Origin of the sequence: Nocardia vinacea, assembly GCF_035920345.1 — a bacterium.
GTDB lineage: Bacteria > Actinomycetota > Actinomycetes > Mycobacteriales > Mycobacteriaceae > Nocardia > Nocardia vinacea_A.
Window position 1 is genome coordinate 6,652,113 of record NZ_CP109149.1, and the last position, 230,686, is coordinate 6,882,798.

The window sequence follows — 230,686 nt, forward strand, 5'->3', positions numbered from 1 at the left end:
TCGGCGTGTTGTTGCCGACGAGGTCGTAGTTGCCGTCCTCGGTGTAGAACTTCACGGCGAAACCCCTTGGGTCGCGCCAGGTGTCGGGGCTGCCCTGCTCGCCCGCGACGGTGGAGAACCGCGCCAGCGATTCGGTCCGCGCGCCCGGCCGGAAGAGCTTGGCCTTGGTGTAGCGACTCACGTCATTGGTCACCACCAGCTCGCCGTATGCGCCCGCGCCCTTGGCGTGCACGATCCGCTCCGGCACTCGCTCCCGGTTGAACTGGGCGAGCTTTTCGATGAGGTAGTGGTCGTGCAGCAGGATCGGGCCCTGGGTGCCCGCGGTGAGCGAATCGCTATCGCTCGGCACCGGCACTCCGGTGTTGGTGGTGGTCGGCTTGGTCATCGGCAGCCTCCTTCGCTGAATGGGTACGGCAGGTCGGGCACAGACCCCAGAAGACGACCTCTGCCTCGTCGATCACGAACCCGTGCGCGTCCTCGGGTTCCAGGCAGGGGGCTGTGCCCACGACACAGTCGATATCGACGACCGTGTCGCAGCTTCGGCACACCAGATGGTGATGGTTGTCCGCGACCCTGGCCTCGTACAGCGCGGGCGAACCGGCGGGTTCGATGCGCCGCAGGATTCCGGCGTTCACGCACGCTCGGAGCACGTCATAGACGGCCTGCGTGGATACCGAGCCCAGGGTTTCGCGGACGGTGGCGGCCACCCGATCGGCATCCGAATGCGGTCGGGCCACGACCGCGGCCAGCACCGCGACCCGCGGGGCGGTAACCCGCAGGCCGGCCGCGCGCAAGCGTTCGCGCGGATCGGTCAGGTTGGTGTGCATGCATCCGATGGTTACTCCTTTTCTGGAATTAGTCAAGAATTTGATAGTATCCAGAAAAGAATTTTGTCGCGCGGGTCAGCCAGCAGATATGGCGGCGGTCACGGAGGCCCCGCCGGCTAGGTGGGCGGCTCAGCGGTTGTGGACGTTTTGTGGCCAGTCTGGTGCGCAGGTAGAAGCCGCCGCGCATCTGATCGAAGACATGGCCGGCGGGGGTGAGGTGATCGATTGGCGGCAGCGCGGCATGTCGGCCAGGGCCCGGCGTGCCGAGGGGCCGGACGCGTGAACCGTGCTGATTGTCGGGCAGCTGCAGGCGATCAGGCCGGTCAGATGCCGCGCCCCCCGGGCGCAGACGGCGCGGAACTCCGGGGAGGCCGACGATGCGCCCTTCGCCGGGCGGAGTGCGGGTTGGCGTGCCCGGGGGGTGCGCGGCCGGGCCTGCTTCAGGAGCGGAACTTCTTGGCTCGCATGTACTTCGCGAGTTCGTCGTACGTCCCGTCGTTATTGGCGAATTCGATTACGTTGCGGGCGGATTCGAACCAGGGACCCGCGCTCGGCTTGACCTGGCTCAGTGCGACCTCGATATCGGCCATGCCGACCGGGCGCACGGTGCCGGTGCTGATCGAGTCGGCCATCGCCAATTGCGTTGCCGAGGTACAGATGTGGGCCAGATCGGCACCGGAGAAGCCGTCGGTGCGGCGCACGATCGCCGGGAGATCGATGCCCGCGACCGGACGATCCTTCAGGTGGTAACGCAGGATCGCCCGGCGCGCGTCCGAATCCGGCAGGCCGACCAGGATCATGCGGTCGAACCGGCCGGGGCGGCGCAGGGCGACATCGAGGTCCCATGGGTGGTTGGTGGCGCCGAGGATGTAGACGCCGTCGTTGCTGTGGGTGGCCGAATCCATCTCGTTGAGCAGCTGATTCACCACATTCCGCATCCAGGCCGAACCCGACATCTGACTGCGCTTGTGCCCGAGGGCGTCGACCTCGTCGAGGAACAGCACACAGGGCGCGTTGCGGCGGGCCATTTCGAAGACCTCGTGCAGATTGCGCTCACCGGAACCGTGGTAGATATCGAGGATGTCGGCGATCTCGATCGGGTAGAAGTTCGCACCGAGTTCACCGGCCACCGCCGCGGCGATGAAGGTCTTACCGCAGCCGGGCGGGCCGTAGAGCAGGAGTCCGCCGCGCGCGGAAGTGCCGAAAGCCTTGGCGAATCCGGGATTTCGGATCGGACCGAGCAGAGTGAGTTCGAGCTGACGCTTTACATCCTGCATGCCGCCGACATCGGCCAGCTTGACGGTAGGCTTCTCGAATACGCCGACATCGGAGTCGGTGACGAATTCGCGCGAGCCCTCATCGATGAATGCGGGGGCGATGATATCGCCGACCTGCTCTTCGGCTGCCACCCAATCATATTGCGACGGATCGTCTTTCGCCTCATCCGGTGTCGACTCGGTTGGCGTGGTGTTGCACGGCGCGGGCTGGGTCGGCGATGGCTGGGCCAGCGTGGACTCGCTCAGCGTGGACTCGCTCGACGTCGGCCGGGTCGGCGCAGCGGGGGTCGGCGCACCACTTGCGAGCACAATCGTGCACTGCTGCAACAACTCCAGCACCCGGGCATGTCCCGGTTCCTGACCGAGCGCGGTCGCACACTGGGCCAGTGCCTCGGCATGGCGGCCACGATCGATCAGCAACTCGATCACCCGCACCCGCAGCGCGAGCACCTCCGGACTGCGCTCCAGCGCGGCCAGCATTTCGGTCAGTACCAGATCATCGGACACACCGATCCCCCCTTCACCTCGTGAGCTCGTTGATTCTAGATTGCGGTACCCGAGTCGGTACCGACCCGAACCGCCACCCGCGGGTAGCCGACAGTGCCAGGACCGGTCCGCCGAGCGGCCATGCCGCATTTGATCACGGTCGCTGGGTGCGCGGTGCGGCGGCGGAGTGCCGCCCGCAGATCTGCCGTGCATATCCGGCTCGGGCGCGAAGACGTCGGCTTCTGATGGCAAAGGCCAGGCGTCAGCCCCTGCTGGGCTTGCCCTGAATGACGACGCAGCTCGAGATAGCTCAATAAATACCTATCGGTCGGTTTTATGGCTGCGGCAGCAGAACCCGTTCGTGCACCGGCAGGTCCGCACTGCACAGCAGCTGGGAATTTCTCGGGACCAATCTCGACGACGCCCATCGAGGCGGGATCGGATCAGGTGACTTTCGTTGTGCGCATCACATCGCATTTCGTGGAATAGATCCGGACGGCGGACCGTTGATCACCTCTGTCGGCGTCCGGACAGCCCCGGGCCTCACCCCATTTGTCGCTACGAGCGACCACTCGCCGAGAGGCGCTTGTGGGACGTCGGCACTCGAGTCGTGACGTTGGCGTGGCGTCCGGCGACTCAGCGCCGCCAGGTTTACCAACCTGGCGGCGTTTCGCATTTCCGGAGCGGCTCGGCTCGTGGTCGACCGTGGTGTGGTCGATGATGCAGCCATGGCAACGCACGGCGACGCGCTACGTCGCAGGCTCGGACTCACCGATTCAGTGGTCATCGGGCTCGGGGCGATGGTCGGCGCGGGCATCTTCGCCGCACTTACTCCCGCGGCGGCCGCGGCGGGTAGCTGGCTACTGCTCGCCCTGGCGGTGGCCGCACTGCTCGCGTACTGCAATGCCACGTCCTCGGCGCGGCTGGCGGCGCGGTATCCGGTGTCGGGCGGGACGTATGTGTATGGACGCGAGCGTCTGGGTGCGTTCTGGGGATATCTGGCCGGGTGGGGATTCGTCGCGGGTAAGTCCGCATCGTGTGCGGCGATGGCGCTGACGGTGGGCGGCTATGCGTGGCCGGAACATTCGCGGGTCGTCGCGGTCGCCACGGTTGTCGCGATCACCGCGATCAACTACACCGGCGTGCAGAAATCGGCGCTGACCACCCGGATCATCGTGGCGGCGGTACTGGCTGTGCTGATGCTGGTTATCGGCGTGGGATTGCTCGGAAACCATTCCGCCGCAACGATTCTGCCCGACCGGATCGGACCGCGCGGGGTCTTACAGGCCGCCGGATTGCTGTTCTTCGCCTTTGCGGGATATGCCCGCATCGCCACCCTCGGCGAGGAGGTGCGTGATCCGCGACGCACGATTCCACGGGCCATCATGATCGCACTCGGGCTCGCGCTCGCGATCTATGCGCTGGTGGCGGTGGTCGCGCTGGAGGTGCTCGGGTCTGCGGGGCTCGCGCATGCGATCGATCCGCTGGCAATGGTCGTTGCGACGGCCGGGGTATCTGGGCTGGCCCCGGTGGTCCGGGTCGGTGCGGTGCTCGCGGCCGCCGGATCCTTGCTCGCGCTGATACTCGGCGTTTCGCGCACGGTGCTGGCGATGGCGCGCGACAGCTATCTGCCAGGTGCGCTGGCCGCCGTGCATCCGCGCTTCGGTGTGCCGCATCGGGCGGAGTTAGCCGTCGGCGCGGTGGTGGCGGTGGTCGCCGGGACCTTCGATTTGCGTGCGGCCATCGGGTTTTCGTCGTTCACGGTGCTGGTGTATTACCTGATCGCCAATGTCTCGGCGGCGACATTGACCGAGGATCGTCCACCACGCTGGGTGCCGCTCGTCGGCGCGGCGGGGTGCGTGGTTGTCGGGCTGTCGCTTCCGCTCGGCTCGGTGCTGACCGGACTCGCGGTCCTCAGCGTAGGCGCTGGCTGGTTCGCGGTGCGTACACGCCGCTGACTGTCGAGCTGCCACATCGCTCGGCTCGGTTGACCGGACTCGCGGTCCTTGGCGTAGGCGCTGGCTGGCTCGCGGTACGTACACGCCGCCGACCGTCGAGCCACCACTTCCGCTCGGCTCGGTTGACCGGAACCGTGCTCCTTGGCGTAGGCGCTGGCTGGCTCGCGGTACGCACAGGCCGCCGACTGCCGGGCTACCACATCGCTCGGCTCAATTGACCGGACTCGCGGTCCTCAGCGTGGACGCTGGCTGGTTCACGGTACGTACACGCCGCTGACTGTCGAGCTGCCACTTCCGCTCGGCTCGGTTGACCGGAACCGTGCTCCTTGCCGTAGGCGCTGGCTGGCTCGCGGTACGTACACGCCGCCGACCTCGGGCTGGCACTTCCGCTCGATTCGGCGCCTAACGGAATCGCGGTCCTCGCCGTTGGCACAGGGTAGTTCGCGGTACGTACACGCCGCTGATGCCGTCCGAAGTGCGGATCGATTTGTATGCGTGGCGTGCGGCCGATGCGGTACGACGTGGAGCGGCGCGCCGAGTTGGCAATTGACTGAGACGCATTCAGCCTGTTGACCCGTCTGTCGAGGTCGGTCGCGATAGCCTTTGCGCATGGGGCGCATCTACGGATTCCTGGCCGGAATCGCAGCGGTATCGCTGGTTGCGGGAACCGTGTTCGCCGGAGGTGCGCAGGCCACGCACACCGAGCAGCTGTCATGTGGGGTGTCGTCCGGGCGGGAGCCGGAACGGGCGGCGCCGGAACAGGTTGGCCTGGATTCGGACCCGCTTGCGGAGGCATTGGAGTTCGCGAGCGGGCGTAATCGGTTCAATGTGCAGGTGTTCCGGCACAATTGCCTGATCGGCGAGGGGCCGACGAACGACCAGACCGGGAATGTCGCCTGGAATATCTGGAGTGCGACGAAGAGCATTGTTTCCCTGCTCGCCGGAATAGCCTGGGATCAGGAGAAACTCGATATCGCAGCGCCGATCGATCGGTATCTGCCGCCCGGACTGGGTGATGAGCAGCATCGGTCGATCACCGTGGAGAATCTACTGACCGAATCGTCCGGCATGAAGGTGGGCGTGCTCACCGAGGGCATCACCGGGGTGATTCCGATCGATCCGAACAGTGCGGTGCAGGCGCTCGGGGTGCCGTTGGACAATCCGCCGGGCGTGGCATTCAGCTACAGCCAGCGCAATGTCGATCTACTCGCCTATGTCATCGAGTTGGCCGTCGGCGAGCCACTGCAGCAGTTCGTGCAGCGTGAGCTTTTCGATCCGCTCGGCATCGAACGCGGTGATTACTACTGGGCGCGCGATCGCGCCGGGAACACCTACGGATACGCCCATCTGATGATCCCGCCGAACGATTTCGCGAAGCTCGGCCTGTTGGTGAGCAATAACGGACGCTGGGGCACACAGCAACTCGTCTCCCCGACCTATCTGCGCATGGCACGCCACCCATCACCAGCGAACAAGTGCTACGGCTACCTGTTCTGGCTTGGACCAGGATGCGCGGAGACCCCCGACTTCCTGCCCGCCGACGTATACATGATGGCCGGACTCGGCATGCAGAACGTCTTCATCGTGCCGAGCCTGGATTTGACGGTGGTGTGGACCGGAGTCTTCGGAAATGTCAGCAGCCAGGGCCTTGCGGGGGCCTTGCAGGACACTGCGGAACTGCCGCACGAATTCTTCCGCCGATTGTTCGCGGCATTCCAAGACCATCCGGTGCCCGATCCCGGTCCGTATGTCGAACCGCCGCTGCACGTGGATCCGAGCCGGTACATAGATACGAATCTGCTGATCGCGGTCTTCGGCATCGGGCCTGCGGCGTATCCGGGCTGCAATGTCTTCAGCTGCCTGAATTATCCATTGTCGCCGCCGTTCGCGGATACCGCGCCGGGCTGCGTCATTCAAGTCTGCCTCGGTCCGGATCCGCGCACACCGGGCATCCGCTGAATCACACACCGAAGAAAGGGATATCGCCTTCCTTCGCACCCTGCGCGAAGAAGTGATCCGGCGAGACCGCGATGAACAGGGCATTGCCCTCGGCGACGAGTTCACCGTCGTGTTCGAGGCGAGCGTGGATATGCAGTTTGCGCTCGCCTTCGCGCCGATCGAGGATCGCGGTCACGATCATCGGGCGGTGCAGCGGTGCGGGGCGCACATAGTTCACCTCGAGCTTGGCGGTGACCGCTGGGACGCACATGGTGGTCGGCACCGTGCCGGATGCCTCGTCGAGGATCGCAGCGATGACCCCGCCATGCGCGACGCCCGGTGCGCCTTGGTGGCGTTCATCAAGGGTGAAATGGCCGATGATGCGGTCATTTTCGAGATTCAGTGCGATGCCGACGGCCGCCGGATTCCGTGTTCCGCAGCCGAAGCAGCCGTACACATGCGGCGGCAGCGGACCGTCGGGCATGGGGCTGTTCAGCGGATTCGGCCGGCGCGCAATGCTGTTTTCCGCACTGTGGCTCACACCGCACCCGCCGCGCCTCGAATGTTGTTCATGATCTGCTCTTTTCGCCGCAGCGCGACGACGCGGGTGATGGTGCGGACCGGTCGTGGCAGCACGCGATCGACGCCGCGGATCACGACGGCGTAGCGACGCAACCAGCGCTCGTCGCGCGCGGTCCATTCGAGGCCGAGCCGCTCGCGCAACATCGGCGGCAGCACACCGGTATTCACCCAGACCGCAAGCGGTCCGACGATTCGCCACATGACGAGCTTCCACAGCCAAACCGGGATCGGCGCTTGCACCGGCGGGTGAGACATCGTCTCCAGCACATCGTCGATGCTCGGGTGATATTCGAGTCGCTCGCGCACGACCCGTTCGAACCATGCCTCGAAGGCGGGAAGATCCGCGGGCACAGCACGTTCCGGGAGTCCGGCCAGTAATGCGGTGTGCCGCCAGCCGTCGTACAGGTCGGCGCGCTGCGACTCGGTGAGTCCGGATCCGAAACGCGTCGCGACGATTTCGGTGGCCCAGTGCGCGGTGGCAAGGACGAAGAAGTAGGCCTCGGGTTCCCAGGCGTGATAGCGCCGACCCACGTGATCGATGCCGCCGATGCCCTTGTGCATGGCGCGGATATCGCGGCCGTAGGCGGCGGAATCGTCGCCGTAGAAGGCCAGGGCGAGGGTGGGCCAGTACGAGCGGTCGAAGCGGCCGAACGGATCGGTCTTGAAGATCGAGTGTTCGGCCACACCCGAGCCGATCACTGGATGCGCTACCTGCAGTAACAGTGCGCTCGGGGCGAGCATGATCAATCGCCAGTCCGCGGCGAGGCGGGCGGTCAGCGCGTCCTTGCTCAGGCCGGGTAGGTCGGCGTGCGATGCGTTCAGATCGGACGCTTCGGCGAATCCGGTCATGCTCACCCCTCAATCAGGAATCAGTTGTCTCTCGAATCAAGCTAGATTCAGGAAACAAATGTGTCAAGATTGGCGGATGGCATCCACGGCGCGCACCTATGGCGGAATATCGGCTGATCAGCGGCGCGCGACCCGTCGTGACCAGCTACTGGAGGCCGCCTTCGAGGTGATGGCGACCGAGGGCGCGGGCGGACTGACAATCCGGACGGTCGCCAAAGCCGCCGGGCTGTCCACCCGGTTCGTGTACGAGAGTTTCACCGATCTCGACGATCTGATCGGGGCCGCATTCGAGCTGGCTTTTCGCCAGTTTTCGAGCGCCGTCGGTGAGGCGGCCGCGGGCGCGGCACCGGATAATCGGGCACGGGTCACCGCAGTGGTGGAGACCATGGTCGACTTCTTCTTGGTCGCGCCCGCCAAGGGAAAGATTCTGTCCACCAAGGCATATGGGCATCCGGCCGTGGCCGAGCGGCGGCTTGCGCGTTCAGAGGATGTGTCGCGCGCGTTCCGCGGAATCCTGGCACAGTTGGTTCCCGACCGCGCTCCGGACGATCCCGCCATCGATCTCACCGCACGCTTTCTGGTCGGCGCGTTCGGCGACACCGTTACCGCCTGGATCCAGCAGGCGCTGCCCTACCCCCGCGACAAATTCGTGCACGACAACGTGGAACTGTTCCTCGGCACCATCGCCGCCCTGAAGCGCTTGTGATGCCTACGCCGACTAGGAACTCCGCTCTGCCACAAACCCACCGGGATCACACACCGAGTTGTCCTGCGCGGAGTTAATCCCACTTGGCGCAATGGATTGAGCACGTGTGACTACCTCGCACACGGTAGACGTTGCGCGAGGTAGTGACGGCTTGTGCGGGAGCGGTCAGAGGGGGGTGAGCCAGTTGTGGTGGGTGTCAGTGCGGAGGGCGGCGGTGTGGCGTTTGCGGAGGGTTTGGGTGAGGGGGCCGGGGCGGCCGTCGGCGATGAGGCGGCCGTCGACTTCGGCGACCGGGGAGGTGCCGGATGAGGTGCCGGTGACGAAGACTTCGTCGGCTATGTAGAGCTCGGTGAGGTCGATGGTGCGTTCGACGATCGGAATGCCGTCTTCGGCGGCGAGGGTGAGGATGGTGCGGCGGTTGATGCCGTCGAGGATGTCGCAGGACACATCCGGGGTGATCAGGGTGCCGTTGCGGACGAGGAAGATATTGGCGGCGCTGAGTTCGCAGACGTGGCCGTTGCCGTCGAGGAAGATGCAGTCGTCGTAGCCGCTGTCGATGGCATCCTGTTTAGCGAGTACCGAATTGACGTACGCGCCATTGACTTTCGCGCGCGAGGGAATCGCGTTGTCCGGAATACGCCGCCACGGACTAGATTTCAGCCGCATACCGTCCTGGGGCACGATCGGCACGGCGTCGTAGACGAAAATGCTGACCTGGATGGCGCAGCCGCGGACCCGGGTGCCCGGAATCGATTCGACGACATGCACGGTCGCGCGGACGAATACGTCCTCGGTCGGCGCATTGGCCGCGATCAGGTCGATGATCGCCGTGCGGAATCGGGCGAAGTCCCATTCGGCGGCGAACCGGTCGATACCGATGATCTTGCAGGATTCCTCGAGTCGCCGGAAATGGTCGTCGAGCCGAAATGCGGTGCGTGCCGATCCATCCACAAGCACCGGGAACACTGTGTACACGCTGAGCCCGTACATCACCGCCGACGATGCGACACCGACCGACGCCTGTTTCGCGTCAATGATCCGGTCCCCGAAGTACACCTGTGGATAAGGATTCGCCATCGGCGCAGGCTAGCAGTCGACACCCGGGCGGAGCGACGGAATTTCGGCCCGCCCGGGCCTTCTGGGTCAGTTCTCCACAAGCCGGGCGAAGCGCGCCGTATCCATGTAGTCGCGGAACAGCGTGACCTTGCCGTCGCGAACCCGAACGACATTGACGGAGGTGCGAACTCGCGCCCGCTCGGCGCCGGGCACCGTCATATCCACCTCGTTCTCCACGAAAACCAGCTCGGGATCGACTGTTTCGTACACCTGTGGATAGATCCCGTGCACCTCGATTCGCGAAATTCCGGACCACCGCTGCGCGAGATGCGCGCGTATCTCCGCACGCCCGACCAGCCGGGTCGGCATCCCGGGAATGACGAAGGGGATCTCGAATACCGCATCCGGGGCGAGCAGCTCGACGAATGCGTCGGCATCGCGCGCGGGCAGCTCCCGGAACATCCGTTCGACCAGCTCACGAGGGCTTTCCACCGAAGTCTCCACCATGAAAACACCTGCTTCAATTAAGCGGAACGTTGACCCCGCTTATCATTCGGAACGATCGCCCCGCTTGTCAATGCCTCCAGTAAACTCAGCCCTCATGACCGATCGCGAGGAACCGCGCCCGCTGCGCGCCGACGCGCGCCGCAATCGCGACCGCGTACTCGCCGCCGCCCAGGAGGCCTTCGCCACCGAGGGCATTTCGGTCCCGCTCGACGAAATCGCCCGCCGCGCCGGCGTCGGCGCGGGCACCGTCTACCGCCACTTCCCCACCAAGGAGGCCCTTTTCGAAGCCGCGATCGTAGACCGCCTCGAGCGCATGATCACCTACGCCCGCGAACTCGCCACCGCCCCCGCCCCGGGCAAAGCCTTCTTCGACTTCCTCGACCGCATGGTCGCCGAGGGCACCGTCAAACGCGACCTAGCCGAAGCCGTAGGCGCCGACGCCCCCGAAAGCCGCAAACCCGCCCACGATCTAAGGGGCGCGATCGCCCAATTACTCACCCGTGCACAACAATCCGGGGACGTACGACGCGATATCGATATCGACGACCTCATGCGCGTCGTGAAGGGCACCTTCTTGGCCGCCAACACCACCGACACCACCCCCGACCAACGCCGCCGCACCTTCGCAATCGTCTTCGACGGACTACGGCCCCACTGACCGAACCGGGCCACCCGACGCAGCCTCTCCATCCGTTCCCCGAGCCCGGGCCGGCCCGCATCGGTCACGTGTTCGTTGGGCTCTCGCCGCTTCCGAGTCGCCACCAAGGTCGAAGCGGGCGGGCAGGGCGCGGCTTATCGGCTCGCGCTGTCCCGGTCGACGGTGACTGCGGACAGATCGTGGCGTGGCGCGCGGCAAGCGTCGATGATGATCTTGCGAGCCGCACGGCCTTCAGGGCTGGGCATGAGCGCGTAGTTGTGCGGCAGCCCCAGGCCCTCGTGGTAGTCGACCGGTACCCCCGCGGCTTCGGCGCGGCGGGTGAGGGTTCGGGCGTCGGGCAGGATCATTTCGTGGGTGCCGGAGAAGATGGTCATGGGCGGCAGTCCTTCGATAGCGCCGAACAGGGGGCTGACGCGGGGGTCGCGGAGGTCGAGGCCGTCGGCGTAGAGCCGTGCGATTTCGGCCATTCCGGGCCGCTGATGCAACGGATCGACCTGTTCGAGCTCGGGCAGTGCCGGATCGGAAAGGGTGGCGTCGAGCCATGCGGAGATCAGCACTACCCGAGACAGTTGCGGCCCACCCTGATCGCGCAGGACATGTGCTGCCGCCAGTGCCAGCAGTCCGCCGGCCGAATTGCCCATCACCACGGTCTTGCCGGAGCCGCGCTGCTCGATCGTGCGGGCGAGTATCGCAGCGGTGGTGGCGACCATGTCCGCGGCGCTGCTATGTGGGATTAGCGGATAGATCGGAACCACGACCTCCGCCGGAATGGCAGCGCCGAGTTCGCGGACGAAACTCCAATGCGGGCGCACGATCTCGGCGAAAAAGCCGCCGCCGTGCAGGAAAACCACGCTGACGTCGGTGGATCCGGCGGTCGGCGTTACTCGGAACACGGGCCAACCGTCGAGATCATCCCGGGTGACGGTGGCCGCCTTGCGCAGGAACGCCGGCGGCCGCACCGCTTTGACGCGACGGTCGCGCTTTTCCAGCGCCGCATGAATCCCTTCCGCGCTGCCGAGCATCTGCTTCTGGCCGCGCGCTGCCAACAGCGCGGTGATGGCTCTGGTCTGCCAGCTCGGCTTCGCGGTAACTCCCTCGATTGTCATATCTTTTCGTCTCCCGTCGTCGCGGCTCGTACCGGCTGATTCCGCCGGACACCGATTAGCCTGACGAACATGACCGGGACCGCGCTTTCACAAACCTGCGGTGCGCCGGTGCTGTGGATGCGGCCCCGACATGCCGGATATCTCGGCCCGGAGCTGGGCGTGGGGATGCATGCCACGTCGATCGGGTATCTCGGCCTGAGCTTGGACGGACCATTCGCGGTGGAGACGGCGGCGGATCAGCCGATCATTACCCGCAGTGTGTTCATACCGGCCCGGGTACCAGCCCGGATTGTCTCGGAGGGCTGGATCGCATTGCTGTTCGCCGAACCGGGCAGCGCGATGATCGCTGGGGTCACCACCGGATCGGGTAGCAATGTCGAGTCCGCGGCTGTCGATCCGAGCGCCGAAGCCGTCCTCATCACTGCCGCCCGAATCGGTGTCGCCGAGCTGGAGCGCCTGATATCGGTTCGGCAACCGGCCATCGACCCCCGAATCGATGCCATCGTCCGCGACATTCGTGACGACCCGACCGCACACATCCGCGCCGAGCACGCGGCCGATGCCGCCGGGATGTCGGAAACCCACTTCCTACGAACCTTCGCCGCACACACCGGCACCACATTCCGCCGCTACCGCCAATGGGCCCGGCTGCGAATGGTTTTCGCGAGCCTGGCCGCCGGGCACGACCTCACCCGCTGCGCCGCCGATGCCGGATTCGCCTCCCCGTCACACCTGAGCGAAACCTTCCGGCGCACATTCGGGCTGTCGCTGACCGCACTGCTCAGTGCGTCGGTGACATTCGATATCCGATGACCGAAAAGCAAACGGGCCGTTCAGATCTCACGATCGGAACGGCCCGTTCGGTCAGTGTCAGCGCTGGGCCAACAGGACTTCGGCGATTTGGATGGTGTTGAGGGCGGCGCCTTTTCGGAGGTTATCGCCCGAGATGAACAGGGCGAGGCCGCGGCCTTGAGGGACGCCCGGATCCTGGCGGATGCGGCCGACGAGGGAGTCGTCCTTGCCCGCGGCGGCCAAGGGGGTCGGCACGTCGGTGAGCTGGACGCCGGGGGCCTTGGCGAGGATTTCCTTGGCGCGCTCGACCGAAATCGGTTCGGCGAATTCGGCATTCACCGACAGCGAGTGGCCGGTGAAGACCGGGACGCGCACACAGGTGCCGCTGACCAGCAGGTCGGGCAGACCGAGGATCTTGCGGCTCTCGTTGCGCAGCTTCTGGTCTTCGTCGGTTTCGAAGGAGCCGTCGTCGACCAGTGCACCGGCGAGCGGGATCACGTCGAAGGCGATCGGCGCGACATACTTGTTCGGAGCCGGGAACTGCACCGAACTGCCGTCGTGCACCAGCTTTTCGGCATCGTCGACCACGGCGCGCACCTGGGAGACCAGTTCCTCGACACCGGCCAGGCCGCTGCCGGAGACCGCCTGGTAGCTCGAAACGATCAGGCGCTGCAGGCCTGCCACATCGTGTAGCGGCTTGAGCACCGGCATTGCGGCCATCGTTGTGCAGTTCGGGTTGGCGATGATGCCCTTGACCAGATTGCGCGTCTGCTCCGGATTCACCTCGCTGACGACCAGCGGGACCTCGGGATCCTTACGCCAAGCCGACGAGTTGTCGATCACGGTGACACCGGCCGCCGCGAAACGCGGGGCCTGCACGCGCGACATGGTGGCGCCCGCGGAGAACAGCGCGATATCCAGGCCGGCGGGATCGGCGGTCTCGGTGTCCTCGACCACGATCTCGCCACCGCGCCACGGCAGGGTCTTACCCGCCGAGCGTGCCGAGGCGAAGAATCGCACCTCGTCGGCCGGGAAGTTGCGCTCCTCCAGCAGTTTTCGCATGACGGCGCCGACCTGCCCGGTCGCGCCGACGACTCCTACCCGTACACCCATGCTTATCGTCCTGTTCCCGCGTGGACGACGGCGACCTCGTCGCCGCCCAGATCGAAGGCCTTGTGCAGCACCTGCACGGCCTCGTCCAGTTCGGTGTCCTTGACCAGCACCGAGATCCGGATCTCGGAGGTGGAGATGAGGTCGATATTCACGCCCGCATTCGCCAGCGCCTCACAGAAGGTGGCGGTGACGCCCGGATGGCTCTTCATGCCCGCGCCGACGAGGGAGACCTTGCCGATGTGGTCGTCGTAGAGCACCTGCGAGAAACCGATCTCGTCCTGACGCTTGGTCAGCATCTCCACCGCACGCGCGCCCTCGGTCTTGGGCAGGGTGAAGGTGATATCGGTCTTGCCCGTCTCGACCTTGGAAATGTTCTGCAGGACCATATCGATATTGATCTCCGCGTCGGCGATCGCGCGGAATACCTTGGCGGCGTAGCCAGGTTCGTCCGGTAGGCCGACCACGGTCACCTTGGCCTCGCTGCGGTCGTGCGCGACGCCCGTGAGGATTGCTTGCTCCAAGGGGATGTCCTCCATCGATCCATAGACGTAGGTGCCGGGCTTGTCGGTGTAGGACGAGCGCACATGCACCGGAACGTTGTAGCGGCGCGCGTATTCCACGCAGCGCAGCATGAGTACTTTCGCGCCGCAGGCCGCGAGCTCGAGCATCTCCTCATAGGAGACCTGCTCGAGCTGCTGCGCGTCGGGCACGATCCGCGGGTCGGCGGTGAAGACGCCGTCCACATCGGTGTAGATCTCGCAGACGTCGGCATCCAGCGCCGCGGCCAGTGCGACCGCGGTGGTGTCGGAGCCGCCGCGGCCGAGCGTGGTGACGTCGCGACTGTCCTGGCTGACGCCCTGGAAACCGGCGACCAGCACGACCAGACCTTCGTCCAGCGCGGCGCGCACCCGGCCCGGGGTGACGTCGATGATCTTGGCGTTACCGTGCGATCCGGTGGTGATCACACCGGCCTGCGAGCCGGTGAACGAGCGAGCCTCGGCGCCGAGCGAATGAATGGCCATGGCGACCAGCGCATTGGAGATGCGCTCACCCGAGGTGAGCAGCATGTCCATTTCCCGAGCCGGCGGCGCAGGCGCCACCTGCTGTGCCAGATCGAGTAGCTCGTCGGTGGTATCGCCCATGGCCGAGCAGACGACCACCACGTCGTGGCCCTGCTTCTTCGTCTCGACGATCCGTTCAGCGACGCGCCGGATACGCTCGGCGGTCGCTACCGAGGATCCTCCGTACTTCTGAACAACGAGAGCCACGACAGGGTCCTCCAAGATCGACAATCAGCTGCTAACAGCACCCCAGCGTACCGGCCGAGGTCCAGCGTATTTGTTCCTACCTCCTCAGCCCGCGAGTACCGAAGGGGCCGTTCGCGAATCGAACTCGGCCGAAACGGATTCCATGAGCCGGTGGTATTCGGTGTTCTGAAAGGCGGCGAACAGCCCTTCACCGTCGTGCCGAACGGCCACTGTCGTCTGCCGGTCGAGCAGTTGGTGCTGGATGTGTTCAACCGGCTGCACGAGACATCGGTGCGGGTGACGGCGCTGCTGCGGGCGGACGACACCGACTGAGCGCGAGGAGGACGATGTAGCCATGAAGAGCACGGTGATCGAGGTGACCACGGGACGATCCGAGGTCGTGTACGACATCACCCCGCAGTGCGCGTCGTTCGCACGCGAGGCGGGTGCGGACGGGCTGCTGCATATCTTCGTGCCACATGCCACGGCCGGGATCGCGATTATGGAACTCGGGGCGCGCAGCGATGACGACCTGCTCGCCACACTGCTCGACCTGCTGCCCGCCGATGATCGGTGGCGGCATGCCCACGGCTCGCGCGGGCACGGCCGCTCGCACGTGATGCCCGCATTGATCCCGCCCTACGCCACCGTCCCCGTCATCGGCGGCGCGCTGACCTTGGGTACCTGGCAGTCGATCGCGCTGGTCGATCTCAATGTCGACAATCCGGATCGGCAAGTTCGCCTGTCGTTTCTCGGCGGCTAGTCACTCGGCACGAGGCGCGACCGGATCGGCGAAGGCGAGCGGTGCGGGATGCCCGGCGCCGTGGCGGCGCACTGCCGCCACGGCCGTGGCCTCAGGCCCTGGTCAACCAGGTGACCTGCGTACCGTTGCCGAATTCGGTGCGCTCGGTTGGTGCGAACAAGGTCGGATTGAATTCACCTGCGAAGGCCGGGGTTCCGGTCCCGGCCACCACCGGATAACTCTTGATGACGAGCTCATCGATCTCGCCGAGCAGTTGTGCGGCGAGCTTGCCGCCACCGGCCAGCCAGATATCCATGCCGTCCTCCTGCTTCAGCCGACGCACCAGGCCGACCGGATCACTCGCGACCACCTCGACCTGCGGATCATCGATGGGGCCGAGGGAACTCGAAACGACGTACTGCCGCATATGCGCATACGGGCTGGTCACGCCGATGGCCAGGCCCGGATCGTAGGTTCCGCGGCCCATGACCAGGGTGTCGAACTTCTGATTCGGCACATCGACCGCCAGGCCGATGTGCGGGCGGACATGGGTCGGGAGCGTCTCCGGATACTGCGCCTTCAGCCAGTCCCACACGTCGTCACCGACCGGATAGAAGCTGATGTCGTCACCGGGCCCCGCGATGTAGCCGTCGAGGGACATGCCGACAAAGTAGACGAGTTTTCGCATATGACTACCTCTTTCGTGGTGCTGGATCGTCAGGCCCGGGAGAACCAGGTGACCTGGGCGCCGTTGCCGAACTCGCGGCGCTCGGTCGGTGTGAACAGGGTCGGGTTGAACGCACCCGAGAAGGCGGATATGCCGCCGCCCGCGACGACCGGATAGCTCTTGACGATCATCTCGTCGAGTTCGTCGAGCAGCGCCCCGGCCAACTTGCCGCCGCCGCACAGCCAGATATCGCCGCCCGGTTCAGCCTTCAACCGTCGCACCAGCCCGACCGGATCGCCCGCGACCACCTCGACCTTCGGATCATCGCTCGGGCCGAGAGTGCTCGAAATGACGTACTGCCGCATCTGCGCGTACGGACTGGTGACGCCCTCCGACAGCCCGGGCTCGTAGCTCGCGCGGCCCATCAGCACGGTGTCGAACCGCTGATTCGGTTCGTCCACCGCCATCCCGACATGGTGACGCAGGTGGCTCGGCACGAAGTCCGGGTACCGCTCATTGATCCAGGTCATCATCTCGGCGTCGAGCGGATAGAAGTCGAACTCCCCCGCCGGACCAGCGATATAGCCGTCGAGCGATACGGCCACGTAGTAGACGAGTTTTCGCATATCAATACCGCCTGATCCGTTGTACTCTAACTGAAGTGGTTTGAAGGTAGTACTACAGATGGAGTGGTGTCAAGTGCGGACGAATCCGGAGCGGCGGCAAGCGCTGCTCGATGCGGCGATCGAGGTGTTGGCGAAGGAGGGGGCGCGCGGGCTCACCTTTCGTGCGGTGGACAAGGAGGCCGGGGTGCCCGCGGGTACGGCGTCGAACTACTTCGCCAATCGTGACGACCTGTTGACCCAGGTGGGCGGGCGGTTCTACGAACGGTTGACGCCGAGCGCGGCGACCATGGCCGACCTCGCGACCGGCCCGAAGACGCGGGCGCATATCACCGAGTTGATGCGGGAGACGGTCGGCCGCCTCGAGGCGTTCCGCACCGGCTACCTGGCCATGCTCGAGCTGCGTCTGGAGGCGACTCGGCGACCGGAGCTGCGCGCGGTCATGACCGAGGCTGTGCGCGCGGATCTCGATTTCAATGTGCGCAACCATCTCGAAGCCGAACTGCCCGGCGACGAAAAATCGGTGATTCTGCTGTATCTGGCGCTGAATTGGCTGATCGTGGACCGGCTCACGCTGCCCGGAATCTTCACCGAGGCGCAGAGCCAGGAGCTGATCGAGGCCGCGGTCGATCGACTCGTCGGTAACGCGTGAAACGCCGCGCGGTACGGGGGACCCTTGTGACACGCGTCACTGTCATTCGATAATGGGGCGATGATGGCGAATGTCGGAGACCGGCTCCTCGTACACGGCCACGTTGTGGGACAGAGTGATCGCCACGGCGAAATCGTCGAAGTCCGCGGACCCCAGGGCGCACCGCCGTATGTGGTGCGATTCGATGACGGGCACGAATCGCTCGTCTACCCGGGCCCGGACGCGATCATCGAACCAACGCCGCACTGAGCCGCCGCGTCCCAAGGGTCCGCTCGCCGCGGGCCCGTTACCTCCTGCCCAGCCGAAGATGCGAATACCTTGCGCACGATCGACTTACCGCCCGGCAGCTCCTACGGGCAAGTCCACTGGACCGGCGATATCGCGATTCGTTCGAAAATACTGAACCGTAACTTGTTCGCGCCGTACATAATCGACCGTGATCCCCCCGAGATATGCGGCCGATGTGGCTTCGGGCACTGCCCGCTCAGTTGACTTGCGATTGTGTCGCTGGGCACAATTTGCCGATGTAGTTGGGCGGGGGCGGAGGTATGGAATGCGTACAAAGACCGATATCCGTTTCGTCGTCGACGCCGATCCCGAGCAGGTAATGGATGCACTAGCAGCCGTCGAGATGCTGCCGCAGTGGTCGACGTCCTACACCGACGCTCGGGTAGCTAGCCGCGATGACGCACTGCGCCCCCGCCGGGTATTCGTCAAAACGGAGCTGATGGGCAGCTCGGATCTCCAGGTACTCGAGTACGAATGGACCGATATCCGGTCGTCCTGGGAGGTCACCGACAGTACGCGCGGGGTCAAGGGCGGTGGCTGGTTCGAGGTCACCGAGGGCGAGGACGGCACCGATGTCTGGTACCACCAGGACATCTACGTTCCGCTCCCGATCCCGGGCATGCTGGTACGCCGGACCATGCGGCGCCTGAATGAGGCCATGGCGCAGAACTTCATCGAGTTCGCTGAGGGCTTCACCGAGAACGAGAACTATCAGGCCGTATAGGAACGCACCTGTCGCATTCGGATGCGACGATGTGAACCATGATCGGTTCCAAACGGGCACGCCTGCTGCCAACGGCCGAAGATGCGTCGGTAACTCAGCTCGAGTTGTTCTTCGACCTGGTGCTCGTCTTCGCGTTCACCATGGTCACCGGCCTGGTCGCACACGACACCAGCGCCAAGAACATGCTGCGAGCCGGCCTGGTACTCGCTGTCATGTGGTGGCTGTGGATCGCCTACTCCTGGCTCGGCAATGTGGTGCGCGCGGACGAGGGCATCGCCCGGGTCGCCATGTTCCTCGCGATGGGCGGCGGATTCCTGGCCGCGCTCACCATTCCCGAGGCATTCGAAGATGAGCACGGCGGATGGTACGGGCCGCTGGTCTTCGCGATCGCGTATCTGATCGTGCGCCTGGTGCACCTGGGCATGTTCCTGCTGGCCAGCGCCGAGGATTCGCAACTGCGCCATCAGGTTTTGCGGTGGAGTCTCGGGTCGATCACCATCGGCACGACCCTGCTCGTCATCGCCGCGATGACCTCTGGGACGGCACAGATCGTGCTGTGGATAGCCGCGATCGCCGGGGATATGGGCTGGACCCTGCTGGCGGGCGAGGACTGGCGATTGAATTCGGCCCGCCATTTCTCCGAACGCTACGGGCTGATCGTCATTGTGGCGCTGGGCGAATCGATCGTCTCGATCGGCATCGGCGTTGCCGGACTGCCGATTTCGTGGCCGATCGCGGTCGGATCGATGCTGGGGCTCGCGGTTTCGGGTCTGCTGTGGTGGGCGTACTTCGATGTGGCGGCGCTGGCGGTGGAGCACGAGTTGCAGCGGGCCGAGGGCGAGCGGCAGATCAAGATCGCCCGAAACTCCTACACCTTCTGGCATTTCCCGATGATCGCCGGGATCATCTTGCTTTCGCTCGGGCTGAAGAAGGTGCTCTACTACGTCGCCGACGAATCGGCGCACAGCTTGACGGACGCGCTGTACGGCATCCCGCTGTTCGCGCTGTACGGCGGTGTCGTGCTGTATCTGATCGCGTTGGTCGGATTCAAGCAATACGCGACCGGCAGTGTCACAATGCCGCGACTGGTGGCCGCTGTGCTGCTGCTGGCGCTGATTCCGGCAGCCTGTGCGCTGCCCGCACTGGCCTCACTCGCGCTGCTGTGCGGTGTACTGGCGCTGCTGATCGTCTGGGAGACAATGCGTTACGCGGCGCCGCGCGACGAGATCAGGCACGCGGCACACGGCTGAGGTGGTAGCGCACGGTCTGTTCGTGCGGCGTCGGGCCGTAATTGGACGGCTCGACCCGCACCCCGTCGTGCACGGCGTCTCGGATCTGATCCACGTTCTCGCGGATCATGTCCGAGACCAATTCGTCCGTGCGCGGATCGGCGAGCACCTGGAAGACGATGCGAAATGTGGTGTCGGCGACGAGCCGGATGATCTCGTCGTGGAACGGGATGTAGCGGACCCGTCCGGCCTGCGGATCGTTCTTGATGAGCTCGAGGATCATCTCGTCCATTTCGGCGCGGTTCTCCTCCAGCGCCGCCGCGATATTGCGGGTGTAGTGTCCCGCGCGCAGCACATGTGCGACCTCGTCCAGGATGGCGATGGTCATGGGGCGCTTGATGACTTCGACGATGGTCGTGACGAACCGGTTCACCACCGCGGCGGTCACCCGATCGCCGAGAGCCCGATCGGCGACCCGGCCGAGGCGGACCGCGATCACCACGATCCGCAGTAACCGGAACCCGCGGAAAAACGGGCTGGTCACCGGGATCATGCCGAGCACTTCGTACCAATAGATGAACGGGAACGTCCACGGCCAGCCCGCGCGGCGCCAGCGCCAGAGGAATTCGGCGGCGAATATCGCACAGACCGAGTAGTCGAGGACCACGATCACGCGGTAGGTGTGCGCGGAGACGTCGAAGAAGCTCACCCAGGTAACCAGCACGACCGAGACGATCGCCAGCGCCAGCATCACCAGGTCCGACCACAGCGCGGGCGGCTTGCGTGGAAATTCCAGCTTCGGCCCGTCGTCGAGGCCGGGCGTGGTCGGCCTGGTTGGAGTTGCCACGTGAGGATCCCTTCGACGCCGAACGGTCCCGCCGACAGTAATACGCGCCGCGCCGGGCTACTTCCCAGCGCGGATGATGGCCTCGATATTGCGCTCGGCCAGCGCGGTGATCGTGAGCGACGGGTTCACCGTGCCGGTGCTACCCGGGACGGCCGCACCGTCCATCACGTATAGGCCCGGATGACCGTGCACGCGACCGTTGCCGTCGGTGGCCCGCCCGAGCACGGCACCGCCCAGCGGATGCGCGGTGAACAGCGCGTTCGCGTCGTAGCCGAGTGCGCTGTATTCGACAAGGGCATTGGAGCGTTCGGCGATCCGGTGATCGACCGCGCGGGCGGCCGCCACGATATCGTCACGGTTCTTGGCCGACCAGGACAGCCCGACCGCATTGCGGGCGCGGTCGTAGCCGAAGCGCGCGCGGGCCGGATCGAGCACTATGCCCAATGAGGCGAGCGCGCCGGTCTCGAACGGAATGCCGGGGATGTACCAATTTTCGAGCGTGAGCGGCACCGCGGATTCGTCGAGGATCCGGCTCGCACTCGGCACGCCCTGACCGAAACCGGCCAACTGGCTGGCGCCGCGAGCCAGCACCACATCACCGTTGGTGCCCCAGCCATCGCCGATGTGCTCGTTGAGGTTCGGTAGTGCGCCGGTGGCCTGGGCCCGCACCAGTAGCTCCGAGGTGCCGACCGAACCCGCGCCGAGGAACAGGCGGTCGCAGGTGATGGTGCGGGTGCCGATCACCTCGCCGTTCGGCGAAAGTTTTGTCACGGTCACCGAATAGCGGCCGCCGGATTCCTGCGCGATGGCGTCGACGCGGTGCCCCGGATAGATGGCGGACTTGCCGGTGTCCTGGGCATACCGCAGGTAGTTCTGGTTGAGGTCGAACTTCGCGCCGTTGGAGTTGCCGAGATTACTGCGGGCCACCGTCGCCGAAGGCCTTGTGGTGCCGGCGATTTCGCCGCGCAGCACATCCCAGTTGAAGATCGAGTCATTGGCGACCGGCTGATAGCCCGCCCTGCGCACCTGCTCGTCCCAGGCCCGGGAATGCGTGAACGGCGAAGCGGCGTACAGGTCCGCCGGAATAGGGCTGAGCCGCAACATCTCCCGCACACGCGGGTAGTAGACGCTCTCCATTTCGCCGTAATCGACGGTGCCGCCGAAGACGTGGTCGAAGAAGCGGCGCTCGGGCGCGACCATCGCACCGGAGAAGATGACCGAGCCGCCACCGACCGCCGCCGCCCGCCACACGTCGATGCCCGGGTACTGGGTGCAATCGAGCACCCCGCCGAAGCTGGCGAAATGCATCGGAACCTTGGTGACGCCGGTGAAGTTGGTGCGATGCCAGAAGCCGCGGCCGTCGGGCAGATCATCACCGGTGAAGATCTCGCGCCACGGATCGTTCGGCCAGCGCGAACCGCGCTCCAGCACGGTATTGGCGATGCCGGCCTCGGCCAGGCGCAGTGCGGTGACCGAAGCACCGAAGCCGGAGCCGATGACGATCGCGGGCGAATGCTCGGGCGGATCGGGAAGTGGCGCAAAGATTTCCGGGACCCACATGCGGAAAAGGTTGTCCCACATCGGATCTACGGCACCGGATGGGCCCGCACCCATTGCAGCACCCGCGACACCAAACATCGCGGCCGTACCTGCTGCCTTGAAAAAGGCACGTCTATGCACCCGGCCACCTCCCTCATCATGCATGGCCGAGCGCAGACTACCGGGATTCCGGTGTGCTGAACAGTGCTTGGCGATGATCTTGGTCGACCGAGGGGATGCACGGGCGGCGGCAGTGGTCGTCGCCGAGGAAGCCGAGCACCCCGAAACCGGAAGAACGCGCAGCCTGTTCAGTCGGCGAACGGCGCCCTATCCGGCTTGCAGGTCGCACCGGGTGCGGGGAGCTGCAGGTCGACGAGGTAATGCTCCTGCAGCCGGCCCGCGCAGTCACTCACCACCAGGTGGCCATAGCCACCCTCTATGACCACCAGCCTGGCGTTGACCATTTCCTGCTGGGCCCGGCGGGCTGCCGTCAGCGGGGTGACCGGATCGAATCGATTGTTGAACAGCAGGGCCGGCTTATCCGAGCGCAGAATCCACGGGCCGGTGATGCGCTGCGAATAGCCTCTGGCAAATTCGGGCCAAGCCCCACATGCCTGTCGCAGGTACAGCCACATGGCGCCGTAATGCGGTGCGGCGCTGGCGAGTTCGTCCGCCATGGCGGGCCATTGCTCCGGTTCGCGGCCAAATCTGTTGTCCGCGCACGTGATTGCGGTAAAAGCGTCCAGGAAGTCCTCGGTGAACCCGCCCGCATCCAGAATCTGTTGTACGACATCGGGATTGCCCGCCGGGCCGCGCTCGAGTTCGGTCAGCAGTTCGGCCAGTGCGGGCCAGCCCTCCTTCGCGTCGTAGAGCATGGTGGCGTGTGCGGGCAGCACCTCGGTGAGGGTTACCGCGCGGGTGTGCGCACCCTGGCCGACCACGATGGGCCCCTGGCGCAGCCGATCCAGTACGGCGTCGTTGCGGGTGCGCAGTGCGGCGGCATCGGTTTTGGTCGGGCCCGCGAACGCGCACCGCGGTTGTCCCGCTTCGGCACACAGCCGCAGGAACTCCGTGAGCACCTCCTCGGTGCCCGCCGCGGAGTCGGCGATCTGGGCGCGCGAATCGTTGGTGTAGGCGTCCGGGTCGATCATCGAGCCGAGTTGTAGCGCACGGACCCGGTCGCCGAAGAGCGCGCCGTAGACCTCGCCCAGATAGCTCGCGTAGGACCCGCCCGTGTAAGTCATGGTCGCCTCGCCGGCCGCGCGGCGCAGCAGATCCAGATCACGGGCGGCATCGACGGTGGTCAGGTGCGGCAACAGCTCCGGGCTGTGCGCGGCGCAGCCTGCGGCCAGTTCGCGGGCACTGCGCGCGGCCGCGGCCTCCTGTTCGGCAGTCGTCGGCGGGAGCAGGATGCCGGACCAGAAGCGGTGCTGCTCTTCGGAATTCGCGAAACAGCGCACCTGACCGCTGCGGCCGATGCCGCGCTGATCGAAGGTGATCACATCGAATCGACGGGCCACCTCACCGGTTGACAACTCACCGTGACTCGCCCATTTGAAGCCCGAACCGCCGGGTCCGCCGACCGCGCTGAACAGGGTTCCGATGCGACGGTCCGCATCGGCGGCGGGCTGTTTGATGACGGCCAGCGACAGCGTCGCGCCGTTCGGCTGCGCGTAGTCGATCGGGACCGCGGCCGTCGCGCACTGATACTTGCTCAACTCCGTCTCGGGGCACTGCGCCCAATCGAGTTCCGGGGTCGGCGCCGCATCGGACTGCGCGACCAGTTCGGCGACCTGCGAAACCGCCGCACTGTGCCGAGAGCACGAAACCAATGACGGCACCAATACGGCCGCCAGTGCCAACCCGACGATCTTCCACCCGCGCATACCGATCATCCTGCGTTGCGGACCCGACCGCCGTCGTCCTCCTTTGGGACCAATCCCGCTGCGCCACACCCCTGATCGCGCCGCGCCGTTCGGTAAGGGATCCGCCCGACGCGCTCCCGAGACGCGCACTACACCGGTCGAGTTCGCCGCGGACGGCGCGTCAACTCACCGCCGCAGTTCGGGCAGATGGCGTTCATCGCCGCCGTGCACGGATCGCAGAATGTGCACTCATAGCTGCAAATATGCGCGAGGCCGTCGAGCGCGAGGGCCACCTCGCAGCGCTCGCACACGGCTCGCATCTCGAGCGCCATGCTCCTCCTCCATCTCCGCTGATCCACTACGACTGCCGGTCGCACAGACTATTGCTCCGATGTGTACGGCCGGTCTACGTCATCAGCAGTCGGACGACGGCAATGCTGCCCACCACGACGATCACCGCACGCAATGCGGTGGGCGGCATCCGCCTGCCCATCTTCGCGCCGAGTTGACCGCCGATGATCGAACCGACCGCGATCAGCGCGGCGACCCGCCAGTCGACATCGGCGATCACCGTGAACACCACCGCGGAGACCGCGTTCACCAGCAGACCGAGCACATTCTTGACCCCGTTGAGCCGCTGGATGTCCTCGTGCACGAACACCCCGAGCAACCCGATCAACAACACGCCCTGGGCCGCGCCGAAATAACCGCCGTAGATGCCGCACAGAAATATCGCGACGTACAGGATCAGGCCACCGTGTTCGGGCGCCGGACCGGTATCGGCCGCGCGGCGCTGCTTCACCCAGCGCGCCAACCGTGGCTGGACCACAACCAGGATCAGCGCCGCGATGATCAGCACCGGCACGATCGCTTTGAAGGCCGCGGCGGGCAGAATCAGCAGCAGGATCGCGCCGGTGGTGCCACCGAGCAGGGACGCGCTGCCGAGCCGGACCAACCTGGCCCGCTGGCCCTCGAGTTCGCGCCGATAGCCGTACGCCCCGCTGACGCCACCGGGGACCAGACCGATCGTGTTCGAAACGTTCGCCGTGACCGGCGGAATCCCGAAGGCGAGCAGCACCGGGAAGGTGATCAGGGTGCCCGATCCCACAATGGTGTTGATGCCGCCCGCCGCGATGCCCGCACCGAAGACCGCCAGTTGTTCCAGCCAAGTCATATGAAGTACCTCCAGCCGGTCGGAACGCTAATCGTTAGGTCGGATGACCGGATGATCGGGACCGGGCTTTCGGCCGCCCCTCGCGGCACGGTAAACTCGCCGACATCATGCAGCGGGCACTTCTTCTCGACCGCCGCGACGGGGTCTGATCGGACTGGCCTCCCGTCGCGGGGTTCTGCCGCGCCGGTCGACCCGATAACTGGGATCCACCACACCCTGGAGAAAATCGCATGTCCCCTGCTGACGCCTTCGTATCCGGCTCGCGCACCATCGCCGCTCCGAGCAAGCCAGCCCCTGCCGACCAGCCCGCCTGGAGCCGGCAGAAGAACTCCTCCATGCCAACTTTCCGCTACCGGCCCTTCGCGGAGGAGGTCGAGCCGATCACGCTGCCCGACCGCACCTGGCCGGACAGGATCATCGACCGCGCCCCCGGCTGGTGCGCCGTCGACCTGCGCGACGGCAACCAGGCTCTGATCGACCCGATGAGCCCCGCCCGCAAGCGCCGCATGTTCGACCTGCTGGTGCGGATGGGTTACAAGGAAATCGAGGTCGGCTTCCCGTCGGCCAGCCAGACCGATTTCGACTTCGTCCGCGAGATCATCGAGGACGGGGCGATTCCCGACGACGTCGCCATCCAGGTACTGACCCAGTGTCGCGCCGAACTGATCGAGCGCACCTTCGAGGCATGCGCCGGTGCGGCCAATGTGATCGTCCACTTCTACAACTCGACCTCGGTCCTGCAGCGGCGTGTGGTGTTCCGTGCGGACCAGGCGGCGGTCAAGAAGATCGCGACCGATGCCGCGAAGCTGTGCCTGGAGGTCGAGCAGAAGTATCCGGACACCAACTGGCGCTACGAGTACAGCCCGGAGTCCTACACCGGCACCGAACTGTCCTACGCCAAGGAGGTGTGCGACGCGGTCACCGAGATCATCGCGCCCACCCCGGAGAAGCCGATGATCATCAACCTGCCCGCGACCGTCGAGATGGCGACCCCGAATGTGTACGCCGATTCGATCGAGTGGATGAGCCGCAACCTGGCCCGCCGCGATTCGATCGTGCTGTCGCTGCATCCGCACAACGACCGGGGCACCGCGGTGGCCGCCGCCGAACTGGGCTATCAGGCCGGTGCGGATCGCATCGAGGGCTGCCTGTTCGGTAACGGTGAGCGCACCGGCAATGTCTGCCTGGTGACGCTGGGGATGAATCTGTTCTCCCGCGGCGTGGATCCGCAGATCAACTTCTCCGATATCGACGAGATCCGCCGGACCGTCGAATACTGCAACCAGCTGCCGGTGCACGAGCGCCACCCCTACGGCGGCGACCTGGTCTACACCGCATTCTCGGGTTCGCATCAGGACGCGATCAACAAGGGTCTGGACGCGATGAAGGCCGCGGCCGACGCCGCCGAATCCGATGTCGACGACATCGTCTGGGAGGTGCCGTACCTGCCGATCGACCCGAAGGATGTGGGCCGCACCTACGAGGCCGTCATCCGGGTCAACTCGCAGTCCGGTAAGGGCGGCGTCGCCTACATCATGAAGACCGACCACGGGCTGGTGCTGCCGCGCCGGCTGCAGATCGAATTCTCCCAGGCGGTCCAGAAGATCACCGACGGTGAGGGCGGCGAGGTTTCGCCCAAGGAGATGTGGGATGTCTTCGCGGACGAATACCTGAGCCCGATCCAGCCGCTGGAGCGGATGCGCCAGAAGGTCACCGCATCGGAGACCGACGGCGGCGTGGACTCGATCACCGCGGTGGTCAAGGTCGACGGCGTCGAGCAGGAAGTCACCGGAGCGGGCAATGGACCGCTCGCCGCATTCGTCGACGCGATCGCGACGGTCGGATTCGATGTGCGAGTGCTGGATTACTCCGAGCACGCGATGTCCGCGGGTGACGACGCGCAGGCCGCGGCATATGTGGAGTGCGCGATCGGCGACAAGGTGGTGTGGGGTGTCGGCATCGCCACCTCGATTACGACCGCGTCGCTGCGGGCAGTGGTGTCGGCGGTGAACCGGGCGCACTGAGACGGAGTCGCGCGGCCGAGTCGGTGAGCAGAGTCTGCACGTTGCATCGGAGAGCACTGGGACACTGAGTCCGACTGCGCGATTCGGGTCCGGAGGCTGGCCCTGGATGTGTCCCGACCGATCCGGTCCGATCGATCGGGACACCTCGGCTCAGACCTGAGAGTACGGTGGGAGCCGGGCATCCGTTGGTGACATTTTGTCGCTGACCCGGGCGCCCGGCTCTCGATCTTGCTGTTGGACAGCGTTTTCGAGTTACGGCTGGTCGCCGTGCTTCACGCGGCGCGGCGGCCGTGTATACCACGGCGCGGGGCCGAGTACCCCGTGCTAGCGTTGATTCGCATTCAAGCGCCGAGCTCTCTGCTCGAATTCCCGAGCAGATGGGGGAACTGTGACAACTAACGACCACAACCCGACTTCTCCGCCCTGGCTGCAGAGTCATTCGGTGGACACGGCCGAGGTCACCACCGACTCCTCGGCGCCGGACGAAACGTCCGAATCCGTACCCGTCGACGCGGAGCCCGCAACCGACGAGCATGCGGCCGCCGAGGTAACCGAACAGCCCGATGAGTCCGAACAGTCGGAGCCGGGACAGTTCACCGGATATCCAGGCGGGCCAACGGATCAGAACAGCTACCCGCAGGCCGGGGTTCCGCAGCAGCAGTACGGACCGCCCGAGGGGTTCGCGCCGCCCGGAACGCCGTACAACACTGGTCAATTCGCACAGCCGTATCAGCCGGGTCCCGGCCAGAGCGGTAACCATCCGGTGCAGCCCGAGCCGTCCTATGGCGAATACCGCCAGGAGATCGGGCACGATGGGCTGGTCCGGCGGGTCCCGGTGGAAAGTCAGGCCGAGCCGCCGATCTACAGTTGGGCGCCGCCACCACCGGTGCAGCAGCCGCCGATGTATCAGCAGCCGCCCATGGGGCAACAGCCCCCGATGGGGCAACCGCCCGTTGGACAGCAACCGCTACCGTATGCCGAACAGGGGCCGGGCACCGGTCTGATGCCGTATGGCGAGCAAGGACCAGGCACCGGGATGGTGCCGTATACCGAACAGGGCCCGCCGCCGGGATGGCAAGGCGGCCCGCCGAATACGCAGCAGCCGTTCCAGCCGCAGCATGTGCCGCAGCCGGGTCAGCCGGGGCATTCGGTCAATGACCTGAACCTGCTCAAGCGGGCACGCAAGGCGCCGCGCAGTGGTTGGCGACGCGCGATGCACAAGGCCTCCGGCGGCATGATCAACCCGGGTGAGTCCGCGGCGGATGTCGTCTACCGCGATCTCGTCGACCGGGTGAATCAGCCAGTGCGCGGGGACTATCGGATCGCGATCCTGTCGCTGAAGGGCGGCGTCGGCAAGACCACGACAACCGTCGGGCTCGGATCGACGTTCTCCTCGGCGCGTGGTGACCGGGTCATCGCGATCGACGCCAATCCCGACCTCGGCACGTTGGCGCACCGGGTGCCGCGGCAGACCCGCTCCACCGTGCGCAACCTGCTCGAGGATCACCACATCACCAGGTACTCCGATGTCCGGGCGCATACGTCCCAGGCGCCGAGCCGACTGGAAGTGCTTGCCAGTGAACAGGATCCGGCGGTTTCCGAGGCCTTCAGCGAGGCCGATTACCGCCAGGCCATCGGCATCCTGCAGTCGTTCTACAACATCATCCTGACCGACTGCGGCACCGGTCTGATGCATTCGGCCATGGCCGGTGTCCTCGATATGGCCAGTTCACTGGTGCTGGTGACTTCACCCGCCATCGACGGCGCCCGCAGTGCGTCGGCAACCCTGGACTGGCTGGACCACCACGGCTACGGCAAGTTGGTCGAGCGAACCGTGGTGGTGGTCAACGCATCTCGCCGTGGCGCCTCCACCGTCGACCTGGACCAGCTACGCAAACTGTTCCTCGACCGCACCCGCGCGGTCCAGGTGGTGCCCTTCGACGACCACCTCGCCGAGGGCGCGGAGATCGACCTGGAACTGGTGAGCAAGCCGACCCGGCGTGCCCTCCTGGAACTGGCCGCCATGGTCGCCGACGATTTCGGCTACATCGGCACCCAGCAGTACCGGCCCGGTCCGCCCCGGCACCACTAGCTTTTCGAAACCCTTGCGGCCCCGAGCATGTTGTCGGGGCCGCGCCCAGGTCCGAAACGTACCCCCGGAATTCAGCTGCCGCATAGCGGTTGGCACCCTCGCACAAGTTGTGCAGCTTGTGCGACAGCGCCGCACGGTCTGCGCCAACGGATTCCGACGGTGGCTATGCCCGGGCGGGTTGCGGCGTGAGGCCGGGTGGCCAGTTCATAGAGGCGGGCGACGCGGAAGGCCTACACATGCTGTCTATTCGGCGGCGATTTCGGTGGCGGCAGCGCGGAAGGCCTGCAGGACGGTGGCTATGGCCGGGCGGGTTGCGGCGTGAGGCCGGGTGGCCAGTTCGTAGAGGCGGGCGGCCCGGACGCCGGACAGGCGTAGTACGGCGAGGTTCGGGTGCGCGACGGCCCAGCGGGGCATGAGGGCGACGCCGTAGTTCGCGGCGACGAGGGTTTCGATTACTCGGAAGTCGTTGAGGCGCTGGGCAATACGAGGTTGGACGCCGGTCATGGTTGCGATGGAGCGCAGCACGTCGTCGACCGGGAAGCCGCCGCGGACGCTGAGCCAGGTCTCCTCGGCGAGTTCGGCCGGGGTCACCTCGGTGCGAGTCGCGAGCGGATGGGTCGGTGCGACAACGACATCGGTGGGTTCGCGCATGATGACCGTGGTGCTGACGCGAGGCCCCGCGATACCGGGCGAGCGCTCGTCGCGGTGGGTGAGGACGATGTCGTAGTCGGCGAGCAGCCGCGGCACTTCACTCGGCGGCAGGTCCTCGTCACGGGCGACGACCTCGACACCACTGTCGGCCAGTGCGGGCAGCACCCGCGGCAGCAGCAGCGCCGCGCCTGATGGGAACAGCGCGACCCGTACCCGACCGCGCGCAGACCCGCGATAGTGCGCCATCTCGGCTACCGCACGGTCCATCGCGGCGAGCACCTCGTCAGCGCGCACAACAAGCGCCTGCCCCGCATCGGTCAGCCGAACCCGCCGCCCATCGGGCTCGAGCAACGCCACACCCGCCTCCTTGGCAAGCACCTTGAGCTGCTGCGATACCGCCGAAGGAGTCATCGAAAGCGCCTCGGCCACAGCAGCGATCGTCCCGCGATCCGCGAATTCCCGCAGCACCCGCAGCCGCTCAACCGCCATCGGCGGCCCAACCCGCACGTCCTCAGGCGGCTGCGACATGAACCGCTCCTACAGCCGGTAGCGAGACTGCGACCGCCGGCATTCCCGCACCGCCCGATCGCGCACCCGCCGCATGTGCCGACACGGACACTGTGACCTGAGCCATCGCAGCGACTGCCCCGCGTTCGCCCGTGTTGCGGACCGATCGCGCGGTGTCGGGAGTCGGGGAGATATGACTGCCAGAAACCATTAAGTGATGCTACATCGATAGTGCATATTTATTCGATTGTTCTTATTGGTTTCATTACCGACGATAAGGAACGTGACCAATCGTGACCGCTTGCTCGGGCTTACCGTTGTCCTGCTCTGGGGGCTGAACTTCATTGCTATTCGGGTGGGGCTGGACCACTTTCCGCCGTTCTTCTTCGCTGCGCTGCGGTTCGCGGTGATCGCCGTTCCCGTGCTGGTGCTCGTGCCGCGGCCGAAGGTGCCGCTGCGGTGGTTGCTGCTGTATGGGATCGGGTTCGGGATTCTGCAATTCGCCTTTCTGTTCAGCGCGATGCGCGCGGGCATGCCGACCGGGCTGTCCTCGCTGGTGCTGCAATCCTCCGCGCCGTTCACGGTTGTCCTCGGTGCGCTGTTCCTCCGGGAGCGGTTGCGGGCGACGCAGTTGCTCGGCATCGGCGTCGCCGTGGCGGGCATTGTGGTGATCGGGCTCGATCGCGCACAGCATGCGGCGCTGTTGCCGGTGCTGCTGACGCTGGCGGGCGGTCTCGGGTGGGCCTTCGGCAATATCGGCTCGCGTTTGGCCACGGCATCCGGCGAGGCCAACCCACTGCATCTGACGCTGTGGATGACGGTTGTGCCGCCGATCCCGATGTTCGCGCTGTCCGCACTCATCGAAGGGCCGACGACCGGCCTGCATGCCTTGACCGATGTCACCTCCCCCGGCGGCTGGCACGCGCTGCTGGGCCTCGCCTACATCGTCGCGCTCGGCACCATCGCGGGCTCGGGCCTGTGGACCTACCTGATGAGCCGTTACCCGGCCAGCACGGTCGCCCCCATGTCCCTACTCGTCCCAGTGGTCGGCATCCTCGCTGCTTGGGCGGCCTTCGGCGAGGACCCGACGCCGCTGTCGCTGCTCGGCGGAGCGATCGTGATCGCGGGTGCGTTCGGGGCGACGAAGGCGGGTCGTCGCGATGCGAATGCCACAGCGGTGCAACCGGTTTCGACCCCTACTCCGGTGTCTGAGCCGACCCTCGGCAGGCAACCCCGCTTGGTGGAAGCCTGAGCCGACAGCTATGCGATTGCCGCAACGGTGGAACCGGTTTCGACTATGCCCCGGTGCCGGAGCCGTTTCTCGGCAGGCAACCCTGGTTCGTACAGCCCAGAGCCATCGCGCGGGTCCATTTCCGTCTCGCCAACACAGCCTGCGATAGACATCCCAGCCCAGCCGCACACGATTTACCTGCCCCCTTCCGCCAACACCGCCACAACTACGCCCTGACCTGCGAAGTTTGCGTACGACCCCGGTTCCGGAAACCAACTCGGCCCGGTCACACCGCCCGGTAATGTCTGCCCCGCTGTATTCGTGACCTGGTCGAATGCGAGGCCGACCAGGACCGGGCGGCGGCGTCAGGGGTGGGTCGGCTCACCCGCCAGCGGTCGCTTTACAGTGTATTCGGCGTGGAACTGGGTCCGGAGGCTTGAACGTTGTCGAGAAACTTGTCGGTGCTCATCCGCGAGGTAGCTCCCGCATCGGAAACGATGCCCCGGACCTCCAAGCGGTGATAGATCAGCAATTGACGCTGTCGCGAAGAGCAATGCTTCGCGGCACCGTCGCAGCGGCGGTAGCAACGGCGGGGGTGCTGACGGCCGGTGGGCTGAGACCGGTGCCTGCCGCCGGCAGTCCCGGCGGCAGGCAGGTCGCGGTCCTCGGCGGTGGGGTCGCGGGATTGACCGCGGCACATGAATTGGCCGAGCGTGGGTTCCAGGTCACCGTATTCGAGAGACGTGCGCTCGGGGGCAAGGCGCGCAGCATTCCGGTGCCGGGCAGCGGGTCGGGCGGACGGCCGGACCTGCCCGGTGAGCACGGCTTCCGCTTCTTTCCCGGCTTCTATCAACATATTCCGGACACCATGCGACGAATTCCGTTCGCGGGCAATCCGAATGGCGTTTGGAATAATCTGATCGGCGTGCCAGAGGCACGTTTCGCCCGCCGCGGCGGCGATGATTTCCGACTTCCCTTGGGCCCCAAGGCCCGCACGAATTTCACCCCGGACGCATTCCGCGAAACCATGGGTGCGGCGATTGCGACGGCCTTGAAAATGCCCGCCGATGAAGGCGCCTACTTCGCCGAGCGCCTGCTGGTATTCAACTCCAGCTGCGATGCCCGGCGGTTAGGGCAGTGGGAACACACCTCATGGCGCGATTTCGTCGGCGGCCACCAGCGCTCTCACGAATTCCGCGCCCTGCTCTCGCGCACGCTGACCAGCATCATGGTCGCCGCGAAGGAGGATGTCGCCAGCGTCCGCACCATCGGCACCATGGGCGAACAGTTCCTGGGCAACCCCTTCGAAATCGGCAATGACGGCGCACTGGACCGGGTGCTGAACGGGCCGACCAACTCGGTGTGGATCGATCCATGGGTGCAGCGACTGCGCGACCTCGGCGTGCAATTCGCGCTCGGGGCCGAGGTACGCGGACTCGAGGTGCGCGATCGGCGGATCGCCTCGGCCCGCATCGTCGATGAAAACGGCGCACAGCGCAGCATCGACGCCGACTATTTCGTGGTCGCGCTGTCCGCCGAACAGGCCCGCGCGCTCTGGTCGCCCGACGTGCTCGAGGTGCGCCCGGAACTGGCCGCGATGGATCGCCTCTTCGTCGACTGGATGAACGGAATCCAGTTCTATCTGCGCAGGCCGATGGATATTTCACATGGCCACACCGCCTATATCGATGCCCCGTGGTCGCTCACCTCGATCACCCAGAATCAGCTGTGGGCGCGCAAAATCACCGAATTCGGCGACGGCACTGTGCAGGACTGTCTTTCGGTCGATATCTCCGACTGGAACTCCCCCGGCATGCTCTACGGCAAGCCCGCCAAGGAGTGCACGCACGAGGAGATCGCGCGCGAGGTATGGGCGCAGCTGCGGGCGCATCTGAACGACCGCGACGACCTGTTGCGCGATGCCGATCTGCATTCCTGGTTCCTCGATCCGGGCATCAGCTGGCAGGAATCCCAGCGGCGCAATGCCAATGCGGATCCGCTGCTGATCAATACCGCCGGGTCATGGGAGTGCCGACCGGAGGCCCACGGCGCGCTCGAAAACCTGTTCCTGGCAGGCGATTACGTGCGCACAAATGTCGATCTGGCAACCATGGAGGGCGCCAACGAATCCGCGCGCGACACGGTCAATGCCATTCTCGACGTTTCGGGTTCGAATGCCGAACGCTGCCGCAAGTACACGCTCTACCGTGCCACCGAACTGGACCCGCTGCGCCGCATCGATGCCGACCGCTACGCCGCGGGCCAGCCCAACCTGTTCGATGTGCGACTGTGATCGATCTCCCCTCGCGGGAACATAATTCGATCGTCCGCGACCCCGCGCCGGTGCTTTGATCGAAGTATGGGCGAGATCAGCGACACCAATGAGATCACCGATCCGACCGAGCTGCGGCAGTTGCTCGGGGAGGTCATGCCACGAGCCGCGACGAAGGAGCGCGTCGCACTGCATCCCCGTGACCGCGACTGGATCGCGGCCACCCCGTTCATTGCCCTGAGTACCAGCGATGCCGACGGCAATTGCGATACCTCACCGAAGGGTGATCCGGCCGGTTTCGTGAAGGTGCTCGACGACACCACCATCGCCATTCCGGAACGGCCGGGGAATCGCAGGGCCGACGGCTACCTGAATATCCTCAGCAATCCGCACGTCGGGCTCCTGTTCATGATTCCGGGCCGCCGCGAGACGCTGCGCATCAACGGCCGGGCGCGGCTGGTTCGCGATGCACCGTATTTCGACGACATGTTGGTCAAGGGCCATCGGCCGATCCTGGCGATCGAGGTCGAGATCGAGCAGATCTTCTTCCACTGCGCCAAGGCGTTCATCCGCAGTCACCTGTGGGAGCCGGAGCAGTGGCCGGTCGACAATCTGCCCAGTCCCGCCCGGCTCGTCAAAGAGGTCCAGACCAATGTAACGGAGTCGGTGGAGGAACTGGAGCACTACTACTCGCCGGAAAATTACAACGCCAAGCTGTACCGGGAGTGAGTACGGTCACTGCGGCCGAGGGGAGCGGGCCGCAGCGAATGCGCCGCCGAGCAGAACACATAGACTCGCGGCGTGGCAGACATAACGGTGCGCGGGCGACTCGCGCTGCGGGCGGCGGCGGCAGCGTCGTGGGCCTCGCAGAAGGCGGGCCGCGGCAAGGGGTCGATGATCGGCGGGCTGATCGCCCTGCAGATCGATAAGACGATCATGGATCAGCTGGGCCGCGGGCGGCGCACCGTGCTGGTGACCGGCACCAATGGCAAGTCGACCACCACCAGGATGACGACCGCCGCACTGAGCACCATCGGCAAGGTCGCCACGCAGGCCGATGGCGCGAATATGGACGCGGGCATCGTGGCCGCGCTGAGCGCGCACCGCGGGACGCCGCTGGCCGCGATCGAGGTGGATGAACTGCATCTGCCGCACGTCACCGATTCGCTGAATCCGTCCGTGGTCGTCCTGCTGAATCTCAGCCGCGATCAGCTGGATCGGGTCGGCGAGATCAACATGATCGAGCGCAAACTGCGCGCCGGACTGGCACGGCATCCGCAGACCGTGGTGATCGCCAACTGCGACGACGTGTTGGTGACCTCCATCGCCTACGACCACCCGAATGTGGTGTGGGTCGGGGCGGGCAGCGGTTGGTCGATGGATGCGACGAGTTGTCCGCGCAGCGGTGAGCCGATCGCCTGGGAGGGTGCGCATTGGCGCAGCACCGGCACGGATTTCGAACGGCCCGAACCGAATTGGTGGCTGGACGGCGATGAGCTCATCGGACCCGACGGTGTCCGGCTGCCGCTGAAATTGGCGCTGCCCGGACGGGCCAATAAGGGCAATGCCGCGCAGGCGGTCGCCGCAGCGGTCGCACTCGGTGCGGATCCGGCGGCGGCGGCGGCCGCCGCGGGTACGGTGCGCGAGATCGCGGGTCGCTATCGGACGGTGCAGGTCGGCGAGCACGCCGCCCGGCTGCTGCTGGCGAAGAATCCGGCGGGCTGGCAGGAGGCGCTGTCGATGATCGAGCCCGATTCGGCCGGTCTGGTGATCGCGGTGAATGGGCAGGTACCCGATGGCGAGGATCTGTCCTGGCTGTGGGATGTGCGGTTCGAGCATTTCGAGGGCGTCCAGGTGGTGGCCGCCGGTGAGCGCGCCACCGATCTCGCGGTGCGCCTGACCTATGCCGGAGTCGAACACACTATGGTGCCGGATCCGTTGCGCGCCATCGCATCCTGTCCGGCGGGACGGGTCGAGGTGCTGGCCAACTACACCGCGTTCCGCGATCTCAACCGCGATCTGGAGGAGCAGAACTGATGACAGCATCGCGTAACGATTCAATGAGCGGTGGTGGCCGGGTGACGGGCGGGCGCGAGTCAACCGTGCGAATCGGGCTGGTACTGCCCGATGTAATGGGCACCTACGGCGACGGCGGCAATGCACTGGTACTGCGGCAACGACTGCGCATGCGCGGCCATGACGCGGAGATCGTCGAAATCACCCTGTCCGACCCGGTTCCCGAGTCGCTCGACATCTATACCCTTGGCGGAGCGGAGGATTCGGCGCAGCGCCTGGCCACCCGGCATCTGCAGCGCTATCCCGGCCTGCAGCAGGCCGCCGCGAAAGGCGCTCCGGTACTTGCCATCTGCGCGGCCATCCAGGTGCTCGGGCACTGGTACGAGACGTCCACCGGCGAGCGCGTCGACGGCGTCGGCCTCATCGATGTCACCACCTCCCCGCAGGCCAAGCGCGCCATCGGCGAGGTGACGACCACCCCGCTGCTCCCCGGCCTCACCGCCGCCCTCACCGGCTTCGAAAACCACCGTGGTGGAACCAAACTCGGCGGTGACGCCACCGGGCTCGCGCATGTCACCCGCGGCGTCGGCAACGGTGTCGGCGACGGCCTCGAGGGCGTTGTCCAGGGCTCCACCATCGGCACCTACATGCACGGACCCGCCCTGGCCCGCAATCCCGAACTCGCCGACCTGCTCCTGTCCCGCGTCCTCGGCGTGGACGAACTCCCACCCCTGCACCTCCCCGAGGTCGACCAACTCCGCCGCGAGCGCCTGCGCGCCTGATCGCCTATCCGAGGCTGGTCGCAGCTGATCAGCAGGCGCGCGGCGATGCCGACATCGGCTATCGCGGGTCGGTCGCGCGGTGCGCGAAAGGGGCAACGCGACGCGCTTTTCCCTTGCGCCTCGGCGGAATAGCGGGTGATTCACGATACGCTCCCGCTATGGCGACGATCACACCAACGAGATCGGATCGGTTCGAAGAGCAGTCGGCACCACCAAATCATCAGCGGTCCCTAGTGAGCCGCCTACGGGCGTGGCGGCCGCGGCCGTTGCATGCTTCGGCGATCGTCACCGGCGTCGTCGCACTCACGTCATTCGAAATGTCGTTCGACGCATTGCACGACCTGGCGGTGCGAAACCTGGTGGCACCCCCGCTCGCCGCGAATGTGCCGATCGCCATCGATGGCCTGGTCGTCGGTTCGATCATCGCCACCGCCACCTTCCGGAGAGGAAGTTCGGGCTGGTGGTACGCCACGGCATTATTCGTCTTCTGGACCCTGGTATCGGTGGCCGGAAATATCGAGTACGCGCGCGAAATCGGGGGTAGCCCCGTGTCTTTGGCACTGTACGCGGGCATGCCGATGACGATGCTGTTCGCGGTGCATCTCACCCTGATGCTGTTCGGGCGACGACGCGAGCATGCACGCACCACGAATCACGTCCCAGTGCCGCAGCAGAATCAAGCCCCGGCATCGCATGACGATCACGCCTCAGCACCGCAGGACGATCACGTCCCAGCATCGCAGGACGATCACGTTCCCGCATCGCAGGACGATCACGCCCCAGCACCGCAACAGGATCGCGCCCCAGCGCCGCAAGAGGATTGGGTTTCAGCAGAACAGGACGATTGGGACCTGGCAGCGCTGGAAGAGGACTGGGACTCGGCAGCGGAGGAGGATCGGAACTCGGCACCGCCGCCCGAGCGTGTCGTGCCGACACGGATTCCCGCGATCCTGGAGAATACCGATCCGCTGCTCGTCGCTCCGAAAGCAGTGCTGCCCAACGCACTGCCCAGGACCGGTGCCACGCCGCGGATCACCCCGACGTTCGTGACCACCGGTCCGAACGGCCAGACAAAGATCAACCCTTTCTGACCCGAAACTGCTTCAGCCACAATCGGACACTTCGATGGAGTAAATGATGGCTATTACCGTTTGGCAAGACCAGGGCATAGATCAATTCCGGGAGGTCGCGGGCCGGCTCGCGTCGGTGATCCAGAGCGGCCTCGACCGATCGGGCGCGCTGAACCAGTTCGCCGAATCGGTCGGCAACGGGGAAGCATTCATCGAGCTGATGATCGAATACTCGTCCCGCTGGTTCACCGAAACCGGCGGACGCTCGACCTTGATCGGGCCGGAGTTGTTCTGGCTGCTGTCGGAGCCCAGCCCGCGCCGGGTATCCGGCACCGGCCTGCGAGCCCAGGAATCTTATCTGGATACCGAATTGACGGCCGGACAGCGCGCCCGGATTCTGTTGCTCATCTGCGTATACGAGGCGCTGGCACAAAACCAATGGGGACCGGAAGGCATCGCGGAACACATGATCGCGACCAACGGCGTCGGCTGAGCACACAGCGCTGACCGCGCGCCCCCAGGGTGCGCGCGGTCAGCGCGGGTCTGGGGTGGTGCAGAGGTCGTGCACCAGGCGCATTTTTTCGAGCACCGGGTCGGGCAGGACGAAGGGATAGAGGTCGTCGTGACCCATTGAGCGGTTGACCATATTGAGCGACCAGGCGAGGGGAAGCCAGAGGTCGATAATGCGGTCGAACCCGGCGCGGCCGACTTGGGGACGGTCGAGGGTCGCGCCGGCGGGGGCGAAGCCGAAGGCGGCGGCGGTGTCGAGGGTGTCGCGGATGTGCAGGTAGTGCGCGAAGGTTTCGGCCCAGTCCTCGGCGGCGTGCATGGTGGCGTAGGAGGAGACAAAGTCGGTTTCCCAGCCCGCGGGGGCGCCCTCGGAGTAGCGGCGGTCCAGCGCCGCTTGGTAATCGGCGTCCGGATCACCGAACAGGTTCCGGAAGCGTTGCGCGGCATTGTCATCGGCGACGAGCACCGAGAAGTAGTAGTGGCCGATTTCGTGGCGGAAATGGCCGAGCAGGGTGCGGTACGGCTCATCCATCTCGATGCGCAATTGTTCGCGATGCGGGTCGTTGGCCTCGGCCAGATCCACGGTGATCACACCGTTCTTGTGGCCGGTGACGACCCGGTCGGTGGCGCTGGAGAGCAGGTCGAAGGCCAGGCCGGTTTGCGGGTTCCGGTCGCGGCCGACGATCGGCAGGCCGAGTTCGACCAGTTCCATGAGCAGTCGGCGCTTGGCGGCCTCGGCCTCGGCGAAGGCCTGCAGGCCCGCGGCGTCGAGATCGTTGGGGCGGGTGCGGGTCAGGCGGCAGGATTCGCAAAGTCGCGGTCCCGCATTGCCATCCGCGGGCGACGCCGAAACCGTGATCTGCCAGGCATCCTCCGACGTACCCGTGGGAGGCGGCACGATCGCACCGGCCGATACCGCGGTGCCCGGCACCGGCACCAACCAATTGCATTCCGCCACATGCAAGTTGTCGCAGAGCCGGAACCGGTAGCGATCGACGACGCCCTTCGACCGATCCACCGCCGCATCGCCCGGCGGATCGCCGAGCACCACCAGCGCGCGATCGGTGAGACTGAAACCCAGTGGGCTGGAACAGGACAGGCACACCGAATTCTCGAAGGCCAACTGTTGTCCGCAGTTCGGACAGGTGAAATCGCGCATATCGCTACACCTCTACCGGCGCCACGTCGACGGATACGGTGATCGTGCTCTCCTTGGCGTCGGTGTAGATGATGCCACGCAGCGGGGGTACATCGGCGTAATCGCGACCCCAAGCGACAGTCACGTACCGTTCGTCGGCGAATTGGTCGTTGGTGGGGTCGAAGCCGATCCAGTGACCGGTCCGGTCGTGTGCGGTATCGCCGGGGACCCATACCGCGGACCAGGCGTGGGTCGCGTCCGCACCGACCATGCGCTCCTTACCCGGCGGCGGATCGGTTGCCAGATAACCGGATACATAGTGAGAGGCCAGTCCGTGTGAGCGCAGGCAGGCCGCGCCGATCCTGGCGAAGTCCTGGCAGACGCCCGCGCGTGCGGCGAAGACGTCGGCGACCTTGGTGGATACCGTCGTCGAGCCGGATTTGTAGATGAAGTCGTCGTGGATGCGGGTGTTGAGTTCGGTCACCGCTTCCAGCAGCGGCCTGCCGGGTGTCAAGGATTCGGCGGCATATGCGGTGACCTCGGGGGTGATCTCGGGTGGATGCAGGTCGAGGGTGAATTCCACCGCCAGTGGGCCATTGGTGGTAGACGGACGGGCCTGCTCCCATGGTTTGCCGGTCGCACTCACCGCAGTCGCATCGGGTGTATCGACCTCGACCACGGATTCCCCGGTTACCACGAGCTTCGTATGTTCCGCCGTGACATGGAAATACGAGGTGGTATTGCCGTACACGTCGGTGCCGATCGAGCGGTCCGATGGCGTCGGATCGATATGGATCTCATGCGAGAGCAGGCGCTGTCCGGGAAACTCCCGCGGCGTGAGATAGACGCGCCCATAGGAGCTGGTGACCTCGTCGGAATATTTGTAGGTGGTGCGATGCTCGACCCGATAGCACCGGGCGGCGGCGTTGCGCGCGATCATCCAACGACCCTCGTGCTACCCCACAGCGGCTGGATGCCGACCGGCAGCGCCAGTTTCGTGGTCTCGAACGATTCGGCTATCTTGCGCAACCGCAAGTGCACGCCCTCCAGCAACTCGGCCAGTTCGGTACGTCGGCCCTCGGCATCGGTGATATCCAGATCGGCTGGATCCACCCGGCGCAGCATGCGCTGGGCATCGGCCAGCAGTCGTTGCGGGCGTGAGGATCCCGAAGCACCAGGCAGCGCCTGGAAGTCGGCATCGAGCTGATCCAGCTGATAGGCCAGCGACCGCGGATTCCCGGCATCGAAAAGCAGCAGTCCGGCCACCGCCGATACCCGCACCGAATCCCGGTGCCGCCGACGGTAACTCACCGACGATTCGGTCGCCTTCAGCACCGTTTCGGTGACCACCCGCTCGGCTTCCGGCGGATAGACCGTCGTCAGTGCGGCCCCGAGCAATGCGGTCAACGACAGCCCCCGTTCGATGCGCTTGCCGATATCCATGACGTACCAACCGGTATCGCGCACCAGCGATTCGGCACCGATACCGGACAGCGAAAGCAGCGCCGCCAACGACAGCGAATGCACCGCTGACAACGCCGATTCCTGATCGTCACCGGTGAACCGATATTCCACCAGTGTCCGATCCACCGCACCCAGAATCATCCAGGTATCCGCCGACAGCCGATCGCGCACCGCCCGCGCCGCCGACCCGTACCGATTGATCGCAAACGCCATCGACCCCGGCATATCCCGATCAACAGTCAACGCCACCAAATAGTCATGCCCCTCCCGCCCCACCCCAGGCTCCATCGTCCGCGCGGTAATCGCCGCAACCGGCTTCGAGGGGTCAATGGAGCCCGATGCCGCTCCCGTGGCACTCGCCCCTTGCCCGACCGATTGCGACTGCGACGATGCCGGCTCATCGGAGCCCGAAGCCGCTCCCCTGGCACCTGGTCCTCGCCCGGGCGACTGCGACTGCTTTTGCGATCCGGGCGGTTGCGATCCGGCCGAACCTGATGCGACTGCACGCGGACCGGACCCTGCCGAAGATGGCGGCTGCGCGCTGGAAGTCGCATCCGACCGGGGCTCGCCGGAACCAGACGGCGCCCCCGCCGACTGAGGCCCCTGGCCAACCGCCTGCGACGCAGGCGGTTCCGCTCCGGCCGGACCCGATGACGCTGCCGCACGCGGACCGGGTCCTGCCGCCTGCGACTGCGTTTGCGATCGCGAAGCTGACGAGCGCGGCTCCGCCCCAGTCGATCCCGGCTCGGTGGCAGCGCCGCTCGCCCCAGTCGCACTCGGCTCAGCGGCCACCTTCTCCACTACCTCGACACCATGTACACCATCAGGCAGCACACTGAGTGGAGCCAGCGTTCCGGTGGTACGGGCCAGTGCGGCCATGAGCGCGGGCAGCGCGTCGGCGCCTTGCAGCCATGGGCGGTAGCGGTAGTCCTGATAGCACTCGTGCGTTGCGATGAGCAGCCGCACAACGGCTTCGGCGCGTTCGCTATAGCGGCCCATCCAGAAGAGGTCGTTGAGTACGCGGGGGGAGCTGACCGGTTCGATTGTCGGGGCGCGGCGTTCGCGTTCCTCCTGGGCGGGTTCGGTGCTGACGGCAGCGACGGCGGCCGGGGCGGCGCGGACCCAAATGTCTTTGGCGGCAACCTTTATGACTACTCGCTCGGGTTGCAGGCGTTGACGTAGTTGGCCGAGGCCGCCTTCCATTGCGGTATAGCCGCCGCGTCGGGCGAGCGAGAACAACCGCATACCGACCGGTGCCGAGGCGAGTCCGCCGTAACCCTGCACCGCGGGCGCGACCGAGAACTGTGCGGGCTCCTGCCCGACCCACTGCCAGCCGCTGTCCTCGATCCGAGTGGCGAGTTCCGCGCGTTCCGCATTGGACAGTTCCGGACCGAACAGCGTCGCACCGTCGACCGCCGAACAAATGATCAGCCGATCCAGATTCGCGATCAGATGCGACCGTTCGCTGTCATTGCCACCCCAATACGTCGGCGCACTCTCGAGCGCCAACTCCTCTCCGAGCAGCGCCCGCGAGATCCGCGGCAGGAATCCGGCCAGCGCAGGATTCTCCAGCAGCCCGCTGCCGATCGTATTCACCACGGTCACCGCGCCGCGCCGCAGTACCTCCACCAGCCCGACCACTCCGAGCCGCGAATCCGGCCGCAGATCAAGCGGATCGGAGAATTCGGCGTCCACCCGGCGCAGCACCACATCGACCCGCTTCAACATGCCGAGCGAACGCATCCACAGCGCACCGTCACGCACCACCAGATCCGCACTCTCCACCAGCGGAAAACCCAGCGTCGAGGCGAGATAGGCCTGGTCGAAAGCGGTTTCGGAATGCACACCGGGACTGAGCACTACGACGACCGGATCATCGTCATCGGCCATCGGCGCGGATTCGATCAACATCAACCGCATTGCCCGCGCGAACGGCGTGAGCGGACGCGGATTGGAATGTTCGAAGGCCTCGGGAATCGCCGTCGAGACCACCCGCCGATCCGCCAGCGCGTACCCCGCACCGGATGGCGCCTGGGCCCAGTCGGCGATCACGCGGAACTGTCCGTCGCTCCACCGGCTGAGATCGCAGGCGTGCAGGAATAATTGATGTCGCCCGGGAATCGTGATGCCGTGCGCGGCCCGCACATATCCGCGATTGCCGAACACCACCTCCGGCGGCAGCAGACCGGTGGTGATGGTGCGGCGCGCGCCGTAGATATCGGTGAGCACCTCGTCGAGCACCCGCGAGCGCTGCACCAGCCCGGCTTCCAGCCGGGTCCAGTCGTCGGCGGAGATCAGCAGCGGAATCGGATCCAGCCGCCAGGCAGTCGGCATGGGCGGTTCGCCCGCCGCGCCCACCTCGGTGTAGTAGATGCCGTCGTCATCGATGAGCCTGCGCACCCGGCTGTCCAGCCGCCCGAGCCCGGTCGTGCCCAATTCCACGAAATCGGCGGACAGCTCCGACCACATGCGCCGCACACCACCCGCGGGATCGACCAGCTCGTCGTAATACCCGCCCATCGGCCGACCGCATTCGTCGTAGCCCGCGGTATCCGCGCCCTCGGCGCGATATCTGGCGAACTGTTCCGCGACCTGCTCGCGGATACTCAGCCGCCCGGCATTCAGCGGCGTCGTCTCGGGTTCCCGAGCACCCGAGCCTCGCGCTTCGTCGCGCATAGTCACCGCGCCGACCTCGCTTCCCCTGCCAGACGTTGTCTGGAGCGCGGACGTATGTCCGCCCCTCGCTTACCGATCGCCGACCAGTCCCCACACCGTGCGCGCCCGGCGCAGATCGAGGATGCCCGGCGCGCCGATGTCGATGGACTGTGCTGCCATTTTCGCACGTAGTTCCCCCGGATCGACCCGGGAAGTGGTGTGGCCGGCCGCCTCGAACCGCCGGTTGCGGCGCGATTGCGCGGCCACCGCATTGACCGGCGGCTCCGCATAGGCCATGCCACCGGGATGTGCGACACGATAGGTGCAGCCGCCGCGGGACAACCCGGTCTCGGCATCGATCAGATCGAATACGAGCGGCACGTCGACAGTGATGGTCGGATGCAGCGAATTGGGCGGCTGCCATGCGCGATAGCGCACTCCGGCCACCTGCACATCGACCTTGTCGGTGGCGAGCACCGGCACCGGCATCCCATTGCAGGTCACCACGAAGCGGTCGCGGTCCGCACCGACCACCCGGACCTGCAACCGCTCCACCGAGGAGTCGACATAGCGGGCGGTGCCGCTCGCCACGGTCTGCTCGCCGAGGGTATTCCACGGCTCGATCGCACCGCGCAGCTCGAGTTCGACATCGCCGAGCACCACGGTCCCGATGCGCGGGAAGCGGAATTCGGTGAACGGGTCGAGCCAGCTGGTGTCGAATTCGATGGCGTGCGCGCGCAGGTCGTCGGCCACCTCGGCGATATCGGTCATGAGGAAATGCGGCAGCAGATAGCGGCCGTGCAAATTCGCGCCGTGCCGAATCAGTTTGGCCTGCAACGGTTCCGTCCAGAACCGTGCGACCAGGCCGCGCACCAGCAGCGACTGCACCATGGCCATCTGGAAATGCGGCGGCATCTCAAAACCGCGCAGCTCCACCAATCCCAGTCGGCCCCTTGCCGTTTCCGGACTGTAGAGCTTATCGATGCAGAATTCGGCGCGGTGGGTATTGCCGGTGAGGTCGGTGAGCAGATGACGCAGCGCGCGATCGATATGCCACGGCGCGTCCGAATCCCTACTCAGCCGAGCGATTTCGGCGAAGGCGATCTCCAATTCGTACAGCGCGTCCTCGCGGCCCTCGTCCACCCGAGGCGCCTGCGAGGTCGGACCGACGAAGCGACCGGCGAACAGATACGAGAGCGCCGGATGCCGCTGCCAGTAGGTCAGCATCGACACCAGCAGATCCGGACGGCGCAGCAGCGGTGAGCGCGCGGGTGTCACGCCGCCCAGCGTGATGTGATTGCCGCCGCCGGTGCCGCTGTGCGTCCCGTCGACATCGAAGGATTCGGTGCCGAGCCGAGCCAGTCCGGCCTGCTCGTAGAGCGTCGAAAGCAGTTCGGCCTGTTCGCCGAAGGAGGCGGTCGGCTGCACATTGACCTCGATCACGCCGGGATCCGGTGTCACCGAGAGGGTGCGCAGTCCGGCATCGACGGGCGGGGCGTAGCCCTCGAGCACCACCGGCTGATCCACCGCCACCGCGGCTGCCTCGACACGCTGGATCAGCTCGAGGAAGTCGTCGAGTTCTTCCAGCGGTGGCAGGAAGACGTGCAGTCTGCCATTGCGGACCTCGCCGACGAGTGCGGTGGTCGGCTCCCAATCCGGGTCCTCCACCACGGCGGATGGTTCGGTCCGCGGGAACTCCATCGGCCCGGTGAACAGCGGATCACTGTCTGGGCGCGGATGCGGCGGCGGCTGCCACGAGACAACATCCAGCGGCAAGCGCAGACCGGCCGGAGAATCGCCCTCCGACAATACGATTCGCCCCTCGGGCTGATCAGCCGACTTGCCGCGCCGCATCCGCCAGTCGGCACTCGCCCACCCGGCACCGTCCGCGCGGCGATACAGCGAAAGCAGATAGGCGGCGGGCGCGGTCACGACCGTGTCGAGCCGCGCCAACAGTTCCTTGCGCGCTTGCGCCGAATCCCGTTCCAGATCATCGGCAGGTTCTACCGGATCCCCTTCCGGCGCACGGACACTGCCCGCCAGCCGGGCCAGCGGGTCCTCGTAGGCCGGACGCACTTGGGTGTCCGGCAGACCGAGACTTGCCGCGATATGTGCGATCAGTGCCCGGGCCGACTCCGGATCGGCGAGCCTCGGCCAGCGGGTGCGCCGGACCGACGAGCCGTCGGGAGTCGCTGCGCCATTGCCGATCGACGCGGATCCGCCCGGAACATCCGAATGGGGTTGCGCCCCAGACGAACGCTCCACGCCACCGACCGAATAATGCTCCAGCACTGCGAGTTTCCCGACACCTGGCCCGAATCCCATCGCTGACCCCGGCACCGTCCCATCGGACGAGGTCGACTGCGGCCGTGCCATATCTCCCGAGTGCTCAGCCAGCGGCTCCACACTGACAGCCTCCCCCGCCGGCACCGAGGCAACCATCTTCGGTGGCGTCCACGGATCAGCAAGCAGATCCTGACGCGTCCAGACGGGTTCACCATCGGCACGCCACACGACCGCAACCTCCCAGCGCGGCAACGGTTCTCCCGGATACCACTTACCTTGCCGATACTGCACCAACCCGGTCGGCGCATAGATGCGACGCAACCGATCGGCGAGATCGACGGCGCGTTCGCGTTTGCGCGCCCCGTCCGCCTCGGTCGTCCATTCCGGGCTGGTCTGATCGTCGATCGATACGAACGTCGGCTCGCCACCGATGGTCAGCCCGACATCCGCCATGCGCTCGTCGACCGCCGCACCCGCGGCCGTGATCCGCGCCCACTGGGATGCGGTGTAGGGCAATGTGGTTCGCGGGTCCTCATGCACCCGCCGCACGGTATTGGCGAAATCCATGGTCGTCTCGGTCCGCCCGGTCGCGCCGGTGATCGGCGCCGACGAGGTCGGATGCGGTGTCGCGGCCAGCGGTATATGCCCCTCGCCCGCGAACAGGCCGGCGGTCGGATCGAGGCCGACCCACCCCGCACCGGGCAGGAACACCTCGGTCCAGGCATGCAGATCGGTGAAATCGGCGGACGGTCCCGACGGCCCGTCGAGTGCGGGCACGTCCTGAGCCAGCTGCACCAGATACCCGGACACGAACCGCGCCGCCAGCCCGAATCCCCGCAGGATCGACACCAGCAACCACGCCGAATCGCGGCAGGACCCGATCGCGCTGCGCAGGGTGTGGTCCGGCGATTGCACACCGGGCTCCATCCGAATCGTGTACCCGACGTCATCGCGCAGCGCCTGATTGACCGCGACCAGGAAATCGATAGTGCTCGGCCGATCGGTGGGCGTATACGCGCGCACCCATTCGCGAACCAGCGCACCTGGTCCCGAACCCGGCTCGGATTCATCGATCGGACGCAGATACGGATCCAGATCCGCGACCAACTCCGGGCTGTAGGCGAACGGAAAGTGCTCGGCGTAATCCTCGATGAAGAAGTCGAACGGGTTGAGCACCTCGAGATCGGCGATCAACCCGATGGTGATGGACAACTCCCGCGCCGGATTCGGAAAGACCAGCCGGGCAAGGAAATTCCCGAACGCGTCCTGCTGCCAGTTGCAGAAGTGATCGCCCGGGGTGACCCGCATCGAGTACGCCTCGATCTTGGTCCGTGAATGCGGCGCAGGCCGCAATCGCACCACATGGGGATGGATCTCCACCGACCGGTCGAAGGTGTAGGTGGTCCGGTGTTCGAGAGACACCTTGATGCCCATGCAGCAAGTTCATCACAACACCCCGGCCAGCTGTGTTCGAATTGCGGTGTTCCCGGGGCCCTCCGCGGTACGCGAGCTACCGCCTCCGAGCCCCGTCGCTCACACCGCGTGCGCAGCATGAACAGTCGGTTTCCGGACAGCCGTCGTCGCACGACACGCGACGGATCTCCCACTACCTGTCCGGGGCGGGTGCTATGACCGATTCACGAACCGATCTCGTCTGGAGGCCATATGCGCGCGCCGACGTGTCCGTCCTGCGAATCCGCCATCGACCACTGCCACGGCACCCTCATCGTCCACGTCGGCCGCACCGCCGAATGCACCGATGCCGACTGCATCGACCTCGCCCACGCACTGCACGCCTTCGTCGTCGACTGCGGTGACATTGCCGGGGGCTGCGCATGCACGACACCGGATGTCACCCGCACCTCTGAGACCGGCCCTAGTAGGTCAGCGCGAAGGTGAGCAGCAAGGTGGTCTGGAAGTAGCCGCGCCACCAGGAATAGCCGAACCAGACATTGGGCGTGACCTCGCGGATCTCGTCGTAGACCTGCGGGGTCGGTGACGGGGCGTAGTTCAACGCCCAGGTCGGCCCGCCATCCGTGATCGCGGGTGCGGTGTAGACGTCGGCCTGCCATGCCTCTAGGCCCGCGGGTGTCACCCGGTTCACCAGAAAGCCGCCGTCGGGGCCGGTGTAAAAGTTCTTACCGATCCACAAGGCCGGGGCCACCGCCTCCATGATGGGCGGCCTGGTCACCCAGCCGTTCGTAACTCCCCTCGGCACCTCGCCGCGCGGGGCATCGCGGAAGATCGCGTCCTGCTGTTCGGCCGAGCAGCGCAAGCGCAGCGAATCGATGGTCGCGGCCGGATTGTCGGGATAGAGGACGCACCCGCCGCCATAGTCCAACGCCGCGTCGACGACCTCGGAGTCGATCACCTCGGGGTCGACAATGCCGGAGTCGGCGGTGGCGGGACCGGCGGCCCCGAGGAACAGACTGGGAAATCCCAGCGTGAGCACCACGGTGCCCATGAAAAAAACTCGGTTTGCGCGCATTGCTGTCTCCAGAACTAACCACACCCGGACCCCGACCCTGCGACGATCGTATGACGCTGGCCTCGCTGACATCTGGTTCACAATCGAACTGTTATCTGGCGGCTCGGGGCTGCGGACACGGCTGTTGCCGCGCCCACTAGGCTGAACGACGACACTTTCCGCAGAGAGGACAAGCCGTGCAGCCCGGTGGTCAGTTCGATATGCAGCAATTACTCGCCCAGGCGCAGCAGATGCAGCAGGCGGTGATGCAGGCCCAGGCCGAGATCGCGGCGACCGAAGTGGAGGGTCAGGCCGGTGGCGGCCTGGTCCAGGTCACCATCAAGGCGACCGGTGAGGTCGTCGCGTTGAGCATCGATCCGAAGATCGTCGACCCGGACGATGTCGAGGGGCTGCAGGATCTGGTGATCGGCGCGGTCAACGACGCCATGTCCAACGCGCAGCAGCTGGCTGCCGAGCGGCTCGGTCCGCTGGCCGGCGGCGGGTCGCTGCCGGGTCTGCCCGACTTCTGATCCGGGGACGTCTTTGTACGAGGGCCCGGTCCAGGATCTGATCGACGAGTTGGGCAAGTTGCCCGGCGTCGGTCCGAAAAGCGCGCAGCGCATCGCATTTCATCTGCTCCAGGTCGAGCCGCCCGATATCGACCGGCTGCAGGCCGCTTTGCAGAAGGTGCGCGACGGCGTGCAATTCTGCATTGTCTGCGGCACGGTCTCGGATAACGAAATGTGCCGCATCTGTTCGGATCCGCGCCGCGACCGCACCATGATCTGCGTGGTCGAGGAGCCGAAGGATGTGCAGGCTATCGAGCGCACTCGCGAATTCCGCGGCCGCTATCACGTGCTCGGTGGCGCGCTCGATCCGCTCAGCGGCATCGGACCGGATCAGCTGCGCATTCGAGAGTTGTTGGCGCGCATCGGCAATCAGGAGGACGGCGTCGATGTCAGCGAGGTGATCATCGCGACAGACCCGAATACCGAGGGCGAGGCGACGGCCACCTACCTGGTGCGGATGCTGCGCGATTTTCCGGGTTTGTCGGTGACGCGTCTGGCATCCGGTCTGCCGATGGGCGGCGATCTCGAATTCGCCGACGAACTCACCCTCGGCCGTGCGCTATCAGGTAGGCGGGCACTATAGCTTGCGTTCGGTCGGGCACGGGTTACTGTGTCGGGGATGAGCATCGAGTTCTTGCTGACCACGCTCGTCATCGTCGCCACACCCGGCACCGGCGTGCTGTTCACGCTGGCGGCCGGACTTTCCCGAGGGACGAAGGCCAGCGTGATCGCGGCCTTCGGCTGCACGCTCGGCATCATTCCGCACATGATCGCGGCCGTCACCGGACTGGCCGCACTGCTCAACGCGAGTGCCGTCGCGTTCCAGACGCTGAAGTATCTCGGTGTCGCCTACCTGCTGTACATGGCGTGGAATACGTTCCGGGACAAGGGCGCACTGGCCGTGCCGGAGCCGGAGGCCGGAACTCCTTCCGCCCGACAGGTGATCACCTCGGCGGTGCTGCTCAATATCCTCAACCCGAAGCTGACGATCTTCTTCTTCGCCTTCCTGCCCCAGTTCGTGCCGACCCTTTCGAGCGACCCGCAAGCGATCGCTAGCGATACTGATGCGCCGAATGCGTTGGCGCGCATGCTCGAACTGAGCGGGCTCTTCATGCTCGCCACATTCGTGGTCTTCGCGATCTACGGTGCCTGCGCGGCCGCCGTGCGCAACCAGGTGATTTCCCGGCCCGCCGTGGTCACCTGGATGCGCCGGGTGTTCGGGGCCTCGTTCATTGCCCTGGCCGGTCGGCTGGCGGCACAGAATCAGTAAGCGTCAGACGGTGATTCGACTCCAGGGCAGGGCCTGCAGCCGGGTGCGGTTGTCGATCGCCCAGTCCCAGATCAGGTCCGCGACGGTCTGCGGGTCGGTGACGGTGATGCCGAAGTGCTGGTCCGGGGCGCCATCTCGGTATTCGAGGGTGAATGTTCCGGACTTGTCGCGGTAGGTCTGGATGTAGACCTGCTCGTCACGCTCGACGACCAGATACGGATTCGGCGGCGCCAGCTCGGAAATCCACTGGTCGGCAAGGGCTTTCGTCAAATAGGGGAATTCGCCCGCGCCACCGTGGGTGACCAGCGCGGGCACATGTCCGGCCGGATCCATCAGCCAGGCCAGCTGCGGATCGTAGACGGCGTAGTTCAACGGTGTCGCTATCTCGAACAGCAAATGCCGGACGAATCCGATCGCGTCGTACGGGCACGGTACGTGCAGTACCGCACCGGTCGCCGCGCCGCCGACCGGAACCGTGCTCAGGAATCCGTCCTGCTCTGGTAGTTCAGCATTGCGCCTGTTCAGCTCCGCCGCCATCGCCGCGACCGGTTCCGTCTCGGGTCGCCCCTGCTGGGTAGCGAGATACGCGTCGACCTGCGCGATCGTCATCGCGACACCGGACGGCAACAAGACGTGGTCGTAGCTCACCAGAACAGCGTACGGGGGAGTAGGAAGTGGACAGTTACTCACCATGCGCTGGTGTTATAGGTCTCTCGGCCGATGCAGCCAAGAGCGTATAGCGAGCAGCCGACCAGGTTGACTCTCCCGTGGGGGGAGGGTGTTCGCTGGTGGGTATGGCAGCGACAGTATCGATTGGGGAGTTCGCCAGGTTGACGTATCTCAGTGTGAAGACACTGCGGTACTACCACGAGGTCGAGCTGCTGGAACCCGTTGCGGTCGACGCGGGGTCGGGGTATCGGCGGTATTCGGTCGATCAGATCGCGCAGGCGCATCTGATCCGTCGGCTGCGGGGGCTGGATATGCCGCTGCCGGAGATCAAGGCGGTGCTGGCGGCCTCGGATACCGAGTCCCGGGATGCCGCCTTGCGGGCGCATCTCGAACGCATGGAAGCGGAGTTGCAGCGCACGCAGTCGGTGGTTGCTTCGCTGCGCTCGCTGCTCACACCGGCCGCGCCGATCATCGTCGAATATCGGTCGATCGCGGCCTTCCCGGCGCTCGCGTACGTCGATTCGGTGAGCCGGGATGCGATCGGTGACTGGTGCGCTGCCGCATATCCGCTACTGCACGAGACGTTGGCCGCGACGAATATCGCGCCGGCCGGTGCCGACGGTGCGACCTATTCGATGGAATTCTTCGAGGACGACCGGGGCGAGGTCGCCGCTTTCATCCCGCTTCCGGCCGACCCGCGGATCGCGCTACCGAGCGAACTCTCGATCATCGAACTGCCCGCGCGCCGCTTCGCGATCACCGTGCACTCCGGCCCGTTCGACGATTTCGACCGCACCTACGGTGCCCTCGGCAGCCACGTCGCCGAACACGACACCTCGCTCGCCGAACCCGTCCGCGAACTGTATGTCCTCGGTCCGGGCGAAATCGACGACCCCAACGCCTACCGCACCGAAGTCTGCTGGCCCATCGGCCGGCTCTGAAAGAGAGAGAACCGCAATGACACTCACGATCGGGCATATCACCTTCGACTGTGCCGATGCCGCGACGCTCGCCGGTTTCTGGTCCGAGCTGTTGAACCGTCCCCTGGACGCGAACGCGAGCCCGGAGTTCGCCACGGTCGGGATGGCCGAAGGCGCGGCGCCGGTGCTGATGTTCATCCAGGTGCCGGATAAGACGCCCGGCAAGAATGTGATCCACCTGGATCTGCAGGCCGCGGACTGGCGCGATCAGATCGATCGCGCAATCGGCCTCGGCGCCAAGCACATCGGCGATTTCGACGAGTACGGCACGCAGTGGGCAACGCTGGCCGATCCGGAGGGCAATCTCTTCGATATCGCGGCCGGATAGGAAAGGCCCGACGCGTGTCGGGCCTTTCCTTGCTATCTCAGGAGAGTTCGCGCTGCAGGTTCGCGAGCACCTCGGCCTGAATCTTCTTCAGCCCCAACGGCGCGAAGATCCCCTCGAAGATTCCCGCGACACCGCCCGCACCCTTCCAGGACGTGCGCAGCGTGACCTGCGAACCCGTACCATCCGGCGTCACCGTCCAGGTGTTCACCAGCGTCGAATTCGAATCACGTTCGGTCACGATGGAATCCGAGACCGACACGACCGCGTGGATGTTGCGGGTCCGCTTCTCGGTGGCCTGCAGGGTCCATTCGGCGACGGTGCCCGCGCCCTGGCCACCCTCGACCACCTTGTAGTCGCGGTAGTGCGCGGAGAGGATGCGCGGACGCACCTTCTCGTAATCCGCGATGGCCTCGAGTGCGCGCTGCGGATCCGCCGCGACGGCGATCGAACTGCTGGCGCTGACCTGTCCCACGATGAGCTCCTTGTCCGGGCAGTGATTTGCTCCTATCCTGCCCTGTCCCCACCACTGCGCGACGACCAGGTCGGTCCTGTTGATCACCGCGCGCCGACCGGTCTGCACTGTTAGGCTTCTCGATCAGATTGCGCCGGAGGGGATCCATGCAATATGTCGTGCGAAGCGGGTGTTCGAAACCGCCCGGATCACCGCCGGACTGACACGGCGAGTCCTGGGTATTCCCGATGCAACAGATGCGTGACATTTATCCCTCGTCGGTGACCTCGCAGTGGCTTGTGTTACCGGTGCGTACTAGCGTCGAGGAGTGGCAGTGAGTCTGTTGGGGAAGGCCGGACACGCATCGGCCGCACACGAATCAGGATTCGCCGCGCATCGAGCGGGTGTAGACCGGCTGTTGGCCAGTTACCGCGCGATACCCGCGAACGCCAACGTGCGACTGGCGAAGAAGACCTCGAATCTGTTCCGGGCCAGGGCCAAGAACACCGCACCCGGCCTGGATGTTTCCGGCCTCGCCAAGGTCATCGCGGTGGACGCGGAAGCCAAGACCGCCGACGTCGCCGGGATGACCACCTACGAGGATCTGGTAGCCGCGACATTGCCCTACGGGCTCGCCCCGCTGGTGGTGCCGCAGCTCAAGACGATCACCCTCGGCGGCGCGGTCACCGGCCTCGGCATCGAATCCACCTCGTTCCGCAGCGGCCTGCCGCACGAGTCGGTGCTGGAGATGGACGTGCTGACCGGGGCGGGCGAGATCATCACCGCGACACCGGATGGCGAGCACGCGGACCTGTTCCGTGGCTTCCCGAACTCCTACGGCACCCTCGGCTACTCGGTCCGCCTGAAGATCGAACTGGAGACCGTCCAGCCCTATGTGGCGCTACGGCACGTCCGCTTCCACGACCTGCGTGAGCTGGAGTCCACCCTCGCCCGGATCGTCACGGACAAGACCTACGACGGCGAACGCGTCGACTACCTCGACGGCGTGGTCTTCACTGCCGACGAGAGCTATCTGACACTTGGCCGACAGACCGACGAGCCCGGCCCGGTCAGCGACTACACCGGCGTGGACATCTACTACCGGTCCATCCAGCACGACTCCGACCGGCCCAAACGCGACCGGCTGAGCATCCACGACTATCTCTGGCGCTGGGACACCGACTGGTTCTGGTGTTCGCGCGCTTTCGGCGCCCAGAACCCGAAGATCCGGCGGTTCTGGCCGAAGCGCTACCGGCGCAGCAGCTTCTATTGGAAGCTCATCGCACTCGATCACAAGTACAATATCGGCGACAAGCTGGAGGCCCGCCAGGGCAATCCGCCGCGCGAGCGTGTGGTGCAGGACATCGAGGTTCCGGTCGAGCGGACCGCGGATTTCGTCGAATGGTTCCTGCGCGAAATTCCGATCGAACCGATCTGGCTGTGCCCGCTGCGACTGCGCGGAAACGACGCATCGGCGGCGGGGCGTCCATGGCCGCTGTATCCGCTGCAGCCGAACCGTACCTACGTCAATGTCGGATTCTGGTCCGCGGTGCCGACCGTCGCAGGTCAGCAGGAGGGCAAGGCCAACCGCGCGATCGAGCAGACCGTCACCGAGTTCGACGGGCACAAATCCCTGTACTCGGATTCGTATTACGGCAAGGATGAATTCGCGGCCCTGTACGGCGGCGAGACCTACACCGATTTGAAGAAGCGCTACGACCCGGACCAGCGACTGCTGGATTTGTATTCGAAGGCGGTGCAACGCAAATGACTACATTCAAGGACCGTTCCGATGTCTTCGCGGACCTCGGGACAAAACTCAGCATTGCCGAGATCTTCGAGATCCTCGTCGACGGCGAGGTGCCGATCCGGCTGACCGCATACGACGGTAGCGTGACCGGACCGGAGGACTCGGAGTACGCGCTGGAGATCAAGACGCCGCGCGGTATCAACTACCTGGCGACCGCGCCCGGTGATCTCGGCATGGCCCGCGCCTACATCGCCGGCGATATGACCGCCACCGGCGTGCACCCCGGCGACCCGTACGACATTCTCCGGGCGATGGACGGGCTGAAGTTCCGTCGTCCGTCGGCGCTCGCGCTGGTCACCATCGCCCGCTCGCTCGGGTGGGAGCGGCTAAAACCGATCGCGCCGCCACCGCAGGAGACGCTGCCGCGCTGGCGCCGGATCGCGCTGGAGGGCCTGCGGCACTCCAAGACTCGCGATGCCGAGGCCATTCACCACCACTACGACGTCTCCAACACCTTCTACGAATACGTCCTCGGCCCCTCGATGACCTACACCTGCGCGACCTACGGGGACGAGAACTGGACGCTGGAGCAGGCCCAGGAGAACAAGTACCGCCTGGTCTTCGACAAGCTGCGGCTGAAGGAGGGCGACCGGCTGCTCGATATCGGCTGCGGCTGGGGCGGCATGGTGCGCTACGCGGCCAAGCGCGGCGTCAAGGTCATCGGCGCGACACTATCCGCGGAACAGGCGGAATGGGCACAGCAGAAGATCGCCGAACAGGGTCTGTCCGACCTCGCCGAGGTGCGGCATTCCGATTACCGCGATATCCCGGAGGTCGGCTTCGACGCCGTCTCCTCGATCGGCCTGACCGAGCACATCGGGGTGCACAACTACCCGTTCTACTTCGACTACATCAGGAGCAAGCTGCGCGACGGCGGCCTGCTCCTGAACCACTGCATCACCAGGCCGGACAACACCCGGACCACCAAGGCCGGTGACTTCATCGACCGCTACGTCTTCCCGGACGGCGAACTGATCGGCTCCGGCCGGATCATCTCCGAGATCCAGAACATCGGCCTCGAGGTGATCCACGAGGAGAACCTGCGCGAGCACTACGCGCTCACCCTGCACGAATGGTGTAAGAATCTGGTCGCCAACTGGGATGCCTGCGTCGAAGAGGTCGGCGAGGGCACCGCGAAGGTGTGGGGCCTGTACATGGCCGGTTGCCGACTCGGCTTCCAGCGCAATGTGGTTCAGCTGCACCAGGTGCTCGGCGTCAAGCTGGGCCCGAACGGCGAATCGGGTCTGCCGCTGCGCCCGTGGTGGCAGCCGTAGTCAACGACCGAAACTGCCCGTCCTAGCCCAGGAGTTCATCCAGGAATAGGGCGGGCAGCGTCGTTTCGCCGGATTGTCCCGGTGTCGCACGCACTTCGGTGCGCAGCACGCGCAGGATGCCGAGCACACCGGGGCCCGCATCCAAAAGCGGCATGGTCCAACCATGTTCGGCGCAGGTGGCCGCCGCGGGCAGCAGCAGTCCGGTGGCCTCGCCGACCCAGCCGGAGGCGGCCAGACATTCCGCCAGCAGCAGTACGGTATCCAATTCCGCCCGGGGACGGTGCTGTTCGACCATGCGCGCGTGGAGCGCACGGGCCCGGCGCACCGCGCGATCGTCGGCACGCAGCTGACGTTCGGACAGCAGCGCGCGGATCGCGGCGATCTCCTCCGCCTCGGCGGCCAGCGCCGCCGCGCCCGTCATCCGATGGGCCTGGTGGATGGTTCCGGAGATATCCGATTCATATCCGGTCGCGGTGTCGGCGACCCGCCGGGCCGCGGTATCGGTCAGCAGCCCCAGGCGCAGCCGCTCGGCGCGGATATGCGCGGCGAGCCGAATCAGCCTGTTATCGGCCGCGATTCGATCACCCTCGTCCAGCCGAGCCGTGGCGGTGTACAGATCGCCGAGCGCGGCCTTGACCCTGGCACCGACCACGAAGGTGGAGATCAGGAAGTCCACCGGCCCGACCCGGGTGACCAGCTGATGACTGTCGTCGAGCAGCCGATCGGCGGTATCCAGATCGCCCCGGCGGTAACTCATTTCGCCGAGCAGCGCCGCGGCCACCCGCACCGCATCGGAGCGCGGTCCCGACTTCTGCCGTGCGGTCTCCCACGCCTGCTGGAAACAGCTTGTGGCAGTGGCGATATCGAGCTGTTCATAGGCCGCCGCACCCTTGCCGCACAGTCCGAAAACTTCGCCGAGCGGATCCTTGGATCGAGCGTGATACGGCGCCGCCCATTCCTGGATTTCGCGCGCCCCGTCGAAATCGAATTCGCACAAACGCACGAAAGAGGTCAGATTCGCGGCGGTCGATACGGTCCAGGCGGGCAGTTCATCGGGCTTCTCCAGACATTCGGCCACCCGGGCGAGCACGCCTTCGGTGTGGTCGCGCGCGATCTGATCCGAGGCCGCGAGCACCACGGCCTGGCAGCGCTGCCGGTCCGCATCGTCATCGGTGGACGACCCACGCGCCAGCACATTGGACAAGCGACCCAAGGCCGCGCGCGCCGCGGCGGGCTGCTGCAGATTCACATTCGCCCTGGCCACAGCCATCAGCAGTTTGGATCGGGATGCCACCTGCTGCATCGGCAGTTTCGATACCGTCCCGAGCAGCGTCGCGAGGCGGGACTTATCTATGAGGTCCATGCCGCCGCTCTCGAGCAGATCCAGCGCCATCTTCAGATCCGTCGCCGCGAGCGCGTGATCGACCGACTTGCGCAGCAAATTATGTTCGGCATACCAGCGAGATGCCTTGCGATGCAATGCCTTCACCTTGCTCGGATCGGCCCGCTCCAAGCGCGCCCGCAGATGTTCGGCGAACAGCGGCTGCATCCGGAACCACTCGGGATCGTGGGCAATGCGCCGGACGAACAACTCGCGCTGTTCGGCCTGCTCGAGCATCGCATCGCCGTCCGGCTCCTCCGAAAGCGCCGAGGCCAGCGAACCGCTGACCCGCTCGGTGATCGAGATCGAGGTCAGGAAGTCGAGCATCTTGGGTTCGAGGGCGTCCAGGACGTTTTCGGCGAGATACTCGCGGATGCCGTGACTGCCCTCGGCGAGATTCGCGATCAATCGATCCGGATCGACATTGCCACGTAACGACAAACTCACCAGCTGGACCGCGGCGGGCCAGCCGTCGGTGACCGCGTGGATCTCCTCGATCTGGTTATCGGTGAGTGCGAATCCGTTGCGCTGCACCAGGATTTCTTTGGTCTCTTCGCTGGTCAGGCGCAACGCCGAGGAGCCTATTTCGACCAATTCGTCGTGCACCCGCATCCGACTGGTCGGCAGGCCCGACTGCTCCCGACTGGTCACCACGAAGCGCAAGTGGTGACATCCGTTGTCCAGCAACGCATCCATCGCCCGCCGCGCACCCACATCGCCGACCCGGTGCCAGTCGTCCACGATCACCACGACGGTGGTCCCGCCGGCGTGGATCTCATCGATCAGCGTGGAGATGACATAGGCGACCGCGTCGGCGGGCCGTTCCTCGAGTACCTGGTCCAAGCCCTCGCCGATATCCGGACGAACCCGGCGGATCGCCTGGATGAGGTGGGCCAGGAACCAGATCTCGTTATCGTCGTCCTGGTCGACGCCGAGCCAGGCCACCGGGACCCCGCCATCGGTCAGCTCATTGCGCCACTGCGCGGCTACCGTGCTCTTGCCGAATCCGGCCGGTGCGTGGATGACCGCGAGTCGGCGGCGGCCACCGGCGCGCAGCGTGTCCAGCAGGCGCGGGCGCGGCACCGGCTCGCGAGCCGGGGTCGGCGGGCGGAATTTCGTCGTCGCCGTCGGGGGCAGTGTCGGCGCGACCGAGGTCGAGTTGGCCGGATGCTGGGAGACCGCGGGACGCAATGTCAGCGGCCAGCTGCGGCGTGCGGTCACCGCCGGTCGCGTTACCGTCACCTCGGCGGCGTTCGGATGTTCCGTCTCGTCCGGCGCCACCACCTCGGTATCCAGCAGCGCCATCTCATCGGGCATCTGATCGTGCTCGCGCTGCACCGTGCGCAGCAGCTCGCCGAACTCGAAGGCCGACGCGGGTCGGTTACCCGGATCGGTATCCATCGCATGCTGGATGGCTTCGGCGACATCGTCGGGAAGGTCGTGGCCGTGCAGATCCGGCACCGGCTGGGTGGTGATCCGCAGGAATTGCGCGACCACCTTCTCCCCCGATTGCCGTTCGAAGGCGGCATGGCCGGTCAGCAGGGCGAACAGCGTCGAGCCGAGTCCGTATACGTCGGAGCGTACGGTCGGCTCGTCGCCCTTGAGCACCTCGGGCGCGGTGAAGGCGGGTGAGCCCGTGATCAATCTGCTGGAAGTGCGGAAACCGCCCGGAATCCTGGCGATTCCGAAATCCGTCAGTTGCGGTTCGCCGTACGCGCTGAGCAGGACATTCGCTGGTTTGACGTCCCGATGCAGAATCTGGGCCCGATGCGCGCTCTCGATCGCGCCCGCCAGCTTGACCCCGGCCCGCAGCGAATCCGCCCAGGTCAGCGGACCCTGGTCCCGAATGACCTGCTCGAGCGAGCCCCGGGTGCAGAAAGGCATCACAATGAACGGCTGACCGGTCGGGGTGACATCGACCTGCAGGATGTCGACGATATTCGGATGGCCGGACAGCCGGCCCATCGCCTGCTCCTCGCGCAGGAACCGTTCCCGGCTCTCGGCGTCGATCTCCGAGGAGAGCACCTTGACCGCGACCACCCGGTCCAATGGGTACTGGACGCAGCGATACACCACCCCGAACCCGCCCCGGCCGATCTCGACCGCATCCGACAGGCCCATCGCCTCCAGCTCGTCGACGATATCGATGGGCGCGTGCCGCTGTGTGTCCGATTCGGCCGGAGTCGATTCGGCGTTTGCCTTGCCCGAACGCATCTGTGGATTCATGTGACCACCTCGAATTCACATCGAATCGGCGTCACCGGCGACCGAGAAACACACGGACATCGGACATCGCGAAACGATCTCGCGATGCCCGATATGTCACGCATACTCCAACGTAGCGCGGTATGAACCCGAGTGGGTGGCTTTCGAAACAGCCTGGTTCCGTCCGCCTCAGCGCTCGGCCGCGGGCCTGGTCGCCGGATCGTAGAGAAATGAGATCCGCTCCATGACGTTCTTGCGCTGCGTGTTCTGGAACGCTGCGATCAACCAGCGACCGTCTTGGCGAACCATGGTGTAGGTCTGCGTTTTCGACAGCTCCTCGGGCTGCTTCGGGTCGCCCTTGTAGGTATCGCCGCGACTGGTGACGACGGCGGTATCCGGGCCGTAGAACCGGATGCCGAGAATCGAATCAGTGAGGTCGGTGCCCTTCTTGAAGCCCTTGAACAGGGCGCGGTGGCCCTCGACGATATCGGCGCGCCCCTGGTAGTAGGTGCCGACGAAACTGGTGTAGGTGGCGTCCTCGGTGAACAGGGCACCGTAGGCGTCGGCATCGCCGCGACCCCAGGCGTCGGTGAGTTGGTCGAGCAGATCGCAGATTTCCCGGGCCGACTGCGGCGCAGGCGTGGTGACGGTGGCGCAGGCGGGCGTGCCGAGGTTTTGCACGTCCGAGGTCTGGTCCAGCCAGAGGTACCCGCCGCCCGCGGCGACACCGAGGGTGATGGCGGAGGCGGCTAGGACGCGGGAGACGATGCGGCGGCGATTGCGGGGTGCGGGGGCGTTCATGGCGGATCCTTTGAGGCAGTGGGAGTTCAGCGCACGGCGGCGGGGCGCGCGGCGGGAGTGGACAGGTAGGTGATGCGCTCCATGAGCTTGTTGCGCTTGGTGTTCTGGAAGGCGGCGATCAGCCAGCGCCCGTCGCGACGGACCATGGTGTAGGTCTGGGTCTTGGTGAGCTGCTTGGGCTTGCCCTTGTAGGTGTCGCCGTGGCTGTTGACCACGGCGGTATCCGGGCCATAGAAACGGATGTCGACGATGTCGTCGGCCAGCCGGGTGCCCTTCAGGACGCTGCCGAACAGGGCGCGATGCGAGGCGACGATATCGGCGCGGCCACGGTAGAGGGTGCCGAGAAAGCTTGTGTAGGTGGCGTCTTCGGTGAAGACGGTGCCGTAGGCGTCGGCATCGCCGCGGCCCCATGCATCGACCAATTCCGCGAGTACGGCTTCGATCGCCTGGGTGTCATTGCTGCGCCCACCCGTCGCCCGACCGCCGCCCCTAATCGAATCGCTACGCGATGCTGCATTCATTTCGCCCTCCATGCTAGATTTCTTCTTGGAAGAGCTTTCTTCGTTGAAGAAGTCTCTTCGTTAAGGAAGAGATTAGAAGATGGAGGTATCCGTGTCAACACCTGCCATGCGCCCGGACGCGAGCGAGGTCTACCGCCGCTACCTGAGCGCGGTCATGCTGCACGGACAGGCCGGTGCGCGCGCCGTCGACCTGGGCGCGACGGACCTCTACGCCCTGAACATCCTGGAACTCAACGGCGCCATGACGCCCGGTGAACTAGGCGCGCGCAGCGGACTGACCACCGGCCCGACCACCCGCCTCATCGATCGCCTGGAAGACGCGGGCTATGTGCGGCGCGTCCCGGTCCCCGGCGACCGCCGCAAGGTCATCGTCGAATTGATCGACAAGCCAGCCGATCTCGACGAAATACTGGCCCCCGCCCGCCGCGCCATCGGCGAAATCCTCGGCGGCTATTCCGCCGAACAGCGCGAGGTGCTCTTCGACTACTTCACCCGCGCCGCCGACGCGTACTACCAGGCCGCCGAAGATCTGCGCCCCAGCTGAACTACGAGCCAGCCGCCGAGAAATTCGATGGTTGGCCTTCGGTCTACTGCTGGACAGCCAGTGCCACGATCTGAGTGACCTGCTTATCCGAAAAGTTGTTGTCGCTGACCAGAATCAGGGTGCGTTCGCCCGACGGCAGGCGCGGACCCCAGGTCATGCCCCCGAAATTGTCGATGGGGTCGAGGCCGAGGTCAGCGAGGTCGACCAACAAGCGTTTGGCGACCGGCCAGGCAGTGCCGAGCGGAGCATCGAGGATATCGGTCGCGCCATCGGTATCGGCCTCATAGATCCGGATCCTATTGCCGACGCCGAGCACGTAAGAGCGTTCCAGGACAAGGAATTTCGTGGGATCGAGCGAGTCGGCGGCCAGGATCGAGGCAATGCCGTTCATGCCCTGGCCCGGCTCCGGACTCGACTCCACGAAGACCGGCTCCAGCGGGTAGGCGTCCTGAGCGAGCAGCGGGCCGAAGCGCGCCTGCACCGTAATCCGTGAAGTGGCACCGGTTTTCGCCGTTGCGACCGGACCGTCCTGCAGCAGCGGGCCCTCGACGGAGGTCACGAACAATGCACCACCCGCCGCGAAGGTCGCGCCCTCGAGTGCGAGATTCTGGCGCGGGCCGGTGGTCGGGCGCATCCGCTCGTTCTCTGGAATCGGGAGTTCGGCGGCGAAAGTGCCATCCGGGTGGGTGATCCGGACCGAGGGGTCGGCGAGCACGGCATCGGTGCGCTCACCCTCCTGTGTCCAGAAGTAGGCACCGGTCCACGGGTCGACCCGAATCTCCTCCGGATCCAAGGACTTCGGCGCGTACAGCCGAAACGGCGAAAGCCCGCCACCGCGAAATGCGGTGGCGGGCTGACCTTTTCGAGCGACCTGCAAGCAGTCGCTACGGCCTTTTCGGACCTGCAAGCAGTCGCTACGGCCTGTTGCGAGTTATCGCGTGACTACTTGCGCAGCGAGGCCGGGACCTCGAAGCGCTCGCCGTAGGTCTTGGCGAGGTAGTCCGCACGCTCGACGAAGGCCGCCTGGCCACCCGGGTAACCGACGATGTACTGGTGCACACCACCGGTCCAAGCCGGGAAGCCGATGCCGAAGATCGAGCCGATGTTGGCGTCGGCCGTGGTGATGAGCACACCCTCGTCGAAGCACTTCTGGGTCTCGATCGCCTCGATGAACAGCATGCGGTCGATCAGATCCTGCAGCGGCACACCGAAACCGGCGGTGGTCTTGAAGTGCTCGCGCAGACCCGGCCACAGGCCGAGACGCTTGCCGTCCTCGTCGTACTCGTAGAAACCGGCCTTGCCGAGGCGACCCGGGCGACCCTGCTCGACCAGGTAGTCGATGACATCCTGCGCCGGGTGCCGCTTCACGCCCAGGGTGTTGTCACCCTTCCCGGCGGCCTCGAGGGTCTCCTTGGCGATCTTCTGCATCAGCGTCAGGTTCAGCTCGTCCGACAGCTGCAGCGGCGCGGCCGGGTAGCCCGCCTGCAGACCGGCCTGCTCGATGGTCGCGGGCTCGATGCCCTCGTTGAGCATGGCGATCGCCTCGTTGACGAAGGTGCCGATCACGCGCGAGGTGAAGAAGCCGCGGCTGTCGTTGACGACGATCGGGGTCTTCTTGATCGCGAGGGTGTAGTCGAACACCCGGGCCAGCGCCTCGTCGGAGGTCTTCTCACCCTTGATGATCTCCACCAGCGGCATCTTGTCGACCGGCGAGAAGAAGTGGATGCCGATGAAGTCCTCTTGGCGCTTCACACCGGTCGACAGACCGGTGATCGGCAGGGTGGAGGTGTTCGAGCCCAGCAGCGCGTCCGGGGTGACGATGTCCTCGATCTCCTGGAACACCTTGTGCTTGAGCTCGGTGTTCTCGAAGACCGCCTCGATGACGAAGTCGACACCGGCGAAGTCGGCCGCATCCGCGGACGGCTTGATCCGGTCCAGCAGCGCCTTGGACTTCTCCTCGGTGGTCTTGCCGCGGGAAAGGGCCTTGGCCTCGATCTTCTCGGAGTAGTTCTTGCCGCGCTCGGCCGCCTCGATGGTGACGTCCTTCAGCACGACCTCGTAGCCCGCCTTGGCCGAGACGTAGGCGATGCCAGCGCCCATCATGCCCGCGCCGAGCACGCCGACCTTGCGGATCTCCTTCTTCGGGACATCCTTGGGCCGCGAGCCGCCGTTGTTGATCGACTGCAGGTCGAAGAAGAACGCCTGGATCATGTTCTTCGCGACCGGCCCGGTCAGCAGCGAGACGAAGTAGCGCGATTCGATCAGCGACGCGTTGTCGATATCGACCTGCGAACCCTCGACCGCGGCCGACATGATGGCGCGCGGCGCGGGCATGTTGGTGCCCTTGAGCTGCTTGCGCAGGTTGGCCGGGAAGGCCGGAAGGTTGGCGGCGAAGGCCGGGCTGGACGGGGTGCCGCCCGGGATCTTGAAGCCCTTCTTGTCCCAGGGCTGCACGCCACCCTCGGGGTTGGCCTTGATCCACGTCTTGGCGGCGGGCACCAGCTCCTCGACCGAGCCGACGACCTCGTTGATCAGGCCGATCTCCTTGGCCTTGCCGGGGCGGTACTTGTTGCCCTGCAGCAGGAACTGCATCAGCGCGCCCTGCAGGCCGAACATGCGCACGGTGCGGATGACACCGCCACCGGCGGGCAGCAGGCCCAGGGTCGCCTCGGGCAGGCCGAGCTGCACGCCCGGCACATCCGCGGCGATCCGGTAGTGGGTCGCCAGGGTGATCTCCAGGCCACCGCCGAGTGCGGCGCCGTTGATCGCCGAGACGACCGGCTTGCCCAGGGTCTCCAGCCGACGCAGCGCCGACTTGATGGTGCCGAGCTCCTCCATGAGGGCCTGGCCGTCTTCCGGGCCGACCTTCATCATGTTCTTCAGGTCGCCGCCGGCGAAGAAGGTCTTCTTCGCCGAGGTGATCACCACGCCGGTGATGCTGTCCTTCTCGGCCTCGAGCCGGTCGACAGTCGCGGTCATCGACGTCTTGTACAGCTCGTTCATCGTGTTGGCGCCCTGGTTCGGGTCGTCCATCGTCAAAACGACGATGCCGTCCGAATCCTGCTCCCAACCGATCATGTTGGTCTCGCTCACAGCTCTGTGTCTCCTGTGTCTAATTGGCGGCGCTCGCGGTCCCTACGTGGTTACGCAAGCTACCGCCTCCGGGCCTGCGCGAACGCCGCCGTGAATTCTCAGCTGTCGGTTGGGTTTTAGACGCGCTCGATGATCGTGGCGACGCCCATGCCGCCACCGATGCAGAGGGTGACCAGCGCGTAGCGGCCGTTGCGGCGCTCCAGCTCGTCGACCATGGTGCCGGTGATCATGGCGCCGGTGGCGCCGAGCGGGTGGCCCATCGCGATGGCGCCGCCGTTGACGTTCAGCTTCTCGTCCGGGATCTGCAGATCCTTCTGGAACTTCAGCACCACCGAGGCGAACGCCTCGTTGATCTCGACCAGGTCGATGTCATCGAGGGTCAGGCCCGCCTTGGCCAGCACCTTCTTGGCAGCCGGGGTCGGACCGGTCAGCATGATGGTGGAGTCGGCGCCGCTGGTGGCGGTCGCGACGACGCGCGCACGGGGGGTCAGGCCGGAGGCCTTGCCCGCCTCTTCCGAACCGATCAGCACCAGCGCGGCGCCGTCGACGATGCCCGAGCTGTTGCCACCGTGGTGGACGTGGTTGATCTTCTCGACGAAGTGGTACTTCTGCAGCGCCACGGCGTCGAAGCCACCCATCTCGCCGACCACGGCGAAGGACGGGTTCAGCTTGGCCAGATCCTCGGCGGTGGTGCCGGGACGCATGTGCTCGTCGTTGTCGAGGACGACGAGGCCGTTCTGGTCCTTGACCGGAACGATCGACTTGGCGAAGTAGCCGCCGGTGGTGGCCTTGGCGGCGAGCTCCTGCGAGCGCACGGCGTAGGCGTCCACGTCATCGCGGGAGAAGCCCTCGATGGTGGCGATCAGGTCGGCGGAGACACCCTGCGGCACGAAGTAGGTGTCGTAGTTGGTGGCCGGGTCCAGCGCCCAGGCGCCACCGTCGGAGCCCATCGGAACGCGGGACATGGACTCGACGCCACCGGCGAGGACCAGGTCGTCGAAGCCGGAGCGGACCTTCTGCGCGGCCAGGTTGACGGCCTCGAGGCCGGAAGCGCAGAAGCGGTTGAGCTGGAAGCCGCCGACGGTGTCGGGCAGGCCGGCCGCGGTCACGGCGGTGCGGGCGATATCGGCACCCTGGTCACCCACCGGCGCGACGACGCCCAGGATCAGGTCGGAGATCCGGTCCTCGTCGAGGTTCGGGAAACGGCCGCGCAGCTCCTGGATCAGACCAACAGTCAGGTCGATCGGCTTGACCGAGTGCAGCGAACCGTTCTTCTTGCCGCGTCCGCGCGGGGTGCGGATGGCCTCGTAGATGTAGGCCTCTGTGGTCATATCGGAGTGTTCCTTCCTTAAGGGTGCGGCGGCCGAACATTCGTCCGTCCATGCGAGTGACCTCGCCGATCGGTCCGGAGACCGACCGTCCTGACGCTGTACAAAAGTCGACAAGCAGCGGCGATGACGAGTTCTTGATACCCGCATGCCTCCGCATACCATAGAACTTCGCCACACCGCGGCTCGCGGCCACCCGTTCATACTACCGTGGTGTGCGAACTCCGGTTAACTTAACGTCCTGCGAACGAGGGTTGTCAACCATCCAGCCGTGTGGCACCGAGCTCACTTTTGAGCAACTCCAAGGCCACCTCGTCCGGGTCGCGCCGATCCCCCGGCGCCACCGGGGTCTGCGATTCGGCCAGCATCTCCTGTTCCTCCTCCGGCGTGGAGGGCGGCGGGACGCCATCGATCGGCGCGTAATCCATCAGCCCCGGGTCATCCGGTAGATCCGGGAAGTCGGGCGGCGGAATATCGTCGTCGCCGCGGAACGACCGTGCGTCACCATTCGGCGCGGGCCGCTGACCAGGGCCCGCCGCCGGATCGGAGGCCACCGCCCTGGCCTGACTCGGCCGAGAGAACCGCGGCGGCGCAGGTGCATCCGAAGCGCGTCCGGCCGGGTTGCCGGATTCACGTCCCGGCGCATTAGTGGCCTGCTGACCAGCCTGACCACGACCCCGACTCGACTTCGGCGCGGCAGCCGCGGGCCGAGGCGCGGCCCCAGCCGCCTCCCAGCGCACCGGGTGATCGCTGCCAAGCACGGCCCGCACCGCCGACCGCACCGCCTCCACATTCCGCGGATCCGACAACCGCTGTGCCAACGGCGCATGCTGATGCGCGAATACGATCACCTCCCCCTCGATCCGCGCCACCGACGCCCCCGACAACAACGCCTGCACCGTAGGCCCGAACTCCCGAACCTTCGCCCGGATCTCCCCCCAGGCCCCCTCCACCGCTCGCAACAGATCCGCATGCTCAACCTGCTGCTCGCCGGCATCATTCGCGCCACCCTCCGCCGCGCCACCCTCCGCCGCGCCACCCTCCGCCGCGCCACCCCGCGCACCGCTCGGCTGCGCCGCGACATCTTGCTGCACGGCAGCGCCTTGCCGCGCAGCAGCAGGACCCGCGCCCGCAGAGTCCGAACCCGTCCCGGTCGTCGACTCACCCACTTGCACCGCAGCACCAGCTGCGGCCTGATCCGCGCCACCCCGCTCGGACCGCCGAACCGCGGCATCTTGATGCGCTGCGGCACTCGTCGGCTCGCTCGCTTGCGCTGATGCATCGACCCCTGACACCACTCGATCGGCGGCAGCCTGGTCAGACTGCTGAGCCGAAATCGGCTGCGCGACTTCCGAATTCGACGATGACGCCGCGGCGGCACCAGCACCTGCGGACCGTACGTGGTCACGCCCTCGCGGTGTAGTTGCGTCGGAGACCGCCTGCACCCCTTCGGTTTCCAACGATCCAGCACCAACGGGCGAACCCGTGCCGCCAGCGGGCTCGCCCGCAACGCGACCGGGGACGACAGTTCGATCCGTGGACTCGACGGCCGCGGACGGGGCGGAAAGCTCACTCCGCGCAGCATCGACCGGCGCTGCGTCAGCGCCCGCCGAAGCATCAGTCCGTGCCTGTCCCTCGGGCGCCGCCGCGACAGGTGCACCGCTTGTCCCGCTCGAGGCATCAACTCCGGCTGGCTCTGTGGCACCGACCTGGCTGGTGCTCGAGTCCTGGTCGACAGCCGTGCGATCGGCACCCGTCGGCGCCTCGCCGCGCTCGGCCGTCGAATCATCCGGCACGAAAGCGAATCCGGATCCGGCTTGCCCTGGTGCCGCGCTCTGCCCGGCAGCCGAATGCTGGTGCGCGGCCCGGGCCTCCGCTGCCGCCGAGTTCGTTGCTGTCGCAGCGCTTTGTCCAACCGTCGGATCCTGCCCACCGGCCTGGCTCTCTTGATCGGCACCCTGCCCGGCGGTCGAATGCTGTTCCGCAGCGGCTGCGCGCTCTGCAGGCAGGCTCTGCCCTGAAGCACCCGCCTGCGCGGGGCCACCAGCCTGCCCGGCAGCACCAGCCTGCCCGGCAGCACCAGCCTGCCCGGCAGCACCAGCCTGCCCGGCAGCACCAGCCTGCCCGGCAGCACCAGCCTGCCCGGCAGCACCAGCCTGCCCGGCAGCACCAGCCTGCCCGGCAGCACCAGCCTGCCCGGCAGCGCTCGCTGGGCTCGCGCTCGGGCGGGTCGCGTCCTTTTCGCGACGGGCGGCGGCGAGGAGTTCTGCGCCTCGGCGGCGCGGGGGTTCGTTGGACGACCGCGGCGGCGCCGAAGAGGACGGGGCTTCGGACTGTGCCGGAGCGGAGGCGGATGGGGGCGCGGCGGTGGGCGCTGCCATCGCACCGGTGGCTATGCCGCGTTCGAGGCGCTCCAGGCGTTGCAGGGTTGCGGATTCGGCGTCCGAGACCGACGGGAGGAGCATGCGGGCGCAGACGATTTCGAGCAGGAGGCGCGGGGCGGTGGCGCCGCGCATTTCGCCGAGGCCCTCATGCAGGAGTTCGGCGTGCCGGGCCAGGGTGGCCGGGCCGGTACGTTCGGCCTGTTCGCGCATGCGGTCCAGGACATCACCGGGGCCGGAGACCAGGCCGCGGTCGGCGGCATCGGGGACAGCCTGCAGCAGGATCAGATCGCGCAGACGTTCCAGCAAGTCGACGGCAAAGCGGCGCGGATCGTGACCTGCCTCCATGACGCGATCGATGGTGCCGAAGAGGGCAGCGCCGTCGCCGACGGCGAGCGCGTCGATCGCATCGTCGATCAGCGCGACATCGGTGACGCCGAGCAGCGAAACCGCCCGCGAATAGGTGACGCCCTCGGGACCGGCGCCCGCGAGCAGCTGGTCGAGCACACTCAGGCTGTCGCGCGGCGACCCACCGCCCGCGCGAATCACCAACGGGTACACCGCTTCCTCGACCGGCACCTGCTCCTGCTCGCAGATCTTGCCGAGCAGTCCGCGCATGGTGGCGGGCGGCAGCAGCCGGAACGGGTAGTGGTGCGTACGGGACCGGATGGTGGGCAGCACCTTGTCCGGCTCGGTGGTGGCGAAGATGAAGATCAGATGGGCGGGCGGCTCCTCGACGATCTTGAGCAGCGCATTGAACCCGGCCGTGGTGACCATATGCGCCTCGTCGACGATGAACACCCGATACCGCGACTCCGCGGGCGCATAGAAGGCCCGATCGCGCAGTTCGCGGGTGTCGTCGACACCGCCGTGACTCGCGGCGTCCAGTTCGATCACATCGAGGTTCCCCGGACCGCCCGGTCCGAGCGCCACACAGGACGAGCAGACGCCGCACGGTGTCGAGGTCGGGCCCTGCACACAGTTCAACGAGCGCGCGAGGATGCGCGCCGAGGAAGTCTTGCCACAGCCTCGGGGACCGGAGAACAGATAGGCATGACTGATGCGACCGGTGTCGAGCGCGATACTCAGCGGGTCGGTGACGTGCTCCTGACCCACCACTTCAGCGAACGTTGCCGGTCGGTACTTCCGGTACAGAGCCACGGCCAGAGGTTACCGGCGCCCACCGACAAAGCGCATTCCCCTCGACCGACAGGCCGGGCGCGGCGTGCTGTCGGGCGTTTCGCGACGGTAATGTGATGTAGATCACAGGATGCTCAGATCTTTGTTAGCCCCCACTGATCAGCGCCGAAGGCGGCAAAGTCGGAGCAATCGAAGATCGAGAACAGCCGAACAGGGCATTTTGGCGCCCGTCCAGTGCACTTCGCGGCGATTAGTTGGACTCGCGCCCCGGTTCAAGAGCTATTTGCGGAGATAACGAATCAATCAACGAGCATGACATCGACGCAATCGCCTGGCTACCGTGGTTAGCGGCAACTTCGGTAGCCAAACCTTCATCAGGTTGGTGGCCCCGGCCGGTCCCTCATCCCGACCGGGGCACAACCTGAAATCCTATAATTCCGGCGTTTTTCGCCGAACTCACACCACTTCCACCGGAGGAAATTTCCACCGTGCCGTCGTGTGACGACATCGCCGCCGCCTGGCTTTCGAGCACTGATTTCGCCGACGACCATGCCGCCGTCGACCTGCTCAGCCGGGCGATCAGCCCCCAGGACTTCGCGATCAAGCGCGATTCGCTACCGGTGGCCGCCGCCGCCGATCCGTCGACCGCCGCCGCCATCCTCGAACTACTGGAACGCGGCCAGGTGCCGACCATGGCGGCGATCCGCACCCTCACGGCGCAGAACGAGATGCGCCGGGAGGCCGAACGCATCGAACGGCTCGGCCGCCGGGCCCAGCGCAGCATCGATGACTTCGGCCGCGTACTTGCCCGGCTGGCCGAGGACCATTGGCTCGCGCACGGCGCCGGCCCCACCCGGCGTGACGTACTGCAGTCCGAACCGGTGATGACACTGATCCGGGACCGGATCGGCGATATCGCCCCGACCGCGGTGAAACACCTCTGGTTGATCGAGCGCGCACAGCGCGCCGGCTGGATTGCCTCCAATGCCAATCCCGGATCCCTCTGCGCCGCAAGACGCTTCTACTCCGCGAAGTACGGCAATCGTGTCTCGCTGCGACCGGTCAATACGATCGGCACGATAGTCGCGACCTACCTGCGCGACTATCTCGCCGAAAATGACCGCGCGCCACGCTGGTCCACCCTCGCCCACGACCTGCGCGACGATCGCGGCCGCCGACTCTTCCACGACACCGCCGACGCGCGCATCCAACGCCGGTGGCTCACCACCGCCGAATGGATGGCCGAGAGCGAGGAGCTTCCGGTGCCCGGGCGACGCGGTCTGCGCGCTCTGGCCAAGAAGGCGCGGCGCTGAACTGTCTGGGCCGATACTCAGGGACGATGTGACCATTCGGTAACTTCTTCGCAACGCATACACGCGTGGAAGGAGTTACCCCGTGTCCTCAACCATCGATCCCGCGGCCACCGCCTGGCTGCTCATCAGCACGGCCCTGGTGCTGCTGATGACGCCCGCGCTGGCGATTTTCTACGGCGGGATGGTGCGCTCGACCGGCGTACTCAACATGCTGATGATGAACTTCATCGCGATCCCGCTGGTGACCGTGGTGTGGCTGTTGGCCGGTTACAGCCTCGCCTTCGGCGAGGACGCGGGCGGCGGTCTGATCGGTAATCTCGACCACTTCGGGATGGCGGGTATTGATCCGAATTCGGTACACGGCACGATCCCAGAACTGCTGTTCGCCACCTTCCAGCTGACCTTCGCCATCCTGACCGCGGCCCTGGTCAGCGGCGCGATCGCGGACCGCGCGAAATTCGCGGGCTGGATGGTCTTCGTGCCGCTGTGGGCGCTGGCGGTCTATGTGCCGATCGCGCACTGGGTGTGGGGGCCGGACGGCTGGCTGGCCTCCTTCGGCGCGCTCGACTACGCGGGCGGCATGGTCGTGGAGATCGCCTCCGGCGCCTCCGCGCTGGCGCTGGCGCTCGTGCTCGGCCCGCGCATCGGCTTCAAGACCGATGCGATGCGTCCGCACAACCTGCCGTTCGTACTGCTCGGTGCGGGTCTGCTGTGGTTCGGCTGGTTCGGTTTCAATGCCGGGTCGGCGCTATCGGCGAATGGTGTTGCGGCAGCGGTATTCCTGAACACCCTGGTGGCGGGCTGTCTGGGCATGCTCGGCTGGCTCGCGGTCGAGCAGATCCGCGACGGTCGACCGACCACCTTCGGTGCGGCTTCAGGCGTGGTGGCCGGCCTGGTCGCGATTACGCCTTCATGCGGTTCGGTGAATACGCTCGGCGCGCTCGTCGTCGGCCTGACGGCCGGTGTGGTGTGTTCGTTCGCCGTCGGCTGGAAATTCAAGGCGGGCTATGACGATTCACTCGATGTGGTCGGCGTGCACTTCGTCGGCGGCATCGTCGGCACGCTGCTGATCGGACTGCTGGCCAACCAGGTGATGACCGGTGGTGTCGAGGGCCTGTTCTACGGCGGCGGACTCGCGCAGTTCGGCAAGCAGCTGGTCGGCGTGCTGGTGGTCGCGGCGTATGCGTTCGCCGTCTCCTTCGTGCTCGGCAAGGCCATCGACCGGTTCCTCGGATTCCGGGTCAGCAAGGAAGACGAGACCGCGGGCATCGATTTCGCACTGCATGCGGAGACCGCGTATGCCGAAGGCGTGCACGGACATGCGCCGCGTCGGCTCGGCGAAGGGCACTTCGGGCAGTCGCACGGCGGCGATCACTGATACGAAACACCAACAGCGTCACGACACCTGGGTTGCGGCCCACGACACGGCTACGCGACGTCGTCCGAGGACGCCAGCCAGGTGTTGCACTGGGGTGTCCGGTCGGTCTTGTAGCCCTGTGCGAACCAGTCCCCAGCGTTCTGCCCGGTGCCGTGATCGCGCGCGTCACCCTGCTTGTCGCCGCGACCATACGTGTCCTGCGTGGCGCGAGCCCCCTGCACATCGGTAAAGGCGCCATCGTAAACCGAGGTGCCGACGTACATTCCGGAGAAACACTGCGCCTGCAACTCCAGGCGGCGTGACAACTCCAGCCCGCGGGCGCTGCGGGTGCCCGCCGCGCTGCGTTCGGTGTTCATCTGCTGTGTCATCCCGGAGATCGCTTGCACGTGATGGCCGTACTCGTGAGCGAAAACCGCCAGGTAGATCACCACATCATTGCCGTACTTCTCGACTTGGATGTGATCGAGCGGCATGTAGATCGTGTGGTTCGCCGAACAGTAGAACGCCGCATAGCTGCCACCGGATGAGGTGCACGGCGACGACTCGTCCTCGGCTCGGGCGGGCGCCCGAACATTCGGGCTGGAGAACGGCAGATTCGAGCTCTGCAGGGCAGGCCGCCACTTCTTGTCCAGACAAGCCGCGGCCGCCTCGAAGAACCGTTGGGCCGCGGCGGCAGTCGAGGCCCAGGACGGATAGTCGCACTCGACATTGATCAGCCCGTTGTCGGCGTCGCTGAACAGCGGATTATCGCCGAGCTTCGCGACCGGTTGCGGCCCAGCGGGTTTTGTCGTTGTCGGTGCGGCGGCGCGGCTGGTGGTCGCCGCCGCGGCGCGCGATGTCGGGCTCGTCGACGAAGTCGGCGGGGTGTAGGTGTAGCTCGGCGTCGGCGGGGTGTAGGCCGACGGGCGGTTGCGCTTCTTCTCGTTATCGGCCGAAATCGCCGATGCGACAAACAGTCCGGCGACCAAGACGATGGCCGTCAACAGGCCGAACAGGACACTGAGACCCGCACCCGAACTCCGCCGCCGCGGCGGGTACGGACGCGGGGGATAACCCCGCCGCTGGTACGGCATCGGCGGACCGTACGGCGCGGTCGGTGCCCCATAGTTGGGCGGATAGCCCGGCGGCGGGCCATACCCCGCCTGGTAATCCGGCGGCGGCTGGTACCCGGGTGCGGGTTGATATCCGGGCGGTGGCTGGTATCCCGGTACAGGCTGGTATCCGGGCTGCTGCTGCGATCCGGTCGGCGCAGATCCAGGCGGTGGCTGGTATCCGGGCGGGGAACCATAGCCGTAGGGCGGCTGCGTCATCTACTCACGACACCGAACTGGCCGACGCGGTGAACGTATTGCACTGTGCCGCACGGTCTTTGTCCACTCCGATCTCGAACCACGCGCCACCGTTCTCCGTGGTCCCGTGATCGCGCATATCACCGCGCTGGTCACCGCGGCCGTGGGCGTCGCGGCGGGCGAGCGTGATCTGCGCCGTTTTCAGCGAACCGCCATTGGCCGAGGAGCCGAGATACATGCCGTCGAAGCAGTTGGCCTGCAACTCGATTCGGCGCGAGAGCTCCAAACCCTTCTCACTGCGCACGCCCGCGTCGACGCGATCGCTATTGGCCTTGCGCAGGATTCCGGCCATCGCCTGCACGTGGTGACCGTATTCGTGGGCGAAGACCGACAGGTAGACGATCCAGTTGTCCTTGAACAGATCGGTCTGCAGCTGACTGAGCGGCATGTAGATCGTCTTGTTCGCCGGGCAGTAGAACGCGGCGAAATTACTCGTGGAGCCGGTGCACGGCGTGGTGATGCCGTCCGTGCTCGCGCTGACATTCAGTGTCGGCGACTGGAACGGCAGATTCTTCTGTGCCAGTACGGGTTTCCACGCCGACTCCAGGCAGCTCGCAGCGGTCTCGAAGAACTTGCGCGCGGTGTCCACCTGCGTGCTCCACGGTGCGTACGAGCACTTCGCCGGAATCAAGGTGGTGTTCGGATCGGTCAGCAGAGGGTTGGTTCCGGTCTCCGATACCCCGCCGTTCGAATCCGGGGTGTAGGTCATGCTCGGGCCGGGGCCCGACGCGGTGCTACTGAGCCTGCCGTGCGAAAACGCGCCACGCACCAGGCCACCCGCGACCACGAAGACGATGATCAACAGCAGCGCGATCCACCCGCCGCCGCTCTTGCGCCGCTGTGGTGGACGCCCGGGTGGGCCGTAGGGAGTCGGCGGCGGCATCGGCGCGCGCTGTCCGTATCCGGGCGCCGGATAACCGGGCTGCTGGACATAACCCGGCGGCGGGCCATATCCGGGTTGACCGTAACCGGGCGAATAACCCGGCGGCTGGCCATATCTGGGCTGACCATAACCCGGCTGCCCTGGCGCAGGACGATATCCGGGCTGCCCATATGGCGAACCGGGACGCGGCGGAACCGGTTGTCCACCAGGCGGAACCGGCCCGTAACCGTACGGTGGTTGGGTCACGTCCCCCGTACCCCCTCGTCTCATGATCGCCGACAGTATTGAATTTGCGGCGCTCCCGGGCTTCGTGGGCCCGCCCATCGCCCACCGCCACCCTCGACGGGCGGCATGCGGCCGACTGTATCTATCCTGGCGCTACCGCCTGCGGGCCCATCGCTCGCGCCGGGCTGCTGACGCAGCTTAGCAACTTGTCTAGAGTAGGCAGCCATGCTGACTTTTCGGGGGGGCGCCGCGAGCGCGCTGCTTCTCGCCGCTGCGGGAATGCTGGCCGCCGCACCGGTTGCCCACACGGAGCCCGCAACCGATGGCGTCGATATTGTCGCGGATCTGAAACTGAGCCGCGAGGGTGTGCTCGAGGTCACCGAGAAGGTGACCGTCCCCGCCGACAGCGGCTTCAAAATGACTCTGCCGCTGCGCCTCAAGGTCGGCGACGATGTCGAACGCGTCTTCAAGGTCACCGATGTCGATACCAAGGGCGCCGGCACCGCGACGGTCGCGAACGATCTGTTCACCATCGATGCCAAGCCGGGTGAATCGACGTTCACCTATGCGATCCACAACACGGTCAGCGACGCTCCCGGCACCCAGGTCTTCCGCTGGCTCGGCACCATCAATGCCGATGTCGCATCGATCGACGCATCCCTGATCAGCCCGAGCTACGAAATGGGTGTGGTGGACTGCAAATTGGGCCCGCCCGGCAATCTGCGGCAGTGCTCCGATCTGCAGATCGAGGCAGACGGAGTGCTCTACTGGCGCCAGACCGACCTACGCAAGGGCGACAATATCGACCTGACCCTGCAGATGCCGCCCGGCACGGTGCCCGCCAACGCCGATATTCGCGACAACAGCGAGGCCGGCGCCTTCTCCTTCACGACTCCGGTACTCGTCGCATTCGGTGTGCTGCTGCTCGCACTGGCCGCAATGGCGGGCTACGTGCTCAAGACCAGACGGGAAAACGCCGCCACCACAGCCGGTTCGGAGACAATCGATCCGCTGCTGCGCGACGGTACGCAGGTCCAGTTCACCTCTCCGGACGGCATCCTGCCCGGCGAGGCGGGCGTATTGCTCGACGAACATGCCGATCCGAGCGACATCGCCGCGACGGTGATCGACCTCGCCGTGCGCCGGTACGTCTGGATCACGCCCGTCAGCGATAGCGATTGGCGCATCGACCGGGTGAACGCACCCGATGACCAGCTGCGCGATTACGAGAAGGCGGTTTACCGCGCACTGCTGCCGGACGGCACCGATTCGGTGACCGTCGGCGAGTTGCGTGCGCCGGGACGCGTGCAGTCCCAAACCGTGCGCAGCGCAATGCTCGCCGATGCGATCGAGCGCGGTGCATTCATCGATCGGGCCCGCATCGGATTGCCGATCCTGCTGGGTGGGGCACTGATCGTTGCCGGTATCGCCGCGACCATCGCCTTGGCGCTCACCGCGGGCAGCGCACTGGTCGGCGTCGCGATCCTGCTCACCGGCGTCGCGACGGTACTGCTGCCGCGATTCCTACCGGTGCGCACGGCGCAGGGCCGCGAACTCGTCAGCCAGATCCGCGCACTGCAGCGCGGCCTCGACGCGACCACCCGCGACCAGATCCCGCCCGCCGACCAGGAATTGGTCTTCTCCCGAGCGCTGCCGTTCATGGTGATCGGCGGCCGTGCCGACAACTGGATCCGTGCCTTCCGCGACCTGAACCCCGCCGCCGACTCCCAACCCGGCCTCTACTGGTTCGGCACCTTCGAACGCGACCGCAACCTGCAACGCTTCGCCGGCCACTTCCCCTACTTCATCACCGCCCTCGAAGGTCTCTTCACCTGAGGCCGGCCGCGGCCTTCCGTGCGATCGACCGCGGCTGGGCGGAACACAACAGCGCTATGCACAGGGGCACAACGCAATCGACCGGTCACCGGGGTCATCCCAGTGGCCGGTCGATTGCGGTCGGCGACTAGTCGGTCAGGGTGGTACGGCGGATGGCGGCGAGGGGGTCGGCGTAGATGGCGCTGAGTGAGGTGACCACTGCGGCGAATTCCTGGACCTTGCCGCCGAATCCGCTGATGCGGATGTCGGTCGGTGGGAGTTGGGAGGACTGGGTGAAGGCGCGGGCGACGTGGGCGACCGCCGGGCGGTAGCCGGTGAAGGCCTGGCCGCCGAGGATCACCCGGTCCGGGTTGAGCATGTCGCGGACCATCGCGACGGTGTGCCCCAGGATGGTGGCGCGCTCGGCGAGCAACTCCTGCGCGTCCGCCGCGCCGGCCTCGGCGGCGCGGTACAGGTCGGCGATGGTGGTACCGCCGGTGCCTTTGTGCGCCGGAATGATCCCGCGCCCAACGGCTCTGGCGTGCAGCGACCGATCACCGACGGTCACCTCGAGGCAGCCGCGCCGTCCGCAGGTGCATTCGACATCGGAGCCGGTCGGCAAGTGCGCGATCGAACCGGGACCGCTGCTGGGGGTATGCACCCGGCCATCCAAAGTCACTGCGATACCGGCGGTTTCACGAACGTAGAAATACAGGCTGCTGCCAGGACCACTGGTCCCACGCGGCTCACCGGTCGGCAACAGCAGTTCCGACGCGGCCATCGCCTCGACGTGCGGCGCAACCGAGACCGGCAGCTCGAGCACCTCGCCGAGCACCGAACCGACCTGCGCCCCTTGCCAAGCCAACTTGGGATGATCGACGACACCGGTCGCGGGATCGACCCGTCCACCGATCGCCACACCGGCCCAGAGCGGTTTGCGCCGATGCCAGCGCTGCAGGAAGGCCTTGGCGCTGCGCGCGACGGTGGTGGTCGCGAAGTCCTGACCGGTCTGCGGCGTCGCGATGGCCAGCCCACCGAGGATGCGCCCGCGCAGATCGGCCGCGACGATCTTGGTGACCGCGGCGCCGATGTGGATGCCGAGGGTCAGATAAGCCTCGTGGTCGATTTCGAACGGCACCCGCGGACGGCCGACCGCACCCGATGCGGTCAGGTCGGGGCGCTCGCGCAGCAGTCCGGTGGCCAATAGCGCCGAGACTTGGCGGTTGACCGTCGCGATGCTCAAACCCGTTGTGCGCGCGGCATTGTCACGGGAGACCGGACCGCCGGTCGCGGCGCGCAACACGGCTGCGGCCGGATTGTCGGCGATGCGGAGTTCCGGCGCGACGACGGGGCGCTGGACACGGACACGACCGGTTACGACCCTGGAGGCGGATCGATCAAGGGTGAGGGACATATGAAGATTCCTTGCTGAAGTCCCGTACCACGGGACGTGCCTACACGAGCGGCGGCGGGGCAGCGCACGAGCCGAAAGAGCGGCTCAGCTGCAGCAGGAACAACACAGTTCGCGAGTCAACGGCAGTCGCAGACCCAGTGCGGCGGTCACGTAGGTGACCCGCAGTGCGGTCGGACGGCTCGAAGACATGGGATCAAAGTTAACACCGAAATCGCCGTGTACCAAGCCCTGCCAGTGGCGCGCGACCTCGCCGAATGCGTGATTCGCATCGAAATCCTTGCCGCGCAGCATGTTCCGATCATACTGTGGCCCAGCGCACGATATGTCCGAAAACGCCGAATGGGGGTCGCCATTTGGCGACCCCCATGGGGTGACTGGCTCGCCCGGTTACGGGCCGTTCGCTCGTAACGGTCAGGCCGCTTCGGCGACCAACTGACGCCGGGCCAGCAGCGCGGTGGCCGAGGCGATCAGCCCGACCAGCGCGACCACGGTGACCAGGTACAGACCCGGCCGGTACTGCGCGATGCTGGTGGCGGCGCCACCGCTGATCAGCCCGGTGACCACGGCGAGCACGACCGCGCCACCGATCTGACCGGAGGTCTGCACCAGTCCCGATGCCAAGCCCTGCTCATGGTCGGCGATGCCCTCGGTGGCCTGCACCATGACCGAGGAGAAGCCGAGCGCGAAGCCCAGGCCGAGCAGCAGGAACGCGGGCAGGTAGTCCACGACGTAGGTCGGGTCGGCGCTACCGCCGAACGAGATGAACCAGACGTATCCGATCACGAACGAGGTCATCGAGGCGATGATCATCGGCGTGGTGCCGTAGCGATCGATCAGCTTGCCCGCGACCGGCGACAGGATCGCCACGATAATGCCCGTCGGAGCCAGGGCCAGCGCCATCTTCAGCGGCTCCCAACCCAGGGTGTTCTGCAGGTACAGCGACACGATCGTCTGGAAGCTGATGTAGGAGCCGAAGATGGCCAGTGCTGCCAGGTTCGCCCGCACGATCGACTTCACCTTGAAGATGCTCAGCCGCACCAGCGGGTGGGCCACCTTGTTCTCCACCACGAAGAACGCGCTCAGCAGGGCGACGGCGATTACCGCGGTCGCGACAACCGTTGCGGTGAGACCCTTTTCGGGTGCGGTGACGATGGTGTAGACGGCGGCCAGCATGCCACCGGTCAGCAGTGCGGCACCGGCGAAGTCGATGCGACCCTGTTCCTTCTCGATATTGCGCGGCACCACGAAGTAGGCGGTGACCACCACGGCCGCGACGACCAGCACCGGGACGTAGAAGGTCAGTCGCCAGTCGACGCCGGTGAGCAGACCCGAGACGATCAGACCGGAGGCGTAACCGGTGGCGCCGAAGACCGTGAAGATCGACAGCGCGCGGTTGCGGTCGTGGCCTTCCTTGAAGGTGGTGGTGATGATCGAGAGTGCGGCGGGTGCGGTGAATGCGGCGGCGACGCCCTTGATGATGCGGCTGGCGATCAGCAGCGCGCCGTTGTCGACCAGACCGCCCGCGAGTGACGCGAGTCCGAAAACCACCAGGGCCGTGAGGAATACCTGCCGACGACCGAGCAGGTCGGCGGCTCGGCCACCGAGCAGCAGCAGGCCGCCGTAGCCGAGGATGTAGCCGTTGACGATCCATTGCAGGCTCTCGGTGTCGAGGCCGAGTTCGGATCCGATGGACGGGAGGGCGACGCCGACCATCGAGACGTCGAGTGCGTCGAGGAACATCGCCAGACCGGCGACGAACAGCACGGCCCACAACTTCGGACCCCAATGGCCCGGGGCGTGCTCAGTAGATGCGGCGGTCCGGGTCTCGGATGCGGTAGCTGTCATAGTCACGTTCGATAATTTAGATGCACGCGCATTAAATGTCAACGCAAGTAATGTTCGCGCATAAAAGCCCAGGTCATGATCTTGCCGGTCAACACAAGAAGGCCCCGCCCAGTCGAGAGGTACTGGGCGGGGCCTGTTTCCGTGGCGACGGTGGGGCCACGGATGCTGTACGGCCTACTTGGCCGGGACGAGCGGCTGGTTGATGGTGGTGAAGTACTGGATCGCCGCACCGATCGCGACCGGAGCCGTGATCAGGATCTGACCGGCCAGGGTGCCCAGCGCACCGATGGCGATGATGCCGCCGAGGCAGCCGATGGCGGCGGCCGGGATGAACGCACCGAACAGGCCGACGATGGTGGCCGAGGCGACCGTCGCACCGGCGATACCACCGAGGACGCAGCCTGCCGCACCGCCGACGAGACCACCCACCAGCGTGCCGATGGTGGCCCCCGCCGAGATGGTGCTCGTCAGTCGCGTCCAGGCCGCGACCTCACGGTCGTATTCGGTCTTCCACGGCGCCTTGTCCTCATACGGCAGCGCGACCGGCTTGTAGACCGCGTGCTCGCGATCGATCTGCGGGGTCAATGTCGCGGTGCGATCGGAAATCTGTGCGGCGATAGGGAATTCGAAGTCATCGATCTGGAACCGCAGCGGGGTGCCCGCGAGCACGGTGCCATCGGCGGCCTTGATCTTGAAGACATCGTCCTCGACCACCAGCGAACCCGCGTCGGTCTTGATGATCGATGAATCGTTTACCGCTTGCGCGGTGAAATTTATCGCGCTGTCGTCGCTTTCGGTCGCGGCCGGGGCGGCGCCAGAGGTGCCCGCGGCCACCCCAGTAGCCATGGTCACCAGCGCCGCGACGACGGCGAGCTTCCTCATCCTCATGTACTGCATTCCCTCATCTCGGTGTTGCTCTCGAGGGAAAGCATCGGCGAGAACTCAATCGGGCACGAGGAAAAAATGCAGACAGATTCGAATAGGCAAACCCGGAGCGATCTCAGGACTTCTTGGCCGCGGCCTTCATCTGCTTCTTGAAAGCCCTTACTTCCAAAAGGGATTCGCCGTCGACAATATCGGCGGCCGAGCGCCGGGAGCCCGCTTCGGAATAGGCGCCGGCCGCCGCTTCCCACCCCTTCGGCTGCACACCGAGCTGCTTGCCGAGCAGCGCGAGGAAGATCCTGGCCTTCTGATCGCCGTAGCCCGGCAAGTCCTTCAAACGGCGCAGCACCTCTTTACCGTCCGGATCGCCCTGGGTCCAGATGCGTTCGGTCTTGCCGTCGTAATGCTCGCCCACATAGCGCGCGAGTTCCTGGGTGCGGCGGGCCATGGACCGGCCATAGCGATGAATGGCGGGCGGGGTCGCGCACAGTTCTTCGAACGCCTCGGTATCGGCGTCGGCGATCCGCTGGATATCGAAGCCGTCCATTCGGTCGGCGATCTTCTTCGGCCCGCGGAAGGCATGTTCGAGCGGGAACTGCTGATCGAGCAGCATGCCCGTCAGCAACGCGAAGGAATCCTCGGAAAGGAGTTTGTCCGCCTCCGGCTCCTGGGCGAGACACAGCTTGACAGTCGCCGACTTCGCTTTGGCCACGGGACTTCCTTTCGCTGGTACCGGACTTCTCCGATCATCTCACTCGGCGCCGCCGGCGACTGCTCGCCGGTCGCTCGAAAAGGTCGGCCACGTGGTCCCGCCCACCCGGATCAGCGGTATGCCCGAATCGTGACCCACCTCACAGTCCTGCCGTGCGATGCGGTCGGTGCCGAAGTAGGCTCAGCGCCATGCCTCAGACGACGGCAATACCTAGAGACGGAATCGGGCCCATGAATATGCAGGGGTTACGCCCGGATCGCTTCGATAGCGCGGGCCAGGATCAGTTGGTCGACGTGCGGGATCTGCAGGCGGCGCTGCCGGGCATCCGCCGACTGCGCACGTGGGCACATGAAGCATTGGCGCTGCAGCCCGGCGAGAGTGCGGTCGATGTCGGATCGGGCACCGGTACGGAGGTCATCGCCTTCGCGGATGCGGTCGGCCCGACCGGCACCGCGATCGGTGTCGAACCCGATCCGCAGCTGCTCACCTCCGCCGAACGCCGCGCCGAACAGGCCGGTTCGACGGCCAAGTTCCATTCCGGCGACGCCTACGGGCTGCCGTTCGGCGCGAATACCTTCGACGCCGCGCTCTGCGAGCGGGTGTTCCAACACCTGACCGCACCGAGTCGCGCCGCCAACGAGATCGCCCGGGTGCTGAAACCAGGTGGCCGTGTCGTTGTGGTGGACAGCGACTGGGGCACGGCAATCGTGCATCCCGGCGACCGTCAGGTGGTTCGCGACGTCGTCGACACCCTGATCGCCGCAACCACCAACCCGTTCTCCGGCCGCAGGCTACCCGGCCTGCTGACCAAGGCGGGCCTGGTTATCGACGAGGTCGGCTCGCACGCCCTGGTACAGGACCGGACGGTCGGCGCGGGCTCGCTGGTCAACCGCATCTCTGCCATGGCGGTCGCGCGCGGTTCCATAACCGAGAGACAGCGCGACCAGCTCATCGCGGATCTGAAACGGGGCGCCGAAACCGGTGATGTCCACCTATCGGTGACCATGTTCGCCGTGCTGGCCCATAGGCCGCACTGATATTCGAGCGAAAGCACAACGGGCGCATACCGATTCGGTACGCGCCCGTTGTGTGTCGAGCTATTTGTCGAGCAATTTCTCGGTGGCCGCGAGCAGGACGCAGGTGGCCAGACCGTCCATCGCCTTCTCCAGTTCCGGCAGCTGGGGGAAGCTGGGGGCGATACGGATATTCTTGTCCTCCGGGTCATTTCGGTACGGGAAGGCCGAACCGGCCGCGGTGAGCGCGATGCCCGCATCCTTGGCCAGCGCGATCACCCGGGCCGCGGTGCCCTCCAGCACATCGAGGCTGATGAAGTAGCCGCCCTTCGGTTCGGTCCAGGACGCCACCTTGGACGCGCCGAGCCGATCCTCCAGAATCCTCAGTACCAGTGCGAATTTCGGTTCGAGGATGGCGCGATGCTTCTGCATATGCGCGCGCACGCCGTCGGCATCCTTGAAGAACCGCAGGTGACGCAGTTGGTTGATCTTGTCCGGGCCGATGCTCTTCTTCGCCGCGTGCTCGAGGTACCAGTTCAGGTTCGGTGTGGACGCACCGAGGAAGCTCACCCCCGCACCGGCGAAAGTGATCTTCGAGGTGGAAGCGAAAACAATGGGGCGGTTCGGGTTTCCGGCCGCGGCGGCCATACCGAGCACATCGAGGACGGGTGCGGCGGTATCGGTCAGCGGATGCACCGCGTAGGCGTTGTCCCAGAACAGGCGGAAGTCCGGCGCCGCGGCGGGCATCGAAACCAACTCCTGGACAACCTCTTCGGAGAAGATGACACCGGTCGGGTTGGAGTAGTTCGGCACCGCCCACAGACCCTTGATCTGCGGATCACCGGCCACCAGTTCGGCGATGGCGTGCACATCCGGTCCGTCGTGACCGATCGGAATCGGAATCATCTCGAAGCCGAGCGCCTCGGTGATCGCGAAGTGCCGGTCGTAGCCGGGGCTCGGGCACAAGAACTTCAGCGTGGGCTCGGCCACCCAGCGGCGCTCGGAATCCGGTGTGCCGTACAGCAATGCGTAGCTGATCACATCGTGCATCAGCTCGAGGCTGGCGTTGTTGCCCGCGATCAGGTTCTCGACCGGAATGCCGAGCAGCTCACCGAAGATCGCGCGCAATTCCGGGAGACCGTGCAGCCCACCGTAGTTGCGGCAATCGGTGCCGGTGCCGTCCTTGAAATCGCCCGGACCGGGCAGCGTGAGCAGTTCCGCGGAGAGGTCGAGTTGTTCCGGCGAAGGTTTACCCCTGGTCAGATCCAGCGTGAGCTTCTCGGTCTCGAGCGTCGCGTAATTCGCGGTCTGGGTCTCGTGTTCGGACACGAGCTCCGGGGGGCTCATCAAACCGATCTGCGTTTGCCGGGGCATCCTGAGCAGCCTTTCGAAGCAGCGAAGGGGCGATTGACGTCCGAGCCGATTACCGCGGTCGGACCGTTTCATCCAGCCGAGCGCGTTCGACGTCCGGCGGACCGTGTTCACGTTACCCGGCGGCTGCTCCGAATTGGAGTGAATATAGGGGACCCCGCGCACCCGGCAGAGCCCGTTGACCCTTGCTGCCTTCCGGCCCTGGGGGAGTTCACAGGATGCGCGCCGCGCGGGATCCGTTAGCCAGTGTAGCGGGCGGATCCGACAATGATCACCACGGGGGTGGACCGCAACGGGTCGAACCGGGACCGAACTGGGAGTTCCCCGCCCCGACCAGCCCCATTTGGCAACCAACCGGGTGCACCCGGTATGCTCCTGCACGGAGGATTCGCCTAGTGGCCTATGGCGCTCGCCTGGAACGCGGGTTGGGTTAACGCCCTCAGGGGTTCAAATCCCCTATCCTCCGCCATGAACAGCGGGTCAGGACATGTTTTGAGAGTGTCCTGACCCGCTGTTGTTTTCGACCGTGGACCGAAAGCTGGCAGGCAGAGGTGCACCGCTGTGATCGAGCGGGGGCACAGTGCGTCGCTTGGTCGTCTCCGAGTAGGTCGGTGGCAAAGCCGGAGCCGCGGATACGACCGGCACTCGATAGGATTTAGCGGTTTGGGCCGACACCCACCGCTCAAAGGCGCAGACTATCCCGCAGAACGGTCTAACGCTGTGCACCCCGAGTGCCCATTGCCCACCGCATTTCAGTGGTGCACGAGCCGATCAGTGGAGGTCCGCGATGTCTATTTCGTCGACCGTGGAAGCATGCTTGCGCGATGCGGGCGTCACGTACGAAGTTGTACGTCATCCGCACAGCTTTACCAGCGCCCAGGCAGCGGAAGCGGCACATATCCCCGGCGACCGTCTCGCCAAGACGATCATGCTCGAAGACGAGCAGGGCTACGTCGGCGCGGTGGTGCCATCTACACATCACCTGCGTTTGTCGAAGCTGTGGTCGCAAACCGGACGACATCTGGTGCTGGCCAAGGAATCCGAGCTACGCAACGTGTTCCCGGATTGCGAGGTCGGCGCGATCCCGGCCGTTTGTAGCGCGTACGGCGTACAGACGCTGATGGACGAAAGTCTCACCACGGTGCCCGATGTCTACTTCGAGGCCGGCGACCACGAGGAGCTCGTCCACCTGGGTACGGATCAGTTCATGCGTCTGATGGAACAAGCAGAAAAGGGACACTTTTCGCACCGATCGAGCGCCGGCGAACAACACTGAGCCTTCTCCAACCGCTGACGCACCGACCTCGCTGTTTACCGTTGCCGCCCGGTCAGTTGTCGAAAATCGTGGTCATGATCCGGGTCGCCGATTTGTTCATCGGCTGAATGACATTCAGGTAGGTCCAGCGGGTGGGACGGACAACGGCGGTCCGCCAGGCGGCGGCCAAGGCCGTGCCGATGGGCCGCAGGATGGTGCGGCACACGGCGCGGCAAGGGGCTACCACGAGTACGCCGACGATGACGGTCGCGGCCAGCCAGCCGAAAATCAGGGCGGCGCGGAGTAGCCGCCACACGGGATGCATGACCCAATGCCAGAGCTGGCAGGCGGGCCAAGCGATCAGGTACTTACATGCCAGGTACAGCATGCGCAGGGTGATGGCGGCGATGGGGAACAGGATGTGCCTGGTCAGCCAGGTCAGAGTGGGTCGAAGGATGCGGCGCCAGAGGAAGGTCTCGATGGCGCGACGGAGGGGGCGCAGGAAGTAGTCGATGGCGAAGGCGGCGAGCGGGGTGAGCACCAGACCCCAGAGGACGTGGTGCAGGACCCAACCCCAGAGGAAGTCCTTGACGAAAGCCCAGGCCGGGCGGACCAACCAGTGCCAGGTGAGGTGGCACATCGGGCCGAGTAGGTGGTTCCCGATATAGATCAGGACGGCGGCGGTACCGCGGCCGAGCAGTTCAACGCCCTCCCATACCAGGCGCAGTGGAACGAGGATCACGATCGCGATGAGACGTGCGATCCACTGGCCTACCGAGATGGAGTCGGTTGGTGAGGTGGTCATCGGTTGCGCCCCCGCTCAATTGCCGCCGCAGCTGTCTCCGCCCGAATGTGTGAGCGTTCAATGCATTCGAACATGTCGATGTCGCTCGGACATGAGTAGAAGTACTGCCTCGGGCTGCGGTGAATCACCCGGTTGAGGTTTCGGGATGTCCCAATTCTGCTATGGCGCAGTCGAATACCTCGTTCAGCGCATCGCGTAGCAGGTCGACGTAATTATCGATGTCCGGTAATGCGGCGGTATCGGCGTGGATCGAGACGGTGACGGTGTCGCCGAGGCCGTGTACGCCGTGGGTCAGGTGCATGACCGAGCCGATTGCGGGGAAGCCGCCGGTGAAGCGGACCGGTGCGCCGCCGAAGGTCAGGTCGGCGGGGCCGCGGTGGACGCTGGAGACCACGGTGTGTCCGGCGATGGAGTGGGGGACGGTGTCGAGCGGGTAGCGCTCGATGTCGCGGCGTAGTAGTGGGGCGGGGGTGACGGCGGTGACGCGGTCCTGTGCGGTGAGCAATGGATGCTGGGCGCGGGTTCGGCGATCGGCTAGGGCTGCGGCGATCCTGTTCGCGCGGGCCAGTAGGTCCGGTTCGTCGATGAACAGGTCGACACCGAGGCTGCGATAGTTATTGCGAGCCGCTATCCGACTGTCGGACAAGGCCATCGGCACTTGCGCGCCCAGGCGGTCTGCTCGTTCACCTCGCGCCGTCAGATAGCGATCGAGTGCGATCGACACGGCGGTCAGCGCGACCACGGTCACGGTGCAGCCCGGGATGCGCAGCCGTTCGGCATCGCAGACGATCATCCGCACCTGATGGGCGTGTCTATCTGTCGAATCGCTCCGGTTCACCAGACTCGGTGTGAACGCGGGCCCCGGCCCGGGAAGCCTTCCCGCAGTGGTCAATTCGGCCAACTCCTGCTGTGCCCGGAATGCCTGATAGCCACGAATCGCCGTGCGCGCGAACTGAATCGGCATCCGGAGCAGCGCCAGCGCCGAATTCACGTGTATGGGATTCACCGGCGCCGCTTCGACTGCTGCTATACCGAGGCGTCGACCGAAGCCGGCGGACCTTCCACCCAGAGCCCGAGCAACCGACGCGGCACCGATAACCGAGGTAACCAGCGCGGACTCGGCAACCCGCTCAATCGCAACGCCCCGCTCGGCCCGAGCAACCGGATCCCGCGACGCGGCAACCGGCGCGGCACTGGCAACCTGCCCGGCCCCGGCAACCCGCTCGACTGCAACGCCCCGCTCGGCCCGGGCAGCCGGTAACCTCCCGGCCACCGACGCATCCCGCGCAACCAACTCACCCTCACCAACCTCAGAAAACAACCCCCTGGCGATCTCCGCACCCCGCCGGCCATCTGCCAACGCATGGGACAACTGCAGCACAACCACCATCGCCGGTCCAGCACCCCCCGGCGCACCGACGACCCGCCGAAACACATGCAACCGCCACGGCCGCACCGCGGCGTCCACCCCGGTACCGAGCAGTTTGCCGAGCACCTCACACACACTCGGCCAATCCGGTTCCGGAAGGATATGTTCCACAAATTGCTCGGCACGGAATTCACACCGAACCCATGCCGGATAGTCCAGATCTCCGGGCAGCTCGCGCAGCCGCACCGACAGGTCGGCAATCTCCGTACTGCGGCGCGCGACGAACTCGCGTAGTTGCGCACCGGAACGCCCGGAATCGTCGAAGCAATACAGCATGAAGAGGTCATTTCGGGTACGGCCCGACAGCCAGTACATCGTCGCGTCCTGGGCGGCCACCGTACTCACGACTCGACGATATGACACCGGGTTACCGGCGGTATTGGCCGGCACCGGGAAACTGAATGATCTTGTTCCACATTGCGGTTCAGGGAAACCTATCGATTCCTGGTCGATCCCCTGCTACCGTCTGTAGTAGAAGACATACCACCACTCACCGGAGCGGGGTGTCGGCCATGGCTGTTGACATAGGTCGTAAGGCAGGCGAACAAGCCAACTCCTTCGACGAGCGATATCAGGCCGCGAGATTCGTCAAACGGTCGATCAACAAGGTTTTTCCGACCCACTGGTCGTTCTTACTCGGCGAGATCGCGCTTTACAGCTTCATCATCCTGGTGCTGTCCGGTACCTATCTGACGCTGTACTTCGACCCATCGATGGCCGAGGTCACCTACAACGGCGCCTACCAGCCGCTGCGCGGGGTATCCATGACCCGCGCCTACGAGACGGCGCTGAACCTCTCCTTCGAGGTCCGCGGCGGTTTGTTCGTGCGCCAGGTCCACCATTGGGCCGCACTACTTTTCGCGGCCTCCATCATCGTGCACCTGTTCCGGATCTTCTTCACCGGCGCATTCCGCAAGCCGCGCGAAGCGAACTGGGTGCTCGGCTCGCTGCTGCTGATCCTGGCCATGTTCGAGGGGTACTTCGGCTACTCGCTGCCCGACGACCTGCTCTCGGGCACCGGCCTGCGGGCGGCGTTCTCTTCCATCACGCTCGGCATTCCGGTCATCGGCACCTGGATGCACTGGTTGATGTTCGGCGGCGACTATCCGGGCGACATCATCCTTCCGCGCCTGTTCATCGCGCACGTGCTGCTGTTCCCCGGCATCATGCTCGCGCTGATCGCCGCGCATATCGCGCTGGTCTGGTATCAGAAGCACACCCAGTTCCCGGGTCCGGGCCGCACCGAACGCAATGTGATCGGCACTCGTATCGTGCCGGTGTTCTCGCTGGATCAGGGCGCGTTCTTCGCGTTCACCCTCGGTGTCGTCGCACTTATGGGCGGCCTGCTGCAGATCAACCCGATCTGGGCCTTCGGCCCGTACAGCCCGGCCAAAGTATCGGCGGGCACCCAGCCGGACTTCTACATGATGTGGACAGACGGCATGATGCGCCTGATCCCGCCCTGGGAGCTGTATCCGGGCCGCTATACCGTGCCCGCACCGTTCTGGGGTGCGATGATCATGGGCCTGGTGTTCGCGGTGCTGATCGCCTATCCGTGGATCGAGCGTCGCCTGACCAAGGACACCGCGCACCACAATCTGCTGCAGCGCCCGCGTGACGTGCCGGTGCGCACCGCGATCGGCGCCATGGCGATCACCTTCTACGTGGTACTGACGCTGTCCTGCGTGAACGACATCATCGCTTACAAATTCGACGTCTCACTGAACGCGACGACCTGGGTCGGCCGGATCGGCATTCTGACCCTGCCTGCGCTGGCCTACTTCGCCGCATACCGCATCTGCCTGGGCCTGCAGCGCAGCGACCGCGCGGTGCTGGAGCACGGCATCGAGACCGGCATTATCAGGCGGCTGCCGCACGGCGAGTACATCGAGATCCACCAGCCGCTCGGTCCGGTCGACGAGCATGGTCACCCGATTCCGTTGACCTATCAGGGCGCGACGGTGCCGAAGAAGATGAACAAGCTGGGTTCTGCGGGCAAGCCTGGCACCGGCGGATTCTTCCGACCCGATCCGTGGCAGGAGTCCCGCGGTCATATGGCGGCCGAACACGAGGAAGAGCGCAAGCAGCTCGCCGTGCTACGCGCAGCTCAGGATCAGACCGACGGCCAGCACCACTGAGAATTGGGGCCACTGGGCACCTGCGAAGGCCCCGAGTCCGTGCCGACCCGGGGCCCGTGCTGTTGGTTCGGACGTACCTGTTGTTCAGGCGCGTCTGAACTCCCCCTGTGACATTCCGTTTAGGAACGCGTTCCACTCGCCGGGCGTAAACGCCAACAACGGACCGTAGCCGTTGTCTTTGGTGTCGCGGACCGCCACGTTGCCGTCGACGAGAAATGCGACTTCCACGCAGTTCCCGTCGGGGCCGCTGTATGTGCTCTTACGCCACACAGCGCCCGTCAAGTCAACTTCCACGGCACTAGCTCCTTTGCTGCGTCGAGAACGAGATTATTCTTCTGACATCGTTCTAACTAGCACCGGCATCCGGCGCGGAACGCCGAATCCCGCGGTGCGCCTTGCCAAAGCGCGCGACTTTCACGGTGCGTCGTGATCGCACTGCACTTCGAGGTGAATTCACCTCGCGGGGTCGCCCCCGCGCGGTAAACACTAGCAGGTTCATTGAGAATTTGCCGATCTCTTGCCCATTCAATGCTCGCATTTGCCAATCTTGCGAAGATGGGGAGTTGCGGAGACATTGCCGGAAGATGACATTCATTACTATGTTTGCTGGGCAGCAAACTTTTTGGGATGTGATTGCTCCGTGATCCGTCAATTAATCATGATCGAACCAGCTCGGGTGGACGCCTCCGACTCCGTCCATGGATGATGGGCAGCATGGTCGAACGCCCGCGCGACGAGGCAGGTCGCGCACGTAATCCCCGCCCACGCGACCGCTTCGGGCGGCCGCTGCCGGTCGGCAGCGTAGGCGTGCCGCGAATTCCGGACGACCTGAATCTGCCGCCCCAGCAAACTCTTTCCTATGCCCAGCAACTGCTGGATGACGGCCTGGCATTCAACGCACACGAGGTATTGGAGGCCGCGTGGAAGAACGGGCCGTTCGCCGAAAGGATGCTGTGGCAGGGTCTGGCGCAATATGCGGTCGGGCTGACCCACATCCAGCGAGCGAATCCGAAGGGCGCGCGCACCCTGCTCACCCGCGCGGTAACCCGGCTGCGCGCCTACGAAGCCGGTCCGGACACCGACCGAAACAATGCTGTGCCATACGGAATCGACCATGCGGGTCTAATCGCGCACGCCGAGGATCTGCTGGCTGCCCTCGACAGCGGAACCTCGATTCCCGAAGACCGACTCAAGCCGCGTCTGCTGATCCGGTGACCCGCGCCGGAGCACCTAGCATGGCAAACGTGCCAGTAGTCAGAAATCCAGCAGGCAGGTATGCCCCGAGCCCGTCCGGCGATCTGCACATCGGAAATCTGCGCACCGCGGTGCTGGCCTGGTTGTTCGCGCGATCGACCGGACGCCGCTTCGTGCTCCGGATCGACGATCTGGATCGCGTCCGGCCGGGCGCTGAACAGCGCCAACTGGCGGATCTCGCCGCGATCGGACTGGATTGGGACGGTCCCGTAGTCCGGCAGAGCGACCGGCTGCCGCACTATCGAGCGGCCATCGATCGGCTCACAGCGGCCGGTCTCACCTACGAGTGCTATTGCACCCGAAGGGAAATCCAGCAGGCCACGACCGCACCGCACGGACCGCTCGGCCACTATCCAGGCACCTGCCGTGATCTGACCGAGACGGAGCGGGCCGCGCATCGCACCGACGGACGCCCGGCCGCGCTGCGGTTGCGTGCGCACGCAACCGAGTTCGAGATCACCGATGAATTGCACGGGAGCTACCGCGGCCCCGTCGACGATGTCGTACTGCGCCGCGGCGACGGAATTCCGGCGTACAACCTCGCCGTCGTCGTCGACGATGCCGAGCAGCGCATCGATCAGGTGGTCCGCGGCGACGATCTGCTGCCGTCGACGCCACGCCAGGCCTATCTCGCGACGCTGCTCGGGCTTCCGGTTCCGCATTACGCACATGTGCCGCTGGTGCTGAATGCCGCGGGCAAGCGACTGGCCAAACGCGATGGTGCGGTGACACTCGCCGATCAGCTCGCCCTCGGCAGCACACCCGATCGGGTCGCGGCCGCACTGGCCAGTTCCCTGGGCTATCCCCCGGTTTCGCCCGCCGAACTACTCGACGGGTTCGACCCGACCGATCTGACCCAGGAACCGTGGATACTCGATGAGAATGGGTTGTTGCAACCCGCGCGATGTCCGTAACGTACGCAATCGACCGATCTACTGATCACTGACGAGGACACACATATGACAAGCGGTGGGTACGACCCCAACCAATATCCGCAAGGCGGGCAACAACACCCAGGCGGCCAGCAGTACCCGCAGGGTGGACAGCCCCAATACGGCCAGCAGCCGCCGCAGTACGGACAGCAGCCCCAGTACGGGCAGCAGCCGCCGCAGTACGGACAGCAGCCCCAGTATGGACAGCAGCCGCAGTACGGGCAGCAGCCGCAGGATCCCTACGGCCAGCAGCAGCCCTACCCCCAGCAGCCCTATGGCGAGCAGCCGGGATACGGCGGACAGCCCGGTGATATCGGAGCCCGCATCGGCGCCCGCGTCATCGATCACCTGATCGTCAGCATCCCGGTCTACGTCATCATCTTGCTCATCCTGGGCTCCGGACTCGGCGGGCAGATCGTGACCGGTCTGGTGGGCGCGATCGCGTTGCTCGGGTACTTCGTCGGCATGGAGACCTCGCAGGGCACCACCCTCGGCAAGAAGATCGTGGGCCTCAAGGTCGTCGCCCCCGGCGGCGCGGCGAAGATCACCCCGGAGGTTTCGCTGAAGCGCAACCTCTACGTCGCCCTCGGCATCATTCCGTGCATCGGTGGCCTGGCCGAGCTCGGCCTGATCATCTACATGATCATCACCACCTCGCAGGACCCGAACAAGCAGGGCTGGCACGACAAGTTCGCCGGCGGCACCCAGGTCGTCAAGGCCTGATCGCAGACCCCGGATACAACTCAGGGGCGCTCCCGAAATCGGGAGCGCCCCTGATGTTTTCGAGTCTTATGTCGTCGAAAGCGCGACGTTGAGAATCACGTAGACGATGGCGAGCACGATGCCGCCCGCACCCACCCAGATACCGGCCAGCGCCAGGCCGCGGCCCTCCTGTCCGCGCTCCTTGATCTGGTTGAGCGCGATGACACCGAGCACGATCCCGACGATCGAACCGATGCAGGTGCACAGCCCGACCACCGAGGCGACCAGCGAACCGATTGCGAGTCCATTAGTGCCCTGGGCCTGCTGCGGATAGCCGTACGGCTGATACGCGCCCGGATAGGCCGGGTTCTGCGGGTACGGCTGCTGCGCGCCGGCGACCGGCTGCTGCGGGTAGCTCGGGTACTGCGACTGCGGCTGAGGTGGCGGCGTCGGAGCCGGCTGCTGCGGGTACTGCGGCGCGGAGGGGTACTGCGGCGCCGAGGGGTACTGCGGTACCGACCCCTGGGAGCCAGCCTCCGGCGACACGCCTTCGCCGCCGTACTGTTTCCACCATTCGTCGGAATCGCCGGGATTCGTCATTGCTACAGCCTATTCCACAACCTGGTTGGATGAAGCGCGTGAGTGAGTCCAAATCAGTTGAAGAACACCCAGAATCTGGGGGCCCCGCGGCGGCCCACGCGGCATTCGCCGTCGCCGCGCGGGGCTACTACACCCCAGTCGTCGCCCTGTTCACCGCGACGCTGATCATCTCGAATATCTGCGCAACCAAAGGCGTTCAATTCTTCACCGATCATTCGGTGAAACTGGGCCCCATCGAGGTCCTGCCGATCTCCACCGACGGTGCGTGGTTCCTGTTCCCTCTGGCCTACATCATCGGCGACGTGCTCAGCGAGGTATACGGCTTCAAGGCCGCCCGCCGGGCCATCTACTACGGCTTCGCCATCCTGCTGCTCGCGGTCGTCTGCTTCAAGATCGCCATCGAGCTGCCCGCCGCGACCTTCTACGACAATCAGGAAGCCTTCCGATCCGTCATCGGCACCACCCCGCAGCTGGTCGCCGCGGGCCTGGCCGGGTACTTCGTCGGCGAGATGCTGAATTCGGCCTCGCTGGTACTGATCAAGGAGAAGACCAAGGAGAAGCACCTGTGGGCGCGGCTGATCGGCTCCACGATCGTCGGCGAATTCGGTGACACGCTGATCTTCTGCTCGATCGCGGCCACCGCCATCGGCATCGACAGCTGGGGACAGTTCGTGAACTACGTGATCGTCGGCTTCGTCTGGAAGACGCTCGCCGAGGTCATCGTGCTGCCGATCACCTACCGCGTGATCGCCTTCCTGAAGAAGCACGAGCCGAGCTACGCGCCACGCGAAACTCCCGCCCTCCTGAGCTGAAAGTTGTTACGCCCCAGGCCTACTGGGGTGTAACCACAACGGAGCGAGTTTTACGAGCGACCGTTCGCGGCCCGTCTCGCGTCCGAGCCGTCGAAGCGCATGCGACGAAGTCGCGAGTCTCGACGGCTCGGACGCGAGACACCAGGGGCCGCGAACACGCCGCGCCGAAGGCGCGGCAATTAGACAGAGCCTTTCCAACGGCCGAGGGTTTCGGCCTTGTACTCGTCGAAGTAGCCGCCCTCGATGCTCTCGCGAATCCGGTCGACGAGCCGAATCGTGTAGCGCTCGTTGTGAATTGTGCACAGCGTCGAGGCCAGCATCTCCTTGGCCTTGAACAGGTGATGGATATAGGCCCGGGTGTAGTTCGCGCAGGTGTAGCAGTCGCAGGTGTCGTCGATCGGGGTGAAGTCGCGGCGGAATCTGGCGGTATTGATATTGAATCTGCTCTCGGCGACATAGATCGCCGCATTGCGCGCGACCCGGGACGGGTTCACACAGTCGAAGGTGTCCGCTCCGTTCTCCACCGCGACGAAGATGTCCTCCGGTTCGCTGATGCCGAGCATATGCCGCGGCTTGTCCTCGGGCAGTTCATCGCAGCACCAGCCGACGATGGTGCCGAGATTGTGTTTCTCCAGCGCACCGCCGATGCCGTAACCGTCGAAACCCGTTCCGGCACTGCCGCGCAGCGATTCCAGTTCCCGACAGGCCTTGCGCCGCAGGTCTTCGTACTGCGCGCCCTGGATCACCGCGAACAGCGCCTGATACGGGCGATGCGTGCGCGCGGTGGTCAGCCGTTCGTGCTCGTCGATGCAGCGCTGCGCCCATTCGTGCGTGCGCTGCAGCGACCTCTCCTGGTAGGCACGGGTATTCAGCAGGGTGGTCAGCTCGTCGAAGGCGAACATGATGTCCGCGCCGAGTTGATGCTGGATGCCCATCGAAACCTCCGGGGTGAACCGGTGTTTCGAGCCGTCGAGGTGCGAGCGGAAGGTGACGCCGTCATCGTCGACGGTGGCCAAGCGCTCTTTGCCCTTGGCGATCACGTCATCGCTTCGGACGTCGACCGCCTCCATGGCCAGCACCTTCTTGAAGCCGACACCCAGCGACATCACCTGGAAGCCGCCGCTGTCGGTGAAGGTCGGGCCGGGCCAGTTCATGAATTTGCTCAGCCCACCCGCCTCGTCCACGATGTCCGGGCCCGGCTGCAGGTACAGGTGGTAGGCATTCGCCAGCAGCGCCTGCGCGCCGAGTTCCTTCATGGTCTCGGGCAGCACCGCCTTGACCGTCGCCTTGGTGCCGACCGGAATGAATGCGGGCGTCGCGATAGCACCGTGCGGCGTGCTGAGCACGCCCGTTCGACCGTGTCGCCCCGGGATACGGGTACCAACGGTGAACGAGAAAGCTCCAGGATCAGCCACGCCGTACATCCTCTCAGGCACTCCGTAGTGCCCCGCACCATGCTGTCGCACAGCCAACAGGCATCGCGCTCCCCGCACCTTCTCACCACCATCCTGGCAATTGGCGCACACGTTATGCGCGATAGCTGCCCGGTGTGCGGCGCCGCGGGTCAGGCTTCGGCGGCGGCCGCGGCGAACTGGGCGTTGTAGAGGCGGTAGTAGGCGCCGCGTTCTTCGAGGAGTCGCTCGTGGTTGCCGTGTTCGACAATGCGGCCCGCCTCCATGACGACGATCAGGTCGGCGTCACGGATGGTGGACAGGCGGTGGGCGATGACGAAGCTGGTGCGGTCCCGGCGCAGGGCGGCGGTTGCGTGCTGGACCAGCGCCTCGGTGCGGGTGTCGACCGAACTCGTCGCCTCGTCCAGGACCAGGATGGACGGCTTGGCCAGGAAGGCGCGGGCAATGGTGATCAGCTGCTTCTCACCAGCGCTGACGCCCGAACCCTCGTCATCGAGGACCGTGTCGTAACCGTGCGGCAGCGCATGTACGAAGCGGTCGACATAGGCGGCGCGGGCGGCCTCGAGAATATCCGCTTCGCTCGCATTCGGATTGCCGTAGGCGATGTTCTCCCGGATGGTGCCCTTGAACAGCCAGGTGTCCTGCAGCACCATACCGATCCTGGAACGCAGGTGATCGCGGGTGATATCGGTGATATCGACGCCGTCGATGGTGATGGTGCCCGCATCGAGTTCGTAGAACCGGAGCAGCAGATTCACCAGGGTGGTCTTGCCCGCACCGGTCGGACCGACGATGGCAACCACATGTCCCGGCTCGGCGACCAGCGACAGCCGCTCGATGACCGGCGTCTCCGGTTCGTAGCGGAACGACACCGCCTCGAACTCGACCCGGCCGCGATCGACCGGACGGGTGTTCTCCATGACCGGATCCGCCGACTGCTCCTCGGCATCGAGGATCTCGAAGATCCGCTCGGCCGATGCGACGCCGGATTGCAGCAGGTTGGCCATCGCGCCGATCTGGGTCAGCGGCTGGCTGAACTGCCGGGAGTACTGGATGAAGGCCTGCACCTCACCGAGCGACAGATTGCCGGTCGCCACTCGCAGACCGCCGACCAGCGCCACCAGCACGAAGTTCACATTCCCGAGGAACATGATCGCGGGCATGATCAGCCCGGAGATGAACTGCGCCTTGAAACTCGACTCGTAGAGTTCGTTATTGCGCTTATCGAATTCCTGACCGACCTCGCGGTTGCGGCCGAATGCGGTGACCACCTCGTGCCCGGTAAAGGCCTCCTCGACCTGGGCATTCACCATGCCGGTGTACTTCCACTGGTTCACGAAGTGCGGTTTGGAGCGTTTGGCGATCTGTGTAGTGACCACGATCGCGGCGGGCACCGTGAGCAGGGCGATCAACGCGAGCAGCGGCGAAATCCAGAACATCATGATCAGGATGCCGACCACCGAGAACAGCGAGAGGATCAGCTGGCTCATGGTCTGCTGCAGGGTCTGCGACACATTGTCGACGTCATTGGTGACGCGGCTGAGCAGGTCACCGCGCGGTGTGGAATCGAAGTAGCGCAACGGAAGTCGATGGATCTTGTCCTCGACATCGCTGCGCAGCCGCTTCACCGTGCGGTTGATGACGACATTGAGCAGGAAGGACTGCAGCCAGCTGAAGACCGCGGCGCCGATATAGAGCAGCAGCACCAGCATCAGCACCCGGCCGACCGCACCGAAATCCACACCGACACCCGGGGTGACATCCATCGCGCCGAGCATGTCGGCAAAGGTGTTGTTGCCCGCGGCTCGCAGGCGCTGGATCGCCTCTTCTTTGGTGATGCCACTCGGCAATTGGCGGCCGACGACACCATCGAATACCACGTTGGTGGCCTTGCCGAGGATGTAAGGGCCGAGCGTATTCAGCACTACCGAGACGATCGCGAGCGCGACGATCACGCCGACATACACGCGCTCGGGGGCCAGCCTGCGCAACAGCCGCTGCAGCGACGGACCGAACGATTTCGCTTTCGCATCCGGCGCACCGGGATTCACCGCTCCGGGTCTCATCGGATCTCCTCCCGCCGGGTCCGATACCCGTCACCGCTCGCATCGGGCGGCGATGCGTTGCGCTTGGCGAGCACGACGGCCTCATCGGCGCCGAGCTGCGAGGCGACGATCTCCTGGTATTCCGCGCAATCGCGCATCAACTGCTCATGGGTACCGATCCCGGCAATGACGCCGTCCTCGAGCACCACGATCTGATCGGCATCGCGGATGGTGGTAACCCGTTGCGCCACAATGATTACCGAGGCATCCCTGGTCTCCGGCCGCAATGCCTCGCGAAGTCGGGCGTCGGTGGCGACGTCGAGTGCGGAGAACGAATCGTCGAACAGGTAGACCCGCGGCTTCTTCACCAGCGCCCGCGCGATGGCCAACCGCTGACGCTGCCCACCCGAAACAGTGGTGCCGCCCTGCGCGACCGGGGTCTGCAAACCCTGCGGCATATCGCGCACGAAGTCGGCGGCCTGGGCGATCTCCAGACATCGCCACAGTTCCTCGTCGGTGGCGTCCGGATTGCCGTAGCGCAGATTGCCGGCGATGGTGCCGGAGAACAGATATGCCTTCTGTGGCACCAGTCCGAACTGTTCGCGCAGCACTTCGAGGTCGATGTGACGGACGTCGGTGCCGCCGACGTAGACCGCGCCATCGGTCACATCGATGAGCCGGGGAATCAGATTGAGCAGTGTCGTCTTGCCCGCGCCGGTGGAGCCGACGATCGCCGTGGTCGTACCCGGCTCGACCTGGAACCGGATCGCCGACAGCACCGGTTTGTCCGCACCCGGAAAGGCGAATTCGGCGAATCGCAGATCGACCTGGGCCGGATCGCCCTTGAACGGCTGCGGCAGTCGCGGCGGCAGCACCGAGGTCTCGGTCTCGAGCACCTCACCGATCCGGTCGGCCGAGACGGCCGCGCGCGGCGCCATCATGGCCAGAAACGAGGCCATCATGACGGCCATCAGGATCTGCATGATGTAGGACAGCATCGCGGTGAGCGAGCCGATCTGCATTTTGTCGTCATTGATGAGGTGTCCGCCGAACCAGATCACCGCGACGGCGGTGATATTGCTGATCAGCATGACCAGCGGGAACATCAGCGCCATCAGCCGCCCGACCCGCAGCGAGGATTCGGTGAGTTCGGTGTTGGCCACTCCGAAGCGCCAGGTCTCCTGCCGTTCGCGCACGAACGCGCGCACCACCCGGATGCCGGTGATCTGCTCGCGCAGCACCCGGTTGACCTCATCGATCCGTTGCTGCATATCGCGGAAGCCGGGCACCATCTTCGCCACGATGACACCCATCGAAATGGCAAGTGCGGGCACCGCGATGAGCAGCAGCCAGGACAGCCCGAGGTCCTCGCGCAGCGCCATGAAGATGCCGCCGATACACATGATCGGCGCCATCACCAGGATGGTCGCCGACATCACGATCAGCAGCTGAACCTGCTGAATATCGTTGGTATTGCGGGTGATAAGCGAGGGCGCGCCGAACATGCCGACCTCGCGCGCGGAGAAGGTGCCGACCCGGTGCAGCACCGCGCCGCGCAGATCCCGACCCGCGCCCATCGCGGCCTGCGCGCCCAGATAGACCGAGCAAGCCGAGGCGATGATCTGCACGCCGGTGACCGCGAGCATCCACAGACCGGTGGTCCAGATGTAGCCGATATCGCCCTTGGTGACACCGCTATCGATCAGGTCGGCGTTCAGGGTCGGCAGGTACAGCATCGCGATGACCGAGATGAGTTGTAGGCCGACGACGCCCGCCAATTGGGCCCGGTAGGGGGCCAGATGAGTGCGAAGCAGTCTGATCAGCATGATGAAAAGGAGGCTACCGGCAATCCGCACCGTCCGTCGCGAACATTCCTGACCAGCAGCGATGTTCGTGCGCGAGGCTTTCGGCCGGGTATGATCCGATTCGAATTATCGTCGCGCCCAGGCACCGGGATCCTCGGTGAGCGTCCCGATGAATCCGGGCAACCGGTCCTGCGCGATGTCATCGATGGAGACATTCTCCAGCACCGCACGAATATTCACCCGCAGCGCGATCCACACCCGCTGCAACGGTTCGGCCGCACCCGGATACCGCACATCCTCCGGACGCTCGCCGCGCACCGAGGCCAGCGGGCCCTCGATCGCGCGGATCACATCGGCGATGAAGATCTGCGCGGCCGGGCGGGCCAGCCAATAGCCGCCGTCCGGGCCGCGCCTACTGGTCACCAGATCAGCTCTGCGCAATTCGGCGAGTACGGTCTCGAGCACCTTGGGTGGAATATGCTGCGCGGTCGAAATCGCCTCGGCCTTCACCACCGGGGCGACCTGCACAGCGACCCGATCCGACGCACGGTGGATCTGCGGTGCGCGGGCGATCTCCAATAGGGTCCGCACCGCGTAATCGACCCTCGCGCTGATGTGCACGGCGGCTACTCCTGGCCTCTTCGGTGTTCGAACGAATCTACGCGGTATGGCATCCGGTCAGCACACAGGTGGCCGCGTCCAGAAGTGTGCGTTCCACCACGGAATCCGCCACGCCGGGCACGAGTTCGGTGGACAACAGCGCCACCCCGAGTACCTCCAGTGCCGCACTGGCGCGCAGCTTGGCTACGTCGTCGGCGCCGGGTCCGGCGAGCCATTCGCGCAGCACCCGAGTCGAATCCAGCATGTCCGGATACCGGTCGGCCATGACATTGATGATCGCGACGGTGTCGCGGACGCACAGCGCACCCGCGTCGCGATGGCGGATCATGCCGCGCAAATAGGCCCGCAACACGGCGCGCACGCCCTCCTCGTCATGCGGGACCGCATCGATATCCTCGATCACCGAGCGCAAGTGATCCACGATCGGATCGACGATCGCGAGTAACAGATCTAACTTCGAGGCGTAGTGATAGTAGAGCGAAGCCTTTGTGATTCCTACCGCATCCGCGACCTCGCGCAGGCTCGTCTGTTCGAAACCCTTGGCCCCGAACAGCTTTACCGCAGCGTCGCGAATTGCCATTTTTGTGCCGCCACCTGCGACAACAGCGTCGCCCGCGTCACGAACAATCATGGGATGATCCTCTCACCACTCATACGCTGAGCTAACGTTGCCATCAGAATTGAGGTTGTACCTCCGCTTAGCCCCTGGGTAGTCTACCTACCGCACGGTAGGCAGAAAGCGTCAATGGAGGCGGGGCCGGCAGGGCAACCCCGCGAGTGCTGTCTACGCGCCACGCATCAGCACGTAACCAGCCATCCGTCAGCGATTGCTTGCAGGTCGCTCGAAAAGGTCCGCTAGGAGAACCTTCGTGTCCGTTTATCTGTATAGATGGGGAAAGTTCGCTTTCCGCAGGAAATGGATAGTGCTTCCGGTCTGGATTGTCCTGTTCCTGCTGCTCGGCGGCCTCGGCGCGCAGCTCAAGGAGCCGATGACCAATGACTTCAGCATGCCGGCGCTGCCGTCCGCCCGTGCCAACGACATTCTCGACAAGCACTTTCCCGGCGCCTCCGACGCCTTCAAATTCGACGCCGTCACCGGCACCTATGTCATTGCCGCGCCCGACGGCCAGAAGCTGACCGATCCGGCGAACCGGGCGGCGCTGCAGGCCTTCATCGCCAAGCTCGGCACGCTCGACATCGTCGACCACAGCAAGCCGGTGATGGATCCGGTCGAGGCCGCCGAGAAGTCGGGCTGCATCACCGACCCGGATCCGTCCAAGTGCAGTGGCGCACCGCTGAACGTGCTCAGCAAGACGGCGCCCGACTCGGTCGCCTTCTTCAGCGTTCCGTTTACCATCAAGAAGTTCACCGACGTCACCGACGAACAGCGCGAAGCGGCCTACAACGTGGCCAGCGATGCCCGCAATGCCGGGCTGCAGGTGGAGATGAGCGGCTCGATCGCGCAGAAGAACGAGGGACCGAGCGGTAAGTCCGAGCAGATCGGCATGGGCATCGCGCTGGTCGTCATGATCATCGCCTTCGGCGCCATCGTCGCCGCCTTCGTGCCGATCATCACCGCGATCGTCGGCCTCGGCGCGGCCACCTCGCTGATCTTCCTCGGTACCTCGATCATCGAGGTGCCCAGCTTCACCACCTTCCTCGCGTCCATGATCGGCATCGCCCTGTCGATCGACTACGCGCTGTTCATCGTGTCGCGCTACAAACACGAACTGGCGGTGCAGGATTCGCCGGAGGAGGCGGCCGGTACCGCACTCGGTACGGCGGGTTCGGCGGTGGTGTTCGCCGGTCTGACCGTCATCATCGCGCTCGGCGGACTCAGCATCGTCGGCGTCCAGTTCATGACGTTCATGGGCCTGGGTGGTGCGATCGCCGCGGCGTTCGCCGTGCTCACCGCCATCACGCTGATGCCGGCACTGCTCGGAGCGTTCGGCCGGTTCCTGTTCAAGCCGAAGCTGCCGATCGTGGCCCAGCACGATCCCGAGGACGACAAGTCGGTCACCAACGGCATGCGCGTCGGCCGTTTGATCGGCAAGGCGCCCGCGGTGACGCTGCTGCTCAGCGTGGTCGTGCTCGGTCTGCTCGCCGCGCCCGCCGCCGGTCTGAACCTCGGCCTGCCGGGCGACGACAGCCAGCCGAAGACCTCCACCATCCGCAAGGCCTACGAGCTGCGCACCGAGGGCTTCGGTGAGGGCAGCAACGGCGTGCTGAATGTCGCGGTCGACCTCACCAATGTGCCCGCCGACCGGCGCGAGGCCGCGGTAACCGCGCTGCGATCCAAGCTCGCGTCCTACTCGGGCATGGATTACGTGACCGAGGCCAAGTGGAGTGGTGAGGACAAGGCGGGCGCACTGCTCGACGGCGTGCCCAAGTCGGGTCCGAACAACCAGGCCACCAAGGATCTGGTCAGTGACGCCCGCGATGCCGAAGCGCAGATGCAGTCCGAGTACGGCATCGAATACGGCATCACCGGCACCACAGCGATCTTTGCCGATGTCGACCATGTGCTGCTGAGCAAGATCGTGCCGTATCTGGCGATCGTGGCCGGTGCCGCATTCCTGCTGCTGATCCTGGTATTCCGCTCGATCCTGGTGCCGCTGACCGCGGCGCTCGGCTTCCTGCTCTCCATGGCGGCGACCTTCGGTGCGACGGTGCTGGTCTTCCAGGAGGGCAAGCTCGGGCTGATCGAGGATCCGCATCCGCTGGTCAGCTTCCTGCCGATCATGCTGATCGGCCTGGTGTTCGGCCTGGCCATGGATTACCAGGTGTTCCTGGTGACCCGGATGCGCGAGGAGTTCGTCAACGGTAAGTCGCCGAAGGATGCGATGGTCGCCGGTTATCACCACGGCGCCCGGGTCGTCACCTCGGCCGCGATCATCATGATTGCCGTATTCGGTTCCTTCTTGCTGGAAACCGACATCACCGCGAAATCCATGGGCTTCGCGCTGGCGGCGGGCGTATTGATCGACGCGTTCATCGTCCGCATGGTCGTGATCCCATCGCTGCTGGTGCTGATGGGTAAGTGGTCCTGGTGGATTCCGAAGTGGCTGGATCGGATCCTGCCGGATATCGACGTCGAGGGCGCGAAGCTGCGTGAGCTCCAGCAGCACTCCGCGGAGACGGTGAAGGTGCCGGTCGGCGTGAGCTGATCGGAACAAGCGGCTCGGCCCCGCACCCGAATTCGGGTGCGGGGCCGAACACTCCCACCGGAATTCGCCGATGACCACTCGAATTCCGATGGGAGACCGGGTATTACTGGCTGGGCTGCGGCAGGTTACATTCCTCGACCTTCGGGTTCACACCCATGTAGTTGAGCGGACCGGCCAGCGCCGTCACGGCAATGGTGCCGAAACCAGCACAGTTGATCGGGGCGCTGTCGAAGTTGTGGCGCTGACCTGCGGCGACAACGCCGACGACCAGCCAGATCAGCAGAAGCATCGCAAACAGTCGCGCACCAGCGGAAGGCGCTGGTCTCGGGCGGGTAACACGCTCGCGCATCGTCATCGCTTCCTTTCGCACTCGCGTACCAACTCGGATACCCGCACGCGAGACGATCACTCTCCGGCCGGATGAGCGCTTGCGCCGATCACCACAGATCGGGCATCGATCGGCAAGGTAAGCACCGTTTTCGAGAAACCGACCAGTCCATTGTCATTTACTTAGGACACCTAGCTTTCGGCTGTGAAGGTTCAGCCACGCGCGGCTCGCGCGGTGCCCGCGCCCATCCTCATCATCGCCGCTATGGTCAGTATCCAGCTGGGTGCGGGCTTGGCCAAGTATCTGTTCGAGATCATCGGCGCCAGCACGGCGGCAAGTGTGCGTCTGGCCTTCGCGGGCGCCATCGCGCTGCTGCTGTGGCGGCCCTCGCTGCGCGTCGACCGAACGGCACTGCCCGGCATCATCGGCCTCGGTGTCGCCGTCGCCGAGATGAATCTGTGCTTCTATGCCGCCATCGAACGCATACCGCTCGGTATGGCGGTCACCCTGGATTTCCTCGGACCGCTAACCGTTGCGGTCATCGCCTCGCGTCGCCCCCGCGATCTGGTGTGGACGGTGGTGGCCGGGCTGGGTGTGCTGCTGTTCGATCCCCTGGTGCTCACGACGCTCGGCGTTGTCGCGGTGCTCTCGTCGCTGGTGCCGCACGCCATCGAACTCGAAGCGCTGCGCCGGATTTCGGCCGCCACCTTCGGTGTGCTGATGAGTCTGGAACCAGCGGTCGCGGCCGCGGCGGGACTGCTTTTGCTCGGCGAAGATCTCGCGCTCGTCCAGTGCGCCGGTATCGGCCTCGTCATCATCGCCTCGGCGGGCGCTGCCGGCGCCGGTTCTACGAAAACTCCTGAACCACAGCGGAATCTGGAGCCGGTGCCGATCTAGGGACTCGGTTGCGGGACATTGCAATCGGCGATCTTCGGGTTCACGCCCATGTAGTTGAGCGGGCCCGCGAGGACGGTCAGGGCGATCGAGCCGAAGCCCGCACAGTTGATCGGACCGCTGTCGAAATAGTGCCGCTGCCCCGCGGCAACGACGCCGATCACCAGCCAGATCACGATCAGCACACTGCCAAGTTTCATCTCGCCCATATCTCTCCCGCGAACCGCGCGCACGGAATTTCAGCGAATTATCGCATCGTGACAGGCGCGGGCGGGCGCGCCCGACCACACGGCATGTCGCCGCCCGGCAGAGCACGCCCTGAGCCCTGAGGGTGGCCGAACCCTCGGAACTCAGCCCTCACGCACTACTGGCTGGGTTGGGGCACGTTGCAATCCTCGATCTTCGGATTCACGCCCATATAGTTGAGCGGACCGGCGATCACCGTCACCGCAATCGTGCCGAATCCGGCGCAATTGACCGGACCGCTATCGAAATAGTGCCGCTGCCCCGCGGCAACGACGCCGATCACCAGCCAGATCAGCACCAGCAGACTGCCGAATCGAAAATAGGGCTCTCTCATCTAACTCTCGCGAATCAATCGCGCGCGGTTCGTACTGCACCGCATCATCGCTGCGCACCTTCCCCGCGCTTACCTAATCGCCGTATACCCGCCCGCCGCCCACTTACCCAGGAACTCCACAGTCGACGAATTCGTTGATGCCACATGGCGGATTTCCTGGGCTGGTCCATCCCTGGCTGGGTCCTACTGCTGATGGCCGTCGCCCTCTACGAAGCCCTGACCCGAAAACGCCGCAAACGCCGCAACCCCGTATCCGGCACCTTCACAGACGAGTTCACCGCCATGTTCTACGGGACGAAGCGGATGGAATTGGACCACCGGGACTCGGTGTCGATGCTGCGCGACGAGGAAGCGCAGGGTGCGCCGCCTCGGGTCGGGGTCGACCTGGACCAGCAGACTGTTGTCCTGCGGCGGCAGGATTCGGAGCAGTAATCCGGCCACATCGCGCGGATCGAAATCGGTTGCGCGATCAGTGAGCATCTTCTGCAGCCATGCGGATTACCATCGAGGTATGGGTGGTATGAGGATCCAAATTGCCGTCCGACGTCCAGAAGTGGTCACGTTCATCGATGCACACAGCGACAATCGGACCGCGAGCGTCGTGGAGGCGCTGATGCGTGTCCAACGCCGCAGGTTGGCCGAAGCCGAAGCGATCACCATCGGTGTGCGCCAGGCTTTCCCGGACGCGAACTAGAGACGATCGGTCCCCCGGACCCGGCCGGAAAGGTGCGCTGGGCCCACGCGAGAACTCGTGTGCCCGGCACTGAATCAGCTGGCGGCAGCGGCGATTACAGCCATGACTCGCAGGCTGTCCGCCAAGTTGGATCGACGATCTGGCGCAGCGCGGCGAACTAGATATGGTGCCCTGCAAAGCTGCATGCGGTGGATCGGCATTCCGACGGAGTAGTCGGCCAACCATTTGCGCCGCTGCCGCACAGGCACAGTGCGGAATGCCGCCTTAGACAGCCGGTGCCGTTCAGTACTCCCGTGCCGTGTCCGGAACCATGCGGCCCACGTCAATCAGACTTGCCCGGCCGCTTTCTTGCACGGGCATTCCGCAGCGCGGCATCCGCGATGGCGCTGCATGGTCCAATGTGCCTCGGACACACCTGGCGGCACGTCCGGGGCTTCGGTGTGGCCACAGCCCGACCACCGAGAAGTCCGAGCCCGATCATTCGACGCGGTTGCGTTTACGGGAGCCGGCTGCCCTGGCGAACGGCGCTACGTCGATCGGGCCTTGGCCAAGATCTTGCGGAGCTGTCGGCGGCGACTCGAAGACCAAGTTGGCTCCGAACTCGTTCTGCCGCTGGGAATTCGACAGGACTTGCCATCGAAGGCGATGGAGGCCGAACTCGACCAGGCCGCCGACCTGATAACGCGGGGCGACCTCGAGACGGATCTTGCCGTCATTACGCAGGGCGAGCAGCTGCGCAGGCTCGTCCGGATGGCAGCCGCCGCTGAACCCGGAGTCGGCAAGAAAAAGCCCCTCACCTGCGCTAACAGGTGAGGGGCTGTGGCGGTGGCGGAGGGATTTGAACCCTCGGAGGGGGGTTACCCCTCACACGCTTTCGAGGCGTGCTCCTTAGGCCGCTCGGACACGCCACCGCCGACAACCATACCGGACGGTGGGCGGATCGCTAAATCGGCTGTAGAGGGGCTGGGTGGTCAGCGTTGGGTGCGGAAGAAGACGTCGAGGAGGGCTGCGCATTCGGCTTCGAGGACGCCGCCGCGGACCTGTGGGCGGTGATTGAGACGGCGGTCACGAACTACGTCCCAAAGGGAGCCGACAGCACCGGTTTTCGGTTCCCAGGCGCCGAAGACCAGGCGGCCGACGCGGGCGAGCACCAGGGCGCCCGCGCACATGGTGCACGGTTCCAGGGTTACCGCGAGTGTGCACCCCTCCAGACGCCAACCATCGCCGACGACGGCGGCGGCGCGGCGCAGGGCGAGGATCTCGGCGTGCGCGGTCGGGTCGCCGAGGGCCTCCCTGGCGTTGGCCGCGCGCGCGAGCTCTCGGCCGTTGGCATCGAAGACGACGGCACCGACCGGTACGTCGCGATCACCCGCATCGGCTGCGGCGGAGATCGCCGCGCGGACCAGGTCGGTGTCGTCGGTGAGCAGGCCCACGTCAGCGAGGCAGCTTGTCCAGCACAGCCGTGAGTTCGTTGGCGAAACCGAGGCGCTGAGCGATCATGCCGAGCTGCTCATCCGGATAGAGATCGGTCTCGGCGAGGATCACGCTGAGCACGGGTTCGGGCAGGCCGAGGTCGGCGAGTACGCCGAGGTCGCCCTCCTCCCATGGCTCGATATCGTCGAGTTCGTCCGGATCGATGTCCGGAATTTCGACATTGAGGGCCTCGAGGACGTCAGCGGCGATGTCGTAATCGATCGCGGCCGTCGCATCCGAGACCAGCATCCGGGTGCCGCTCGGCGCGGGCCGGAGCACGATGAAGAACTCGTCATCGATATCCAGCAATCCGAACACCGCACCGGAACTGCGCAATGCTTTGAGTTCTGTTTCCGCCGCGGACAAATCGGTGAGCGCGGCCTGACTCAACGGACTACACCGCCATTGTCCTTCTTCGCGGACAACCGCCACTGCGAACCCTTCTACGTCGTCGTAATCATCCGACGCAGCCTTGTTCGTGCCCGAGCGCTGTGCTGCCATGGCCGCAACGGTAGTCGGCTCGAGCCGAAATGTTGAAGTCGTATGCGAATCTGTTCCGATGACTCCTGACCAGAAAGCACCGGTGTGTGTCCTCGGGACAGGCTTGATCGGCGGTTCGCTGCTGCGCGCCGCCGTCGGCGCGGGCTATGACGCGTGGGGTTACAACAGGTCAGAGGCGGGTGCGCAGGCCGCGCGGGCCGACGGATTCGATGTCACGGGGGATCTGCTCGGGGTACTGAACCGGGCCGTCGATACCGATGCGCTGATCGTGGTCGCGGTGCCGATGCCCGCGGTGGACCACATCCTCGCCGAGGTGGCGACCTTCGCGCCGCGCTGCTCGCTCACCGATGTGGTGAGCGTCAAGGCGCCGGTGGCCGAGGCGGTGCGTAGGCACGGGCTCGCGGCTCGCTATGTCGGCGGGCATCCGATGGCCGGTACCTCCGAATCCGGTTGGGCGGCTACCGATCCCGGCCTGTTCCGTGATGCGGTGTGGGCGGTCGGAGTGGATGAGGGCACCCATCCGGAGCCGTGGCTTCGGGTGGCGCGGCTAGCGCTCGCCTGCGATGCGGTGGTTACCCCGGTGGTCGCGGACGAGCACGACCGGGCGGTGGCCCGGATCTCCCATCTGCCGCATGTCCTGGCCGAGGCACTGGCGGTGGCCGGTGCGGCGGGCGGCGATCTGGCGCTCGGACTGGCCGCGGGTTCGTTCCGCGACGGCACCCGCGTCGCCGCCACCGCCCCCGACCTGGTCCGCGCCATCTGCGAACCGAACGCCACCGCCCTGCTGGACGTACTGGAGGAGACGCTCACCGTGCTCGGCGCGGCCCGCGACAGCCTCCGCGACGAAGGCACCCTGGTCGACCTCGTCGAAGCCGGGCACGACGGCCGCGAACGCTATGCAACCGCCCAGCGCTGGGAGATCACCGATATCCGCCCCGGCGACCACAACTGGCGGGAGGCGCTGCGCGAGGCAGGCCAGCGCGGCGGGGTGATCACCGAGCTGGACTGATCGCAGCACACGGATCCGAACACAGAGGAGACAGCCTCATCGCGGCGCTCGCGAGCGCGGCGTGGGAATCACCGTCCCCCGGACGGGCGCGTTTGCGGCAAGTAGGCCGACGCGGCCGGGTGCTCACGAAGCCGCACCACATTGCGCGCCACGCAGCAATTCGTCCGGCGAATCCGTGCGCGGCGCGTGGAAATGTGCGCGGCGCCGCAGCAGTGATTCACGCGTGAAGGTGCCAGGCGCCGGGTCAGATGCGCTCGGCGAGACCCGGGTAGTCGAGGAGGAAGCCGTCGGCGTCGACGGTGACGGTGGCGCTGGAGACGGGAGAAAGCACGCTGATGCCGGTGGCGCCGCTGCTGTAGGTGAGGCTGGCTTCCTGGACCAGGAGGTCGGGGAGGCGGACGTAGACGACCGGTACCTGGATGTTGTCGACGCCGTTCTGCAGGGCGAAGCGGCGGATGGGGAGGGTGTTGAAGAACGGGCTGAGTACGACATCGACGTCGAGGGCGCCCGCGAAAGTGGAGCGGACGTGGCCGCCGCCGGCATCGACGAGCCAGTAGTTCTCCTCGTCCCTGGCGATCGAGGCCTGTCGTTCCCCGGCGGCGGTGGTGCTGCGCAGGGACAGTCGCTTCGTGACGCCGTTCTCGTCGGTGACCAGGTCATACGACGCACTGAACGCAGGATGGTCGGCGCATTCGCCGCCGATCATGCGACCGGCGGCGCGGATGCGGTTGCCATTGAGCGTCACGCGGACGGACTCCATCCGTGACGCGTTGTGGGCGCGCCACGTGAGGATCGCCGGCCACCGCGATGTCGCCGGTTGGCTGTCGGGGCCGAGGTCTGGGTTCGTCACGTATCTACCGTAAGCGACGCACGCGCCTTGCCCGCATCACACCAGCGACTCTCGCCATGCCGCGTGCAGGCTGGCGAACCGGCCGGTGCCCCCGATGAGCTCGCTCGGCGTGCCGTCCTCGACGATCCGACCCGATTCCAGCACCAGCACGCGGTCGGCGATGGCGACCGTGGAGAGCCGGTGCGCAATGATCACGGCGGTGCGATCGCGCAGCACCGTCTCCAGTGCTCGCTGGATCTGCCGCTCGCTCGGAATGTCCAGACTCGAGGTCGCCTCGTCCAGCACGATCACCGCCGGATCCGCGAGGAACACCCTGGCGAACGCGACCAGCTGCCGCTGCCCCGCCGACAATCGCCCACCGCGTTTGCGCACGTCGGTGTCGAAGCCCTCGGGCAGCGCGGTGACGAACTCGTACAGCCCGACCGCGCGCGCCGCCGCGAACACCTCCGCATCACTGGCCTCCGGCCGGCCGAGCCGAATATTGTCGGCCACCGATCCGGAGAACAGATACGACTCCTGCGTAACCATCACGACATTGCGCCGCAGATCCGCATCGGACAACCGCCGCAGGTCGATACCGTCCAAGATGACCGTGCCGCCCGACGGGTCATAGAACCGCGTCAACAACTTAGCCAACGTGGACTTGCCCGCACCGGTCGCACCGACCACCGCGATCACCTGCCCGGCCGGAATCTCCAGGGAGAACTCGGGCAGTACCGGACGCGCTCGTCCGCGCTCCTCGGATTGCGGCACAGCGCCTTCGAGACTCGCCACCGCGGCGTCGCCCCGCAGCCGCCCAGCCACACTCGGTCGCACCGCATCCGAACCCTTCGAGACGACGTCCACCACAGTGCGTCCGGCGGAATCCGAATCGGCCAGCGCATGCCCCGGGGTCACCCCGCCCACGCTCGACGCCACCACATCAGGACTATCCGACACGCCTGCAACAGTCCCTCGAGCCGAATCCGACAGCCCGAGCACGGCATCGGCATCGGCATCGGCATCGGCATCGGCATCGGCATCGGCATCGGCATCGGCATCCGAAGATTCCGGCTCCGCGGGCCGAGCGGCAGACGATCCGTAGCCGAACCACACCCGGTCCATCCGCACGGCACCGGTCGCCTTCATCAGCACAATCGGCTCCTCGGGCTCCCGAACCGAGGGTTCCTCCTCGAGCACACCGGAGATCTTCTCCAGCGCTGCCGCCGCGGACTGGTAGGCGTTGAATACCTGGGCGAGTTCGTCGAGGGGGCCGTAGAACTCGTTGAGATACAACAGGTATGCCGCGAGGACGCCGACGGCGAGGTTGCCCTCGATCACCTGCCAGGCGCCGACCACGATGACGATCGCCGTGGTCAGATTGCCGAGCAGCCGGGTGAGACCGGCATAGTCGCCCATGCCGCGCATCGCGGCGGTGGTGGCCTGGAAGTATTCGGCGTCCTCGGTTGCCAGCACCGATTCGTTGCGGGCTTCGCGACGGAAGGCCTGCACCGCCCGAATGCCGCCCATCGACTCCACGAACTGCACGACCACTTTCGCGATGGCGCCGCGGGTGCGCCGGTAGCCCGCCCGCTGCCTGCGCTGCGCCCAACGGGTGACCAGCGCCAATGGCACGAATCCGAGCAGCACGATGGCGGCGAGCGTCTGATCGAGGTAGATCAGCAGCACCGCGATGGTCAGCACCGAAAGGATCGCGCTCAGCGCCTGATTCAGCGCGCTCTCCAGCAACTGCTGCAGAGTTTCGATATCACCGGTCAGTCGCGCGACGACCTTGCCGGAGGTGTACTGCTCGTGGAAGGCGACGCTGAGCCGCTGCATATGGGCGAACAGCCGGACCCGCAGATCGAAAAGCACACTCTGGCTGAGCCTTCCGGAGATCCGCAGGAAGACGAAGGTGGTGCAGACTCCGACGCCGACCGCACAAACGTAACCCGCGACGGTGCGTGCCAAGGGTGCCCAGTTCCCCGCGACGCCCTCGGCGATGCCGGTGTCGAGCCCGTGCGCGACGAACAGTGGCGCCGACACCATCGCGGCATTGTCGAGCACGATCAGCAGCAGGGCGAAGACCGCGAGTTTGCGGTACGGCCGGATCAGGCTCAGCAGCAGGCGCCGAGATCGACCGGCCAGCACCAGATTTCCGGTCTCGGTGACCGCCTTGTCCTCGTTGGTGATGCCGCGCCAGTCGGCGACCTCGTCGCGGTCGGCCGAATCGTCTGCGGGGGCGGTGGTTTCGGTGGTGGTCATGATTCACCGCCCATCAGTTCGCGGTAGCGACTGCTGTTTTTGAGTAGTTGATCGTGGGCGCCCTCCGCGACGATCCGGCCGTCGGCGAGCAGCGCCACCCGGTCGGCCAGTGCGGCGGTCGAAGGTCGGTGCGCCACAATCAATGTGGTGGCACCGGCCAGTACCGTGCGCAGCCGTTCCTGTACGCGCTCCTCGGTCTCCACATCGAGTGCGGACAGCGGGTCGTCGAGCACCATGATCCGAGTCCGCTCCCCCGCGCTTTCACGCGCGAGCACCGCGCGGGCCAGGGCCAGCCGCTGGCGCTGACCACCGGACAGGCTCAGCCCCTGCTCACCGATTCGGGTATCCAGTCCCCACGGCAGGTCGTTCACGAAATCGGTGGCCTGGGCGACATCCAGCGCGCGCCGCACATCGTCGTCGGTGGCCTCCGGATCGCCGAGCGCGACGTTCTCCCGCACACTCGCCGAGAACAGCACCGGCTCCTCGAATGCCACCGAGACCAGCGAACGCAGATCGGACACCCGCATCGACGCGATATCGATACCGTCGATGGTGATGGCGCCGTCGGTCACGTCGTAGAGCCGCGGAATCAGGTTGAGCAGCGCCGTTTTGCCGCTACCGGTCGCGCCGACCAGCGCCACCGTCTCACCCGGGCGCACCTTCAGCGAAATATCCTGCAGCACTTCACCCTTCGCGTCGGGAAAGGCGAAGCGCACGCCGTGCACAGTCAGTTCGCCGACGATCCGCTCCGGCAGTGCCACCGGATCCGCGGGATCAGCGATTTCGACGGGGGTGTCGATGATCTCCCAGAACCGGTCCGCCGCCGTGCGCGCATCGTTCCACTCGGCGAGCAGGAAGCCGGTCCAGATGATCGGCCACTGCAGGAAGGTCGCCAGTGTGATGCTCGCGACCAGGGTGCCGAGCGTCATCGTCTCGTGTGCTACGGCGTAACCGCCGTAGCCGAGCGCGAAGGCGATGGCCAACTGCGGCAGGCACACCATCGCCGACCAGAGCGTGGCGTCCAGCCGCACCTTGAGCAGTTCGGTCTGCTGCAGTTCCCGTGACTGCGCGGTGAACCGCCCGCCGAAGAACACACCGCGACCGAATGCCTTCAACACCCGGATACCCTGCGCGGACTCCTCGGCAGTGGTTGCCAGGTCGCCGGCCTGATCTTGCGAGCGCCGCGAGGCAACACCGTAGCGCCGCTCGAATCGCAGGCAGACGTAGGACAGCGGGATCGCAAGGAACGCGAAGGTCAGCCCGATCTGCCAGCTCAGCGCGAACAGCACCACCAGACCGATCGGGATAACGATGAAGTGGATGATCAGGAACGGCCCGGCGAATGCGACGAACCGCTTCATGGTGCCCATATCGTCGACCGCGCGGGAGAGCAGCTGGCCGGACTCCCAGGCATCGTGCCGTCCGATCGAGAGCGTCTGCAGCTTACGGAAGATCTTGGCGCGCATATCGATCTCGAACTGGGCCGCGGGCTTCGCGATCAGCCACCGCCGACCCCAAACGCCGCACGCCTCCAGCAGACCGAGCGACAGCACCAGCAGCACCGGAAACACGACGCCGCCGAAATCACGCCGCTGGATCGGGCCGTCGATAATTCGCGCGATGACCAGCGGAATCATGATCGCCGTCAAGGTGGCGAGCACCGCGAGCGTGGTGGCGCCGAGCAGCATGAACCGATGCGGCCGCAGATACGGCCAGAACCGACGAAGCGATTGCAGGCGGCCCGGCACCGCGGCGGCGGGCCGCTCGGGTCTGTCGACCTCCGTGTCGGCCAATGGCGTTTCGAGCGTGACGGACAAAGCTCCCCCTCGTGATCGTCTTGGATTGGCTGTGTCGCGAACGGATCCCCGGTGATGTTCGCATCGGGGTCCGACATTTCAGCGTGGCATCAGTCCCGAGATCGGCCAACCGGTTTTCCGCCACGTCCACAGCCAACAACCTCGAGTAACCTCGAGGTCAAGAACCCCCGCGACACCCCCGATCCGCGCCATAGACGCACCGCACACGACATCGGCGCCCAGATTCCCGGGCGCCGATTGCCGTTGCTTCAATTGTACCGTCGTATAACCCGAGCTCAGACGGACATATGCTCCGGTTCCACCGGTGCGTCCGGAAAGTCCTGCTGCTGATAGCCGCCGCGCAATGTGCCCTCCAAATACGCGGCGCGGCAGGCGCGCCGGGCGATCTTGCCGCTGGACGTGCGCGGAATCGAGCCCGCCGGAACCAGCAGCAGATCACGCACCGTGACGCCGTGGCGCTGTGCGATCGCGCCCCGCACGATATCGGCGATCGGCTGCGGATCCAGCTTCGCCGCACCGGTGCCGCGTTCGGCCACGATGACCAACTGCTCCGAGGTGTCATCGGCATCGAAGGTGAGTCCGGAATGGCTGCCCTGTTCGAATACCGATGCGGGCAATTGATTCGCGGGCACCGAGAATGCCGCGACGAATCCGGGCCGCAGTGCGGTACTGGATTCCTGCGCCGAGAATTCCAGATCCTGCGGATAGTGGTTGCGCCCGTCGACGATCACCAGATCCTTCACCCGGCCGGTGATATACAGCTCGCCCTCCAGGTAGACACCGAAGTCGCCGGTGCGCATCCACTTCGCGTCCGGATCGGTGCCCTGTGCGTGACTGCCCTCCGGTAGTCGTTGCGCCAAGATGTTGTGGAAGGTCGCGGCGGTTTCGTCCGGCCGACCCCAGTACCCGATGCCCATATTGTCACCGTGCAGCCAGATTTCGCCGACTTCGCCGTTACCGCGTTCGATGCCGGTTTCCGGATCGACGATCACCGCCCACTGCGATAGCGCCACGTAACCGCAGGACACCTGCGCGATCGAATTCTCCGTGCCCTTCGGCACTTCCACCATCCGACCCGCATTGAGCTCATTGCGATCGACGTAGACGACTTTCGCCTCGTCCTCGGCTTTGGTCGCGGAAACGAACAAGGTCGCCTCGGCCATGCCGTAACAGGGCTTCAGCGCGGTCTTGGGCAGACCGTACGGCGCGAACGTCTCATTGAATTTCTGCATCGACGACACCGAAACCGGCTCGCTGCCGTTGATCAGCCCGATCACATTCGAAAGATCCAGTTCTTCACCGGCTTTCGGCTTACCGCGGGCGGCCGCATGCTCGTATGCGAAATTCGGTGCGGCCGCGAAAGTTCCGGCGCCGTCGGAGGCGGCGGCCAGTTCCTTGATCCAGCGATACGGCCGCCGCACGAAAGCGCTCGGCGACATGATCGTGATGAATCCGCCGCCGATGGTCGGCAGGATCACGGACAGCAGACCCATATCGTGGAACAACGGCAGCCAGGTGACGCCACGCGAATTCTCTTGCACCCCAATGGCATCGATCATTTGCAGCAAATTTGTGCCGACCCCGCGGTGGGTGATCTCGACACCGGCCGGGGTCCTGGTCGACCCCGAGGTGTACTGCAGATAGGCGACGCTGTCGATATTGATGTCCGGTCGCATCCAGGTCGAGCCGACGCTGTCCGGAATCGCGTCCACGGCAATAATCCGCGGACGCTGAGCCGCCGGCAGGTGCCGGAAAAATTTCCGTACCCCCGCCGCGGCCGAACCGACTGTCAGAATCGCCGACGGCGTGCAGTCATTGAGCACCGCATGCAGGCGATCGGTGTGCCCCTGCTCCTCCGGATCGAACAGCGGCACCGCGGTATTGCCCGCGTAAACCGCCGCGAAGATCGAGACGACATAGTCCAGCCCCTGCGGGGCCAGCACCGCCACCCGATCACCCTGCCGAGTCACCTGCTGCAGCCTGGCCGCGACGGCACGCAGCCGCACGCCGAATTCGTGCCAGGTCAATTCGATGTACTCGCCGTCGCGCTCGCGCGAGTAGTCGATGTAGCGGTAGGCGAGCTCGTCGCCGTTCTCCGCGCTGTGCTTGTCGACGAAGTCGATCAGGGTCTTATCGCCACGGATTTTGATATTGCCCTGATCGTCCAAATAGTCGTCGAAGGTCTCGTCGATCATCGCCTTATCCTTTTGCCAACGCAGGCACTCAGGCCGTGCGATTACACCGAACACAGGTCGATAACGAAGCGTCGGGAAGGCTAGCAGGTGCGCCTTCCCCACTTATTCAGTACCGCCCGAAGGCGATCGCGACGTTGTGCCCGCCGAAACCGAACGAGTTGTTCACGGCGTAGTCGATTCGTCCGGGTCGGGCCTGGCCCTTGACCACATCGAGCTCGATTTCCGGATCCTGATTGTCCAGATTCAACGTCGGCGGAACGATGCTGTCGCGGACCGAGAGCACCGTCAGCACCGATTCCAGGGCGCCGACCGCGCCGATCGAATGACCCAGTGCCGATTTCGGTGCGTAGACCGAAACATGGTCGCCCACGGCGGCATTGATGGCCTGTGCCTCGGCGGTATCGCCGATCGGGGTCGCGGTCGCGTGCGCATTGACATGGCCGACATCGCTTTTGCTGATACCGGCCTTCTGCATGGCCCTGGTCATCGCCCGCGCGGCGCCCTTGCCCTCGAGATCGGGTGCGACCAAATGGAAGGCGTCGGAGGTGATCCCGGCACCCATCAGCCGTGCGTGAATCGTCGCGCCACGCGCCTTGGCGTGCTCCTCGGTTTCGATGACCATCATCGCGCCCGCCTCACCGAAGACGAATCCGTCGCGATCCTTGTCGAACGGTCGCGAGGCGGCCCTCGGGTCTTCGTTGCGGGTGCTCATGGCGCGCATCATGGTGAATGCCGCGATCGGCACGGCCTGGATGGAACCCTCGACCCCGCCGGCGACCACCATGTCGGCATCGCCCATCACGATCATCTGCCAGGCATTGGCGATCGCCTCCGAACCCGACGAGCAGGCCGAGACCGGTGTCACCACACCCGCTTTCGCACCGAGTTCCAGACCGACGCAGGCGGCCGAGCCGTTGGGCATGATGCGCTGCACGGTCAGGGGCGACACCTTGCGGTAGCCGCCGTTCTGCAGCCGGTCGCGCGCGTCGGTGATGAATTCGCCGCCGCCGAGGCCGGTGCCGATCGCGACGCCGAGGCGGTTCTTGTCCACTTCCGGGCTGCCCGCATTGCGCCAGACCTCACGAGCCAGCACCACGGCCATCTGCTCCACATAGGACAGCTGTTGCGTCTCCTGCCTGGTCAGGCAAGCCGACGGCTTGACCTTCAGATGTCCACCAATGCGCACAGGTAGCTCGAACTGCTCGATAAAGCTGTCCTCGAGGACATCGATACCGCTCTCACCGTTGAGCAGGCCCTTCCAGGTGGAGTCGACGTCACCGGCGATCGAAGTGGTCGCCGCCAGACTGGTCACGACAACGTTGGGATAGTTTCCGTTCTTGGTGGACGGAATCTGCATTTCGCTCACTTTCCTGGCGTCACTCTTGGGATAAACCGGGAACTGCGCGTGGAAGGTCATCGAACGACCGAGCAAACCGTGATTCGACCGTGAGCATTGCTCGGGGCATCCGGTCGGATCGGGTGCTCGACACAATACCGTGGCGGTCGCTGGTCGTCGCATTCATTGCTCGAGTAACCTGCTGAGCGGATACGCAGCGCTGGTGGTTCCGAGCGATCCGCGAGCAACCGCGAGAAGGGAAGACTGTGACGGGCGGGCGGATGGTCGGGCTGTTCGCCGGTATCGGCGGGCTGGAGCTCGGCCTCGGCCACCACGGCTGGCACACCGAGCTGCTGTGCGAGATCGATCCCGGTGCGCAGGCGGTGCTCGCCGCGCGTTTTCCCGGGATTCCGTTGCAGGGGGACATCACTCGGCTGCGTGCCCTGCCCGCCGGGACCGAGCTGGTCGCCGCCGGATTTCCCTGTCAGGACCTGTCGCAGGCCGGACGCACCGCGGGCATCACCGGTAAGCGTTCCGGTCTGGTGGACGAGGTGTTCCGGCTGGTGCGGCGTCAGCGTGGACCACGCTGGCTGTTGATCGAGAATGTGCCGTTCATGCTGCAGTTGGGTCGTGGGGCCGCCATGCGGCACATCACGAGCGCGCTGGAGGATCTCGGCTACACCTGGGCATACCGGTTGGTGGACGCGCGCGCGTTCGGGCTGCCACAACGCCGTCAGCGGGTGCTGATGCTGGCCTCGCGCACCGAGGATCCGCGCCGGGTGCTGTTCGCCGACGATGCCGGACCGCTCGATCTCGGTGACCCGGAACAGGATCCGTGCGGCTTCTACTGGACCGAAGGTGTGCGTGGGCTCGGCTGGGCGGTGAATGCGATCCCGACGCTCAAGGGCGGTTCGGCGCTGGGCATCGCGAGTCCGCCCGCGGTGCGGTTGCCATCGGGCGAGCTCGTCACACCGGGCATCGTCGACGGCGAGCGGCTGCAGGGCTTCGACGCCGACTGGACCGAGCCGGCGACCACGGTGCCCGGAATTCGGCACGGGCACCGGTGGAAGCTGATCGGGAATGCGGTGAGTGTGCGGATGGCGTCCTGGGTGGGCGCGCGGCTGGCCGAGCCGCTGGACCCGATTCCCGGCGATGAGCCGTTGCCGCCGGGGCGGCCGTGGCCGGTCGCCGCGTGGGGGCGCGCGGGTAACGCCTATCGGGTGCCGGTTTCGACTTGGCCGGTGCACGAGCCGTACGAGGACCTGCAGCATTTCCTCACCGATTCGCGACTGCTCTCGGCGCGTGCGACCGCCGGGTTCCTGCGGCGCACCGGAATGGGCAATCTACGGTTTCCGCCCGGATTTCTGGCCGATGTGGAAGGTCATCTCGACCGGATGGGCGGCTGGGCGGCATGAGGGTCGGTGCGTCATGAACCCGGCTCGGGGTCCGCTCACCGACGCCGCGACCAGTGCGCGGATGGCCCGCCAGCGGCGGACCGGAACCCGGCCCGAACTCGCGCTGCGCCGGGAATTGCATCGGCGCGGACTGCGCTATTACGTCGATCGCGCACCCTTGCGTGGGCAGCGTCGGCGGGCGGATCTGGTGTTTCCCAGGCTGCGCGTCGCGGTGTATGTGGACGGATGCTTCTGGCATCGATGCCCGCAGCACGCGACCGATCCGAAGAACAACGCGCAGTGGTGGGCGGACAAATTGAGCGGAAATGTGGCCCGTGACCGGGCCACCGATGCTGCGCTGGCGGCCGAGGGATGGCTGGTGATCCGTGTCTGGGAACACGAAAATGCCGTTGTGGCGGCGGACCGGATCCAGACCGTTTTGGCCGCGAGGCGCTAGCTGACCCTTTCGAGCGACCTGCAAGCAGTCGCTAGCTGACCATTTCGAGCGACCTGCAAGCAGTCGCTAGCTGACCATTTCGAGCGACCTGCAAGCAGTCGCTAGCGCCGCTCCCGCACCCGAACCAGCGAGCGCGGCGCGTGCGCGGCCAGGTAGCCGGACACCGCCATTACCGTCAGCACCAGCATTCCGGCGATGGCCGTTGTGATTGCGATCATGGGGACCTCCTCAGGTCTACCAACCATCGCCGACGGACCTGACAGAACCCTGTGTTCGAGTTGGTAATGAGGTGTGTGAAAGACCGATCGGTGCGGACACACGCACCTACTGTTGAACACCGGACCAACGAGGAGACGGAGAATGGTCCAGTGACTGATAGCCGTAGGCTCGCCGAACGCCACGTCCGGGTGGCCTGCGGGCTCATCGCGGCCGCGATCGCGATCGCCGGACTCTGCTATTCGTCGTGGTTGCTGGAATTCGTGCTCAAGATCGACGTCGATCCGGTCAACTCCTTCCTCAGCGAACTCGATGCCGTGGGCAAACCGCATCGCGAGTTGTTCGCGACCGCCGACAAGATCGTCGGTGCGTTGCTGATGCCGGCCGCGATCGCCGGGCTGCTGTTATTTCCGCGCCGCAGATTCACCACCATCGGCTGGGTCGCGCTGTTCTGCTTCGGCGCCGCGACCATCGGCGACGTGCTGCTCCCACTGCGCGATTGCATCCCGCAGGACAACGCCGAATGCGGCGGCGGTGGCAGCGAACTGTTCCCGCAATTGCATCAGCCGCACGCGCTGACCAGCACCATCGCGGTCACCGCTATCGCCATCGCGACCTTCGCGTTCAGCGTGGCCGCCTTCCGATATCACCGGTGGCGGATCCTGCGCGAGGCCGGTGTGGTGGTGCTGGTGATCGGGTCGGCGGCGACCGTGTGGATGTTGGTCGCCGACAACCTGACCGGCAATTACGCGCTCGGGATCGCCCAGCGGATCCAGGTCGGATCGATGTCGCTGTGGCTGATCACATTGGCGGCCGCGGTGATTCTGGAAGGCCGCGAGTGGGTCGAGAGTGATTCGAGTTAGTCGACCTTGATCTTGACCGTGTGAGTGTCGAGTTTCGCGGGCAGTTCGGTGGTGTCGACCTCGAGGATTTCACCGGTGTCCTGCTGACCGTTGGGCAGCCTCTTCGGCTTCAGGCCGAAGGGTGGCTGGTCGCCCTTACCGGCGGCAAGGCCGAAATCGCTGTCGTTGGCGATATAGAGGGTTTTACCACCGTCGAGCGTCGCGACGCCCTCGATCTTGTCGTGACCGAAGAACTTGCCGTCGGCGTTCAGGCTGGTGACCAGGGCAGCGAAATCCAGGTTCGCGGTCTTCGCGACGGGGGTGACGCCCACTTTCTTCAGCGCCGCGGTTGCGTCATTCGTCGAGACGGTGCCGACCAGGGTTTCCAGCGGCTTGCCGTCGATCTGGAGGCCGCCGCGTTCCGGATCGTATTGTGCGCCGGGGACCTTCGAGCCCGGACCGATGTCGGTGGCGCCGGAGATATCGATGGTCCACAGCTTCTTATCGGCCTTCGGGGGCAGGTTGCCGTCGCGTTCGTCGACCAGGAAAGTGGTGGCGCTCAGCGCGGTGATCTCGGAGTCAGCGACCTTGCTGGTCTTCGGATCCTGCAGCGGGAGTGCGAATTCCTTGATCGCCTTGGTTTTCAGGTCGACGGTGACGATACGGGTCATCGGCACGTCTTTTGCCGAACCGCCGAGGCCGGGGGTATTCAGGCCGCTCTGGACGACGCCGACGAGGGTCGCACCGTCGGGTGTGATGGTCAGGCCCTCCATGCCCTGGTTCGGGGTGCGCAGCGAAAGTTCCTTGGGCAGACCGGATCCCGGGGCGAATCGCTCCAGTTCGCCGCCCTTGGCGTCGAAATGCACCAGGAACGGGCCGTATTCGTCGGATACCCAGAAGGTGCCGTCCGGTAGCGCGACCAGCCCCTCCGGGTCGAGGCCATGGTCGGTGGGCGGCAGGACGTTTCCGGCGAGGTCCTTGATGGTTTCGCCGGTACTCGCGGCGACATCGACCTGGCCGTTGAACGGGGTGCCGTTGGCGGTGTGCAGATCGATCGTGGATTGCAGGACCGCGCGATTGCCGACGAGCTTGAACCGACCGATCTTCGGCACGAAACCCGGTGTCGGGGTGAGCTTCTCGTTCTTGCCGGGACCGTCCACGTTGGGGCCGCGATCGGTGAGTCCGTAGAACTCGCCCGGTGCGCCCGGAACCGGGGTCCATGCCGAGCCGTAGCCGCTTGCCTGGACGGTGGTGCCGCCGAATTCGCCGAGCGGCGGAATGTCGGTGGTGTACAGGCGAACCGCGTCGGTGGTGGTGACCTTCAGCTCGTCGGTGCCGGTGTAGCCCGCCTTCGGCTGGTAGACCAGTGCGCCGTCGAGGCGGCGGGTCAGCGTGCCGTGGTCCGGATCGGCGATCGTCACGGCGGCGGTGCCGCCGGTGGCGGCCAGCAGGTCGTCCAGGGAGATCACCAGCGGCTGGTCCTTCGCCACGGTGAAGTCGACTTCGGCATCCGAGGACGAGCAGCCTGCGGCCAGCACGCCCACACAGAGGACGGCGACCGCGGTGATACGAGGGTGCGCTTTCATCGTGTCTGCCTATCGCAGACAGCCGACAAATGCCCTACGTCCGAATGACCAGTTGGTGTCATGCTGTCGCCATGGGTGATCGGATGAATATCGCGTCGGGTTCGGAGTTCGAGGATATCGTCGGCTACTCGCGGGCGGTTCGCGTCGGCAATACCGTCGCCGTCAGCGGCACCACGGCCTCGCTGCCCGGTGGCAATGCGATCGGCGGCGACGATATCGGCGAGCAGACTCGAGAAGCACTGCGCCGCATCGGCACCGCACTCACCGAGGCGGGTGCGAGCCTGGCCGATGTTGTCCGGACGCGGATCTTCGTCACCGATATCGCTCGCTGGCCCGAGGTCGCGAAGGCGCACGCCGAGGTATTCGGCGATATCCGTCCGGCCGCGTCGATGTACGAGATCAAGGCGCTGATCACGCCCGCGCTGCTGGTGGAGATCGAGGCGGACGCGATTTGTGCGACGGTTCCGGGTTCGGATCGCTAATGTCGGTTCGGTGACCAGCGACGCGCCGGAGACCACCGTTCAACTCGAAACGGTCGCCACGGCGACGAACCGTCTGCTCGACACCATTCGAGGGCTCGACGATGACGTGACCGTGCCCTCGCTGCTGCCCGGGTGGACGCGGGGACATCTGCTCGCGCACATCGCGCGCAATGCCGACAGTCTGGTCAATCTGCTGCTCTGGGCGCGGACCGGGATCGAAACGCCGCAGTACGCCAGCATGTTCATCCGGGATGCCGATATCGAGGCGGGTGCGCCGCGGCCACTTGCCGAGCAGTTGGCCGATAGCGAAGCGGCGGCGAATCGCTGGCTGGCGCTTGCGCAGACCGCTCCCGAGGAGGCGTGGACGGCAACCGTCCGGACCCGGCAGGGGCGGCCTATTCCGGCGAGCGAGGTCATTTGGATGCGGCTGCAAGAGGTGGAGATCCATCATGTCGATTTGGCGGCCGGTTACCAACCTGGTGACTGGCCAAAGGATTTCGTTGCTCGGCTGCTTCCACGGGCCGCTGCCGATTTGACCAAGGGGATTGCTGCTGAGGGTGATCAGGCGACCGCGTTCGAGGTGCGAACCACGGATACGGGTTTCACCACGACCATCGGGAGTGGGCCTGCGGACCACACCGTCAGCGGGCCCGCATCCGCGCTGCTCGCCTGGCTCCTTGGTCGTTCGGAAGGCGCAGACCTCAGTGGCGTGCGGCCGACGCTACCCTCATGGAAATAGCATCCCGAGATCGTCGGCGGGACCGACCGGTTACAGCGTGGGTGAGGAAGACCAGCGACCACACGAGGATCAAGGCGACTGCCAGTCCGACGGGATAGTTGCGGTCCAGGACGGTGGGATTGCTCGGCATGCCGTCGCCACGGTCGAGGACCGGGAGGGCGATCAGTACCAGCGCGACCGAGCAGATGGCACCGCAGGCGGTGACGGCCCACCAGGTGCGTGGCAGCAGGTGGCGAGCGGTGAGCCCGAGTGCGGCGCAGATCGGGGCGAAGACCGCATCATGCAGCAGGATTCCGCCCGCGAACCAGATCGCGACCGAGTCGAGATCTGTTGGGGGTAGGTCGAATAACGCGCTGATGCCGTACCAGCCGAGCCAGCCGCCGACGACGAGCAGCAGTATGCGGGCCGCGATCATGGCAGCACCTCGATTTCGGACAGCCATTTCGTTTGCAGGACGCCGGGTCGGTTGGGTGCGATGAGACGGCATGGGTAGCCGTGGTCGAGATCGAGGGTTTCACCATTGATGGTCAGGGCGACCAGGGTGCTGTCGTCGACCGCATGACGTTGCGGGAGAATCGAACTCCCGTAGATGCCGGTTTGCTCCAGCGAGCGGAAGCGGATATCGCCACCGGAATAGTCGCCGACCGCCGCCAGCAAATCCAGCAGGCGCACCCCGGACCAGTCGGCTCCCGCGCTCCAGCCTTCGACGCAGGCAATCGGCAATCGTGCCCGAGTCTGCGGCAGGGAAAGCAGTTCGTCCCTGGTGAATTGGCGCTGCAGATCGCCAATGGTGACCGTCAACCGGTACTCGGGATCACGGGCCCGGTCACCAACCCCGGCTGCCGCGGCCGATCGGTTGACCGGAACCCCCTGTGGCCCGTACCCACTGCGCGGCGCGAGCACGGCAGCCCAGCGCAGGAACGGAATCGTCTGCCCGGCAACGGCCAACCCCGCTGCGACGGCAGCGACACCGGCACCCGTCAGCACCGCACGTCGCGAGATGTGCGGCCGCGTACTGGTGTCGGCAGGCGGCTCGGTCGGGGATTCGACCAGCCGATGTTGCAGCGCGTCCCGGATGACGGGAAGTTTGACGGCCAAATGCACGGCCAGTGCGCCGACGGCGACGGCGGCCATGGCGTAGTGCGCGGTCGGGAAGAAGAACTTCCACGGGTAGTACTGGGCGATATTGAGGAGGCCGGTCGACAGCTGGAAGATCGTCGCGCCGACCAGGATCGCGATGGAGCCGCGTTCGAGGATTCGCAATGGCGAACCGATGATCGGGCGGTGGAACAGTCTGGGGTACACCGCCCAGAGCTTCACCAGCAGCAGTGGGATCGCGGCGACACCCGAGATCACATGCGCGCCCTGGGTTACCCGATACAGCCACACAGGGTGGGCGGGCCACCAGAACCAGCTCGGTGGATGCTGAATCCAGTGGCTGAGCAAACCGGTGCCGAAGCACAGCAATATCGCACTGCCCAGAGCGATCCCCACGCGACTCGCGACCGCGGGTCCGCGTGCGGATGTCACCCGCGGGCGCGCGGCAGTCGCCTGTTCCCTGATGCCCTTCGTGACGCCAGACCAACGGGCGAAATTCGTACGAAATCGCGCTGGCGTTTCCATCCAGCTGCCGCGCTTCATCACAACACCCACCGACTACTCGAAGCGGGCCTGCCCCAGCGCAACCAGGCGATATGCCGGCCGGACACCTCCACCGCCGCCACCACGCGGAACCCGGCCGCCGCAGCCAGCTCTTCGGCGCGATCGATCCCCACGCGCGCCCACGGAAACCATTCCCCCACTCGGTCTCGCGTCTCCAGCCGAATCGGATTCGACACCACACCCGCACCGGGACGAGCGAATTCGACCACCGCGATGCCATTGCCAGCAAGGAGTTCACCCGTGCGGGTCAGCAAGCGGACCGGATCGCCTCCGATCCCGATATTGCCGTCCGCAAGAATCGCGTAGGACCAACGACCGGAGCCGGGTAGCGGCCCGAACAGGTCCCGCTGCAGTGCGGGCGCTCCACGAAACCTGGTGGTAGCCACGGCCATCGGCGAGATATCGACACCCAATGCGATGATCCCGCGTCGCAGCAGCGCGGCAACCAGCCGGCCCGGACCACATCCCAGATCCAGCGTTGGACCGTCGCAACAGCAGGTCAGCGCCGCATCGGCCGGACCGTCGACATCGTCGAAACCCAGCCAGCGCCGGGTGCGCAGGGGGTGACGCCGTCCGTCCGCATCGCGCACCCAGCAGTCCTCACCCGCCAGCGCGAGATCGAAGATATCGATACCGCTCATCGGTGTGCCAGCAGGGCATGGTGCAGCTGGTGGATCAAGCGCGCGAACCGCCCGTCGGATTCGCGCGCCACCTCGAGTGCGTCGGCGAAGGTATCGACATCGTTGTAGCGCGGCAGCGAGCGCAATCGAAGTCCGCAGTCCTGCATGGCTTCTCGGGTGAGTTCGCCAGTTCGATCGGTCGACATGGGGACGTCGACGAGTGTGCGCGCCGACTGTGGTGTCGGCAGCCCGAGCGCCCACCAGCCGCCGTCGTCGGAGAGACCGAGCAGTGCGTCGCCGCGCAAGACGAGCTCGCGGGCGGCCCAGGTCAGGACCTCCGGGCCGATCTGCGGGGTATCCATGCCGATCTGCAATACCGGCAATCCGTGACGCGCGGCATCGGCGTGAGCATTGGCCAGGCGTTCACCGAAAGTTGTGCCGCGCTGCGGAATGAGCTCGAAACCGGTTAGCGCCCTCGCGACTTCATCCGCATACTCCGCATCCGCGAGCTCGCCGGTGAACGCGACGACGTGGTGCGCAACCGGACTCCGCGACATCGACTCCAAAGTGTCCAGCAGCGACGCCGCAGCGACTCGGGCAGCGTCACGCGGTGAAAGCGGCGGCGTCAGACGAGTTTTGGCGAGCCCAGCAATCGGGGCCTTGGCCAGCACCAATAGCGTCGCGGCCACGGGCGACGGTCGAAAGTAATTCATCGCAGCACCGCCAAGAAGTCGCGAGTGGCGCGCAGAGTGCCGAGCCACGATCCGGATACCTTCGAAACACCACCTGACCGGGGCCGGTACGCGATATCGCGCTCGACCACACGCCACCCTGCTCCCGCCGCGCCGATGAGCAGCTGCAGTGGATAGCCGGAGCGGGTGTGCAGCGGTCCGAGGGAAAGCAAAGCGGCCCGGCGGGCCACCCGCATGGCACCGATATCGTGCACGGGTAGCCCGTATCGGCGACGCAACCGCCCGGCGATGACCAGATTGCCGAGCCGCGCATGCCACGGCCACACACCGCGACGCACCGGCTTACGCCGTCCGACCGCCAAATCGGCACCCGCCCGCACCAATTCGACCAACGGCGGCAACTCCCCCGGATCCATCGATCCGTCACCATCGAGAAAGGCGACCAAATCTGTTCTGGCCGAGTCGATCCCGGCCTGCACGGCGGCCCCGTACCCGGGGCTCGCCTCGGATACGACGGCGGCGCCGCACCGGCGGGCCACCTCGGCCGTCGCATCGGTCGAGCCATTGTCCACGACCAGCGCATGGAACCCGGCCGGGATGGCCGCGAGCACACCTGGCAACGCCTCAGCTTCGTCTCGGCACGGGATGACAACGGTCACGCCGCCCGGGTTGTGGAGGGTCTCGGTCACCTTCTCGACGCTAGGCCAGCCCGGCCGAATCGAGGCCGCGAAACTGGTGACGAAACAGTGACATCCGCGTTCAGAACCGCTCGAGCACGGGGTTTCCAGGCGATGCGGCCCTATCGTGATGGTCGTGCATGACGTGACGGAGGCCGCGACACGGCCGCGCGGCCGGATACGTGGCGAGCATCTGGGAGCAGGCATTGCCGCCGCACTCACCCTGACAGCATTCTTGGTTCCGCGAATTGCCAGCGAACACTGGCGGAGCAAGCTCTACGCGGGGTCAGCCCCCATCTTCGGCAACTGGTTGTCGCATGTCGGATGGGGTTCGGTACCGGCCGTCGCGATCGCGATATCGGTTATCCGATTCGGTCCAGCGATAGCCGAGTCGCTGCCTTGGCGGCGCCTGCTCGCGGTGTCTTGGGTGACTGCTCTGGCCTGGGCATTCGCATTGGCCATGATCGACGGCTGGCAGCGCGGATTCGCCGGACGACTCACCGACTCCCACGAATATCTGCACGAGGTCCCCGGCGTCCGCGATATCCCGGCCACATTGCGTGGATTCTCCGGCCGCATCCTGGATTTCCAACCGGATTCCTGGACGACCCACGTCTCCGGGCATCCACCCGGCGCGCTGCTGTTCTTCGTCCTGCTCGATCGCATCGGCCTGCGCGGCGGTGGTTGGGCGGGAATGGTGTGTCTACTGATCGGGTCCAGTGCGATCGTCGCGGTCGCGGCCACGTTGCGCGCGCTCGGTGCCGAGGATCGAGCCCGAAAGGCATTGCCGTTCTTGACGATAGCGCCCGCCGCGATATGGATGGCGGTTTCGGCGGATGCCATGTTCGCGGGTGTCACGACATGGGCGGTGGCGCTGCTGGCGATCGCGATCCGGCGGCCGCTGGTCGCGGTCGCTTCCGGTGTGCTCTTCGGGCTCGGCATCTACCTCAGCTACGGCCTCGTGGTTATGGCCCTACCCGCGGTCGCTGTCCTGGTCGCGGGCCGAACCGTCCGGCCGCTGCTACCTGCTGTATTCGGCGCGCTGATCGTCGTGGTTGCCTTCACGCTGGCCGGTTTCTGGTGGCTGGATGGCTATCACCTGGTGGTCGAGCGGTACTACCAGGGCATCGCCTCCGAGCGTCCGTACGCGTACTGGATCTGGGCGAATCTCGCCGCCACCGTCTGTGCGGTCGGCCTGGCCACCGCCGCCGGTCTACCGAGCGCACTGCGCAGACCATTCGATGCGACCGCGCTCTTGGTAGCGGCCGGATTGTGCGCGATATTGGTGGCGGACCTCAGTGGCCTGAGCAAGGCGGAGACCGAGCGCATCTGGCTGCCGTTCGACGTCTGGCTGCTTACCGCGACCGCGTTTCTGCCGCGGTCCACCGCCCGAGTCTGGCTATTCCTGCAAGCGCTCGGCACGCTCGTACTCGCCCACACGATCCTGACGAATTGGTAATCCATGTGCATTCTGATCGCCGACGACGACCCACTGGTCCGTGATGTGGTGCGGCGCTATCTCGAACGCGACGGACTGACCGTCGTGGAAACCTGGGACGGCGCCTCGACCATGGCACAACTCACCGAGCCCACCGGCGACCCCGTCGAACTGGCCGTCCTCGACGTGATGATGCCCGCCCCCGATGGCATCGAAATCTGCCGCGCGGTGCGTTCCGGCCCGCGCCCGGACACCCCGATCATCCTGCTCACCGCCCTCGGCGACGAGGACGATCGCGTGCTCGGCCTGGAGGCGGGTGCCGACGACTACGTCACCAAACCGTTCAGCGCCCGCGAGCTCGCGTTGCGGGTCGCCTCGGTGCTGCGGCGTTCGCAGGCGACGCGGCAGCCGAGCACGGAGGTACTGCGCGACGGCGCGGTCGAGGTGCGGCCGGATTCGCAGTCGGCGCTGGTGGACGGCGGGCCGGTCGACCTGACCGCGCGCGAATACGATCTGCTCGTCTTCCTGCTGCGCCACCCGCACCAGGTGTTCAGCCGGGAGGAACTGCTGGCCAAAGTATGGGGCTGGGATTTCGGCGACCTGTCCACCGTCACCGTGCATATCAAGCGTCTGCGGGCGAAACTCGGTGACCGGCACCGGATCGAGACAGTGTGGGGCCGCGGTTACATCTGGGGCCGGAATGGAGAATCCAGTGCCTGAGAACACCCTGCAATTGATCGGCTATGCGCTGGCCTGTTCGCTGCCGATCGTCGCCATCGGCGCGGCGATTCTGCGCACCACCAGCAATCGCTCCATGACCGCGAGCATGGCCGTGCTGGTGCTGATCCCGACGCTGTCCACGCTCGCGGGCATTATCGGGGTCAGCGGGTTGATGTTCACCGATGAACTCGAGCGCACGGCGGTCGTGCTCGCGGTCGTCGCGGCGGTCACCGTGCCCGCGGCCCTACTGCTCGGGCGGGAACAGGCCCGCAAGACCGTCTGGGAGATGCAGATCCGCGAGCAAGAGCGGATGGCGGAGCGCTCGCGCCGCGAACTCGTCGCCTGGGTGAGCCACGACCTGCGGACCCCGCTGGCCGGAATCCGCGCGATGGCCGAGGGACTTTCCGACGGCGTAGTCACCGGCACCGACGATGTGGCGCGCTACGCGGAACAGATTGTGCGCGAGACGGATCGGCTGTCGGTCATGGTGGACGATCTGTTCGAAATGTCGAAGATCAATGCGGGCGCGTTGCGTTTGGAACTGGAGCCGGTCGATCTGCGCGAGTTGATCGATGAGGTGCTGGCAGCGAACCGACCGAATGCCGAACGCGCCGAAGTCTTCCTGCGCGCGGAACAGCCCGACTCCGAAATCGTTGTCGCGGCGAGCGATCGAGCCCTCGGCCGGGTGCTGACCAACCTGGTCTCCAACGCGATCGCGCACACCCCACCCGGCGGCCAGGTCGCGATATCGGCAGGCACCGCCAACGGCCAGGCTTGGGCGCGCGTCGACGACACCGGCCCGGGCATCTCCGAGGCCGATCTGCCACGAATCTTCGAGGTCGCCTATCGCGGCACCGCCGCGCGCTCCCCGGTCGCCTCCGACGGCGTGTCCTCCGGCAGTGGTATGGGGCTCGCGATCGCCGCGGGTCTGGTCGAAGCCCACCACGGCGATATCCACGCCGAGAACCGAGAGCAGGGCTGCCGCTTCGAAGTTCGGCTACCGCTCAACGGAAACTGAACTACGCGACCGGCGCACCCGCCCCGGCAACCGCGCGCAGCGGCGCGAAGGCGAACTCGGCAAGGCCGTCGAGCGGATCCACCTGCGCGGTGAATCCCAGAATCCGTTGCGCCTGCTCTGGACTCGCGACGATATGCCGCACGTCGCCGGGGCGATAGCGTCCGGTTATCACCGGTTCGGGGCCACCACGCGCCGCAGCCAACGTGGTGGCTACCGCGCCGATGGTGATCGGACGTCCCGAGGCGATATTGAGCGGAACAAAACCGGTATGCGCATATTCGACCGCCGCGAGATTCGCCGCAGCGATGTCACCGACATGCACGAAATCCCGCGCCTGCCTGCCGTCTTCGAAAACCTGCGGCGGCGCACCGGCCTCCAGCGCGGATCGGAAGATCGCGGCGACTCCGGAATATGGTGTGTCCCTCGGCATATCGGGGCCATAGACATTGTGATAGCGCAATGCGGTGACCCCGGATTCGGTTACCGCCGCCCACGCGGCCGCATAGTGCTCCTGCGCCACTTTCGCCGCCGCATAAAGACTCCGCGGCCGTAACGGAGCATTCTCCGGCACCGCCTCCCAACTCATCACCTCATCCGAATCCGGATCCCGATGCTCGAACATCCCGTTCTCGAGATCCCCGCGCCTGCGCACCCCGACCTCAACGGCCCGAGCCCCGCGATACCGCCCCTCCCCATAAACCACCATCGATGAAGCCAACACCAACCGTCGACACCCGGCCCGATCCATCGCCGCCAATAAGACCGCGGTCCCCAAGTCGTTATGACTCGCATAAGCAGGCGCATCCTGCGCACTCACCCCCGCCCCCACCACCGCCGCCTGATGACAAACCACATCAATCCCCCGCAACACCGAATCCAGCGCATCCGCATCCCGCACGTCAACCAACCGCACGTTCTCCGGAACAACCGCACCGACCCCGTGCGCCGCAGGCAACATCACATCGATCGCCACCACCTCATGCCCCGCATCAATCAACTCCCGATGCACCCGCACGCCGATAAACCCAGCCGCACCGGTCAGTAGCACCCGCATATCACCACCACCCCAAGTTCCGGTGCCGTACCCGCCTACCGTCCACGCCATCGTTTTCCGAGGTCATGCTCCCGATTCTGCGGCCAACCGCGCAACAATTGCCGCAACCCGGCCACGTCGTCAGACTTTCGTCACGTTCCCGGACCGGCGTATGTCGTTTCATTCCCCGCACCGATCCGGACCTTCCCACGACAACCGCCCACGCCGAGCACGTAGCGGCACCTAGCGAGGAAGCCGACTCCGCCGCAGCACAGGCACCCGACGATCGAGAGTGCGTTGGACGGGCGGCTCGTTCCGACCAGGAGTGACGACCCCCGGCCTTACCGGTCCGACTTTCGGGCGGATGGTGGCGGCAGGTGAAACAGGTTTTTGATCCTGCGCAGGGCTTGTTTGTCACCGGTCGCGGATGCGACGCCGGTTTCGATCGCCTCGGCGAACGTCCGGCGTTGACTGGTCAGGCGGAGGAACTCCTGCTCACTGATAGTGATGATCGCGTCGGGGTGTTGAGCGGGTCCGTGCAATGTCTCGATCGTTTCGTCATCGATGCGGGTGTGGAAGAACTCCTCGCCGATGCGGAACTCGTACACCGCGCGGAGTCCGGTGGCGGCCTCGGCATTGAAGCAAGCCCGTAGACCGAGGACTGCCCAGCCCGGGTGAAACGTCTCGGTGGGATGCGGTTCGCTCATCGCCCACTTCAGACCCCACCGGGCCAGCGCCAGGATCGCGGACTCGAGTTCCGCGCCGGCCTCGGTGAGGGCGTATGCGGGGGTGCGAGCCGGGGGCGGGAGGGTGATCTTTTCTGCCAGTCCCTCACGTTCCAGATGTTTCAGGCGTGCGGCGAGCAGACCGGTGCCGAGACCGCGAAGGCTGGCCTGCAGGTCGCTGAACCGTTTGGGTCCGGTCAACAGTTCGCGGATCAGCAGCAATGTCCAGCGCTCGCCGACGATATCGAGGGTGCGCGCGGTCGCGCAGTACTGGTTGTACGATCGCTGTTCCACTTCATCACTCTAAACTTTGCGCTTCTCATTTTTGAACAAGCACGAGGTCAGGAGCATTTCGGCAAGTGCCTCCGGTGCGGTCAGCATGACATTGTGCGGGCCGTTCAATGCGAGGGTCCGATATCCCGCGGCTGCGGCGAACCGGTCGAAGGGGTAGGTCTGTGGCCGGCAGCAGATGGCCGTTCCGGCAATCCGGTCGACGGCTCCGGTCAAACGAGTGGGCTCGGTGAACGTGCGCAGCGGGTGCGGGAGCAGACGTGCGGTGAGCCAGGCCGCGGTGTCGGTATCGACGATGCCGAACGCGCTGGCGGGCGGCGCCGGAATCTGCGATCGGTCACCGGAGGTCTCGGCCGCGTTGTGCACAGCTTCGACGAAGGAAGCGGGCGCCAAGCTGAACATGCTGGCACCGTCGCCCCCGGACCATCCGTCGACGAGAACGATGTGGTCGACGATGCCGGGCCGCGCGTCCGCTGCCTCCCGGACTACCAGGCCCGCATAACTGTGCCCGACAAGCACCAGCTCATCGTCCCGGGGAAGGGTGTCGAGTACCGCGATGACCGCGGCGGCATGGTCGTGGAGTCCCTGGTCGCCACCGCCGCTGAGATCGGGGGTGAGCGTGCGCGCCCCGTCGGCGTGCAGTAGCGGGATGACGCGATCCCAGCCCCAGGGGCCGTGCCAAGCGCCGTGTACCAGAACGAACGTGGTCATTGGTGAATCTCCTTGCGCAGCGGGGGCAGAACTCGATCGGCGGATTCGGCTAGACCGGTATCGCGGTCCTCTTAATTACCAGATACTAAACTATTGACTTCCTGTTTTTGAAGTGCAAATGTTCTATTCTGTTACCTACGAAGGGAGTTCGAGAATGACCACTGCGCTGTACACGGCCGAGGTACACGTCACCGGCGGCCGGAACGGCCACGGGCGCACATCCGATGGTCGATTGGATCTGGACTTGCGACAGCCCAAAGAACTGGGCGGCGACGGGGAGGGCGCAAATCCCGAGCAGCTCTTCGCGATCGGGTATGCCGCCTGTTTCGGCACGACGCTCGCACTGATCGGGCGGCGAGCCGAGCTCGAGGCGAACGACGCGCTCATCGACTCGTCGGTGTCACTGGTCCCGATCGACGGCGGCCGATTCCAGCTCGGTGTCGAACTGCGTATTACGCTGCCCTCGGTCACCGACGAACAGGCGATCGAGCTGGTCGAAACGGCTCATCAGGTGTGCCCGTACTCCAACGCCACGCGAGACAATATCGACGTGGCACTGGTGGTCAACGGCGCCCGGCTGTGACGCGCGGCCTGTCGGATTCGCGTCAGCACCTCGTCATCGATCCGCCGCCCTCAGCGGCGCATCCGCTGCACTCGCGAACCTGTAATACGCTGTAGTCCAGGCGATTACAGCATTAGCCGATTCGGGTGGCGGCTGGCCAGGATCATGCCTTCGTGGGCATCGTGTCGGTCACGCCGAGTGCGCAAGGATTCGCCCCTCTCGAGCGATTCAAGCGCCGCGGGAAAGGTAGCGGACGGGAGGCGGGGTCCGGTAACCGAAGGCTTTGATGAAGCGGGCGCCGATTTGGGCTTCGCCGGCTTCGAGCGCCTCGGCACCTACGGTATTCATCACTCGGTTGATGACGTTGAAAAGGGTTGCTACCCAGACGGCCTCGTCGAAAGCCTCGGCGGTGACGCCGACCTCACGGACTTTGTCGGCGTCGCCGGGAGTGAGGCCATCGGGATCGCGGACCATTTTGCCGATGAATTCGAGCATGGCGCGGGCTTCGGGACGCAGGGGCGAATTGTCGCCGTCGGCCAGGGCTTCATCGACCAGATCCGCGGCGATATACGCGCTCGCGATACCCCGGTGCGCGGAGTCGCAGAAGGGGCATTCATTGGACTGGGAGGCCCTGGTTGCGAAGATTTCGCGTTCGGCGACGGTCCAGAAGGACGGTCCGCGCATGGCGTCCTGGATGAGATCGGAAAGCGGGGTGCCGAAATAGCGGTGCCGGTAGCAGATGACCTTCATGACCGCGGGAACCTCGGTGCGACCCAACCGCTGCATGGTCGCGAACATGATTCGGGCCGGGAGTTCTTGGCCGGATTCGACTGCGTCGAGCCACATTTTCAGCGCCCCTCCCAGCAGCGGCGGGCGGCGCGAAGCCGTCGGTCGGCGGCGCCGTAGGCCGCGACCACAGCCGCCTCGAAGATCTCGTCGTCGCTGCGTCCCGCCTCGGCCAGCGTCGTGATGTTCTTCTCGGTGAGCCGATACGAGCGTTCGGCGACCAGCTCGACGAAATCGGCGAGATCATCGGGGACCCCGGCCGCACCTTCTTCACCCGAGGCCCGCGCCCGAATCGACCGCCGCACCTCGACCGGCAACTGTCCCGGCGCACCCTCGAGATGCGCGCCGAACTCTTCCCATTTCGAACCCATGGAACGCCGTGCCATGGCCCCATTCTTGCCCATCAACCGCACTACCGCTGCCGAACGAAGATCAGATTTCGCCTTCCCCGCCGAAGTCCCGCCGCACGAAATTCGGGCGCAGATCCGGCTCGGGTTCGTCGTAGTAGCGGTGGAAGGTCGGGGTCACGCCCGACGAAATCGGCGGATTGATCCAGCTCCAATCGGTCGGGCATTTACGGCCCGCGGCCTGCTCCCGATTGACGTGGTCGCAGAACTGCTTGGCGACCGTGTGATGGTCGACGATATACACCCCCGCCTTCCGAAAGCTGTACAGCACAGCGCGATTCAATTCGACCAGGGCCTGATCGCGCCACAGTGAACGCTCGTATCTGGTATCCAGGCACATCATTTCGGCGACGAGCGGCAACATGTTGTACCGGGTGGTGTCACTGAGATTGCGTGCGCCGATTTCGGCTCCCATATACCAGCCGTTGAACGGTGCGAACGGGTAGGTGATGCCGCCGATCTCCAGGTTCATATTCGAAACTGCGGGCAGCGCATGCCATTTCAGGCCGAGTCCGGCGAACCAGTCGAATTCGGGATGTTCGAGTTCGACCTCGCGGGCCAATTCGGGCGGGATGTCGAACCAGCGGATCGGCTCGTCCGGAGTGCTGATGAGCACCGGCAGGATGTCGAAGGGCGTGCCCGCGCCGCGCCAGCCGAGCTTCATCGCGAATTCGGTGATCGTGATATTGGCCGGGTCGCCGGTGACGGTGCCGTCGCCATTGCGATAACCGGCGTAGCGGATGAGTTGTGGGCTGACGATGCGGAATTCGCGGCCGTCGGCCTGGCGCGGTGGTCCGACGGTGATCATCGATTGGATGGCGCCGCCGTTGGTCGCCATATGCAGGTGCTGCCAGCAGACCTCGGCCAGATCGCGGGCCGAGCGCACCCGCCGTGCGTCGAGCAATTTCAGTGATCGCCAGTGTTTTCGCCCGACGCAGCGGGCATGGTTGCGCCACGCGAGCTTTGCGCCGATCAGGATCTCCTCGGCGGTCTGCACGTAGCTGCCGGTTTGTTGGAGTTGCTCCAATGCGGTGCGGCGGCGGTTCGCGGATAAATGCGCGAGTTCGGGCAATCGGAAGAACTCATCACACTCCCGCATCCGCCTTTTCAGATCGAGTCCGAAAGGTTTTGTGTCAGCGGAGCTTTCGAGCGATATGACGGGTAACGCTTGATTCACGGTTTTCTCCGGTCGGGCATCAGGTACTGCGGCTAAACAGACAGGCATCGATCGAGCAGAGAATTTCGCGCGCGGAGCGCAGCTGACACCGGGTTATGCCGGAGGTCCGCGCGATAGCCTCCGCGTTGCGGCGAATCCGGATACGGCAGACGGTTTCGGAAGCGGAGCTGTGCAGGCTGTCGGGTTGCCGAGCACGCGCACAGCATCATGACCTGGCTGCTGCCGTTTGCTGTCCACGATCATGCTCGTCCCAATCGACGCCTGAAAACGCCCGCACAGCAGCCTAAGACCGGTGTGCTGGCCGTGTGCCCGAATTCGACGTAATGCCTGTTCGAAATCTGCCGGGCACTGGCAACTGTTTGCCGATCCGCCCGAAACCCGACCGACCTGTACGTTGCGTGCGAAGTACCGTTGCACGAACGGTTCGTCCAGCAGTCCTTCGACGCCGACCACATTGCTGCGATCGATAACACCACTCGAAAGTTGGTGGCGGAGAACGGCAAGCACAAGGTGCACACGGTCGGTTTCTGGTTCGCGCTCGGCCATTCCAGCGTGGTGTTCATTCTGGTCGCGCTGCCGGCCTTCGAAGTGCGGACGCTGGCGGCGAATCTGGAGAACCAGGATTCGAGGCTGCAGCAGTGGACCGGGCTATGGGGCACCAGCATCTCGGGCACCTTCCTGATCGTCATCGGTCTGCTGAATCTGGCCTCGCTACTCGGCATTTGGCGCGTCTTCCGCCAGATGCGGCAAGGCGGACTTCGACGAGGCGCAGCTCGAGCGCGAGCTGGACAGCCGGGGCCCGTTGAACCGGGTGCTCGCGCCGGTCGTGCGGCTGGTCGAGAAACCGTGGCAGATGTTTCCGGTCGGACTGTTCTGTTCGTGGCGACCTGGGTTGGTGGCAGCAGTGATATGGCGCTTCGCCGGAGTGGAACGCCGCTGGCAAGGTGACCTTGCCACGAAGTAGCCAGGCCGAGCGCCTCATGCCACATACCGTCCGGCATGTTTATGGTTTGCGTGCCTACATTCGCATTTCTGGCAGGATGGGCGCCATGCTGTCTCGGCGCGAGGTGCGGCGTTGGGTCTCCAGCGCCATCGTTAGCGTCGCACTGATTGCCGGTGCGGCGGTGTTCGGCCCACCCCCGGTACTAGCAGCGCCCGGCGATCAGCCCCGCCCGAACACCGGCTCGGCGGATGGTCCGTCCCCCGCGGAGCCGACCGTCCCCGGCGTGACGCAGGCTTCGATCGATCGGATCGTGCCCATCAACGACCGGTGGCTGCGGGTGTGGGTGAATTCACCCGCGATGAGTCGCGCCGTCGAGGTACAGGTGTTGCTGCCGCGTGAGCAGAACCATCCGCGGCCGACCGTCTACATGCTCGATGGGCGCAGTGCCGAGGCGGAGAGCAACAACTGGACCGAACTCGGGCACGCCGACAAATTCTTCGAAGACAAAGACGTGAACGTGGTGCTGACGGTCGGCGGACCGGCCAGCTTCTACACCGACTGGCAGCGCCCGGACCCGGTGCTCGGCACCAATATGTGGGAGACCTTCCTGACGAAGGAACTCCCGCCGCTGATCGATGCGAAGTTCAACGGCAACGGACGCAATGCCGTCATAGGCGTCTCCATGGGCGCCGAGGCCGCGATGATGCTGGCCTTCCGGCAGCCGAAGCTGTACACGGCGGTGGCCGCGCACAGCGGATGCTTCTCCATGGGCACCGACCTCGGACAGGCGCAGGCCCGCGCGGTGGTCGCGACCTACCGTGGCGGACCGGACAATATGTTCGGCGATCAGCACGATTCCGCCTGGCTCGACCATGACGTGCTGCTGCACGCGGAAGCGTTGCGCGGCAAGGCGATCTATCTGTCGGTCGGCAGCGGACTACCCGGCAAATACGACACCCCGAACAATCCGGATCTGGTCAGCACCATCGGATTCGGCGGTCCGCTGGAGGCCGCGACCAATATGTGCACCCACAGGCTGGCCGATCGACTCACCGCGCTCGGGATTCCGGTGACCGCGAACTTCCGCGCTACCGGGACACACTCGTGGCCGTACTGGGCCGACGAGTTGGGTCTGTCCTGGCCGACGATCTCGCGGGCGTTGGGCGTTTAGCCGATTCCGAAGCGCGCCAACACATCCGGATCGGTCGCGAACCGCAGGAACTGCTCGTTCTCGTGCGGATCACCGGTGGTCACCCGCACACCGTCGATGCCGTACGGCCGCAGCAGCACCCCCGCCTCCGCACTCACCTCACCGTATTCGGCGCTGCGCTCGCCCAGCGGCAGCCACAGGAAGTTCGACTCGCTCGGCGGCACCTCGTAGCCCGCCGCGAGCAGTGCGTCGCGCACCCGATCGCGTTCGACGACGAGACTATCGGTGCGGTCGAGTAGCTCGTGCCGCGCCTCCAGCGAGGCGATCGCGGCCGCCTGCGCGACCCGGTTCACGCTGAACGGGATGTGCACCTTCATCAGCGCGTTGATCACCGCCGGATCGCCGACCGCATAACCCGCGCGCAGCCCCGCCAGACCGTACGCCTTGGAGAAGGTCCGCAGCACAACGACATTGGGCCGATTGCGCCGCAGCTCGACACCGTTCGGACGCTGCTCAGGGGTCAGCCGCATGTATTCGAAATAGGCCTCGTCGAGCACGATCAGCACATGCTCCGGGATCGCGTCCAGGAAGCGGACCAACTCGGCCGCGCCGACCGCGGTGCCGGTCGGGTTGTTCGGATTGCAGACGAAGATCAACTTGGTGCGCTCGGTGACCGCGGCGGCCATCGCATCCAGATCGTGCACATGCTGCGGGGTGAGCGGCACCTGCACGGCGGTCGCATTGCCGATCTGGGTGACAATCGGATACGCCTCGAAGGATCGCCAGGCGAACAGCACCTCGTCGGTCGGTGCGTCACAGGTGATCTGCACCAGTTCCTGACACAGCGCGACGCTGCCGCAGCCGACCGCGACGTTCGCCGAGGAGACGCCGAGGAAGTCCGCAATCGCCGCGCGCAACTCGGTGACCTGATTATCCGGGTAGCGGTTCGCCAATTCCGCGGCCTCGGCAATGGCCTTCGCGGCGGACGGGAGCGGACCGAAGGTGGTCTCGTTGCTGGCGAGCTTGACCGCGCCCAGATGGTTGCGGCCGGGGACGTACGCCGGGATCGAATCGAGGTCCGGCCGGATGTGCGCTGTCACCGTTCAACCATATGCCGGGTCCGGAAAATCTGGATGTCAGGGCCGCTCACGTGCAATTTCTCGCGAAGATCAGCAGATCCACCTACCCTTGTTTCATGTCGGGCATTTACGACGATATTGCGCCGCTACGTAGTCGCGACGAAATCATTTCCGGTTCGGACCCACAATCATCGACCGACGATCGACTTCGGACCGCCAGCGCCCAGGTGCCCATCACGGTGGCCGAGCCGGAGGGCAATGCGCGCGGCGGCATCGTGGTGCTGCACGAGGCCCAGGAGTTCACCGGGTCATTGCTGGAACTCATGAAAGCCCTGGCGACCGAGGGCTGGACGGTGGTCGCGCCCAATCTGTTCCATCGCATCGACGGCGAGCCGGCGCAGGAGGTTTTCGGCGACGAACTCTTCGACGATTTCGACGCCTGCTTCGACTGGCTCACCCGCCGCGGCGTCTTCCCGGACTGCATCGGCGTGCTCGGCTTCGACCACGCGGGCACCGCAGCCTTCCTGGTGGCGACCAATCGCCCCGTCGGCGCCGCGGTCAGTGTCGCCGCATCCGGCATCGTCGAACCGCTCACCGACGAGGCCGATGCCCTCATCCGCGCGGCCCCCAATCTGCAGGCGCCATGGCTCGGACTCTTCGGCGCCGACGACCCGGACACCCCGGCCACCCACGTGGATCAACTCCGGGACGCCGCCGCCCGCGCCGCGGTCGCCAGCCTCGTGGTGACCTATCCGGGCCTGCACCACCGCGCCGACCGCCCCGGCGGCGACGAAGACTTCGAACTCATCGATTCCCAAACCCGGATTTTCGACTGGTTCGACAGCAATCTTCGGTGATTACCTGGCGTTTTGCGATCTGGACGTCGGCTACTGTAACCTTCCTGTTCGGCGGTTCGAAAGGACCGGTGCCCTCGAAGAGAAGGCTCCAGGAGGCGTGCCAGAGCGGCCGAATGGGACTCACTGCTAATGAGTTGTCCCTTCACGGGGACCGGAGGTTCAAATCCTCTCGCCTCCGCCACACCCCGGTTCACCGGGACTATACAACTGAACACAGGCATGCGCCCGTAGCTCAACGGATAGAGCATCTGACTACGGATCAGAAGGTTAGGGGTTCGAATCCCTTCGGGCGCACTTCACTCGTCACCGGCTCATGCTCACGGAGAGCGTGAGCTGGTGCTCGTTTCGTCGTGTTTGTGGGGGTGAAACCCCCACACCCCCACCCGGAGGGCTTCGCCCCCGGCTGGGTTCGGCGGCGGGTTCGCCTCCTTTCGGTCGCGCTCTTATTTAGTGCCCATTCGGCCTTTGGAGATCGTGTGACTGTCAGCTGGCATGGGTCACAGCCTCAGCCCACTACCAGCGAGCAATACCTCGACCTTGATGAGGCCATCCGACGCGACTTAGAGATCGTCGACGGGTTTGTCGTTCCTACGGTGAATTGATTCCTGCAGACGCACGCAGAGATCAGCGCCGGACCCAACCCTGTGCACGGTCGGCCAGGTTCCACCACGAAACGAACTGCGTGTCTTCGGAGTTCAGCTTCCAGCGCGCGGCGAGTCCATCGAAGAATGCGTCGTCACCGGTCTTTCCGTCCTTCGGCTCTCCGATGTAGACCAGCCGTTCACCACCTCCAGCTTCGAACGCGGCAAGCGCGTCCGACGCCATTGGGTTGCCCCACCCCGGCGGCCAGCAGAGGAACAGCACAGCATCGGAGCCGCCGCTCGGACGCGCAGCGAACTCATCGAGATCCCCGATGCCATGCCACACGTCCGACTGACCGGCTGCACCGAAAAACGACATGTTCTCCGTCTTGTCCGGCGGCTCGGAGTCGTACGCGTCGACGCCCATTCCCACTTCGGTCAGCTGCGCCGCCCAATACCCGCGCCCGGCCCCCAGTTCGACCACCTTGCGGCCATCGGCAAACTGATTCAGCCACGCAATCGTCTCGGGCGACGGGATGGCGTACGCATAGGCGGCCTGCAAGATTGTTTGCGCAAACCCCAGACGCACACTGCCATTCATCCGACCGCCGTCCACTACGCGACGGCCTTCGCGCTCGGACACCGATGGCGCAACGATCTCCCAGTACGGATTCGCGCTGACCGACCGGCCACCAGTCATGTAGTGCACGAACCGCAGATCGAACGCGGCGTCGGCCCGACCATCCCCCGTCCCCGCCAACATCGGGGCCGTATCCAAGTACTCCGCCACCTTCGGATACTCAGCCCGAAGCCGCTCCTCATCACCAAGCAACGCAGCCAGTTCGTCCCGCCGATCCGTCGTCAACGCGAGCTCGGTCATCCGTCAATTCTGGCCTGACACAGCCCAATTCGTGGGCAATTCCGCGGGCTGCGCGGGAAGACGTCGCCCCCTCGACGGCCATGCCCTCGCCGGGGGTGAAGACCAGCGCAGGCCAGCCGTCAGGCGTCGCGGACGTTCAGGACTACCTTGCCGAAGGTTTCGGAGGAGTCCAGGAGGCGGTGGGCCTCGGGGGCTTCGGTGATCGGGAGTTCGGCGTGGATGACCGGGGCGATGGTGCCGTCCGCGATCAGGGGCCAGATGTGGCGGTTCAGTTCGGCGATGATGGCGGCCTTGCTGTTGGGGCCGGTGGTGGGGCGGTTGCGGACGTTGTTGGCATGGATGGTGCCCCATTTGGACAGCAGCGCACCGAGATTCAGCTCGGCGGTGGCCCCGCCCTGCATGCCGATCACCACGAGGCGGCCGTGCGGCGCCAGCGCCTCGACGTTTCGTGACAGGTAGGCGGCGCCCATGATGTCGAGGATGATGTCGGCGCCGGGACCGCCCGCACCATTTTCGGCGCGGATCGCGGCGACGAAATCGTCCTCGCGGTAATTGATCAGGACGCTCGCGCCCAACTCGCGGCACCGCTTCAGCTTCTCCGCCGACCCCGCGGTCACCGCCACACGCGCACCCTGGCTCACCGCGACTTGGATGGCGTGCGTACCGATTCCGCTGCCGCCGCCATGGATCAGCACCAACTGCCCCGCATCCAGCCCGGCTGTCATCGCGAGGTTCGACCACACCGTCGCAGCCGCCTCGGGCAGCGCGGCCGCCGCACCCAGGTCGAGCCCGTCGGGCACCGGCAGCACCTGCGTCGCGGCAACCACAACCTTTTCCGCGTACCCGCCACCGGACAGCAGCGCACACACCCGATCGCCGACGTGCCAATCCCGCACCCCATCACCGACTTCGGCGATGACCCCCGAACATTCCAACCCCATGACCTCACTGGCCCCAGGCGGCGGCGGATAGAACCCTCGCCGCTGCAGCAGATCCGCGCGATTCACCCCGGCTGCGGCAACCTCGATCAGCACCTCCCCGTGCCCCGGCACCGGATCCGCCGCCTCGCCCCACTCCATCACCTCGGGTCCCCCGAACCCGTTCAACTCGATAGCGCGCACCGCCCCATCCTGCCCCCATCCCCGACCCGCCCGCTGGCCACCCCTTCTCGCGAGCACACACCCTGGGTAGAGCCTGTTGCCGAATCAGCGCGGATTTCGGTCGTGCCACAGGTCACCCGTCTGGATGGACTGCCGCCAGGTGATCATGCTCGCCGGTGGTCCCCAGCTGTGACGTCACGATCGCCCGTTGGGCGTATTCGGCAACAGGCTCGGTACTGAATGTGCGGCTCACAAATGGAGTGCGGCGTCCCGCACTCTGGTCCGGCGTCGTCAGGCTGGAAATATGGCGAGCTGCCTGCGGGGATGGATGCGGGGTACTACCGTTCCGGGCGTGAGCAGCTTTGTCGACTTCCAGAACGAGATCTACCTGGGTGGACTGAATGGCGCGGTGCCCGAATTGCCGTTGACGGCTACGGGTTTGGAAGACCGGGCGCGTGCGGTGCTGAGCAAGGAAGCCTTCGCGTATGTGGCGGGAAGTGCGTCGGGGGAGCGTACTGCGGCGGCCAATCGGTCCGCATTCGACCGGCACCGGATTGTGCCGCGGATGCTGCGCGGCACCTCGGAGCCGGGTGCGCGCGATCTGTCGGTGGAGGTGCTCGGGACGCGACTGGCCGCGCCGGTGCTGACCGCGCCGGTCGGGGTGCTGGAGCTGCTGCACGAGGGTGGTGAGGTGATCGTCGCGGAGGTCACGAAGGAACTCGGCGTCGGTACCGTGCTCTCGACGGCGGCCTCGTCCACGATCGAGGAGGTCGGCGCGGGGGCCGGTAGCTGGTGGTATCAGCTGTACTGGCCCGCCGATGACGAGCTGGCCAGATCCTTCGTCGAGCGGGCGGAGCGGGCGGGTGCGTCGGCCATTGTCGTCACCGTCGACACCCCGAGCCTCGGTTGGCGACCCCGCGATCTCGAGCTCGCACATCTGCCGTTCCTGCACGGCAAAGGCATTGCCAACTATCTGTCGGATCCGGTCTTCCGCGCGAAACTGTCGACGCCGCCTGAAGAGAGCGAGGACGCGATGCGAGCCGCGATTCTCACCTGGAGCGGCCTGTTCGGCAACCACGCCCTGCGGCCAGCGGACCTGGTCCACCTGCGTGAGTGGACCGATCTGCCGATCGCGGTCAAAGGCATCCTGCATCCGGACGACGCCCGTCAAGTGGTCGACGCGGGTGCCGACGCAGTGGTCGTCAGTAATCACGGCGGCCGCCAGGTCGACGGTGCCATCGCCGCACTCGACGCCCTACCCGCCGTGGCCGCCAGCATCGGCGACCGCGCGGACGTCCTGTTCGACTCCGGCATCCGCACCGGCTCGGACATGTTCACTGCGCTGGCACTCGGCGCGAAGGCGGTGCTCTTCGGTCGCCCATGGGCGTACGGTCTCGGCATCGCGGGCCGAGCAGGTGTTCGCCACGCGCTGCGCGTTCTGCTCGCGGACTTCGACTCCGTTATGGGCCTGTCCGGATGCGCGAACCCAGCCGAGCTCAACCGTTCATTGATCGCAACAATCCGGTGAACCGGTCGACCCACATGCCCTGATTCAGGGCTTGATTAGTCGTGTGTCCAGGTCTTTCGCCGGACCGTTGGGTTATGCGTTTGCGCAGTTCAGGCGCGCTTAGAATGGAGCATGTGCAACCAGAACCGAGCAGTCACGCGCCCGTCGAGCCGGAATGGCTCTCGTCGTCGCAGCAGCGTGCCTGGCGGGCCTATATGGACGGTAACCAGCGCTTGGCAACGGCATTGAACCGTCAACTGCAACGCGACTCCGACCTCACCCTCGCGGAATACCGGATCCTCGTCCTGCTCTCCGAGGCTCCCGACCGTTCGTTGCGCATGAGCGAGCTCGCCGACGGCGTGCTGTCCTCCCGCAGCCGACTCACCCATCAGATCCGCCGCCTGGAGACTCAGCGGATGGTCCGCCGCAACACCTGCCTCGAGGACGGCCGCGGCGTACTCGCCGAACTCACCGAGGAAGGTATGCGTCGGCTCGAGGCCGCCGCACCCGGTCACGTCGAGGCGGTCCGCCGCAACTTCATCGACCTGCTCGGTCCCGAACAACTCGAGATAGTCGGCGAGGTCTTCGCCCGCGTCGACCACGAGATCGGCAACTCCGACTGACCCGTCGGCAGACGGCGCACGGCGACGGGTACTCTCGTTGGCCTGGAGACGTGGCAGAGCGGCCGAATGCACTCGCCTTGAAAGCGAGCGTCGCGAGAGCGACCGGGGGTTCAAATCCCTCCGTCTCCGCAATTCCGACCTGAACTTTCGGGTCCTCACGTCAGCGAAACCTCAACGGCGGGTGGGGAATTCTGACACACCGCGACGCACTGACAGGCGTTATTGATCTCTTTTGCTTCGTCCCACGCCTGTCCAGTCGACGATCCGCCCGTCGCGCGGATCCGGACCGATCAACCGGTCGCCGTGACCATCAAATCGGTCAGCAATCGCAGTGCGTGGTCCATGTCGGCTTCGGTCATCCGAGCCATACCGCACGATGTGCTCAGCCCGCCGAATGGACGAGGGTAATACTTCCGCGCCTGCGTCAAGGCCGAGCGGATATGGTCCGCACTCGCCTTCTCGTGCACGATGCCGGCGTAGATGGTCGCGTCGGGGGTCAGCTGCTCCAACGGCTGATAGATATCGGGATTGTCCACGTCGGCGAACGGCAGTACGTCGGCCGCCGCCAGGGGAATATGAATACCCTGCAGCGTCCGGCCCTCGGGCCATGCCGCCACAATGGCATTGACCAAGAGCACAACCGGCTCGAACCCGTTGATCTGCTTCAGCCACGTGCTGTGCTCCCAGTCGCCCCGACACAGATGGATCGTGACACGGGCCCCCTCCGGCATCCGGCGCACGAATGCGGCCAGATCCGAAGCGAGCTCAACAGCTTTCGCGGCCCGCTCTTGCGCCGACTCGATCACTTCGATCGTCAACATGCGCCCGGGGCTCTCGAGTTGGAACACCACATCGCCATCGAACAGCCGATGAATAGCGAAGATCTCTTCCAGCGCCGGTTTCCGAAACGACTCGTAATGCTGCTCGAGTCCGGCCTCACCCAGGGCGAAGTACGCATGATCGTACGGATCGACAATGCACGCCTGATAGCTCTTGCTGCTGCCGCGTTCCTCGATCATGCGCTCCAGAATCGGCTTGGCAGCCTCGGCTTGGTCGAAATACCCCAGCAGCACGGGCGGAATCTCGAGCTCATGCTCACCGGCGTACTCGTAACCGGGCATCCCCGGATAGGCCAACTCGATATTGCCGTCCTTCACCTTCCGCATTCCAGGAAGCGCGAAGGTACTGCGCAGCCTCGGCATGATCCAACCGGGAAAAGCCGTGTCACCCTCCGGAAACGACGGCAGGTACTCCCACATCGTGCCGAATTTCTCCATCGCGATCTGTCGTGTCGGCGCGTTGGCGCTTCCCACCAGATACGTCACGGGCAGTGAAAGAGCCATCGGGTGTCCTCTCCGTACAGATGTGCCGGGGACTATAGCGCCGACGACCTCGGCTCGACTCCAACCACCCAGCTTCGATCCGAGTCGTGCCTGATGCGAAATATCCTGTCTCGCAACGAATCTCACCGAATTGGCGGAGCCTTTCGACCCCTCTCGAACGCCCTCCCCGGTGCTGGGAACCGCAATGCTCTCCGCAGCCGCTCGCCGCGACCGTCCCGCCCGAAACCGGCTCGAGCGCAACGGTTTATGCTGCGCACCGGTGCTCGGCTTTTCTAATCTCCAGGCGCGGCCATAACGGCTCGTCGATAATAGGCGGCGTGCCTCTTACCGAAGGTCTCGGCTCCAGCCAGTTCGGCTCTGATGAGCCGAGCCCGCCTTCGATGGCGCCAGAGGACTACATCACCGATCGCTTGGAGCAGTACCAGGGTTGGTACGACAAGAAAGCCGTCACGATGAAGGCCAGGCATTTGCAGATCCGGGTCCTCGCGGTGGGCGGCGGCGTGACCGTACCTGCCCTTGTCAACCTCCCATTCGCGTGGGCACCGATCGTGGTCACAGTGGTCAGTCTCGTTGTAGCGGCGTCGGTTTCGCTCGAAAGTGTCTTCAAGTATCGAGAGCAATGGAAGAATTACCGGTCGACCGAACAACTGCTCGGCCACGAAAAGGTCTACTTCCGTACCCGAACAGGACCGTACGAGCACTTGGGCAACACCAAGGCCTTTCGGACCCTTGTCGAACGAGTCGAAGGCGCAATCGCCGCCGAGAACTCGGCAACCTTGAACGTTATGACGACAGCCCAGCAACTGAGCGAACCAGACTATCCGCGCAATGCGGCGTCCAGCTGACCTCTTCGTCCCGAGGGGCGATCTTCAGTGCGCGTATCAAATACCGCTGAACTGCGAAGATGTGGACTGATGCGCGTTACTGAGTCGCTCAACAGGATTCGCGTGCGGAGCAGGGCGGGTGGCGCCCGGGACTCACTCCAGCGCGGCCAGCGCCCGCCCCAACTGATCGATCTCGAAATTCGTTGTGTACGGGGCCAAGCCGACGGTTACGGCGCCGCCTTCGTCGTTGACGCCGAGGGCATCCAACAACCGGCTGCCGCCGTGGACACCGCTCAAGGTGCCGATGCGGGCGTCGGCGAGTTTGGCGGCTACCTTTTCGGCTTGCATGCCTGCCATGGTGAAGCTGACCGTGGGGATGCGGGTGGAGGCGCGGCCGATGACCGTCAGGTTGGAGATTTTGTCGAGCACGTCCATCAGGTGCTCGAAGAGTTGATCGTGGTAGTCCTGCAGCGAGGTGATGGAGATTTCCAGGCGCTCGCGGCGGGTGCCGCGGGCGCGCTCGTCCAGGCCCGCGAGGAAGTCGATGGAGGTGGTCAGGCCGGCGAGCAGGGCGTATTGGTGGCCGCCGACCTCGAGGCGTTCGGCGCCTTTGGCATAGGGGTTCAACGACATCGACGGAATACGGTCCAGGAAGGCCGGATCGCGGAAAACCAGCGCGCCGATCTGCGGACCACCCCAGGCAGGGGCGCTCAACGCGACCACATCGGCATTCAGATCGTCGATATCGATGAGGGCATAGGGCGCAGCGCCGAAGCAATCGGCGACGAGCAGACCACCCACCTCGTGCACCCGATCCGCCGCGACCCGCACCGCGGGGGCCGAACCGACGATCGGCGACGCCGCGGTCAGCGCGACCAGCCGGGCGGTCGGGCCGATCAATTCCTCGAACTGCCATGACGGCATCTCACAGGTCTCGATCTCGACCTCGGCCCAGCGCACATGCGCGCCGTAGCGATTCGCGATCCGCAACCACGGCGCGACGTTCGCCTCATCATCCAATCGCGATAGCACTATCCCGGTGCCGAGGCCGAGCCGCGAACTCAGCGACTCCGCCAACCAGGCCAATAAAACCGCGCGGTCCGGTCCGAGCACGACGCCCGCCGGATCACCGCCGACGAGATCCGCGACGGCCTCGCGCGCCGCATCCAGAATCGCGGCACTGCGAACGGCGGCGCCATTGCGGCCGATATGGGAAAACGAAGAGGTTCGGAAACCTGTTGATACAGCACGAGATACCGAATCCGGGACCAGCATTCCGCCCTGCGGGTCGAGATGGATCCAACCGTCGCCGAGGGACGGTATCAGGCCCCGAACCCTCGCGACGTCGTAAGTCATGTTGGCCACTCTAAGGGCAGCGGGCGAGCCTGGGTAACCGCGTTCCCTCTCACCGGCGGACGAGGGTGCAGTGAACTGGGACTCAGCATGGCAACCGACTTTCAACAAATCCGAACCACACGACCCGAACAGAATAGACGCCACCTCCGCGCCGCTGCACCGACCCGGCGACCTGATCGAAGGAGACCGACTTAGCGCGTTCGCGGCGGACGCGACATGATGGGGACCATGACGCAATCGGATGGAGCACCCGAATCCATTGTCGTGATCGGACCCGACGGCAGGCCGCTGGCTATTCCCGTGGAGTCCGGATCGGACACGCCCTTCACCGCGCAGGTCGTTACCGACGGCGATGAGAAATCCGACAATGCGGACAATAGGGACGACGCCGAAGAATCGCTCGCCGATATGGTCGAGCAGCCCGCGAAGGTCATGCGCATCGGGACCATGATCAAACAATTGCTGGAGGAGGTCCGCGCGGCTCCGCTGGACGATGCCAGCCGGACCCGGCTGCGCGAGATCCACAAATCCTCGGTGCGCGAACTCGAACAGGGTCTGGCACCGGAATTGCGCGAGGAACTGGAGCGGCTGACGCTTCCATTCACCGATGACGCGGTGCCCACCGATGCCGAACTCCGCATCGCTCAGGCCCAGCTCGTCGGCTGGTTGGAAGGTCTTTTCCACGGCATCCAGACGGCGCTGTTCGCCCAGCAGATGGCGGCGCGCGCGCAGCTGGAACAGATGCGTCAGGGTGCGCTGCCGCCCGGCATCCACGCGACCGACCCGCGCGGGGGCCAGTCGAACTCGCCGATCGGCGGCTCCGGACAATATCTCTGAGTAGATCCGAGTCGAGTGCCGGCCGGGTCGGCGGTGTCTGATTTGCGGCGATCGCGGGGCCCTACGTGGTTACGCTCCGCTACCGCCTCCGGGCCCCGCCACTCACGCCGCGGGAAATTGCGAGGGTAGTGTCGAGCACCGTGCCGTCCGCTGCCGCCCGCCCCGACTCGGTCTCCGATGTGAATACGGCGCGTCCCGATGAGAGCTCGGACCGTCCTGAAGAGGGTTCAGTGCGTTCAGATACCAGCCAAGCGCGTACCGACGAGAGTTCCGATGAGACCTCCGTGCCTCCTGAAGAGAACACCGCGCCGGAGCATCCGGTGAGCTTCGACGCGGAAACGCCCGCGTCGGACGAGGCCGTCGCGCCGGCGAGCGCGATCGTCTCGGACTCGCAAACCTTCGGGCGCGCGTTCAAAGACTTCCGCGGCGGCTTCACGCAGCGCGAGCTCTGGCTGTCGCTCGGCTGGCAGGACATCAAACAGCGCTATCGACGCTCGGTGCTTGGCCCGTTCTGGATCACCATCGCGACCGGTGTGCAGGCCGCCGCGATCGGCATTCTGTACTCGGCGCTGCTCGGCCAGTCGATCAAGTCGTACCTGCCGTATGTGGCCATCGGCATCATCGTCTGGAATGTGATCCAGGCCAGCATCCTCGAGGGTTCGGATGTCTTCATCGCCAATGAGGGACTGATCAAACAGCTGCCATCGGCGCTCAGCGTGCACGTCTATCGCCTGGTGTGGCGGCAGTTGCTGTTCTTCGCGCACAACATGCTGATTTATCTGGTGGTGCTGGTCGCATTCGGCGTCTGGGAAAAACTGCACTGGACCGCCATTTTCGCGATCCCCGCGCTCGGGCTGTTGTTCCTCAACTCGATGTGGGTCTCGATCGTCTTCGGCATCTTCAGCACCCGCTACCGCGATATCGCGCCGATCCTCGGCAGCCTCACGCTGATGTTGTTCGTGCTCACGCCCGTCATGTGGAATACGAAAAGCCTGGAAGAACAGGGTGGTCAGGTGAGCGAGCGCGCGAAGCTGGCCGAAATCGTGCCGACCTTCCATTACCTGGAGATCGTCCGCGCGCCGCTGCTCGGTGATGATCAGCATCTGTATCACTGGGTGATCGTCGGCGCCATCACCGTCGTCGGCTGGATCGTGGCGATCTTCGCCATGAAGCAGTACCGTTCGCGCGTGCCGTACTGGGTATAGGAGATCGGGCCCGATGACCGACCATGTGAGTATCGAAACCCGCCAGGCGTGGGTCGAGTTCCCGATCTTCGACGCCAAATCGCGATCGCTGAAAAAGGCATTCCTCGGTAAGGCCGGCGGTGCGATCGGCCGCAATCAGTCCGATGTGGTGGTGGTCGAGGCGCTGCGCGACATCACCCTTTCGCTGAAAGAGGGCGACCGGGTCGGCCTGGTCGGACATAACGGCGCGGGTAAATCGACACTGCTGCGACTGCTTTCGGGAATCTACGAACCCTCGCGCGGCAGTGCCCGCATCCGCGGCCGGGTGGCGCCGGTATTCGACCTCGGCGTCGGTATGGATCCGGAGATCTCCGGCTACGAGAACATCATCATCCGTGGGCTTTTCCTCGGACAGACGCGCAAGCAGATGATGTCGAAGATCGATGAGATCGCCGAATTCACCGAACTCGGCGAATATCTGTCGATGCCGCTGCGCACCTATTCCACCGGTATGCGGGTGCGCCTGGCAATGGGCGTGGTGACCTCCATCGATCCGGAGATCCTGCTGCTCGACGAGGGCATCGGCGCGGTGGACGCCGAATTCATGAAGAAGGCTCGGATCCGGTTGCAATCACTGGTGGCCCGCTCGGGCATCCTGGTGTTCGCCAGCCATTCCAACGAATTTCTCGCCCAGCTCTGCGATACCGCCATGTGGGTCGACCACGGGCAGATCCGTTTGCGCGGCGGTATCGAAGAAGTGGTGCGTGCCTATGAGGGCCCGGACGCGGGCAATCACGTCGCCACCGTGCTGCGTGAAATGGAAGCGGAACGGAAAATGGGAACCGAGCGAGAATTGGAGCGGAATCAGGCATGAGTGAGCCGACCGGGCAGAACGCCCCGATCGACGCAGGGCGCGAGGCCCTGATCGACTCCGTGCCAGCTTCCCTGGACGACGACTCCGAGGACCCCTCACCCGCACAAATCGAAGCCGCCCGTACCCCAGCCGGTACCGGCCCCGGCGCCAAGATCGTCGCCGTAGTCGTCACCCATAAACGCCGCGAACTGCTCGCCGAATCACTGAAAGTCCTTGTCTCCCAGACCCGCCCGGTGGACCACCTGATCGTGGTCGACAACGCCAATGAACCCGAGGTCGCGGAGCTGGTCGCCCAGCAGCCGGTCGAGGCCACCTACCTCGGCTCGGCGCACAATCTCGGCGGCGCGGGCGGTTTCGCGCTCGGCATGCTGCACGCGCTGACCCTCGGCGCGGACTGGGTGTGGCTGGCCGACGACGACGGCCGCCCCGACGGCTCGGAAGTCCTTGCCACCCTGCTGGATTGCGCGGGCCGACACGGTCTGGTCGAGGTGTCGCCGGTGGTCTGCGATGTCGCTGAACCGGACCGTCTCGCCTTCCCGCTGCGCCGCGGTGTGGTCTGGCGGCGGCTACGTTCCGAGCTAGGCGACGAAGACTTCCTGCCCGGCATCGCTTCGCTCTTCAACGGCGCGCTGATCTCCGCCAAGGCAGTGGATCTGATCGGCGTTCCGGACCTGCGGCTATTCGTGCGCGGCGACGAGGTCGAGGTGCATCGCAGGCTGGTTCGCTCCGGTCTGCCGTTCGGCACCTGTCTACAGACGGCCTACCTGCATCCCAACGGCGCCGCCGAATTCAAGCCGATCCTCGGCGGCCGCATGCACACCCAATACCCGGACGACCCGGTCAAGCGCTACTTCACCTACCGCAACCGCGGCTACCTGATGTCCCAGCCCGGTATGCGCAAACTGCTGCCCCAGGAATGGATCCGCTTCTCCTGGTTCTTCCTCGTCACCCGCCGCGATCCGGCCGGTCTGCGCGAATGGTTCCACCTGCGCAGCCTGGGCCGCAACGAGCAGTTCGGCAAGCCGACCCCGGACCAGAAGCCCACCGACGAAAAATAGATTGCGCGGGTCTGCGCGCCATGCCAAAGTGGGCGAGCAACGTCGAGACGAGAGTGAGGAGGTGGAGATCGTGACACGGACCGTTCGGATTGTCGTGCCCGGATCAGCTGTGCAAATGCACGCTGTCGCACGAATTTCCGCCTCAGATACCTCTCGCTGAGTCCGGTTCGGGCTCGGCGCCCGACGAAGGATTCCTTCCATCATGGTCGACCACGACCTCCTCGTCCCTTACGGCTGGACCGAAGCCGTTGCCAACGAATACGACTCGCTCATCGACGATGGGTGCGTCCCCGCGCGGGTGATTCGCATGGATCGCAGCGAATGCGATGTCGCGACACCGACCGGACTCACGCGCGCCCGTTGCGCGCGTTTGTTTTGGCCTGAGCGGGGGCCGTCCGCGGTTACCCAAGCTGCCTCCTCCCGGCCTGACCCGCTCAGGCGGGGTGCCGACTCCGAGATCAGCGGACTCTGCACCGGCGACTGGGTGAGCATCGATGCCGAACTGAATGTGCGACAACTGCTGCCGCGCCGCGGCGCGATCATGCGCTCGGCCGCCGACCGGCGCGCACAGGGCCAGGTGCTCGCCGCGAATGTCGATACCGTGCTGATCTGCAGTGCGGCCGACGGCGATATCGACCTCGGGCGGATCGAGCGCATGCTCGCGCTGGCCTGGGAGAGCAGCGCACAGCCGATCGTGGTGCTCACCAAAGCGGATGCGGCGCTGGATATTCCGCTCGACGAAGTGCAGGCCGTCGCGCCCGGTGCGGTTGCCATCGCGGTCAGTGCGGATACCGGATCCGGACTCGATGTGCTCACCGCAATGCTCGACGGCACCGTCGCGCTGATCGGTCCGTCCGGCGTCGGGAAATCGACGCTCGCCAATGCCCTGCTCGGCCAGGAAGTCTTCGCCACCAACGCCGTTCGCGCGGTGGACAAGAAGGGCAGGCACACCACCGTGCATCGGGAGCTGCGGCCGCTGCCCGGCGGCGGCACGCTGATCGATACGCCCGGACTGCGCGGCATCGGACTCTGGGATGCCGCGGAAGGCATCGAGAAAACCTTCAGTGATATCGAATCCATCGCGGCGCACTGCCGATTCGACGACTGCGCGCACAACGGCGAACCCGGCTGTGCTGTACAGGAAGCCATCGACAGCGGCGCGCTAACCCAGCGGCGCTTCGACAGCTACCGCAAACTCGAACGGGAAAACGCCTGGATGGCAGCGCGATCGGATAAGCGGCTACAAGCGGAACGCGAGAAGGCGTGGCGCGATATCCGCAAGCAGCAGCGGCAGTTCTACCAGGAGAGAAGCTCGCGACGCTGATTCGGTGGAAGCACGGTAGGGTCGGCACGCACAAATCGCTAAACGGGAGGGTGCAGATGAGTTACCCCGGCGGGTATCCGCCTCAGGGCCAGCCCGGGCAATGGCCCGGACAGCCCGCATATGGTCAGCCGGCGCCGCAGGGCGCGCCGAATCCCTACGGTGCGCCACCGCAATACGCGCCGCCCGCGGGGCAGCCACCGATCAGCCAACCGCAGGTGCCGCAACCGCCGTACGGCAGTCAGCCACATATTCCGCAGCCGCAGTACGGCCAGCCCGTACCGCCGCAGCCGTACGGCCAGCCTGCTCAGCCCTATGGGCAGCAACCGTACGGCCAGGCGCCCTACGGGCAGCCGGTTCCGCAGCAGGCACCGGCCCCGCCGGGCATCACCGTCGAGGCCTCCTATGAGTGGTTCGCCTTCTTGTTGGCGATCACCAAGCCGAAGATCCTGATCAACGGTCAGCGGGTGCCGAATACGCGGTGGGGTCAGAACCATATTCCGATCGGCCCGGGGCAGTACCACGTGAAGGTGACCACGCCCTGGCTGTTCGATATGGGCCCGGCGAATGCGACGGCCGCGATTCAGGAAGGTCAGGGCGCACGGTTCTACTACAAGCCGCCCGCGGTCATCTTCCTCAACGGTGCGATCGGCCCGGTTCCGCAGAAGACGCCCGGCGCCATCTTCATCTACATCAGCTGGGGCATCGTGGCATTGATGATCCTGTTGAACATCGTGTTGATCGCTGGCGCATCCAGCATCTGACAGCGTCGAAAGGGCGTCGGGGCTCCGGCGCCCTTTCTTCGACCATCCTATGCAACTGGTTGCATAAGGACCTGAGTTACCCTTGACGTGCACAACACCCGTCGGCGACTGCTCGCCGGTCGCTCGAACGGGTCGGCACGGCCGCGGGCGCACCCACCCGCGGCCTGGACGACAGGAGCAGGTCATGACGGAACCGGGATCGAAGCCGCTCGCAGGCAGGACGATGATCATGTCGGGCGGCAGCCGTGGCATAGGTCTGGAGATCGCCAAGCGAGCCGCCGCCGACGGCGCCAATATCACCCTGATCGCGAAGACCGACCAGCCGCATCCGAAGCTGCCCGGCACCATCCATACCGCGGCCGCAGAGCTCGAGGCGGCAGGCGGAACCGTACTGCCGTTCGTCGGCGATGTGCGCATCGATGAGTCGGTCGCCGAGGCCGTGCGCCAGACTGTCGAGCGGTTCGGCGGCATCGACATCGTCGTCAACAATGCCTCGGCGATCGACCTGTCCCCCACCGACGCCATCTCCATGAAGAAGTACGACCTGATGCAGGACATCAACTGCCGCGGCAGCTTCCTGCTCTCCAAGCTCAGCATTCCCGCGCTGCGCGAATCGGCCGCAGCGGGCCGCAACCCGCACATCCTGACCCTGTCCCCGCCGCTCAACCTGGACCCGAAGTGGGCGGGCATGGCGCTCGGCTACACCATCGCCAAGTACGGAATGTCGCTCACCACACTGGGTTTGGCCGAGGAGCTCAAGGGCGACGGTATCGCCGTCAACTCGCTGTGGCCGCGCACAACCATCGCCACCGCCGCGGTCAAGAATCTACTCGGCGGCGAGGAAATGATCGCCACCTCCCGCACCCCCGATATCTACGCCGACGCCGCCTACCTGGTGCTCACCTCACCGTCGAAGGAGACCAGCGGCAACTTCTTCCTCGATGACGAAGTCCTCGGCGCACACGGCATCACCGACCTGGACAAGTACCGCGTCATCCCCGGCGACGCCGAACTGACCACCGACCTGTTCCTCTAACCGTCGCGCTCGAAGGTGGCTTATCCGGCCACCTTCGATCCGCCTGCCCGCTACCGTCGAGATCGTGACCGACACCCCGACCTTGGCCGCACTGTTCGAACCAGAGCCCGAAGGGTGGGGACTACGCGGAGATCCCTACGTGTGGCAAGAATTGCGGAGCCGGCTCGAGACTCTCGGCCCACCTCCGACATCGGCCGAGGTGATCGCACTGCTGCACAACACCTTCGAGCAGGTCGTCGGCTTGCGTCTCGACTCGAAAGACGCACCCGACAGCGTGTACCGATCGGAGTACGCGCACGGCGGCATGTCGAGCGGGATGGTAAGTCTCGATGCCTGGCGACAGGCATTGATGCCGCTACTGGAAGGGCGCGCTCGGCACCTGATCTCGGGCGCGCCTGGTACCGCCACAATCATCCTGCACCGGGGTGATATCACCGAGCAGCGAGTCGACGCGATCGTCAACGCGGCCAACTCTTCTCTACTCGGCGGCGGCGGCGTCGATGGCGCAATCCATCGCGCTGGTGGGCCCGCGATTCTCGGCGCCTGCCGCGATCTGCGCGCGTCGCACTATGGCAAAGGGCTGCCCACCGGTCAGGCGGTTGCCACCACCGGGGGCAACATGTGGGCCCGATGGGTGATCCACACCGTCGGACCCGTTTGGTCCGCGACCGAAGACCGCTCCGCCCTCCTCGCCTCCTGCTACCGCGAATCCCTCCGAGTGGCAGACGAATTGGGCGCGCGAACAATCGCCTTTCCTGCCATCTCGACCGGCGTCTACGGCTGGCCGATGGATGACGGCGCCCGCATCGCTACCGAAACGGTGTGTCACACACAAACGTCCGTTCAAGAAGTCCGCTTCGTCCTCTTCGACGAGCGCGCCTACACCGCATTCAAGACTGCACTGCGCTGAGCATCGCCGCGCATGCTTTTGCACGCCGCATGCGAAATGCCCGGGCAAATCAACGCGCGGCGCGCAAACCAGTGCGCGCCGCGCGGTCAGGAGTCAGCCCCTCAGTTCGGCTTGATGCCGTAGAGGCGTTCCCAGTTCTCGCGGCTGGTCAGCTCCGGCATTGCCGCGCGGTACTGCCGGGTGAGGTTGGGCAGTTCACGACGCAGGCGGCGCAGGACCCGGATGGTGCGGATGAGCAGGGCGCGAGCGCGCGCCTTATCGCGCTGACGGACCCGTACACCGGACTGAGAGGCGTCGGTGACCACGACGTGGTCGAACAGCGCAACGTGCCACCAGTGCGCGTCCTCGCGGGTGACGCCGATCAGCCCATGCTGGGTACGCCCGGTCCACTGGGAGATGGCCCGCTTGATCAGCACCGCCGTGACCCGACTCGGTTCGCCACCGGCCCGGCGCAATTGGATATCGGCCGAACGCACCGGCGGAGTCGCGGCTGGATGCTTGATGGTCTCGGTGTAGTCGGCGCGACTGGTGCGGGCGGCGGCCAGTGCGGCGATTCCACCGTCGCGCAGGACCTTCGGCCCCTGCAGGAAGTCCTCGATGCCCTGCAGGGTGGTGTGCACCAGGCCGTACTGCATGGCGACCAGATGTTCGGCCAGACTCCGGAACAGCTGGCGGGTAATGGCTTTGCCGTCGAGATCGGTGTGCAGCGAACCGACGATCAACGAGTTGCGCGTGCTGAAGTAGCGCGCCCAGTCGTCGTAGTCCTTCCAGTAGAAGTCCGCGTGCCACACCGCGGCATTCGGCAGCGTCACCGTGACGAACCCGTGCTCGCGGGCCCGGATGCCGTATTCGACATCGTCCCACTGGAAGAAGATCGGCACCGGCAGCCCGATCTCGGCGACCACCTCGGCCGGGATCAGGCAGGTCCACCAGGCGTTGTAGCCGGCGTCGACACGGCGCTCCTGGTTCTTCTTCAGCATGCTGGTGTTGCGCAATGCCTTCGGCACCTTCTGGCCGTGCTTGAGTTCGTGCAGGTGCACTTCCTCGGCGCCGACATTCAGGTAATCCGGGTTGAGCAGGAACAACATCTGCGCACCGACCAGCGTCGGTTCCACGGTCATATTGGCGAAGGCGTTGAGCCGCAACACCGTTTCCGGTTCGCAGAGGATGTCGTCGTCCATCAGGATGACGTCGGCGTGCTCGTTGACCGCGGACACCTCGTAGAGGCCACGGGTAAAGCCACCCGCACCACCGAGATTCGGCTGCCGGATGTACCGCAGCTTGTCACCGAAGATCGGCAGCGTCTCCTGGAAGCGCGCCTGGTTCTCCACCAGATCGGTGCCCTGATCGACCACATAGACCGCGTCGATGGCCTCGAGAATCGGGGCGTCGGAGGCCAGCGCAGCTACCGTCTCGGCGCAGTCCGCGGCCCGGTTGAAGGTGCAGATCGCGATGGCGACCGGGCGCATATGGTCGGGCGCGGTGGCGGACCAGGTCTGCGCGGAAATGCCGAGTTCGCCGCCGATGGCATCGAATTCGAGCCACAGCGCGCCACCGTCGACGTACTGGTCCAGCGGTGCGGTCAGGGTCAGCGGGCCGCTGGTGGTGATCTCGGCGGTCTCGATGATCCGGCGGTGCCCGGCGATATCGGAGGCGACCACCCGGACGCGGGCCTTCTTGGTCACATCGAGCACCATGCTCGCCCACACCTCGGTGACCGTGGTCCAGCGCTGCCAGTAGCTGGCCGCGAAGCGCCCGAAGTAGGTGTTGGTATGCGCGGACGCGCCCTTCTCCAGTCTCAGCTCCAGGCGTTCCCGATGGGCGCGACCCTTGACGACGGCGTAGAGCTCGTCACTCACCTTCGCCGACGGACCGGTGAAGATGCCGCGCTGCAGCACCAGCCGATCGGGCGCCTGGTGATCGACGCGCAGCGAGGCGGGCGCGGTCGAAGGTCGGTCATTTGTCTCGGTAACGGCCTGGGTAGCCGACTGATCCATGAAGTCCTCGAAATCGTTTTGGTGCCGACGGGACAGACACGCCCCTGGATGCCTTCGCGGCGGGCCGAGGATATCAATCAGGCTCGGCGACTGCCTGTCCAGGAACCGGAGCGGTCCTGCTATTTATGGTTGCTTGTTATTAGCCGAACTGTCAGAAGAACCGACGAATACGAATTTGTCGTAGGCCCAGTAGCGGAATACCACCGCGACGATCTGGCCGATGAGCGTGCCAGAAATGTTGTCCGACAGCGGTGAAGACAGATCGAGCGCATAGCGGGAGAACCCGAGGCAGCCTAGTTGCAGGCCGATAGCTACTACGTTGAATACGGCATACAAGAGGTACTCGCGCCCGGGATTATCGGATTTCTTGTGCCCGAAGGTCCACCACTTGTTGCCGAAGTAGGTCACCACCGTGGCCACCGCGATCGCGATGATCTTGGCGGGCAGCGGTGCGTGGTACAGCACGCCCTCGCCACCCCAGAACACCAGCAGGTTGTAGGTGCCCGCGTCCACGAGGAAACCGATCGCGCCGACCACCAGGAAAGCGCCGCCGCGCCGCAGTGCCGCGATCACCTTCGCGGTCAGCGGCTCGTCAGCGGGCGTCGATTGCGGTGAGCCGGACCGTTCGGAGAATGACACGGGCTGCTCTGGGTAAGACACCCGGCGACGGTACCTGAACCGAGTGAGCACCAATAGGTACCGCCCTGTACCCTCCCGGTGTTCCCCATTCACCGCCGACATCGAGGATTGACCGGGTGGACTCCACCGAGCTCCGAATTGCCGCAGTGGTGCCATGCCACAACGAGGAGGCTTCGGTCGCCAAGGTCGTCGCCGACCTGCAGGCCGCCGTGCCGGGAATCGTCGTCTACGTCTACGACAACCGCAGCACCGACGCGACCGCCGAGCGGGCCCGCGCCGCCGGTGCGATCGTGCGCCACGAATACACCAAGGGCAAGGGCAATGTGGTGCGCCGCGCCTTCGCCGATATCGAGGCCGATATCTATCTGATGATCGACGGCGACGACACCTACGAGGCGTCGGCCGCGCCGCTGATGATCAAGACACTGCTCGACGGTCCGTACGACCATGTGCTCGGCGTCCGCAAACAGGACCAGGGCGCGTCGGCGTACCGCTCCGGCCACGAGACCGGTAACAAGGTGCTCAACGGCGTGGTCGGAAAGGTGTTCGGCGAGAACGTCGACGATATGCTCAGCGGCTTCCGGGTGTTCTCGCGCCGATTCGTGAAGAGCTTCCCTGCTGTCTCGCGCGAATTCGAGATCGAAACCGAGCTGACCGTGCACTCCCTGCATCTGCGGGTACCGCAGACCGCGGTTCCGGTCGGCTTCCGCGATCGGCCCGCGGGCAGTGAGAGCAAGCTGCGCACCTACCACGACGGATTCAAGATCCTGGCGCTGATCATCGGCCTGGCCAGACATGAGCGACCGGTCGCGTTCTACGGGCTGTTCGGCACCCTGAGCTGGCTGGTCTCGATCATCCTGACCATTCCGATCGTGGTCGAGTTCTACAACACCCATGAGGTGCCCCGGTTCCCGACGCTGTTCCTCGGATTCACCCTGTTGCTGCTCGGCAGCCTGGCCTGGACTGCCGGCCTGATCCTGGACGGCATCCGGCGCTCCCGGCACGAGGCCGCCCGGCTGGTCTACCTGCGCTACTCCGCCGTCGGCGCGGATGACGCGCATGGCGGTGACACACACACCGGTGGAGCCGAGCGTTGACCACCTCCGCGGATCGAACCGCAACCGCCGCGAATCCGGAACCCGAGACCACGGACAACGCGACAGCCGAATCCGCTGCCGCCGAACCTGATTCGAGCAGACCGAATCCGGCACGTGATTTCGGACGCCGGATCGTGGCCCGCTTCGGGGCCGCGACGGTCGCCTTCACCATCGTCGTCACGGTCTTCGGCGCACTGTTCGCCTGGATCACCCCGCCGTTCTGGGGCCATGACGAAATCACCCAGTTCGGCCGCGCCTACCAGGTCGCGCACGGCGGCCTGCTGCCGCAGCGGATCCACGACGATCGCGGTATCTCCTATGGCGGCGACGTGCCGATCAGCATCACCCAGCTGATGGGCTATGCGCTGCACGACTACAGCACCAATCCGGAAGAGCCGGATCAGATGGTGGCCGATCCCGGCAGCTACGCCCGGATGGAGGGCGCCGCGGTTTCGAAGGCCGAGGAGCCGGTCTGGTTCACCAATACCGCCGCTTACTCGCCGGTGCCGTATATCCCTGCGGCCATTGGCATTCGGGTCGCCGAGCTGTTCGGACTGAACGTCGGCGCGATGATGCTGCTGACCCGCCTCGCGGGCCTGGCCACCTACCTCGCGCTGGTCGGATTCGGTCTGTGGGCCCTGCGCGCGCACCGGGTGCAGTGGCTGGCGTTCACCGTCGCCGTGCTGCCGATCGCGGTCTTCCAGGCGGGCACCGTCACCGCCGACACCATGACCAACGCGCTGGCCATCCTGGTTTCGGCCTTACTGGTCAAAGCACTGTTCCTGGGTGATGGTCTCGGTCGCACCGAGACGGCCGCGCTACTGGGCGCGACCCTGCTGCTGCCGGTCAGCAAGCCGACCTACGTGCTGCTCGCCATGCTCGTGGTGCTGGTGCCGACGAACCGGTTCGCCCTCGGCGGCGCAGCCGGTTGGAAGCGTTTCATCCCATGGGGGTTCGCAGGACTGGGCGCGCTGGCGTTCGCGGTCTGGATGAAGATCGCGGGACCGACCACCGACGGTATGGGCCTGATGCGTCCACAGCACCAGTGGAATTCGGTGCGGCCAAGCGATCAGCTCCACGGAATCCTCACCGACCCCGTGAATTTCGTGAACACCTTCGGCGAGAGCATTGCGCTACGCGACCAGCGGTGGTTCACCCAGTTCTTCGGCGAACTCGGCTTCGCCTACATCGACGTCCCCGCCCTGACGGTGGTGGCCTGCCTGCTCGCCTTCGCGGTCAGCGTCGGCATCGCGGATCTGATGAACACCGCGACCGCCACCTTCCGGCGCACGCTGATCGTCGCACTGACGATGCTCGCGAGTGTCGCGATGATCTACGTGACGCTGTACATGTCGTTCACCCCGGTCGACTACTACATCATCGACGGCGTCCAGGGCCGGTACTTCGTGCCGCTGGCGATCCTCGCGCTGGTGGTGCTGCTGCGCTGGATGCCGTTGCGGCTCACCGATGTCCGCGGCCGGACCCCGGCCAAGGGACCGGCCATCACGATCATCGCGGCCACGCTGGTGGCCCTGATCGCCGCACTCTGGAAGTACTACTCGATCGTCTGGGGCTGACAAACCCCTGCGCTCTCGGGCCGTGCCACAGGCCGACCAGGGTGACAACTGATTTCGGAAGAACATGGGTAACTCATCGGGTACGCCCAGAACTCGGGCACGCACCGACCGCCGGCCCGGGGGCTGAACTTCAGCGCTCCCAATGTCCGGCCAGAGGCTCGGGGAGGCGGGGGAGTTCAGGCATTGATGGTCTGCTCGCCCGCATCGGCGTACGCGCGTTCGGTGCCGGCTTTGGCCGGACGCCACCAGCTCTCGTTGTCGCGGTACCACTGGATGGTGGCGGCCAGCCCGGTACGAAAATCCGAATACCTCGGCGTCCAACCGAGTTCGGTGCGCAGCAGCGTCGCATCGATGGCGTAGCGCTGATCGTGACCTGCCCGGTCGGTGACGTGATCGAAATCGTCCGGATCGCGGTCGAAGGCCTGCAGAATCATCCGCACCACGGACTTGTTGTCGAGTTCACCGTCCGCACCGATCAGATAGGTCTGCCCGATTCGCCCGCGCTCCAGGATGTCCCACACCGCGCGGTTGTGATCGTCGACGTGGATCCAGTCGCGCACCTGATGGCCGGCGCCATAGAGCCGCGGCCGCACCCCGTCGATCAGGTTGGTGATCTGGCGCGGGATGAACTTCTCCACATGCTGATACGGCCCATAGTTGTTGCTGCAGTTGGAGATCGTCGCGCGAACGCCGAACGAGCGGGTCCAGGCGCGCACCAGCAGATCGCTCGAGGCCTTGGTGGCCGAGTAGGGGCTGGACGGGTTGTAGGGGGTGTCCTCGTCGAATGCGGGTCCGTCCGGGGTGAGATCGCCGTAGACCTCGTCGGTGGAGACATGGTGGTAGCGCACGTCGTGGCGGCGTACCGCTTGCAGCAGGGAGTAGGTACCGACGATATTGGTCTGCACGAACGGCCACGGTTCGGCGAGGGAATTGTCGTTATGCGATTCGGCGGCGAAGTGGACCACGGCGTCGACACCGCTGACGAGCTCGTCGACCAGATCCAGATCGGCGATGTCACCGTGCACGAAGTCGATGCGGTCGGCCACCGGCTCGAGCGACGCCCGATTTCCGGCGTAGGTCAAAGCGTCAAGGACGGTTACGGTGGCGTCGGGACGACCTGCCACCGTCTGTTGGACGAAATTCGCACCGATGAACCCGGCCCCGCCGGTTACGAGCAGTCGCACCCCATGACCTTACGTCGGCCGCTGGTGACTGCTTGCAGGTCACTCGAAAAGGGTCAGCGTGGCCCGCTGCCGCCGGATCCGGGCGGCCGTATTCATCTACGCGGCCAGATTTTCAATCTGTGATGTTCGTCACTCTGGTCGAGCGTAAAGAAAGATGCATGGTTCAGTTCTTTGTGAAAAGGCATGGTCAACGTGCACATTTCAAAGAACCCACCAAGCCTCGAGTCGCGATGGTGAACAAAATTTGAATTAACGGTCACAACGGGTTCACCACTCGTTAGCTGGTCTAGATTTCGATCGTCTAGTCCCCTCCGAACGCTAAACATCGAGGTCCAAAACAAAATGCTGATGAGGAAATTCGCCGCGACTTCAGCTCTGCTGATCGCCGCTATGGGTATCACCGCGGGCACCGTCAACGCGGCACCGACGGAATCCGCCGACGCCCCGATCAACTTCACCGCCAATGCCACCGACACCCAGTCGATCATCTCGATCGATTCCGGCTCGCTGGTCGTCGAGGACAACGCGCTCAAGATCAAGGCCGCCAACGGCACCACCGTCGCGGGCACCCCGCTCACCTTCCGCGTCGACGACTTCGAATTCCCGATCGCCGCGGACATCGCCGACCACACCGCCACCCTGACCCCGCAGCTCGACGCTGCGAAGGCCACCTACAAGCCGGTCGCGCTGCCCTTCGAGGACAAGGCCCCCTGGAAGAGCGAATACGACCGTGAGACGGCCGCCTTCAACCGTCTGAAGGACACCATCGCCATGGGCGCCACCGTCGGCACCCTGGTCGGCGGTCTCGGCGGCGGCGCCATCGGCTGCGTGCTCGGTGGCATCGCCGGTGCGACGGTCGCCTCGGCCACCATCGTCGGCCTGTTCGGTGCGTTCATCCCGGCCGCCGCCATCGGCTGCCTCGGCGGCATCATCGCCATCGGTGCGCTGGGCACCCTGGCCGGTCAGATCCTGATCACCGCTCCGGTCGCGATCGGTGCGGCGATCCAGTACTTCTCCACCATCAACGCGCCGTTCGTCGCGCCGAAGTAAGTCGAACATCGGCTCCGCACAACTGAAAACGAGCCCAGGAAACCCCGCCCGCGCATCGCTCGGGCGGGGTTTCCGCTGCTAGGCGTCGCTCGGCTGAAATTGCCAGGCGGCATTTTCGCATGAGATAGGGCCGTAATACTCCCTACGCGGCGTAATTCCAACCCTCCACCAGGTGAACAAAAAGTAAATTGAATTGAACTAAATAGCGATCCGAGGGTTCGCAGAAGGAAATTCTCCAATTGCCAGAGTGAAATTCTCAACGCGGTTCACCTACGAAAGAACCCCGCCCCGGACCGCCGCCGAAAGGCGAGGTCCGGATGCGGGGTTCGCGACTCGTCCGGCCGATCCAGGTCAAGCCGTCCGAGCCTGTTGGGGCTGCTCGAGGCGGGCGCGCACGAACCGGGAGACCCGGGCCAATGCCATCCTGCTCTCGGGCAGATTCGGAGCTATCGCCATGAAGGCATGTACCTGACCGCGCCAGATCTCCAGCGCATTCGGGACACCGGCCGCGGTCAGCCTGCGGGCCATGAGCTCGCAGTCATAGCGCAGCACCTCGTCTTCGGCGGTGATCAGCAACACCGGCGGCAGACTCGCCAAGGCGCCGTTGACCGGCGACACCAGCGGATCCAGCACCCCGTCCACCTCGGCGCCGATCCGCACCACCGCCTCCAGCGCGGACAGCGGCAGATAGGGATCGCGCGCGACATTCATATAGTCGCGCTTGGCGGCATAGTCCAGATCGAGCAGTGGGCTCAGCCCGATCAGCCCGCCCGGCGCAGGCAGCCCGGACTCGATCGCGCGCAGTGCGGTGGCGAAGGCGAGGAAGCCGCCCGCCGAATCGCCCGCGAACATGATCCTGGCCGGATCCGCGCCGTGCCGCAGCAGCCAGCGGTAGGCGGTCACGCAGTCCTCGATCGCAGCGGAGACATTGTTCCCGGGCAGTTGGCGGTAATCGACATTGACGACCGGCAGCCCGGTCCGCCGGGCCAGGCTGGCCGCGATCGGGCGATGGGTGCCGAGACCGCAGACGGCGAAGCCGCCACCGTGCATATACAGCACCGCGCCGTGCCGCAGGGCGCGCGAACCGCCCGACGGACGCAGGATCTCCATCCGAAAACCGTTCAGCGTCACCTGTTCTCGATCGACACCGCGCGGCTGCGGCCGCAGTCGCGCCAGACCGTCGATCGCGAGAGCACCGATCGGAATCGTCGCGCGGCTGACCGGAAACATGCGCAGCACCGGCCGCACCGCACCGAGGCAGGTCGCCAGCAGCAATCGAGCCGATGCGCTCGGACCGTCCGGGTTCATCAACAGACCGGGATCACCCGCGTCGAATTCACTCCCGCTGATCGCAACCATCGCGCACCTACCTCACACTGGCGCGCCGAACCCGACCGAACGGTTCTCCAGGCGAGAGTCGACGCTGACATCTCACACGCTGATGTTTCACAACACCATAGCGTGATCTACGTAACATATATCGCCCGCCGCGCCGGATAGCCAAACGTTCGTGATCAATTCGTAGGCGAGTCGGAACCTCGCCGAAGCCGAGCTGGATGCGCCTGGCAGACTCGATGACCATGCGCGGAATCATCTTGGCCGGTGGCACCGGATCCCGGTTGCACCCGATCACGCGCGGGGTGAGCAAACAGCTGGTCCCGGTCTACGACAAACCGATGGTCTACTACCCGTTGTCCACGCTCATGCTGGCGGGCATCCGGGACATCCTGGTGATCACCACCCCGGAGGACGCCGACGCGTTCGCCCGCCTACTCGGCGACGGCTCGCAGTTCGGCATCTCGATCACCTATGTGGTGCAACCGGAACCGGACGGACTCGCCAAGGCGTTCGTCCTCGGCGCCGACCATATCGGCGGCGAGAGCGCCGCATTGGTGCTCGGCGACAATATCTTCCACGGACCAGGCCTGGGCACCAGCCTCGAGCGCTTCGCCGCGATCGACGGCGGCGCGGTCTTCGCGTACTGGGTCTCGGATCCGACCGCCTACGGCGTCGTCGAATTCACCGAGGGCCGAGCGGTTTCGATCGAGGAGAAGCCCAAGGTGCCGCGGTCCAACTACGCCATCCCCGGGCTATATTTCTATGACAACGATGTCGTGGAGATCGCGCGCGGGCTGCGGCCCTCGGCGCGCGGCGAATACGAGATCACCGATATCAATCGCGCCTATCTGGAACAGGATCGGCTGCGCGTCGATGTCCTCGCCCGCGGCACCGCCTGGTTGGATACCGGCACCTTCGACTCGCTGCTGGACGCCGCCAACTACGTGCGCACCATCGAACAGCGGCAGGGCCTGAAAATCGCTGTGCCGGAAGAGGTCGCGTGGCGGCAGGGCTTCATCGACGACGAACAGCTCTGCGCGCTGGCCGAACCGCTGGTTCGCTCCGGCTACGGGACGTATCTGCTCGATCTGCTCGAGCGCGGACGGGATTGGTGAGCGATGGAGTTCCGTGAACTCGCCGTGCCGGGGGCATGGGTGATCACCCCGCGCCAATTCGGCGACGAGCGCGGCATGTTCTGCGAATCGTTCAAGGCCTCGGAATTCGAGAAGGTGACCGGTCGGCCGTTCGATCTGCGCCAGGTCAACTGCTCGGTCTCGGCGGCCGGAGTGCTGCGCGGCATCCACTACACCGAGGATCCGCCGGGTCAGGCCAAATATGTGACCTGCGTGCGGGGCGCGTTCCTCGATGTCGTCGTCGATCTGCGGCCCGGGTCGCCCACCTACGGACGCTGGGACAGCGTGGTGCTCGACGATGTCGATCGGCGCTCGATGTTCCTGTCCGAGGGGCTCGGCCATGCGATTCTGTCGCTGGCGGATCACTCCACCGTCACCTATCTCTGTTCGATCGAGTACACGCCGGAATTCGACAGGGATATGGATGCCTTCGATCCGCGGCTGGGTATCGAATGGCCGAAGGTCGGTCTGGACGGTCGACCGCTGACGTATATCCGATCCCCGAAAGACGCTGCCGCTCCGCCCTTCTCGTGACTGCGGTACATGAAAGGGGGCCGAACGTCACCGCCCCCGATGAGGAGGGAGCGGTGACGTTCGACTTACCGCCGGCGGAGGGGATTCAGCCGACGAGCTCCAATTCCGGCTCCTGCGCCCGCGCCTTGGCACGCTTGGGCAGGTAGGCCGTCAGGGCGATGAGCGCGCCGACGATGGCGACACCGGCGGCGAACTGCAGTCCGGGCCGGAAGTTGTCGAGCATCGCGGAAGGAGTGCTCGCACCGGGGTCACCCGAGGCGATGATCGCGGTATTCACCGCGAGCACGATGGCCGCGCCGACCTGCATGGAGGTCTGCAGCACACCGGCCGCCAGGCCCTGCTCATCATCATCGATGCCATTGGTCGCCTGGATGTTGATGGCCGGGAAGCCGACCCAGCCGATGCCGATCAGCAGCACCGCGGGCAGGATCATCGTCAGATACGACGGGGTGGTGTCCAGCCGCAGGAACAGCAGGTAGCCGATGGCCATCACGACCATGGTGATCGCGATGATCGGCCCGGTACCGAACCGGTCGACGAGCTTATCGGAGAAGAACGCCGACGCGACGACCAGCAGACCGACCGGCAGCAGCGCCATGGCCAGCTTCAGCGGCGACCAGCCCAGTGAATCCTGCATGTACAGGGTCACGATGAACTGCCAGCTGAAATACGAACCCGCCACCGCGATGATCGCGAGGCTGGCCCGGACCAGCGTCACCTTTCGCAGAATGCCGAGGCGCACCAGCGGGTACTTCACCTTTTTCTCCACCGCGACGAATCCGGCGAACAGCACCGCAGCGCCGACGAAGGAACCGATGGTGCGTGCCGAACCCCAGCCCACCTCGGGCGCGGAGACGACGGTGTAGACCAGCAGCAGCATGCCCGCGGTGGACAGCAGCGCACCGAGGATGTCGTGCCCGCCCTCCTCAGCGGCCTCGTCCTTGGGCACCAGCACCCAGGCCGCGGCCAGCGCGGCGAGCGCGATCGGGACCGGAAGCAGGAAGGTCCAGCGCCAACCGATGCCGGTCATCAGACCGCCGAACAGCAGACCCATCGAGTATCCGCCCGCACCGAAGACGGTGTAGATGGACAGCGCCTTATTGCGGGCCGGGCCCTCGGCGAAGTTGGTGGTGATGATGGACAGACCGGTCGGGGCGGTGAACGCCGCGGCCAGACCCTTGATGAAGCGGGTCAGGATCAGCAGCGGGCCGGAGGTGACCAGACCGCCCGCCAGCGAAGCGAGCGCGAAGACGGCGAGCGCGATCAGGAAGACCTTGCGCCGCCCGAGCAGATCGGCGGTGCGACCGCCGAGCAGCAGCAGGCCGCCGTAACCCAGCACATAGCCGCTGACCAGCCACTGCAGGGTGGAAGTGGACAGATCCAGTTCGGCGCCGATGGACGGCAGCGCCACACCGATCATCGAGACGTCGAGACCATCGAGGAACAACACAATGCAGAGGGTGATCAGCATGCCCCAGAGACGGGTGGACCATCTGATCGGATCGGTCGCCGTCGCGGCCGAAACGGTTGCTGCAGAAGTCATGGGTCGGAACATTACATGCGCAGACATTAAATGCCAACACATTTAATGCGCTTGCATCGGCCCGAGTGGGGCACTAGGATGGGGCCATGTCGAAGCCGTCGACAACACAATTAGCGGGGCGCGATGTGGCGCCCACCGGGTTGGTCGCCGAGTGGCGTGAGCTGCTCGACCGGCACGCCGCCGTGAGCTGTGCGCTCGAGAAGGAGCTGCAGGGCAAACACGATATCGGCCTCAGCGAATTCGAGACGCTGGACCGGCTGGTCGACGCCGCCTGCGGCGACTATCGGATGAGCGATCTGGCCAACGACATCTACCTGAGCCAGAGCGCACTCTCGCGCGCGGTGGCGCGGCTGGAGCGCGACGGACTGGTTTCGCGCAGTATGTGTGCCGAGGATCGGCGCGCGATCTTCGTCTGCCTGACCGAGAAGGGTCGCGAGGTTCACGAGTCGGCGCTCCCGACGCATCGCGAGGTGCTCGAGCGGACCTGGGATAGTCAGCAGAAGTGCTGAAGCAGTAAGAATCCAAGCCCTTCCCAGCCACAACGGAGCGAGTCTTACGAGCGACCGTTCGCGGCGCCGCAGGCGCGGCAATTAAATACTTTCGCGCGCTTCCGCGATGCCGGTGCGCGCATCCGCGGCGACCGACTTGATGTTTGCGAAAGCCTTTCGGTAGCGCTCGATTTCGTGATCCTTGTCCAGGTACACCGGACCGGTGAACGCCTCGACATAGACCACCGGCGGCTCCCGCAGCTCCGCCTGCGCGGTATCGGCGAATTCGAGTAGGACGAACGGGCCCGAATCCATGCCGTCGTGATAGCCGGAATCCGAGGGCACCAATTGGATTCGCACATTCGGCAGGTCGCACATGCGCCGCAGGTGCGCGAGCTGTTCGACGGTCACCTCGGCACCGCCGACCCGCCGCCACAGCACCGATTCGGTGATCACCACATCCAGATGCAGCGGCGAATCCTTGCGCGTGAGCAACGTCTGCCTGGCCATGCGCAGCTGCACCCGACGTTCGATTTCGGTATCCGACGCCTCCGGACGCGCGGACTTCAGCAGCGCGCGGGTGTATGCCTCGGTCTGCAGCAGTCCGGGGATCAGCTCGTTCTCATAGGTGGCCATGGCACGCGCGGCCTCCTCGAGACCGATGTACACCTCGAAACCCTCGGCGATCACATCGCTGTAGCCGGTCCACCATCCCCTGGCCTTGGTCTCCTTGGCCAGCGCGGTCAGCGGTTCGACGAGATCGGTCGGCGCACCGTAGATCTTGCACATGGCCTCGACGTCCAGGCTGCGCAATGAGGTCTGCCCGGTTTCGATCCGCCAGATCTTGGCCTCGGACCATTCGAGCTGCCGGGCCGCCATCCGGGTGGTCATCCTGGCCCGATTGCGCAGATCACGCAGATGTCGGCCGAGCTGCCTGCGCGGCATAGTCGATCCGGTCGTGCCCTGCGGTAAAGCCATGCTTCCCCCTCGCGATATACGAACAGCATTGTTTCACAGTAAATCTGACACAGGTCACGATTAGTGTCCCAGGCACGCCAAAGGCGCAACAGCGACGAACAGGTTCCCGCAGGCGACGATCCGGCAATTCAGCTGGGTTCTACTTACGTGCGCCGCGCTTGCGGAAACGCCAGAACTGCACGGCGCGAACGTCTTCGGAGAGCTGGTTGACCGGCTCGGCGACATCGGAGAGCGCCTGGAACAGATCGTCGGCGAGATCGGCGATGTGCTCGACCTTGGCGGCCAGCTTGGACGCGTTCTCCAGGAATTCGAGCAGCAGGCGTACGACGGCCGCGATGGTCAGGCCGAGCGGTATCGCGATCAAGGCGGCCAGCACGCCGAGCACCGCGGAGACCTGCCACATCAGCACCGTCAGTGCGATCGGGATGCCGATCGCGAAGGCCAGGCCGAGCATGTAGGCAAGGGGCAGCAGCGTCCTGGTCGCCGGACGGTGGAACTGCACATCCAGCAGACCGCGGGCGGCATCGGCGGTCCAGGCACGGGGACTTTCGAAGGGTTCGGCCGGTTCGGGCTCCGCGGTGCGCGAGAACCGTTTGGACGCCGTCTCTTTCCAGGCGATCCAGCGTGATTCGGTTTCGAACTCTGCCGAATCCGGCGCGCCGACACTACTGGCGTCGTCGGCCTCGCCGGTCGAATCGCTTCGTGATGCTGCGCGCCCACCCGTCACCCGACCGCTCCCCGTCGAATCGCCACCGCGATGCTCACTCATATTGCGATCCTTCCCCCAATTCGACGCCCGGCCAATAGGAGTGGGTTCACACAACAGGTGCGCCCGCCATGACCCGCGGGCCGATCCTGGAGACATCGGCACGGCCCATTAGAGGGATGTCTCGGTGATAGCCGATCACTACCGGGTGAGACGAACCCGACAGTCACCAAGATCTTTTGTACAACCCGTAACGCCCACCCCACCCCGCCCCGATACCACCCACGTATGCAGGACCCAGATCTATCGGGGAATGGAGAAAGACAGTGCGCACCACGTTTCCGACTTCCGCATCGGCGGCAGAGATGACTGCCGCGGCGCAGGACTACATCCAGCGCGGGTGGACGATCGCTGAAACGACCAACGGAATCTGCCTGATCACGGACGAGGATCTGTCGGGTATCGAGATCAGCGGTGAGCTGGCCGGCGAGGTTCGCCGGTTCCTGCGCGCGAACAACCTGACCGGTCCGGTTATCGAGATTCCCGGCGCCGAGCGTCGCGAGATCCACTTGGTCACCGGCCTGCGCAAGGCTGCGATGGCGCTGGAGGCACTGCGCGAGGCGGGCGCCACCGTCTACACCGACGGCGACGGCATCCCGCTGCCCCCCACACAGCTCACCACCGGCGAGGCTTGCTGGGGCGTGACTCCCGGCGAGGCCCGCTGGATCCCGCCGGTAGTCGCGATCGGCGCGGCGGTTCGCTCGGCGCTCTCGCGTCGCGCGACCGTCAGCACCGTCGCCTGCTGACCAGACGTATTCGACCGGGCGGGGTCCGCACTGCCCTGACCGGCTGAAGGCCGGTATCCGTAGAGCGGATACCGGTCTTTCGCGTTCCGGCGTGACCACTGATTTCGCGAGTACATGGGTAACCATGCGCGGAGATCCATCGCGCGCGATGATGGGGGTTATGGCCCAGCTCACTGATGACTCCCGGACGCTGTTGCGGACCTGCCCACTGTGTGAGGCGGTCTGCGGACTCGAGATCACCCTCGACTCGAACGACCATGTGACCTCGGTTCGCGGGGATCGACAGGATCCGTTCAGCAAGGGGTTCATCTGCCCCAAGGGGGCCAGCTTCGGACACCTCGACGAAGATCCGGACCGGCTGACCGAACCGATGATCCGGGACCGGGCCACCGATACCTGGCGCACCGCATCCTGGACCGAGGCATTCGAGCTCATCGCCGCACGGTTCCCGGCGATCGTGGCCGAGCACGGAAACCAGTCGGCGGCGCTGTATCTCGGCAATCCGAACGCACATACCGTGGCGGGGGCGCTGTATGTGCCGGTGCTGATCCGGGCGCTCGGCACCAAGAATCTGTTTTCGGCGAGTACCGCCGATCAAATGCCCAAGCAGGTGGCGAGCGGATTGATGTTCGGTGATCCGCTCACCGTGCCGGTGCCGGATCTGGATCGCACCGATTATCTGCTGATGCTCGGTGCGAATCCGCTGGAGTCGAACGGATCGCTGTGCACCGCACCGGATTTCCCGGGCCGGTTGAAGGCACTACGCAAGCGCGGCGGGAAATTCGTAGTGGTCGATCCGCGGGAAACGCGGACCGCGAAGCTTGCCGATGAGCATCTGTTCATCCGGCCGGGTAGCGATGCTTATCTGTTGTTCGGGATCGTGCACACGTTGTTCGAACAAGGTTTGACCGATATCCGCCTGGATGTCGCGGGCCTGGACGAAGTGCGCACGGCCGCCGCGGATTTCCCGCCCGAGGTGGTTTCGGAACGGACCGGAATTCCCGCCGAGACGGTTATCCGGATCGCGCAGGAGTTGGCGGCCGCGCCGACCGCGGCAGTATATGCGCGAATCGGCACCTGCACAGCCGAATTCGGCACGCTGACACAGTGGTTGGTCGAGGTGATCAACGTGCTGACCGGCAACCTCGACTCACCCGGCGGCGCCATGTTCGCCAGTGCGGCGGCGGGCGGCATCCCGCGCACCAAGCCGTTCCGCACCGGGCGCTGGGCCAGCCGGGTGCGCGGCCTGCCCGAGGCGATGGGTGAACTGCCGGTGGCGACCCTGGCCGATGAGATCACCACACCGGGCGCGGGGCAGGTGCGCGCGCTGGTGACCGTCGCGGGTAATCCGGTGCTGTCCGCGCCGAGCGGGGTCCGGTTGGATACGGCGTTCGCGCAATTGGACTTCATGGTCAGCGTGGACCGGTATCTGAACGAGACAACCCGGCATGCGGATGTGATCCTGCCGCCGCCGCGGTCTACGCAGTCGCCGCACTACGACTTCGCATTGCTGCAGTTCGCGGTTCGCAATTACGCGCGGTACTCGCGGCCGCTGGTCCCGCTCGGCGATCGACCTTCGGAATCGGAGATCCTGGCCAGGCTCGGGGCTGCACTGACCGGGCAGCCCGCCGGACCGGAGGCGCTGAACGGCGTCGATGAGCTGATCATCGCGGGCATGCTGCACAAGGCGGGCATACCGGAGCGGCGGCCCGAACTCATCGGGTCCAACAGCACCGAGCAGCGCATCGACCTGATGCTGCGGCTCGGACCCTATGGCGAGTGGAATGCCGGCGCGAGCGACGAGCCCGCAGGCGGTAGCTCGCGTGACCACGGAGGGCCCCGGGAGCGCCGAGATCAATACCGCACGCTGAATCTGCAGGTGCTGCTGGACAATCCACACGGTGTCGATCTCGGACCTTTGCAGCCGCGCCTGCCCGGCGTGCTGCGGACGGCATCCAAGAAGGTGGAGTTGGCGCCGCAGCCGCTGCTCGACGATGTCGTGCGGATGCGGGCCCGGCTCGCCGATGCCGCGCCGGATGTGGTGTTGATCGGGCGGCGTCAACTGCGATCCAACAACAGTTGGATGCACAATATCCCGACGCTGGTCAGCGGCTCGAATACCTGCACGCTGCATATCAATCCGGCGGATGTGGCGCGGTTGGGTCTCGGCGATACCGCCGTGGTGAAGTCCGCCGCGGGGACGCTGACGGTACCGCTGGAGCCGACCGAGGCGATCATGCCCGGGGTGGTCAGCTTGCCGCACGGCTGGGGACATACCGACAGCACACAGACGGTGGCCCGGGCGCATGCCGGGGTGAATGCCAATGTGCTGACCGATGATTCGGTGGTGGATGTGCCATCCGGAAATGCGGTCTTCAATGGCGTTCCGGTGACTTTGACGCCCGCCTGAGTTGTGCTCGATCCGACCGGCCGCGCAATAAAATCCCGGCCGGTCGGATTGTGGCTATTTTCTGGAAACCCTTGCGCTAACTAAAGATTCAGTGCATTCTCAACATGGATTTTGCTGTGTTGCCAGACTAAAATGGATAGGATTTCGGTTTAGTCGCGGGCTCAGCGTCGAACCCGTTGCGGTGTGCCGGATTCCAGCTACCAGAGGGGGCGCGATGCCCGGTACACGTTGTGGCAGTGACGGTGAGCACGAACTGCAGGACAGGTACGGTACGCAGGACCGCGCCGAACGCTTCTACCAAGATCAAGTACTCGATCAGCTGAACCCGACGATGATCGAATTCATCGCCAGGATGGATATGGCGTTCATCGCCACCGCGGACAAACACGGCGAATGCGACGCAAGCTTCCGTGCGGGCCTGCCCGGCTTTCTGCATGTGATCGACGAACGCACGATTGCCTATCCGGAATACCGCGGCAACGGCGTACACGCCAGCCTCGGCAACATCCTGGAGAACCCGCACGTAGGCATCCTGCTAATCGATTTCGTCCAGGATCTGATCGGATTGCACATCAACGGTTCGGCACGGATCGTGGACGACACCGCGCTGCGCCACAACGTCCCGGAACTACCCGAGAACCTCAAGGGGCGAGCCGCGCAGCACTGGGTGGTGATCGATGTGGAAGAGGCCTACATCCACTGCCGCAAACACATCCCGCATCTGGTCCCCGCGGCACGCGAGCAGCGGGAGTGGGGCACCGACAACACCCGGGCCAAGGGTGGCGACTACTTCGGGGCGAAGGCGCAGGCCCAGGCCGACGCCCTGGTTCGTTAGCCGAACTGCATACTCGGCCGCTGCAAATCAGACACCGAGTTTGAAGATGACCAGGCGTTGCACGACGAAGTTGATGACCGTGGCGGTGCCCTGGGCGATGACGAAGGCCAGGGGCTGGCGCCACCAGTCGCCGGGGAGCGTGGCGTAGAGCACGGCGTTGATACCGACCTGGACGGCGAACGTGACGGCGTAGAGCACAACGACCGCGATGAAGCGAGCGCGGCTCGGCGGCGCCTGGAAGGTCCAGCGGCGATTGATCAGGTAGGCAGTGGTGGTGCCCGCGATGAAGCTGATCGATTTGGCGACGCTGACCGGCAGGCCGATGAGGTTCAGTAGGAAGCTGTAGATCCCGTAGTCGACGATGGCCGAGAGACCGCCGGTGAGGGTGAAGCGGACGATCTGGGTCTTCAGGTCGACATCAGTTCCGCCCGGCTCGTCGACCAGCGGCAGTTCGGCCGGGAGCGGCAGGTGGGGTTCGGCTTGCACGCCGACGAGCGTAGCGGCGTGACGCGGGACACGCGCACTCCAGCACCATTGGACGTTTGTCCGGCGAGATGGAACCGATGTCGGACCTCACATACTGGGGAGTACGGCGACGCCGACCGCATATCGGCTCATGCATGTAGCCTCTATGCCGATGTCCACGAAAGCTCCGACCGCCACCACAACCGGTAACTCCGGCAATGTCGCCGACGGCACCTACGCGCTGCCGACGCGGACCAAGGCATTGACCGGGTGGGGTCGCACCGCACCAACATCTTCCGAAGTGCTCTCGACGAGCGATCCCGAACTGATCGCCAAGGCCGTCGCCATGGTCGCCGAGGACAACGACTCCAAGCCGGCCCACCTGCGTCGCGGCATCATCGCGCGCGGGCTCGGCCGCTCCTATGGCGATCACGCGCAGAACGCGGGCGGCCTCGTCGTCGATATGACGGCGCTGAACAATATCCACCGGATCGACCGGGACACCCGGATCGTCGACGTGGACGGCGGCGTCAGCCTGGACCAGCTCATGAAGGCCGCGCTGCCGTTCGGGCTGTGGGTTCCGGTGCTGCCCGGCACCCGTCAGGTGACAATCGGCGGCGCCATCGCCTCCGATATCCACGGTAAGAACCATCACAGCGAGGGCAGCTTCGGCAACCACGTGCGCTCGATTGATCTGCTCACCGCCGATGGGCAGGTGCAGCACATCACGCCGAAGCGCAACGCCAAGCTGTTCTGGGCGACCGTCGGCGGCAACGGACTCACCGGCATCATCCTGCGCGCGACCATCGAGATGGCGCCCACCGAGACGGCGTACTTCCTCAACGACGGCGTGAAGACCACGACGCTCGACGAGACCATCGCCGCGCACAGCGACGGCAGCGAAGCGAACTACACCTACTCGAGCGCGTGGTTCGACGTGATCAGCCCGCTGCCGAAGCTCGGCAGGGCCACCATCACCCGCGGCCGCCTCGCCAAGGTCGACGAACTACCCAAGCGTCTGCGCAAGAAGCCGCTGAAGTTCGATGCGCCGCAGCTGATGACGGTGCCCGATATCTTCCCGAACTGGACCATGAACAAGCTCACGCTCCAGGCCATCGGTGAGGCGTACTACGCCATGGGCGGCAACTACACCGGCAAGGTGCAGAATCTGACGCAGTTCTACCACCCGCTCGACATGATCGCGGAGTGGAACCGCGGCTACGGTTCCAACGGCTTCCTGCAGTACCAGTTCGTGGTGCCGACCGAGGCGGTCGAGGAGTTCAAGCGGATCATCATCGACATCCAGGCCTCCGGGCACTACTCGGCACTGAACGTTTTCAAGCTGTTCGGACCGGGTAATCCGGCACCGCTGAGCTTCCCGATGCCGGGCTGGAACATCTGCGTCGACTTCCCGATCAAGCCGGGTCTGAACGAGTTGGTGAGCGAGCTGGACCGCCGCGTCACGGAGTTCGGCGGGCGGCTGTACACCGCGAAGGATTCGCGCACCACCGCGGAGACCTTCCACCAGATGTACCCGCGGATCGACGAGTGGATCAAGGTCCGCCGAAGTGTCGATCCCACAGGCGTTTTCATGTCCGATATGGCGAGAAGGCTGGAGCTCCAGTGATTAATGCCGTAGGCAACCCGCAGACCATCCTGCTGCTGGGCGGTACCTCGGAGATCGGCTTGGCGATCTGCGCCGAGTACCTGCGCAAGAGTCCGGCGCGCATCATCCTGGCCGCACTGCCCGGTGATCCGCTGCGCGAGGACGCCGTCTCCGAGCTGAAGTCGGCCGGTGCGACCCAGGTCGACGTCATCGACTTCGACGCGCTCGATACCGAGAGCCATCCCAGGGTTATCGACGCGGCCTGGGACGGCGGCGATGTGGATGTCGCCATCGTCGCGTTCGCCCTGGACGGCGATCCGGAAGAGCTGTGGCAGAACCAGCGCAAGGCCGTGCAGGTCGCCGGAATCAATTACACCGCGGCAGTTTCGGTCGGTGTGCTGGTCGGCGAGAAGATGAAGAAGCAGGGCTTCGGGCGGATCATCGCCATGTCCTCGGTGGCCGGTGAGCGGGTACGTCGCTCGAACTTCGTCTACGGCTCCACCAAGGCCGGGCTGGATGGCTTCTACCTGGGACTCGGCGAGGCGCTGCGCCCGTACGGACCGCGCGTGCTGGTGATCCGGCCGGGCATGGTGCGGACCAGGTTCTCGGCGCACGTCAAAGAGGCTCCGCTCACCGTCAACAAGGAAGATATTGCGGCACTGGCGGTTTCGGCGTCGCAGCGGGGCAAGGAGCTCGTCTGGGCGCCCGGTACCTTCCGCTTCGTGATGATGATCCTGCGCCACATCCCGCGCCCGATCTTCCGCAAGCTGCCCATCTGATTTCCCCGAGCCGCACCTCGTCGACCGCGCCCCGTTGCGCGGCACGGGTGCGGCTCGTTCATATCCGCGATGCGCCAAGCGGTTGGGATCCGACGAGCCGGACGGCCCCGATGCGATCCGGTCGATACCATCGACCCGGCTCCACGGCATAACGCCGAACTGATGCGGCCCCCATCCGCTACCCCAACGGTTCGGCCCTAGTTCCTGCGCGCAGGCGAACGACGTGGCAGGTTCGGAGCCGATCTGATTGGTCGACCTGGATACGGAGGCTTGGTGCGAGTGAGCGACTACCTGCGGACAACTCGCCGCCGGATCCCCGGCGATCAGCGCCGTGCGAGGCTTTGCCTGCGGCTGGGCGTCGTCGGCACAATGGGCGTCGCGGACCGCACATCGCTGGGCTTCGGCATCGCCGAACTGGCCGCAGGCTCGGCGCACCGCATCGAAGATGGAGGACTCCGTTGAGCACGGTAATGGCAGAACGCTCCGAGGAGTCGGTGCCGACGCGCGGGCGGGGAACCGTATTGGTCCGGCACATCGGCTCCGGGGTGGGCGAAGCGGTGCTGGCCGCAGCGGTCGCGGCCGCGGTGGCTGCCGTTGGGCTGGTGGCGTTTTCGATGGTGCAGTGGCCGGCATTCAACTCGTCCAATGTGACCAGGTCGTTGACCACGGTCGGACAGGTCGGCGCGGCGGTGCTGTTGGGGGTGGCTATCTGGCTGGTACGGGCGCGGCGGTGGCCGTTGATGGCGAAAGCGCTGTCGTGGGTCGGGATTTCGACATTCGTCACGGTGACATTGGGGATGCCGCTGGCGGCGACCAAGCTGTACCTGTTCGGCGTCTCCGTGGACCAAGAGTTCCGTACCGAATATCTGACGCGGCTGACCGATAGTGCGGCGCTGCACGATATGACCTACGCCGACCTGCCGCCGTTCTATCCGGCCGGCTGGTTCTGGATCGGCGGTCGAGTGGCGAATGTGCTCGGGATGGACGGCTGGGAGGCGTTCAAGCCGTACGCCATCGGATCGCTCGCGGTGGTCGCTGTGATCGCACTCGTGTTGTGGTCCAAGCTGATTCGCGCCGACTGGGCGATCGGGGTCAGTGCGGCGACGACCGCGGTGACGGTGGCTCATGCCTCGCCGGAGGCCTACAGCGCGGTCATCGTGCTGCTGCTGCCGCCCGCGTTGATTCTTGCGTGGGGTGCGCTGTACCGGCCGCTCGAGCGGTCGGCTACTGCCGCGGGTGCTGCAGCATCGAGTGGTGCCGGCGTGTCAGGGGATGCAGCAGCCTCAGCTGTCGCCAGCGGAGCGGACAGTGGTGCGGCAGTCAGTGCCGCGACCTCAGATGCCGACAATTCAGCCAGTGCCGCCACCTCAGGCACTGCGGCCACCTCGGGCACTGCCGTCGCCTCGGGCACTGCCGTCGCCTCTGGTGACGAAGCCGCAGCGGGCGGCAGTGCGGCAGTCGGCGCCGCTACGGCCAGCGGCGCCGGAACGGCCGGGGGCTGGGGCGCGGTTGTCGGGGCCGGACTGTTCCTTGGGATGGCGGCGTCGTTCTACACGTTGTATTTCGCGGTGGCGGCATTCGCAGTCGCGCTGATGGGGCTGCTTTCGGCGGGGCTTGCGGTGCGAGCACAGCGGGCGGCGGACCGAGCGCGGCGCGGTACCGGCGAGGGCGGGTCGGGTTCGGTGTGGCGGGCGGTGGTGCCGCCGCTGGTTCGGCTGGTTGCCATCGCGGCGATCGCGGGTGTGGTCGCGCTGGTCGTGTGGCTGCCGTTCGTGTTGAAGATGCTCGGGGGGACGATGCCGAGTTCGGGGACGGCATTCCACTATCTGCCCGAGGGCGGTTCGCAATTGCCGCTGCCGATGGCGGAGTTCTCGCTTTCCGGGGCGTTCTTCCTGCTCGGGACGGCGTGGTTGGTGTTGCGGGCGGCGTCGTCGCGGCGGGCGCAGGCGCTCGGGATCGGCGTGGTGGCGATCTATCTGTGGTGTCTGCTGTCGATGACAGCGACCGCGGCGGGTACGACTTTGCTCTCGTTCCGCTTGACGCCCGTGCTCGAAGTGCTGCTGGCGGCGGCCGGCGCATTCGGCTTCGTCGAGGGCGCGCGGGCGGCGTACCGGGCACTCGATGAGCCGGGGCGGTTCAAGTTGGCTGTTGTCGTCGTCGCCGTCGTCGGTGCGCTCGCGTTCACACAGGACATTCCGCAGGTGCTGAAGCCGGAGATCACCACCGCATACACAGACACCGACGGCAACGGCGAACGCGCCGACAAGCGCGCACCAGGTGCGGCGTCGTACTACCGCGAAATCGATGCGGCACTGATCGCGCAGACCGGCCGGCCGCGCTCGGATTCGGTGGTCCTCACCGCCGACACCAGCCTCCTGTCCTTCTACCCGTACTACGGCTTCCAGGCGCTCACCTCGCACTATGCGAACCCGTTGGCCGATTTCGCCGGCCGCGCCGCCACCATCGAGTCGTGGAGCAAGCTGAATTCGTCCGCCGACCTGGTTGACGCACTCGGCAAGACCCCGTGGCGCGCACCGGACGCCTTCCTCTTCCGCAGCAGCGGCGATACCTACACCCTGCGCCTGGCCAAGGACGTCTACCCCAACGACCCCAATGTGAAGCGCTACACCGTGAGCTTCCCCAAGGAGCTCTTCGCGGACCCACACTTCACCACGACCAATATCGGCCCTTTCACCTTGGTCGTCGTCAATCGCTGACGCCGCCCACCCCGACTCATCAGCGCGGCCGGTGTACCCGCTCGACGCATGATTTCGCGAGGACATGGGTAACTCGTCGGGTACCGGCTAACCCAGCCGGCCACTGACGGGCGGCCGCCGATGGCCACGTCGCGGCACTCGAGTCTGGCCTGAAGGCGCGAGGAGGCGGACAGCTCACAGGGAATTCGGTTACGGTGGATCGCTGATCTGACCATTTACGGGGAGAAGTTTGTTTTGCGGGTCGAGGCACCACCAGTAGTAGGCGTCGTCACCAAGGGATCGACACCGGCTGGTGGGGCCAGACCCGAGCAGCGCACCGCGAAGCGGAAACGGATCCGGGTCGATCGGAGTGATCTGGTCGCCTCGGTGAGCTATCTCGCATTGGCTGTCACGGTGCTGTCCGGACAGTGGCGCAATACACATAGCGGGTACCTGATCAAGAGTGGTCAGGACCAGACCATGTGGGAGTGGTTCTTCGCGGTCACCGCACATTCGGTGGCGCATCTGGAAAATCCGCTCGGCACGAATCTGCAGAACTTCCCGGCCGGGGTGAACATGATGGCCAATACGGCCATGTTCGGGGTCGGGGTGCCGTTGACGCCGGTCACGCTGCTGTTCGGACCGACCGTCACCTTTGTGCTCGTCCTCACGCTCGGCCTCGCCTCCACCGCCTTCGCCTGGTACTGGCTGTTCTCCCGGGAATTGGTGGAGTCCCGGCTGGCCGCCGCGATCGGCGGGATATTCTGCGGTTTCGCGCCCGCGATGATCTCGCATGCCAACGCGCACCCGAATTTCGTGCTGCTGGCGCTGCTTCCGGTCATCGCGCTGCTGTTGATCCGCATCGCACGACGTGTGTCGGGTGCGGAGACGACCAAGCCACGCAGGCGAGTTCGTGATGCCGTCGCGCTCGGCTTCCTGGTAGCGCTGCAGATCGCACTCGGCGAGGAACCGCTGCTGATCTTCGCACTCGCCTTCGGACTCTTCGGCCTCGTGTACTACCTGCGCACACCGCGCACGGGCTGGCAAGTAGTGCGTGCGCTCGCCCCGACCATCGCATTGGCTGCGGGCATCACCTTGATGCTCACCGAAATTCCACTGTGGTGGCAGTTCTTCGGGCCGCAGAGTTATCGCTCGATCGACCACGGGCCGATGGGCAACGATCTGAAGGCCATCGTGCAGTTCCCCGCCGAATCGCTCGGCGGGATGTTCGCGCCCGGCCAGTACGTGTCCATGAACGACACCGAGCAGAACGCGTATTTCGGCTGGCCACTGCTGCTGTTGCTGCTCGTGACGGTGGCGCTGCTGTGGCGCGACCGGGTGGTCCGGGCGGCGACCGCGGTGATGGTGGTCTTCGGGGTGCTGTCGCTCGGTGCGACAGCCATGTTCGGCAAGGAGTCGACCGGGATCGAATTGCCTTGGCGCTGGGCCGAATTGGCCCCGTTGCTCAATACGGTGCTGGAGACCCGGCTGACCATGGCCGCGATTCCGGCCATCGCGGCGGTGCTGGCCTTGGCGACCCAGCGCGCGGTCACCTGGTGGCGGCAGTCGCCGGTCGATTGGCGGCCGCTGGCCTGGTTCCCGGCGCTCGCCCTGGCCTTGGTGCCGCTTGTCCCGACCGTCCTTCCGGTGATCGAGCGCACACCGACGCCGGAGTTCTTCGCCGAAGGGACGGTAAAGCAGTACGTGAGTGGCGGTTCGGTGGTGCTGGTGCCGCCGCCGCGACCCGCCGAGGCGCAGGCCTTGCGCTGGCAGGCCGACGCGAATTTCGACTTCGCGCTCGCCGGCGGCTATTTCGTCGGCCCGACCGGTGCGAACAAGAAGGGCATCTACGGACCGGACTTCCGCCCGACCACCGCACTGCTCGTCGGCGCTCAGGACACCGGCGTGGTCCCGCCCATCGACGCCGACACCCGCGCACAGGCACTCGACGACCTGGGCTTCTGGGAGGCCGACGTGGTGGTCCTGCCCGCCACCAAGAACTCCGAAGTGCTGCGCACGACCATGACGCAACTGCTCGGCGTCGCGCCGCGACAGGTCGACGACGTGTGGCTCTGGGACGTCCGGCCGCTGCGATAGGCGGCGGCGATGATCTCGGTGGCGAGCATCACCAACGCGGGTGGCTAGCATGGTGCCTCGTGCGACCGGACCGAACTTCTGCAGCGTTCACCCGTAACCGCCTGATCGCCCTCGTCTCCGGGTTGCTCGGATTCGTGCTGGCACTGTTGACGCCGTTGCTTCCGGTGAAACAGGATCAGGCCGCGCTCGACTGGCCCCAGGCGGGCCGTACCAGTGTCGAGGCGCCATTGGTTTCGTATGTGCCGCTGCGGTTGGATGCGACGCTGCCGTGTTCAGTGGTGGCCGCGGCCGGGTCGGGCATGGTGCTGTCGACCATTCCGCAAGCGTCGGGTCAGGCCGGTGCCAAGGGACTGACCGTCTCGGTCACCGATGGCACGCTCGCGGTGCTGCAGCGTGATGTGCCGCTGCTGTCCGCGCCGGTCGCGGAGATCGCCGGCTGCGAGTCCGTCACCATCACCGCGACGGCGGCCGCGACCTCGGTCGAATTCGTCGGTGCGAAGCGGCAGGACGGTACGCCGTTCCGCAACACCATCACCCGCGATATCCGCCCGCAGGTGGTCGGCGTCTTCACCGACCTGGATGCCGCGAAGCTCGATGGCGCGAAGCTGCACGCCGATATCGATTCCCGCTTCTCCTCGACGCCGTCCGCGCTGAAGCTCGGCGCCATGATCGCGGCGGCGATCTGCACGATCATCGCGCTGATCGCATTGCACCTGCTCGACAATGCCGATGGTCGGCGGGCGCGCCGGTTCCTGCCCGGGCACTGGTGGCGGTTCACCCTGGCCGACGTGGCGGTGCTCGGGCTCCTTGTGCTGTGGCATTTCATCGGCGCGAATACCTCCGACGACGGCTACATCCTGAATATGGCCCGCGTCTCGGAGCATTCCGGATACATGGCCAACTACTACCGTTGGTTCGCGGTGCCCGAGGCGCCGTTCGGCTGGTCCTACGAAGTACTGGCCTGGATGACCAAAGTCTCCGACGCCAGCCCGTGGATGCGGCTGCCGACGCTGGCCGCCGGAATCGTGTGCTGGATGGTGATCAGCCGAGAGGTGCTGCCGCGCTTGGGCGCTCGGGTGCGCAGGCACAGGGTGGCGCTGTGGACCGCCGGTCTGGTCTTCCTCGCGTTCTGGCTGCCCTATGACAACGGTCTGCGGCCCGAACCGCTGATCGCCGCGGGTGCGCTGCTGACCTGGTGCTCGATCGAGCGGGCCATTGCGACCGGACGGCTGCTGCCCGCCGCGGTCGGTGTGCTGATCGCCGCGTTCTCGCTGGCGGCCGGTCCGACCGGGCTCATCTGTGTGGCGGCACTGATCGCGGGTTCGCGGCCGGTGCTGCAGATCATTGTTCGGCGGGCGCGTGATGCCGCCGGCACGTTGGCACCACCCGATGCCGAGCACGCCGGAAGCGAACCCGCGCCGAATGCCGAGCGGGTTTCCGAAGGCAACGCGAATTCGGATGGGAGCGAAGGCGGATCGAGTGCCGAGCGACGGACTGCCGTCGCGCCCCAGGTGGACCACAGTACGTCGCGCCTCGCGACCTTCTTCCGCTATGCGGCGCTGCTCGCACCGGGGCTCGCCGCCGGAACGCTCGTGCTGGTGATCGTTTTCGCCGATCAAACGCTGGCGACGGTGATGGAAGCGACCCGGGTGCGCACCCTCGTCGGGCCGAATGTGGCCTGGTTCGACGAGCGGACGCGGTGGGATTCGCTGCTGGCGCTCTCGCCGGACGGATCGCTGGCGCGGCGGTTCGGTGTGCTGGTCATGCTGCTGTGCCTGCTGGTCTGTGTGCTGCAGGTGCTGCGCAAGGGGCGGATTCCGGGAACGTCGCGTGGGCCGTCGGTGCGGATTCTCGGCATCGTCTTCGCCTCGCTGCTGCTGATGATGTTCACGCCGACCAAATGGACCCACCACTTCGGCGTTTACGCCGGGCTGGCCGGGTCGCTGGCGGCGCTGGCGGCGGTCGCCGTGGGCACCAATGGGATTCGCTCGCCGCGCAACCGGGCGCTGTTCGCGGCGGCGGTGCTGTTCCTGCTGGCAATCACCTTCACCGGATCCAATGGCTGGTGGTACGTATCCAGTTACGGTGTGCCGTGGTGGGACAAGGCGCCGCTGGTCGCGGGTAAGGGCCTGTCCACGCTGTTCCTCGGGCTGAGCGGCGTGGCGCTGATCGTCGCGGTGTGGCTGCACTATCGCGAGCCGTACCGCGAGAAGACCGATGCGCCACGCCGTTTCGAGCGTTACGCCTCCGCGCCGTTGACGATCGCGGCGGCGTTGCTCGTACTGTTCGAGGTGGCGTCGCTGGCCAAGGCGGCGGTCACGCAGTATCCGGCGTACTCGATCGCCAAGTCGAATCTCGAATCGCTGAGCGGCAATACCTGTGCGCTCGCCAACGAAGTGCTGGTGGAAACCGATACCGCGGATTCGCTGCTGCTCCCCTACACCGGCTCCCCCGCCGACGGATTGTCCACCGAATCGAAGGGCTTCACGCCCAACGGGGTGGCCGCCGACCTCACCGCCGATGCCGAGGAGACCGTCACCGGCGGTGCGAATTCGGTGAACAAGGATTCGAAGAACAAGACCACCAAGACAACCGGTGCGGGCACCGGCGGCGGCACCAGCCAGCAGGCCGGAATCAACGGCAGCACAGTGGCATTGCCGTTCGGCCTGGATCCGACCCGGACCCCGATCATGGGCAGCTACCAGGAGGGGACCGACCAGCAGCAGGCCAAGCTCACCTCGCAGTGGTACCGGCTCGATCTGACCGACAGCATGCGCAATGACCCGGCCTATCAAATGCTCGCCATTACCGCGGCGGGCCGGATCCGCTCGATCGACGCCGATGGTGTGCTCACTTACGGGCAGGAGCTGCACCTGGAGTACGGCGTGCGCGGGGCGGACGGCGAGGTGCAGACGCTCGGGTCGGTGGATCCGCTCGATATCGGGCCCGCACCGTCCTGGCGCAATCTCCGTGTGCCACTGGACAAGTTGCCCGCCGGAGTGAACGCGGTGCGATTGGTCGCGGCCGACAACGACATCACCCAGAAGCAGTGGTTGGCCGTCACCCCGCCCCGGCTGCCGCATCTGGCCACGCTGAATTCCGTTGTCGGCGAAGCCGCTCCGGTCCTGCTGGACTGGCACGTCGGCCTGGCCTTCCCCTGCCAGCGCCCGTTCGACCACCACGACGGCGTCGCCGAGGTCCCCAATTGGCGCATCCTGCCCGACCGCGTCGGCTCCGACGCCTCCAATGCCTGGCAGGACGATATCGGCGGCGGCCCCCTCGGCTGGACCGGTCTACTCCTGAAATCCCAGACCATCCCCACTTACCTCGCCCACAACTGGACCCGAGACTGGGGCTCCCTGGAACAGTTCACCCCCTACGACCCCACCGCCACCCCCGCAACCATCGCCACCACCGTGAAATCGGTCAACGGCTGGAAGAAAGCCGACCCGATCCGAGCGCGCTAGCCCACGCCAGCGCGTGAGCCGACCATCCTCGGCTCACGCGCGTGGGCTGCTCGAACCGGCGATGACTAGCCTGCTGTCAACTCACCGAATGCGACATCGATGGAGATCGGTGTATCCAGCGTCAGTCGACGGGTATGCAGGGCGACCAGATGGTAGCGACCTTCGGAGAGTCGGTATTCCTCGATCTGCTCGATGCCGTCACCCGATTCGGTGACGCCGGCCGACAAGTCGCGAGTACCGAGCGCGATCATGGAACGAGGACGAGGCGGCCACGCAGGCCTCCTGCCGCCAGGCGGCGTTGGGCGGTTACGACCTGATCCAACGGGTAGGTTTCCGCCACGCGGAGGGTGAGTTGGGCTTTGTCGACCAACGCGACGAGTTCGTCGAGTTGGGTGCGGTCGGCGTGGACCAGGACGGTGGTTACCTTGGTGCCGCGCAACGGGATCGGGGTGTTGGGGACGCTGATGGAGACGAAGCGGCCGCGGGCGCGGACGGCGGCGAGGGTTTCGGGGCCGAGAGCCGCGGCGTCGAGGGCCGCGTCTACGCCGCCGGGTACGAGGGCTCGGACCGCATCCGGAAGGTTCGCTTCGCGGGGGATGAAGTCGGTGGCTCCCAGGGCGCGGGCGATGGGTTCGTCGGCAGCCGAAGCAGCGGCGATTACTCGAATGCCGCGGGCGGCAGCGAGTTCGACGGCATAGCCACCTACCGCGCCTGCCGCGCCGGTGATCAGGAGGGAATCGGCAGGTGTGAGGTCGAGTGCGGCTAGGGCCTGGAGGGCGGTGAGGCCGTTGAGCGGGATGGTGGCCGCGGCGGTCGCCGGTACGGAAGTCGGTGCGGGGGACACATTTTGAGCTTCGAGGACAACGTAGTCGGCTTGGGCGGCCAACGAGACATCGAGACGCTCGCTGATACCGATCACCGGCTGCCCCACCGTGAAATCGACACCGGCACCGGCAGCGTCGATGACACCGGCGACATCCCATCCGATCCCCCACTGGTCGCGCGGGGCGGCGAACGGAGTCCCGCCGACACCATTGCGGACCATGAGATCCACCGGATTAACCGTCGCCGCAGCCACTTTCACCCGAACCCTACCGGGCCCCGGCTCGGGCGTCGGCACCTCGATGATCTCCGCGACGGCCTCCGGGCCGGGTCGACGGACCACTACTGCACGCATGGCACTTCCTTCGCTTGTCGAGATACGAATTCGTCGACAAACATAGGACCAGCTACTATCCAATAGGTAGTAGTTACCCAGGAGTGCGCAACGGGCAACAGGGGAAGCAGATGGCGACAACAACTGCGGCACAACGCCGTGACCTGGCAAAACAGCAATACGACGCCTACGTGGCCGAATGCCCGACGCGCCAACTTCTCGACCGGATCAGCGATAAATGGGTCAGCTTGATACTCAACGCTCTCGCTGACGGCCCGCGGCGTTACGCCGAGATCAACCGCATCATCTCCGGCGTCAGCCCCAAAATGCTCACCCAAACCCTGCGCACCCTCGAGCGCGACGGGCTACTAGAACGCCGGATCACCGCCGAGGTGCCTGTCCGCGTCGACTACGAACTCACCGCGCTCGGCCACAGCCTGCAGCCTGTGATGCACGCCATAAAAACGTGGGCCGAAGATCGCATGGACGAAGTGCTGGCGGCACGCGCACGTTACGACGGTGAACCAGCGTGACCGTGTCGTAAAAGTTGGCCACGAATGCCTTCCCAGCGGTGAAGCTGGCCTTAACCTTTTATTCATGACCGCGGCCTTCGATGATATGGATCTGCGCGACCTCGTCGGACTGCTTACCGAAGATGAACAACGGGAGCTTCGACCGGCGCTGCTGCGTGTGTTATCCCGCCAAACCCCGCAGGAGCTACTCCGTCGTGAACTGGGCCTTCGTATGACGAAGGTCTGACCCCGCCGGATCACCGAACACCATCCACCAGGCCGTTGCGTCGGCTAGCACAGCCGACGCCGCGGCCATTCGTCGTCAAAGGGCGCTATTGGCCTGAGCGCCCACTCGTTCCGGATTCTGCGGAATCCCCCGAGTGGGCGCTGAGTACACCTCGTTCCCCGAAACGAGAGCAGGCCCGCCGAATTCGACGGGCCTGCCTTCATTCACGACCTAGAACACACGCAGCTGTCCGGGCGACCAAAGCCCCGAGCGGCTGGCCGTACCCGTATCCAACTTGGCCGGAACCGCATTCGGGTAGTACTGGTCGTAGCGCTCCAGCGAACCCCAGTCCCGCGCCCAGTCGTTCTTCATATACGTCGGAATGGTGCTCGACTTCGCCAGCATCTGGCTGAAGCCCAAGAGCCCACCGAATTCCTCGGCCTGCCAGGTATTCGTCGAACTGATGGCCAGCGGCCGGTCCGGCAGGATCCGGTACCCGGGCACCTCGGCCACCCCGTTCTTGTGGTCCAGCGGCCGCTGGCACGGGAACTGCAGCCCGACCGCCCAGTCCAGCAGCACCGGCTGCTCGGAACCGATAAAGGTGTTGAGCGTGGCCAACTTCGGCATCCGCGGCGGGGTGAACGCCAGCCACTGATCGCCGATCAGAATCGGGTCGTTGGCGACAATGCGCACCGCATCGGCATCGGGCGCGATCTCGTCGAGCGGGATGCGCAGATTGCGCCACGACGGGAACGGACCGATATCGCGCGGCAGGTAGGTGCCGAGCATCTGCACAGTGCCGTCGGGCAGGTGCTTGCCGTAGTCGACGGTCAGCGACTGGCCGTACCTGGTGTCGCCGGTGTCATCGACGGACAGGATGCGGCCCGCGGCCGAAATGACCACCAGCGGATGATCATCCGAGCGCGGCGCCAGCTGGTACCAGCTGGAGACCAGATGCGCGGGCTGCTGCACGCCGCCCTGGTAGCTGCCCATCACCGGCGTGGTGGCCGGGTCGAGGCCGAAGGGCAGGGTGGCCCGGCTGCCGTTGACACCGGTCGCGCCGTAACCGCCGTCGGTGCCCGCGTTCTGGCCGTCCGCGCCGACCGGACCGACCGACTGGGTGGAGGTATTGCCGGTGCCCGGCTTCACCTCGATGGTGTCGGCGCTGAGCTTCTCGGGCACACCGTTCGGATCGAAGCCGACCGGATCGGCGCCGGCCAGCGGATCACCGTTCTTCGGCGGATTCGCCGGATCGTTGATCGGCGTGAGCATGCCGTTGCCCTTGTTCACATCCGGTTCCACCAGCACGTCATTGGCGAGACCGCACGAATTACCCTGCACCGCATCGAAATTCGAGCGCGCGAGCGAATAGGCCGGGTACTGCGCCACCGCGCCCTTGACCAGCGAGAACACCTCGAGCAGCACCATCAGCGCGGCGACGACGGTCAGCGGGATCGCGGCGAACTTGCGAATCCGCTTGCCGCGCACCGACTTCGCCGACGGCTGTGGCCTGGTGTAATCCTCGCGCAGCGCCGACCAGGCGACCAGCGCCAGCGCCAGCCCGAACAGCATCAGCATCAGCGTGTTCGACTGGTAGCCGTGCAGCGAGATCCGCTTGTCGAACCACGGCACGCCGAAGCTGGACACGTACCAGTAGCCGTTGATGCCCGAGAATGCGACCGCCAGCACGAACAGCAATCCGGCGAGGAAGATCGCCCGATTCTTCCTGGCCCGCAACGCACTTGCCGAAACCGCCACCGCGGTGACCGCGGCCAGTGATCCGGCGATGCCCGCGTACGCGCCGAAGTGGTGGGTCCACTTCGTCGGGTTGAACATCATGAAGAAGATGGTTCCGAAGACCACGCCCATCAGCCGCCAGGTCGGACCGCTGGCGATGCCGGGAACCTGCCTGCGCCGCAACAGCACCAGCATGGTGGTGAACAGGCACAGCAGCATGATCAGGAAGGCGAAGCGGCGCGAAAGCGATCCGTCGACGGTCTCCACGAACAGGTAGTAGTAGCGCAGGTAGTCCTCGTACCAGGCCAGGTTCGGGCCGGTCACCTGCCGCACCCGGTTGGCCTCCTGGATTCCGGCGAAGGTCTGGTCGCTGTAGACCACGATCAGCACCAGCAGACCCGCCGCCGCGATCGGCGCGAGCAGCGGCAGCGTCGAACCCCACTTACCAACGCCCTGCGCCGTGAACTGCCGATGCCGCCGCACCACGATCCGCACCAGCGGCCGAATACCGGCGAGCAGCGCCGCCACACACATCAGACCGGTCGGTGCCGCCGCCAAGGTGAACGCGGCCACCAGAATCGCCATCGCGGCCGGAAGCAGTCGACCCGTGGCAATGGCCCGCTCGATCGACACCCAGGTCAGCAGCGCGCCGAGCGCGACGATCGGCTCCGAGCGCAGACCGTTGTCGAACGGCAGCCAGAACGCCAGGAAGACCAGCCCACCGGTCCACAGCGCCACCTTGCTGTTGCGCACCCCGCGCCCGAGCCGGGGCACCACCTCGCGGCTGATCACCATCCAACAGAGAATTGCGCAGAACAGCGCGGGCAGCCGGACCCACGGGCTCGCGGTGGAGATCTCCGAGAAGGCCTGGATGACGTAGTAGTACCAGCCGAACGGCGCCTCCGGCACGCCGTACCAGCGGAAGTAGTTGGCCATATAGCCCGCGTGCGGCGCCACCCGCACCATGCTCAGGATGTAGCCGTCGTCGGAAGTGTTGGCGCCGACGAAATGCCACAGCAGCAGCGTGCCGACGACCGCGCCGTCCGCCCAGTTCGGCTTCAGCCAGTTGGCGGGCAGGAACCGGCGGTGCCCGCGCCCGTCACCGCCGTCGAGCCGAGCCAGTGCACCGAGCGCGATCAGCGTGCACAGCACCGCCGCGATCATCGCGATCAACTTGACCGGGGTCGGGCTGGAGGAGAACCGGGTGTCCACCGTCATGTGGAACGAAAGACCGGTGGGTACCGCGCCCTTCAGATCGGTGAACACGCCGACCACCTGCGGACGCAGATCGCCGTTCAGCTGCCCTTCGACCGGTACCTCGACCTTCTCCGTCGTCCCGGGCGCCGCGCCCTCGACCGGCCGCTCGATCGTCGTGGTCACACCGTCGAACGACGCCCTGGTCCGATTGATGTCGGAACTGATGGTGATCGACGTGCACGCGCCCAGCTGCGCACGCTCGGCCGAGGCGACCACGGCATTGCGGTCGACCACATCCACCGTGGTGTCCGAGACCCGCACGAAGATCGCCTCGAGCGATGCCCGGTCGCCCGGCGGCGGCGCGGTGGCCAGCAGCATCCCGCCGTAACTCGGCAGCTGATCGATTGCCGAACACGGAATGCGGGCGTCGAGATCGATCGGCACCTGCGACATCAGCGGCGCCTGCACACTGTTGAGCGCGCCAGCCTGCGGCCAATTCAGCGTCGCGGTGGTCTGGCTGACCGGTAAGAACGGAGCTGCCAGCGCGAACAGTGCGCCGAGCACGCCGGCGACCAGCGCGACGAGGCGCGCGGTTCGGAAATCGCTCGGTGCGACTTCGGGCGCGGCAGGCGGTTTTGTCAAGACAGCGGTAGCGACGTCGGGCACGGTTGGCAATGGTAGCTCCCCCGCCTCCCCGCGTCTTCAGGCCAGACTCGGGTGCGCACCGCGTTGCGTCTGCGTCCGGCGGTTGAGCATCAGCGCAGGTTCTGGGCGTGCCCCACGAGTTACCCATGTTCTTACGAAATCAGGTGTCGGGTATCCGACAAACTTCCAGGAGGTGACCACTGATTTCGTTAGCACATGGGTAACTCGCCGGGTACGCCCATAAACGGGCCGATCACGATACCGACGGCCCGCGACGCTGGTCGCCCGGCACTCACGACCGGCAAAATATCCGGGGAGGCGGGGGAGCCCGGTAACGGACACGATGGAAAGGTGTGGGGTATGACAAAGGTGAATCTCGAAACCAACTACGGACAGATCGTGCTGGAGCTCGACGACGCGAAGGCCCCGAACACCGTCGCGAACTTCGTGAATTACGTGAACGCCGGCCACTACAACGGCACCATCTTCCACCGCGTCATTCCGGGTTTCATGATCCAGGGCGGTGGCTTCACCCCCGAGATGCAGCAGAAGGGCACGCAGGCCCCGATTCAGAACGAAGCGAACAACGGCCTGAAGAACGACAAGTACACCGTCGCGATGGCCCGCACCAACGACCCGCATTCGGCCACCGCGCAGTTCTTCATCAACATCTCCGACAACGGCTTCCTGAACCACTCCGCGCCGAACCCGCAGGGCTGGGGCTACGCGGTCTTCGGCAAGGTCTCCGAGGGCTCCGAGGTGGTCGACAAGATCGCCGCGGTATCCACCGGTTCGGCGGGCATGCACCAGGACGTGCCGCAGGACGACGTCATCATCGAGTCGGCGACCATCGCCTGACTTCCGCTGCCACGAACAGCATCGGGCCGCATCCCCGGCGGGGATGCGGCCCGATCCCGTCAGAGCGGCAGGAGGTGGTGTTTTCGGGGGTTGCGGACGAGGGCCTTATCGCGCAGGAGGTGGAGGGCCCGACGGAGTTCCAGGCGGGTGGTCGACGGTTCGATGACGGCGTCGATATAGCCGCGCTCGGCGGCGACCCACGGGGTCGCAACGGTCGCGTTGTAGAAGTCGATCATCTGCTGGCGCACCGCGGCGCGCTGATCCTCCGGCGCCGCGTCGATCTGTCTGCGGCCGATCAGGCTGACCGCGCTCTCCGCGCCCATGACCGCGATCCGCGCGGTGGGCCAGGCCAGATTCACATCCGCACCGAGCTGTTTCGAACCCATCACCGCATATCCGCCGCCATAGGACTTGCGGATAACCACGGTCACCTTCGGCACGGTGGCCTCGACATAGGAGAACAGGAAGCGGCCGCCGCGCTTGATGACGCCGATCTTCTCCTGTTCCACACCGGGTAGGAATCCCGGTGTGTCGACAACGAATACGAGCGGAATCTCGAACGCGTCGCACATCCGCACGAAGTGCGCGGCCTTATCCGAGGCCCTGGCATCGAGCGCACCGGCGTACACCATCGGCTGATTCGCGACCACACCGACGCTGCGGCCGTCCACCCGCGCGAATCCGGTGATGATATTGCGCCCCGCCGTGGCGCCGATCTCGTGGAAATCACCGTCGTCGAATATGCGCAACAGGATGTCGTGCATGTCGTACCCGGCAGTATCCGAGTCCGGGACAATCGAATTCAGTTCCAGATCCGATTCGGTGATCTCCGGCTCCAGTCCCGGATTCACGATCGGCGGCTGTTCCTGGCAGCTCGTCGGCAGGAAGCCCAGATACGCGCGCACCCATTCGAACGCGGACTGCTCATCATCGGCGACGTGATGGATATTGCCGTACTGCGCTTGGCTATTGGCGCCGCCGAGCTCCTCGAGGCTGACGTCCTCGCCGGTGACCTCCCGGATCACGCCGGGCCCGGTGACGAACATGTAGGCCTCATGCGTGGCCACCACCACATCGGTATTGATGGGCGCGTAAACCGCGCCGCCCGCGCACTTGCCGAGAATCAGCGATACCTGCGGTACCAGCCCCGATAGCGGCTCGGCGCGATTCCCGAGCTCGGCATACCAGGCCAACGAGGTCACGGCCTCCTGCACGCGCGCGCCGCCGGAATCGTTGATGCCCACCATGGGGCAGCCGACCTTCGCGGCGTACTCCATGATTTTGGCGACCTTGCGGCCGAACATCTCACCGACCGAACCGCCGTAAACGGTCTGGTCGTGGGAGAACACCGCGACCGGACGCCCCTCGACCAGGCCGTGCCCGGTGATCACGCCGTCGCCGTACAGCGCGGACGGATCACCCGGCTTCCGCACCAGCGCACCGATTTCCACGAAGGTTCCCGGATCCAACAGCATATTGATCCGGTCGCGGGCACTCGGAATTCCCTTCTTCGCCCGCTTTGCCACCCCCGCTTCGCCCGCCGGTTCCTGCGCTAATTCCAGTCTTTTGCGCAGGTCGGCGAGTTTCTCGGCAGTAGTGCTCACTTAAACCCTCTCATCAGGTGGTGCACCCCTATGGGGCAATCACAGCAAGTTTCGCGGTGAGGTCGGCTCCGATCTTTCCGATCCGCGGCTCGTCAACGATCTGGAGGTGGTCACCCGGGATATGTATAACCTCGAGGTTCGGAATGTATTCATCCCAACCACCATTGGGTCGACGATCCGCGTACCGCGGCTCCAGCTCGATCATGCCGTCGTGGTAGCGATCCGCGAGATAGAGCACCACATCGCCGTCGTAATGGCTCGGCGTGGTCTTGGCCAGGTGGCGTCCCTCGAGCCACGAGGTGCGCTGATGCTCGAGCACACCGCCGGGAATCTTGGTGCCGCTGATCTTGATCAGATCCGACACCATCTTGAACTGCTCCTCGTCGGAGGCCGCGGCGAGCTCTTCCAACTGCTCCTGCGGGAGTTCACCTTCCACGCCGTAGGTCTTCTTGGCGAAGGCCTGATAGCGCTGGATCCGACGGACCCGCTCCTCCGGGCTGTTGTCCTCGCCCTCGGTCGGGATGGCCAGGTCGATCAGACCGACGATGCGCACATCGGCCCCCTCGGCGCGCAGCAGCTGGGCGACCTGCAGCGCGAACACCGCGCCGAGCGACCAGCCGTACAGCACGTACGGACCGTTGCCTTGGATCTTGCGGAGTTCGGGCAGGTACTGGCGCGCCCGCTCGACGATATCGCCCTCGACGCGCTCGAAACCGTACATCGGGGTATCGGCCGGAAGCCGCTTCAGCAGCGGTTCGTAGACCAGTGTGTTGCCGCCCGATGGATGGAATACGAAGACCGGCACCGCATTCGAGCCGTCGGCGCGCGCCCGCAACGGGCGCACGAACCCATCCACATCGGCACCGCTGTTCTGCAGTTCGCGCACGATATCGGCGAGCTGCTCGATGGTCTCGCAGTCGAGCACATCATCGACGGTGACCTCGGCCTTGACCCGCTCGGTCAGTCGGGTCGCCAACTTCTCGGCGACCTCTTCTTCGAGGATCGGCAGGGTATTGAAGATGCCACCGGCCGACTTACCGGTGACGATCGCCCAGGTCGCGAAGGTCAACCGCTCGGCGGCGTCGCGCGGCGGCACGTCGTCCTCATCGGCACCGGCGGGCTGCCCACCGAAGATCGCAGCGGCAGCCACACCCTCGGCCCCGCCCACCGCGGTGGTGTCCTCGGTATCCAGAGCGCGTTCGATCACAGCTTCGTCGGCCTCGGCAGCAGCAGCCTGCGCGGGAGTGGCCGGGGCAGGCGCGGCGGTACCAGCGGCAGCACCGGTGATACCGGCGGCCGCCTCCGCCTCGACAACGATCTTCTCGGCCTCCGACTCCACCGAGGTGTTCTCGGCATCCAGCGAAACCCCTTCACCGGCAGCGGCATTCGCCACCACGGCCGCCGGATCCTCGCCCGCCGCAACCGCAGCGCGCGCCGCAGCGATGAATCCGCCGTCGACCGCGATCTCCTCACCGGCCGCCTGCTTATCGGCGATCGCCTGCACCTCGTCGCGATGCTCTATCGCGTAGTGCAGCACCTTGCCGACCTCGTTCAGGTTGGCATCGCGCACGGCCTGGATCTGCAGCTGCGGAATATCGAATTCGTATTCGACCCGGTTCTTGATGCGCATGGCCATCAGCGAGTCGAGGCCGAGCTCCATCAGCGGGATCTCCATCGGCAGATCCTCGACCGCGTAACCCATCGACTCGGCGACGATCAGCGCCAGCCGCTCCTCCAGGGTCTGGGTGCCCGCCGGATCCCAACGATCACCGAAGGTTTCGACGATCTCGAGATCGGCGTCCCCGGTGGTCGCGACCTCGGTTGCCGGAACCGCAGTGGCGACAACGGGTTCGGGCAGCGGCGCCCCCGAGGCGACGACCGCCTCGAACAGCAGCTGGAAACTCGCACCCGCGCGCGCATGCACCTGCACCGACGCACCACCCAGGTGCGGGATCAACGTGGTGGTCAACGTTCCGGTGGTCGGCAGCACCGCGTGCGGAACCGACGCACCCAACGACACCTTGCTGAGCACCTGTGCCGCAGCGGTTTTCACCAGCACCGCGAGATCGGTGACGGCCGAGGCCTGCACCTCCCACCCGTGCCGACCGTCCGGCAGCGCGACATGCGCACCGGGCACCCGGGCATTGCCGCTGCCACCGACCATCTTGGCCTTCGGCCAGTACTGCTTGCGCAGGAATGCGGTGCGCGGAATATCGGCGTAGTCGCCCGCGGGCAGCAGCGACGGCAGATCGACGCGATGCCCGTGTACGTAAAGCTGGGCCAGCGCCGAGATTACGCCCGCCGACTCGTCTTCCTTGCGCTTGAGCGTCGGGATGAGCTGCGCATCGTGCACACCCGCCGCGAAGGTCGTGCCGAGAACCTGCATCAGCGCAACGGAATTCGGCGCCAATTCCAGGAAGGTGGTGTGGCCGGTGTCCACCGCGAGCTTCACCGCATTGGTGAAATACACCGAGTGGCGCATGTTCTTGACCCAGTAGGCCTCGTCGTGCACCGGATCGCTGCCGGGCCGATAGAACTCTTCCTTGTTGACGGTCGAGTACAGGCCCGCCGTCAACTTGGTCGGCTCGATACCGGCCAGTTCCGCCGCCAACTCGCCGAGCAGCGGATCCATCTGCGAGGTGTGCCCGGCGCCGCGGGTCGCCAGCACACGAGCGAATTTGCCCGCCTCCTCGACCTTGGCCACGATCGCCGCGACCTGATCCTGCGGGCCACCGATCACGGTATTCGTCGGCGCCGCGTACACCGCGCACTCGACATCCGGATAGTCGACCAGCATCGCCTCGACATCGGCGGCACTCAGCTCGACCAGCGCCATATTGCGCACATCGTCATCACTGATCATCGCCTCGCCCTCGCCCATCAGGCGTGAACGGGCGCAGATCACGCGCACCGCATCCTCGAGCACGAGACCACCGGAGATATAGGCCCCGGCCACCTCCCCCATCGAATGACCGACCACCGCATCGGGTTGCGCGCCGTGCGCGCGCAGCAGTGCGGCCAGACCGATCTGAATGGTGAAGATGCCGACCTGCGAGGTGCCGACGTTGTAATCCTGGGCGTCGTCCAGAATCATCTCGCGCACCGAATACCCGGCCTCGTCCTGCACGAGCTCGTCGACCTCGTCGACGGCCTTGCGGAAGATCGAATTCTCCAGGTAGAGCTGCTTACCCATCTTGCGGTGCTGCGCGCCGAATCCGGACAGCACCCAGACCGGGCCCTGCGCGACGGGCGCGTCTGCGGTGAACACACCGGCCCCGGGTTTCCCCGCGGCGATCGCACGCAGACCGGCAACGGCCTCTTCATGGGTCTTGGCGATGACCACGCCACGCGAACGCCAATGGCTACGCTTGGCCAGCGAGCGCGCCACATCCTCGAGGGGAGTGTGGCGGCCGTCCTCCGTCTCCAGCCAGTCGGCCAGCTCCGCGGCAGCGCGGCGGCGACGCGAAGGCAGATAGGCCGATACCGCAAGAATCACCGGCAGCGGTTCGGCCCGCTCGGTCGACGCCCATTCCGCAACGGCCGCTACGTCTCCCGCGACCTGATCGGCATTTTCCGCGACTATTTCGTCGGCCTCCGCTACCACATCTGTGGTCTCGTAGTCCGTGTCGACCATTTGGTTCCGGTCTGCCGCCTGGTCGGCCTCGGCGATGAGATCCGTAGTCTCGTGATCCGAGCCGACCGTTTCGTTCTGGTCAGCCGCAGCCGAATTCGGCTTGTATTCCTGGATGACAACGTGGGCGTTGGTACCACCGAAACCGAAGCCGGAAACACCGATAGTCGCGGTGCCGCTGTAGCGCGGGAATTCCGTCGCCTCGTCGACGACCTTCAGGTGAGCCTGCTCGAACGGAATATACGGGTTCGGCCCGGCATAGTTGACGTTCGGCGGCAGTACGTTGTTCTGCAGCGCCATGACCACCTTGGCCAGGCTGGCAGCGCCCGCACCGGACTCCAGGTGCCCGAAGTTCGTCTTCGCCGAGCCGAGCAGCGCGGGCTTATCGTCGTCGCGACCGCGACCGACCACCCGGCCGAGCGCATCGGCCTCGATCGGGTCGCCGAGCAGCGTGCCGGTGCCGTGCGCCTCGATGTAGTCGACCGTGGATGGCGCAATGCCCGCGTCACGGTAGGCACGGCGCAGAACATCGGCCTGGGCATCCGGGTTCGGCGCCACGATGCCGTTGGACCGGCCATCGGAATTGACAGCCGAGCCCTTGATCACCCCAAGAATGCGATCACCATCACGTTCGGCATCGGCCAGCCGCTTGAGCACCACCAGACCGGCGCCTTCGGACCGGACCATGCCGTCGGCATCGGAGGAGAACGCCTTGATGCGGCCGTTCTTGGCGACCGCGCCGATCGAGTCGAAGCCGAGGGTGATCGCGGGCGCGAGCAACATGTTCACGCCGCCGGCCAGTGCCAGGTCGGCATCACCGTCGCGCAGTGCGCGCACCGCTTGGTGCACCGCGACCAGGGTGGACGAGCAGGCAGTATCGACAGCGACAGAGGGGCCGCGGAAGTCGTAGAAGTAGGAAATCCGGTTGGCGATGATGCCGGAGGATCCACCGGTCAGCGCGTACGCATCAGCCGATGCGGGTGCACTCGGATCGGACTGGCCCAATCCGAGTGCGGACACCAGGTTGAAGTCGTTGGTAGAGGTGCCGACGAAAACGCCGACCGACTCGCCCTTGAGCTCGCTTGCGGGAATCCTGGCGTGCTCCAATGCTTCCCAGGCCAGCTCCATCATCAGGCGCTGCTGCGGATCGACCCGTTCGACCTCGATCGGAGACATAGCGAAGAACTCCGCATCGAAGCCCTTGACCACGTCCTGGTCGAGGTAGCCGCCCAGGGTGTTGCCCTCGGCGACCTTCGCGGCTACCGCCGGGTCCTCGGTGAACTCCTCCCAACGCCCCTCGGGACGCTCCCGGATCGCATCACCGCGGTTGATCAAGAATTCCCAGGTCGACTCGGGGGTATCGCCCGCGCCCGGCAGCCGGGTGGACAGGCCGACGATCGCGATATCGTGCGCCTCGCCCGGCTGATAGCCAGCGGTGTAGAACGAGTCGTCAGCGGATTCCAGCGGCAACTCCGGCTCACCGTTGACGACGACCTCGGCCAGCGACGCGATGGTCGGATGCTGATAGACGATCGTCGCCGTCAGCACCACACCGGTCAGCTCTTCGATATCACCGCCGAGTGCGATGGCATCGCGTGAGGCCAGCCCGAACTCCTCCATCGGCCGGTCCACCGTGATCTGCTCGATCGATTGACCGGTCGCGTCGGCGACCCAGCGTCGCAGCCACTCCCGCAGCTCCGCGACGGATATATCGGTCCGCGCGGCGGATTGCGAAACGTCCCCGGCGCCATTGGGATCGATCGCGTCCGCATCGGCGAGCACGATCTCGGTCGTCTGGTCGGGCGTGCCCTCGTTGTCAGCCATCAGTTCCTCAAGCTACCTGTCTGCGTACCGGGCGGGTCGACGCCTGCCGTGGGAAGCCACGCCAAGCGTCGATATTCGGGGCCGATCCTTTCGAGCGACCTGCAAAGCAATCGCTACGGCCCTTTCGAGCAACCTGCAAGCAATCGCTACGGCTACCACCCTCGGGCAATTACTCTTCCGGTGCATCGGGGAAGGCCTGCTGGGTGTAACCACCCCGCAGCGTTCCCTCCAGATAAGCAGTCTTGCAGGCGCGTCGAGCGATCTTGCCGCTGGAGGTCCGTGGAATCGAACCCGCGGGAACCAAGAGCACGTCGCGCACGGTCACACCGTGACGCTGGGATACCGCCGCGCGGACCGCGTCGGCGATGGGCAGCGGGTCGGCTTTACCTGCACCGGGTCCGCGCTCGCCCACGATGACGAGCTGCTCGGAGGCATCGTCGGCATCGAAGCTCAGGCCGGAATGGCTGCCCTGTTCGAACACCTCGGCGGGTAGCTGGTTCGCGGGTACCGAGAACGCGGCGACGAAACCGGGCCGCAGCGCCTTCGAGGCCTCCTGCGCGGAGAACTCGAGGTCCTGCGGGTAGTGGTTGCGGCCGTCGACGATCACGAGGTCCTTCACCCGACCCGTGATGTACAGCTCGCCCTCGAAGTACACGCCGTAGTCGCCGGTGCGCATCCAGTTGGCGTCGGCCGCGGTGCCCTCGGTGTGGCTGCCCTCGGTGAGACGATGGGCGACCTTGTTGTGGAAGGTCGCTGCGGTCTCGTCCGGACGACCCCAGTAGCCGATGCCCATATTGTTGCCGTGCAGCCAGATCTCACCGACCTGACCGTCGGCCATCTCGTGCCCGCCGCCGTCGGAATCGACGGTCTCCGGATCGACGATGGCGGCCCACTGCGACAGCGCGACATAACCGCAGGAGACCTGCGCGATGGCGTTCTCGGTGCCCTGCTCGACCTTGACCATGCGACCGGCGTTGAGCTCGTGGCGGTCGACGTAGACGACCTTGGCCTCGTCCTCGGCCTTGGTCGCGGAGACGAACAGCGTCGCCTCGGCCATGCCGTAGCAGGGCTTGATCGCGGTCTTGGGCAGGCCGTACGGGGCGAACGCGTCGTTGAACTTCTTCATCGACGAGGTGGTCACCGGCTCACTGCCGTTGATCAGGCCGATGACATTCGACAGGTCCAGCGATTCGCCGTTCTTCGGCAGACCACGCGCGGCGGCGTGCTCGAAGGCGAAGTTCGGTGCGGCGGCGAAGGTTCCGGCGCCGTCGTTGTGGGCGGCCAGTTCCTTGATCCAGCGGTACGGGCGGCGCACGAACGCGCTCGGCGACATGATGGTGATGTACTTGCCGCCGACCGCGGGCAGGATCACCGTCAGCAGGCCCATATCGTGGAACAGCGGCAGCCAGGTGACACCGCGCGAGTTCCAATCCAGGTTGATCGCGTCGACCATCTGCAGCAGATTGGTGCCGACCGCCCGGTGGGTGATCTCGACACCGGCCGGGACGCGCGTGGAGCCCGAGGTGTACTGCAGGTAGGCGATGTCATCGACGGCGACATCGGGACGCACCCAGCTCTCGCCGACGGCGTCCGGGATCGCGTCGACCGCGATGATGCGCGGACGCTGGGCGGCGGGCAGCGAGCGGAAGAACTGGCGCACACCGGCCGCGGAGGAGCTCGCGGTCAGAATGGCCGAGGGTTCGCAGTCGCCGAGCACCGCGTGCAGGCGGTCGGTGTGGCCCGGCTCGTCCGGGTCGAACAGCGGCACCGAGATGGTGCCCGCGTAGATCGCGGCGAAGAAGGAGATCACGTAATCCAGGCCCTGCGGGGCGAGGATCGCGACCCGGTCACCCGGGTTGGTCACCTGTTGCAGTCGAGCGGCCACCGCGCGCAGCCGAATACCGAACTCACGCCACGTCAGCTCCTGCGCCTCACCGTCACGCTCGCGCGAATAATCGATGTAGCGGTACGCGAGGGTGTTCGCGTCGTTGCGGGTGTGCTTCTCGACGTGGTCCACCAGGGTGTGATCATCGGGAATACGAATGTTCCCGGTCTCATCCAGGTAATCGTCGAAAGTCTCTTCCATTCCTTCATCTCCTCCGAGGCACACGCAGCAAGACGGCGACAACGCCGCTGTTACCTGTGAGGCCCCGACTCGCTATCGCCCGCGGGTGCTCTACATGCAAGAGCCAGCCTGCAGATTTTATTGCGGTCTGCGCGGTAGACCGCTATCGGCTAGATGTTCTCAAACCAGAGTCATGTTACAGAGAAGACCGGGTCACTCCCCCCGCAGCAGCGGAATAATCGGTGCGAACGCGTCCATCTGGGTTGGGAACACACCAACATAGGACATCGATGTGAGTTGCCGCACCTGACGGATCTGTTCGGCGATCTCCTCGAATGTGCCGATCGCCACATACGGCGAGGCGAGGATTTCCTCGACCGACAGTTTTACGTCGACCTCGAGGTCCGGGTGCAGTCCGCGCTCGATCGCGGACAGCGCCATCTCGGCGGTCTTCTCCCGGTCGTCGGTGATGACGATCGCGGTAATGGCCCAGTTCAGCTCGATATCGGCGAAACGCTCACCCGCGGCTTCCTTGATCAGGTGCACCTTCTCGATGGTCTTCTCCAAGGTGATGCCGGACAGCAGGCCCTTACCGTTCTTGGTGGTGACCGGAACAACCGAAACGATGTCGGCGTGCTTGGCGGCCAGGCGCAGCATTTTCGGACCGCCACCGCCGGTGCAGATCGGCGGGCGCGGACCCTGCCGCGGCCGTGGCGTGCCCTTGATGCCGTTCACCTGGTAGTACTTGCCCTCGAAGGTGCATTCCTGGCCACGCAGCAGCACATCGAGGATGGTCAGGGTCTCGTCCAGCTTCGCCAGGCGCACGCCCGGCGATTCGTACGGCAGACCCGCGGCGACGAATTCGTCCTGCTTCCAGCCCGCGCCGATGCCGACCTCGAGGCGGCCCTTGGACAGCACGTCGATGGTGGCGAGGTCCTTGGCCAGCACCACCGGATGCCGGAAACCGTTGGCCAGCACCGAGGTTCCCAGCCGGATCCGCTCGGTGGCCTGGGTCAGTGCGCCGAGCGCGGCGACCGGGCCGATCTGGTCACCCAGGTGGTCCGGCACGACGAAGGTGTCGAAGCCGTACTCCTCGGCCGTCTGCGCGGTCTGGATGAACTTCCTGGCCCCGCCCTCTTGCTTATTTCCCTCGCCCGCGGCCGCGAAGCGGAAGGGCCGCAGCGGAGTACCCAGCGCGGTCAACTCAGCATCCGCGTCACGGCTCGCCGTGGTGGCCGGTGCGGCTTCTGTCATGAACTCATGCTCCTGGCTGTAAGGAAATGTGGGCGCGACGCCGGGCCGCATCGTGCCCACGCTTCTGGGGGCTCGAGGGCCGGCGTCGCGATCATCAGGCGCACTTTACAGCGTGCGACGCAACTCCAGTACGGTTGTCGCGGTCCGCCCGCTCGAACACAGGTTGTGACCGTGTTCGCTGTGCGATCTCACGAATGCGCCGGATGTGGCGCTCCTTCGATCAAACCGTTGGCCCAGTTCACCGTCCACTGTGTCGCGGTGGTGCCATCGCCGTCCACCACGTAGCCGTTGTAGAGGCTGTGCACCGGGTTACCGACCGCGCGGACCAGGGTCAGCACGCTGCCGACCATGTTCAGGGGACTCAACGCATCGCGCGGCGAATCGCAGATCATGTCGCCGGGCGCGCAGATGGTGTAGGTGCGATCGGCAAGCGAGCCGAACCCACCCGAACGCGCACCGGTCATCGTGATCCCGGGCACCTTCAACCCGTTGAGCGAGACCTCGGCGCCGACTCCGGTGGGCGCGGTGCCGATCTGGATGGCCTGGCCCGGTCCGTTGTCACCGGTGCGGCGGCCGTCGGCGATCAGCGTGACGCCGAGCACCTTGTCCGCGGGTACCGGTCCCTTGCCCGCGCCGATCTGGTTGGCGATATCGCCCGCGATCACCGCGCCCTGAGAGAACCCGGCGACCACATAGGTGGTCAGCGGACAGTCGCGATACCGATTCGCCATCGCGTCCTGCGCGCGCTGCCAGCCCTCGGAACGGCTGTTGTTGTACGACTGCTGGCCGTCCGGCGGAATCGCGATCGGATTGGAGAACTGCGCGATGTACGGAACGGTGTAGACATCGAGCCGTCCCTCCGGGAACTGCTGCGATACCGGCCCGGAGACGTTGAGCATCAACGAAATCGGATTGGCCGTCGGATTGTGCGGATCGTCGTTGCTGTTCGATTCCCAGGTACCGGGTATCGAAATCATCTGCACATCGGGACACCAGGCAGGCTGGGAGGTCGGCGGTGTCGGCGGCGGCTTCGGACCGGGCTTCGGCTTGCGCAGCGGTCCGGCGAGCACGAACCACAGCAGCAGCGCGATGACGACGACGAGCACTACCAGACCGATGAAGAGCAAGCACCCCGCCGGTTTTCGGGACCGGCGGGACGCCGAACTGCGCACACTCACTGGCAGTACGTCGCCTTAGCCGTATCGATGTAGATCTTGCCGGCCTGCTCCACCGGCATCTTCGCCGGATCGAAGGACGGATCCGATCCGGCCATCGCGGTAGCGAAGGTCATCAGATCCTGATCGGAGGCATTCGCCGCGACGCCCTGGCAGACGTAGGTTCCGATGCTCAGCGCGATATCCGGGCTGGACGGGGTAATACCCGCGGCCTTGAGTGCGTCGAGGAACTTCTTGTCCTTATCGGTGAGCTTCGACGTGTCACCAGGTGCGGCATTGGTCGGGACGGGCTGCGGGCGCTCCGGCGTCGCCGTATCGGCAGGCGTCTCGGGTGCCTCCGTCGGCTGACCGGTTGCACCGGCGCTGGTCGAGGCGGAGGTCGTTGCCGCCGCCGTCGTGGTGTGGGACAGCGTCGGCGTGCTCGACACAGTCGAATCGTTATTGCCACAGGCGGCGAGCAAGCCGGTAGCGGCGATCCCCACGACTACGCCGATAACCTTTCCGCGGGTCCGATGCATGAATTCGTGTCCTCGATCTGTTCGCTAAGGGGACGGGTCGCCACCCAGGCTAGAGGAAAGCCGAGCATAGGTGCAGGCGGTCGGTAAACAGACCGGTTGGAATTAAATGCCGTGGACTTCGGGTTTGCCATCGCGCACCGTAATGAATCCGGTCTGGAAATTCTGCTGGATGCCCCCGGGAACGGCGAACTCGTCACTCGTCGGATACCCGAGCCTGCCGTTCTCGTAGCCGACCACCGACCACATATCCATGATCGGACCCGAACGCACCGGCCACGCACCCGACAGCGGGCTCCAGTAGATATTTCCGCCCTCGAACTTCCCGTAGCGGCCGAAATCCTTACTCAGGGCCTCGTCGGCGATGGGGAAGCCGAGTTGGCTGTTCTCATAACCCAATTCGGCGTACTTGCCCAGGATCATTCCCTGCACATGATGCACACCGGTCTTCGCGCTGTAGTAGAACGGACCGTTTTCGAAGGACTGGACCGTACCGTCCCTATTGGGGGCCTTGGTCTCCGGCCCGGTGGGATATCCGGCCGGGCCGCGCTCGAAGCCCTGCCTACCCCATTCGTCGAGAATCGCGCCGCGCACCACCTGGGCGCCGGTCCGCGGGGTCCAGTAGAGCAGGCCGTTCTGGAAGGCCTGCATGCGTCCACGGCCGTCCGGCAGCCCGCGTTCGTCATCGGTGGGCAGGCCGAGCGCACCGCCCGGGCCGAGCGCGGCCTGGTAGCCACCGCCGATCATGCCCCCGACCGCGTGCGCGCCGTCGGCCTGCGAATAGAAGACCCGGCCGCCCTTGAAGTCCTGCGCGGTACCGCCCGCCACCTGGTACTCACCGGTGAGGCATTCGCCGAGCCAGCCGTTGCCGCTCGCCAAGGCGGCGATCGCGCCCCCGGTCTGGCAGGCCGGTTTGTTCGGATCGACCCCGAGCGCGGCGGCGGCCTGCGGCCAGGACTGGCGCATTTCGAAATCCCAGTACGGCCACGAATGTGTGCCGGAGGGACGGTAATTCACCTGGGCGGGGATGGATAGCTTGCCGAGTTTGGTCACGAAGTTCTGCGAGGTCAGCCGGGATAGGATTTCCAACCCCATGCCCGCGTAATTGGTGCTGACCCCGGGAATGCCGCTGGCCTGGTCGAACGGTCCGATCGAGCCGTTACCACTGGAGATATACAGGCTGACGCCCTTGAGCTTGTCCGCCAACGCATATGGGTCGTGGCCCTCCCACTCCGGACCGCCCGGCGGACCCCACATGGCGGACGAATCGAATCCGCCCGCATCGTGCATGGCGTACTGGATCGCCTGCGGCATGCCGAGGGTGGTCGTGGTCAGCACACCGGAGTACGACGCGGCGTATTTCGCGAAATTCGGATTGCGCCCGGCCAGGAACATCGCGGCCGTACCGCCCATCGAAATGCCTTCCATGCCACGCACATCCGTGGTCCGCCACTGACTCTCCAGCAGCAGCGGAAGTTCCTTGGTCAGGAAGGTTTCCCATTTGTAGTTGCGGCCGTTGTCCGGCTGCAGCCAGTCGGAGTAGAAGCTGGACTGGCCGCCGACCGGCAGCACCACCGTGACGTTCTTATCGGCGTAGAAATCCACCGCACCGGCGTCGTGGGTCCAGCCGCTCTCCTCATCGGTGGCGCGCAGACCGTCGAGCATGAACAGGGCCGGGAACCTGGCCTCCGGGTGCGTGTTCCAATCCCGGGCCAGCAGCAGCTGCACCTGGATGGGTGTGGCCATCGATGGCGAATTGATCCACAGCGCCACCCGCCGATCGGTGAGCCACACCACCCGCTGCACCGTCGCGCCGACAGCCGGTGTGGCGGCGGGTTGGGCGTTTGCGGGTGCGGTGCTCGGGGAAAGCCCTGAGGCGAGTGGGATCGCGATGGCGGTGGCGAGCATCGCGACCCGGCTACGGGTCACACGTCCGCTACGCCGCCCGCGCTGGCCCCATCTGCCGAATGCATGTCCTGCCACAAGTGTTTCCTACCCCGGTTGCGGCGCGGTTGCGGGTAAGACACGCGGACAGGCTTATCCGCCTCCCGGACGCGAAACGGCGCCGCCGCTTCCGTTCGGAAGCAGACGGCGCCGTTCGGCGTCTGGACCCTTTAGCTCACCAACCGCCGGTGGCGTCGAGGATGCCGTTGTGGGAGTTCCACAGCTCACCCTCCCAGTACTTCCACGAGTGGGTACCCGCGGCCGGGAAGTCGAACGTGGCCGGAATGCCGAGCGAGGCCAGCCGAGACTGGAACGCGCGGGTGTTCACCAGCGACAGCGCCTCCAGCGCCATACCGTTGGCGGTGTTGAAGTAGCCGACGGCCGAGTTCGGGTTGTCGTACTGGCCCGGCAGACCGCTGGCCGCCGAGATGTACATCGGCAGACCCTTGAGCTGCGGTGCGAACACGAACGGGTCCATCCGCAGCCACTGCGAGCTCCACGGCGCAGCCATCGAGTCGACGTTGTAGCGGCCCGCGTCCAGCATCGCGATGCGGATCGCCTCACGCATGCCCGGCGCGGAGATGTTCAGGTAGCCGGAGTAGGACGCGGCGTACTTGAACTGGTCGCGGTGGTAGGCGGCCAGTGCCAGCGCGGCCGAGCCACCCATCGAGAGGCCGACAACCGCGTTGTTCGTGCGCGACACACCGTAGCCCTCGAGGAAGGCGGGGAGTTCCTTGGTCAGGAAGGTCTCCCACTTGTAGGTGGTCTTCTGCCCGTTGGTGTTGCTCGGGCTGTACCAGTCGGCATAGAAACTCGACTGGCCGCCGACCGGCATGATCAGCGAGATGTTGTCGTTGCCGAACTGCTGGAGGGCGTTCGTCTCGAACGACCACGCATTGCGGTCGTCACGTGCCCGCAAGCCGTCGAGCAGATACAGCGCCGCGTTACCGCCGCGCGCCGCCCACTGCACCTGGACCTTGATCGGACCCATCTGCGACGGGACCATCAGATCCTCGAAGCCACCCGACGGCGTCCGCAGCGCGGGGCCGTGCATCGGCGCGGCCAAAGCAACGGTCGGGCCCGTCACGCCTGCGGCGATCGGTAGCGCCAACGCCGCCGCACCGACAGCCAGAATTCGATTCCGCCAACCACGAGGGGTGCCTCGCCGTCCCGACTTGGTTCTCTTCGGCGCGGCCGCCCTGCCGAAACGCATGAATCCTGCTCTCTTTCTGCTGTTGTGGTGTCGCCCGTAGCCCTTGCGGACCGGGCGACACCCGTGCTGCCAACGAGACGCGCGTCACATGCGAACCGGTACCCGACATTCCGGCACAAGAGACGGCGCTACAACGATCTGGTCACACTTGCGCTCGCTGGAGGTTATTCGACGTGCGAAGCCTTAGCAAGACCGGGGTATTCGAGTGGCCGAATTCCGCCCGTTCACAAGCTGTGATCGTGCGGAGACCTTATCGCGTTCGTGCGGAGATGTCGTGTCGGAACGGGAATTTCGAACAAAGATTAGGGGGTCACTAGGGAGTTCGAATCCTTACCCGGGCTGCCGGCTCAGATCCGGTAGCGTCTCGAGCACTTGGTCGGGCCAGTAGCGCCAGGCGTGCACACCGACCGCCGGGTAGCGGAAGACCGCGTTCGTCGGGCCGCGGGATCCGGCCGGACCAGCCGCAGCGCCTCGCGCCGAAATATTTCAGGTAGCCCGGATACGAACCGGCATAGCGGAATTGGATTGCCCGCCGACCGGAATGACAACATTGATATTCCACTGCGGGAGCATCCGGGAGATCTCGGGATCGATCTCCCAGCCGCTCAGATCGTTGCAGGCGCGCGTTCCGTCGAGGCATCGACGAGGCGCCGGGTATTGCCGTCGTTCGCGCGGCAGATGCGAGACTTGATCGGCCCCATACGGAATCGACCAGAAGTCGTCTCCGGCCGGATTAAGGCGCGGACCAGACCGGCAGCGGCAATTCCGAACTGCACCGCCAATGCGATGCCCACCCCGACCGCCGAGCCCCAGCCAGCCACCGGCAACTATTCCGCGCACTCCGCGAGACCGCATCGATTCGACCTTTCGCCCGTGCGAGCACCATCGCTCGCCGCTGTCGTACATCAGGATCGACACTCGACACCAATGCTCCCCGCGCACCGAAGGTCTCGGCGTTGTCGCTCTTCAATAGGCAAGTGCTCGAACCACGCCCGAACCGAAAGGCGCCGCGATGTCGGATCGTGATGAGGTCCGGGGAATTGCCGGCGCAAACTCTTACGACAAACCTTCGCCGGGCAGACGGCACCGAAACTACCAAGCCAGCGATTATCCGGCGAACCGCCGGACGGATGCGTCGATGCGGACCAAAACAAAGCCGCCCGGTCCGTGCACCGGGCGGCTTGTGCACCGCAAAACATGCCCGCGCGGAGCGAGCGACCATTCGTGGCGGCCGATAGCTCAGCCGATATTGGCGGACATGTCCGGAATCATCCGATAGGCCTCGTCCTGCCAGTTGGTCCACGCATGCAGACCGGCGGGCGGAAACGAATACACCACGTTCTGCGCCCCCAACGACATCATGCGGACCTGAAATGCCCTGGTGTTCGCCAAGGCGAGCGCCTCGAGCGGCGCACCCCTGATGACCCGGTCCGCGGCCACCGGAAACGGGATGTTCACATCGTCGGACATCGGCAGCCCACTACCGGCGGCGACCCACACCCGGGTGCCGTTCCCGATCAAGCGCGGTGCGAAGACGAACGGATCCATCCGCAGCCACTGCGGGCCCCACGGCGGCGCCATCGAGTCCACGTTGTAGCCGCCCGCGTCGACCATCGCCGTCCGAATCGCCTCCCGCATGCCCGGCGCCGAAATATTGAGGTAGCCCGAGAACGAACCGGCGAAGCTGAACTGGTCCGGGTGATAGGCCGCCAGCGTCAGGGCGGCACTGCCACCCATCGACAACCCGAACACACCATTGCGATTCGGATTGAAGCCCAAGCGATCCCGCAGTGCCGGTCGCAATTGCTGGGTCAGGAACGTTTCCCAGTCGTAGCGATAGCTCTTCCCGGGTCCTGCCATAAAGGCTTCCGTCACACCGGATCCGGTGGACGAACCCATCGAACCCGGCGTGACGCCGAAGAAGTTACTCGGCGCATTCCAGTCCGCGTAGAAGCTCGACATGCCGCCGACCGGCAAGACCACGTTGATATTCCAGCTCGCGAGAATCTCGGGGACGTTGGTCTCGATCTCCCAGCCATTGAGTGATTCCGGCGCACGTTGGCCGTCGAGCACATAGACGACACGGTTGGTATTGCCGTCCGCCGCGCGCAGTACCCGGCTCTTGATCGGACCCATCACCGGGGAATCGACCCAGAAGTCGAAGGCCGCCGGGTTGAAGCCCGCCGATGCGGTGGCGCCACTGCCCGCGATGGAGACCCCGAGCGGCAACAGCATTGCCGTCGCCACACCGAGCACCCATTTCTTCGTCCAGGAACCCCTGGCCGCTCCGGCCGAGGAACTGGCCGAGCTTCCGGGCCTACGTTGCCAGCGCACACTTCGCATTCGACTCGACCTTTCGTCCGGACGGCCAGTCAGCAAATTTCAGGCAATTTCGACTGACCCCCTCATCGGGCATAAAGACGGTTAACCCTGTCCAAAACGGACATTCCACCTGCATGCATGGTGGTTCGTACATCAATCACCAGCGAATGCTTCTATGTTGCTGGAAAGTGATTCACCCCACAACTACCGAAGGCATCCAGCAGCTGATTCGTTGTCAACGGGGGTTTCGGACGGATGCGAGCAAACAAAAAAAACCGCCTGGCGTGCGAACACACCAGGCGGTCAATGCACCGCATTACCAGCCCCACTCGGAGCGAGTCTTACGAGCGACCGTTCGCGGCCCGTCTCGCGTCCGCGCCGAAGGCGCGGCAATCAAACACAGCTATTACCCGATATTGGCGGAGAGATCCGGGATCATGCGGTAGACCTCGGACTCCCAGTTGTGCCAGTTGTGGATGCCGACGGACGGGAAGCTGTAGGTGACATTCTGCGCACCCAGCGTCGCCATCCGGACCTGGAAGGCCCGGGTGTTGACCAGTGCGAGCGCCTCCAGCGGCGTGCCCTGGATGACATCGATCGGCGAGCTCGCGTCGGACGCACCGGGCAGTGCGCTGCCGGCGGCCACCCAGAGCCTGGTGTTGTTCCGGATCAGCTGCGGCGCGAAGACGAACGGATCCATGCGCAGCCACTGCGGGCCCCACGGCGGCGCCATCGCGTCGATGTTGTAGCCGCCCGCGCTGATCATCGCGACGCGCAGCGCCTCGCGCATACCCGGCGCGGAGATGTTCAGGTAGCCGGAGTACGAACCGGCATAGACGAACTGGTCCGGGTGGTAGGCCGAGAGCGTCAGCGCGGCGCTGCCGCCCATGGACAGGCCGAAGACACCGTTGCGGGTCGGGCTGAAGCCAAGGCGATCACGCAGGGCATTGCGCAGATCGCTGGTCAGGAAGGTCTCCCACTTGTAGGTGTTCGACTTGCCGAGGGTCTCGTTCCAACCCGAGGAGCCGGTCATCGCGGACCCGGAGGACGAACCGTTGGCCGAACCCGACGAACCGGTGCTCAGGCCGAGGAAGTTACCCGGCGCGTTCCAGTCCGCGTAGAAGCTGGACGGGCCGCCGACCGGCATGACCACATTGATATTCCACTTGGTCAGCTCACGGGCGACCTCGGTCTCGATCTCCCAGCCGCTCAGGTCACCGCGGGCCCGCATACCGTCCAGCGCATAGACCACGCGGCCGGTATTGCCGTCCGCGGCGCGGAAGATCCGCGACTTGATCGGCCCCATGCTGGAGTCGACCCAGAAATCGAAACCGTCCGGGTTGAATGCAGCCGACGCGGAACCCGCCGGACCTGCTACTGACACCCCGAGCGGCAGCAAGATAGCCAGCGACATCAGCACCGACCGCTTGAGCCACGAACCGGCTCTACGGGTTTTCAGACGTCCATTGTGCGTCCTTCGCCCGATCACGCCTCGCATCTGGTTTACGGCCTTTCGTTATGCGGTCGTACTTCGACCGCGTCTCTACGTTGACCACTGGATGGGCCCATGTCGAATCGGACGCCCCGACGGGCGTTCCCACGTACCATATCGCTTCATCGATGCGGTGACGTTATCAAAAAGAGATAAAGCGATATGCGCCACGTTTATTTGCCCTGGTCAGTGAAAGAACTGAGCCCACGGAGATCCATGGGCCCAGTGTGACAGGAGTTGCGTCTCACCTTTGCGGTTGAGGATATGGATCCACCAGCCCGCACCGCTCGATCTCGTACTTCGGCACGCGATCGATCCGATATTTCGCGAAGTGCAGTGCGTGGATCAGGTTGTGCTTGAAGCGAGCCCAGGTGAGCGGATCACGGTAAGAGATATTCAGTGCCACGGTGTCCGGGCAGCTCATGGCGGTACGCGCCTGGGTGACCCACTTCTCGTCCATGTACCAGGGCATCCACGGATGCCGGTCGACCATGCCGGTATCCACCACGACCCAGTCCGGATACAGGCTCTTGTCGTGGCCGATCCGGCCGTCGGTGAGCCGGTCGGTGTGCGCGGCCAGCGGATAGGCCAGGCCCATCTGGTCGATGACGCGCACGTCCAGCGGGACGTTCATGCTGGTCATGCCGAGATTGAGGAAGTAGACGGTATGCCCGGCGCCGCCGTCGGGAATCGGCTGCGGCGGGGGCGCGATGTACCAGAACATGAACGACGGCGAGTTCAGCAGCAGGCCGCCGTCGGGGGTTTCGGCGATGTTGTTCACCATGGCCCGCACGCGTGGGTAGTCCATGTAGTCCTCGGCCAGGATCGGATGGTCGTGTCCGGTATTGAGGACGTAGTAGACGCGCTCGTCGACGATGCCAGAGGCACTGATCTTGGTGCCGGACTTGATGGCCGTGGTATTAGCCGCGAACAGCGCCCAACCCGCGGTGCCGAGCAGCGCGAGCGTGATCACCGCGAAGGACCAATCCTTCGCGGTCACCGCGCGCAGACCGCCCTCGGGCAGCCGAATCGGCACCACGGCGACCGGCAGCAGCAGGCAGAACAGCTGCGGCAGCAGCATCCTGCCGTGCATGAAGTCACCCCCGACGCGCAGGGCGTAGATCGTAAGAACGAATCCGCTGCCCAACATGAGCGCGACCACCGCGCTCGGCGAGTGCAGCCATTCGCGGACCCGGCGCACCGTCCAGCCGCGCTCGTCGGTCGCCTTGTCGGCACGCGCCGAGCGGCCCGCGACCACGCCGAGCACCAGCAGTACCAGCAGCGGTAACCACAGGTAGTACGGACCGACCAGATCCCAGAGGTATTTGAAGCCCTGTCCCCACTTGGCGCCGCCCGCGTCCTTGGCGACCGCGGTATTCGGATAGGGCAGGCCGTAGTAGCCCATCCGCCAGACCTGGTAGCACATCGGCACCAGTCCGGCGGCGGCAACGATCAAGCCGCGCAACACGATCGGATGCAGCCGGGACTGCGGCATCGGGGCCAGGAAGATCATCAGCAGCGACAGCGCGCCGACCAGCGTCATCTCCGGACGGATCAGCGGTGCGAGTCCGGCGAGAAACACCAGCCCGAACAGCGCGGGCAGCTTCACCCGCTCGGTCTGAGTCCAGCGCAACAGTTGCCACCACAGCAGACCCAGCCAGCAGATGACCAGACCGCTCTCCAGACCGGAGGTGGCGTAGTCACGAGCGGGCGGCAGAGCGATGTAGACGAATACGCCCGCCGGCAGCAGTAGCGCCGATTTGGTGCCGCCCCACAGCCGCGCGGCGCCGAGCATGGCGAAGACGATCGCCAGCATCGACACCGTCAGCGCGACGCCGAGTACGACGTACTCCAGCCTGGCCCTGGTGAGCCAACTGAAGAACCACACCAGATAGGTCCATGCGGTACTGGTGTTGGTCTCGACGCGCTCGCCCTCGTTGAAGACCGGCCCGTTGCCCGCCAACAGATTCCGCACCGTGCGCAGCACGATGAGGCCGTCGTCGGCGATCCAGCGTCGCTGCCAGGCGCCGACCGAGAATAGTGCGACGCTGAGCGCGATCCCACCGACGAAGGTTGCTCGGGATAGCGTGGCGAACCGCAAGGCCGAACGAGCCGGCCCTTCGGCCGGCTCCTCCGTCACTTGTTCTGTTCGCTCCACTCCCTCTACCAGCAGTTCGTCAGGTGAGATAGACAGCGACACCTACCGCTCCGATCCAGGCGATTGCGAGGAACTGGAGGATGCGATCCCCCAGCGCGATCTCTTCGGGTTCACCGGCCTCGCCACCATCGACGTCGACCGCGTAACGCAGGATTGCGATCGTAAACGGAATCATCGAGATTGCGAACCAGTTGGTGTGCTTGAGGCTGTCCTGTTGGAACGCCCACAGACCGTAGAACACCACCACCGCGGTCGCGGCGAGAGTCCAGATGAAGCGCAGATATGTCGGTGTGTAGTACTCCAGCGACTTGCGGATCTTGGCGCCGGTGCTCAGCGCGATCTGGAGTTCCGCATAGCGCTTACCCGCGGCCATGAACAGCGAGCCGAACGCCATGATCAGCAGGAACCATTGCGACAGGTCGATATTCGCGGCCGCACCACCGGCGACCGCGCGCAGCAGGAAGCCGGAGGACACGATGCAGATGTCCAGCACCGCCTGGTGCTTGAGGCCGAAGCAGTAGGCCAGCTGGATGCCGATGTAGACGGTCATCACCACGGCCAGATGCCAGGAGGCCAGGAACGATCCGGCGATCGAGCCGAGCAGCAGCACCACTGAGAGCAGGTAGGCCAGATTCACCGGGACCACGCCCGCGGCGATCGGGCGGTATCGCTTGGTCGGGTGCGCCCGGTCGGCTTCCACGTCGAGCGCGTCGTTGACCAGGTAGATGCCCGAGGCCGCCATGCAGAAGACCACGAAGGCGAGCCCGACGTGTCCGAGCACGGCCAGGTCGGTGGCCGTATCGGGACCGGCTGCCAGCGGTGCGGCGAGCACCAGCACGTTCTTGACCCACTGACGCGGGCGGACCGCCTTGAACAGCCCGCCCGCCAGTGTCTTGGGCGGGCCCTTGACTACTGCTTCGGCTAGGTCCGTACTGGTCGGCTCTTCACTCATGTCAACCAAGGTCTTTTCTTGTGCGGTCACTATCGAGTCTCTTTTCGGCGGCAAGCACAACAGCGGCGGACGCGGCGCCGAGCGCGGAACCGGCGAGCACGTCGGAGGGATAGTGCACCCCGAGCACAACCCGGGAGAGCAACATCGGTGGGACGAGCACCGCAGGCAAGGGTAGCCCGGTCAGTCTGCCGAGCAACACCGCCGCTGCCGTGGTCGAGGTCGCATGTGAGGACGGGAAGCTCAGCTTGCTCGGCGTCGAGACGTTGACCTGCACCGATGGATCATTCGGGCGCGGACGCCGGACGATGCGCTTGATGACGATCGATGCCGCGTGCGCGCCGACCGCGCCGACCGCGACCCCGGCCCACTGCCGGCGCCGCGGTTTGTCGACGAGCCAGCCCGCGGCCGCAATGCCGATCCAGCCGAGCGCGTGCTCACCGAAATGCGACATACCGCGCGCGGCCTTGATCACCTCGGGCTTGGTGCCGATGGTCGCCTGGACCGCGTTGATGATCTTGACCTCGGGCGGCTGCGGCGCCGACGGCACCGCTGACACCGGGCCGCCGTGACCATTCGCACTCGAGTGCACCGCGGTGTTGTCATCCGCGGCGGTGGCTTCCAGACTCACTACTGCTCATCCTTCGTATCGATACCGAAGACGTTCTCCCAAGCCGCCGTGCTGGTCAGCGTCGGGTGGGCGGCGCGGTAGCGCTGCTGCATCTCCGGGAAGCGGGCCGCCAACTCCTTGCGCAGCCGCATGGCCTCCTTGAACAGGCCGAGGGCCTGACGCGGATCGCGCTTACGGTAGACCACGCCGCGGCCGTCCGCGGTGGTGACGGTGACGCCGTCGATCTGCGAGAGCAGGAACCAACGGGCGTCCAGCGTAGGCACATTCAGCTGCGGCCGCTCGTGATGTTCGGCATGTGCCGGGCGGAAGTTGTGCACGACGCCCTTGGCCAGGCGGACCACCTTGGCGATCGGATTCGCCGGTTCACCGACCGCGCCGACGCCGATGTGGCTGGCCAGCGGCAGTTCGGTGGATGACGGCAGGATGACCGCATCCGGGTACTGCTTGCGCATTTCGTGCACCACGCCGAGGGCGCTCGGCAGCAGTTGGAACAGTCGCTCCGGTCCGGCGAGGAAGTCCTTGATCGCCAGGTTCTGGATGGCGACCGTCGAATACTCCAGGCAGAGCAGGTGTTTCAAGGTCGCCTTGACAGTGTTGACGACCATGCCGCGCCCGTTGCCAGGCATGTGCAGCGAGGCGACCACCAGGCGGTTGCGCAGGTGGAAGTACGCCTGCCAGTCGATCGCGTCGTCCTTGTCGCTCCAGGCCATATGCCAGACGGCGGCACCGGGCAGGGTGACGGTGGAGTAGCCGTGATCGCGGGCGCGCAGCCCGTATTCGACGTCGTCCCACTTCAGGAACAGCGGCAGCGGTTGACCGATCTCCTCGGCGACCTGGCGCGGGATCACGCAGGTCCACCAGCCGTTGAAGTCGACGTCGATGCGCCGGTGCAGCAGCTTGGAGTTGTCGCGATCCTTGAGCGGGTATTTCGAGAAGTCGTGGTCGTATTCGACATTCGGCGCGGAGGTCCACATGAAGATGCCGCGATCCACGACCTCGCCCATGCTGTGCAGGTGTGAGCGCTCCTGCAGGTTGAGCATCTGCCCGCCGACCAGCATGGGCGATTTGGCGAAGCGGGCGAAGGCCAGCGCACGCAGGATCGAATCGGGTTCGATCTCGATATCGTCGTCCATGTAGACGATGTACTCGGCGTCGGTGGTTTTCAGCGCCTCGTACATGACCCGGCTGTAGCCGCCGGAACCACCCAGGTTGGGCTGATTGCGAATTGCGAGCCGCTCGCCGAGAACCGCGGCGGCTTCTGCGAAGCCGGGCTCGTCGACCACCTTGCGGTTGCCCTGATCGGCGACGATGACCGCGGCGATCTTCTCCTGCACCAGCGGATCCGAGCCCAGCGCGCCAAGGGTTTTCACCAGGTCGGTCGGCCGGTTGAAGGTCGGCATGCCGACCGCGATGGTGCCCGCACCGGGCGCCTCGACCGGTGCGTACCAACCGCCCGCGAGCAGCGTGACTGCCGTATCGGTGGTGATATCGAACCAGATCCAGCCACCATCCTCGAACGGGCCGAGGTCGGTCTCGAATTCCACGTGCACGGATTCGGTGCCGGGTGCTACCGCGAATTCCTTGCCCTGCACGTGGATTCGCGAACCGTCCGCCTTCGAACGGTAGACGTCCACACGGCCGTGCCCGGCGAGTTCCAGCCGCAGCACCACCGACTTCAGGATGCTCCAGCGCCGCCAGTAGCTCGCGGGCAACGCATTGAAGTAGGTGCAGAACGACACCTCCGACTCCGCGCCCACCGACAGCGAGGTGCGGGTGGTGGCGTGCGCGCGCCGGGCGTTGGTCAGCGATTCCTCCAGGTAGAGGGTGCGCACGTCCAGCGGTTCACCCGGCCGGGGCAGGATGATGCGCTGCAGCAGCGACTTCGCGCGGGTTTCGGTGGTCATATCTTCCAGGATCGATTGGGAGGTCATTCGTCGCTTTCATCCGAAAGAGTTTCGCCCGACTCCAGGTGCGGCCGCAGGACATTGTCGAACATGCTGAGCGCGCTGCCGATCGCCATATGCATATCCAGGTACTGGTAGGTGCCGAGGCGACCACCGAAAAGCACCTTGGCCGCTGCGGTTTCCTTCTTCGCCAGCGCCCGGTACGCGGTGAGCTTGGCGCGGTCCTCCGGCGTATTGATCGGGTAGTACGGCTCGTCACCGGTCTGCGCGAAACGGGAGAATTCGCGCATGATCACGGTCTTGTCGTTCGGGTAGCTCTCACGCTCCGGGTGGAAGTGCCGCGGTTCGATAATGCGGGTGTAGGGCACATCCGAATCGTTGTAGTTCATCACCGAGGCGCCCTGGAAGTCACCGGTTTCGAGCACTTCGGTCTCGAAATCGATAGTGCGCCAGCCGAGTTCGCCCTCGCTGTAGTCGAAGTAGCGGTCCACCGGTCCGGTGTAGACGACCGGGGCGTCCGGGTTCTCGGCGCGGATCTGCTCGCGCACGTCGAACCAGTCGGTGTTCAGCCGGACCTCGATGAGCTCGGAGGCGGCCATATTCTCCAGCCACTTCGTGTAGCCCTCTTTGGGCAGACCCTCGTACGTGTCGTTGAAGTAGCGGTTGTCGAAGGTGTAGCGCACCGGCAGGCGGGTGATATTGCCCGCGGGCAGTTCCTTCGGATCGGTCTGCCACTGCTTGGCGGTGTAGTCGCGCACGAACGCCTCGTAGAGCGGACGGCCGATCAGCGAGATCGCCTTCTCCTCGAGGTTCTGCGCGTCCTTGGTCTCGACCTCCGAGGCCTGTTCGGCGATCAGCTTGCGCGCCTCCTCCGGCGTGAAGTAGCGGCCGAAGAACTGGGAGATCAGACCGAGGCCCATCGGGAACTGGTAGGCCTGCCCCTTGTGCATCGCGAAGACCCGATGCTGGTAGCCGGTGAATTCGGTGAACTGGGTCACGTAGTCCCACACCCGCTTGTTCGAGGTGTGGAACAGGTGCGCCCCGTACTTGTGCACCTCGATCCCGGTCTGCGGCTCCGGCTCCGAATAGGCGTTGCCGCCGAGGTGGTAGCGACGATCGATTACCAACACCCGTTTGCCGAGTAGATTGGCGGCGCGCTCGGCGACGGTCAGCCCGAAGAATCCGGAGCCGACGACGATCAGATCGAACTGTGAGGCGGAGTTTGCGGAGTTACCCGGGGACGATGCGACGGTCACGGGTGCCCAGCGTATCGGAAGTCCGCGCGCGGGCCGGGTGGAGTCACGACCTGCGCGCAGTCACCGACGGATGCCATCGGGATTTCTCCTGGTGTTTGCCGAAACGACTACGCCGCGGCAACGCGGCGGCTATTACATATTCACGCAAACTGATCATCTGTCCAGTTTCGTGGACTCGCGTTGGTTCGGCGACTGCACCAACGCTGACCCTTTCGAGCGACCTGCAAGCAGTCGCTAACGGCCCCTTTCGAGCGACCTGCAAGCAGTCGCTAACGGCCCCTTTCGAGCGACCTGCAAGCAGTCGCCAGCGGCCCTTTTCGAGCAACCTGCAAGCAGTCGCTAACGGCCCCTTTCGAGCAACCTGCAAGCAGTCGCCAGCGGCCCGACGACATCGGCACCGCCGCGGGTACGACGTCCGCGACCAAGCCGATGCGCAGTGCCTCGGCGGCATCGATGCATCGGCCCGACAGGGTGAGATAGCGCGCGACCGCACCGCCGACCAGCTCGGCCCATATCTCGGCCTCGAATCGGGAGTCGTACCCAGGGCGATCCGGCGGCCGCCACCCTGAACTACTCCGGAAAGCCGATGTCCGACTCGACGGCGTCGCGGTCGGTGTACATGCGCCAATAGTGGTCGCCCAGTTCGGCATTGGTCATGCGGACGATCTCGAGTCCGGCCGGGAACAGTTCCGGCTGCTCGTCGACCAGGCGCTCGGCCTTGCTGTTGCCGATCAGCGCGCCGATATTGAGCAGGCCGACATAGACGCCGGTGCCCTGCAGTTCGAGCGCGAGCTGGCGAATGTAGGTGCGCTGCGCGCCGAGCGCGACGCCGAAATTGGATAGGTACGGGACCGGATACCTGTCGGAGTATCCGGACGAAAACAGCAGTGCTCCTGCGCCGCGCTCGATCATCGCGGGCGCGAGCGCGCGGGTCATCCAGATCGGTGAGTAGAGCTTCAATTCCAGCGGGATGCGCAGGTTGGCGGCGTCGACATCGAGGGTGGTCGGGATGCGATTCACCGCATCGCCCGCCGCGCCGTGCATCGCGACATCGATCTGCCCGAACTCGGCCGTGATCTTGTCGACCACGCAATACAGCTGCTTTTCATCGGTGAGATCGGCCGGGAAGGCCGCGGCCTCGATGCCCTCGGCGGCCAGTTCCGCGACGTGGGCGCGGGCCTTCTCCGAATTCCGTCCGATGACCGCCACGCGGAATCCTTCCCGGCCGAACCGCCGTCCGGTCCCCATGCCGAGCCCGGGCCCGAATCCGAATATCGCGATCGTCTTGGTCATACTACCTCACTAAGTTGAGCAATGGTTCAAGTTAGCGTCGACGGTAGCACTAACTTGAACCTATGCTCAAGATAAATCCGGTACCGGATTTGTAGGATCGGCGAATGCCCGTGGACAAGCCGTTACGCAGCGACGCCCAACGCAACCGGGACGCGCTCGTCAACGCCGCCCGCGAGGTCTTCGAGGAACGCGGCCTGGACGCACCGCTCAAGGAAATCGCCGCTCGCGCCGGCGTGGCCATCGGCACGCTCTACAACCGCTTCCCCACCCGCGACGACCTCATCGCCGCCGCCGTCGAGGACCGTATCGAAGCGGGCGGCCGCATTGCCCAAGAGGCGATCGAAATCCAGGACCCTTGGGACGCTTTCGTCTACCTGGTCGAGAAGGTCTGCGAACTGCAGGCCGCCGACCGCCTACTCAGCGACCTCGCCCTGCGCGGCGCCCCCAGCCCCGCCATCGCACGCGCCCAGGAGTTCGGCCATGGTCTGATGCGTCAAATCGTCGCGCGCGCCCAGGAATCCGGCGCGCTACGCCCCGACTGGGTCCTGGAAGACATCGCCTTCATCACTTGGTCGCACACCCGAATCATCGAGGCCACCGCCAAAATCGCCCCCGAAGCCTGGCGGCGTCACCTCGCCCTGGTCCTGGACGGCCTCCGAGCCACCGCCGCCCACCCCCTACCGGTACCCCCCATCACCGAAGACCAACTGATGCAAGCACTGAAGGGCTAGGTGCCCGCGTACCCGAAGGCGCCCATTGGGATTCGTCGGTAGTACGTCAGTGCGGCCGAAACGGCCCTCGAGCCGACATCACTGATACGGATATGGTGGTTGCCCGGTAGGAGGCTGCTGCGGATACGGGTATTGCCCGGGCTGAAATGCGGGCTGCTGATACGGATCCGGCGCATACTGACCATACGGCGCAGCTGACGGCTGGCCATACGGCGCGGGCGAGTACGGCGTGGCGGATGGCTGCACGGGCTGCCCATACGGCGCGGGTTGCGCATACGGCTGAACCGGTTGACCGTAGGGCGGCGGGACCGGTACCCGCGGGCGACGGCGCTCCGCGATCCAGCGGCCGGTCGAGCCGACCGCGGCCAGCGCCATTGTCGTGAGCATAAGAGCGACGCCCACCGCCGACGTCGGACTGAACACACCGAACATGGCCACGCCGATAATCAAGTCCGCCAAGGCCAACGCGCAGCCCAGGAGCACCATCACTCGTCCAATGGTCAAACGGCAGAGCAGCAGGATGCCGCCGACGATCAGGAGAAACGCGATGAATCCCGCGGCGACCATGGCGAATTGCACTTTGCCCGCACCGAGGATCTTGGTATCGACCGCCGCCAGCGCCGCGGCCCCCATGACGTTCAAACCCCCGGCAACCAATGCGAGCACACCCGCGGTGATTCCGGTGCCACCCCCTGCGGGCTGCTGCGACGGATAGCCGAACGGCGGTTGCTGACCGTAACCCTGATGTCCGGGTTGGCCATACGGATAGCCCATCGAGATCTCCCTCCCGCGCTCCGACCGCGAAACTGTACCGCGCTCAGCGGTTTCGCTCGACGTGGGCGATCACGAGGTCAGCGCGTGATGAGCCGGGTGGGCGGGGCCGGCGGCGGTCCAGCGGGCGGCGAATCTGTTGGCGCACAGGAGCAGGATGAGGAGGGGTGGGATGAGGTTTATTGCGGTGCGGAGCAGGTTTTCCTGGATGAGGGCGGTCATCTGGCCGACCAGGCCGAAGAAGGGTGGTACCCAGATCGGGTGGTCGGCGGTGGACCACCAGAAGATGCCGAGGCCGAATTCATAGTCGGTGAGCGAAACGGCAAGTCCGACAATGCCGATCGCGAGCGATAGGCCGGATGCGACGATCAGCGTGTAGCGCCCGGTTTCGTCCTGACGCCAGAGCTGGATACCGCCGAAGATCAAGGCCAAGGCCATCAGCGCCGCGCCGAGCGTAGTGAAGATGACGAGCGAATTGTCGAACCGGCTCCGATTGTCGATGAAGTCGACGACGAGCAAGGTGCCCCCGAGCAGGCTTCCCAACCCGTACAGCACCGCAATCGCCGCGCCGATCTGCGCGACCACCCCACTCTGCGACCGATCCCCACTCCGGTAAAGCATCGTCGACACTCCTCCCCACCTAGTTGTGGACGATTCGATCCTACGGCCGCAGACCGGCCTCCAGCGTGCTGTCGAATTGCCGCGCCACGACGACCCCGGCGAACGGCGGGTAGGGCGTCCGCTGGATGCGGGCGCCCTACCTTGTTGTTACCGCAGGTTGGCCTCGGCGTACGCCTTCATCGCGTCGCGCACGAATTCAGTTGTGCCGTCACCGTGTACGTCGTAGTTGGCCGCGAAACGCGGGTCGGCGACGTACATTTCGCCGAGTCCGGTGAAGTACTCGTACGACGGGCAACCCTGCGAACCGACCCCGATCCAGTCGTAGTGCCGCGCGACGATGGCCTGGACCTCGTCGCTGTCCGGGGCGAGTCCGGCGGCGTGCGCCCGGCCGTAGTCGGCGGCGATATCCAGGTGGGTCTGGAAGTACGCCTGCTTATCCGCCTCGCTGAGCGAGCGCCACCAGCGGTCGCCGCTTTCGTAGGCGGCCTTGCCCCAGCGTTCGATCACCTCATCCTTGTACCGAGTGTGGTCGAAACCGTCGAAAACCTCTGCTGCCATGAGTTGTTCACCTCGTTCCGTCTTGTGCAGCGTGATGGTCACCGACTCGATCTGGCGCCGGATCCGATCCTGTTCCTGCCGAAGCAGTTCCAGGTGCGCGCGCAGCGCGGCGGCGGTGTCCTGTTCGCCCGCGAGAACTTCGGCGATGACCGGAAGGCCGAGGCCGAGTTCGCGCAGCAGCAGGATGCGTTGCAGCCGAACCAGGGAGTCCTGGTCGTAGTAGCGGTAGCCGTTGGCGCCGATCCGGCTCGGCGGCAGCAGTCCGAGCTGCCCGTAGTGACGCAGCGTTCGGCTGGTGGTACCGGCCGCCTTGGCCAGATCCTGGATGGACCATTCGGTGCCCGTTCGCATGACCTGTTCTCCCTTCTTTCTCGTCGGTACAACCAGCATGCAAGTTGACGTTACGTCAAGGTCAACCCCTTAATGTGCGCCGACCGGCACCCGAGGTATGACCACGGCAGGTTCGATCCGCGGCTTTGCGACCATCTGACCGAGCAGCGTGCCGCCGAGCGCGATACCGAGTCCGACCACCTGCAGCGGGCTCAACGCTTGACCGAGCGCGATCCACCCGATCACAGCCGCCGATACCGGGCTGAGCAGTCCGAGGAAGGCGACCGAGGTCGCCGGCACCTTGGCGATGCCGCGGAACCAGAGGAAGTACGCCAGCGCGGTACCGATGACGCCGAGGTACAGGTAGCCGCCGACAGCCCGGCCGTCGAGTGCGGGCGGCGCACCCTCGATCAGGAAGGCGAGCGGTGCGATGAACAGGCCGCCCGCGGTGAGCTGCCAGCCGGTGATCGCGAGCGGTCCGACACCCTCGGGTCGACCCCAGCGCTGAGTGAGCACCGTGCCCATCGCCATGGACGCCGCACCGGCGAGTCCGGCGATCACACCGACCGTATCGAGTTGCGCATTGGCGCGTAGCACCACAAGTGCGACCCCGAAGACACCGACCAGGCCCGCGATCACCTTGCGCCCGTTGGGTTTTTCGGCGAGCACGACTGTTGCGAAGGCCAGCGCGAACATCGGTGCGACCGCACCCAGAACACCGGCGACACCGCCCGGCAGCCGGTATGCGGCGAGGAACAACAGCGGGAAGAACGCGCCGATATTGAGGACACCGAGGGCAGCGGCGCGCCCGAGCCAGACCCCGCGCGGCAGCACGCGGGTGATGGCGAGCAGCGCGAGCCCGGCGGGCAGGGCGCGCATCAGCGCGGTGAAGAGCGGACGGTCCGGCGGCAGGAATTCGGTGGTCACGGCGTAGGTAGAGCCCCATGCGATCGGGGCGAGTGCGGCGAGCGCCAGGGTGTCGGCGTACGAGTCGCGCGCGGCGGTGGCTGTTGTCATGTGGTCGCTCCTCATTGATAATCTCAACGTTGAAATATCTACTCGCTGGCATATCTCACCGTCAAGTAGATGAATGTTGAGGTAATCACTATCGAGAGGAACCCCGTGGCCGACGCGATCGATCTGTTCACCGCGCACTGGAACCGGGAACGGCCGGACGTCGACGTGTCACCGATGGCGGTGATCGGGCGCATCCAACGGCTTTCCCGCCTGCTGGAACAGGACCTGAAGAAGTTCTTCGCCGGACACGGACTGGAGTTCTGGGAGTTCGACATGCTCGCGACCCTGCGTCGCTCCGGCGGCGCCGACGGACTCACCGCGGGCGCTCTCAACCAGGTCGCCATGCTCACCTCAGGCGCCATCACCAACCGCATCGACCGACTCGCAGCCAAGGGCCTCGTCGAGCGCGCACCCTGCCCAGAGGACCGCAGAGCAATCCGCGTCCAACTCACCGCCGCAGGCCGCACTCTGATCGACGACCTACTGCCCTTGCACATGGCGAACGAGCAGCGCCTCCTCACCGCACTGGATAAGCAGGACCGCGGTCACCTGGCCGATCTGCTGCGAACCCTGACCGAATCGTTGGGCGATACCGCGTCGTCCTGATTCGACAAATGCCCGATTACGCCAGTTACAGCTCTTGTCGCGCAGGCGAATTCGTTAAGCGGCACCGGCCGAGGCCAAGTTGCGCCGCCCCGGACCGAGGCCCGTTGACCGAACGGTGCGTCACGCAACTCGAGCTCATCGCTTGGCTCCACCTCGCGTAAGTGGATTCGCCGACGCGGCAAGGTTCCGCCGCCCCGGACCGAGGCTACCTGGCCGAACGGGTGCGCCACGCAACTCGAGCACGTCGTTTGGCTCCACCTCGCATAAGTGGATTCGCCGACGCGGCAAGGTTCCGCCGCCCCGGACCGAGGCCACCTGGCCGAACGGGTGCGCCACGCAACTCGAGCACGTCGTTTGGCTCCACCTCGCATAAGTGGATTCGCCGACGCGGCACCGGGAATCGCGCGGACGCCACGACTATCCGTAGGCCGAGGCAAACGGTCCAGAACGGCTCGGCGACTACGGCTCTTAGGTCAACTCCGAATCCTCTAGGTCAACTCCGAATCCTCGTTTGTCGGCGCGACCGAAAGGATCGCGGGAGCGCGTGGGGGTGGCGGGGTTGGGGTTGATGCCGTAGTCGGGGCGACGGTGGTTCCGGGCGGGACCGAGACCTCGGGCGCGATCGCGGCGCCTGGTGCTACGGAATGTCCCGGTGACACAGCATTTCCGAGCGCGAGCGCGTCTCCGGGCACAGCGCTTCCAGGCGGGGCGTTGCCGCCGGGCAGCGCGCTCGCGGGCGCGGCATTGCCGGGCACGGCACTCTCAGGCACGGTGTTCGCGCCGGGCACTGCGCTCTCGGGTGAGCTGTTAACGCCGGGTGGTAATGCACTTCCGGGCGGCGCATTTTCAGGCGTGCCATTCGCAGCACCGGGCACTCCACTCTCCGTGCCATTCCCAGCACCGGGCACTGCGCTCTCGGGCGTGCCATTCGCGGCACCGGGCACTCCACTCTCGGGCGCGCCATTCCCACCGGGCGGTACAGCGCGCCCGTTACTGCCCGGCGGCACGGTGCCGCCCGGCTTGCCCTCGTGCGCATCCGGCACCAGCTGCATAAGCGTCGTGAAGTCGACGACCTGGGCACCGAGCGTCGGTGTCGCGATGATGACGCCGTTGGTGAAAAGCCGGTAGGTACCGCCGTTTTGGGGTAGCGCCATTTCCGGGCCGAGCGGCTGGCCGACCGCGCTGCTCGCGCCGCCGATCCGGCGGTATTCGGCATCGATCGGGGATTCGGCGACGAGAGTCTGCTTGCGGGGATCCACCGGATTACCCGCACCGACCACCGGGATGCCGAGTTCGGCGGGCGTCGGTCCGACATCGAAGGCGTAGATATCGGCCGGTTCCCCACCGTCCGGTGCGGAGGAGTACTCCGAACGCAGGATTCGGCCGTCCCGCAAAAGCACCGTCCCCGTGGTCGATGCGATGGCAGCGGCCGCGCGCGGATCCTCCTTGGCAGTGCCGGGATACTCCTGGCAGTCGGTGGAATCGCAAGTCTGCGCGTATGGGTAGCGGTGCTCCGCCAGCGCGTACGAACGTGCGGCGATCGCTTGTGCGCGAAGGGCTTCCGTCGCTCCCTTGTCGACCCAGTTGGCCTGCACCTCGGCCGGGACGACACCGAGCAGATAGTCCTCGACATCGACGCGATTCACCGTGCGCGCCGCACCGTTTTCCATGGCAACACCGAGTGAGCCGCGATATGCCGAACCACCGCACAGCGTCAGATGTTCGGCGGCGGGACGGTTGGGCCGCGGGTTGAGCGGATAGATCCAGGGGTCGGCGGTCGCCCGCTGCCACAGCACCTCGCCGTCACAGCCCATCGTGACAACCACATTCGCACCGCCGTCGGGCAGCGCGGTGAGATGTGCGACCTGGCCGCGCGGCAGCATTTGGCCCGCGACTCGCAATCCGGCGTCGGCATAGGCGTCCAGCGTCGAATCGTCCTGGGCGAAGAGCCGCACCCCGACGGTGGTCGCCGAGATTTTGCTGAGCGTCGCGCCCGGGTAGTAGTGATCAAGGATGCGTTCGGCAGCCCAGCCGTCAAGGGCACTGTCGAACGCGCCGACCTGACTCATACCGCGCCCATGGCCCGGTCCGGCCAACGGACGGACAAGAGCGTCGGTCGGCCAGACCCAGAACGCGAGTATGGTGCTGGCCAGGACGGCCGCACCACCGGTGACCAGCATCGGACGGATGGAAATCGGAGTTCCCGATATTCGCTGCCCGCCAATTCGTCCGCGTGGCGCACTCGTTTTCACCCGCAATTTTCGCTCCCCCCGCGTCGTGTCATTCCGGTGCCGTCTACTTCGCATCCGTTCACTCCCACGGTTTTCCAGGACCTGATCGGTTCGATACCTGTCGGCATGTCGTTCCATCCGGCCGCAAATCGAGAGCTACATTCGAGCAATCACATAAATCCTCAACCAGAGGTTTAGACCTGTGACAGTTGTGAACTAGTGTGATCGTTGATGCATCAGGAAGCAACCCTGACATTCACGCAGATAATCGCTCGGTTCGACCTGATTGGAGATGCTAGTGCCGTACCGCAAACCGAAACGTTCCTACGTGCTCCCGGTTGTCACCACACTTGCGGTAGCGGCTCCGCTCGCGACGTTCACGCTGAGCGATTCGACCGATTACCGCTCGACAACCGGTAGCGAGCTCGCCGCAATCCCCGCGCAATTGGCCGAGGTGGTTCTCACCGCGGCGCCCGACATCACCCTTCCGCTGCGCGAACTCACCGGTCTCGACCTGCCTGATCTGCATCTTTCGGATCTACGCATGCTGCCGATTCCGGAATCCATTCCGGTTCCCCAGGGTTTGCCACTGCCACCCGGTGTCGAGCTACCGAAGGAAATTCCACTACCCAAGCTCGATCCCGGACAGAGCACACCGAGCCAATCGGTTCCCGGCCAAACAGTTCCGGGCCAGTCACTGCCCGCCCAAACCATCCCCGGCCAATCGCTACCTGGCCAAACAGTTCCCGGCCAATCGCTACCTGGCCAAACCATCCCCGGCCAGTCACTGCCCGGCCAAACAGTTCCCGGCCAATCGCTACCTGGCCAAACCATCCCCGGCCAGTCACTGCCCGGCCAAACAGTTCCCGGCCAATCGCTACCTGGCCAAACCATCCCCGGCCAGTCACTGCCCGGCCAAACAGTTCCCGGCCAATCGCTACCTGGCCAAACAGTTCCCGGCCAGTCACTGCCCGGCCAAACAGTTCCCGGCCAATCGCTACCCGCCCAAACCATCCCCGGCCAATCGCTACCTGGCCAAACGGTCCCGGGCCAATCACTGCCCGGCCAAACCCTCCCCACCCAAAACATCCCCGGCCAGGGCACACCCCCCGGCCAACCGACGCAAGGCCGATCCCCAGCCGCCGCCTTCATCGCCGATCCCACCCAGCTCGAGCCCGACGTCACCCCTGACACACCGGCACTATCACCCGGCGCTGTCCCGCCGGAACTCCTCAGCCAGGTGGGCGCGCAGGTCAAGGAGCTCAGCCGCGATACCCCGTTCAGCGTTGTCGCACTGACCGCGCACGATCTGGTGAATACCAAGGCGTTGGTCCGGGCCCGTCAGTCCGATGGCATGTGGGGTCCCTGGTACGACACCGAGGCCGTCGATACCCGTCGCAACGATCAGGCGATTGGCGGCACCACCGGCACCGAGCCGATCTACGTCGGCAATACCAAGTCCGTGCAGATCCTGGTGACCCGCAAGCCTGCCGTGGCGGCCGCACCGCGTCCCCCTGTCGCGGGTGACGCGGAGGGCGCCGTGCCGATGCTGCCAACCCCGACGGCCGGACGTTCCGATGATCCGGCCCAGACCGCCGCCGCACTGACGGCCGTGCTGATCGATCCGGGCCGCGGCGCGATCGACGGCGCGCTCAATAATGTCGCCGCGGCGCTTCCCGGTGGCGGACCCAATGTCATCACCCGATCCCAGTGGGGCGCGGACGAATCCATCCGCTGCGAGGAACCCACCTACGACGACCAGCTCGGCGGCCTCACCGTGCACCACACCGCGGGCCGCAACGACTACACCCGTGCCGAATCGGCGGGCATCGTCCGCGCGATCTACACGTATCACGCAAAGACCTTGGGCTGGTGCGATATCGGCTACAACGCACTGGTCGACAAGTACGGCCAAATCTTCGAGGGCCGCTTCGGCGGACTGGATCGCCCGGTGCAGGGCGCGCACGCAGGTGGGTTCAACGAGAACACCTCGGGTGTCGCACTGATGGGCAACTACGAATCCGAGGAACCGTCGGAAGAGGCGATCAATGCGATCGGCCGGTTCATCGGGTGGCGGTCCAAGATCGTGGGCCTGGATCCCAAGGGCTACACCACGATGTATTCCGAGGGCACCGAATTCACCTCGTATGCGCAGGGTGAGGCGGTTCGGCTGCCGGTGGTGTTCGCGCATCGCGACGTCGGCAATACCAGCTGCCCCGGTGACTCCGCCTACGCCGATATGGACCGCATTCGGGATATCGCGGCGGGCATATCGGCACCGGCCGGCACGTCCACCAAGCCGCAACAGCAGGCACAAGCGCCGACAACCCAGCAACCGCAGATGGAGACCGCCCCGCAGACCCAGACCGATATCGCCACGCTGGCCGCACTCACGGCCAAGCTGCTCGGCATGGTGAATCAGAATGCGATCGCCAAGCACTGGGCCGATAAGGGCGGTCCGGATGGCCCGCTCGGCGCGGCAGTGTCGGAGCCGCTGCCCGCTGCGCAGGGGCAGCAGTACGCGAAGTTCGTCAACGGGTACGTCTATACCGGCCCGTACGGTCAGATGTTCGAGGTGATGGGCGCGATCCTGAATCGCTTCCTCGCCCTCGGCGGGGATGCCGGGCTTCTCGGGCTGCCGACCAGCAATAGCTACTCGGTGCCGAACGGGCTGCGAACCGACTTCCAGTACGGCTCACTGATTCTCAACCAGCTGACCGGCATTATCACCACCGTCTGGAAGACCTATAACGACACCTACCAGCAGCAGGTCAACCGCAACCCGGACGGCCAGGTTATCGCGCCAGCTCCCGAAGCAGTCCCGGAACCGGCCAGCTGACCGTAGCGCTCACACCCACCAGCGCTCGAGCACTTGCGCCACACCGTCTTCGGAGTTCGTCGCCGCAATCTCGTCCGCGGCGGCGATCGCCTCCGGATGCGCATTGGCCATCGCGACGCCGTGGCCGACCAGGGTGAGCATCGGAACATCGTTGGGCATATCGCCGAATGCGATGATCGCCGAATGTTCGACGCCGAGGCGTTGGGCGACGATGGCCAGGCCGGACGCCTTCGTGACGCCGGGTGCGGAGAGTTCGATGAGGCCGTGGTCGGTCGAGTAAGTGATATCGGCGCGGTCGCCGATCAGCGGGGCGAGGACCGCGCGCATATCGGCACTGGAGCTACCGCGTAGTCGGACCAGCATCTTGATCGCGGGCGCATCGATGACCTCGGCGCGCGAAACCTCGGTGTCATCCGGATTCAGCCAGGCATGTTCGTATTCCGGTGAGCTCACGAATTGCGGCGTCACCGCGTCGTGCGCACTGGCGCCGACGCGTTCGGCGGCCAGACCACAGCCGGGCAGTGCGCGTTCGGCCAGGTCGGCGATCCAGGCCAGGGTGTCCACGTCCAGGCTCCGGCTGGCGAGGACGCGGTCGGCGGCGCTGTCGTAGATCACCGCACCATTGCCGCAGACGCACAGCGGCGCATAGCCCAGCCCGTCGACCACCGGATCGATCCAGCGTGGCGGGCGTCCGGTGGCAAGTACGAACGGCACCCCGTCGGAGATCAGAGCAGCCACGGCCGCCTTCGTTCGCGCGGTGACCCGCTCGTCGTGATCGATGAGGGTTCCGTCCACATCGGTGGCAACCATCTTCGGCTTGGGCAGGTGCAGGCGCGTCACCTATTCCATCCTGCCGGAAGACCATCTCGGCGAGGTCGCGGCTATCACTGCGATGGCGGTCGCCGCCACGGGGAGTCCTCGGCCTTCATCGTCGGGTCGGACTGCCGTTCAGCCAGATCTGGTGGCGGAGAATCCGGTGCTGCCTGCGGATTCGCTCCCCAATAGGGCTGCGCGCCCGCCTGATCGGTACCTGCTTGCGGATACGGTGGAACATCGGCTGACGGACCGTATTGCGGATAGGGCGGCGGCGGATAGGGCGGCCGCGGATAGGGCGGCCGCGGATAGGGCGGCGGACCGGACGGATACCCAGCCGGTGGCACGGCAGGTCCGGACGGATACCCAGCGGTTGGCACAGCAGGTCCGTACGGATACCTGGCCACCGACGGCGCGGCTACCGGGTTGTAGTTGAGCCAGCGCGTTGTCGGGGGCACGAGGGCGAGCACCGCCGTCGTGATCGGGAAGATCAGCCCGAGCAGACCACCGATGCCGCCGCCGATCTCGGCCGCGCTCCCGCCCGAGGTGGTGTAGTGCAGGGTTACCGCATACCCCGCGATCCCCGCGATCACCACCACCGCGCATCCGGCGACGACGAGCACCCGACCGAGCGGCCGCCTGGTGAACATCATGACCGCACCGACCCCGAGTAGGAACGCCGTGACCACCGCGATCGAACCGACCACCAGCAGATAGGTCTTGATCCAGCTCTGCGAGAACAGGCCGGTCGAGTCGTACTCCGAGAGATCACGGGCCAGGTCGGTGAGCCCGAGCACGATATTGAAACCGCCGCCGAGCAATTGGCCCGCACTGCCGATACTCGCCAGCACCCCGGCCGTGATCGCGGTGCCGCCACCGGGTGCGGGTGCCGGGACCGATGGATAAGGCTCATATTGCGGATAACTCATGAAGTCCCCCTTTGAGCACCGGAAACGCCTGGACACACCGGTCTCCAAAGAATAGAGGACATGCCGATCTCACGCGTGTCACGCACGCTCGCACGCACGTCCTTATGATCAGGGGCTAATACTCGATGCTGGCCCGACCAGCCGTAGGACCAGAGGACTGATGACCGGCTTCCTGCTACGACGCGCGTTCAATTATGTCGTGCTGTTGCTGCTGGCCTCGTTCCTGACGTTCAGTCTGGCGTCGCTGACGTTCACGCCGCTGGACAGTCTCGAACAGCGCAATCCACGTCCGCCGCAGGCGGTGATCGATGCCAAGGCCGAACAGCTGCATCTCAACGAGCCGATCCCACAGCGCTATATCAGCTGGCTGAAGGGCATCCCGCAGGGTGACTTCGGCCAGACGCTGGCCGGGCAGCCGGTCAGTGAGGAACTGCCGCGCCGGGTGCTGGTGAGTCTGCGACTGCTGATCATCGGTTCGATCGTCGGTACGGTGCTCGGGGTTTTGATCGGTGCGGCCGGGGCGATCCGGCAATACAAATTCAGTGATTACTTCACCACGGTCGTCTCCCTGCTGGTGCTGAGCACGCCGGTGTTCCTGCTCGCCACCTTGCTGAAATACGGTGCGCTGGAAGTAAATACGCTCACCGGATCGCAGATCTTCCTCTATACCGGCGAGACCTCGGCGAACAAGATCAACGGTTTCTTCCCGCAATTGCTCGACCGTCTCCAGCATCTGGTGCTGCCGACGGCCGGTCTGGCTCTCGGTGCAATGGCCGGTTACAGCCGCTACCAGCGCAATGCCATGCTCGACGTGCTGCAGAGCGATTTCATCCGCACCGCCCGCGCCAAGGGCCTGACCCGCACCAAGGCGCTCTACAAACACGGCCTGCGGACCGCGCTTATCCCGATGGCGACGCTGTTCGCCTACAGCCTCGGCGGATTGATCACCGGCGCGACCTTCACCGAGAAGATCTTCGGCTGGCACGGCGTCGGGGAATGGCTGGTCAATTCGATCAATGCGCAAGACCTCTACGTTGTCGTCACGGTGACGGCATTCGCCGGTCTTGTCGTGCTGGTGTCGGGTCTGCTCTCCGATGTCGTGTACGCGATTCTCGACCCCAGGGTGCGTGTGTCGTGAGTGAGCGCAGCGAACGAACCATCAACACAGCACGGTCCGGCGTGACGGAGCCGAGCGCTAGCGAGGCGCAGTCATGACCGAAGCCGAAATCATTGTCCAGGGCGCGCCGGAAGTCGCGGCCGCCTCGGGTCGGCGCAGGCTCGTGCTGCGGCGGTTCCTGCGCAACAAGGCCGCCGTCGCAGGCGTGATCGTGC

General features: G+C 65.6%; 200 protein-coding genes, 5 tRNA genes, 1 other RNA gene and 2 pseudogenes (2 of these 208 only partly in view). 95 read left to right on the forward strand and 113 right to left on the reverse strand.

Annotation, left to right across the window (positions count from 1 at the left end):
• The 3 genes from OIE68_RS30350 to OIE68_RS30360 all read right to left on the reverse strand — a co-directional run.
• Positions 1-385, reverse strand: partial view of a catalase gene (locus OIE68_RS30350; RefSeq protein WP_327094436.1) — the 5' portion only. The gene continues 1,076 nt to the left of window position 1, outside the view; the window shows 385 of its 1,461 coding nt (coding positions 1-385); it begins with the start codon at positions 383-385; the stop codon falls past the left edge of the window.
• A complete protein-coding gene (locus OIE68_RS30355) occupies positions 336-827 on the reverse strand; it encodes a Fur family transcriptional regulator (RefSeq protein WP_327094437.1) in 492 nt (163 codons plus the stop codon). The genes OIE68_RS30350 and OIE68_RS30355 overlap by 50 nt, the downstream gene beginning before the upstream one ends.
• 440 nt (positions 828-1,267) lie before the next feature.
• Entirely contained in the window at positions 1,268-2,611 is a 1,344-nt protein-coding gene (locus OIE68_RS30360) for an AAA family ATPase (RefSeq protein WP_419150580.1), read from the reverse strand.
• Positions 2,612-3,318: 707 nt separating this feature from the next.
• Between OIE68_RS30360 and OIE68_RS30365 the strand changes: the two genes are divergently transcribed.
• Positions 3,319-4,548 (forward strand): APC family permease, encoded by a 1,230-nt coding sequence (locus tag OIE68_RS30365; protein WP_327094438.1) that lies wholly within the window; start codon positions 3,319-3,321, stop codon positions 4,546-4,548.
• Positions 4,549-5,157: 609 nt separating this feature from the next.
• Positions 5,158-6,507 (forward strand): serine hydrolase, encoded by a 1,350-nt coding sequence (locus OIE68_RS30370; RefSeq protein ID WP_327094439.1) that lies wholly within the window; start codon positions 5,158-5,160, stop codon positions 6,505-6,507.
• A 1-nt stretch (position 6,508) separates the two neighbouring features.
• On the opposite strand, the gene OIE68_RS30375 is transcribed toward OIE68_RS30370, so the two are convergent.
• Complete coding sequence (locus tag OIE68_RS30375; protein ID WP_327094440.1) at positions 6,509-7,027, reverse strand: PaaI family thioesterase; 519 nt, start codon at positions 7,025-7,027, stop codon at positions 6,509-6,511.
• Positions 7,024-7,917 carry an oxygenase MpaB family protein gene (locus OIE68_RS30380; RefSeq protein ID WP_327094441.1) on the reverse strand — a complete coding sequence of 298 codons (894 nt, stop codon included), beginning with the start codon at positions 7,915-7,917 and terminating at the stop codon, positions 7,024-7,026. Before OIE68_RS30380 ends, OIE68_RS30375 begins: the two co-directional genes overlap by 4 nt.
• 76 nt (positions 7,918-7,993) lie before the next feature.
• Between OIE68_RS30380 and OIE68_RS30385 the strand changes: the two genes are divergently transcribed.
• On the forward strand, positions 7,994-8,623 hold the full coding sequence (locus tag OIE68_RS30385) for a TetR/AcrR family transcriptional regulator (RefSeq protein WP_327094442.1): 630 nt from the start codon (positions 7,994-7,996) through the stop codon (positions 8,621-8,623).
• Positions 8,624-8,788: 165 nt separating this feature from the next.
• Here OIE68_RS30385 and OIE68_RS30390 read toward each other — a convergent pair whose 3' ends face one another.
• Positions 8,789-9,700 carry an aminotransferase class IV gene (locus tag OIE68_RS30390; protein ID WP_327094443.1) on the reverse strand — a complete coding sequence of 304 codons (912 nt, stop codon included), beginning with the start codon at positions 9,698-9,700 and terminating at the stop codon, positions 8,789-8,791.
• Between the two features lie 66 nt (positions 9,701-9,766).
• A complete protein-coding gene (locus OIE68_RS30395) occupies positions 9,767-10,186 on the reverse strand; it encodes an SgcJ/EcaC family oxidoreductase (protein WP_327094444.1) in 420 nt (139 codons plus the stop codon).
• A 94-nt stretch (positions 10,187-10,280) separates the two neighbouring features.
• Between OIE68_RS30395 and OIE68_RS30400 the strand changes: the two genes are divergently transcribed.
• Positions 10,281-10,844: a helix-turn-helix domain-containing protein gene (locus OIE68_RS30400; RefSeq protein WP_327094445.1), complete on the forward strand. Its 564-nt coding sequence runs from the start codon at positions 10,281-10,283 to the stop codon at positions 10,842-10,844.
• Between the two features lie 134 nt (positions 10,845-10,978).
• On the opposite strand, the gene OIE68_RS30405 is transcribed toward OIE68_RS30400, so the two are convergent.
• Positions 10,979-11,950 carry an alpha/beta hydrolase gene (locus tag OIE68_RS30405; RefSeq protein ID WP_327094446.1) on the reverse strand — a complete coding sequence of 324 codons (972 nt, stop codon included), beginning with the start codon at positions 11,948-11,950 and terminating at the stop codon, positions 10,979-10,981.
• 69 nt (positions 11,951-12,019) lie between these two features.
• Between OIE68_RS30405 and OIE68_RS30410 the strand changes: the two genes are divergently transcribed.
• Positions 12,020-12,763: an AraC family transcriptional regulator gene (locus OIE68_RS30410; protein ID WP_327094447.1), complete on the forward strand. Its 744-nt coding sequence runs from the start codon at positions 12,020-12,022 to the stop codon at positions 12,761-12,763.
• Positions 12,764-12,820: 57 nt separating this feature from the next.
• On the opposite strand, the gene OIE68_RS30415 is transcribed toward OIE68_RS30410, so the two are convergent.
• On the reverse strand, positions 12,821-13,855 hold the full coding sequence (locus tag OIE68_RS30415; RefSeq protein ID WP_327094448.1) for an aspartate-semialdehyde dehydrogenase: 1,035 nt from the start codon (positions 13,853-13,855) through the stop codon (positions 12,821-12,823).
• Between the two features lie 2 nt (positions 13,856-13,857).
• A complete protein-coding gene (locus tag OIE68_RS30420) occupies positions 13,858-15,123 on the reverse strand; it encodes an aspartate kinase (protein ID WP_327094449.1) in 1,266 nt (421 codons plus the stop codon).
• A 150-nt stretch (positions 15,124-15,273) separates the two neighbouring features.
• On the opposite strand from OIE68_RS30420, the gene OIE68_RS30425 reads away from it, so the two are divergent.
• Together OIE68_RS30425 and OIE68_RS30430 are read left to right on the forward strand one after the other, a co-directional pair.
• A complete protein-coding gene (locus OIE68_RS30425; protein WP_327094450.1) occupies positions 15,274-15,435 on the forward strand; it encodes a hypothetical protein in 162 nt (53 codons plus the stop codon).
• Between the two features lie 22 nt (positions 15,436-15,457).
• Entirely contained in the window at positions 15,458-15,865 is a 408-nt protein-coding gene (locus tag OIE68_RS30430) for a secondary thiamine-phosphate synthase enzyme YjbQ (protein WP_327094451.1), read from the forward strand.
• Between the two features lie 91 nt (positions 15,866-15,956).
• On the opposite strand, the gene OIE68_RS30435 is transcribed toward OIE68_RS30430, so the two are convergent.
• Together OIE68_RS30435 and OIE68_RS30440 are read right to left on the reverse strand one after the other, a co-directional pair.
• Positions 15,957-16,532 (reverse strand): dihydrofolate reductase family protein, encoded by a 576-nt coding sequence (locus OIE68_RS30435; RefSeq protein ID WP_327094452.1) that lies wholly within the window; start codon positions 16,530-16,532, stop codon positions 15,957-15,959.
• Positions 16,533-16,561: 29 nt separating this feature from the next.
• Positions 16,562-17,137 (reverse strand): dihydrofolate reductase family protein, encoded by a 576-nt coding sequence (locus OIE68_RS30440; RefSeq protein ID WP_327094453.1) that lies wholly within the window; start codon positions 17,135-17,137, stop codon positions 16,562-16,564.
• 58 nt (positions 17,138-17,195) lie between these two features.
• Between OIE68_RS30440 and OIE68_RS30445 the strand changes: the two genes are divergently transcribed.
• From OIE68_RS30445 to OIE68_RS30460, 4 genes are all read left to right on the forward strand, one after another.
• The gene (locus OIE68_RS30445; RefSeq protein WP_327094454.1) at positions 17,196-17,786 is read left to right on the forward strand and encodes a TetR/AcrR family transcriptional regulator; all 591 of its coding nucleotides are present in this window, start codon (positions 17,196-17,198) and stop codon (positions 17,784-17,786) included.
• A 60-nt stretch (positions 17,787-17,846) separates the two neighbouring features.
• On the forward strand, positions 17,847-18,035 hold the full coding sequence (locus OIE68_RS30450) for a DUF1918 domain-containing protein (RefSeq protein ID WP_040686020.1): 189 nt from the start codon (positions 17,847-17,849) through the stop codon (positions 18,033-18,035).
• Between the two features lie 304 nt (positions 18,036-18,339).
• Positions 18,340-18,798, forward strand: coding sequence for an SRPBCC family protein (locus tag OIE68_RS30455; RefSeq protein WP_327094455.1), 459 nt, complete (start codon positions 18,340-18,342; stop codon positions 18,796-18,798).
• 38 nt (positions 18,799-18,836) lie between these two features.
• On the forward strand, positions 18,837-20,048 hold the full coding sequence (locus tag OIE68_RS30460) for a low temperature requirement protein A (protein ID WP_327094456.1): 1,212 nt from the start codon (positions 18,837-18,839) through the stop codon (positions 20,046-20,048).
• Here OIE68_RS30460 and OIE68_RS30465 read toward each other — a convergent pair.
• The 5 genes from OIE68_RS30465 to OIE68_RS30485 all read right to left on the reverse strand — a co-directional run bounded on the left by OIE68_RS30465 (position 20,026) and on the right by OIE68_RS30485 (position 25,452).
• A complete protein-coding gene (locus OIE68_RS30465; protein ID WP_327094457.1) occupies positions 20,026-20,874 on the reverse strand; it encodes an ion transporter in 849 nt (282 codons plus the stop codon). The two genes, OIE68_RS30460 and OIE68_RS30465, sit on opposite strands and share 23 nt — an antisense overlap.
• A gap of 57 nt (positions 20,875-20,931) precedes the next feature.
• Positions 20,932-22,578: a GMC oxidoreductase gene (locus tag OIE68_RS30470; protein ID WP_419150581.1), complete on the reverse strand. Its 1,647-nt coding sequence runs from the start codon at positions 22,576-22,578 to the stop codon at positions 20,932-20,934.
• Positions 22,579-22,721: 143 nt separating this feature from the next.
• Positions 22,722-24,299, reverse strand: coding sequence for an alpha/beta hydrolase (locus OIE68_RS30475; RefSeq protein WP_327094459.1), 1,578 nt, complete (start codon positions 24,297-24,299; stop codon positions 22,722-22,724).
• Between the two features lie 128 nt (positions 24,300-24,427).
• Positions 24,428-24,610 (reverse strand): DUF1272 domain-containing protein, encoded by a 183-nt coding sequence (locus OIE68_RS30480; protein ID WP_327094460.1) that lies wholly within the window; start codon positions 24,608-24,610, stop codon positions 24,428-24,430.
• Positions 24,611-24,684: 74 nt separating this feature from the next.
• A complete protein-coding gene (locus OIE68_RS30485; RefSeq protein WP_327094461.1) occupies positions 24,685-25,452 on the reverse strand; it encodes a sulfite exporter TauE/SafE family protein in 768 nt (255 codons plus the stop codon).
• Positions 25,453-25,682: 230 nt separating this feature from the next.
• Between OIE68_RS30485 and leuA the strand changes: the two genes are divergently transcribed.
• Positions 25,683-27,476, forward strand: a complete 1,794-nt coding sequence (leuA, locus tag OIE68_RS30490; RefSeq protein WP_327094462.1) for a 2-isopropylmalate synthase — start codon at positions 25,683-25,685, stop codon at positions 27,474-27,476.
• A 442-nt stretch (positions 27,477-27,918) separates the two neighbouring features.
• Complete coding sequence (locus tag OIE68_RS30495) at positions 27,919-29,568, forward strand: MinD/ParA family protein (protein WP_327094463.1); 1,650 nt, start codon at positions 27,919-27,921, stop codon at positions 29,566-29,568.
• 243 nt (positions 29,569-29,811) lie between these two features.
• On the opposite strand, the gene OIE68_RS30500 is transcribed toward OIE68_RS30495, so the two are convergent.
• Positions 29,812-30,708, reverse strand: a complete 897-nt coding sequence (locus tag OIE68_RS30500; protein ID WP_327101869.1) for a LysR family transcriptional regulator — start codon at positions 30,706-30,708, stop codon at positions 29,812-29,814.
• Positions 30,709-31,009: 301 nt separating this feature from the next.
• Here OIE68_RS30500 and OIE68_RS30505 point away from each other — a divergent pair, with 301 nt between their 5' ends.
• The 7 genes from OIE68_RS30505 (at position 31,010) to OIE68_RS30535 (ending at position 38,590) form a co-directional block, all read left to right on the forward strand.
• Entirely contained in the window at positions 31,010-31,978 is a 969-nt protein-coding gene (locus OIE68_RS30505) for an EamA family transporter (RefSeq protein ID WP_327094464.1), read from the forward strand.
• A 532-nt stretch (positions 31,979-32,510) separates the two neighbouring features.
• Positions 32,511-34,250, forward strand: coding sequence for a hydroxysqualene dehydroxylase (locus tag OIE68_RS30510; RefSeq protein WP_327094465.1), 1,740 nt, complete (start codon positions 32,511-32,513; stop codon positions 34,248-34,250).
• 66 nt (positions 34,251-34,316) lie between these two features.
• Positions 34,317-34,958 carry a pyridoxamine 5'-phosphate oxidase family protein gene (locus OIE68_RS30515; RefSeq protein ID WP_327094466.1) on the forward strand — a complete coding sequence of 214 codons (642 nt, stop codon included), beginning with the start codon at positions 34,317-34,319 and terminating at the stop codon, positions 34,956-34,958.
• Positions 34,959-35,030: 72 nt separating this feature from the next.
• Complete coding sequence (locus OIE68_RS30520) at positions 35,031-36,266, forward strand: Mur ligase family protein (RefSeq protein WP_327094467.1); 1,236 nt, start codon at positions 35,031-35,033, stop codon at positions 36,264-36,266.
• A 23-nt stretch (positions 36,267-36,289) separates the two neighbouring features.
• Positions 36,290-37,027 (forward strand): type 1 glutamine amidotransferase, encoded by a 738-nt coding sequence (locus OIE68_RS30525; protein ID WP_040686005.1) that lies wholly within the window; start codon positions 36,290-36,292, stop codon positions 37,025-37,027.
• Between the two features lie 233 nt (positions 37,028-37,260).
• Positions 37,261-38,118 (forward strand): DUF2637 domain-containing protein, encoded by an 858-nt coding sequence (locus OIE68_RS30530; protein WP_327094468.1) that lies wholly within the window; start codon positions 37,261-37,263, stop codon positions 38,116-38,118.
• A 46-nt stretch (positions 38,119-38,164) separates the two neighbouring features.
• Entirely contained in the window at positions 38,165-38,590 is a 426-nt protein-coding gene (locus OIE68_RS30535) for a hypothetical protein (RefSeq protein ID WP_040686009.1), read from the forward strand.
• 39 nt (positions 38,591-38,629) lie between these two features.
• Here OIE68_RS30535 and OIE68_RS30540 read toward each other — a convergent pair whose 3' ends face one another.
• From OIE68_RS30540 to OIE68_RS30555, 4 genes are all read right to left on the reverse strand, one after another.
• Complete coding sequence (locus OIE68_RS30540; RefSeq protein ID WP_327094469.1) at positions 38,630-39,766, reverse strand: zinc-binding metallopeptidase family protein; 1,137 nt, start codon at positions 39,764-39,766, stop codon at positions 38,630-38,632.
• 4 nt (positions 39,767-39,770) lie between these two features.
• Positions 39,771-40,685 (reverse strand): transglutaminase family protein, encoded by a 915-nt coding sequence (locus OIE68_RS30545; RefSeq protein ID WP_327094470.1) that lies wholly within the window; start codon positions 40,683-40,685, stop codon positions 39,771-39,773.
• On the reverse strand, positions 40,682-43,885 hold the full coding sequence (locus OIE68_RS30550) for a circularly permuted type 2 ATP-grasp protein (protein ID WP_327101870.1): 3,204 nt from the start codon (positions 43,883-43,885) through the stop codon (positions 40,682-40,684). The genes OIE68_RS30545 and OIE68_RS30550 overlap by 4 nt, the downstream gene beginning before the upstream one ends.
• Before the next feature lie 69 nt (positions 43,886-43,954).
• Positions 43,955-47,584: a transglutaminase family protein gene (locus OIE68_RS30555; RefSeq protein WP_327094471.1), complete on the reverse strand. Its 3,630-nt coding sequence runs from the start codon at positions 47,582-47,584 to the stop codon at positions 43,955-43,957.
• 231 nt (positions 47,585-47,815) lie between these two features.
• Between OIE68_RS30555 and OIE68_RS30560 the strand changes: the two genes are divergently transcribed.
• Positions 47,816-48,049 (forward strand): hypothetical protein, encoded by a 234-nt coding sequence (locus tag OIE68_RS30560; protein WP_327094472.1) that lies wholly within the window; start codon positions 47,816-47,818, stop codon positions 48,047-48,049.
• On the opposite strand, the gene OIE68_RS30565 is transcribed toward OIE68_RS30560, so the two are convergent.
• Positions 48,027-48,638, reverse strand: coding sequence for a hypothetical protein (locus OIE68_RS30565; protein WP_327094473.1), 612 nt, complete (start codon positions 48,636-48,638; stop codon positions 48,027-48,029). The two genes, OIE68_RS30560 and OIE68_RS30565, sit on opposite strands and share 23 nt — an antisense overlap.
• Before the next feature lie 176 nt (positions 48,639-48,814).
• Between OIE68_RS30565 and OIE68_RS30570 the strand changes: the two genes are divergently transcribed.
• The 3 genes from OIE68_RS30570 to OIE68_RS30580 are packed head-to-tail and all read left to right on the forward strand — an operon-like array spanning position 48,815 to position 50,456.
• On the forward strand, positions 48,815-49,147 hold the full coding sequence (locus OIE68_RS30570; RefSeq protein ID WP_083897589.1) for a YbaB/EbfC family nucleoid-associated protein: 333 nt from the start codon (positions 48,815-48,817) through the stop codon (positions 49,145-49,147).
• Between the two features lie 13 nt (positions 49,148-49,160).
• A complete protein-coding gene (gene recR, locus OIE68_RS30575; RefSeq protein ID WP_040685989.1) occupies positions 49,161-49,769 on the forward strand; it encodes a recombination mediator RecR in 609 nt (202 codons plus the stop codon).
• A gap of 36 nt (positions 49,770-49,805) precedes the next feature.
• A complete protein-coding gene (locus tag OIE68_RS30580; RefSeq protein ID WP_327094474.1) occupies positions 49,806-50,456 on the forward strand; it encodes a LysE family translocator in 651 nt (216 codons plus the stop codon).
• 3 nt (positions 50,457-50,459) lie between these two features.
• Here OIE68_RS30580 and OIE68_RS30585 read toward each other — a convergent pair whose 3' ends face one another.
• Positions 50,460-51,104 (reverse strand): hypothetical protein, encoded by a 645-nt coding sequence (locus OIE68_RS30585; protein WP_040685987.1) that lies wholly within the window; start codon positions 51,102-51,104, stop codon positions 50,460-50,462.
• A 146-nt stretch (positions 51,105-51,250) separates the two neighbouring features.
• Here OIE68_RS30585 and OIE68_RS30590 point away from each other — a divergent pair, with 146 nt between their 5' ends.
• Positions 51,251-52,066, forward strand: coding sequence for a MerR family transcriptional regulator (locus tag OIE68_RS30590; protein WP_327094475.1), 816 nt, complete (start codon positions 51,251-51,253; stop codon positions 52,064-52,066).
• 16 nt (positions 52,067-52,082) lie between these two features.
• Positions 52,083-52,433 carry a VOC family protein gene (locus tag OIE68_RS30595; protein ID WP_327094476.1) on the forward strand — a complete coding sequence of 117 codons (351 nt, stop codon included), beginning with the start codon at positions 52,083-52,085 and terminating at the stop codon, positions 52,431-52,433.
• Between the two features lie 37 nt (positions 52,434-52,470).
• On the opposite strand, the gene OIE68_RS30600 is transcribed toward OIE68_RS30595, so the two are convergent.
• A complete protein-coding gene (locus OIE68_RS30600) occupies positions 52,471-52,905 on the reverse strand; it encodes an SRPBCC family protein (protein ID WP_327094477.1) in 435 nt (144 codons plus the stop codon).
• A 313-nt stretch (positions 52,906-53,218) separates the two neighbouring features.
• Between OIE68_RS30600 and OIE68_RS30605 the strand changes: the two genes are divergently transcribed.
• Positions 53,219-54,655, forward strand: coding sequence for an FAD-binding oxidoreductase (locus OIE68_RS30605; protein ID WP_327094478.1), 1,437 nt, complete (start codon positions 53,219-53,221; stop codon positions 54,653-54,655).
• Positions 54,652-55,968, forward strand: coding sequence for a class I SAM-dependent methyltransferase (locus OIE68_RS30610; RefSeq protein ID WP_327094479.1), 1,317 nt, complete (start codon positions 54,652-54,654; stop codon positions 55,966-55,968). Before OIE68_RS30605 ends, OIE68_RS30610 begins: the two co-directional genes overlap by 4 nt.
• Before the next feature lie 22 nt (positions 55,969-55,990).
• Here the strand turns inward: OIE68_RS30610 and OIE68_RS30615 are convergent, their stop codons facing one another.
• From OIE68_RS30615 to OIE68_RS30625, 3 genes are all read right to left on the reverse strand, one after another.
• Positions 55,991-59,575, reverse strand: a complete 3,585-nt coding sequence (locus OIE68_RS30615; protein ID WP_327094480.1) for a protein kinase domain-containing protein — start codon at positions 59,573-59,575, stop codon at positions 55,991-55,993.
• 168 nt (positions 59,576-59,743) lie between these two features.
• Positions 59,744-60,355, reverse strand: coding sequence for an SgcJ/EcaC family oxidoreductase (locus OIE68_RS30620; RefSeq protein ID WP_327094481.1), 612 nt, complete (start codon positions 60,353-60,355; stop codon positions 59,744-59,746).
• Positions 60,356-60,381: 26 nt separating this feature from the next.
• A complete protein-coding gene (locus OIE68_RS30625; RefSeq protein ID WP_327094482.1) occupies positions 60,382-60,876 on the reverse strand; it encodes an SgcJ/EcaC family oxidoreductase in 495 nt (164 codons plus the stop codon).
• A gap of 91 nt (positions 60,877-60,967) precedes the next feature.
• Between OIE68_RS30625 and OIE68_RS30630 the strand changes: the two genes are divergently transcribed.
• The gene (locus tag OIE68_RS30630) at positions 60,968-61,420 is read left to right on the forward strand and encodes a MarR family winged helix-turn-helix transcriptional regulator (RefSeq protein ID WP_218007503.1); all 453 of its coding nucleotides are present in this window, start codon (positions 60,968-60,970) and stop codon (positions 61,418-61,420) included.
• A 43-nt stretch (positions 61,421-61,463) separates the two neighbouring features.
• Here OIE68_RS30630 and OIE68_RS30635 read toward each other — a convergent pair whose 3' ends face one another.
• The 4 genes and pseudogenes from OIE68_RS30635 to OIE68_RS30650 form a co-directional block, all read right to left on the reverse strand.
• Positions 61,464-62,297, reverse strand: a complete 834-nt coding sequence (locus tag OIE68_RS30635) for an esterase-like activity of phytase family protein (protein ID WP_327094483.1) — start codon at positions 62,295-62,297, stop codon at positions 61,464-61,466.
• Between the two features lie 65 nt (positions 62,298-62,362).
• Positions 62,363-64,513: a 3-hydroxyacyl-CoA dehydrogenase NAD-binding domain-containing protein gene (locus OIE68_RS30640; RefSeq protein WP_327094484.1), complete on the reverse strand. Its 2,151-nt coding sequence runs from the start codon at positions 64,511-64,513 to the stop codon at positions 62,363-62,365.
• Positions 64,514-64,629: 116 nt separating this feature from the next.
• A complete protein-coding gene (locus OIE68_RS30645) occupies positions 64,630-65,844 on the reverse strand; it encodes an acetyl-CoA C-acetyltransferase (RefSeq protein ID WP_327094485.1) in 1,215 nt (404 codons plus the stop codon).
• A gap of 1,976 nt (positions 65,845-67,820) precedes the next feature.
• A pseudogene (locus tag OIE68_RS30650) lies at positions 67,821-69,383 on the reverse strand (DNA polymerase III subunit gamma and tau); the annotation flags it as partial.
• Between the two features lie 467 nt (positions 69,384-69,850).
• Here OIE68_RS30650 and OIE68_RS30655 point away from each other — a divergent pair.
• On the forward strand, positions 69,851-70,675 hold the full coding sequence (locus OIE68_RS30655; protein ID WP_040685977.1) for a hypothetical protein: 825 nt from the start codon (positions 69,851-69,853) through the stop codon (positions 70,673-70,675).
• A gap of 82 nt (positions 70,676-70,757) precedes the next feature.
• Positions 70,758-72,053, forward strand: a complete 1,296-nt coding sequence (locus OIE68_RS30660; RefSeq protein ID WP_327094486.1) for an ammonium transporter — start codon at positions 70,758-70,760, stop codon at positions 72,051-72,053.
• 50 nt (positions 72,054-72,103) lie between these two features.
• Here OIE68_RS30660 and OIE68_RS30665 read toward each other — a convergent pair whose 3' ends face one another.
• On the reverse strand, positions 72,104-73,363 hold the full coding sequence (locus OIE68_RS30665) for a neutral zinc metallopeptidase (RefSeq protein ID WP_327094487.1): 1,260 nt from the start codon (positions 73,361-73,363) through the stop codon (positions 72,104-72,106).
• A 4-nt stretch (positions 73,364-73,367) separates the two neighbouring features.
• Positions 73,368-74,285, reverse strand: a complete 918-nt coding sequence (locus OIE68_RS30670) for a neutral zinc metallopeptidase (RefSeq protein WP_327094488.1) — start codon at positions 74,283-74,285, stop codon at positions 73,368-73,370.
• A 450-nt stretch (positions 74,286-74,735) separates the two neighbouring features.
• Between OIE68_RS30670 and OIE68_RS30675 the strand changes: the two genes are divergently transcribed.
• Complete coding sequence (locus OIE68_RS30675; protein ID WP_327094489.1) at positions 74,736-76,346, forward strand: DUF2207 family protein; 1,611 nt, start codon at positions 74,736-74,738, stop codon at positions 76,344-76,346.
• A 127-nt stretch (positions 76,347-76,473) separates the two neighbouring features.
• Here the strand turns inward: OIE68_RS30675 and OIE68_RS30680 are convergent, their stop codons facing one another.
• The 5 genes from OIE68_RS30680 to OIE68_RS30700 all read right to left on the reverse strand — a co-directional run bounded on the left by OIE68_RS30680 (position 76,474) and on the right by OIE68_RS30700 (position 81,178).
• A complete protein-coding gene (locus tag OIE68_RS30680; protein WP_327094490.1) occupies positions 76,474-77,739 on the reverse strand; it encodes an ROK family protein in 1,266 nt (421 codons plus the stop codon).
• A gap of 84 nt (positions 77,740-77,823) precedes the next feature.
• Positions 77,824-78,030: a hypothetical protein gene (locus OIE68_RS30685; protein WP_040685950.1), complete on the reverse strand. Its 207-nt coding sequence runs from the start codon at positions 78,028-78,030 to the stop codon at positions 77,824-77,826.
• Between the two features lie 120 nt (positions 78,031-78,150).
• The gene (locus OIE68_RS30690) at positions 78,151-79,584 is read right to left on the reverse strand and encodes an MFS transporter (RefSeq protein ID WP_327101871.1); all 1,434 of its coding nucleotides are present in this window, start codon (positions 79,582-79,584) and stop codon (positions 78,151-78,153) included.
• A gap of 174 nt (positions 79,585-79,758) precedes the next feature.
• On the reverse strand, positions 79,759-80,472 hold the full coding sequence (locus tag OIE68_RS30695) for a hypothetical protein (protein WP_327094491.1): 714 nt from the start codon (positions 80,470-80,472) through the stop codon (positions 79,759-79,761).
• A gap of 112 nt (positions 80,473-80,584) precedes the next feature.
• The gene (locus OIE68_RS30700; protein WP_327094492.1) at positions 80,585-81,178 is read right to left on the reverse strand and encodes an HhH-GPD-type base excision DNA repair protein; all 594 of its coding nucleotides are present in this window, start codon (positions 81,176-81,178) and stop codon (positions 80,585-80,587) included.
• Between the two features lie 188 nt (positions 81,179-81,366).
• Between OIE68_RS30700 and OIE68_RS30705 the strand changes: the two genes are divergently transcribed.
• Positions 81,367-82,215: a methyltransferase domain-containing protein gene (locus OIE68_RS30705; RefSeq protein WP_419150582.1), complete on the forward strand. Its 849-nt coding sequence runs from the start codon at positions 81,367-81,369 to the stop codon at positions 82,213-82,215.
• A gap of 60 nt (positions 82,216-82,275) precedes the next feature.
• On the opposite strand, the gene OIE68_RS30710 is transcribed toward OIE68_RS30705, so the two are convergent.
• A complete protein-coding gene (locus tag OIE68_RS30710; RefSeq protein ID WP_327094493.1) occupies positions 82,276-83,565 on the reverse strand; it encodes an aminotransferase class I/II-fold pyridoxal phosphate-dependent enzyme in 1,290 nt (429 codons plus the stop codon).
• 143 nt (positions 83,566-83,708) lie between these two features.
• Positions 83,709-83,803: signal recognition particle sRNA small type (gene ffs / locus OIE68_RS30715), an RNA gene on the reverse strand.
• Between the two features lie 140 nt (positions 83,804-83,943).
• On the opposite strand from ffs, the gene OIE68_RS30720 reads away from it, so the two are divergent.
• Positions 83,944-84,031: transfer RNA gene (locus OIE68_RS30720), tRNA-Ser, on the forward strand.
• Between the two features lie 318 nt (positions 84,032-84,349).
• The gene (locus OIE68_RS30725) at positions 84,350-84,838 is read left to right on the forward strand and encodes a YbaK/EbsC family protein (protein WP_327094494.1); all 489 of its coding nucleotides are present in this window, start codon (positions 84,350-84,352) and stop codon (positions 84,836-84,838) included.
• 52 nt (positions 84,839-84,890) lie between these two features.
• Here OIE68_RS30725 and OIE68_RS30730 read toward each other — a convergent pair whose 3' ends face one another.
• Positions 84,891-85,622, reverse strand: a complete 732-nt coding sequence (locus tag OIE68_RS30730) for a hypothetical protein (RefSeq protein ID WP_327094495.1) — start codon at positions 85,620-85,622, stop codon at positions 84,891-84,893.
• Between the two features lie 124 nt (positions 85,623-85,746).
• Positions 85,747-87,396: a WS/DGAT domain-containing protein gene (locus tag OIE68_RS30735; protein WP_327094496.1), complete on the reverse strand. Its 1,650-nt coding sequence runs from the start codon at positions 87,394-87,396 to the stop codon at positions 85,747-85,749.
• 167 nt (positions 87,397-87,563) lie between these two features.
• Between OIE68_RS30735 and OIE68_RS30740 the strand changes: the two genes are divergently transcribed.
• Positions 87,564-89,189 (forward strand): cytochrome bc complex cytochrome b subunit, encoded by a 1,626-nt coding sequence (locus OIE68_RS30740; RefSeq protein WP_327094497.1) that lies wholly within the window; start codon positions 87,564-87,566, stop codon positions 89,187-89,189.
• 84 nt (positions 89,190-89,273) lie between these two features.
• On the opposite strand, the gene OIE68_RS30745 is transcribed toward OIE68_RS30740, so the two are convergent.
• Entirely contained in the window at positions 89,274-89,483 is a 210-nt protein-coding gene (locus OIE68_RS30745; RefSeq protein WP_327094498.1) for a DUF397 domain-containing protein, read from the reverse strand.
• Positions 89,484-89,903: 420 nt separating this feature from the next.
• Here OIE68_RS30745 and OIE68_RS30750 point away from each other — a divergent pair, with 420 nt between their 5' ends.
• The 3 genes from OIE68_RS30750 to OIE68_RS30760 are packed head-to-tail and all read left to right on the forward strand — an operon-like array spanning position 89,904 to position 92,098.
• Positions 89,904-90,404: a DUF309 domain-containing protein gene (locus tag OIE68_RS30750; RefSeq protein WP_327094499.1), complete on the forward strand. Its 501-nt coding sequence runs from the start codon at positions 89,904-89,906 to the stop codon at positions 90,402-90,404.
• 20 nt (positions 90,405-90,424) lie between these two features.
• A complete protein-coding gene (gluQRS, locus tag OIE68_RS30755; RefSeq protein ID WP_419150583.1) occupies positions 90,425-91,357 on the forward strand; it encodes a tRNA glutamyl-Q(34) synthetase GluQRS in 933 nt (310 codons plus the stop codon).
• Between the two features lie 45 nt (positions 91,358-91,402).
• Entirely contained in the window at positions 91,403-92,098 is a 696-nt protein-coding gene (locus tag OIE68_RS30760; protein ID WP_327094501.1) for an RDD family protein, read from the forward strand.
• A gap of 66 nt (positions 92,099-92,164) precedes the next feature.
• Here the strand turns inward: OIE68_RS30760 and OIE68_RS30765 are convergent, their stop codons facing one another.
• Complete coding sequence (locus OIE68_RS30765) at positions 92,165-92,677, reverse strand: DUF4190 domain-containing protein (RefSeq protein WP_327094502.1); 513 nt, start codon at positions 92,675-92,677, stop codon at positions 92,165-92,167.
• Positions 92,678-92,706: 29 nt separating this feature from the next.
• Between OIE68_RS30765 and OIE68_RS30770 the strand changes: the two genes are divergently transcribed.
• Positions 92,707-93,489, forward strand: coding sequence for a queuosine precursor transporter (locus OIE68_RS30770; RefSeq protein WP_327094503.1), 783 nt, complete (start codon positions 92,707-92,709; stop codon positions 93,487-93,489).
• Positions 93,490-93,668: 179 nt separating this feature from the next.
• Here OIE68_RS30770 and tgt read toward each other — a convergent pair whose 3' ends face one another.
• The 5 genes from tgt to OIE68_RS30795 form a co-directional block, all read right to left on the reverse strand.
• A complete protein-coding gene (gene tgt, locus OIE68_RS30775; RefSeq protein ID WP_419150584.1) occupies positions 93,669-94,913 on the reverse strand; it encodes a tRNA guanosine(34) transglycosylase Tgt in 1,245 nt (414 codons plus the stop codon).
• Positions 94,914-95,053: 140 nt separating this feature from the next.
• Positions 95,054-96,967, reverse strand: a complete 1,914-nt coding sequence (locus OIE68_RS30780; RefSeq protein ID WP_327094505.1) for an ABC transporter ATP-binding protein — start codon at positions 96,965-96,967, stop codon at positions 95,054-95,056.
• Positions 96,964-98,772, reverse strand: a complete 1,809-nt coding sequence (locus tag OIE68_RS30785; RefSeq protein ID WP_327094506.1) for an ABC transporter ATP-binding protein — start codon at positions 98,770-98,772, stop codon at positions 96,964-96,966. The genes OIE68_RS30780 and OIE68_RS30785 overlap by 4 nt, the downstream gene beginning before the upstream one ends.
• A gap of 105 nt (positions 98,773-98,877) precedes the next feature.
• Positions 98,878-99,372 (reverse strand): Rrf2 family transcriptional regulator, encoded by a 495-nt coding sequence (locus tag OIE68_RS30790; protein ID WP_327094507.1) that lies wholly within the window; start codon positions 99,370-99,372, stop codon positions 98,878-98,880.
• A gap of 37 nt (positions 99,373-99,409) precedes the next feature.
• Positions 99,410-100,003 carry a TetR/AcrR family transcriptional regulator gene (locus OIE68_RS30795; protein ID WP_327094508.1) on the reverse strand — a complete coding sequence of 198 codons (594 nt, stop codon included), beginning with the start codon at positions 100,001-100,003 and terminating at the stop codon, positions 99,410-99,412.
• A gap of 238 nt (positions 100,004-100,241) precedes the next feature.
• Between OIE68_RS30795 and OIE68_RS30800 the strand changes: the two genes are divergently transcribed.
• Positions 100,242-102,539, forward strand: a complete 2,298-nt coding sequence (locus tag OIE68_RS30800) for an MMPL family transporter (RefSeq protein ID WP_327094509.1) — start codon at positions 100,242-100,244, stop codon at positions 102,537-102,539.
• A 103-nt stretch (positions 102,540-102,642) separates the two neighbouring features.
• On the opposite strand, the gene OIE68_RS30805 is transcribed toward OIE68_RS30800, so the two are convergent.
• Positions 102,643-102,828, reverse strand: a complete 186-nt coding sequence (locus OIE68_RS30805; protein ID WP_387294071.1) for a hypothetical protein — start codon at positions 102,826-102,828, stop codon at positions 102,643-102,645.
• 243 nt (positions 102,829-103,071) lie between these two features.
• Between OIE68_RS30805 and OIE68_RS30810 the strand changes: the two genes are divergently transcribed.
• Complete coding sequence (locus tag OIE68_RS30810) at positions 103,072-103,764, forward strand: EamA family transporter (RefSeq protein ID WP_327094510.1); 693 nt, start codon at positions 103,072-103,074, stop codon at positions 103,762-103,764.
• Here the strand turns inward: OIE68_RS30810 and OIE68_RS30815 are convergent.
• Positions 103,761-103,961 carry a hypothetical protein gene (locus OIE68_RS30815; protein ID WP_327101874.1) on the reverse strand — a complete coding sequence of 67 codons (201 nt, stop codon included), beginning with the start codon at positions 103,959-103,961 and terminating at the stop codon, positions 103,761-103,763. The genes OIE68_RS30810 and OIE68_RS30815 overlap by 4 nt on opposite strands.
• A gap of 164 nt (positions 103,962-104,125) precedes the next feature.
• A complete protein-coding gene (locus OIE68_RS30820; RefSeq protein WP_327094511.1) occupies positions 104,126-104,341 on the reverse strand; it encodes a hypothetical protein in 216 nt (71 codons plus the stop codon).
• Between the two features lie 144 nt (positions 104,342-104,485).
• On the opposite strand from OIE68_RS30820, the gene OIE68_RS30825 reads away from it, so the two are divergent.
• The 3 genes from OIE68_RS30825 (at position 104,486) to OIE68_RS30835 (ending at position 105,848) form a co-directional block, all read left to right on the forward strand.
• The gene (locus OIE68_RS30825; RefSeq protein WP_327094512.1) at positions 104,486-104,773 is read left to right on the forward strand and encodes a DUF6191 domain-containing protein; all 288 of its coding nucleotides are present in this window, start codon (positions 104,486-104,488) and stop codon (positions 104,771-104,773) included.
• An 88-nt stretch (positions 104,774-104,861) separates the two neighbouring features.
• Positions 104,862-105,035, forward strand: a complete 174-nt coding sequence (locus OIE68_RS30830) for a hypothetical protein (protein ID WP_327094513.1) — start codon at positions 104,862-104,864, stop codon at positions 105,033-105,035.
• Between the two features lie 645 nt (positions 105,036-105,680).
• Positions 105,681-105,848, forward strand: a complete 168-nt coding sequence (locus OIE68_RS30835; RefSeq protein WP_327094514.1) for a hypothetical protein — start codon at positions 105,681-105,683, stop codon at positions 105,846-105,848.
• Positions 105,849-105,855: 7 nt separating this feature from the next.
• Here OIE68_RS30835 and OIE68_RS30840 read toward each other — a convergent pair.
• From OIE68_RS30840 to OIE68_RS30850, 3 genes are all read right to left on the reverse strand, one after another.
• A tRNA-Ser gene (locus OIE68_RS30840) sits at positions 105,856-105,946 on the reverse strand.
• A gap of 60 nt (positions 105,947-106,006) precedes the next feature.
• Entirely contained in the window at positions 106,007-106,468 is a 462-nt protein-coding gene (locus OIE68_RS30845; RefSeq protein WP_419150585.1) for a nucleoside deaminase, read from the reverse strand.
• Between the two features lies 1 nt (position 106,469).
• Positions 106,470-107,009: a tRNA adenosine deaminase-associated protein gene (locus OIE68_RS30850; RefSeq protein WP_040685930.1), complete on the reverse strand. Its 540-nt coding sequence runs from the start codon at positions 107,007-107,009 to the stop codon at positions 106,470-106,472.
• 58 nt (positions 107,010-107,067) lie between these two features.
• Here OIE68_RS30850 and OIE68_RS30855 point away from each other — a divergent pair, with 58 nt between their 5' ends.
• The gene (locus OIE68_RS30855; protein WP_327094515.1) at positions 107,068-108,018 is read left to right on the forward strand and encodes a prephenate dehydrogenase; all 951 of its coding nucleotides are present in this window, start codon (positions 107,068-107,070) and stop codon (positions 108,016-108,018) included.
• A gap of 244 nt (positions 108,019-108,262) precedes the next feature.
• Here OIE68_RS30855 and OIE68_RS30860 read toward each other — a convergent pair whose 3' ends face one another.
• From OIE68_RS30860 to OIE68_RS30880, 5 genes are all read right to left on the reverse strand, one after another.
• Entirely contained in the window at positions 108,263-108,778 is a 516-nt protein-coding gene (locus OIE68_RS30860; protein ID WP_419150819.1) for a putative glycolipid-binding domain-containing protein, read from the reverse strand.
• A gap of 126 nt (positions 108,779-108,904) precedes the next feature.
• Positions 108,905-111,112: an ABC transporter ATP-binding protein gene (locus tag OIE68_RS30865; RefSeq protein ID WP_327094517.1), complete on the reverse strand. Its 2,208-nt coding sequence runs from the start codon at positions 111,110-111,112 to the stop codon at positions 108,905-108,907.
• Positions 111,109-112,800 (reverse strand): ABC transporter ATP-binding protein, encoded by a 1,692-nt coding sequence (locus OIE68_RS30870; protein WP_327101876.1) that lies wholly within the window; start codon positions 112,798-112,800, stop codon positions 111,109-111,111. The genes OIE68_RS30865 and OIE68_RS30870 overlap by 4 nt, the downstream gene beginning before the upstream one ends.
• 404 nt (positions 112,801-113,204) lie before the next feature.
• Positions 113,205-115,124, reverse strand: coding sequence for a long-chain-fatty-acid--AMP ligase FadD32 (gene fadD32 / locus OIE68_RS30875; protein WP_419150586.1), 1,920 nt, complete (start codon positions 115,122-115,124; stop codon positions 113,205-113,207).
• A gap of 106 nt (positions 115,125-115,230) precedes the next feature.
• Complete coding sequence (locus tag OIE68_RS30880) at positions 115,231-116,481, reverse strand: KasA/KasB family beta-ketoacyl-ACP synthase (RefSeq protein ID WP_040685961.1); 1,251 nt, start codon at positions 116,479-116,481, stop codon at positions 115,231-115,233.
• 260 nt (positions 116,482-116,741) lie between these two features.
• Here OIE68_RS30880 and OIE68_RS30885 point away from each other — a divergent pair, with 260 nt between their 5' ends.
• The 3 genes from OIE68_RS30885 (at position 116,742) to OIE68_RS30895 (ending at position 119,390) form a co-directional block, all read left to right on the forward strand.
• On the forward strand, positions 116,742-117,875 hold the full coding sequence (locus tag OIE68_RS30885) for a DNA (cytosine-5-)-methyltransferase (RefSeq protein ID WP_327101878.1): 1,134 nt from the start codon (positions 116,742-116,744) through the stop codon (positions 117,873-117,875).
• A gap of 13 nt (positions 117,876-117,888) precedes the next feature.
• Positions 117,889-118,311: a very short patch repair endonuclease gene (locus tag OIE68_RS30890; RefSeq protein WP_327094518.1), complete on the forward strand. Its 423-nt coding sequence runs from the start codon at positions 117,889-117,891 to the stop codon at positions 118,309-118,311.
• A 368-nt stretch (positions 118,312-118,679) separates the two neighbouring features.
• Positions 118,680-119,390, forward strand: coding sequence for a DUF998 domain-containing protein (locus OIE68_RS30895; RefSeq protein ID WP_327094519.1), 711 nt, complete (start codon positions 118,680-118,682; stop codon positions 119,388-119,390).
• Here OIE68_RS30895 and OIE68_RS30900 read toward each other — a convergent pair.
• A complete protein-coding gene (locus OIE68_RS30900; protein WP_327094520.1) occupies positions 119,387-120,955 on the reverse strand; it encodes an esterase-like activity of phytase family protein in 1,569 nt (522 codons plus the stop codon). The two genes, OIE68_RS30895 and OIE68_RS30900, sit on opposite strands and share 4 nt — an antisense overlap.
• Before the next feature lie 71 nt (positions 120,956-121,026).
• Between OIE68_RS30900 and OIE68_RS30905 the strand changes: the two genes are divergently transcribed.
• Complete coding sequence (locus OIE68_RS30905; protein WP_327094521.1) at positions 121,027-121,437, forward strand: RidA family protein; 411 nt, start codon at positions 121,027-121,029, stop codon at positions 121,435-121,437.
• 10 nt (positions 121,438-121,447) lie between these two features.
• Positions 121,448-122,176, forward strand: a complete 729-nt coding sequence (locus tag OIE68_RS30910) for a maleylpyruvate isomerase family mycothiol-dependent enzyme (RefSeq protein ID WP_327094522.1) — start codon at positions 121,448-121,450, stop codon at positions 122,174-122,176.
• Here OIE68_RS30910 and OIE68_RS30915 read toward each other — a convergent pair.
• The 5 genes from OIE68_RS30915 to OIE68_RS30935 form a co-directional block, all read right to left on the reverse strand.
• Positions 122,139-122,591, reverse strand: a complete 453-nt coding sequence (locus OIE68_RS30915; RefSeq protein WP_327094523.1) for a hypothetical protein — start codon at positions 122,589-122,591, stop codon at positions 122,139-122,141. The genes OIE68_RS30910 and OIE68_RS30915 overlap by 38 nt on opposite strands.
• Complete coding sequence (locus OIE68_RS30920; RefSeq protein WP_327094524.1) at positions 122,588-123,670, reverse strand: molybdopterin-dependent oxidoreductase; 1,083 nt, start codon at positions 123,668-123,670, stop codon at positions 122,588-122,590. The genes OIE68_RS30915 and OIE68_RS30920 overlap by 4 nt, the downstream gene beginning before the upstream one ends.
• Before the next feature lie 146 nt (positions 123,671-123,816).
• Positions 123,817-124,479, reverse strand: a complete 663-nt coding sequence (locus OIE68_RS30925; protein WP_327094525.1) for a class I SAM-dependent methyltransferase — start codon at positions 124,477-124,479, stop codon at positions 123,817-123,819.
• Positions 124,476-125,171 (reverse strand): TIGR04282 family arsenosugar biosynthesis glycosyltransferase, encoded by a 696-nt coding sequence (locus OIE68_RS30930; RefSeq protein ID WP_327094526.1) that lies wholly within the window; start codon positions 125,169-125,171, stop codon positions 124,476-124,478. The genes OIE68_RS30925 and OIE68_RS30930 overlap by 4 nt, the downstream gene beginning before the upstream one ends.
• Positions 125,168-125,839 carry a glycosyltransferase family 2 protein gene (locus OIE68_RS30935; RefSeq protein WP_327094527.1) on the reverse strand — a complete coding sequence of 224 codons (672 nt, stop codon included), beginning with the start codon at positions 125,837-125,839 and terminating at the stop codon, positions 125,168-125,170. The genes OIE68_RS30930 and OIE68_RS30935 overlap by 4 nt, the downstream gene beginning before the upstream one ends.
• 124 nt (positions 125,840-125,963) lie before the next feature.
• Between OIE68_RS30935 and OIE68_RS30940 the strand changes: the two genes are divergently transcribed.
• The 3 genes from OIE68_RS30940 to OIE68_RS30950 are packed head-to-tail and all read left to right on the forward strand — an operon-like array spanning position 125,964 to position 129,003.
• Complete coding sequence (locus tag OIE68_RS30940; RefSeq protein ID WP_419150587.1) at positions 125,964-127,286, forward strand: hypothetical protein; 1,323 nt, start codon at positions 125,964-125,966, stop codon at positions 127,284-127,286.
• 3 nt (positions 127,287-127,289) lie between these two features.
• Positions 127,290-127,985: a response regulator transcription factor gene (locus OIE68_RS30945; RefSeq protein WP_327094528.1), complete on the forward strand. Its 696-nt coding sequence runs from the start codon at positions 127,290-127,292 to the stop codon at positions 127,983-127,985.
• Positions 127,978-129,003 (forward strand): HAMP domain-containing sensor histidine kinase, encoded by a 1,026-nt coding sequence (locus tag OIE68_RS30950; RefSeq protein WP_327094529.1) that lies wholly within the window; start codon positions 127,978-127,980, stop codon positions 129,001-129,003. The genes OIE68_RS30945 and OIE68_RS30950 overlap by 8 nt, the downstream gene beginning before the upstream one ends.
• Before the next feature lies 1 nt (position 129,004).
• Here OIE68_RS30950 and OIE68_RS30955 read toward each other — a convergent pair whose 3' ends face one another.
• The 3 genes from OIE68_RS30955 to OIE68_RS30965 form a co-directional block, all read right to left on the reverse strand.
• Positions 129,005-130,057: an NAD-dependent epimerase/dehydratase family protein gene (locus OIE68_RS30955; RefSeq protein ID WP_327101880.1), complete on the reverse strand. Its 1,053-nt coding sequence runs from the start codon at positions 130,055-130,057 to the stop codon at positions 129,005-129,007.
• Between the two features lie 320 nt (positions 130,058-130,377).
• Entirely contained in the window at positions 130,378-131,055 is a 678-nt protein-coding gene (locus tag OIE68_RS30960) for a winged helix-turn-helix transcriptional regulator (RefSeq protein WP_327094530.1), read from the reverse strand.
• A 9-nt stretch (positions 131,056-131,064) separates the two neighbouring features.
• A complete protein-coding gene (locus OIE68_RS30965) occupies positions 131,065-131,763 on the reverse strand; it encodes an alpha/beta hydrolase family protein (protein ID WP_327094531.1) in 699 nt (232 codons plus the stop codon).
• Between the two features lie 154 nt (positions 131,764-131,917).
• On the opposite strand from OIE68_RS30965, the gene OIE68_RS30970 reads away from it, so the two are divergent.
• Positions 131,918-132,346, forward strand: a complete 429-nt coding sequence (locus OIE68_RS30970) for an organic hydroperoxide resistance protein (protein ID WP_327094532.1) — start codon at positions 131,918-131,920, stop codon at positions 132,344-132,346.
• A gap of 207 nt (positions 132,347-132,553) precedes the next feature.
• Here OIE68_RS30970 and OIE68_RS30975 read toward each other — a convergent pair whose 3' ends face one another.
• Genes OIE68_RS30975 through OIE68_RS30985 form a run of 3 tightly spaced genes read right to left on the reverse strand, consistent with a single transcriptional unit; the run spans position 132,554 to position 134,617 of the window.
• Entirely contained in the window at positions 132,554-133,171 is a 618-nt protein-coding gene (locus OIE68_RS30975; RefSeq protein ID WP_327094533.1) for a hypothetical protein, read from the reverse strand.
• 2 nt (positions 133,172-133,173) lie between these two features.
• Positions 133,174-133,497: a hypothetical protein gene (locus OIE68_RS30980; RefSeq protein ID WP_327094534.1), complete on the reverse strand. Its 324-nt coding sequence runs from the start codon at positions 133,495-133,497 to the stop codon at positions 133,174-133,176.
• 46 nt (positions 133,498-133,543) lie between these two features.
• Positions 133,544-134,617, reverse strand: a complete 1,074-nt coding sequence (locus OIE68_RS30985) for a nitric oxide synthase oxygenase (RefSeq protein ID WP_327094535.1) — start codon at positions 134,615-134,617, stop codon at positions 133,544-133,546.
• Positions 134,618-135,121: 504 nt separating this feature from the next.
• On the opposite strand from OIE68_RS30985, the pseudogene OIE68_RS30990 reads away from it, so the two are divergent.
• A pseudogene (locus OIE68_RS30990) lies at positions 135,122-135,566 on the forward strand (HoxN/HupN/NixA family nickel/cobalt transporter); the annotation flags it as partial.
• A gap of 178 nt (positions 135,567-135,744) precedes the next feature.
• A complete protein-coding gene (locus OIE68_RS30995) occupies positions 135,745-136,809 on the forward strand; it encodes an alpha/beta hydrolase family protein (protein ID WP_327094536.1) in 1,065 nt (354 codons plus the stop codon).
• On the opposite strand, the gene hisC is transcribed toward OIE68_RS30995, so the two are convergent.
• Complete coding sequence (gene hisC / locus OIE68_RS31000) at positions 136,806-137,888, reverse strand: histidinol-phosphate transaminase (RefSeq protein ID WP_327094537.1); 1,083 nt, start codon at positions 137,886-137,888, stop codon at positions 136,806-136,808. The two genes, OIE68_RS30995 and hisC, sit on opposite strands and share 4 nt — an antisense overlap.
• Positions 137,889-137,983: 95 nt before the next feature.
• Here hisC and OIE68_RS31005 point away from each other — a divergent pair, with 95 nt between their 5' ends.
• From OIE68_RS31005 to OIE68_RS31015, 3 genes are all read left to right on the forward strand, one after another.
• A complete protein-coding gene (locus OIE68_RS31005; protein WP_327094538.1) occupies positions 137,984-138,724 on the forward strand; it encodes a dienelactone hydrolase family protein in 741 nt (246 codons plus the stop codon).
• A 91-nt stretch (positions 138,725-138,815) separates the two neighbouring features.
• A tRNA-Ser gene (locus OIE68_RS31010) sits at positions 138,816-138,905 on the forward strand.
• Positions 138,906-138,945: 40 nt separating this feature from the next.
• Positions 138,946-139,018 (forward strand) — tRNA-Arg (locus OIE68_RS31015).
• A gap of 330 nt (positions 139,019-139,348) precedes the next feature.
• Here OIE68_RS31015 and OIE68_RS31020 read toward each other — a convergent pair.
• Together OIE68_RS31020 and OIE68_RS31025 are read right to left on the reverse strand one after the other, a co-directional pair.
• The gene (locus OIE68_RS31020; RefSeq protein WP_327094539.1) at positions 139,349-140,185 is read right to left on the reverse strand and encodes a hypothetical protein; all 837 of its coding nucleotides are present in this window, start codon (positions 140,183-140,185) and stop codon (positions 139,349-139,351) included.
• 119 nt (positions 140,186-140,304) lie between these two features.
• On the reverse strand, positions 140,305-141,306 hold the full coding sequence (locus tag OIE68_RS31025; RefSeq protein WP_327094540.1) for an NAD(P)H-quinone oxidoreductase: 1,002 nt from the start codon (positions 141,304-141,306) through the stop codon (positions 140,305-140,307).
• 307 nt (positions 141,307-141,613) lie between these two features.
• Between OIE68_RS31025 and OIE68_RS31030 the strand changes: the two genes are divergently transcribed.
• The 3 genes from OIE68_RS31030 (at position 141,614) to OIE68_RS31040 (ending at position 143,544) form a co-directional block, all read left to right on the forward strand.
• On the forward strand, positions 141,614-142,813 hold the full coding sequence (locus OIE68_RS31030) for a lactate 2-monooxygenase (protein ID WP_327094541.1): 1,200 nt from the start codon (positions 141,614-141,616) through the stop codon (positions 142,811-142,813).
• A gap of 194 nt (positions 142,814-143,007) precedes the next feature.
• Positions 143,008-143,415, forward strand: a complete 408-nt coding sequence (locus tag OIE68_RS31035; protein WP_306306451.1) for a MarR family winged helix-turn-helix transcriptional regulator — start codon at positions 143,008-143,010, stop codon at positions 143,413-143,415.
• 44 nt (positions 143,416-143,459) lie between these two features.
• Positions 143,460-143,544: transfer RNA gene (locus tag OIE68_RS31040), tRNA-Ser, on the forward strand.
• Between the two features lie 161 nt (positions 143,545-143,705).
• Here OIE68_RS31040 and OIE68_RS31045 read toward each other — a convergent pair.
• Positions 143,706-144,758, reverse strand: a complete 1,053-nt coding sequence (locus OIE68_RS31045; RefSeq protein ID WP_327094542.1) for a hypothetical protein — start codon at positions 144,756-144,758, stop codon at positions 143,706-143,708.
• A 317-nt stretch (positions 144,759-145,075) separates the two neighbouring features.
• Between OIE68_RS31045 and OIE68_RS31050 the strand changes: the two genes are divergently transcribed.
• Positions 145,076-145,603: a DUF4231 domain-containing protein gene (locus OIE68_RS31050; protein ID WP_327094543.1), complete on the forward strand. Its 528-nt coding sequence runs from the start codon at positions 145,076-145,078 to the stop codon at positions 145,601-145,603.
• A 132-nt stretch (positions 145,604-145,735) separates the two neighbouring features.
• On the opposite strand, the gene OIE68_RS31055 is transcribed toward OIE68_RS31050, so the two are convergent.
• Positions 145,736-146,938, reverse strand: a complete 1,203-nt coding sequence (locus OIE68_RS31055; RefSeq protein ID WP_327094544.1) for a cysteine desulfurase-like protein — start codon at positions 146,936-146,938, stop codon at positions 145,736-145,738.
• A gap of 228 nt (positions 146,939-147,166) precedes the next feature.
• Here OIE68_RS31055 and OIE68_RS31060 point away from each other — a divergent pair, with 228 nt between their 5' ends.
• From OIE68_RS31060 to OIE68_RS31095, 8 genes are all read left to right on the forward strand, one after another.
• The gene (locus OIE68_RS31060; RefSeq protein ID WP_040685905.1) at positions 147,167-147,775 is read left to right on the forward strand and encodes a bacterial proteasome activator family protein; all 609 of its coding nucleotides are present in this window, start codon (positions 147,167-147,169) and stop codon (positions 147,773-147,775) included.
• A gap of 377 nt (positions 147,776-148,152) precedes the next feature.
• The gene (locus tag OIE68_RS31065; protein WP_327101881.1) at positions 148,153-148,980 is read left to right on the forward strand and encodes an ABC transporter permease; all 828 of its coding nucleotides are present in this window, start codon (positions 148,153-148,155) and stop codon (positions 148,978-148,980) included.
• A gap of 13 nt (positions 148,981-148,993) precedes the next feature.
• A complete protein-coding gene (locus OIE68_RS31070) occupies positions 148,994-149,833 on the forward strand; it encodes an ABC transporter ATP-binding protein (RefSeq protein ID WP_327094545.1) in 840 nt (279 codons plus the stop codon).
• The gene (locus OIE68_RS31075) at positions 149,830-150,891 is read left to right on the forward strand and encodes a glycosyltransferase family 2 protein (RefSeq protein ID WP_327094546.1); all 1,062 of its coding nucleotides are present in this window, start codon (positions 149,830-149,832) and stop codon (positions 150,889-150,891) included. The genes OIE68_RS31070 and OIE68_RS31075 overlap by 4 nt, the downstream gene beginning before the upstream one ends.
• 202 nt (positions 150,892-151,093) lie before the next feature.
• Positions 151,094-152,215 (forward strand): ribosome small subunit-dependent GTPase A, encoded by a 1,122-nt coding sequence (gene rsgA / locus OIE68_RS31080; protein WP_327094547.1) that lies wholly within the window; start codon positions 151,094-151,096, stop codon positions 152,213-152,215.
• Positions 152,216-152,271: 56 nt separating this feature from the next.
• Positions 152,272-152,976 carry a hypothetical protein gene (locus tag OIE68_RS31085; RefSeq protein ID WP_327094548.1) on the forward strand — a complete coding sequence of 235 codons (705 nt, stop codon included), beginning with the start codon at positions 152,272-152,274 and terminating at the stop codon, positions 152,974-152,976.
• 184 nt (positions 152,977-153,160) lie between these two features.
• Entirely contained in the window at positions 153,161-154,012 is an 852-nt protein-coding gene (locus OIE68_RS31090) for an NAD(P)-dependent oxidoreductase (protein WP_327094549.1), read from the forward strand.
• A gap of 349 nt (positions 154,013-154,361) precedes the next feature.
• Positions 154,362-154,922, forward strand: a complete 561-nt coding sequence (locus tag OIE68_RS31095) for an O-acetyl-ADP-ribose deacetylase (RefSeq protein WP_327101882.1) — start codon at positions 154,362-154,364, stop codon at positions 154,920-154,922.
• 101 nt (positions 154,923-155,023) lie between these two features.
• Here OIE68_RS31095 and OIE68_RS31100 read toward each other — a convergent pair whose 3' ends face one another.
• The gene (locus tag OIE68_RS31100) at positions 155,024-156,919 is read right to left on the reverse strand and encodes a glycosyltransferase (protein WP_327094550.1); all 1,896 of its coding nucleotides are present in this window, start codon (positions 156,917-156,919) and stop codon (positions 155,024-155,026) included.
• Positions 156,920-157,042: 123 nt separating this feature from the next.
• Positions 157,043-157,579, reverse strand: a complete 537-nt coding sequence (locus OIE68_RS31105; RefSeq protein ID WP_327094551.1) for a GtrA family protein — start codon at positions 157,577-157,579, stop codon at positions 157,043-157,045.
• A 95-nt stretch (positions 157,580-157,674) separates the two neighbouring features.
• On the opposite strand from OIE68_RS31105, the gene OIE68_RS31110 reads away from it, so the two are divergent.
• Complete coding sequence (locus OIE68_RS31110; protein ID WP_327094552.1) at positions 157,675-158,655, forward strand: glycosyltransferase; 981 nt, start codon at positions 157,675-157,677, stop codon at positions 158,653-158,655.
• Positions 158,652-160,232, forward strand: coding sequence for a DUF2142 domain-containing protein (locus tag OIE68_RS31115; protein ID WP_327094553.1), 1,581 nt, complete (start codon positions 158,652-158,654; stop codon positions 160,230-160,232). The genes OIE68_RS31110 and OIE68_RS31115 overlap by 4 nt, the downstream gene beginning before the upstream one ends.
• Before the next feature lie 176 nt (positions 160,233-160,408).
• Here the strand turns inward: OIE68_RS31115 and rfbB are convergent, their stop codons facing one another.
• Positions 160,409-161,416 (reverse strand): dTDP-glucose 4,6-dehydratase, encoded by a 1,008-nt coding sequence (gene rfbB / locus OIE68_RS31120; RefSeq protein WP_327094554.1) that lies wholly within the window; start codon positions 161,414-161,416, stop codon positions 160,409-160,411.
• Positions 161,417-161,758: 342 nt separating this feature from the next.
• On the opposite strand from rfbB, the gene OIE68_RS31125 reads away from it, so the two are divergent.
• On the forward strand, positions 161,759-162,466 hold the full coding sequence (locus tag OIE68_RS31125) for a hypothetical protein (RefSeq protein ID WP_327094555.1): 708 nt from the start codon (positions 161,759-161,761) through the stop codon (positions 162,464-162,466).
• Positions 162,467-162,817: 351 nt separating this feature from the next.
• On the opposite strand, the gene OIE68_RS31130 is transcribed toward OIE68_RS31125, so the two are convergent.
• Entirely contained in the window at positions 162,818-163,825 is a 1,008-nt protein-coding gene (locus tag OIE68_RS31130) for an alpha/beta hydrolase (protein ID WP_327094556.1), read from the reverse strand.
• Between the two features lie 221 nt (positions 163,826-164,046).
• Here OIE68_RS31130 and rfbA point away from each other — a divergent pair, with 221 nt between their 5' ends.
• Positions 164,047-164,919: a glucose-1-phosphate thymidylyltransferase RfbA gene (rfbA, locus tag OIE68_RS31135; RefSeq protein ID WP_063039813.1), complete on the forward strand. Its 873-nt coding sequence runs from the start codon at positions 164,047-164,049 to the stop codon at positions 164,917-164,919.
• A 3-nt stretch (positions 164,920-164,922) separates the two neighbouring features.
• Positions 164,923-165,471 carry a dTDP-4-dehydrorhamnose 3,5-epimerase family protein gene (locus OIE68_RS31140; protein WP_063039795.1) on the forward strand — a complete coding sequence of 183 codons (549 nt, stop codon included), beginning with the start codon at positions 164,923-164,925 and terminating at the stop codon, positions 165,469-165,471.
• Positions 165,472-165,556: 85 nt separating this feature from the next.
• Here OIE68_RS31140 and OIE68_RS31145 read toward each other — a convergent pair whose 3' ends face one another.
• Complete coding sequence (locus tag OIE68_RS31145; RefSeq protein ID WP_327094557.1) at positions 165,557-167,014, reverse strand: MFS transporter; 1,458 nt, start codon at positions 167,012-167,014, stop codon at positions 165,557-165,559.
• Between the two features lie 86 nt (positions 167,015-167,100).
• Between OIE68_RS31145 and OIE68_RS31150 the strand changes: the two genes are divergently transcribed.
• Positions 167,101-167,523, forward strand: coding sequence for a MarR family transcriptional regulator (locus tag OIE68_RS31150; protein WP_327094558.1), 423 nt, complete (start codon positions 167,101-167,103; stop codon positions 167,521-167,523).
• A gap of 81 nt (positions 167,524-167,604) precedes the next feature.
• On the opposite strand, the gene OIE68_RS31155 is transcribed toward OIE68_RS31150, so the two are convergent.
• A complete protein-coding gene (locus OIE68_RS31155; protein WP_327094559.1) occupies positions 167,605-168,480 on the reverse strand; it encodes a helix-turn-helix transcriptional regulator in 876 nt (291 codons plus the stop codon).
• A gap of 139 nt (positions 168,481-168,619) precedes the next feature.
• Positions 168,620-169,249, reverse strand: a complete 630-nt coding sequence (locus tag OIE68_RS31160) for a DUF4282 domain-containing protein (protein WP_327094560.1) — start codon at positions 169,247-169,249, stop codon at positions 168,620-168,622.
• A 263-nt stretch (positions 169,250-169,512) separates the two neighbouring features.
• Here OIE68_RS31160 and OIE68_RS31165 point away from each other — a divergent pair, with 263 nt between their 5' ends.
• The 3 genes from OIE68_RS31165 (at position 169,513) to OIE68_RS31175 (ending at position 173,237) form a co-directional block, all read left to right on the forward strand.
• Positions 169,513-169,992, forward strand: a complete 480-nt coding sequence (locus OIE68_RS31165; protein WP_327094561.1) for a hypothetical protein — start codon at positions 169,513-169,515, stop codon at positions 169,990-169,992.
• A gap of 160 nt (positions 169,993-170,152) precedes the next feature.
• Complete coding sequence (locus OIE68_RS31170; protein ID WP_327094562.1) at positions 170,153-172,402, forward strand: molybdopterin-dependent oxidoreductase; 2,250 nt, start codon at positions 170,153-170,155, stop codon at positions 172,400-172,402.
• A gap of 214 nt (positions 172,403-172,616) precedes the next feature.
• Positions 172,617-173,237, forward strand: coding sequence for a pyridoxamine 5'-phosphate oxidase family protein (locus OIE68_RS31175; RefSeq protein WP_327094563.1), 621 nt, complete (start codon positions 172,617-172,619; stop codon positions 173,235-173,237).
• A gap of 27 nt (positions 173,238-173,264) precedes the next feature.
• Here the strand turns inward: OIE68_RS31175 and OIE68_RS31180 are convergent, their stop codons facing one another.
• Entirely contained in the window at positions 173,265-173,723 is a 459-nt protein-coding gene (locus tag OIE68_RS31180; protein WP_327094565.1) for a GtrA family protein, read from the reverse strand.
• Positions 173,724-173,874: 151 nt separating this feature from the next.
• Between OIE68_RS31180 and OIE68_RS31185 the strand changes: the two genes are divergently transcribed.
• From OIE68_RS31185 to OIE68_RS31210, 6 genes are all read left to right on the forward strand, one after another.
• The gene (locus tag OIE68_RS31185; protein WP_327094566.1) at positions 173,875-175,329 is read left to right on the forward strand and encodes an FAD-binding oxidoreductase; all 1,455 of its coding nucleotides are present in this window, start codon (positions 173,875-173,877) and stop codon (positions 175,327-175,329) included.
• Positions 175,326-176,087: a decaprenylphospho-beta-D-erythro-pentofuranosid-2-ulose 2-reductase gene (locus OIE68_RS31190; RefSeq protein ID WP_327094567.1), complete on the forward strand. Its 762-nt coding sequence runs from the start codon at positions 175,326-175,328 to the stop codon at positions 176,085-176,087. The genes OIE68_RS31185 and OIE68_RS31190 overlap by 4 nt, the downstream gene beginning before the upstream one ends.
• Positions 176,088-176,366: 279 nt before the next feature.
• Positions 176,367-176,549: a hypothetical protein gene (locus tag OIE68_RS31195; RefSeq protein ID WP_327094568.1), complete on the forward strand. Its 183-nt coding sequence runs from the start codon at positions 176,367-176,369 to the stop codon at positions 176,547-176,549.
• Between the two features lie 8 nt (positions 176,550-176,557).
• The gene (locus OIE68_RS31200) at positions 176,558-178,804 is read left to right on the forward strand and encodes an arabinofuranosyltransferase (RefSeq protein ID WP_327101883.1); all 2,247 of its coding nucleotides are present in this window, start codon (positions 176,558-176,560) and stop codon (positions 178,802-178,804) included.
• Between the two features lie 234 nt (positions 178,805-179,038).
• Positions 179,039-180,880, forward strand: a complete 1,842-nt coding sequence (locus OIE68_RS31205; RefSeq protein ID WP_327094569.1) for a glycosyl transferase — start codon at positions 179,039-179,041, stop codon at positions 180,878-180,880.
• 59 nt (positions 180,881-180,939) lie between these two features.
• Positions 180,940-184,347, forward strand: coding sequence for an arabinosyltransferase domain-containing protein (locus tag OIE68_RS31210; protein WP_327094570.1), 3,408 nt, complete (start codon positions 180,940-180,942; stop codon positions 184,345-184,347).
• Positions 184,348-184,412: 65 nt separating this feature from the next.
• Here OIE68_RS31210 and OIE68_RS31215 read toward each other — a convergent pair whose 3' ends face one another.
• Complete coding sequence (locus OIE68_RS31215; RefSeq protein ID WP_327094571.1) at positions 184,413-184,598, reverse strand: hypothetical protein; 186 nt, start codon at positions 184,596-184,598, stop codon at positions 184,413-184,415.
• On the reverse strand, positions 184,595-185,524 hold the full coding sequence (locus OIE68_RS31220) for an NADP-dependent oxidoreductase (protein WP_327094572.1): 930 nt from the start codon (positions 185,522-185,524) through the stop codon (positions 184,595-184,597). The genes OIE68_RS31215 and OIE68_RS31220 overlap by 4 nt, the downstream gene beginning before the upstream one ends.
• Before the next feature lie 110 nt (positions 185,525-185,634).
• Between OIE68_RS31220 and OIE68_RS31225 the strand changes: the two genes are divergently transcribed.
• A complete protein-coding gene (locus OIE68_RS31225; RefSeq protein WP_327094574.1) occupies positions 185,635-186,036 on the forward strand; it encodes a helix-turn-helix domain-containing protein in 402 nt (133 codons plus the stop codon).
• Positions 186,037-186,100: 64 nt separating this feature from the next.
• On the forward strand, positions 186,101-186,262 hold the full coding sequence (locus OIE68_RS31230) for a hypothetical protein (protein WP_169814469.1): 162 nt from the start codon (positions 186,101-186,103) through the stop codon (positions 186,260-186,262).
• Positions 186,263-186,472: 210 nt separating this feature from the next.
• Here OIE68_RS31230 and OIE68_RS31235 read toward each other — a convergent pair whose 3' ends face one another.
• Positions 186,473-189,841: an arabinosyltransferase domain-containing protein gene (locus tag OIE68_RS31235; RefSeq protein ID WP_419150588.1), complete on the reverse strand. Its 3,369-nt coding sequence runs from the start codon at positions 189,839-189,841 to the stop codon at positions 186,473-186,475.
• Between the two features lie 339 nt (positions 189,842-190,180).
• Here OIE68_RS31235 and OIE68_RS31240 point away from each other — a divergent pair, with 339 nt between their 5' ends.
• Positions 190,181-190,678, forward strand: coding sequence for a peptidylprolyl isomerase (locus OIE68_RS31240; RefSeq protein WP_327094575.1), 498 nt, complete (start codon positions 190,181-190,183; stop codon positions 190,676-190,678).
• Positions 190,679-190,737: 59 nt separating this feature from the next.
• On the opposite strand, the gene OIE68_RS31245 is transcribed toward OIE68_RS31240, so the two are convergent.
• From OIE68_RS31245 to OIE68_RS31325, 17 genes are all read right to left on the reverse strand, one after another.
• Positions 190,738-192,282, reverse strand: a complete 1,545-nt coding sequence (locus tag OIE68_RS31245; RefSeq protein ID WP_327094576.1) for an acyl-CoA carboxylase subunit beta — start codon at positions 192,280-192,282, stop codon at positions 190,738-190,740.
• Between the two features lie 28 nt (positions 192,283-192,310).
• Positions 192,311-197,737 carry a polyketide synthase Pks13 gene (gene pks13, locus OIE68_RS31250; protein WP_327094577.1) on the reverse strand — a complete coding sequence of 1,809 codons (5,427 nt, stop codon included), beginning with the start codon at positions 197,735-197,737 and terminating at the stop codon, positions 192,311-192,313.
• 169 nt (positions 197,738-197,906) lie between these two features.
• Positions 197,907-199,823, reverse strand: coding sequence for a long-chain-fatty-acid--AMP ligase FadD32 (fadD32, locus tag OIE68_RS31255; RefSeq protein ID WP_327094578.1), 1,917 nt, complete (start codon positions 199,821-199,823; stop codon positions 197,907-197,909).
• A 192-nt stretch (positions 199,824-200,015) separates the two neighbouring features.
• Positions 200,016-201,056 carry an LLM class F420-dependent oxidoreductase gene (locus tag OIE68_RS31260; RefSeq protein WP_327094579.1) on the reverse strand — a complete coding sequence of 347 codons (1,041 nt, stop codon included), beginning with the start codon at positions 201,054-201,056 and terminating at the stop codon, positions 200,016-200,018.
• Between the two features lie 188 nt (positions 201,057-201,244).
• Positions 201,245-202,234, reverse strand: a complete 990-nt coding sequence (locus tag OIE68_RS31265) for a cutinase family protein (RefSeq protein WP_419150589.1) — start codon at positions 202,232-202,234, stop codon at positions 201,245-201,247.
• Positions 202,231-202,749, reverse strand: a complete 519-nt coding sequence (locus tag OIE68_RS31270; protein ID WP_327094581.1) for a DUF732 domain-containing protein — start codon at positions 202,747-202,749, stop codon at positions 202,231-202,233. The genes OIE68_RS31265 and OIE68_RS31270 overlap by 4 nt, the downstream gene beginning before the upstream one ends.
• A 102-nt stretch (positions 202,750-202,851) precedes the next feature.
• Positions 202,852-204,654: an alpha/beta hydrolase-fold protein gene (locus tag OIE68_RS31275; RefSeq protein ID WP_327101885.1), complete on the reverse strand. Its 1,803-nt coding sequence runs from the start codon at positions 204,652-204,654 to the stop codon at positions 202,852-202,854.
• 211 nt (positions 204,655-204,865) lie between these two features.
• Positions 204,866-205,903: an alpha/beta hydrolase family protein gene (locus OIE68_RS31280; protein WP_327094582.1), complete on the reverse strand. Its 1,038-nt coding sequence runs from the start codon at positions 205,901-205,903 to the stop codon at positions 204,866-204,868.
• A gap of 605 nt (positions 205,904-206,508) precedes the next feature.
• Positions 206,509-206,697, reverse strand: a complete 189-nt coding sequence (locus OIE68_RS31285) for a hypothetical protein (RefSeq protein ID WP_327094583.1) — start codon at positions 206,695-206,697, stop codon at positions 206,509-206,511.
• Between the two features lie 445 nt (positions 206,698-207,142).
• Positions 207,143-208,246, reverse strand: coding sequence for an alpha/beta hydrolase (locus OIE68_RS31290; RefSeq protein WP_419150590.1), 1,104 nt, complete (start codon positions 208,244-208,246; stop codon positions 207,143-207,145).
• A gap of 385 nt (positions 208,247-208,631) precedes the next feature.
• On the reverse strand, positions 208,632-209,639 hold the full coding sequence (locus OIE68_RS31295; protein ID WP_327094584.1) for an alpha/beta hydrolase family protein: 1,008 nt from the start codon (positions 209,637-209,639) through the stop codon (positions 208,632-208,634).
• A gap of 322 nt (positions 209,640-209,961) precedes the next feature.
• The gene (gene zomB, locus OIE68_RS31300) at positions 209,962-211,887 is read right to left on the reverse strand and encodes a flagellar motor control protein ZomB (protein WP_419150820.1); all 1,926 of its coding nucleotides are present in this window, start codon (positions 211,885-211,887) and stop codon (positions 209,962-209,964) included.
• A gap of 7 nt (positions 211,888-211,894) precedes the next feature.
• Positions 211,895-212,827, reverse strand: coding sequence for a decaprenyl-phosphate phosphoribosyltransferase (locus OIE68_RS31305; RefSeq protein WP_040685827.1), 933 nt, complete (start codon positions 212,825-212,827; stop codon positions 211,895-211,897).
• A gap of 1 nt (position 212,828) precedes the next feature.
• A complete protein-coding gene (locus OIE68_RS31310) occupies positions 212,829-213,374 on the reverse strand; it encodes a phosphatase PAP2 family protein (RefSeq protein ID WP_040685888.1) in 546 nt (181 codons plus the stop codon).
• Positions 213,375-213,454: 80 nt separating this feature from the next.
• Entirely contained in the window at positions 213,455-215,386 is a 1,932-nt protein-coding gene (locus OIE68_RS31315) for a glycosyltransferase (RefSeq protein WP_327094586.1), read from the reverse strand.
• Positions 215,383-216,615 (reverse strand): UDP-galactopyranose mutase, encoded by a 1,233-nt coding sequence (gene glf / locus OIE68_RS31320; protein WP_327094587.1) that lies wholly within the window; start codon positions 216,613-216,615, stop codon positions 215,383-215,385. The genes OIE68_RS31315 and glf overlap by 4 nt, the downstream gene beginning before the upstream one ends.
• A gap of 570 nt (positions 216,616-217,185) precedes the next feature.
• Positions 217,186-217,908: an SDR family oxidoreductase gene (locus OIE68_RS31325; RefSeq protein WP_327094588.1), complete on the reverse strand. Its 723-nt coding sequence runs from the start codon at positions 217,906-217,908 to the stop codon at positions 217,186-217,188.
• 104 nt (positions 217,909-218,012) lie between these two features.
• Here OIE68_RS31325 and OIE68_RS31330 point away from each other — a divergent pair, with 104 nt between their 5' ends.
• The gene (locus OIE68_RS31330) at positions 218,013-218,639 is read left to right on the forward strand and encodes a helix-turn-helix domain-containing protein (protein ID WP_327094589.1); all 627 of its coding nucleotides are present in this window, start codon (positions 218,013-218,015) and stop codon (positions 218,637-218,639) included.
• Positions 218,640-218,717: 78 nt separating this feature from the next.
• On the opposite strand, the gene OIE68_RS31335 is transcribed toward OIE68_RS31330, so the two are convergent.
• From OIE68_RS31335 to OIE68_RS31350, 4 genes are all read right to left on the reverse strand, one after another.
• Positions 218,718-219,413, reverse strand: coding sequence for a hypothetical protein (locus OIE68_RS31335; RefSeq protein ID WP_327094590.1), 696 nt, complete (start codon positions 219,411-219,413; stop codon positions 218,718-218,720).
• 69 nt (positions 219,414-219,482) lie between these two features.
• On the reverse strand, positions 219,483-220,031 hold the full coding sequence (locus tag OIE68_RS31340; protein WP_327094591.1) for a hypothetical protein: 549 nt from the start codon (positions 220,029-220,031) through the stop codon (positions 219,483-219,485).
• 147 nt (positions 220,032-220,178) lie between these two features.
• Positions 220,179-220,940: a MerR family transcriptional regulator gene (locus OIE68_RS31345; RefSeq protein ID WP_327094592.1), complete on the reverse strand. Its 762-nt coding sequence runs from the start codon at positions 220,938-220,940 to the stop codon at positions 220,179-220,181.
• Between the two features lie 69 nt (positions 220,941-221,009).
• Entirely contained in the window at positions 221,010-221,936 is a 927-nt protein-coding gene (locus OIE68_RS31350; RefSeq protein WP_327094593.1) for an EamA family transporter, read from the reverse strand.
• Positions 221,937-222,005: 69 nt separating this feature from the next.
• Between OIE68_RS31350 and OIE68_RS31355 the strand changes: the two genes are divergently transcribed.
• Complete coding sequence (locus OIE68_RS31355; protein WP_327094594.1) at positions 222,006-222,542, forward strand: MarR family transcriptional regulator; 537 nt, start codon at positions 222,006-222,008, stop codon at positions 222,540-222,542.
• A 488-nt stretch (positions 222,543-223,030) separates the two neighbouring features.
• Here OIE68_RS31355 and OIE68_RS31360 read toward each other — a convergent pair whose 3' ends face one another.
• Positions 223,031-224,722 (reverse strand): SpoIID/LytB domain-containing protein, encoded by a 1,692-nt coding sequence (locus tag OIE68_RS31360; RefSeq protein WP_327094595.1) that lies wholly within the window; start codon positions 224,720-224,722, stop codon positions 223,031-223,033.
• A 349-nt stretch (positions 224,723-225,071) separates the two neighbouring features.
• Here OIE68_RS31360 and OIE68_RS31365 point away from each other — a divergent pair, with 349 nt between their 5' ends.
• On the forward strand, positions 225,072-227,612 hold the full coding sequence (locus OIE68_RS31365; protein ID WP_327094596.1) for an N-acetylmuramoyl-L-alanine amidase: 2,541 nt from the start codon (positions 225,072-225,074) through the stop codon (positions 227,610-227,612).
• A 9-nt stretch (positions 227,613-227,621) separates the two neighbouring features.
• On the opposite strand, the gene OIE68_RS31370 is transcribed toward OIE68_RS31365, so the two are convergent.
• Together OIE68_RS31370 and OIE68_RS31375 are read right to left on the reverse strand one after the other, a co-directional pair.
• Positions 227,622-228,422 (reverse strand): HAD family hydrolase, encoded by an 801-nt coding sequence (locus OIE68_RS31370; protein ID WP_419150821.1) that lies wholly within the window; start codon positions 228,420-228,422, stop codon positions 227,622-227,624.
• A gap of 74 nt (positions 228,423-228,496) precedes the next feature.
• Positions 228,497-229,354: a hypothetical protein gene (locus tag OIE68_RS31375; protein WP_327094597.1), complete on the reverse strand. Its 858-nt coding sequence runs from the start codon at positions 229,352-229,354 to the stop codon at positions 228,497-228,499.
• 160 nt (positions 229,355-229,514) lie between these two features.
• Between OIE68_RS31375 and OIE68_RS31380 the strand changes: the two genes are divergently transcribed.
• Both OIE68_RS31380 and OIE68_RS31385 read left to right on the forward strand, forming a co-directional pair.
• Entirely contained in the window at positions 229,515-230,492 is a 978-nt protein-coding gene (locus tag OIE68_RS31380) for an ABC transporter permease (protein ID WP_327094598.1), read from the forward strand.
• 73 nt (positions 230,493-230,565) lie between these two features.
• Positions 230,566-230,686, forward strand: partial view of an ABC transporter permease gene (locus tag OIE68_RS31385; RefSeq protein WP_327094599.1) — the start only. Its footprint extends 821 nt past the window's final position; the window shows 121 of its 942 coding nt (coding positions 1-121); the start codon lies at positions 230,566-230,568; the stop codon falls past the right edge of the window.

Bases quoted from the DNA above. Each gene is read 5' to 3' on its own strand.
- OIE68_RS30355 (WP_327094437.1), bottom strand. From the start codon at position 827: ATGCACACCAACCTGACCGATCCGCGCGAACGCTTGCGCGCGGCCGGC.
- OIE68_RS30365 (WP_327094438.1), top strand. From the start codon at position 3,319: ATGGCAACGCACGGCGACGCGCTACGTCGCAGGCTCGGACTCACCGAT.
- OIE68_RS30370 (WP_327094439.1), top strand. From the start codon at position 5,158: ATGGGGCGCATCTACGGATTCCTGGCCGGAATCGCAGCGGTATCGCTG.
- OIE68_RS30380 (WP_327094441.1), bottom strand. From the start codon at position 7,917: ATGACCGGATTCGCCGAAGCGTCCGATCTGAACGCATCGCACGCCGAC.
- OIE68_RS30385 (WP_327094442.1), top strand. From the start codon at position 7,994: ATGGCATCCACGGCGCGCACCTATGGCGGAATATCGGCTGATCAGCGG.
- OIE68_RS30390 (WP_327094443.1), bottom strand. From the start codon at position 9,700: ATGGCGAATCCTTATCCACAGGTGTACTTCGGGGACCGGATCATTGAC.
- OIE68_RS30395 (WP_327094444.1), bottom strand. From the start codon at position 10,186: ATGGTGGAGACTTCGGTGGAAAGCCCTCGTGAGCTGGTCGAACGGATG.
- OIE68_RS30400 (WP_327094445.1), top strand. From the start codon at position 10,281: ATGACCGATCGCGAGGAACCGCGCCCGCTGCGCGCCGACGCGCGCCGC.
- OIE68_RS30405 (WP_327094446.1), bottom strand. From the start codon at position 11,950: ATGACAATCGAGGGAGTTACCGCGAAGCCGAGCTGGCAGACCAGAGCC.
- OIE68_RS30410 (WP_327094447.1), top strand. From the start codon at position 12,020: ATGACCGGGACCGCGCTTTCACAAACCTGCGGTGCGCCGGTGCTGTGG.
- OIE68_RS30415 (WP_327094448.1), bottom strand. From the start codon at position 13,855: ATGGGTGTACGGGTAGGAGTCGTCGGCGCGACCGGGCAGGTCGGCGCC.
- OIE68_RS30430 (WP_327094451.1), top strand. From the start codon at position 15,458: ATGAAGAGCACGGTGATCGAGGTGACCACGGGACGATCCGAGGTCGTG.
- OIE68_RS30435 (WP_327094452.1), bottom strand. From the start codon at position 16,532: ATGCGAAAACTCGTCTACTTTGTCGGCATGTCCCTCGACGGCTACATC.
- OIE68_RS30440 (WP_327094453.1), bottom strand. From the start codon at position 17,137: ATGCGAAAACTCGTCTACTACGTGGCCGTATCGCTCGACGGCTATATC.
- OIE68_RS30445 (WP_327094454.1), top strand. From the start codon at position 17,196: ATGGAGTGGTGTCAAGTGCGGACGAATCCGGAGCGGCGGCAAGCGCTG.
- OIE68_RS30450 (WP_040686020.1), top strand. From the start codon at position 17,847: ATGATGGCGAATGTCGGAGACCGGCTCCTCGTACACGGCCACGTTGTG.
- OIE68_RS30455 (WP_327094455.1), top strand. From the start codon at position 18,340: ATGCGTACAAAGACCGATATCCGTTTCGTCGTCGACGCCGATCCCGAG.
- OIE68_RS30460 (WP_327094456.1), top strand. From the start codon at position 18,837: ATGATCGGTTCCAAACGGGCACGCCTGCTGCCAACGGCCGAAGATGCG.
- OIE68_RS30470 (WP_419150581.1), bottom strand. From the start codon at position 22,578: ATGCATGATGAGGGAGGTGGCCGGGTGCATAGACGTGCCTTTTTCAAG.
- OIE68_RS30475 (WP_327094459.1), bottom strand. From the start codon at position 24,299: ATGCGCGGGTGGAAGATCGTCGGGTTGGCACTGGCGGCCGTATTGGTG.
- OIE68_RS30480 (WP_327094460.1), bottom strand. From the start codon at position 24,610: ATGGCGCTCGAGATGCGAGCCGTGTGCGAGCGCTGCGAGGTGGCCCTC.
- OIE68_RS30485 (WP_327094461.1), bottom strand. From the start codon at position 25,452: ATGACTTGGCTGGAACAACTGGCGGTCTTCGGTGCGGGCATCGCGGCG.
- leuA (WP_327094462.1), top strand. From the start codon at position 25,683: ATGTCCCCTGCTGACGCCTTCGTATCCGGCTCGCGCACCATCGCCGCT.
- OIE68_RS30500 (WP_327101869.1), bottom strand. From the start codon at position 30,708: ATGGCGGTTGAGCGGCTGCGGGTGCTGCGGGAATTCGCGGATCGCGGG.
- OIE68_RS30510 (WP_327094465.1), top strand. From the start codon at position 32,511: ATGCTTCGCGGCACCGTCGCAGCGGCGGTAGCAACGGCGGGGGTGCTG.
- OIE68_RS30515 (WP_327094466.1), top strand. From the start codon at position 34,317: ATGGGCGAGATCAGCGACACCAATGAGATCACCGATCCGACCGAGCTG.
- OIE68_RS30525 (WP_040686005.1), top strand. From the start codon at position 36,290: ATGAGCGGTGGTGGCCGGGTGACGGGCGGGCGCGAGTCAACCGTGCGA.
- OIE68_RS30535 (WP_040686009.1), top strand. From the start codon at position 38,165: ATGGCTATTACCGTTTGGCAAGACCAGGGCATAGATCAATTCCGGGAG.
- OIE68_RS30540 (WP_327094469.1), bottom strand. From the start codon at position 39,766: ATGCGCGATTTCACCTGTCCGAACTGCGGACAACAGTTGGCCTTCGAG.
- OIE68_RS30545 (WP_327094470.1), bottom strand. From the start codon at position 40,685: ATGATCGCGCGCAACGCCGCCGCCCGGTGCTATCGGGTCGAGCATCGC.
- OIE68_RS30550 (WP_327101870.1), bottom strand. From the start codon at position 43,885: ATGCGCGACGAAGCGCGAGGCTCGGGTGCTCGGGAACCCGAGACGACG.
- OIE68_RS30555 (WP_327094471.1), bottom strand. From the start codon at position 47,584: ATGGGCATCAAGGTGTCTCTCGAACACCGGACCACCTACACCTTCGAC.
- OIE68_RS30560 (WP_327094472.1), top strand. From the start codon at position 47,816: ATGCGCGCGCCGACGTGTCCGTCCTGCGAATCCGCCATCGACCACTGC.
- OIE68_RS30565 (WP_327094473.1), bottom strand. From the start codon at position 48,638: ATGCGCGCAAACCGAGTTTTTTTCATGGGCACCGTGGTGCTCACGCTG.
- OIE68_RS30580 (WP_327094474.1), top strand. From the start codon at position 49,806: ATGAGCATCGAGTTCTTGCTGACCACGCTCGTCATCGTCGCCACACCC.
- OIE68_RS30590 (WP_327094475.1), top strand. From the start codon at position 51,251: ATGGCAGCGACAGTATCGATTGGGGAGTTCGCCAGGTTGACGTATCTC.
- OIE68_RS30595 (WP_327094476.1), top strand. From the start codon at position 52,083: ATGACACTCACGATCGGGCATATCACCTTCGACTGTGCCGATGCCGCG.
- OIE68_RS30610 (WP_327094479.1), top strand. From the start codon at position 54,652: ATGACTACATTCAAGGACCGTTCCGATGTCTTCGCGGACCTCGGGACA.
- OIE68_RS30615 (WP_327094480.1), bottom strand. From the start codon at position 59,575: ATGAATCCACAGATGCGTTCGGGCAAGGCAAACGCCGAATCGACTCCG.
- OIE68_RS30620 (WP_327094481.1), bottom strand. From the start codon at position 60,355: ATGAACGCCCCCGCACCCCGCAATCGCCGCCGCATCGTCTCCCGCGTC.
- OIE68_RS30625 (WP_327094482.1), bottom strand. From the start codon at position 60,876: ATGAATGCAGCATCGCGTAGCGATTCGATTAGGGGCGGCGGTCGGGCG.
- OIE68_RS30645 (WP_327094485.1), bottom strand. From the start codon at position 65,844: ATGACCACAGAGGCCTACATCTACGAGGCCATCCGCACCCCGCGCGGA.
- OIE68_RS30665 (WP_327094487.1), bottom strand. From the start codon at position 73,363: ATGACGCAGCCGCCCTACGGCTATGGTTCCCCGCCCGGATACCAGCCA.
- OIE68_RS30670 (WP_327094488.1), bottom strand. From the start codon at position 74,285: ATGCCGCCGCCGACTCCCTACGGCCCACCCGGGCGTCCACCACAGCGG.
- OIE68_RS30675 (WP_327094489.1), top strand. From the start codon at position 74,736: ATGCTGACTTTTCGGGGGGGCGCCGCGAGCGCGCTGCTTCTCGCCGCT.
- OIE68_RS30680 (WP_327094490.1), bottom strand. From the start codon at position 77,739: ATGTCCCTCACCCTTGATCGATCCGCCTCCAGGGTCGTAACCGGTCGT.
- OIE68_RS30685 (WP_040685950.1), bottom strand. From the start codon at position 78,030: ATGCTGCGCGGCAAGGATTTCGATGCGAATCACGCATTCGGCGAGGTC.
- OIE68_RS30690 (WP_327101871.1), bottom strand. From the start codon at position 79,584: ATGACAGCTACCGCATCCGAGACCCGGACCGCCGCATCTACTGAGCAC.
- OIE68_RS30695 (WP_327094491.1), bottom strand. From the start codon at position 80,472: ATGAGGATGAGGAAGCTCGCCGTCGTCGCGGCGCTGGTGACCATGGCT.
- OIE68_RS30705 (WP_419150582.1), top strand. From the start codon at position 81,367: ATGCCTCAGACGACGGCAATACCTAGAGACGGAATCGGGCCCATGAAT.
- OIE68_RS30710 (WP_327094493.1), bottom strand. From the start codon at position 83,565: ATGCCCCGGCAAACGCAGATCGGTTTGATGAGCCCCCCGGAGCTCGTG.
- OIE68_RS30725 (WP_327094494.1), top strand. From the start codon at position 84,350: ATGTCTATTTCGTCGACCGTGGAAGCATGCTTGCGCGATGCGGGCGTC.
- OIE68_RS30730 (WP_327094495.1), bottom strand. From the start codon at position 85,622: ATGACCACCTCACCAACCGACTCCATCTCGGTAGGCCAGTGGATCGCA.
- OIE68_RS30740 (WP_327094497.1), top strand. From the start codon at position 87,564: ATGGCTGTTGACATAGGTCGTAAGGCAGGCGAACAAGCCAACTCCTTC.
- OIE68_RS30750 (WP_327094499.1), top strand. From the start codon at position 89,904: ATGGTCGAACGCCCGCGCGACGAGGCAGGTCGCGCACGTAATCCCCGC.
- gluQRS (WP_419150583.1), top strand. From the start codon at position 90,425: ATGGCAAACGTGCCAGTAGTCAGAAATCCAGCAGGCAGGTATGCCCCG.
- OIE68_RS30760 (WP_327094501.1), top strand. From the start codon at position 91,403: ATGACAAGCGGTGGGTACGACCCCAACCAATATCCGCAAGGCGGGCAA.
- OIE68_RS30765 (WP_327094502.1), bottom strand. From the start codon at position 92,677: ATGACGAATCCCGGCGATTCCGACGAATGGTGGAAACAGTACGGCGGC.
- OIE68_RS30770 (WP_327094503.1), top strand. From the start codon at position 92,707: ATGAAGCGCGTGAGTGAGTCCAAATCAGTTGAAGAACACCCAGAATCT.
- tgt (WP_419150584.1), bottom strand. From the start codon at position 94,913: ATGTACGGCGTGGCTGATCCTGGAGCTTTCTCGTTCACCGTTGGTACC.
- OIE68_RS30780 (WP_327094505.1), bottom strand. From the start codon at position 96,967: ATGAGACCCGGAGCGGTGAATCCCGGTGCGCCGGATGCGAAAGCGAAA.
- OIE68_RS30785 (WP_327094506.1), bottom strand. From the start codon at position 98,772: ATGCTGATCAGACTGCTTCGCACTCATCTGGCCCCCTACCGGGCCCAA.
- OIE68_RS30795 (WP_327094508.1), bottom strand. From the start codon at position 100,003: ATGATTGTTCGTGACGCGGGCGACGCTGTTGTCGCAGGTGGCGGCACA.
- OIE68_RS30805 (WP_387294071.1), bottom strand. From the start codon at position 102,828: ATGCTTCTGCTGATCTGGCTGGTCGTCGGCGTTGTCGCCGCAGGTCAG.
- OIE68_RS30815 (WP_327101874.1), bottom strand. From the start codon at position 103,961: ATGAAACTTGGCAGTGTGCTGATCGTGATCTGGCTGGTGATCGGCGTC.
- OIE68_RS30820 (WP_327094511.1), bottom strand. From the start codon at position 104,341: ATGAGAGAGCCCTATTTTCGATTCGGCAGTCTGCTGGTGCTGATCTGG.
- OIE68_RS30825 (WP_327094512.1), top strand. From the start codon at position 104,486: ATGGCGGATTTCCTGGGCTGGTCCATCCCTGGCTGGGTCCTACTGCTG.
- OIE68_RS30830 (WP_327094513.1), top strand. From the start codon at position 104,862: ATGAGGATCCAAATTGCCGTCCGACGTCCAGAAGTGGTCACGTTCATC.
- OIE68_RS30835 (WP_327094514.1), top strand. From the start codon at position 105,681: ATGGAGGCCGAACTCGACCAGGCCGCCGACCTGATAACGCGGGGCGAC.
- OIE68_RS30850 (WP_040685930.1), bottom strand. From the start codon at position 107,009: ATGGCAGCACAGCGCTCGGGCACGAACAAGGCTGCGTCGGATGATTAC.
- OIE68_RS30855 (WP_327094515.1), top strand. From the start codon at position 107,068: ATGACTCCTGACCAGAAAGCACCGGTGTGTGTCCTCGGGACAGGCTTG.
- OIE68_RS30860 (WP_419150819.1), bottom strand. From the start codon at position 108,778: ATGGAGTCCGTCCGCGTGACGCTCAATGGCAACCGCATCCGCGCCGCC.
- OIE68_RS30865 (WP_327094517.1), bottom strand. From the start codon at position 111,112: ATGACCACCACCGAAACCACCGCCCCCGCAGACGATTCGGCCGACCGC.
- OIE68_RS30870 (WP_327101876.1), bottom strand. From the start codon at position 112,800: ATGCTGCTCGGCGCCACCACGCTCGCGGTGCTCGCCACCTTGACGGCG.
- fadD32 (WP_419150586.1), bottom strand. From the start codon at position 115,124: ATGATCGACGAGACCTTCGACGACTATTTGGACGATCAGGGCAATATC.
- OIE68_RS30880 (WP_040685961.1), bottom strand. From the start codon at position 116,481: ATGCAGATTCCGTCCACCAAGAACGGAAACTATCCCAACGTTGTCGTG.
- OIE68_RS30885 (WP_327101878.1), top strand. From the start codon at position 116,742: ATGGTCGGGCTGTTCGCCGGTATCGGCGGGCTGGAGCTCGGCCTCGGC.
- OIE68_RS30890 (WP_327094518.1), top strand. From the start codon at position 117,889: ATGAACCCGGCTCGGGGTCCGCTCACCGACGCCGCGACCAGTGCGCGG.
- OIE68_RS30900 (WP_327094520.1), bottom strand. From the start codon at position 120,955: ATGAAAGCGCACCCTCGTATCACCGCGGTCGCCGTCCTCTGTGTGGGC.
- OIE68_RS30905 (WP_327094521.1), top strand. From the start codon at position 121,027: ATGGGTGATCGGATGAATATCGCGTCGGGTTCGGAGTTCGAGGATATC.
- OIE68_RS30915 (WP_327094523.1), bottom strand. From the start codon at position 122,591: ATGATCGCGGCCCGCATACTGCTGCTCGTCGTCGGCGGCTGGCTCGGC.
- OIE68_RS30925 (WP_327094525.1), bottom strand. From the start codon at position 124,479: ATGAGCGGTATCGATATCTTCGATCTCGCGCTGGCGGGTGAGGACTGC.
- OIE68_RS30930 (WP_327094526.1), bottom strand. From the start codon at position 125,171: ATGAATTACTTTCGACCGTCGCCCGTGGCCGCGACGCTATTGGTGCTG.
- OIE68_RS30945 (WP_327094528.1), top strand. From the start codon at position 127,290: ATGTGCATTCTGATCGCCGACGACGACCCACTGGTCCGTGATGTGGTG.
- OIE68_RS30955 (WP_327101880.1), bottom strand. From the start codon at position 130,057: ATGCGGGTGCTACTGACCGGTGCGGCTGGGTTTATCGGCGTGCGGGTG.
- OIE68_RS30965 (WP_327094531.1), bottom strand. From the start codon at position 131,763: ATGACCACGTTCGTTCTGGTACACGGCGCTTGGCACGGCCCCTGGGGC.
- OIE68_RS30970 (WP_327094532.1), top strand. From the start codon at position 131,918: ATGACCACTGCGCTGTACACGGCCGAGGTACACGTCACCGGCGGCCGG.
- OIE68_RS30975 (WP_327094533.1), bottom strand. From the start codon at position 133,171: ATGTGGCTCGACGCAGTCGAATCCGGCCAAGAACTCCCGGCCCGAATC.
- OIE68_RS30980 (WP_327094534.1), bottom strand. From the start codon at position 133,497: ATGGCACGGCGTTCCATGGGTTCGAAATGGGAAGAGTTCGGCGCGCAT.
- OIE68_RS30985 (WP_327094535.1), bottom strand. From the start codon at position 134,617: ATGCGGGAGTGTGATGAGTTCTTCCGATTGCCCGAACTCGCGCATTTA.
- OIE68_RS30995 (WP_327094536.1), top strand. From the start codon at position 135,745: ATGCTGTCTCGGCGCGAGGTGCGGCGTTGGGTCTCCAGCGCCATCGTT.
- OIE68_RS31005 (WP_327094538.1), top strand. From the start codon at position 137,984: ATGTCGGGCATTTACGACGATATTGCGCCGCTACGTAGTCGCGACGAA.
- OIE68_RS31020 (WP_327094539.1), bottom strand. From the start codon at position 140,185: ATGACCGAGCTCGCGTTGACGACGGATCGGCGGGACGAACTGGCTGCG.
- OIE68_RS31030 (WP_327094541.1), top strand. From the start codon at position 141,614: ATGCGGGGTACTACCGTTCCGGGCGTGAGCAGCTTTGTCGACTTCCAG.
- OIE68_RS31035 (WP_306306451.1), top strand. From the start codon at position 143,008: ATGGACGGTAACCAGCGCTTGGCAACGGCATTGAACCGTCAACTGCAA.
- OIE68_RS31045 (WP_327094542.1), bottom strand. From the start codon at position 144,758: ATGGCTCTTTCACTGCCCGTGACGTATCTGGTGGGAAGCGCCAACGCG.
- OIE68_RS31055 (WP_327094544.1), bottom strand. From the start codon at position 146,938: ATGACTTACGACGTCGCGAGGGTTCGGGGCCTGATACCGTCCCTCGGC.
- OIE68_RS31060 (WP_040685905.1), top strand. From the start codon at position 147,167: ATGACGCAATCGGATGGAGCACCCGAATCCATTGTCGTGATCGGACCC.
- OIE68_RS31070 (WP_327094545.1), top strand. From the start codon at position 148,994: ATGACCGACCATGTGAGTATCGAAACCCGCCAGGCGTGGGTCGAGTTC.
- OIE68_RS31075 (WP_327094546.1), top strand. From the start codon at position 149,830: ATGAGTGAGCCGACCGGGCAGAACGCCCCGATCGACGCAGGGCGCGAG.
- rsgA (WP_327094547.1), top strand. From the start codon at position 151,094: ATGGTCGACCACGACCTCCTCGTCCCTTACGGCTGGACCGAAGCCGTT.
- OIE68_RS31085 (WP_327094548.1), top strand. From the start codon at position 152,272: ATGAGTTACCCCGGCGGGTATCCGCCTCAGGGCCAGCCCGGGCAATGG.
- OIE68_RS31090 (WP_327094549.1), top strand. From the start codon at position 153,161: ATGACGGAACCGGGATCGAAGCCGCTCGCAGGCAGGACGATGATCATG.
- OIE68_RS31095 (WP_327101882.1), top strand. From the start codon at position 154,362: ATGCCGCTACTGGAAGGGCGCGCTCGGCACCTGATCTCGGGCGCGCCT.
- OIE68_RS31100 (WP_327094550.1), bottom strand. From the start codon at position 156,919: ATGGATCAGTCGGCTACCCAGGCCGTTACCGAGACAAATGACCGACCT.
- OIE68_RS31125 (WP_327094555.1), top strand. From the start codon at position 161,759: ATGCTGATGAGGAAATTCGCCGCGACTTCAGCTCTGCTGATCGCCGCT.
- OIE68_RS31130 (WP_327094556.1), bottom strand. From the start codon at position 163,825: ATGGTTGCGATCAGCGGGAGTGAATTCGACGCGGGTGATCCCGGTCTG.
- rfbA (WP_063039813.1), top strand. From the start codon at position 164,047: ATGCGCGGAATCATCTTGGCCGGTGGCACCGGATCCCGGTTGCACCCG.
- OIE68_RS31140 (WP_063039795.1), top strand. From the start codon at position 164,923: ATGGAGTTCCGTGAACTCGCCGTGCCGGGGGCATGGGTGATCACCCCG.
- OIE68_RS31145 (WP_327094557.1), bottom strand. From the start codon at position 167,014: ATGACTTCTGCAGCAACCGTTTCGGCCGCGACGGCGACCGATCCGATC.
- OIE68_RS31150 (WP_327094558.1), top strand. From the start codon at position 167,101: ATGTCGAAGCCGTCGACAACACAATTAGCGGGGCGCGATGTGGCGCCC.
- OIE68_RS31155 (WP_327094559.1), bottom strand. From the start codon at position 168,480: ATGGCTTTACCGCAGGGCACGACCGGATCGACTATGCCGCGCAGGCAG.
- OIE68_RS31160 (WP_327094560.1), bottom strand. From the start codon at position 169,249: ATGAGTGAGCATCGCGGTGGCGATTCGACGGGGAGCGGTCGGGTGACG.
- OIE68_RS31170 (WP_327094562.1), top strand. From the start codon at position 170,153: ATGGCCCAGCTCACTGATGACTCCCGGACGCTGTTGCGGACCTGCCCA.
- OIE68_RS31175 (WP_327094563.1), top strand. From the start codon at position 172,617: ATGCCCGGTACACGTTGTGGCAGTGACGGTGAGCACGAACTGCAGGAC.
- OIE68_RS31185 (WP_327094566.1), top strand. From the start codon at position 173,875: ATGTCCACGAAAGCTCCGACCGCCACCACAACCGGTAACTCCGGCAAT.
- OIE68_RS31200 (WP_327101883.1), top strand. From the start codon at position 176,558: ATGGCAGAACGCTCCGAGGAGTCGGTGCCGACGCGCGGGCGGGGAACC.
- OIE68_RS31215 (WP_327094571.1), bottom strand. From the start codon at position 184,598: ATGATCGCGCTCGGTACTCGCGACTTGTCGGCCGGCGTCACCGAATCG.
- OIE68_RS31220 (WP_327094572.1), bottom strand. From the start codon at position 185,524: ATGCGTGCAGTAGTGGTCCGTCGACCCGGCCCGGAGGCCGTCGCGGAG.
- OIE68_RS31225 (WP_327094574.1), top strand. From the start codon at position 185,635: ATGGCGACAACAACTGCGGCACAACGCCGTGACCTGGCAAAACAGCAA.
- OIE68_RS31230 (WP_169814469.1), top strand. From the start codon at position 186,101: ATGACCGCGGCCTTCGATGATATGGATCTGCGCGACCTCGTCGGACTG.
- OIE68_RS31240 (WP_327094575.1), top strand. From the start codon at position 190,181: ATGACAAAGGTGAATCTCGAAACCAACTACGGACAGATCGTGCTGGAG.
- pks13 (WP_327094577.1), bottom strand. From the start codon at position 197,737: ATGGCTGACAACGAGGGCACGCCCGACCAGACGACCGAGATCGTGCTC.
- fadD32 (WP_327094578.1), bottom strand. From the start codon at position 199,823: ATGGAAGAGACTTTCGACGATTACCTGGATGAGACCGGGAACATTCGT.
- OIE68_RS31260 (WP_327094579.1), bottom strand. From the start codon at position 201,056: ATGACAGAAGCCGCACCGGCCACCACGGCGAGCCGTGACGCGGATGCT.
- OIE68_RS31270 (WP_327094581.1), bottom strand. From the start codon at position 202,749: ATGCATCGGACCCGCGGAAAGGTTATCGGCGTAGTCGTGGGGATCGCC.
- OIE68_RS31275 (WP_327101885.1), bottom strand. From the start codon at position 204,654: ATGCTCGCCACCGCCATCGCGATCCCACTCGCCTCAGGGCTTTCCCCG.
- OIE68_RS31280 (WP_327094582.1), bottom strand. From the start codon at position 205,903: ATGCGTTTCGGCAGGGCGGCCGCGCCGAAGAGAACCAAGTCGGGACGG.
- OIE68_RS31290 (WP_419150590.1), bottom strand. From the start codon at position 208,246: ATGCGAAGTGTGCGCTGGCAACGTAGGCCCGGAAGCTCGGCCAGTTCC.
- OIE68_RS31295 (WP_327094584.1), bottom strand. From the start codon at position 209,639: ATGTCGCTGGCTATCTTGCTGCCGCTCGGGGTGTCAGTAGCAGGTCCG.
- OIE68_RS31305 (WP_040685827.1), bottom strand. From the start codon at position 212,827: ATGAGTGAAGAGCCGACCAGTACGGACCTAGCCGAAGCAGTAGTCAAG.
- OIE68_RS31315 (WP_327094586.1), bottom strand. From the start codon at position 215,386: ATGACCTCCCAATCGATCCTGGAAGATATGACCACCGAAACCCGCGCG.
- OIE68_RS31325 (WP_327094588.1), bottom strand. From the start codon at position 217,908: ATGACCAAGACGATCGCGATATTCGGATTCGGGCCCGGGCTCGGCATG.
- OIE68_RS31330 (WP_327094589.1), top strand. From the start codon at position 218,013: ATGCCCGTGGACAAGCCGTTACGCAGCGACGCCCAACGCAACCGGGAC.
- OIE68_RS31335 (WP_327094590.1), bottom strand. From the start codon at position 219,413: ATGGGCTATCCGTATGGCCAACCCGGACATCAGGGTTACGGTCAGCAA.
- OIE68_RS31340 (WP_327094591.1), bottom strand. From the start codon at position 220,031: ATGCTTTACCGGAGTGGGGATCGGTCGCAGAGTGGGGTGGTCGCGCAG.
- OIE68_RS31345 (WP_327094592.1), bottom strand. From the start codon at position 220,940: ATGCGAACGGGCACCGAATGGTCCATCCAGGATCTGGCCAAGGCGGCC.
- OIE68_RS31350 (WP_327094593.1), bottom strand. From the start codon at position 221,936: ATGACAACAGCCACCGCCGCGCGCGACTCGTACGCCGACACCCTGGCG.
- OIE68_RS31355 (WP_327094594.1), top strand. From the start codon at position 222,006: ATGAATGTTGAGGTAATCACTATCGAGAGGAACCCCGTGGCCGACGCG.
- OIE68_RS31360 (WP_327094595.1), bottom strand. From the start codon at position 224,722: ATGCTGGTCACCGGTGGTGCGGCCGTCCTGGCCAGCACCATACTCGCG.
- OIE68_RS31370 (WP_419150821.1), bottom strand. From the start codon at position 228,422: ATGGTTGCCACCGATGTGGACGGAACCCTCATCGATCACGACGAGCGG.
- OIE68_RS31375 (WP_327094597.1), bottom strand. From the start codon at position 229,354: ATGAGTTATCCGCAATATGAGCCTTATCCATCGGTCCCGGCACCCGCA.
- OIE68_RS31380 (WP_327094598.1), top strand. From the start codon at position 229,515: ATGACCGGCTTCCTGCTACGACGCGCGTTCAATTATGTCGTGCTGTTG.